Consider the following 230,686-nt stretch of genomic DNA (forward strand, 5'->3'; position numbering starts at 1 on the left):
CCAACTCCACTGTTGGTGAATCCTACGGTAGAGGACCTGGTTACGTTATTACTCCCTTTAGCATCTGCTAATACTTGTTCCGCTGCTCTTCCTGCTGTACCATATACCTGGGTACTTGTATAGAGTCCGGTGTATGCTGTTCTTCCAAATTGATCATACTTGGTAAAAAGCCACTGTTTTAATGCTCCCATGACAGCATCCTGAACCATGATCAGCCTGTCCTGTTTGTCATACACCATATATTCCCAGCCTTTTCCGGGCAGTTTCTTTTCTACCAGACGGTTCCTTCCGTCATATTTATACTGGTAACATAAATCATTCAATACGGTATTGGGATCTGCTTCTACAGAGGCTTTGGGAGGGATCACAAAAGCCAGCTGGTTATAATCATTGTAAACATAATAGGTATCTGCATTGTCTGTGGCACTGATTACTTTTCTGACCAATACCACCTGTCCCTGTCCGTTTTTGAACTCAATGGTTGAGTTGCCATCTTCATCGGTAACTGTATTTTTATACAGCTGGCCTATTCCATAGGAGCCGGAGAATGTCAGGCTGGAGGTAAAAGTGGTATAGTTAAAAGTGGCGGTATATTTTTTTACCTCACCATCTGCATTGGCATCATACCCAAATTTTATAGGCTTGTTATCCCAGGCATTTCCCACTTGTTTCTGCTCCAGAATTCTGTCCAAAGGTGAGTTTTCCAAAACCTTTTCTGAATAGATCTTTTCATTACCATAGGTATTAGGATAAACACCCAAAGGTCCTGAATAATAGTTCCCGTTACTTGTGGAAAGTTGGGGAACAGGAAGATAGTCTTTAACCTGTCTTCCGAAAGGGTCATATTCAATATGGGTTACAACATCTTTTCCCAAAGGTGAAGCTTGTAAGTTGACAATCTGCTTAGGTCTTCCCAATCCGTCAAAATACTGTACCATTTCTAAAGATTTGGTAGGAGCTGTTCCATTATAATCTAAATATGTTTTGGTCTGAATATAATTTTCATTGCTTGAAATCGTGGAAAGCTGGGCATAGGTTATATTAGATAAGAGCAGGGCTCCTATTGGTATTATGAGTTTTTTCATCAGTTTTAGTTTTTATAATTGTATTTCATCTCCTTCAGCACTTTGCCATTCACATCTATCACTTTTTCAAGCCTGTTAGCCGAATCATAGACATAGCTTTCTCTGATTCCGGATGGTGAAGTGATACTTCTTACCCCTACTAAAGGATCATAGGTATAGGTGGTCACCTGATAACCCGCCATTTCCGGGATATTCCGGAACTGGTCCAACTTATTAATCAACGTGTCTTCTGTATTTGCAGGCTGCAGATCAAACTTTGCAGGATCGGCATCTTTATCAGATACTAAAATAAGATCATCCAGACCAGGGAATCCTAAGACTTTTCTATAATCAACTCCCTCTATTTTTAGAATAGGCTGGGTTTTATTATACCCCCAAATAATTGTCACAGGCGTACCCTCTTTGGTCGTATATTGTAACACATTTCCTTTTTCATCATACCAATTATAAGTTATTTCCGTCGATGGTGTATTATTCTCAATATTATAAGCAATTCCCGAAAGAGGCAACAAAAGGTACTGGGCTTGTGGTGTTGGATAATTGTTTTGATCAGGATAAATAGTTTCTGATCTCAAAATCATTTTTCCAGCATCTGAACTGTTAAGTTTCTTTATAATTTTATTTTCCAGTGGAATACCCACCATATTGGCTTCTATCAATTTCTGATTATTTTTTTCATCTGCATATTGATAAGATGTTTCTAAGATGTTACCTCCCGGCAGTTCTACAGTTTGTTTACTAAGCTGATGATTTTGATTTAAGTAAAAATTTTTAATATTCTTAACAATAACATTGTTTTGATTGTTAGGGTTTGGAAAATCCATAGTTTTTACTTCAGACAATAATGCTTCGTTTACCATAGTTGGGTAAGAAGTAATCAGTTTATTTTTAAGTTCATAAGGGCCTCCGGTAATTGTAGGGTAAACATCAGACCCTAAAATATTATGTACATTTTTTATCTCAATGAAGCTGTATTTATTTTCTGTAGTTTTAAGATAGTTAACCGAATTGTTTTGTATTTTAAATATCTTGTCACTCAGGAGCTTTCCATCTACATTCGGAAAGGAAAAAGATCTATGAAACTTTTTAAGGGCTGATTCTGTCAATGCCGATAAAATTCCTTCATTATTAATAAAGACTTGGTCGGTGCCTAATTGCGTGAAATTAGGAGAAAATAAATCAAATTCAATACCCGCTCTTTTCTTAATATAATATTTCTTTTCTTCACCCCCTTTTTCAAAATTATCTCCTCCAAAACTTAAAGTTATATTGGAATACATAGGATCATTGAGATTGAAATAATTAGTATCTTCATCATCTTGAGTCAAATCAGAATATTCCAATGAACTCAAATAAGGAGTAGATTTGATATTTTCTACCAATGAGGAAGATCCTGGATAACTTACAGTACCATCATTACAATTAGATCCGGTGTTAGGATTGGGTGTAAGCGATTGTATAAGAAAATGACTTTTAAAATCCGGAACAAAAACCTTATTGTTCTTTCTTATATCAGGGATACTAGAATAATTAGTATAATATACTCTTTTGATATTTGTTATCCCACTCTCACTAATATCATACTGTCTTTTTAAACGTACTCCTGGCCCATTTTCTATATCAAGCTTTTTTAAATTCACTTTTACATCTCCATAACAGTTACTGCACAAATTGTCCAAAATTTCCAATGAAAACTTATATTTTTTAGCTGGGTTAAGGGCAAGAGTTCCCTGAGTTTCTGCTTTTAAATCAGTAGTTGCTTTACTAATAGTTAATTGTTGAGAAGTATATACCACATTATTAAATTCATCAAGAACTTTAAATACGGCTCTTGCTTTCATAACAGGGTTACTTATATTCGGATCCATAGAATAAAGTAAAAAATCATATTGAACACTTCCTCCTAAATATTCGTATGGAAATAAATCTTTGGTATCAGTTCTGTAGCTAGAATCTATAGAAAGAGCAATCGTCGCATTTTTCGGCGCTTCTGTAATCGGCTCATACTCAAATACAGTTTTTCCTTTTGTAGGATAGGTAATCGACATCAAAGTTCCGTATTTGGCTAACTCAGAAAAAGGTCTTCTATCAGCAAAATTATTAAATGCAGAAATACTGTTATTGTCAAATAGATTGGTATTAGGAATAAGTGTTTGCAAAGAATTGGTTTTCCCATTGTAATATCCGAGATAATCAATTTCCTTGGACATTCGGTCAGGTAATACCAAAGGATTGTCATATTCCATTTTGTATTCCTGTGTTACATTTGTTTCATTATTTTCATAAAACTTAACATTGGTCAAAAAATATCTTAATAATTTGTTGTTGGAATTTATTTTATCCAGATAATCAAAACTGTATTTCTTTATCAGTGTATTATTAATATTAAGCTTAATATTATTGAGCTTATTGTATAATATATAATCGCTTGAATAATCAAAAGAGATAATTTTATCAGCTAAAAAAATTTTTTTTATCCTTTTAGGATCTGAAATTTTAAGAAAAATATTAGTCTGCTGAATCTCACTAGAAGGTGTAGGATGTCCACCGCAGTTAGGTTCTTCTACTACAGTCATATCTGAATTGTAGCTTTCCTGTATATCTGTTGGAACTGATCTTAAAACGCCTACATCTTCATATTCAAATTTAATAGTTTCATTGGTTTTACTACTGGTTATTTCCTTTAAATAAAACGACGTTACTCCAGCGGTTGATGCCTGCTCTTTATTAAATGTCTTTTCAGTAAATCCAGTCCCTCCAAAATGATAGACCGTTCCATCATTAGTGAAAATTTTAAACTGGTAATTCTGGCTGAATGACCCCACCGTTTCTATCTTACAGTTATTGTCTTTAGTAAGAATTACAGGTTGGAAATTTTGGTCCAGAAAAAAACTGCCAGAGTAGTTACCTACTGTAAAATTAAATATATCTGTCTGATGATCCTTATTCTGCAAAACATATGCTCCCCAATCTCCTGGATTAGACATATTTATATTGGGAAGCTGTGGGAATAATTCGCGTACTACTTTTTCATCTGCAATATCATTGATTGTCCTTGTTATAATCCCACCAGTATTCAAAACCCAATTAATACCTGTACTATTTGGAATGTCATTTACTTTCACTCCTGCCTTGATGTATTTTAAATCCAATTCAAAAGGAATCCCACCATGATTTATGGAGAACAAGGGAATATTCACCATCGGCTCACCTCTAAAATCGTTAATACCATTATTTCCAAATTGAGACTTATAAAAAGATTCGGATGCCGGCGGGATTATATTGTATGGGGAATCTGTTGTATTACTGTAATTTAATTGTCCAAAACAAATGAGATATGAAAAGCTAGAAAGAGTTAATATTATTTTTTTCATTTCAATTATTTCTTAATCAGTTTAGCATTCGCTGTTTTATTGTTATCCGTTTTTATAGTCACCAAATAAGCGCCCTGAACCAAAGCTTGTGTATTAATCTTAGTCACTCTGTTCTGTGTTTTTATACTCTGAAGCTGTCTTCCACTCATATCATACAACAGGATATTACCATCCTTAAAATCAAAGCCGATTTCTACGTAAGCATAATCTGATACAGGATTGGGATAGATTTTGATATCGTATTTTTCAATCAACTGATCAACCTGCTTGTCTCCCAGTTTTACAATCTTCCAGTTTTCTTTACCCAGCTCTTCAGCACTGGTTCCTGCTAATACAATAGAACCATCTCTATTCAGCTTTAAGTCAGAAAGTCTTTCTTCTTTTTGTCTGGATTCTCCTTTTACATGTTTCCTCCATTGTTCATTGCCATTGTGATCTAGATAAAGCATCCAGAATGTTTCGTCATCGGTTTGTATTCTTCCTTCAGCTTGTGTATAGCCACCCAATAAAATTCCTTTGGAAGATTTATCATCTGCAGAATGAATTACGCTCATTCCCATCAAAATATCTCTGTTTTTGAAGTTGTAAGACTTCTGCCACTGTTCATCGCCTCTTTCATTTAAAGAAATCAGCCAAAGGTCTGTTCCTTCTTCCAATCCAACCGTTTTATTTCCTGATCTTTCTGATCTGGATTCTCCACCAATGATAATGCCATTTGAAGTCAAAGCCAGAGTTCTGATATGATCATCACCTTTACCTCCAAAGTTCTTTTCCCATTCTACTTTTCCGTTTTTATCGAGTTTTACGATCCAGTAATCACCTTCTCCGAAGTTATCCGTGGATTTTGCGATACGGGATACGGGGTTCGGGTTTTGACCGTTTGACACGGAACCTGCATCTCGCATCCCGGAACCCTTTTCAGATCCCGAAACCCGAACCTCGGAACTCCTTGAGTAAATTCCCAATAATGCTCCTCCATCTCTTGTAGGAATCATCTTTTCTACTTCGTCTAAGCCTTTTCCGCCTAAGATTAATTGTGAAAGTTCTTTTCCGTTTTTATCGATTCTGGTAATTAAGACGTCTTTGGAGCCGTAACCTTTTGATGAGTTTTGTACATTTCCGGCAACAAAGAATCCTAAGTCGGTAGTTTGGATAACCGCTCTGGCTTCTTCATCGGAAGAACTGCCTAATGTTTTCTGCCATAGTTCATCGCCAAATTCATTGATTCTGATCAGCCAGATATCTGATCCTCCTTTAGAATCATCTTTTTTATCCAAACCTTTTCCTGAATAAGAGGTTCCGGCCAATAGAAACCCTCCATCCTGTGTAGTAACAGTTGCTGACAGATAATCATGATTTTGTCCTGAGAAATATTTTTCCCAGACTTCATCTCCCTGTTGATTCAGTTTTACAAGATGAAAATCGTAACCGTTGTTTTGCTTATTTCCTGATGTTTGCTGCTTATTACTTTGGATAGAGCTTCCCGTTATCAGATACTGCTGATCGATTGTTGTAGTAACCTGGCTAAGAAAATCCTGGGTAGAGGATTTGATGTCTTTCTGCCATACTACTTCCTGAGCAGATATGCCCAAAATAGCGCATAGAGTTAGCGCTCCGAGATAGATTTTTTTCATTCCCGTTTTGTTGTTTTTGAGTTAGTAATTAGTTTCTTAAAACTTCGCGAATTTAACACTTTTTAAGACATGAAAATCACAAAGGTGCGATTTAACATAAATCTTACTATTTATTATTAAATCCACTTTATTTATATTGATATTTGTTTTAGTTAAATGCAAAATTATCTACACACAACGACAGAACGTGTCGTGTTATTTTATGATTGTAAAATAATCTTTTTGATATTTAAATTAAAAAGACACTTGATCAAGTGTCTTTTGGTTAAATTATTATTGAATGATTTTCAAAGTTCTACAATTTTCTCAAATAATTCTGGATAGCTGATGACCAATCCACTTTCATCAACTGAAACTTCGGCTTTAAAATCATTTTCAATATTTTCATACAGATATTGATGGGATGCTGTCTTTGTATATTGCTGTTGTACAGGTCTGATATGCTGGTTGAGTATATCGATGTAAATAACATCTATTTTTTGAGAGCTGTTCTCTGGAAGGTTTAAATTATTTATGGGCAGTGTATTGGTAAATGGAGTCAAAGAAATATCAATAAACTTGAAATGATTGAATTCCGGATTTACAACATTATTGATTGTCCATTGATTCTGAAGCCTTTTTCCTTCTAACGTTGTTTTAACCTTATTGACTTCAGATTCGATCAGGAAATTCTGAACGATCCAGTTTTTATCAATGAACATTCTGTAGTCTACCGTATAGATTTTATCTTTATAACTGCCTATGATTCTTGATTCTACATTATAACCTTTATTATCAGACTGTACATTAAAATATTCAAGGGATTGATAAAGTATTCCTTTCCAGATCAACGTTTTCATATGCTATTATTTTTTTGTGATTAGATTTTTTTGGATGGATGTTGATTTTAGCGGATCATCCTTCGTTTCCGGATTCTGCTTAATGTTTCTCTTGCTACTCCCAGAAATGAGGATAGCTGGGTAAGGGATATACGTTGCAGCATTTCAGGATATTTGGCTTCAATATATTCCAGTCTTTCCTGTGCAGTATAGAGCTTAAATAGATTTGAAAATTCCTCCTGCCTGGAGGCAAACTGACGAATACAATGGCGTCCCAGCGTTTCAATTTCAGGAGCCTTTCCGGCAGCTTCAAATAACTTCGCCTTATCAAAAATAATAGCATGAATTTCTTCACAGGCGATGATATTGAATTCAGATTGCTGTCCGCTTCCAAAGCTGCTGATATTGGTTGCTATTTCGTTCTCAAAGAAAAATCCGGTGTTTTTTATAACTCCTTCTATTTCGTAGTAGCTTTTACAAAATCCTTTATCAATGTAAAATAGAGAATGACAGATTTGACCTTCCTGTAACATCAGTTCATTTTTCTTGTAATCTTTTTCCGAAAGGGCAGGTTGGAGCATATTCCAGCTCTCGTCAGAAAAAGGAGTAAGGGATCTGATGTATTTCAAAAGATTTTGCATGATATTGTGTGATCCTGTTTTTGCGAAATTAATGAAAATGAAGGAGATTATGTGTTTGAGCTTACTTTTAATAAAACAAAAAGAGCGGTAAAAACCGCCCTCCACAAGATTTTATCTAACAAAATATATTACATGTAAACACAACCGCAACCGGTTTCCCATTCCTGGCAAAGACGCATCGGTTCATTACAGCCAGGGTTGCTACCGCCACCGCCGGAAACTCTGTAACAAGTACCATCGCTGCAATAGTATGAACCTACTGTTGGAGGGCAATTACCATCCATGTCACATATTGCATAAGGAGTATCACCACCACTTATCAGCACAAGCTGGCTTCTCTTTAGCTTTTTTAAATTTTTCATAGTAATAATCTTTAATTTGTTGATTACTAATGTATAGAAAAATTAGCACACCAGCAAGTGTTTTAAATAAAAACGTTTAAATATTTTATAATAATCCTTTTATCAGGTTTACTCCACATCTAAAGTCATGAAAAGTGCAATCTCGTCCGGATTATCGTATAATCTTGTGTTCAGCCCGGTAATATTGAATCCCATTCTTCTGTAAAACCGGATAGCAGGGTAGTTGGTATTCTGTGTTTCCAGTTCGATAACTCTGCAGTTTAATCTGCGGGCTTCTTTAATGGCGCTCTTAATCAGCATAATCCCGATTCCCTGCCGTCTGTGTTTTTCGTCAATCAGTATGTTTTCTATGTAGAGGCTGTTGTTCCATGTTCTGTGTTCACAGATGATCCAGCCCGTAAGCTCTTCATCAACAAAAGCACCGAACGAATTTTCCTGTTCTATAAGATTATTCAGTTCTTTAAACTCCTCAGAAGTAGTTTTCCAGCTTTTGGTATAGGGTAAAGCTTTTTCTTTTAGGCTAAACTCGAAAGAACCTCCAAACTCAATAGAGGAAACCGAATAAATTCTGTCCGTTGTATAGCCGTTATGCCCCCAGTTTACACTTGGATCGGTGGTTAGTTTTTGTAATTTTCTTATTTCCAAATCAGATATTTTAAGCTTATTGAATTTCAGTACAGATTTCTACCAGATAATTGTTGGGGTCTTTGATGTAAGCTGTTTTTTGTCCCCAAGGTTTTACAGCAATATCTTCATACAGTTCAGCACCATGTTTTATTGCTTTTTCCACCAAAGCTTCTACATCATCAGTGACAAACCCCAGCTCTATTCCAAAAGGTTTATCTTGCGTTTTTGAAGTTAAAAATCCTTTTTTAATATTGGAATCTGCAAGACTTACAGCTGCAAATGACAGAGTGGTTTCTCCGGTCAGCAGTTCTCCATAATCTTTTTCAGGAGTGATGAATTTTATTTCAGAACCGAAGGTGTTTTTATAAAAGTTCATAGACTGTTCTACATCTTCCACATACAGAATGACATATTTGAATTTGATCATAGTATTGAATTAAAATGGTTTATTTTTATTTAAAATATATTCCTCATCCACCATGAGTTCAACATGAGGACCCCGTAAAGGATATTCTTTAAAGCTTCCGAAGTGTCCGAAATGAAGAGGATATTTCTGAGTAAGCTGCCGCACTTTACTTCCAAAAGAATTGATATCAACCTTTTGAACAGATTCCTTTTTCTGTCTGCCATTGGTGAAAAAGAGCATCAGATTAGAATGATCTTTAAAATCGAAATCATTATAGTAAAATACATTGAGATTTTCTTCTTTACCTATCTGCGCTAAATCATTAATAAGGCTTTGTTTATATTGCAGAGGCAGGTTACAATCAATTCTGGCAGCGTAATTTTCTGCATTGCTTTTCCTGAAGTCTGAACCTACCATCTGGATGAAACGGTGTTCTATATTTTTGAATTCTTCTCTTTCCGGAGCATAACTTTTGCTGGATTGGATGGTAAAAGGAATACTGGAATCTAACAATTCAGCACGTTCGCGAATCAACAGTTCTTCTATTTCTTCCGCCATTTGAAAATGAAAATCAAAGAGCTGATAATCTCCAATATTGATGATCAGCTGGTTTTCATTGATATTCAAGTGCAAATAAGTTTTTTTGAAACGCTCTTTCAATGCTGTCAGCTTTCCGATAAAATCATCCGTATTTTCTACCTGAATTCTTGCTGCCAGTTCTGCTGGATTATCAGCATGTCCGCCATATCCCGGATAAAATTTGAAGAATTTAAAGTCATATAAATCATTTGGAAATTTGAAATACCAGTATACGCCTAAAATCATGGAAGATTGATTGATGAATTGTACAATAATCAAAATTAAATAAAATTTCACACTCCAAAACTTTCAAAACCCTTAAATTTGTTGTCAATAAAAATTTACTTGGATGCTTAGGAACATTTCAATTGCGGCAGCTACTTTTTTGTCCGTAATTACAATCAATGCACAGAAGAACAAAAATACCCAACTGGAAAGACCCAAATTAGTCGTAGGTCTGGTAGTAGACCAGATGCGTTGGGACTATTTATACCGTTTTTATGGTAAATATGGAAATGACGGTTTCAAAAGACTTTTGAATACGGGATATTCTTTGAATAATGTACACATTCCTTATGTTCCTACCATTACTGCTTTGGGACACACGTGTATTTATACAGGTTCCGTACCGGCTATTCACGGAATTGCTGGAAACGACTGGACGGATAAAGAAACAGGAAAAGGAGTGTACTGTACTGCGGATGAAAGCGTTCAACCTGTGGGAACAACCAATGTGAAAACCGGAAGCCATTCTCCAAAAAATCTGTGGTCTACTACGGTGACTGACGAATTGAGATTAGCAACCAACTTCCAGGGAAAAGTAGTCGGAGTTTCTTTGAAAGACCGTGCTTCTATTCTTCCTGCAGGACACACTCCAAACGGAGCGTTCTGGTTTGATGACAGCACTGGAAATTTTATTACCAGTACATGGTATATGAATGATCTTCCTCAATGGGTAAAATCATTCAATTCTCAGAATCTTCCTGAAAAATTAGTAGCCAACGGCTGGAATACTTTACTTCCAATCAATCAATATACGGAAAGTGCACCGGACAATTCTTCCTGGGAAGGTCTGTTGGGAAGTGCAAAAACACCTACTTTCCCTTACAGTAATTTAGCAAAGGATTATCAGGCTAAAAAAGATAATATCCGTTACACACCTTTCGGGAATACGCTGACATTGAAGTTGGCAGAAGCTTCTGTAGAGGGTGAAAAACTGGGTGGAGATAATATCACAGACTTCTTAGCGATCAACCTTGCGTCTACTGATTATGCAGGTCATAAATTCGGACCGAATTCTATTGAGGTAGAAGATGTTTATATCAGATTAGATCAGGATTTAGCAGAGTTCTTCAATTACCTGGATGCTAAAGTAGGAAAAGGTGAGTATACGGTTTTCCTTTCTGCAGACCATGGTGGAGCACACTCTGTAGGATTTCTTAAAGAGCATAAAATCCCGACAGGTTTCTTTGGTGAAGATGCAGAAAAAAATCTGAACCAGAAGCTGAAAGATAAATTCGGAGCTGATAAACTGATTAATGCGATTGATAACTATCAGATTTATTTTGACAGAAAAGTATTGGCTGACAGTAAGCTTGAATTGGATGATGTAAGAAACTTCGCTGTAAAAGAACTGGAGAAAGATCCTACCGTTTTATATGCAGTTTCTGTAGATAAAGTTCAGGAAGCAAGTATTCCGGAACCCATCAAACAAAGAATTATCAACGGGATCAACAGACAGAGAAGTGGAGATATTCAGTTGATTTCTCATGATTCTATGCTTCCTCCATATTCAAAAACGGGAACTACCCACAGTGTTTGGAATTCTTACGATTCACATATTCCATTGATCTTTATGGGTTGGGGCGTGAAGCAGGGAGAAAGCAATAAGGAATATCACATGACGGATATTGCTCCTACGGTATCTTCTCTATTGAAAATTCAGTTTCCAAGTGGAAATGTAGGAAACCCAATTACGGAAGTTATTGGTAAATAATTGCATACGATTATTCTATGATACATGGCTGCTTTCAACCGAAAGCAGCTTTTTTTGTGAATTTTTGCTTCAAATTCTTAATCTGATACACTCTCATTTCACTTTTTTGGCAAATACATATAAAAAACTATCTTTGCAAAAATTTTGGTTTCCAGTATTTTGGAATGAAAAGGGAATCGGGTGTAACTCCCGGACTGTCCCCGCAACTGTAAATCGCAATAAAAGTTTCTGCAAACAGCCACTGTCTAAAACGGGAAGGAGCAGAATGCGAAAGTCAGGAGACCTGCCAACATTATAATAAAAAACATATTGCTTTCGGAGGAAAAGTAAAAAAGTATGGATATAAAAAGATCTTTAGTACTGCTTTTTTCATCTTATGGCTGTTTTCTTTTTGGACAAGAGAAAACCATCGACACTATTTATGTCTTCGACAACCAGATGAATAGGGTGAAACTTTTTCATCCCGTAAAAATAATTTCGGCAGAAGAGGCCGAGAAAAATTCCAGTAATCTTTCTGAACTTCTGAGATTTCAATCGCAGGTATTTATCAAAGAAAATGGTCGCGGAGCTGTTTCTTCACCTTCTTTCAGAGGAACTACTGCCCAGCAGACCGCCTTTGTATGGAATGGAATTAATATCAACTCAAGTTTTTTAGGGCAGGGAGATATCAATAATATTGCTTTGTTCGGATATGACCAGATCGGTATAAAAGCCGGCGGAGGAAGTGTGGTGTATGGAAGTGGTGCTATCGGGGGAAGTATTCACCTTAATAATACTCTTGATTTTAACAAAGGCTTCCATGGTTCTTTATTTTCTGAAGTTGCTTCTTTTAATACCTACAATAATTTTGTAAAAGGTTCTTACAGCAATGATAAGTTCAGTTTTAAAGCTTCAGGAAATTATTCCGTAAGCGAAAATAATTATGAGGTAAGTGATCTGAATTACATCAACAGAAACGGTAATTATTACAATACAACATTCAATGTAGGAGCATCCTATAAAATGACGGATGATCATAAAATTTCTTGGCAGAGCCAGTTCTTTGATTCTTCACAACATTATCCTGTGTATGAAGAAACGGGAACAAAAACAAAATATAAAACTCAAAGTGTAAGAAGCCTTCTTTCCTGGGACTGGAACAAAGCGAAGTTTAGTAACTCCCTTAGAGCAGCCTATACAGAAGAGAATTTTCAGTATTTCGGTTCTTTAAATCTGCCTAAATCCAGTGGCGGAACAGGGAAAAATTACATCTTTAAAAATGATTTCAATTATTTCCTGAATTCTAAGTGGAATTTTAATATTATCGGCGAGTTTCAGATCAATAAAGGGGAAGGATATGCGAGCGGAATATCCAGTGTCAGCAGAAATGTTGGTTCCGTTTCCGGATTGTTGAGGTATTTTGCAACAAAAAACCTGCGTTTTGAAGGTGGGTTCAAGAAAGATTTTGTGGAAGATGTAAAGTCACCGCTGATGTATTCATTCTCCGGAAAATGGAGTGCTGCAAAATGGTATGATGTAAGTGTTAACGTATCAAAAAACTTCAGATACCCGTCATTTAATGATATTTATTATGAACCGGGAGGAAATAAAGAGCTGAGACCGGAAACCTCTACCCAGGTAGATATGACGAATGAGTTCAAAGTGGGGGACTTCAGACTTACTTTGTCTCCGTACTATATGAACATCACAGATCTTATTGCATGGCTTCCAACGGCCAAAGGATACTGGCAGGCATTCAATGTCAATAAAGTTGAATCTTACGGATTAGAATCTCAGCTGTCATTTAGTAAACAATTGGATAATCATAAATTCAGGGCGAATGTAGGATATTATTACGCAAGATCTATTGATAAAGGAACGCAGATGCAGAGACCTTATGTGCCTATGCATAGAGGAAGTGCCAATATAGATTATGAATACAGTTTCTTTAAGTTTTTTGCACAGGGGCTGCTAAATGGTGTTACCTATACCACAAGTGATGAAAAGAGATCAGATGCCATAGATCCTTATTTTCTTTTGAATATGGGTGTTTCAGCAACTTTAGCAAAAAAATATACCTTAGGATTTAAAGTGAATAATCTAACAAATATGTACTATAAAACGGTTTCTTTTTATCCTTTACCGAAAAGAAACTATAGTGTGTATGCAGCAATAAATTTTTAATAAATTAAAATTGAATAAATTATGAAAATAACTAAACTTTTAACTGTACTATTTGCAGTAGTGTTATTATTTAACATGTCTTCATGTACAAGCGATTCCGCAGAATTTGAAGTTTCTCCGATCACTTACCAGAACGGATATTTTATCTCTAATGAAGGTAACTTCAACAGTCAGGGAGCTAAAGTAACATTTGTTACAAGAGATTTAAGCCTGAAGCAGGACGATGTATATGGTTATAACAATAGTAAAGAAATCTTAGGTGACGTTCTTCAGACCATTGGTCTTGACGGAAATAAGGCTTATCTTGTGATAAACAACTCAAACAAAATTGTTGTAGTAGACCGTTATACATTTAAGAAATTAGCAGTCATTTCAGATCAGCTTGATAATCCAAGAGGAATTACTTTTGCGAATGGATTTATTTATGTTGCCAACACCAATTTCATTGCTCATACTCAAAGTGTAACAAAGTATAAAGCTTCTGACTACTCATTTGTAAGCAAAATCAATATGACTGAAGTTTCTGATAAAACAGTAGAAGCAGGAGGAAATGTTTTTGTACAGAACGCTTCATCAGGATTTGGAAATAAGATTACGTATATCAATACTTCCAATGATGCTAAAACTGAAATTACCATTCCGAATGGTCAAATTGGGAATACTGTGTCTTACAAATCCAATGTCTACACTATTTCTTCAACAGTTGCAGATTCTTATATCTATAAGATTTCAAGCACAGGAGCTATAACACCGGTAGTTACACTGACAGGAATTCCAAATGCTACCAATCTTCAGATTGATAACGATAAAATCTACTTCAGTTCTGCTAACAAAGTGTATACAACAAGCTTAGCTACACCAACCGTTCCTACAGCTCCATTGCTAACAGCTGCAGATGGTGGTCCTTACTTTACACTTTATGGATTTAACGTTATTGACGGAAGAATCTTTGCATCAGATGTTAAACAATTTACAGCAGAAAGCGAAATGGTAATATATTCAGCAACTACGGGTAACAAAATGAGTTCTCTTAAAACAGGAGGTCTTGGTGCTAACGGTACTTTCCTGAATCCATAATACCTTACAGCATAAAAAATAATTTTTTATTTTTTCATCATTTGTGTTTTTTTCCGGCCGGTTTCTTTCGAAACCGGCCGGCTTTGTTTTCATAGTGAACAAAAAAATCGCGGCGGGATGGAACATCCCGCCGCGATTTTTTATTATTTATCAATTGAATTATAGTGTCAATCCCAGTTTTTCCGCCTCAACAATCACAAATTTTGTGGCTTCTTCTTTTTCATTGGGAATTTCACCTTCAAGAATAGCCTCTTTAACTTTCTCTTTTAAAATACCGATTTCGCGGCCCGGCTTAAGATTAAACATTTCCATGATCTCTTCACCGGTAATAGGGGGCTGGAAGTTTCTTACCTGATCTTTTTCCTCCACTTCTTTGATCTTCACCGCTACATATTCAAAGTTTCTTTTGAATTTTTCCTGTTTCTTAGAATTCTTAGTCGTAATATCAGCTTTGCAAAGGGTGAAAAGATCTTCCAGATCTTCTCCGGCATCAAATAAAAGTCTTCTCAATGCGGAATCCGAAGCATCATCAGTAATCAGAGCAATAGGTCGGGATGAAAGCTTTACCATCTTCTGAACATATTTCATATCACTTCCTAAAGGTAACTTCAAACGCTGGAAAAGTGTCTTGGTCATTTTTGAGCCTAAAAATTCATGCCCGTGAAAAGTCCATCCCGTTCCTTCTACAAATTTTTTCGTAGGGGCCTTACCAATATCATGAAGCAAAGCAGACCAACGGAGCCAAAGATTATCGGTATTCACAGAAATATTATCCACTACTTCCAAAGTATGGTAAAAGTTATCTTTGTGTGTTTGTCCTTCCACTTCTTCCACTCCCTTCAATTCTATCAGTTCCGGAATTATCAGCTTCATAAGACCGGTTTGTTCCATCAACCTCAGTCCGACAGACGGTTTTTCAGACAGCATGATTTTGTTGAATTCTACCATGATTCTTTCCATCGAAACAATCTTGATTCTTTCTGCTTCCTGCTGGATAGCCTGCAGAGAGTTCTCCTCAATTTTAAAATTTAAAGTTGAAGCAAAACGCACGGCTCTCATCATCCTCAACGGATCATCAGAATAGGTCTGAGCAGGTTCTAAAGGAGTCCTTAAAATACCTTTTTCAAGATCATCAACCCCATTGAAGGGATCAATAAGTTCCCCGAAATTATCTTTATTTAAAGAAATAGCCATCGCATTGATGGTGAAATCTCTTCTTTTCTGGTCATCTTCAAGGCTTCCGCCTTCCACTTCAGGTTTTCTGCTGTTTTCAGTGTAGCTTTCTTTTCTTGCTCCCACAAATTCCAGATCAAGGTCTTTATACTTGATCATTGCCGTTCCATACGTTTTGAATACGGAAACTTTTAATTTAGGATCTATATCCTGAGCTACACTCTGGGCAAGCTCAATACCACTTTGTTCGGTCACAAAATCTATATCTGTGGAAGCTTTTCTTTTCATCAGAAGGTCACGAACATAACCGCCCACAATATATACGGACTGATTATTCCTTTCTGCTGCTTCAGAAATTATTTTAAAAAGTTTTAAATTCTTATTTTGATTAAGATTAATTATCATCGTTAATAATAGTGTCAATTTCTACCAATGTTACTCATTAATCGTAATGAGCGTACATTCTACTAATTTTTCCGTCTTCATTAAAAAACATGACTTCAACAGCATGTTTATCCATGATCGACTTATAAAATAATGCTACGGAATCTACTCCTGCCGTGGAATGAATAAGATCAAAATGAAGATCCGGAAACTTATCCAGGGCTTTTCGCCAATATTCACGGACGGCTTCTTTTCCTTTTAAAGAACTTTCTTTACCACCTGTAGCCACAGCAATCATGGGAGTTGTAATCTCAATATCATCCGAATAGTGGGTGAGAATAGCCTCTAAATCATGAGAATTCCATGCATTAATCCACATTTGAGCAAATTCCTGATGATTCATAGCAAATAATTTATGAGTTGAGTTTGCAAAGATAGAATTAAAAAAAAGAAATCCTGCCGATATGAACTGACAAGACTCTAAAAAATAAACAGAAAAGTTAAGAACTTCTATTCTCTAAGAACCTTTATTCTGTTGTCATTCCATATTTTGATCACCGAAGAACCTGAGTATTTTGAAACTTTTTCTCTGTCTTCCTCTACTGCATAATCTACAAGACTGATCATCTCCTCAGAAATATCAGAGAATTTCAATGGGCTTTTCTCACCACTGAAATTGGCAGAGGTAGATACCAAAGGTTTGTTCAGTTTTGTAATCAGTTTTTTGCAGAAATCATTTTTTACAAGACGTATCCCTATGCTTCCATCCTCCGCAAGAAGTTCTTTGGGTAAACCCCTTGGATTTTCATAAACAATAGTTACCGGCTTTTCACTAAGATCAATAATTTCCCAGGCCATCTCAGGAACATCCACCAGATCCTGAAGCCTTTTTTCAGACTCTACAAGAATGATCATGGATTTATTTTTTTCGCGCTTCTTAATGTCAAAAATTTTATTGACAGCTTCTATATTGGTAGCATCACAACCAATTCCCCAAATGGTATCTGTAGGGTAAAGGATTGTTCCGCCGGATTTTAATATTTCGATAATATGTTCCATAATTGTAGTAAGTTCAAAGGGGGAATAAAGGTAGGGAATATAAGGATTTTGGGCAAAAAATTAGGATGGAAATGTGGTCAGGTTGATAAGTTTTGGCTGAAGCCAATGGAATGAGATGTAAGGTGAAAACGGGCTAAAGCCCGTTCCTATTGATGTTTTTATGATATATTGTTTTATTATATTTTTATATGGTGTAATTAAGATACTATTTAATGAATTGGAGATATTATTCTATTCAATAGAAATGGGCTTTAGCCATTTAATTCAGATATAAAAAAACTCTGGCTTTAGCCGAAACTTAATTAAGTTTTAAAATTATACTTTTCAACAAATTCTCTATACTCTTCAGTAAAACTCTTTTTCTGATGATGCTTCTCCTGATTCTTAATATAATGTCTTACAGAATCTATCATAGATTCAGAAACAGAAACAGCAAAATATTCATCCTGCCATGAGAATTTTCCTTTTACAAGATCATTCTTATTAATCCAATGGGATGATTCTCCCTTTATTAATTGTACAATTCTTTCAATATTCTGATTTGATCCCAGAGAAATAAGGCAGTGACAATGGTCTGAATATCCATTAATCATATCTAAAAATATTCCTTTTTCTGTAGCATATTCTTTGATATGTTTCCAAACCTTAAGACGGATGTCGAATGTATTGAGAAAGGGGTCTCTGTTTCTTGTAGAAAAGACAAGATGAATGTAAATTTTGATAAAAGCCATTTGTGTTGTTTTATCAAAAGTAATGTTTTTTATTTTTAATAAGTTTTGGCTAAAGCCAATGGAATGATATGTAATGTAAAAACGGGCTAAAGCCCGTTCCTATTGATGTTTTAATGATATAATGTTTTATTATATTTTATATGGTGTAATTAAGATACTATTTAATGAATTGGAGATATTATTTTATTCAATAGAAATGGGCTTTAGCCCATTTAATTCAGAGATAAAAAAACCTCTGGCTTTAGCCAAAACTTATGATAATTCAACCTTATTTTAATTCCTATATCCATCCCAACTTAGATAAATATCTTTCCTCAATAATATTCAGGTGATGGTAATTGTGTCCTACAATCAGTTTTCCGATGGTTTCTACAGAAATTTCATGGCCATTGGCTGTACCTGTATTTTGTAAAGCAGAAGGTTGAAGAGTTTCTAATAAAATCTGAGAAGATTTTCTTACCAGTTTGTATTCATCCAAAAGAGATTCAAGTGTTCTTTCACTGGCGAAAGACTGATTGGCATATTCATTTTCATCAAATCCCGGAAGATTATTTTTCTCTCCTCTGGCGAAAGCTAATATTCTATATTGGAAAACTCTTTCCGTATCTGATAGGTGGAGCAGAAGTCCTTTCAATGTCCATTTTCCTTCAGTATAGGCAAAATTAGACTGTTCTTCGGTAAGATTAGAATAGATTCCTATGGTTTTGTCAGCTGATATTTGCAGTTCGTTTAACCAGTTTCCGGATGGAATCTGATCTAAATATCTTTGAATGTATTTTTGAAAATCGGTCATATTATTTTTTTGTTTTATAAATTGATTTTGAGATGCGGGGTACGAGTTCCGAGATTCGTGATTCGAGTGGTTGACATAAAGAATAGGGATGTTTTTGAATATTTTTTACAAAATTATTCATTACCTATTGCTCATTATTCATGAATTGCTCCACTCGTAGAAGTTCACAGAGTCATACAATTCAAATCCGCAGGCCGGATACAGCTGATTCCCGATATCATTACTTTTCCCTGTTTCCAAAAGGATACCACACGCTTTCGATGTACGGCAGTGTTCTTTGGATTCTTCAATTAATTCTTTAGAAAAGCCTTTTCCTCTATGGGTTTCATTCACGTACAGATCATTCAGCAGCCAGTAACGCTGCATTCTTGTAGATGAAAATATTGGGTATAATTGTACGAAACCTGTTAGTTCACCATTTTCTTCCGCAACAAAAATTTCAGAATCTTTATTTTCAAGTCTTTCCTGAAGAAAACTTGTCGCGGCAGGAATATCTGAAGTCTTATGATAAAATATTCTGTACTGGTCAAATAGTTCAGCCAGCTGAGGCAGATCAGAAATGGCCGCTTTTCTCGTGTTTTTCATAGTATTGAGTGGTGGTTATAATAAAATGAGAAGGATTGATTAACCCCTCTCATTTTAGTTTATAGTACGTTAAGAAAAAGCTTTCTCAAGATCTGCAATAAGATCTTCTGCATCTTCAATTCCTACGCTTAAACGAACAAGGTCATCAGTGATTCCCAGTTCAGCACGTTTTTCTGCCGGGATTGAAGCATGAGTCATCAGAGCAGGGTGGTTAGCCAAAGACTCTACACCTCCTAAAGATTCTGCTAAGGTGAATACTCTTACTTTCTCCAAGAATTTAATAGCATCTTCTTTCTTTCCGGATTTAAAAGTGAATGAAACCATTCCTCCAGCTTCCTTCATCTGAGATTTTGCCAATTCATACTGAGGGTGAGATTCTAATCCCGGATAAATTACTTTATCTACAGCAGGATGATTTTCAAGATACTTGGCTACTGCAAGTCCGTTGTCAGAATGTCTCTGCATTCTTAATGCCAGTGTTTTGATCCCTCTCAATACAAGGTAAGAATCATGAGGTCCTAAAATACCACCACTTGCAAACTGAATAAAGTGAAGTTTTTCTCCCAGTTCAGCATCTTTAGCGATAAGCGCTCCTGCAATCACATCAGAGTGTCCTCCTAAATATTTTGTTGCAGAGTGCATTACAATGTCAGCACCCAAATCAATAGGTCTCTGAATGTATGGCGTTGCAAAAGTATTATCTACTGCTACTAAAATATCTTTTCCTTTTGCAATATCTACAACCGCTTTGATATCTACTAATTTCATCAACGGATTGGTAGGCGTTTCTACCCAGATCAGTTTTGTTTTATCAGTGATAACATCAGCTATTTTAGAAACATCATCGAAATTAACGAACGTAAACTTCAGTTGATATTTTTCGAAAAGTCTTGTGAACATTCTGTAAGTACCTCCATAAAGGTCATCTACAGCAATGACTTCATCACCAGGGTTTAATAATTTCAAAACACAGTCGATGGCAGCAAGACCAGAACCGAAAGCTAAACCTCGCGCTCCATTTTCAATACTTGCCAAAGAATCCTCCAATGCCTGTCTTGTAGGGTTGGCTGCTCTTGAATATTCATATCCGGAATGTACTCCGGGGCTTTTCTGTGCAAACGTAGAGGTCAAAAATACAGGAACATTTACAGAACCTGTTGCAGACTCGTGGTGCTGCCCTCCGTGAATTACTTTTGTATTAAAATTCATAATTTTTTGCTTTAGGCTTTGAGCTTAAACAATAAAGGATATTGTTTAAACTCATTGTTTTTTATTAAAATTTGCTATGCTGAATACAAAAAGCTTACCGCTTACTACTTCCAGCTTATTGCAATTGTAGGTTTTTATTTAATGGCAGATTTTACAGCAAACTCTTCTGCAATTTCCTCCATCCATTGTGCTACATCCTCTTCACCTGTCGCTCTCTGATAAGTACTTCCTAAAGATATTAAAATCTGGTGGATAAACATTTTCATCTGATCTACAGGCATTTCTTTAGTCCAAAGATCAATTCTTAATGCCTCTCTTGTCTTATCATCCCATACAGAAATCATAGTTGCTTTAGTATCTTGTTTATCAATACCTCCATCCTGAGCGTTCCATGTAATATTTTCAGGCACATGATTTTCATCAAGCTCTACATCTATCGTAATCTGAGTCTTTCTCATTTTTTCTATTTTTCTAAATTCTAAATTTTCTATTGTTTAAGTTTCGGTTTATAACCGGATTCATTAAAAATGGTTGTTGCATCCATTTTCAGGAAAGCTGTAAGTTTTGTCTCAGGTTTTTCCTTAAGGTATGCCTTACAGATCTGCCATCCTGTAAAAATTCCGATTTGTGGTGAAGATTCATTGTCAATCTCCGTATAAAATTTCGAGAATGGCCCGGGCGATATGAAACGTTCTCCCAGTCTTGGATCATCACCGAAGATCAGGTTGCTTTCTACAAAATAATTCCAGATGTTAGCTTCATTGGCTGTGGCCCATTCATACTGTTTTTTGGTATAATTCATTTTCAGATAATCAGGAACATCAGGAAGAAAAGCGTCCTGAAGAATCATTACTTTTCCGTTCAGAATAATCTGATCAATGAACTTCTGATGGTCAGGAGATTCCGTTACAATATTTTCAGCAAAAAGCTGTGATACCTTAGGAACAATATTCTGCGGATTCATTGATTTTTGAAAATACAGCTCCAATCCTTTATAATTGGGATTTCCATCTCCCATAAAACCGGTAATATCTATAAACAGAAGATTTCCTTTCTGATCATAAAATATCGGATCCTGGATCATCTGTAACGCAGATGAAAATAAATATACTTTGGGGCTTTTGAACTGTGGGAAATAATATTTGATATGCGAGAATAAACTCTTCAGTTCCGTTTGTAATGTAGCCTGATTTATCTTTCCAATGGCTTCTTTGTAGATTTTGATCTCCTCAGCATCCATTCTTCTTTTTTCGAAATCTGCGTCCGAAACACTTCCCTGAAACCATGGGAACTGAGTTTTAAACTGCTCCAGCGGAACATTCGGATTGTAAAATTCTTTGGAAATATCTGTTACATCAACTTTTTCGGCAGTTTCTTTGACTTCTACCTTCCATTGATTTTCAGTTTCTTTTTTGCAGGAAACAAGTCCGGCAGCTAAAATAGAAGAAAGCGCAATATATCTAAAAATCTTCATTATTTTTACATGGAATTTAAGTTTACAAAAATAAGGATTAAATACACAATTCATGATGAAAATTAAAATAATTACAACCCTTTGCCTTATTTTGGGACTTTCTTTTTTCTATGGGCAAAAGCTTGAATTTAAAGATAAAAACTTTGAAAAAGCAGTCCTTGAAAATTTTGATCTGAATAAAAACGGAATACTAGAACTTTCGGAAGCAGGGATGGTTACAAATCTGTTCCTTGTTCAGAAAGGAATTACTTCAACAGAAGATCTGCACTTTTTTAAAAATGTGAAAATGATTATCCTGGACGATAATATGATCAACAATATTGCACTAAACAATCTGGACCAACTGGAATTGTTTTCCTGTACAGGATGTAAAATCTCTTCATTCAAAGCAGAAAATCTGAAAAATTTAAGTGCTTTATATCTGGACAATAATCTGTTGGAAGATATTTCGCTGAATGGAATTCCAAAAATTGACCAATTAACATTATCTTTAAATCAATTAAAAACAATTGACCTGACGCAGTTTATAGCGTTAAGAAAACTGAATGTGGAACATAATAAACTTCAGAAAATTGATATCTCAGGAAACCCGGCTTTGCAAACCCTCAATGTAATGGGAAATAAAATAAAAGAAACAGACATTAAAAAAGGAATAAAAACAGATGTAACTATTTTTGGAGCCGGAGAGTAAAAACTAATAATTATGAAAATAGAAACAGACCGACTGATTTTAAGAAAACTTGAAGATACGGATGTTGAACGTATGTTTCTTCTGGATTCCAATCCGGAAGTGATGAAATATATCGGAGTGCCGATATTGACGGACATCAATGAATCAAAAAAGGTCATCAGTATGATTCAGAAACAGTATGAGGAGAATGGAGTAGGAAGATTGGGTGTGGTGGAAAAAGAAAGTGGGCAGCTGATAGGATGGAGCGGGTTGAAATTACTGACCCATGAAACCAATGGTTACAAAAATGTACTGGAGCTTGGATACCGTTTTCTGCCGGAATCATGGGGTAAAGGATATGCCGTGGAAGCCGGAATAGCTTCTCTGGATTATGGTTTTAATGACCTGAATGCTGAGATTATTTATGCCTATGCTCATTCTGAACATGAGGTGTCTAATCATATTTTAAGAAAATTAGGATTTGAAAAGACCAGTGAGTTTGAAGAACCTGACGGAGTCTGTTTCTGGTACGAACTGAAACGTGAAAAATATAAGAGTAATGAAGATTAGAAAAGAAGAAGAAAAAGATTATAAAAAAGTGTTCAGTCTTGTAGAGTAAGCTTTCAGAGATATGGAACACAGCGATCATCAGGAGCAGTTTCTTGTTGAAAAATTGAGGTTATCCGATGCTTTTATTCCGGAATTGTCATTAGTGGCAGAAGATGACAATGGTGAAATTGCCGGACATGTTCTGTTTACAAAAATTACCATTGAAGGTGATGGAGAATCTTTCCAATCTCTTGCATTGGCACCGGTTTCTGTAAAACCTGTATTTCAAAATCAGGGAATTGGAGGGGAATTGATTCTATAGGGACATCATATTGCTAAAGAATTGGGATATGAATCTGTAATATTAATCGGACATGAAAATTATTATCCGCGCTTTGGTTACAAAAAAACAAGTAATTTTGGGATTTCTTTTCCATTCGATATTCCGGAAGAAAACGGAATGGCTGTAGAATTGGTAAAAGATGGATTAAAAAATAAAAAAGGAGTGGTGAAATACCCTCAGGAATTTGGAATAGACTAAAAAAAAATATAAACGATGCAGACACAAAAAGTGATAGATCATATTGTAAACTGGTTAAAAGATTATGCTGCAAAAGCAAAAGTGAACGGATATGTAATTGGAGTTTCAGGAGGCGTAGATTCAGGAGTTGTTTCTACATTAGCCGCAATGACAGGCCTGAAAACATTACTGATCGGAATGCCAATCCGCCAGAAAGCTGATCAGGTTGATCGTGCACAGGATCATATGAATGACCTTAAATCCAGATTTCCCAATGTAGAAACAATATCTGTAAATCTGACCCCGGCCTTTGAAGAGATCTATAAAACCTTCCATGTAAATGATGAAGTATATCCCAATGAGAATTTGACTTTTGCCAACACAAGAGCACGTCTCAGAATGCTTACACTTTATTATTACGGACAGCTGAACGGGCTTCTTGTTTGTGGAACAGGAAATAAAGTAGAAGATTTTGGAATTGGTTTCTATACAAAATATGGTGATGGTGGGGTAGATGTTTCTCCGATTGCTGATCTTTATAAAACTGAAGTATATGAATTGGCCAAGGGATTAAATCTTATCAAAAGTATTCAGGAGGCTATTCCTACAGACGGGCTTTGGGATACGGAAAGAACAGATGAGCAGCAGATTGGTGCCACTTATCCGGAACTGGAAAAAATCCAGAAAGAATACGGAACAAAAACGGCTGATGACTATGAAGGAAGAGATAAGGAAGTATTCCAGATTTTCGACAGAATGCATAAAGCTGCGAAACACAAAATGGATCCTATTCCGGTTTGTGATATTCCTGAAGAATTGAGAGCATAGAAATGATATTACATTAAATAACAGCTATGAACGGAAAAATAAGATCTGTATTTTTTATCTGTCTGGGACTTCTTTTCGGAATGTCTGTAATGTATGTTTACAATAATTTTATTGCAGATAAAAAAAATCAGCCGGATCCTGGAAAAAAGGAAACGGTGAATTATGGCAGTACCTCTTCGGAAAACCAAAATAGTACTGCATCTGCTCAGGTTTCCATTGATCAATTGACGGAAGAAAAGACGGTGATCAGCTATGTGAAGCAGAATCATAAACTCCCGGATTATTATATCACTAAAAATGAAGCAAGAAAGCAGGGATGGAATCCCTCTAAAGGAAACCTGTGTGATGTACTTCCCGGAAAAGCGATTGGTGGAGATAAATTCGGAAACAGGGAAGGACGTTTGCCTGATGGAGAAAAGTATTTTGAAGCAGATGTGAATTATCATTGTGGTGGAAGGAATGCTGACCGTATCATTTATACCCAAAACGGAGAAGTATATCTTACCAAAAATCATTATAAGAGCTTTGAAAAACAATAACGTCATTGCGAGGAAGAAAGTGACGAAGCAATCTCAAAAATAATAATAAGTGAAAGCAGGTTTTGTCTATATTATGACGAATAAGAATCATACAACTCTTTACACAGGAGTTACTTCAAATCTGCCAAAACGTGTTCAGCAACATAAAGAGTCATATTATTCACAAAGCTTTACCTCAAGATATAATTTATATATTTTGGTGTATGGGAAGCTTTTCAGGAAATAGGTGATGCTATATTTAGAGAAAAACAAATAAAAGCGGGTTCGAGACAAAAGAAATTGGATTTAATTAATAGTATAAACCCAGATTGGAAAGATCTTACGGATGATATCCAGCATATTTTAGATGTTTTTTGAGATTGTTTCGTCGCACAGCTCCTCGCAATGACTAATTTGTATTTAATAGGTGAGAAGTATTAATTTTGATGAATAAAAAGTATAGTAGAAAAACTCTGAAAAGTCTGCAAAACTTTTTTAATCAATAAAAATTGGAAATTTAGTTCAATATGAAGACAGTATATATAGATTTTACAGACATAGGTGACTATGAAGATTTTTACGCCCAGTTGAAGGAAAAAATTCAGCTTCCTGAACATTTTGGCGATAATCTTGATGCACTTTTTGATACCATCACCGGAGATACAGAAATGCCGCTCCACCTGGAATTCGTAAACATGACGGTAGATCAGCTGGAGATTTTTGAAGATCTGCTGACTACTTTGGAAGATGCTGAAGACGAAGTTGAAGACTTTAGCTTTAGCTACTATCTTGAGCAGTATGAAGATGATGGGGATGAGGATGTAGAATCTGAAGACGAAGAATAGAAAAATACAAGACTGTTTCAAATGATGAGACAGTCTTTTTTTATGCTGAAATATGAAATTTATTGATCTTAATCACACCATATCAGAGTTTAAAACCTTGGCATGATGCAGAAAACTCTTTGTTACAAGAATGAAGAATCAAAGTAAAAAGGAAGCAGATCTTTCACTGCATGCACTTTTACAACCTCTTCATTCATGCTTGAGAAATAAAGGTCTATATCTTCATGCTGCTTGGTCTCATATTCTATCAGACTCTGACGGCATGCTCCGCAAGGAGGAATAGGAGGATTCTTTTCATGAAATTCTTTAGGACCTCCCACCACAAAGATCTTTTTTATTTTCACATTCGGAAAATTGGCGGCTACCCAGAAAAGAGTTGTTCTCTCTGCACAGAGTCCGGACGGATACGCTGCATTTTCCTGGTTGTTCCCGGAGTAGATTTCTCCGTTTTCCAATAATACGGAGCATCCTACCAGAAACTGGGAATAAGGTGCATAAGCATTCTCACGAGCCTCTTTGGCTCTTTCAAATAATTTATTTTCTATATCATTCAGTTCACTGCTATTTTTAAAATATTCGTAACTGATCTGTAGGTCTTTTTTCATATATTGTAGACTAAAAAAGGGGGGTAAAATTAGTTCTTTTTAATGAGGTGGACAATATTTTATTCTTCCAGTGAAAAGTTTAATTTTTTTAAAAGATATAATGTTATATACACCAATAAAATTCAGGAATGTAGAGTTAAAAAACAGATGGGTAATGTCACCCATGTGTATGTATTCATGTGAAAACGGAGAAGCGAATGACTTCCATTTTGTACACTACGGAAGCCGATCACAAGGCGGTACAGGTCTGTTGATTGTAGAAGCTACCGGAGTAGAACCTAAAGGCAGAATTACCAATCACTGCATGGGAATCTGGAATGATGAGCAGGCAGAAAAATTACAAAAGATTGTGGAGTTTGTCCATAAAAACTCTGACAGCAAAATAGGAATTCAGCTGGCTCATGCCGGAAGAAAAGGCTCAACATGGAATAACCTGCAGATCTCTGTTGAAGAAGGCTGGGAAACCGTTGCGCCAAGTCCTATTCCTTATCATCCGACTGAACGAATTCCGCATGCGCTCACTACAGATGAGGTAAAGGAGCAGGTTCAGAATTTTAAAAAAGCGGCTAGAAGAGCCGTAAAAGCGGGTTTTGACGTTATTGAGCTTCATGGGGCACACGGATATCTTATTCATCAGTTTCTGTCACCGCTTTCCAATATCAGAACAGACGAATATGGGGGCAGTTTTGAAAACAGGATCAGGTTTCTGATTGAAATTGTAGATGCTGTTAACGAAGAACTGGATGAAAATACTGCCCTTTTTGTAAGGATTTCCGGAACGGAATATGCAGAGAACGGCTGGGATATTCAAAGCAGTGTAGAACTGGCAAAAATTTTAAAAGAACATGCAGTAGACCTTGTTGATGTTTCCAGTGGTGGAAATATCCATGGAGCAAAAATTCCCGTTTTTGATGGCTATCAGGTTCCTTTTTCATCACAGGTGAGAAATGAAGCCGGTGTAAAGACAGGGGCAGTAGGATTGATAACCAAAATAGAGCAGGCTGAAGAAATCCTTCAGAAAGGTGAAGCTGATCTTATTTTTGTGGCAAGAGAAATTCTCAGAAATCCATATATTGCTGTTCAGGGGTCTTTTGAAATGAAAGAAGACTGCTTTTTTCCACATCAGTATACAAGAGCCAAAATCTCTTCATAATTACAGAAATAGTTACAAAACCACAATAATGGATATTGAAGACTTCATGCTTACCTGCCCCAGTAAAAAGTTCCTGGGGGTAGAATGTCTGGGATGTGGAGCTCAGAGAGCAATTGTACTCGTATTTGAAGGAAAGTTTTCTGAAGCTTTTCAAATGTATCCTGCCGTATATACTTTATTATTGTTTTTTTTTACTCTGAGCCTGAGCTTTATTGATAAAAAAAGAAAATACACCAATATTTTAATGGGTCTCGTAATCATTAACCTTATTATCATGATAATTGGGTATGGGTATAAGCATTATTGAGTTTACCAAAAAGAAATGCTAAATCATTGATATTGAATAAAGTGGTTGTTTTTTTGTTTTCTTTGTTTACGCGGTTATAAAGGGTTGTGTAGAAAAATTTCAATGAAAAATAAGGTAATTTAGTTTAAAATTCTAGAATTGATTTTTAATTCGAAATTTTAATAAATGTCGTAGAACTACTACAATTTATGAAACTGTTATCCAAAAACTTTTTAAATTAGAACATGAAGTCTATCTTTGTTGTATAAATCCTATATCTGGGAACAGTTGTTAATGATTAAAATTTAAGAATATGGCAGGAAATTCAAGAGGAATCTTAAAATTCAATGGAGGGGAAGGTCAGAAGTTATTAAAGCTTAACTACAGCGTATCAAGATCCACAGACATTTCAGGACGTGTAGCTTCTGATCCGTCAAACGCATTAATTAAAGTAACTATTGAAGCAACAGAAAAATCTGATGTTTTAGAAAGTTTACTGAACAGCAAATATAAACCTACGAGCGGAGAAATAAACTTTAATAAATCTCACGAAGAAGGAACACTGATTTCTTTGAAGTGGGAAAACGGATATGTTATCCAGCATGAAGTAGACTTTGATGCAGTGGACAGCAACAATATGCTGATCAGCTTTGTAGTAAGCGCTGAAAGCATTACATATGGAAACTCATCTTATGATGGACTTTGGCCAATGAGCTAGGTCTTTCATGAGCAAAAAATAAAAGACTGTCCTTAAATAAGACGGTCTTTTTTTACCTTAGACTATATTCAGCAGGCACTTTTGTTTTTATTTTTAAATTCCCGTCCTATTGAATAATCGGTTAGAAAATTAATCAAATCACTAAAAAATATGTCAAATACACCTGGAAAATCACAAGCGACATCTTTTCGTCCTACGCAGAATGCAGATGGTATTTCCGAAAACCATCATACAGGTATCAACCGTTTGGTAAAACTTTCTCTTGTCATAGAAGGGAAAATTATCAAGTATTATAAGCATTTTAAGCTTAAGCAAAGCACCAGACGACACCATGAATTTACACTGACACTGGCACATGATACCCTGGGAGACAGACAGACCCATTCTTTGGAAGAAGCTAATAAGTTTCTTGGAAAACGACTTACAGCTGTTATTTCCTATAAAGATATAGACAACAGCCCGGAAAGAACCTTTGTGGGAGTGATTACAGGAGTAGGATTCAGCCAGGAACAAATGAGCTTGGGAAACATTGTCCTTACCGGATACAGTCCTACCATTCTCCTTGACGGGGCGCCGCATATCCAGAGTTTTGGAGGTGCGCAGTCTGTAAATATAGGAATCATTGCAGAAGAAGTGATTAAACAGGGAATTGACAAAAGCCGTTTTGATATCAGGGTAGATGCCAATAACTTTTCCCAGATCATCTACAGCAGCCAGTATGATGAAACCCATTATAACTATCTGGCAAGAATGGCTGAAGCGTATGGTGAACAGTTTTACTATGACGGTGAAGTCTTACACTTCGGAAAACTACCTGCTCAAAATAAGCCCATAACCCTTACTTACGGAAGCAGCGCCAATGATATAAAGGTAGAATTGAAAGCTGTACATACCAAGCCGCAATTTTACGGCTACAACAGTAATAAAAATGAAAGACTGACTTCCGGTTCAACACCGATCAAACATGTGGGTGACCTGGCAAAAACAGCTTACAGTCATAACGAATCTATTTATAAAACTCCGGCTTTACAGATTGCTCCCATCAAAGCTGCCACACACCTTGATGTTGAATATTCTCAGAAAAGTGCATCAGGAAGCGAAGCTGTCAACGTTTTTTCCATTTCAGGAAATACAACAGTCCCTTTTCTGCACCCGGGTTGTGTAGCAGATGTGCAGATGCGTAAACAGGATTCTAATGAAACCTCTTATTTCACCAGGATCATGATTACAGAAGCAGAACATGAGATTGATACCATAGGTCATTACAATGGAAGCTTCATAGGAATCGCTGCGGACACAGGCTTTCTTCCAAAACCGGAATACACTATTCCAAAGGCTGAGCCACAGACCGCAACGGTAATTTCCAATACAGATCCCGAAGGACAGGGAAGAGTACAGGTAAGATTTGACTGGCAGACCAACGACACTACTCATTTTATCCGTATGATGAGCCCTGATGCAGGAGGAACAGATCAGATTACCCAAAACCGTGGTTATGTAGCCATTCCGGAAGTGGGAGATCAGGTGATGGTCAACTTTGTTCACAGTCATCCGGACAGACCCTTCGTAATGGGAGGAATGTTCCATGGAGGAATTGCGTTAGGAGGTGGTGTAAACAATCATCTGAAGTCCATCCAAACCAGAAGCGGAATCAGGATTTTAATGAACGATGAAGAAGGAAGTGTAACGATACTTGATCCGAGTGGAAATACTTATTTCATGGACGGACAGGGCAATATCAGCATGAAAGCGCCTAAAAACTTTACTTTAAATGCAGGTGACAATATCAATATCACAGCCGGAAAAGAAATTTCGATAGGAGCAGGAGCAAGTATTACCAGTACTGCAAACGACAATATTGTTTCCATTGCAGGAAAAGATATGAAACTTACGGCTTCGGGAGATATTACAGAAACTTCCGATACCAGAACAGAAATGATTGAAAAAGAATTCAAGAGACAATCTGAAACATCCAACGAAATAGCAGGTGAAATTTCTATGTTCAGCCAACTGGAAAATATGACCATGCAGAGTGGAAAGATTGTAGAATTCAACAGTGCTGAAAAATCAAAACTTTTCTGATATGGCCATCATAAAGACAGCAACCAATCTGCGCATAACAGTAAAAGATTCCTATCATCTTAGCGTAGGAAAAAAGGTTGAAAAAATAGCAAAGAAAATCAATGTGGAAGCACACAGAGATAATCTGATTTTAGCAAGTAACAAGAAGATTATGTCCCATGGTCATAAGTAAACACAACCTGCTGATTCTTTTTATATGGTGTTTTTCATTAACGAATTGTCAGAATAAAAAAATGGAAGAAAAATACAATTGGCTGGGAACCGTTTCTGCCCCACAGGAATATCCGATGGAAGTATATGAAGGAGCTATTGTGGCTGATGATTTCACTTACGCTTTTGATGCCATCTGGGGAACGCAGAATACAGGATGGGGAAAAGAAGGAGGAACGATGAATGTGACCACCGAAAGAATGGATGCCCCTCATCAGTTGGAATTCACATGGTATTCTTTGGTAGAGAAAAAATTCTATACCGGCAAATGGAATCTGGATAAAGAAAAGATCAAAAACCTTTTTGACGAAGGATTTGTAGATCAGGACACGAAAAAGAAATCTACCTACAACTCATTTGTCGTAGGATTGGCTCCGCAGGGCAGAGTGGTCCTTTGGATGAAAGGAGCGGGAAACCAGAAAGAAATAGGAGCTTTCCAGGCTCATGATACTGTTATTACCAAAGAAAAAGCATACGATAATGCTCAGTATATGCTGAACGAAGGCTTTGCAGACAGAATGCTGAAAGATCCTTCCTACAAGACATTCAAACCGGAAGTACGTGAGAAAATTGAAAAAGAAGGATATCCTGCAGCAGATATTTATAATACATATAGAGAGAAATACAACTGGAAACCTTCAGTAGTTCTTCCGGAAGGAGCAACATGGATAGACTTCGGTTTTACCAATTATAACGGAGAACAGGAAAATCTTTTTGACCAGAGTTTGAAAGACAATGCCTATAAAAGCCGGGCTGTTCCAAGGTTCTGCGGTTTTTACTGGAAAGATAAAAATAACAACAGGTATGCAGTATGGATAGACTCTTTTGATGATAAGGAAATATTTGACCTGTTTCAGAAGCTAGGTAAAGATAAAAACATAAATCTTACCATTAAGGTCAATGAAGACAATACAAAAGTCCTGGTGTCCTTAGAATCCGAAAAAGAAAAACTGGCCATTACCAAAGCAAAAATCAGAGTATCCCAAAAGATAGAATCATAGCGTTTATTCAGTCAATTTAAAAACAAGAACTATGCACAACAATCAATTTGGAAGTTATACACCATCTGTATCCAAAGAGGAGGTACTGGATATTACTATTGGGATTTTTTTTGACGGAACCCTGAATAATAAAACCAATACAGACGAAAGAAAAAATAAGACAGATGCCCATAAAAAACATGGTGGAAAAGCTTCAGACAATACCAGTTACAACAATGACTGGAGTAATGTAGCCCGCATGTGGGATAACTATGATAAAAACTTCGGTATTTATATAGAAGGTATCGGTACACTGGATAAAGAAGGAGATGCTACGCTGGGATACGCTTTCGGGACCGGAGAAACCGGAATCAGATCAAAAGTGAGAAAAGGCTGTGAAGAAATCGTAAAAAAGGTGAAAACCATTAAAGCAGAAAAAAAAGCGGATAAAATTGCTGTTCTTACTTTCGATGTATTCGGATTCAGCCGTGGAGCTGCAGCAGCCCGTAATTTTGTATACGAAATTGGAAAAGCAAAATATAAAGCCTCTTCCTGTACCGTTGCCAATGAAGCCGTTTCGGTGACCACTTATTCAGATGATGACGGTAAAAGTGTAGACGCAGAAGAACTTCCAAAATGGGGACACCTTGGCCTTAAACTCGAAGAAGCCGGATTAAAAGTAGATGTTTTAAAAGTAAGATTCCTGGGAATCTATGATACCGTTTCTTCCTATTCAAAATACCTGTCACCAGTACCCAATTTCAGTAATGATGTGGAAGAACTGAGCCTGAATGATATCGGAAAAGCACAGACTGTAGTTCACTTTACTGCAGAAGATGAACATAGGGAAAATTTTGACCTTACGAGAGTACATATCGGAACTGAAAAAACATTCCCCGGGGTACACTGTGACGTAGGGGGAGCTTACGAAAACGGACAGGAAACATGGGAAGAAGTTGAAACATCATGGACTACCAGTACCAAATTAAAAGCATTAAAAACAGAGCTTGAAAATGAAGGTTGGTATCATAAAGATGAGCTCACCATTACTCCCGGATTCTATTTATCACTAAGAGGAACACGCAAGCTGCTGAAGACATACAGCTACATTCCTTTGCATTTTATGGCGGAATATGGGGTAAATAAAAACCTTCCTATTACCATAAAGAAACTGACAGACGATAAATATTCCATTTTGAATGATCAGTTTTTAATAGGAATAAAAGAACGTCTCAGAACTTACGTAATGGGAGATGGCAAGCCTTACTCTTTCAAACATTATAAAGCCCTGCGGGATGCCTACGGAGGAAACGAAATTCCGGAAAACCGTCAGGCAGCTTATCAAAAAGAAGTAAAGGAACAGGATGATTTAAGAAAGCTTCGTCATGAATACCTTCACTGGTCAGCAAGAAGAGAAGGTATTGGTATGGATCCAAGACCTAACAGAACAAGGGTTATTCATTTTTAATAAAATATCATATAAAGAAAGAAATTGAAGCAGGAACATTTTTATGCAGAAATATAATATACATACCGTTCAGAAAGATGAAACTTTAAAAAGTATAGCCTCGCTGTACGGGTTGGATAAAGATGCATTAAAACTCTTCCATAATAACCACTGCGCTGTTAAGGACATGATCCTGATCAATCTTAACGGGCAGAAAGAACTTTTTATTCCAAGAACAGCGGTTGCAGATAAAAACATTCTGGTAAAATTCGGAAGAGGAAACAGCCTTGTTTTTCAGCCGGAAAATTCAGTGCGAAGATACAGTGTAGTCATTACCATTGAAAAAGGAGAAAATAAAAGCGAATTAAAATATGAAACATCAGTTCGCTGGTTGAAAACTGAGAAAAGGCATCATTTTTTTGAGATAGACAGAACATCAAACGTTTATCTCAATGAAGAAGAAGTCAATGAAATTGCAGATCTCCTGGCGTACAGAACCTCTAAGATTTTATACCCGCTACACATCAGCACAGATGAACAGGGAAAGTTTGAAGCAGTGGAAAATGCTGAGGTATTTATCAAAAGATGGCCGGCCATAAAAGAAGAATTGTATAAAGAATTTGAAGGTCAAACCGTAGATGAATACTGCGGAAAGATTGAAAAAGTGATCAGCCAGCCTGAAGCAATAGATCTTTACCTTAAAAATGATTACTTCATCCGTACTTTATTCTTTGGAATATATCAGAGTTTCGGAAAAGAATACAGAACGGAGATGACAGCAACGTTTCCTGTAGTAGACAATGCAATTGAACCCAGATATAAGTTTACGCTGCAAACAGATCCGCTAAAAGGAGAAACAGGTCTGATTACTGTAGAAGGATCAGGCAAACTATATGAAGAAAGAGACGTAGATGATTTTATAAGAAGATCACCTTTTTCATTGATTATAGAAGACGAACCTGTGATGAATGAAGAAGGAACTTTCAGACTCATAAGCTATTTGAAAGAAGAAACTTCACTTCCGGAATCTCTTTACCTGGAATGCAGTATCATGCTGCAGGAAGAGAAAAAGATTTCAGTATCAGTTTCAGGAATTGATAAAAACTAAATTACCATTTCACTAAAGATAAAATTAATATGGCAGAAAAACATATTGTAGTACAGGGAGCCATGTGCAAATGCCAGTTCGGGCAGGTTCCGGACAAGCTGAAAGTACTTACACACCAAAAAGAATATGCCAATGATAAAAGCGCTTCCAAAAAACTGATCGTTACCACGAAAGAAATAGGAGCAGCCACATTTGAAAAAAATACATTCGGAAACTGTACCAAAATGGGAGTTCCGCCGCCGCCTTGCAAGATCATGGTTACAGAATGGCAGAAGTTTTATGATAAAGTGCAGCTCAGCAATGGCGGATATATCATTGTAGAAGATAGCAAAGCCGTATGTGCTGTTGCCGGAACTCCATGTATTGAGATTATAGACCACGGACAGAGAGCAGAAGCCAGCCAGCAGAACTTTAAAAATGCAGATAAAGATGTCCAGCAGCAGATTAATCCGTTGGTAGATTCCGAAGAAATGTATAACGAACAGCCTTCAGGTGGAGGTCAGGATGGTGCAATCTAAATGATAAAAAAATGGCAAAAGGCGTAAAAAAAATAAAAGTTGTAAGCGGACTTTATTATCCTAAAATGTCTGTACCGGGCCAAAGGGTTACCATAAAGCCGGATCAGTGGGTGCAGTTTGGTATTGACGAATGGCTGCCTGGCACTACGGATGCAGACAAAAAGAAACCTCTTATCTGGATGAGGCAGAACAGCAGCAGAAAAATTATTATCAACCAGGTTTCCTCTGCAGGCGGATATAAATTTTTAATAGATAAACAATACTGCGGAAGTTATCATTTTTATATTGAAGCCAGTCTTTCAGGAGTAAGAGATACTAAAAATAATACAGGATTGTATGTGAAAGGCTGGTGTGAGCCCAAAATTGTAAGCAGTAAGTGGTCTACACAAAAAAACAGCAAAAGCATAAAAAATAATAAAAAGACCGAGTATATTTCCTACGGACATATTGTACACCTGAACCTGATGACAGAAGGTCTGAATGGAAATACCGTAAGTATTGAGCTATGGAACCAGCAGTCTGCAAAAAAAGATAAACTGGTGCACACCTACAACAACGTACAGGTAATTGACGGAGAAATAAATCTGAAAATAGAAAATACATTTGCCTGGATGGCCTATGTGGACAACATTCAGAATGTAGAAGAATTCTACGTTAAAGTAAAAGATACCGCATCAAAACAATACATCAAAGACAAGCTGGGTGATGATCTTCATGCTATTTATCTGAATGTAAAAAATAAAATAGTTACCACCAATACCAACGGAGCCCAGAATCAGACGCCAACCAAAGTATATAAGCCGGATGTAAATTCTGTCAGGCTCGAGCCGTGTAAATTTGAAGTGATAAAGATTACTGAAAATGAGACAAAGGATGGAAAAGCCAACAATACAATTGCTACAGTTTTTAAAAACGGAGACGGTATAAAGCAGATAAAATCCGCCGCATTACAAGAGCATATTCAGAGGACGATCTTTTATAAATTTGATTCTACGGTCATAGATAAAGACGGAGTAGCCATTCTGAATAATGTACTTAAATTTCTTCTGGAGCACAAAGATTCCACAATGAACCTCAGTGGCTATGCCTGTGTTATAGGAAAAGAAAATTATAACAAAGGACTTTCCCAAAGAAGGGCAGATGTTGTCAAAAAATTCTTTGCAGACGGAGGTTTGGATCCAAGAAGAATTATCTCAGTAGGAAAAGGAGAAGTAGATCCTACCGATGACAAAATGGGAAGAGATAATATTAAGTATAAAAATGAGAAAGACTACGAAAACAACCGTAGAGTAGATATCTCATTTGTATTCAATGCCCATGATGCGCAGACTATACACTATGCGGTGATAGCACCTACTTCAGCTACAAAAAAAGAACTTATCATAGATGTCACAGGCTTTGATACCAACAGCTGTTTCAGAGATACGAAAAACAAACATAAAAAAGAAATTTATATTGTAGATGTAGGACAAGCAATAGATAAGGGAGATCCAAAGAAAACCTTTCAGACTCCATCATTTCCTTATGAAGTGTATGCTCCACTGAGCAGGTATAATTTTGGGGCAGGAGTAGGATTTGATGCCCAATCAATGGCTCTTATGCAGTATATCTGGCCCGCTTCTTCCAGTCCGAATGAGTTTCATATGCACGTACATACCTGCAGATATTATAGCAATGAAAGACGAACCACCGTATTAATAAAAGCCTATCCGGATATCAAATGGAGATTTGCCTTTTTTATCAACCTAAGCAACAGCTTAAGCATAAAATGGCAAAAAATGACTCCTGAAAAACATAAAGAACTTCGAGGTAAAGCATTGAGTCTCGCCAATGAAGAAAAAGGAAAATATACAGACGTAGAATTCGGAGTAGAACTTAAAGCATCTTATGATAAACAAAAAGATGGAAGCTACTACTGTAAACCGGAACTTACCGTAAAATATAAGGACAAGATCAGTAAACTCTTTTCCATTATTTCTTCCGTTAAAAAAATGTCCCAGGGAATTACATCACAGACAAAAGGTGTTGTATCCAAAGGAGTAGGAAGAAAGCTGCCATTTGATATAAGATTAAATGCTCCCGCATTATATTTCGGAGCAGAATGGGAAGCTGATGTCAATGAAGCACATTCTGATATAGGAACCAAGCTGATGCTCTTCATCGAAGCAAAGCCTTTGGTGGAGCTGGCTATTGTTTTTGACCTTTTAGCCCTGATTGTTCAGGCAGGAGTGGCTGTAGCTACAGCCGGAACAGGAAATGTACTTGCTCTTGAAATCTTCAATATGGTAAGGGAATGGGCAAGCAAAGGATATGAAACAGAACATGTGGTCATCAACTTTAAAATGTACATTGATCTTGAAGTAAAAGGAAAAGTAGACGGTGTAATAGATGGTTCATTCAGTACCGTTAAAGGAGATAAAGAAGTTAATTTTGATCTGAGCTCAAACATCACTGTTGAATTAAAATCAGGACTTGAGCTAAAAGGAATGTTTGTTGTTATCGGAACTACAAAAAAACCGGAACTGGAAGGACATGTGGAAGGAAAATTAACTGCAGGAGCTACGATGGGTATTACTTCAGGACATAAATTAAAATATGATTCCACAGCCGGAATTTATTATATTCCGAGCTTAAGTATAGACCCATGTGTAGGAACCGTAGTGGTCATGGTAAAAGCCGGATTTACCTACAAAAAAGTAAGCTCAGACTGGACTCCGGTGAATTATAACAGAACCCGTACATTTTTTGACGGATTCGATATTATGAAATATTTAGCAGAATTAGTAGGCTATGACAACAAAATATTACTTTGGGAAAAAAAGAAAAAATAAAAATATGTTTCTACTTTTAATAATGTCGCTGTTTATATCATGCAGTACCGCAAAAGAGGACTTGTCTGCCATTCTTTTTCCTGTGAAAAAAGAAAAGATTTTGAATAATATTGTTTACACAGAGAAAAAATCTATTCTGGATGAAAACCTTACTGCCTATCAGGTAAAAGATATGAATTCCTTTAGCTTTTATGGACAGTATTTTGCTAATGAATTAAAAAGTAATGCTGCAACGTATGCCGGGAAAAATTATCTTGAACTTTTAGGAGATTCAAAAGACATCAACGGATATAAAATCCATTTATATACCCGGAAAGAAAGTGAAAAAATGGAAAAATTACTTCTTGAAAAGTTAGGAAAGCCAGCTTTCGATACAGGAAATGAAGTAGAGCGGAATATCATCTGGGAAAAATCCGGAAAGATTTTTATTCTCAATAACGGAAATGCCGAAATACAAGGCGAAAAAACAAAAGAATCAGATTTGATATGTTTAAATACTAACTTTACAACACTGATCATAAATGCTACGCAGACTACAAAGTATTCCGAATACTTGAAATTCCGGATAAAAAACAATAAGAAGGTAGAAAGTTACCCTTATAGTCTGTATGATAAAGAAGAAAATTAAATAAAAAAATTGCATGAAAAAGATTGTTATATGCCAGATCGCGTTAAGTTTTGTTTTAATGAACTGTCAGGGAAAAGGAACAGAAAAATCAGTTTCACAGGCAGAGAAGACAAGCGTAACCAGTAAACCGGTAAATCAAACCCAGGGAAAAATGGATTTTAAAGATCTTAAATTCGGAACCAATGGAGAAGAATTGCTCAAAGGAATCGGATTAACTGCTAATGACAACGCTTCAGGGGATTTCAATACCTCAGTGGATTATGTTGAATTTCAATTTCCAAAAGACAAAAATCTGAACCTTTCGTTATTTAATAACACCTTACAGTCTGCTACAGATGATATATCCGTTTTTTATTCAAAAAATGATAAAAAAGTATGGTGCTATGAAATGGTACTGCAGAACAACCCGAATACGGATGCTATTCTGAGTGCAATTGAAAAAAAAGCAGGTCATAAAGCAGACTTTTCAGATAAAAAAGTAAATACAAAAGAAAGACCCATTTTCCTTGATGAAAACGGAGAATTCAAAACAGATCACATAGAAGAAACAATACAGGTTTGGGAAGATAAAGAAGCAAAAACAACTTTCTTTACCATCCACACCGTTAATCTTTCTAAGAAACCCAATGAAAATACATTGAAGATCTTTGCTTTAGATAAAACCAGTCCGAAATATAAAGAATGGGTTTCCTACCGCAGTCTGGATATGTTTTACAACAAATAATAACAATAATGGCTAAAGAACCTTACTATACCATAGATTTCACTGCTGTTTATTGCCAATTTGAAGTGTTGGTTAATGACATTCCCGTTATTGCGATGGAAGCTGAAGGGCAAATGTCTCCCAATATTCCTGTTAACTTTGGAATAAGCAGCTCCGGTGAACAAAAACTTGAAATTAGACTGCTGCCGGTTGCGGGAGAAAAGTATATAGATTCAAGAACAGCATTTCAATATACCATCAAGTTATTTGATGTGCTCAACGATAAGTTTGTTCATGAAAAAGACTGTGGTAATTTTCAGTTTTCAGAAAAGGAAACAGCAAAAAAATTACCTTCATTAACTCATAAATCATCCTTTCAGGCAGAAATTCCTTATGAGATGATGACATGGGAACAGAGCCGCGATCTGCTGTCCATTTCAAAAGATAATTCTTACCTTGGTACCAAACTGGATCTGGCATACAGAAAAATAAGTGGTCTTATCAATTCAAAACAATATGAATCTTACTTTGAAATGATCAGGAATCGTGAAAAAAATATGGCTTTATCCATGTATTTAAGCGATGAAGATTCCAGAGCAAGACTAAACAGTTTACTGGAAGATTTTAATAATGGCTTTAAAATGATGCCATTGCCGGAAGACAGGGTTTTAAAAATCTATGGTAACGGAAAGCTGGCAACCTATAAAAAATTAAATGGAGAACCCGCATTTTTCCTTTATAAAGAGGAAACCGGTGAAGAGCTGATGCTGGAGCTGATGTTTCATATTCCCACGGGAAAAGAAGAGTTTGAAGTTATTTAGAAAAGAAAAAATAATACCGGAATAAGACATTAAATATGATAACTTTACAAAAGTATTCATCGGATTTTTAAAAAGTAAAATGTTCAGACGAAGCATATGGCAGGTCATAAAGGAAGATCATATACAGGATATATTATTCTGGGAATAATAGCATCATTTTTTATTTATTTTATATTATGGGTCATCTTCAAAGAAAAAATGCCATTCCATGAATATGCTTATGAAATTGCCAATAACTATGACAGCTATGCGGAAAAGGCAATTATTCTTATTCCCTTGGTGGTTTTCATTCTCATCTTTATTGCTTTAATGAAACCTAATGCTGCAAAACGTTTTTTACGACTGCAGTCATCACTTCCCACTTCAAAGATCCATTCTGTAGCTAAAGGAGTGGTAGAGATTGAAGGTAACCTGATCATGAAAGATCCCCTATCTTCACCAGTGAAGAATGAAGAATGTATTGGATATTATTATACCATCGAAAATATTGGGCGAGACTCGGACGGTAAGGAAACATACAGTACTATTCACAGGGAAACCCAATGTAATATTTTTCAGATGAAAGATGATACAGGAATTATAGAAGTAGAACCTGAGGGGATAGAGCTGGTTTTGTTGGGAGAAACCAATATAAGCAGCCACGGAGGCAAAAGATACAAAGAAACCCTTTTAAAAGATGGTCAGAAGATGTTGTTGGTAGGATATGCCGATGCTAAAAACGGAGTACCCTTCATAAGAAAAGATGATTATTATAAAATTCTGGGGATTACTTCATCATCAGGAATCAGTGTCTGGAACAAATATCAGCCGTTGCTGAGATCATTTATGTTTACCTGCTCGGTTATCCTGTTAATAATTATTTATATACTCATACAATAATGAATCAGACGGTCGCAATCATATTACTTATCCTCTTAGGAGTAGTTATTATCAGTTTTTTGATCAATCTGTACAACAAATTAGTTATGCTCAAATTTAACGTTGACAAAGCTTACGGGAATATTGATGTGGTGCTGAAACAACGTGCAGATGAAATTCCCAATCTGGTAACGGTAGCCAAGCACTTTATGAACTACGAAGAAAAACTGCTTACACATCTTACAGAGCTCAGAACTTTTTATAATAGCACTACAGATTCAGACCAAAGAACAGCCCTGGCCAATGAAACCTCAAAGGCCTTGTCTTCATTTTTTGCTGTTTCAGAGAACTACCCGGAACTGAAATCTAATAATAACTTCCTGGAGCTGCAGAAAAGAATTTCCGATCTGGAAAACAAAATAGCAGACAGAAGAGAATTTTTTAATGACAGTGTTAACCTTTATAACATAGGAATTCATGAATTCCCCAATGTTATACTGGCGAAAATGTTAGGATATAAAGACAAGACTTTACTGGAAATTACAAACGAAGAAAAACAGTATGACGGGGTTCAGTTTTAACACCTTCTTTGGACTGGAGGACAGAATTACAGATTATCCTGAAGTTGTTATCTTCGGGGCGATGTTCGTACCTCTGTTATTATTTATTCCCGTTGCCTTGATAGGCTGGATATTTAGAAAACTTAAATTCAATATGTACATCATTCATGTGTTGATGTATACATTGCTTTTCACATTTATACTGGGAGCAATAACGATATTTATACTTTTCTTTATTACAGACAAAAATGGAGTGAAACTGGCATATTGCTGGCTTACGGTATTTACCGGAATGTTTATTTTCAGCTTAATCAATGCCAATACCATTACTAAAATGTTTACCGATTGGTCTAAAATAATTAAAGAAAAACAAAATCAATAATGTTGGAACGAGCACTTCATAAGGTGAAAAAAGCAAAATTTATGATGTTGATTTTTGTAGTACTGATCAATATCTGTTGTGGAAATAAATCATTTGACCTTTCATCAGTTTCATTAGGCGATGATGCTAAAAAATATGACTTTGAAAACAAAGATTTATTTCTGAAAGATGCCGCAAAAGCCGATATCATTCAATATTATGCTGATGAAAACAAAGGAATAACCTATGGAAATATACCCTTAGATAATACCATGGGTACAAGAATTACCGTATACAAAGGAAAAGTAGGGGCTGTTGACACCAATGCTGCCGAAAAATACTCTTTGGAATTTGTAGAAAAAATAGTGAAAAAACATGGAAATCCTACAGCTTCTATCACTGATAAAGCAACCGTAGATGCTAAACTTGTAAAGCCAATTTTTGAAAAGCTTAAAAAACTTTCTCCCGAAAAAGTTTCATGGAATCCAAATGAGAAAAATTCATTTACTTATCCAACCTCTTTCTTCTGGGATGATGGTAAAAATTATTCCATACTCAGTATCACCATTGAAGATGATGGGAAAATAAAAAATAAATATATTTCTGTGACCAAAGAGGCTTATCGTAATAATGCTGTGTTCGGGTTAAAATATCCCACACCTCCGGCTTCTCCGTGGTATAAGTATATGAATTAAAAATAAGCCTTTAAAAGGATGAAGAAATAAAAAAACAGATTCCGGATACTTGAATCCACTTTTTTCTGTTTTATTATTGATAACTGCATACTAACACTAACATTATGAAAAGATTGAAATACATAGTAATACCAATGATCTCTTTGGCAATTGCTTCATGTGGCCAGCAGAAAAATAAAGAAACTGAGGCTTTGATTGAAACACAGGGAAGTACGCAGACAGAACCCTTTAATCTTGCTAAAATCACTGTAGGTCAAAATATTAATGAAATTTTAAAATCTGCCGGAGCAACAGCCAAAGAAGCAGTACGTACCAGTGAAGTGACCCTTATCGGAAATGAAAAACTTGCTTTTTCATCAAAAGAATTATTACACTTCAATGGAATAGATCTGGAAGGAAAGAATAATAAAAATACCAATAAAGTAATTTTACACTTCGGAAAAGTAGATCAGGAAATTGGTCCTCTTGCCAATGAAAAAGAAGACGAATTGGGAATGTACCAGCTTGATATTTATACAGAGCAGGAAAAAACGGCACTTTTGGATAATCTGAACAAAACACTTCAGAAACCCAGCTTTGATACCATACGTGAAGGGTTTGAATCAGAAGTGAAAGATAATGAGATCATCCAGACTCAAAATAAACTCAGACAGGAAGTGGCTATCTGGAGAAACAAAGATATGCTCTATTACTACTGCGAAACCAAAATAGATAACAGACCGGACGAATACCGCTGCAATCTTTTCGTGTTCAAAAATAAAGAATGGAAGGACCTTCTTAAAGGATCGGGATATCCGGACCTGGATAAAATATCTCTATAACATTTGCTTCGTCAATCAGCTTGCTGATCCTTCTTTGCTCCCTAAAAATAAAACATTAAAAAATAAAATCTCTGCGTTAAAAAAATCCGATCAATTAAAGTTTAAAAATAAGAATGCCGGTCATTTTTGAGACCGGCATTTTATATTAAATCAGTATTTGAATTATTTTACCAAAAACTGCATCGTAGTCTGATCAAGTTTCAAAATATAAATTCCCTGACCAAGATTTCTGGTTTTAATAGAATTTCCATCTCTGAAAGGCTGATCAATCGTCTGAAGAACTTTCCCCTGAAGATTATAAATTTCAGCTTTTTTTACTTTCTGAAGATCTCCTTTTACAAAAATCTCCTGGTTAGTAATTGGGTTAGGTGAAATTTTAAAATTCTTTGCTGAAGTTTCCAAAGCTGTAGTTTGTGCCATTCTTGCAGATGTTCCCGGATAGCATGTCCATGCAAGATCATCAATAGCAACTCTGTTACTTGATGAAGTATTAATCAGGCTTACCACTACATTTCCGGAAATATTGATATTATTGATGGTTGTAGTTGCAGATGAAGTACTATAAGGTATAGTTCCTACGGTTGTTCCGTTTACTTTTACATCAAAAGTACTATTTGTTCCTGAGAATTTAAGCTGCGTAGTTACCGTTAAAGAACCAATGCCGTTTGCTGAGGTGCCGGAAGTTAAAGACCCGTTTCTTACTGTAATCGCTTTATTGTTAATAGTCTGATCAGTTCTTGCATCCGTTGCTGTCCATGAGATTCCTCCGTTGCTCCATGTTTTGGTTGAATAAGTAGAACTGGCTGCAGGAATGGTTTCAAAATTTTCATTGGCACAATTAGTCGCTGGAGTAGTACCTCCTGAATTGGTAGTACCGGAAACCGTTGAACTGTTTGATGACGAATTTCCTGCCGCATCCTTCGCTACAACATAGAAGCTATACGTAGTAGAAGGAGTAAGTCCTGAAATAGTCGTTGAAGTTGAACTTACCGTAGTAGCCAGATTTCCGTCGATGTAAACATTGTAAGCTGTTACTCCTACATTATCCGTAGAAGCATTCCATGCAAGAGAAATACTGCTGGAAGTTTTTCCCGAAACAGTAAGCCCTGTTGCTGCGGTTGGAGCCTGAGTATCGCCTGAAGGCTGTTGAGAACCCCAGATAAGATTTACATAATTCGGGTTGTCAATAAATGGATTTCTGTTTCCTTGGAAAGTATGAGATGCATTATTTCTTTTGATCTCAGCTTGAGAAACCGGATCCTGATTATGCCATGCCAGAAGAACATTCAGTTCCCATGTCTGCAATCCCGGGAAGGTAGAGCTTCCTAACATATTTCCTGATGAAAAAGTAGAAAGTTTACTCTGGTAACGGGTTACAAAATAGAAAATCATACGCGCCACATCTCCTTTAAACTCATCAATCGGCTCGAAAACTATCCCGGAATATCCTGAAGAAACTGAGGTGCCAAGCTTTGACCCATTCTGTGAAGTAAATGAAGCACTTCCTACCTTTCCGAAAGGATAATTACTTCTCATTCCGTTTACTTTCCCATCCGTAGCTCTGATAAAATGAATATCAGCAACCATAGGAGAGGCCTGATTGAAAAGACTCTGAGGAACAATGTGCTCTCTGTTGTAACAATTTCCTTCCGTAGAATACGTTCCACACTGGTTGGTTCCCGGAGTGTAATTATAAGGATCTGTACCTACAGGCTTTTCAGAATAGATATCAAGGATAGAACCGTCATTTTCATAATCCTTATCGATATCAGTGGTTTTGTAAGCAGTCCACAGCCCACTGTAACCTTTGTCCACATGTCCGTTGGTAATAATGCTGCTCAATTCCGTTTTCAGTGCTGCCCCACTCAGTCCGTTGGCAGAATTGTAGTATCCTGCAGGAGCCTGAGCGTGGGCAAGTCCCGCAAATACAGAAAATAAAATAACTTTTTTCATATAATATTAAGTTTAAGCAAGAATAATACATTTTTGTGAATAAAAAATTAAGTAAGCGTTAATTTTAAATGTATAGCATGTAAGAAGTTGTGAATGAATATGTTTGGGTTTCGTGATTCGTGATTCGTGATTCGGGTTCGGGTTTTGGAATTTCGGGATTTGTGTTAGGTGTTTCTATATTCAATAGGACCGGGCTTTAGCCCGGTCTAAAATAAAAAAGTTTCCATTGGCTTTAGCCAAAACTTAAAGATCATATTTAAATCATCTGTGCAAATATTTGTTATCTATGGAAAAACGGGATAATTACCCATAAAAAAAGCCAGTACAAAAATACTGGCTTATATAATGGATGACTTAAATTTATTTTCTTTGTGGCGGATAATTTTTCATAATCTCAGCCATGATTTCAGGAATCTGCCTCTGTTTCGCTTTCGGAGAATCTACAGAAATTCCGCTTCCGATACCCTGCCAAACCAATTTGTTGGTTTTTGCATCAATAAGGTCTACAATCAGTGCGCCTTCATTATAATTTGAGGTCCACGTTCTGCTCATTCCAACACCCCATCCGAATGGTCCGCCCCATCCCCACATTCCGTAAGGGGAAGAAGAATTGATATCCGTAACCTTTTTATGGTTAGCTTTTACATTGATAATCAAATCTGGATTTTCTCCGGACTGAAGCCCTTTGCTCTGAAGCTGTCTCGACAGTTCATTCAGGACTCTGTCTTTATCAATATCATTCAGTTTTAGATCATCAATTCTTATTTTATACGTTTTAAAAGAATTGAAATTGGCGGTTTCAGCATAATCTGAACGTACCTGAAAAGGGCTACAGGAAGTTAATCCTAAAGTAGCAGATGCCAACAAAATAAAAATATATTTTTTCATTTTATTTATTTTTTTTATCACTTTTAATGAATGTATCAGTCTTTTTATCGTACCCGTAAGGACAGTGTCTGCAGCCGCTTTTACAGCAATAACCCCTTTTCAGATGAAATTTTTCTGTAAAAACCTTGTACCCCTGTTCATTATAGTAGAAGTCTTCACCTTCTTTGATGTCATAATGGGCCATAAGTTAAATGCTAGTCAAAAAACTTTTTATATTTGTTACTATGATAATTGTATGCCAAAAGCCTTTAAAAAAATTAAAAATTAATGGCATTGCTCTCTTTCCCTTTATCTTCATTAGGAAACCCGAAGATAAGGAAAATAATGTATTGATCAATCACGAAAAAATCCATTTATGCCAACAGCTGGAAATGCTTATCATTTTCTTCTACATTTTCTATGTTATTGAATACTATTACTGGTTTTTCAAGCTGAAAGACGGCTATCTGGCCTACAGAAGAATCTCTTTTGAAAGAGAAGCATACACGAATGAAAATAACCTGAATTATCTCAAAAAAAGAAAATTCTGGAACTTCAGGAAATACCTTTAGGATGATGAGTTCCGGGATTCGTGTTTCGAGGTTGGAATGTTTGATTTTGGGATTTCATATTTTAAACTGTGCTTTTCAATATTCAATAGGAGTGGGCTTTAGCCCACTTATCAAATAAATCAACAATTCATCCGGCTTTAGCCAAAACTAAAAAAAAGATATTATCACTACAATCATCTGTAACAATCTGCATAATCTGTTGTGAAAAATAAGTAAACAGTACTTTATACAAAGAGAAAATCTCCACAACACTAAATCTTTTCCTACTTTTGCAAACAGTAAACCTTGAGTAGTAAAACTGAAATGCTATTACAACTTCCCACAGAACCTGTTTCCATTCAGGAAATTCCCATTCATAAAAATGTAAAACTTTTCATTAAAAGGGAAGACCAGATTCATCCGCTGATTTCAGGCAATAAATACTGGAAATTGTTTTACAACGTGAACCATTATCTGGAAAAAAATCCGGATAAACCTTATATTATTACTTTTGGGGGAGCTTTTTCCAATCATATCGCTGCGGTTTCTGCAGTCGGAAATTTAGCGGGTATTCCAACATTGGGAATGATAAGAGGGGAAGAACTGCAGCATAAATGGAGGGATAATCCTACTTTACTTTTTGCGAAAAGAAATGGCATGAACCTGAAATTTGTCACCCGTGAAGAATACCGTCATAAAGAAAAACTGACAGAATTCCTTCATCAGGAGTTTCCCGAGGCGTTGATAGTACCTGAAGGAGGTACCAATGAAGAGGCTGTGGAAGGGGTGAAAATGATGCTCAATGAACAAACAAAAGATTTTGACTATCTTTGCACCGCAGTTGGAACCGGAGGAACCGTTGCAGGAATTTCAAAATTTAGTGAAGACAATCAGAAAGTTATAGGATTTAACGTAGTTAGTGATACTTCACTTGAAAATAAAATTTTTGAATTAACTTTGAGACATAATTTTAATCTAATAGATTCATGTTTTGGAGGTTACGGTAAAATAAATGATGGAAACATCCGTTTTATCAATGATTTCAAAGAGAAATATGGTATTCCTTTAGAACCGATATATACAGGAAAAATGATGGAGAAAGTTTTTGAACTGATTGAAGATGATTATTTTCCTGAAAACAGCAGGATTTTATGCTTTCATACTGGTGGATTACAGGGAATTGAGGGCGCTAATCTGCTTTTAGAAAAACAGAATAGAAATTTAATTATATAAGTAAATTGAAAAACATGAAACACTTAGTGTTCCATCTTTCATTTCAAAACAATAAAAAATATAAGATGAAAAGACTTTTCCTATCCATAAGCCTTTTAGTTTTATCAAAATTTTCTGCCCAGACCTGGGCAACCGAAGATCAGTATATTCAGAAGTTTGCTAAATATGCCGTAGAAGAAATGGAAAAATATAAAATTCCTGCTTCTATTACGCTTGCACAAGGGTTGCTAGAAACCGGAGGAGGGCAAAGCAGATTGGCACAGGAAGGTAAAAACCACTTCGGTATAAAATGTAAAGAAGACTGGACCGGTAGAACGATGAAACATACCGATGATGCACCTAACGAATGCTTCCGCGTGTATGACGATCCAAGACAGTCTTATGAAGATCATTCTATATTTTTATCCACAAGAAAATATTACGCAAACCTTTTCAAACTGGATATGAGGGATTACAGAGCATGGGCAACAGGTTTAAAAAAAGCAGGCTATGCCACCAATCCACGTTACGCCTCAATTCTTATCACCAAAATTGAAAAGTACAAGCTCTATGAATTCGACAATACCAGTTCTAATGAGGTATTGTATGCCGTACTTAAAATGTATCCGGATCTGAAAGACGACAGAACTTTCATGGCACAGCTGGACCCTTCAAAAGCGGTTAAAAAAGCTAAAGACCCCGTTACCGTAGAAGTTCCTTACAAACAGACTTCTTACGCACAACAGCAAAAAAGAGTGGAAAGAATCAAAACGAAAGCTGAAATTCTTAATTCCATTCTTATCAAAAGCCACCCGAATGATGGCCTGAAATATATCGTAATTCCTGAAGATACTGATGTGAAATTCATCGCCAATAAATTCAAAGTCAGCGAAGGCAGACTGATAAAGTGGAATGAACTGGAAGGTGAAACCTTAAAGAAAAATGATATTGTTTTCCTTGAATCAAAAAATTCTACTGGAAATACAGCTACTTATAAAGCCGAATCCGGAGAAGATATGCATGATATCGCTCAGAAATTCGGAATCAAATTAAATAAATTGTATGCCAAAAACAGAATGGATGAAGGACAACAGCCCTCTGCAGGACAGCTGATTTATTTAATAGACAAAAAACCACGAAACTAATTTAATTTTTTGTTGAGAGTTTACCGTTGACAGTTACATGCCAACCAGCAACTGCCAGCAACAACTAAGTATATATGAAGTATCAGAGAAGTTCGGCTTTGTTTGATGAAGCCTACAAATACATTCCGGGAGGAGTAAACTCTCCGGTAAGAGCATTCAAATCTGTAGGAGGCGTTCCTGTTTTTATGAAATCGGCAAAAGGTGCTTACCTTACCGATGCAGATGACAATACTTACATCGATTATATCAACTCATGGGGCCCGGCCATTTTAGGACATACACATCCTGAAGTACTGGAAGAACTGAAGATCCAGGCAGAGAAAGGGTTCTCTTTCGGAGCGCCTACAGAACTGGAAACAGAAATCGCAAAATTCATTATTGATAACGTCCCGAATATTGACCAGATCAGAATGGTTTCTTCAGGAACAGAAGCATGTATGAGTGCCGTAAGACTGGCAAGAGGATATACAGGAAGAGATAAGATCGTAAAATTTGAAGGCTGCTATCACGGGCACTCAGATTCATTCCTGATCAAAGCTGGAAGCGGTGCTGCTACCTTTGGAAATCCAAATTCTCCGGGAGTAACAGCTGGTACTGCGAAAGATACATTATTAGCACGTTATAATGATTTTGAACAGGTAGAAGATCTTTTCCGTCACAATCAGGGAGAAATTGCAGCGGTAATTATAGAGCCGGTTGCAGGAAATATGGGTTGTGTACTGCCGGAAAATAATTTCTTGCAAAACCTGAGAAAGATCTGTGATGAAAACGGAGCTTTATTAATTTTTGATGAGGTAATGACCGGTTTCAGACTGGCTTTTGGAGGTGCCCAGGAGCTTTTCAACGTAAAGGCAGACTTAGTAACTTACGGAAAAGTAATTGGTGGAGGACTTCCGGTAGGAGCTTTCGCAGGAAGAAACGAAATTATGGATCACCTGGCACCAAAAGGCGGTGTTTACCAGGCAGGAACATTAAGTGGAAATCCTTTAGCGATGAGAGCGGGATTAAAAACACTTCAGCTTATTAAAAATGACCCTGAATTTTTCAACAGATTACACAAGACAACAGAAACATTAGATTTTGAAATCGGAAAAATTTTAAACGAAAAAGGAATTGCTCATAAAATCAATAGAAAAGGTTCTATGATGTCTGTTTTCTTCCATATCAACAGAGTTTCCAATTTTGATGAAGCGCAGGAAGCTAATCATTCATTGTTTAATAATTTCTTCCATCAGATGCTGCAGAATGGAGTGTATTTACCACCAAGTGGTTATGAAACATACTTCATCAGTGATGCCATCAAGGATAAAGAAATTGATATGACACTGGAAGCTGTAAGAAAATTTGAATATTCAAATAAATAATAATAAGACCGGATTTTTAGATCCGGTTTTTTTATGCAGAATAATTTGAATTGAAAGTCTGCAGATCAATAAAAACTCTACGCAATCAAATTTATCCACAATCCTTGCCACTCCGTAGGAGTCTCAACAGAATAAGCAGCATCATTAGATTCCTACGGAAAGAGAATTGTGATGGATATATTCCTTATTTGTAGTATGAAAAGATAATCGGGATTTTAGCACGTAATCAACACAAAGTATAAATCATACAGATTTTGTAATAAACCATACACCTCGTTCAGAGTACTTCTTTTTAATTTTGTATTAAATAGATTGGAAATGAAGACCTCAGGCAATGACATCTCCCGCAAAGAATTTATCCGGAATTCAGCATTGGCTGTAGCGGGATTAACTTTTATACCTAATATCATGACTGCATCACCTTTTATGGATGAAAATAATAGCTTGACAAAAGGAAAAATGAGCCTTAAAAATGTTCGTCTGGAAACAGGTTTTGAATACCAGGATGGAGAAGTGGCTTCTACCAAAACAGAGCTGTTTTATGTGGAAGTTGAAAACGGAAAAATTACAAAAATCACTCCGAATCAGCCTAATGCTAAAGCGGTAGATGCAAAAGGACTATTGATGCTTCCTGCATTCAAGGATATGCATATTCACCTTGATAAAACTTTTTATGGAGATCAATGGCAAGCCGTTAGAAAAAGAACCGGAGGGATCAAAGGAATGATTGAGCTGGAGCAGAAAATGCTTCCTGAAATGCTGAAGAATTCAACTTTTAAGGCAGAGAAACTGATCGAACTGTTACAGTCAAAAGGAACTTCCTATGCAAGAAGCCATGTGAATATTGAACCCACTTCAAAACTTCAGTCATTAAAAAATCTGCAGAAAGCTTTAGAAAATAAAAAGAAAGGTTTTGGAGCTGAGTTGGTAGCATTTCCGCAACATGGAGTTTTCTATACAGATTCCGTACCTTATCTGAAAGAAGCGGCGAAGATGGATATTGATTTCATTGGAGGAGTAGATCCGTTCAATATAGATGGGGATATTGAAAAAGTGGTAGATTTCACTGTTCAGCTCGCCTTGGATAATAAAAAAGGAATCGATATTCATCTGCATGAAACCGGAGATTCCGGATTAAAAACCGTTGAATATCTTATTAAAAAAGTAAATGAAAATCCTTCTCTGAAAGGAAAAACATACTTAAGCCACTGCTTTATTCTGGCTAAATTAGAAGCTGCAAAACAGGAAGAAATCGCCGAAAAATTAGCAGAAGCCCAAATCGGAATTGTCTCTACAATCCCTTTCGGAAGGCTGATCATGCCAATACCAACGCTGTACAAACATAATGTAACTGTTCTGACAGGAAATGACAGTATTGTAGATCACTGGAATACTTTTGGGACAGGAAGCGTACTTCAGAAAGCCAATTTAATGGCACAATTGTACGGATATTCAACAGAATTTTTATTGTCAAGAAGCTTAAAACTGGCCACAGGAAATATTCTTCCGTTAGATGACAAAGGTACTCAGCAATGGCCGAAATCCGGAGATAAGGCAGACTTTGTACTCATCAATGCAAGCTGTTCAGCAGAAGCCGTATCAAGAATTTCAGAAGTGGAATCATTGGTGCATGATGGAAATGTTGTCTTTTAGACCCAGCGATATAGTTGTTTACAAATTTATATATATAATTTAGTTGTGTTTTTTTTAAACCACAAAGGGTATAAACGTTTTACAGGAAAGTCTGAAAATTTATTGAAATTTTCAGAAACAGCCACCGAATGCAAGGAGAAACTGAAGTAGAAGTGGTGTAGGTAAAGCTTTTGTCCCTTTTGTGGTTATTTTAGTTTTTTCTCACAAATTTTAGTAATTTTAGGAGAAAATCGGGCAGAGTGGGCTATCATACGGATCATTTTCCAATCTTAGGAATTCAGGAATTTAGCGAGAATCAGCTGAAGGGCTGTAACCTGCTGTTTAATGAACTTTACGGGGCGCGTTCCATTGATGATCCCCATAAGCATGATTTTTTCATCATCAATCTTTTTGAGCACGGAGTTGGCTCACATACCATAGATTTTACAGAATATCCGGTAAGAGACCATCAGATCCATCTTGTTTTTCCGGATCAGGTGCATCAATGGGTGATTGAAAAAGAAACTATCGGTTATCAGTTGATGATCAGCCGCGACTGGTTTGAAAGCTTTCTGCCGTCATTAAGGTTCTCAGCCTCTTATTACCAGAATCATCCGGTGATCAATCTTTCTCCGGATGTTTTTGCCACATTTCTTTATGAATTCCAGGAAATCAGGAAAGAGCTGAACTCCGAAAAAGTATTCTGGGAGCTCATTCAAAAAAGAAGTGAACTCATCGGTCTGCTGGTGAGCAAATCTGTGGAAGGAGCCTTTAAAGATTTTGAAGTCTATAATTCAAACCCCATTATTTCAAAGTTTCTCCATCTTATAGATGAGCATTTCAAAACAGAAAGATCGGTTTCTTTTTATGCGGATAAACTGAATATTTCTGCCAACTATCTGAATATTGTCTGCAAGAAAAACCTCAATGCTTCGGCTTCATCCCTCATTCAGGACCGTATTTTACTGGAAGCGAAAAGGCTTTTAAAAGTTTCTGAAATGTCAGTAAAAGATATTGTATATGATCTTGGTTTCTATGATCATGCAAGCTTTTCCAAATTCTTTAAAGCACAGACGGGAATGACACCATCCCAATTCAAAGAATAATCTGTACAAAACAAGACATAATTGATACACCGGTTTTAACATGAAGTCGGGCTAATTTTGTATTGTTAAAATTTAAATCATGCAATTTCCCTATCAATTAGCTGCAAAAGGAAAATATTCCCTTAAAAATGTCCGCCTGGAAACAGGTTTTGAATACGAAAATGAAGAGGTAAACGGAACAAAAACTGACCTTTTCAGTATTGAAATTGAAGGCGGAAAAATAAAAGAAGTAAAAGCAAATGATCCAGCTTCTAATGCGATTGATGCTAAAGGATATCTTATGCTTCCGGCATTCAGAGATATGCATATTCACCTGGATAAAACATTGTATGGTCTTCCATGGCAGGCGCTTTCTCCTAAGAGGAGAACAGTAAAAGATATGATTGCTTATGAGCAGGAAATCATTCCTGAGCTGTTGAAAACTTCCGTAAGCAGAGCAGAACAGCTGATCAGTCTGCAGCAGCATTACGGAACTCATTTCGTAAGAACGCATTTCAATATCGATCCTACCTCGGGATTGAAATCTCTGGAACATCTTGAACAGGCCCTTGAAAATAAAAAAGATTCTTTTAAAGCTGAACTGGTTGCTTTCCCGCAACATGGAGTTTACTATACAGAATCTGCTTCGTTGATGAAAGAAGCAGCCCAATTGAAAAGTGTAGGATTTATCGGTGGATTGGATCCATTAAGTATTGACGGAAGCATTGAAAAAGTGATGGATTTTACTGTTCAGCTGGCTTTAGATCATCATAAAGGAATTGATATTCACCTGCATGAAACAGGAGAATCCGGAATGAAAACAATCAATTACCTGATTGATAAAGCAATTGAAAATCCGGCACTGCAGGGGAAAACATTTGTAAGTCATGCATTTGCCCTGGCCCATCTTTCACCCAAAGAAACAGAGCAAATTGCAGAAAGACTGGCTGCCGGAAAAGTAGGAATTGCTTCTTCTGTGCCTTTTAAAGGAAAGATAATGCCTATTCCAACTTTAAAAAAATATGGTGTGAATGTGTTGATCGGAAATGATAATGTACAGGACTATTGGAGTACTTTCGGTTCAGGAAGTATGCTGCAGAAAGCCAATCTGATTGCCGAGTTATATGGCTATGCTACAGAATATGCATTGTCAAGAACTTTGCAGTTTGCCACTCAAAGTATTCTTCCCCTGGATGAAAAAGGGAAACAGCAATGGCCTAAAGCTGGTGATGAGGCGGCCATAGTTCTTACAGACGCTTCATGTTCCGCAGAAGCAGTTTCCAGAATGTCTGAAATAAAAGCCCTGATGAATGATGGGAATTTATTCTGGAGAAATTAATTGAAGTATATATTTTTTTTATACACTTGTTTTTTGTGAATGCCATCGGGAGTTTTCCTGGTGGCGTTTTTTTTATTATGAATTGTGAGTTTCGGGGTCCGGGTTTCGGGTTTCGGGGTTCTTCTTTATCAATAGGAACGGGCTTTAGCCCGTTTATTAATATATAAATACATTCGTTCGGCTTTAGCCGAAACCTACCATAAACCCGTGGTAAATAAGAAAAAGAACTGTTCAAATTACTGCTATCTGTTTTTACACCGTGAAATATCTTCTTTGCTTTATCAATAGGAACGGGCTTTAGCCCGTTTATTAATATATAAATACATTCGTTCGGCTTTAGCCGAAACCTACCATAAACCCCATGATCAATTAGAAAAATAACTGTTCATATTGCTTTTTTCTGTTTATACAATATGAACACCTCTTAATATTGATTTAGACAGACAGTCATACTATATGAACATAACAATAAAAAAAGCCCTCGGAAATATTCCGAAGGCCTTCTATTTGAAATTAAATCTAAGTACTTATATAATGTTATAAGTTGAAGTTTGTCCATCCTGCATACCACGTATCTGTAGCATCTTTTACAGCACCTTTGTAGGTTACCTGTGTAAACCAGGTAGCCAATTTAGGGTTAGTAAATGAACCTCCTGTTAATAGTGGAGAACCAGCAGTAGGAGTGAAGTTTGGTGTAGTTCCTGCAGGAGCCCATGCACCGGCAAGTTTTACATCAGCTGTAGAAGCAAGGATTGTATTTCCTTTAGCATTAAACCAAGTCGTAAGATCGTTCAATGTATACGTTGTCGGAGTAGAAGTAGATGGTCCGAATTTTAAAGGAGTTTGCATTCCTGCTAAAACGTTGTTTTCAAAGAACAGCTTATTACCTACAATATTGTTATCCGTTGGAGCACCTTTTGTAGCATCAATAAATAAACCAACAGGGAATCCTGTAAATACAGAGTTGAATACAGAGATAGAAGAGTTTCTTCTGATTTGTAATGCATTCTGGAATAACGCGTTGATTGATCCCGGAGCTAAAGAGTTGATTGGCCCGATAATCGTCATGTTAGAGAATGTAGCTGATGTCTGAGGTGCCAGAGTAGAACCGTTAGCATCATTATCTGATTCAAATGCATTAGAACCGGAAACGTCCGCTACCTGAGAATCTCTTACTCCGATACCAAACTGGATGTTTCCTGAGAATCCGTTATCCGTATCGAAATCATCATCAAGACCTTTGTAAGAAATAAGGTGAGAACAGTTTACTGTTCCTCCGAACCATTCAAAGCTGTCATCATTCGCGTAAGCTACTTCTACGTAATCTACTGTAGTTCCGTTACCTACACCACCGAATGTCAATCCGTTAATCTCTTTGTCTGGTAAGAATGCATAACCTGCATATTCTATTCTTACATATTTTAATACACCACTGTTATCAGCAGCATTGTTTCCACCGTAAAGTCCAAGACCTTCAGAGTTGTTGATTCCTCCTTCAATCTCTCCAACTCCGTTTACTCCACCGAAAGAAGCATTAGTAGGAGCATTTCCTAAAATGACTACCCCTGCCCAGTCTCCTCTTTTAGGACTTGGTTTTTCAGAAGTGAAGATAATTGGGTTGGCAGCAGTTCCTTCTGCCATTATTTTACTTCCTTTTGTAATGATCAAAGCTCCGTTTTTATCAGCTTCACCTACGATCTTTGTACCTGGTTCGATAGTTAAAGTAGCTCCGTTAGTTACATATACTAGTCCTCTTAGCTTATAAATTTTGTTAGCTTTAAGCGTCATGCTGGAAGTGATCTTTCCTGAAAGAATAAGGTTTTCAGTATCTCCGTTTCCGTTACCTCCATTTTGAATAATGGTAGGTCCATCTTCTTCTATATTTCTACAAGCGGTAGTGGATACTATAGCGCCAAGCATTAAAGAATATAAAACGAACTTTTTCATGTTATAAAGAATTAAATTATTTATTAGATTATTTGTTGAGTGAATTAAAAATTGTATCCCAGTGTTAAACTGATATTGGTTCCTGAAAGTCTTTCAATAGCAAGAGCATCTTTGCTGTCATACTTACCGTTGTCATTCAGATCATGGTAGAATTTAGCACGACGGTTCAGGATATCTGAAACATTCAGCTTGATTTCTCCTTTGTTGCTCCAGATTTTTTTTGCAAGCTGGAAATCCAGAAGAGGTCTTGGTGCTTCCCAGATTGGTGGTACCTGATCGTTTCCTACGTAAAGGATTCTTCTTCCAATCATGTTGAATAATACCGTAGAAGACCATCCTGATTTTTCAGTATCATACTGAAGGCTTACGTTCACAGTATACGGAGATTGCCCCTGCATTGGTCTGTCGATCTTAGTCGCTTCGTCTGTTACTTTGTTCCAGATTCTGGCAACGTTTCCTCCTAATGTGAAGTTTTTAAGCGCAGAAACAAAATCAAGTTTCTTTCTGAATTCTGCCTCAATTCCATAAGCATCAGCTTTATCTACGTTCAGGTAGTTGAAGGTATTACTCGTTCCTACCCCTGATTGGTTGAAGTATAATTCGATCGGCTTTTTGAAGTTTTTATAGAAACCTGCCACAGAGATAATTTCCCCGTTTCTTGGGTAATATTCCCAACGAACATCGGCACTCGTGATTTTTGTTCTTTCAATAGATTTGTTACCAATTACAGTAGCTCCAAGATCAAAATCATAATATGCTAGAGGAGAAACCTCTCTAAACTCCGGTCTTACAACAGTCTGTGAACCTGCAACACGGATGTTCATTTTAGGATTTACCTTGAATGTTAAGTTTACAGCAGGTAAGAAATCTGTAACACGGGTGTTGACAAAACGGTCATCACTTTTCTTCGTGCTTCCTACCAATTGGTCAAAGTTTTCAACTCTTAATCCCCAAACTGCTCTTAACCATGGTGTAAAGTTGTTGTCGAACTGTAAATACCCGGCGTTAAGGATTGTATTGGCAATATATCTGTACTGGTTTCCTGCAATCTCGTCAAATGTAAATCCACCGTTACCTCCGAAGTTTTCAGGATTGAAGATCGTTTCGAAAGGCTGGGAAAGCAATCCCTGGTTGAATTTTTCAAGTCTTACAGAGAAAGGTCTTGAGTTATATATTCTGTCTTTTACCTGGAATAAATACCCTCCTTTGATCGTTTGTTTCTGACCAAACATGGTAAATGTTTTGGAGATATCACCTCCTGCATTATACAGATAGTCACTTAAAGTAGAGTAGAATACACTTCCTGATTTTTGAGAAAGACCATTGGAAATCAATGCTAAATAAGGGCTTCCTGGCATGTTTGTGTATTGGTTATACTGCAAACGCTGTAACAAAGGAATATACTGATCCAGGATCCCGAAGCTTCCGTACCAGTTTACAGTAAGGCCGCCAAGAACATCAATTTTGTGGTTACCGGTAAGGGTAGAGTTATAGAAAGTGGTTTCTTTAAATCCTATCTCTCTTGCCATAATATTTGTTCCGTTGATCGGATCAAATTCAAAGTCCTTTCCTGTTCTGAAGGACATGTGGTTCACCGTATTATTAGTGATAATATTCTTTAAGGAAATTTTATTGTTGCTGTTCAGCTTTAAAGCTAAGTTCAACATTCCTCCTAAAATAATATCATTGCTGTATTTTTCTGTAAAATAATCGAAGTTGGTATCAGCAAGCTGGTCATTGATCGTAAAGAAACGGTTGGTAGACTCAGTTCTTCTTTTGTTATTGCTATAGTTTAAAACAGCAATTACCCCTAAATCTTTTCCGAATAATTTGGTGTTGAAACCTCCGTCAAGCTGTAAGCTTAAGTTTTCAGGATAACCAATACTGTTGTATCCTAAATTCTTTGTAAATCCTTTACCAATATCTGTTTTCTGATCTTCAGTCAGAATGCTGAAAGCATTTTTTGCAGGCATATTGGTTGGCAGCTTTCTGTACCCGTCATCAATTCCTAAAAAGTCCCATTTTCCACCTTTCTGCATATGGAATTCCTGCCCCATAGTAGCAGTGTTTCCTCCTACACCTACCTGTACGTTGAAGAAGTTTTTATTAGGAATATCCTTTGTGTTTACCTGAATCAATGCTCCTCCCCATTCACCGGTATATTCCGGAATGAAAGTTTTGTTGATAACAAGGGTTTCGATAACGTTGGCTGGGAAAAGGTCAAAAGAGAAAGTCTTTCTGTCAGGCTCTGTACTGGATAACTGAATACCATTCAGCATCGCCTGGTTATAACGGTCTGATAAACCTCTTACTACAATATATTTTCCTTCAGATAAACTCACCCCGGAAACTCTTTTCAGAACTTCCCCCGTGTTTCTGTCCGGACTTCTTTTAATAGCTTCAACCCCGATAACCTGAGAAACTACACCGGCATTCTTCTGTAGTCCGATAGTAGAGGCTATGGTTTCTTTTCTTGCGTTTGATTTTATGACAACCCCCTCAATTTCTTTTTCTTTGGTTGATGGCTTATCCAGAACAATATCAAGGTGAGTGTTACCTTCATTTTTGATAATAACCTCGCTGATCTCTTTTCTGTTGTATCCATTGGAGCTTACCGTTACAATGTAATTGGCGCCAGGGGAAAGGTTGATAGAGTAGTATCCGGAAATGTCAGTTGTTACCTCCTGTCCATTTACTTTTACTTTTACCCCTTCTATAGGAGTGTTATCTTTCTCGTCCAATACCCTACCTTCCAAAATCTGACTTTGTGCAAAAGCATAGCCAGCAGAAAACAAGGCAAGTAGCATGATGCTCTTGTGGAGTTGTTTTTTCATTTTACTTCTTTTACTTCTTTTTCAAGGGCAAAATAAAGGCTAAGTTTTTAAGAAAACTTTAGGAGAATCTTAATTAATTGTGAAGTTTGTATTAACAGATGAATGAAATTTATAGTTATTGATGTTTAATTTATATAATTGTATTTTTTGTTTTAAATTTAATTTTTGTTTCGTATATTTGATTTATGTGTATTTATTATTTAATTTTTTTATTGATTTTATAATCTGATGCTAAAATGTATTTTTTTAATAATTAGTTAACATTTGGCAGATAGATGAAATCAATGGAAATAATTAATTTTGTGGGAATTCTTAAACTAGAAGATGAGCAAAAAAATTCTTTTAATAGACGATGAACTGGACATTTTAGAGATTCTGTCTTACAATTTGGAAAAGGAAGGGTATGATATCTATACGGCTACTAATGGTAACGAAGGTATAGAAAAAGCAAAGGAGATTGTTCCGGACCTTATCTTATTAGATGTCATGATGCCTGAAAAAGATGGTATAGAAACCTGTCAGGAACTTCGTAAAGTGAAAGAACTTCAAAAAACACTTATTGTGTTCCTTTCGGCTAGAAGCGAAGAGTTTTCTCAGCTAGCAGGTTTTCAGGCGGGTGCCAATGACTACATCGTAAAACTGATCAAACCAAAAATCCTTATCTCTAAAGTAAACGCATTATTACAGCTGACCTCTCAGGTTTCTGACAATGCAAAACTAATTGAAATCGGAGACCTTGTTATCGACAAAGATAATTTCAGAGTTTCCAAAAGCGGACAGCAATTTCTTCTTCCTAAAAAAGAATTTGACTTGCTTTACCTTTTGGCTTCCAATACTGAAAAGGTTTTCAAAAGAGAAGAAATTCTTGAAAAGGTTTGGGGGAATGATGTGATTGTTGGTGAAAGAACAATCGATGTACATATCAGAAGGTTAAGAGAAAAATTAGGAATCAATACGATTCAGACATTAAAAGGGATTGGGTACAAACTGATCGTTTAATTATTTTAGAATCTTAACTTTACGTTCAATCATTAAAACGTTGTAAAATTGAAATTTTACAGACTTACCCTCGTTGCCTCTTGTCTGCTGACACTGGTAATGCTTCTTTTGGTGGTCGTCTTCGATTCACTGAAAGATATCTATTATAAGACCCCTTTGTTCAAAACGGGTCTTTTCATCTGTATTATTCTGATCTTTATGATCAATTGCGTAGTATTGGAACTTCTTTTCAATTATTACAGCAGAAAACAGGTAAAAGGTCTTTCAGGATTTCTGCCGCAGGAAATTGTTCAGAATCAGGATGAAAATATTACCATCAAAGAATTAGGAGAAAGATTTTCAGATCTCAATCAGCAGCAGGTGTCAGAAATTGACATGATGAAAGAGATGGAAAGCTACCGTAAAGAATACATCGGGAATGTATCCCACGAACTGAAAACTCCTTTGTTTTCTATTCAGGGATATGTAGAAACCTTAAGAGACGGTGGCGTAGACAATCTCACCATCCGGGACAAATACCTGGAAAGAATTGACAAATCTGTTGAGAGACTTATCGCGATTGTAACAGATCTTGACATGATCAACAGGCTGGAAGCAGGCGAGATCAATCTTACCGTTTCAAAATTCGATGTCAACCTTCTCATTAAAGAGATTTTCGATCTGCTTGATCTTGAGGCTGAAAAACGAAATACTACATTACAGATCCAGACCCTTCATCCACAGATTTTTGTGGAAGCTGATAAACAGAAAATTTCCCAGGTTTTTATTAATCTTATTTCCAATGCGATCCATTATGCCAACAGACAGGAAGCAAAAGTAATCGTAAAGACCAGTATCCTCAAAAATAAGGTGCTGATTGAAGTAATAGATAACGGAATGGGAATCAAGTCTGAGATTCTTCCAAGGATCTTCGAAAGATTTTACCGTGTGGAAACCAGCAGAAGCAGAAGAGAAGGAGGTTCAGGGTTGGGATTAGCCATCGTAAAACATATCCTTGAAGCACATAACGAAAATATTACTGTAGAAAGCGTGTACCTTGAAGGGACGAAATTTAGTTTTATGCTCGAAAAAAGTAAATAATTCCGGCAAAATGTAAGGAAAAAAAATAATTTAAAAAATCCTGAAATATTTTTTTGTCACATGTCATTTATTATATATTTGCACCAGAGATTTATCATAATTATAAAGGCAAAAAAGTAATTTAAGAAACTGATATGGTTTACAAAATCCGCGTAATATTAGATGCGAAAGAAGATATTTTCCGTGATGTAGAAGTTAAGGGAAAACAAACGTTATGGAACTTACACTTAGGAATTAAAAGTGCATTCAGTCTGCAGGGAGATGAGCTTTCTACTTTTAATCTGTTAGAAAATGACGGAACAATCGTAAAAAGTGTCCCATTGGAAGATATGAGTGATGATGGTGATGGTGAGATTATGTCAGATGTTTACATTGATGAAGCTTTTGAAAGTGTAGGCGACAAAGCACAGTTCCAATATGGGCTTCTTGACCTTTGGGAATTTTTCTGTGAACTTGTAGAAGTAATTGAAGAAACGAAAGGAGTTAACTATCCTATCACAGTATACAGATTCGGAAACGTTCCGTTGAAGGCCCCTAGCAAAAACGGAAGTGCCGGAGGATCCAAAAAGAAATCAGCAATGCCTTTGGCAGATGATGAGTTTGGTTTTGATGAAGACTTTGTATCAGGAGGAAACTTTTCAGATGAAGACGACAGTTTCGATGATGAGGAAGAAGAAGACTACAATGACGATGTCTTTGATGATGAGGATGACAATGATGACGAAAGATAGTCAATACAATATACTGGCCCCGGATTTTAATCCGGGGCTTTTTTTTAAATGCTAAGGGTAAAACAGCATCATTTGAGGTTCGGGAAGTCTATTTGGAGGTCTTGAAGTGCTCATGCTAGGTCTTCAGGTTCTATTGACAGGTTGAGAACACCAAATCTCTGGTTGAAGAACCGTAAAAGAAGAGTTACAAATAGATTCGGATGAGTTTATAACCTCGAAAGTATATTCTGATACCATAAAAGAAGGTTCATATGAAAAAGACAGAATAGTGTTTTCTCCATAACGGTTGGGTTTTTTGAAAGATTTTAAAATAAAAAAGAAAATCCACCGGATACCATCAAAAAGTCTGTTCATCTGTCCGCAAATTTTGCCTTTTCCCAAAAAACAATCCTTACTTTTGTTAAAAATAGTTTAATGAAAAAATTAATTTTGTTAGCTGTAATTGGTCTGGGAATTGTTTCCTGTACCACTCGAAAAAATACCAGGAAAATGACAGAACTGCCAAAAGATTGGAAACATAATACAAATATCTACGAAGTAAACATAAGACAATATACCCAGGAAGGAACTTTCAAAGCGTTTGCAAAAGAAATGCCCCGCCTGAAATCTATGGGAATAAAAACCCTTTGGTTTATGCCCATCACACCCATTGCCCAGCAGAATAAAAAAGGAAGTATGGGAAGCCCTTATGCAGCTTCAGATTATACTTCCATCAATCCTGAATTCGGAACACTGCAGGATTTTAAAGATATGGTGAATGAAGCACACAGATTGGGATTCAAAGTAATTATAGACTGGGTGGCCAATCATACAGGTTGGGATCATGTATGGACGAAAACTCATCCCGAATTTTATCAGAAAGATCCGGACGGAAAATTCCATATCGCTTCCGGAATGGATGATATTATTGAGCTGGATTATAAAAATCCGGAAATGCGTCAGGCTATGATAGATGCCATGAAATTCTGGGTGCAGGAAACCAATATTGATGGTTTCAGATGTGATCTCGCTTCATGGGTAGAAGTAGACTTCTGGGTGCAGGCCCGTCCCGAAGTGGAAAAAGTAAAACCTCTTTTCTGGCTGGGAGAATTTGACGAGCTGGAAAGCCCTGAATACGGTAAAGTTTTCGATGCCAGCTATTCCTGGAAATGGATGCATAAATCTGCTGATTATTATAAAAAGAATGAACCTCTTCAGGAATTAAAAGATCTTCTGAGACAATATTCCAATATCGGAGATGCTTCAATGAGAGCATGGTTCACTACAAACCACGATGAAAATTCGTGGAACGGAACCGAATATGAAAAATATGGAGTCATCACAAAACCTATGGCAGTATTCTCTGCAACATGGAATGGTGTTCCGCTATTGTATTCAGGGCAGGAACTTCCGAATATGAAAAGACTTGAATTTTTCGAAAAAGATGTCATCAAATGGACAAATACTTATCAGGTTGCCGATTTCTATAAAACATTATTAGATCTAAAAGCTTCCAATCCGGCCTTACGAGGAGGAGATGCTAACGTAACGACTTATCTTCTCAACACGACAGCCAATGATAAGATTCTGGCCTACGTAAGAAAAAATGGAAACGACGAAGTATTGGTGGTTTTAAATATGTCGAAAGAACCTGTTAACTTTTCAATTGAAGATGACCATGTATCCGGAACATTCAGAAATGTTTTTGATAAAACCAAAAGAGATTTCAGTCATGGAAAAGACTTTAGCTTCAAAGTTTCGGATTATGCCGTATTTGAAAAATAATATTTAAATCTTCGGCTTATATTTTAATCTCTTAATGAATAGTCACTAAGCAGTACCTAATTCCCCTCCGCTGGAGGGGTGTCAAAATCTATGATTTTGACGGGGTGGTTTACCAGGTACAATAAAAATCCATCATTACAATGAACAAACAGGAAATAATCAATATAGTTAAAACAAAAGCATCCGATAAAATCCAGTATTTTGAAAACCTTATTGCAGAAACACGGGCTTCCAATAACGATACGAAAAGTTCAATGGGTGACAAATACGAAACAGGAAGAGAAATGCTTCAGCAGGAAATTAATAACCTGCAGAGACAGCTTAACGAAGTACTGAATCAGCTGACTGTTTTACAGAAAATAACTTCAGACCCTTCAGAAAAAGTTCAGAACGGAGCTTTGGTGAAAACCAATAAAGGATTGTTTTATATTGCTGTTTCCATGGGCGAAATTGTTTCAGAGAAGCAGAAAATCATGACGGTTTCTGCAGAATCTCCCTTGGTAAAAGTGATGTATGGTAAAAAAGCAGGAGAGTCATTCACCGTCAATACCATTCATCAGACCATTGAAAATATATGGTAAAATTAATATGGGTTAGATGACAGATATACAGTTGTTTAATAGAAAATAGACATCAGGCCTATAAAAAGCATTCATAAAAATGAGTGCTTTTTTTGATGGTTTTTACTAAATTTGAAACTTAAAATCTCATTCAAAATGCAAAACTACCTGGACCTTTTACAGCATATTTTAGATAACGGAACTGATAAAACTGACAGAACAGGCACTGGAACAAGAAGTGTTTTCGGATATCAGCTGAGATATGATCTGTCTAAAGGATTCCCTTTGGTAACGACAAAAAAAGTGCATTTGAAATCTATTATCTACGAGCTTCTTTGGTTCCTGAAAGGAGATACCAATATCAAATACCTTAAAGATAACGGAGTAAGCATCTGGGATGAATGGGCTAATGAAAATGGAGATTTGGGACCGGTTTACGGAGCGCAGTGGAGAAGCTGGAGCGGTGCAGACGGAAAGGTTGTGGATCAGATTACAGAAGTAATTGACCAGATTAAAAAAAATCCGGATTCCAGAAGACTGATTGTCTCTGCCTGGAATGTTGCAGAAATTCCCAATATGGCTTTGGCACCTTGCCATGCCTTGTTTCAGTTTTATGTAGCAGACGGTAAACTTTCCCTGCAGCTTTACCAGAGAAGTGCTGATGTTTTCCTTGGAGTACCCTTCAATATTGCGAGCTACGCATTGCTGTTGATGATGGTAGCGCAGGTTTGTGATCTGGAAGTGGGAGATTATGTTCACAGTTTCGGAGATGTTCATATCTACAATAATCACTTTGAGCAGGTCAACAGACAGCTGAGACGAGAGCCGAGAGCGCTTCCGACAATGAAACTGAATCCGGAAGTTAAAAATATCTTTGATTTTGATTTCGAAGACTTCAGTCTGGAAAATTATGATCCACATCCGGGAATCAAAGCGCCTGTGGCGATTTAATATCCTTATATCACTTTAATTTTTTTATTTTCTTCTATTACTTTAAAGTTAATAGATGGCATTATCTGTGCTCATAAGTTTGGGAATAAGAATATAAACCCTTAGTACACTTTCTTTGGCAATTGTTTCTTACATTTGAAAGAGCAATTCCTGGCCATTTAATCGAGATACATGGTGGGTTGCAGATCATAAATTTCAAATGCTTAAAAGTACATCATGAAGTATTTAAAAATTAATATTGAAGAAAACGCAGACATTGAGGCGCTGAAAAATGCAGTACTTCAATTAAAAGGAGTCGCTTCAACAGAAATAGTGGATGATGAAAATCCGGAAAGTGAACTTAAAAAAGCTTTTGCAAAGACAAAGGAACAGCTTAAAAAAGGGGACTATGAAACCTTAGTGAATGATATTTTCGATATCATCATAAAAAAATAATTCTAAAAATAATAATGTAGACAGATGAGAAAGGCCATTTTATCAATTGCTATACTCGGGATTTTATTTTCCGCCAATGTATCAGCACAAACCGAAACTTCAGGAAGGGAAAAAGTTTACAGAGCTACTCCCACCAAAGTAACGGAACTTAAACACACAAAGCTGAAAGTAAATTTCGATTATCAGAAAGAACAGATGAACGGGGAAGAATGGCTTACTGCTTCACCTTATTTTTATGCTGCAAACGAACTTACGCTTGATGCAAAAGGAATGCTGATTCATGAAGTAGCTCTTGATAATAACGGAAAGAAATCTCCTTTGAAATATGATTACAAAGATGATGTCCTGAAGATCAGCCTTGATAAAACATATCAGAAAAATCAGGAGTATACAGTCTACATCAAATACACATCCCGTCCGAATGAAGTAAAGCAACAGGGAAGTATGGCTATCAATGATGCAAAAGGACTTTATTTTATTAATCCTCAGGGAACAGATCCGGATATACCTACACAAATCTGGACACAGGGAGAAACAGAATCTTCTTCTGCTTGGTTTCCTACTATTGATAAACCTAACCAAAAGACAACACAGGAAATCTATATGACGGTTCCTGATAAATATGTAACCCTTTCCAATGGCCTTCTGAAAGAATCAAAAAAGGAATCCAACGGGCTTAGGACAGATCACTGGGTGATGGATAAAAGACATTCTACCTATCTTTTCTTTATGGGAGTAGGTGAATATGCTATTGTAAAAGACAAATGGAAAAATATTCCTGTTGATTATTATATTGAAAAAGAATACGAGCCTTACGCCAAACAGATCTACGGAAATACTCCGGAAATGATTGAATTTTTCTCCAAAAAACTGAACTATGATTATCCATGGGCAAAATATGCGCAGATTTCAGGAAGAGATTATGTAAGTGGAGCAATGGAAAATACCACAGCAACCCTTCATGGAAGTGATATCCTTCAAAAACCCGGTCAGCTTATCGATGAAAATACATGGGAAGATACTATTGCCCATGAATTGTTCCATCACTGGTTTGGAGATCTAGTTACAGCAGAAAGCTGGAGTAATCTTACAGTCAATGAATCTTTTGCGAACTATTCCGAATACCTTTGGAATGAATATAAATACGGAAAAGATCAGGCAGATTATCACCTGATGACTGATGTGAACAACTACCTTCACAACCCATCAGACTTTAATAAGAATCTGGTAAGGTTCAATTATGAGTCCCGTGAAGATGTTTTTGACCTGGTGACGTATCAAAAAGGAGGAGGTATTTTAAATATGCTGAGAAACTATCTTGGAGATGATGCCTTCTTTGCAGGAATGAATGATTACCTGAAAACCAATGAATATCAGAATGCAGAAGCTCATCAGCTGAGACTGTCTTTTGAAAAAGTATCAGGGAAAGACCTGAACTGGTTCTTCAACCAATGGTATTTTGGAAGCGGAAATCCGAAGATTAATTATACCTCTACATTTGAGCCTGTGAAAAAACAGGTTGCTGTTACAATAAACCAAACCCAGGAAAAACCATTTGAATTTCCTCTGGCTATAGATGTATATGACAACGGAAAACCTAAAAGATACAATGTCTGGGTAAATGCAGAAGCAAAAAATACATTCAGTTTTGATGTTTCTAAGACCCCTGATCTGATAAATATTAATGCAGACGGTGTTTTATTAGCCGAAATCACGGATACAAAAACTCCTGAACAGAACCTGATGCAGTTTACAAACTCTAAAGAGTTTAAAAGCAGATATCTTGCTTTAACGGGAATCAAAGATCAGGCTGGAAAAAGTCCTGCATCAGTAAAATTATTGGCTGCCGCATTGAAAGATCCTTTCTTCAGAGTAAGAATAAAAGCTTTGAATTTAATAGACCTCACTAATCCTGAACAAATGAAGGCGCTAGGTGCTGAAGTTGAAAAACTGGCTTCCAATGATCCTAAAACATTAACACAGGCGGCGGCTATTACGGCTTTAGGAAAAACAAAAGACAAAAAATATCTTCCTTTATTTGAAAAAGGAATGAATGCCGTTTCCAATGCTGTGAAAGGAAGTTCAATGAGTGCACTTCTTTCTATTGATCCGTCAAGAGCAAATAGCCTGGCAGATAAAATTGATATGAAAGGAGCATCGGATGAACTGCAGGCACAGTTGCTTCCAATTATTGTAAAAAACAGAATTACTTCTCAGATAGAGAATATTGCTCCTCTTGCCACCTTTTATCCATTTATTAAGTTCCAGAACCCGGAATTAGGGAAAGCAGCAGAAGATGGTTTCAACTGGATCATGACTTCCGATAATCTGAAAGCAACAGAAAGTATTACGAAAATTGCAGGATATGCCAAGAACCAGATGGCAGACAATCCACAGGCTAAAATGATGATGGTTCAGATGCTGAAAGATGGCTTAAGCAAAAAAATGGAACTGCTGAAACAGAATCCACAAAATGCAGCGAGCATTAATAAACAGATTGATGTCCTCAATAAAGCGATTGAGAATTATAAATAAGTAGATAAAGCCGGCAGAACTGTCGGTTTTATTTTTTTTCTTATTCGGCTAATAGATTGAAATATATTATAAAACGTACAGTATTTTGATAATATTGTAAAAATTGGTATTTTTCACAGTTGTTTTTTGCATTATCTTTCATAAATTCGTTTAAAATTTAGACAATTATGAGTTTTGGAATTGAGGCAGCGGGCTATTATGTGCCTGGTTTATATTTGGAGATTAAGGACTTAGCGGAAAAAAGAGGAATAGAACCAGCGAAATTGGAAAAAGGCTTAGGTCTTCATAAAATGGGACTTTCTGATGTTCACGAAGACGCAGCAACCTTTGCAGCAGAAGCATTACTGAAGCTTATACAAGATTATCATATCAATCCTAAAGAAATAGCCAGAGTATATCTGGGAACAGAAAGTGCTGTAGATGCAGCAAAACCTACGGCATCTTATGCAGTACAAATGGTAGAACAGGTGTTGGAAGAGGAGTTTGGAACCAGATGTTTCAGAAACTGTGATGTGCTGGACATGACTTTTGCGTGTGTAGGAGGTGTAGATGCACTGCATAATGCCCTTGATTTTGTAAGGGTGAATCCTGATAAAAAAGCAGTAGTGATTGCCAGTGATTATGCCAAATATGAATTGGCCTCTTCAGGGGAATATACTCAAGGAGGAGGAGCGGTTGCTCTTTTGATTTCTTCACAGCCTGATCTTCTTGAAATTGAAAATAACTGGGGAGTTGCTTCAGAAAGTGTCTTTGATTTTTTCAAACCGAGAAGAACCTATAATAAAGAAGACCTGAAAGATGCTCCGGAAACATATCCTGAAAAAATTGAAATTTTTACGGATGAACCTGTCTTTGACGGACAATATTCTAACCAATGCTATCAGGATAGAATAAAAGAAGCTTACCATCATTATAAAGAAATAACAGGACAGAAAAAACCTTATGAAAACTGGAAGTATATTATTTTCCATCTTCCGTATGCTTTTCACGGGAAAAGAGTTTTTACTGAAATCTATAGCTTGGAGAATGGTATGTCCTATGAAACAGCAGAGGAACAGAAAGCCGTTGCAAAATCTGAAGACTATTTAAAATTAATCAGCCAAAAAATAGAAAAAACCCAGAGAGCTTCTTCGGAAATAGGGAATATGTACACCGCTTCTATTTTTATGGCCTTTCTTTCGGCATTACAAACTTCTTTTAACGAAAATGAAGAACTTTCAGGGGAAGAAATTGGCTTTGTAGGCTATGGAAGCGGATCGAAATCAAAAGTGTTTGCAGGAAAAGTTTCTGAGAACTGGAAAAAAGTAGCAGAAAAATGGAATGTATTCGAAAATTTGAATCAGAGAACTGCTGTAAATTTTGAAACCTATGAAAAACTTCACAGAAAGCAACTGAAAGAATCTGTAATCAGAAATTATAAAGGATTTGGACTTGTTTCTATTGAGACTGAAAATCCGGTTTTAGTCGGAGCGAGATATTACAGTTATCAGAAGTAAGATTATCTTATTTATCATATAAAGCACCTCTCTTTTGGGGTGCTTTACTTTTTTATACATGCAAAAACGGGGAATGCCTTTAAAATTTCTAAGGTTGAATTATTTTTAATTTTAAGAGAGAAATGGTTAATAAATTACATGTATTATCACAGAAAATTTTACTGGTTTTAATCGAATTCTCTATATAGTATATTAACGGTTTTTTATTTTAATCTGAATATCCCTGTCTTGAAATAAGGGGTATCTGCCTTTTAAAGTGCCTTTTTTATGTAAAATTTAAGAAAATAAGGCGTTTTTTTCTCCATTTTAAAGGCAATTAAGAATTTATTCGTTTGATTATTTTCGTTAATAGTAATATTTTATGTTTATTTTTTTAACTATTTATTTAAAATTAATGAAAGTTGATTTTAATTTTAAAATTTATTAAAATTCCGTTAATGTTTAAATTGACTTATTTTTTGTTAATTTTTTAAATACAATTAAAATGATTTTACACCATTTTTTAAGTATAGGTGTGAATCTGCCCGTTCTGGAAGCCTGTTTTCAGCGTTTAATGAATTGATGGTATAGATATTTATCGACATATTTGTCCCTTGAATATATTAAAATCTGTTAATATGAATGTGAAGTTACATGTATTAAGTGCTGGTGCTTTGTTCTTTTTAGGGCAAGCTGCTTTTGCACAAAAATCTAAGAATGATTCTGTTCTGAAGGAGAATAAGATCGATGAAGTAATCGTTACTGGATACCAGAAGAAAAAAGCAGATGAAATTACCCAGGCTCAGGCTGTTGTTGGGGGTGACGAAATCAGAAGAAATTCTCCTACAACATCTATCGGTAACTCTTTACAGGGTAGAGCTTCAGGGGTATTTGTACAAAGTACTACCGGGCAGCCAGGTGCTGCTGCTACCATTCAGGTAAGAGGTATTGCCGGTGTTGGTGGTTCTTCAGAGCCTACTTATGTAGTAAATGGTATGTATATGACTGCGAGACAGTTTAGTGCAATCAACCCTGCAGACGTAGAGTCTATTTCAATTCTTAAAGATGCTGCTGCTACAGCGCAGTATGGTGCGAGAGGAGCAAATGGAGTAGTAGTGGTAACTACTAAAGCCGGAAAAGCCGGGAAAACTCACTATTCATTTGAAACTAAGTTTGGTTTCAGTGAAAAGTTGAGAGACAAAAATTACACTATGATGAATTCCAGGGAATTGATGGATTTCCAGAATCAATTAGGGTACCTTGGATTTAAACCAAGATCTCAACAGGAAATAGATGCGCTTGCTGTTTATGATCACAACTGGCAAAAGGACCTGTTAAAGCCTTCAAGCATTCAGTCTTACCTATTTAGTGCGCAAGGAGGTTCCAGAGAAAGTACTTTCTATTACTCTTTAGGATATGATTCTGATAACGGGATTATCAGAGATATCGACGGACTTAAGAGATATACAGGTAACTTTGGATTTACAAATAAACTGAGTGAAAAACTGAATGTTGGTATCAACCTTGGAGTTCAGTATCAGGAAACTCAGAATTTCAGAGACAGAAACAATACTCAGAACCCATTTGGAGCAATGTATAAATATGCTCCATATGAGCCGGTTTATAACCCGGATGGAAGTTATAATCAAACAATGAGAGCGGGTTCCAACGTTGTTGAACAAATCCGTAATTATAGATTAGATGATCAGAGACTGAGAATTCCGGTAACTTTATTCGCTGAATATAAAATTATCGATGGTCTGAAGTTTAAAACAAACTTCAACGGACTTTTCGATTGGTACATGGGAACTCAATGGTTGAAAAAAGGTTCAAACCTGGATATTACAGTGAACAAAGTTCCTACAGGTTCATTGAACAAAAATTCATTCTACACGTTTAATTATACTTGGAACAACTCCATTAACTATAAAAAATCATACGGAAGCCACAACTTTGATTTCTTAGGATTTATCGAATATAACGATAACTACAACGAAACAATGAATGGTGGAGCTTACGGATTGAAATCTCCGGTAATCAATGTTCCTTCTATCACAACACCTTCTGACAGAAATACATTTACCGGAGTTAAGGTAAGAAATACTTTATTCAGCTTAGCAGGTTTACTAAACTATGATTATGAAGGTAAATATTTGGTAACAGGATCATTGAGAAGAGATGCTTCATCAAGATTTGGTGCCAATAACCAAAGTGGTGTTTTCTGGTCTGCAAGTGCTGCCTGGAATATTGCGAAGGAAGATTTCATGAAAGGTGGATTTATTAATGATTTAAAGCTTAGAGGATCTTACGGTACAACAGGTAACGATGGTACTTTACCAGACTACTATAACGTTAATAATATCAGTTATGGTTTATATGGAGCTAATGGTACTTCATATCCTGGTACATCTTCGCAAGGTTATTATATCATTGGTAACAGCAATCTTAAATGGGAGTCTAATGCGATCACCAACTTAGGGGTAGATTTCACGATGTGGAACAGAAGAGTTCGTGGATCCGTAGAAGTATATAAGAATAAGAGAAAAGATTTCGTACAGCTTGTACCTTTGGACAAGCAGGAAGGAGGATACTATCAGTATATCAATGCGGGAGATATGTCTCAGAAAGGTCTTGAAGTTGAGCTTAGCGTAGATGTAATCAAAAAGAAGGATTTCCAATGGAACTTACATGCCAATATCTCTTTCCAGAAATCAATTCTTGATAAGCTGGCAGACGGTCAGACTGAAAGAAACCTAGGAGATACTTATATGAAAGTAGGAGAAACTCCATATGTGTTCTATAATGTTAGATTTGCCGGAGTAGATCAAAGCAATGGAAAAGCATTATATTATGATAAGGCAGGAAATGTTACAGATGTTTACAGCGCATCTAATGCAGTTCCTATTACCGATAAATCTCCATTCCCAAAAAGTTTTGGTGGATTCGGAACTACAGTTCAATACAAAGGACTTGATTTCAGTGCAGATTTCACATTCAAGTTAGGTGGATATACTTATAACAACATGTACGCTGCTGCTGTAGATCCAACATTGGCTGTTGCAGGTAGAAATATGGCTCAGGCTGCTGCTCAGGTTTGGCAAAATCCTGGAGACACAGGAGTATTCCAGAAAGTTGACTCAAACGGTATGCGTGATTCTGATCAGTGGATTGAAAAATCAGATTACTTAAGATTAAGATCACTTACATTAGGATATACATTTGATAAAGCATTTTTAGGAGACAAATCACCTATCAATAAGCTTAGAGCATACGTACAGGGACAGAATTTATTTACAGTGACTAAATTCCACGGAGAACCTGAAGTTTCAGTAGGATCTGGTGAATCTACAGCATTGTTTGTTCCGGGAGCATATAACCTTTATACTTACCCTGCTGTAAGAACAATCTTGGTAGGACTGCAATTAGAATTTTAATATTGAATAGCTTTATGAAAAAGAATATAATAAAAATAAGTTTAGCTGCGTTAACCATCTTTGTTTCGTTAACGTCTTGCGACAGAAATCTAGATCAAATCTCGTCAATCAATGAAGATCAGGAGCAGGCAATGACCAGACCTGAGACCTTCAGACAAGCTATGGATGGTGCCTATACAGCTCTTAAAGGAGCCGGGTATTATACTAGTGATACGGGAAATCAGCTTATCATGGGTGATCTTACCACTGATAACCTTGTTCGTACAACTACAGGAAGAAATACCAATTTTGCTGCTTCGAACTTTGAATTCTCTTCAGATAATTCACAAACAACAGGATTGTATACTGCTGCTTACCTTGTAATCAGCAGAGCTAACTTTGTTTTGAAATATATCAATAACGGAGTATTGTCCGGAACACAGAAAACAAATCTGGAAGCTGAAGCAAGAGCATTAAGAGCAATAGCTCACTTTGATATTGTAAGAGCATATTCCCAAATCCCGACTCAATCTGCAGAAGCTAAAAATACAATCGGAATTTATTATTCAGAGACATATTCTCCTCTAAATAATACATCATCCAGAAATCTTACCGTTGATCAGGTATATGATAAAGTTATAGCAGATTTATTATTTGCTGCTGATAATATTACTCAAAATGATTTGGATAAAGGAAGATTGAGCAAGGCTGCTATATATGGATTATTGTCAAGAGTAAATCTTTACAGAGGAGACTATGCTAACACAATCAAATATGGTGAACTGGCATTGGGAATTTCTTCCAGCGTTACTCTAAAGTCTAATTTTTATAAGATTTGGAAAGAAAAAGAAGGAGATATTAATGATGGCGTTTTATTCCAGGTATCAAATTCCGCAGCTGAGCAAAACACAGTAGGAGTTGCTTACAATCAGGCTGTTCCAGCGTTAAGATCAGAATTTGTTGTAGATTATGACCTATATACTGCCTATACAGATAATGATGTAAGAAAATCTGCTTATTTTACTACAGATATCTATAGCAAACAAAAGTATAATCATGTTACAAAATATGCTGGTATTACTGGCTTGCCATCTAATATCGTTCCTGTAAGATATTTAAGAGGAGCTGAAGTACTGCTAAACGTTGCTGAAGCCTATTACAAAACAGGTAATGGTGCGCAGGCATTAGTTTTGTTAAATAAGCTGAGAGCTGAAAGATATACTACATTTACTCCTGGTACAGAAACAGGACAGGCACTTTTAGATGCTATCCTGAAAGAAAGAAGACTGGAGCTTGCATTTGAAAATGACAGATGGTATACATTAAAGAGACTAGGTCTTCCTGTTCAGAGATCAGGTAAAGGAGATCTTTTTGACGGTACAGGTACGCCTCCTGTAGCACAGAATCTTCCGGCTGGAAACTTCAAATGGCAATGGCCAATTCCTATTTCTGCTATTCAGGCAAACCCGAATATTAAGCAGAATGACAAATATTAAGATTTAATTTTAATATATTTTTTAAGAAGAGTCCCAGAAATGGGGCTCTTTTTTTATATAATTTTGTAAATAGATTATCTCAGAACCATTCTGTCCTGATAACTTTTCGGAGTAATTCCTTCCAGTTGCTTAAATACTCTCGTGAAATAATTGGTATCTGAAAAACCGGTCTGAAAAGCAGTTTCTTTGATGCTGGTCTGGCTGGCTAATAATTCTTTTGCCCTGTTGATTCTTTCCTGTAAAATAAAATCATTGGGGGAAGTTCCCAGCTCGTCTTTGAACATTTTAAAGAAATTCGATTTACTTACATATGCCAGCTTGGCAATACTGTCAATGGATAGTTTCTGGTGCAGATTTCTTTTAATATAATCCACAACAAAGCCTATCCTGGATTTATTCTTAACAATATTTTTTTCCACCATACCTCGTGCCTGAGTCTGCATCAGCCTGATCAGAAGTTCTTTCAAAGCAAAATCGGCCATAATATCCTTTTGAGAATTATCATCCATGGCAATCCTCATAATATTATTGGTAGCTGAGGCCAAAGCTTTATTATTAAACAGAAAATACTCATCCAGCTGAATATTCCACTGTGAAGTCTCATCCACTTTGGGTAGGTGATAGTTGAGATAATTAAGAGAATCCTCTATAAAATCAGGATTAAGGCTTAAAGAAATACATTGGGTAGGGGTTTCATCAGCTTCAGGAAAGTCAATAACCATTGTTTCTCCCGGAGCCACCAGAATACTTTCGCCCGGATAATAATCAAAATAACTGGTCTTATTATCCAGCTTCATATGTTTCTTACCTCTCAGCATCGCTGTAAATGCAATGTTTTCAAAATGAAGTTTTACGTCAAAAGCAGCCTTATGGGTTTCATAAATGCTGAATTCACAATTGTTTAGATTGAATTTCGTCTGGTGTTCAACAAGACTCAATAGTTGGCTTTCCTTACGTAATTCAGGAGTATTTAATAAAATCTTACTATTGTTATTCATTTCTAAATTTTTTTGAAAAGGAGGTAACTCAAATATAGAAAATTTGACAGTATGTTGCTGTTAATAAAATACTAAAATTGAACCCTTTGCACTATTTTACACTTTTTTTATAGGATTGTGCTATACTCTTTTGGGCATCTCACTGTAATTTGGCTTTATCGAAAAAATAAAAACAAGACTAATATGAGCACTATTACAGAACCAAGATCAGCGACGCTTTTACAGCGCCCGGAGTTCAAAAGCAGATATGATAATTATATTGACGGGAAATTTACTCCACCCGTTAAAGGACAGTATTTTGATGTAGTTTCTCCCGTGGATGGGAAAAACTTTACCCAGGTTGCCCATTCCTCCAAAGAAGATTTGGAATTGGCGGTAGATGCTGCAGAAAAAGCATTCCGTACCTGGAAAAATACTTCATCTACAGAAAGAAGTATTATTCTTAATAAAATTGCCGACAGAATAGAGCAGAATCTGGAATACCTTGCTACCGTAGAAACCATAGATAACGGAAAAGCAGTGAGAGAAACATTGGCTGCAGATTTACCTTTGGCTATCGACCATTTCAGATATTTTGCCTCTGTTATCCGTGCAGATGAAGGATCTCATAACGAACTGGATAAAGATACCGTATCGCTGATCGTTCATGAACCCCTTGGAGTAATTGCACAAATCATCCCATGGAATTTCCCGATACTCATGGCGGTCTGGAAACTGGCTCCTGCATTAGCAGCAGGGAACTGTGTAGTTTTAAAACCTGCAGAAAGTACCCCTGTTTCCATTATGGTTTTGATGGAACTTATCGGAGACCTTTTACCAGCTGGTGTTATCAATATTGTTAACGGATTCGGAGCAGAACTTGGAAGAGCTTTGGTGACCAATCCGAAAGTTGCAAAAGCAGCATTTACAGGTTCTACCGCTACAGGACGTATGGTGATGCAGTATGCAACAGAAAATATCATTCCTGTGACATTGGAGCTAGGAGGAAAATCACCGAATGTTTTCTTCAACTCTGTCATGGATGCCGATGATGAATTTTTAGATAAAGCGATAGAAGGAGCCGTTCTTTTTGCCCTTAACCAGGGCGAAATTTGTACATGCCCTTCAAGATTACTCGTTCAGGAAGATATTGCAGATGCTTTTATTGAAAAGGTGATTGAAAGAGTAAAAGCCATCAAAGTAGGAAATCCATTGGACAAAACCGTGATGATGGGAGCTCAGGCTTCAAAGATTCAGAAAGATAAAATCCTTTCCTATATCCAGTTGGGAATAGAAGAAGGGGCTGAAGTTCTGGTAGGAGGAGAAGTCAACCATCTTGGAGAAGATCTGGAAGACGGATACTACATTCAGCCGACGATTTTCAAAGGAAACAACAGAATGAGAATCTTCCAGGAGGAAATTTTCGGTCCGGTGCTGGCATTTACCACTTTCAAAGATGAAGAAGACGCAGTGAAAATTGCCAATGACACCATCTATGGGCTTGGTGCAGGGGTGTGGACAAGGGATGCTCACCAGCTGTACAATATTCCTCGTCAGATAGAAGCCGGAAGAGTTTGGGTGAACCAATATCACTCTTACCCTGCAGGAGCGCCTTTCGGAGGTTACAAACAATCAGGAATAGGAAGAGAAAATCATAAAATGATGCTTGATCATTACCGTCAAACCAAAAACATGCTGATTTCTTATAACAAGAATAAGTTAGGTTTCTTTTAATATTATTTAGGACGTGCCCGATTGCCTTGGCTTTTCCAGGGCAAAACGGTCGGGCTATGCAGGGCTGCACTTCGTTTCGGTGCTCCATTTCATTACGCACCGGCTCGTTCCTCGCCGCCCTTACTATCCCTCACGCAGGGAAATATTTACATATTCTACATCATTATTGACTTATAAAGACAGCATAAATTGAGAGCTGTCAATTTACCTCTGGTGATAAAAACTAATACCCTAAAATAACTCTATCAAAAAAATAAAATATGATCCCAAAAACAATGAAAGCGGCGGTAGTTCAAGGCTATGGTCAACCCCTGAAAATTGAAGAAGTACCCGTAAGAGCACCCGGAAGATATGAAGTCCTGGTCAAAGTAATAGCCTGCGGGGTTTGTCATACAGACTTACATGCTGTAGATGGTGACTGGCCTGCAAAACCCAAGATGCCTCTTATTCCCGGACATGAAGGAGTAGGTATTGTGGTAGCCTGCGGACCTGAAGCTTTTGTGAAAGAAGGAGATGCAGTAGGAGTTCCCTGGCTGTACAGTGCTTGTGGATGTTGTGATTACTGTATCACAGGATGGGAAACCCTTTGTGAAGCCCAGAAAAACGGAGGTTATAGTGTAGATGGTGGTTTTGCAGAATACGTTATCGCAGATTCAAGATATGTAGGACATTTGAAATCTGACGTTAACTTTCTGGAGATTGCTCCTATTCTATGCGCCGGAGTAACTGTTTATAAAGGGTTGAAGGAAACAGAAACAAAACCTGGAGAATGGGTAGCCATTTCAGGAATTGGTGGATTGGGACATGTAGCCGTTCAATATGCAAAAGCAATGGGAATGCATGTAGCCGCTATTGATGTGGCAGATGATAAGCTTGAACTGGCAAAAAAGTTAGGAGCAGACCTTGTAGTTAATGCAAAGAATACAGATCCCGGAGAATATTTACATAAAGAAGTTGGTGGGATGCACGGTGCATTGATTACAGCCGTTTCACCTATTGCTTTCAAGCAGGGTATAGATGTTTTGAGAAGAAAAGGAACTATTGCTCTGAACGGTCTTCCTCCCGGCTCGTTTGAACTTCCGATTTTTGAAACTGTTTTAAAAAGGATTACTGTGAGAGGTTCTATTGTAGGAACCAGAAAAGACATGCAGGAAGCGTTGGATTTTGCCAATGAAGGGTTGGTAAAAGCAACCGTTACTGCCGCAAAACTTGAAGATATCAATGATGTATTCGATAAAATGAAAAAAGGACAGATTGACGGCAGAATCGTTTTAGATATTGCCGGTTCAAATTAATGATGATGTGTTGCTGATCCCGGTTATGTGCCGGGATCTTTTTTAACGATAAGGTTTACAGTAAGCTAAAATAAAAACAATGGAAGCAAAAATATCCAGACTTTCTGCAACAGAACAGGCACTTGAAGTGATCCGGAAACTGGAAGAACAATATGGACCTCTAATGTTTTATCAGGCAGGAGGATGCTGCGAAGGTACACAGCCGCAATGTTTTGAAAAAGGAGGATTTTTCCCCCGGATGAATGATGCCATGATCGGCACTATTAACGGATATGAGTTCTGGATAGACCGTGACCTTTTTGAATACTGGAAATATTCACATTTTACATTAGATGTTACAGATGGGTTCGGGCCTGGTGGTTTCTCTCTGGAAACTCCTTTGGGAAAAACCTTTAAAGTTCATTACAGACTTTTCACTCCCGATGAATATGAAAACCTGGAACCCATAAAACGCAGTGAATAATGTGAGGAAATAAAAAAATAAGTCAGACCTTCACAAACCGGTTGACAAACATGGCTGCCACTATATCTCCTACAGCATTCAGGACTGTAGCTAAAGGATCTACCAAAGTTCCGATAATCATTACCGCAGGGATCGCTTCCTGTGGCAGTTTGTAAACAGAAATCATCAGCATTTCACCAATATATCCGCCATTAGGAATACCACCAGCCACAATGCTGACAAATACAGTGATTCCCAATGCCAAAAGGAGGTTGGCAGGATCAAAAAAATCCCTTCCAATGATTAGGAATGCTACATAGATTTTGATAATTGAAGACATGGAAGATCCGTTTTTATGCAGGGTAGTCCCAATAGGAATGACCAGATTGGCAATAGAGTTCGGAATTCCGATCTTGGATGCTGCCTGTAAATTGGCAGGCATAGTTGCAAAACTGCTGCAGGTGCTTATGGCTGTAAGAGTAGGGTAGATTGCATTGGTCCAGAAACTTTTGACTCCTTTCTGTCCGTTTGCCATAAAAGCATAAATAGAAAAGAAGACCAGAAAGTAAATAATTCCTGCAACATAATACAATCCTAAAGGTTTAGCATAAAATCCAAAAAGCTGGGGACCTAAAGTCGCTACCTGATAGGCAAAGTAAGCACCCAAACCAATAGGAGCCAATTTCATGACCAGTAAAAGGAGTTCTTTCATCACTTCATACCCTGAGGCAATAAAAACCCTGAAAGGCTGCCCTTTTTCACCTGTTTTTCTGGCCGCAAATCCTGTCAGAAATGCAAATACCAGAAGAGCCAGCATATTCCTTCTCGAGAAAAGCTCAGTGAATTCTCCCACTGTAAAGAAACTTACAATTCTATTGCCCCATGTATCATCATTCGCTGCTTCAGAAATAATTTCAGAACTCCCTGATACTCCTGAAACCGGGAAAAGATAAACCGCACAGATCGTAAAAACTGCTGCCGTGAGAATAAAGAATAAAAAAGTAAGAGACATCACCAGGATGATCTTTCCAAACTTAGACTGCTGTTCCAAAGAAGAAATAGAATTAGACACAGCAAAAAACACCAAAGGAACTACACTCACAAAAAGAAGATTAAGAAAAATATCCCCCAGAGGTTTTATATATTCCACAAAACCGGGAGCAACAATTCCAATGATGCTTCCAATAGTGATTCCCAAAAGTAAAAATATGATTCCGGAGTAGTTTTTCAGTACCTCTTTCATGTGGTGCTTTTTATCAAAGATAGGTTTATTTTTAACATTTTGTTATACAATTTTCAGACCTAAATTTCATAAATTTGGGTAAACCTCATTTCTATGGCTTATATAGATTACTATAAAATTTTAGGCGTAGATAAAAACGCAACACAGGATGATATTAAAAAGGCCTACCGGAAACAGGCCCGGAAACTTCATCCCGATCTGAACCCTGATGATAAGGAAGCAGAAAGACAGTTCAAAGAATTGAATGAAGCCAATGAAGTGCTTAGCAATCCTGAAAACAGATCTAAATACGACAAGTACGGAGAACACTGGAAACACGGTGAAGAATACGAAAAAGCCCAACAACAGCAGCAAAGACAATATCAGCAACAAAATTATGGCGGCGGATTCTCCGGGGCTGATTTTGGTGAAGGGGAGGACTTTTCAGATTTCTTCCAGAATATGTTCGGTGGAGCAGGCAGTGGATTTGGTAAAAGTTCAAGAGGAAGGGCTTCCGGAAAATTTAAAGGCCAGGATATAAAAGCAGAATTGAACCTGAATCTGAGAGATGCCGCGAAAACCCATCCACAAACTTTTGATATTAATGGAAAGAAAGTCAGAATCACAATTCCTGCAGGAGTATATGACGGACAGCAGATCAAACTGAAAGGACATGGAAATCCGGGGATAAACGGAGGCCCAAGCGGAGATTTATATATCACCTTCAATATCCCAGCCGATCCGAATTTTGAAAGAATCGGGGACGACCTGAAAACCAAGGTAACAATTGATCTTTACACCGCTGTTTTAGGCGGAGAAGTGAATGTAAATACCCTGGAAGGAAGCGTAAAGCTTAAAGTAAAACCGGAAACCCAAACGGGAATCACTGTAAGACTGAAAGGAAAAGGCTTTCCTGTCTATAAAAAAGAAGGAGAGCACGGAGATCTTTTTGTAACCTATGAAGTGAAACTGCCAACCAACCTTACCGAGAAGCAGAAAGAACTTTTTGAACAACTTAAAAATTCCTAAGCTATGAGTGAAAGAATATCACGGGAAGAACTCGTAAGAATCTATAACATAGAAATCACTTTTTTTGATGAGCTTGTAGACTATGGGCTGCTGAATATACAGATTGAAGACAATATCCATTATCTGATGTATGATGATCTGCCCGATCTGGAAAAATTTGCCAACTGGTATTATGATCTCGAAGTCAATCTTCCCGGTCTTGAAGTGATTCACAATATGCTGAAAAAACTGGATGGACTCAACCGCAGAAACAGGGAGCTGATGAATAAACTTTCGGCAATAAGTGATCAATATGAAGATATTTAGTTTAGTTTTGTAGCTTTTTAAAGCAACTCTATAATTATGAATGAAGAAAAGGTGATTACACTAAAACCGGACAGAAAGATTTTTGAAGATATTTATTTTAGCGGTAATCAGGGAAGTCTGCTTTTTTCACCTACAACGAAAAGTAAAACCATTGCCACTATTGCAGCAGCAGTGATTGTTTTCATCGTTTTTCTTTTGAAAGATCAACTGAGCAAAGAAAGTAAGGGTATTTTATATTTTCTGAGTTTTATATTTTTGCTCTGCGCTGTTTTTCTGTCAGTAAGTGTCAATAAAGTTTCGAGATGGAAAAAACAGGTGAACCACTATTTAAATGTTCTGGAAAAATGTAAAGTGTATGAAATAAGATTTGATCAGAATTTTTTCACTGTGAATATCGATGGGGAGAAAGAAACCAGTGAATGGAAAGATTTTGAATATTTTGACAGCAATAATGAATTTATTTCCCTTGAAGGAAAATACAGCTATATGTTTCCCAGAAAAGCAATGAGTGAGAAGGAATACAGCATTCTTAAAAGTAAATTAAAGGAAAACATCAAGCAATAAAATAAAAAACGGAACAAAATTTTGCTCCGTTTTTTTGATCTGTAAAGTGGTTTATTACCCTTCTTTATTTTCTTCCAGCCAGCCCATTTCTTTCATCCATTCATCATTGTAGATTTTTCCTACATATCTTGAACCATGGTCATGAAGTAAAACGACGATCACATCATCTTTAGTGAACTGATCTTTCATCTGAATCAAAGAAGCAATAGCGCTTCCTGCAGAATATCCACAGAAAATTCCTTCTTCCTTAGCCAGTTTTCTGGCATAGATGGCGCCGTCTTTATCCGTTACTTTTTCAAAATGATCAATTACAGACATGTCATAATTTTCAGGAATAATATCTTCCCCGATACCTTCTGTAATGTAAGTGTAAGCATGGTCGTAGTGAAGTTCACCGGTTTCATGGAATTCTTTCAGAATAGAACCGTAAGTATCCACACCAATTACTTTGATGTCTGGATTCTTCTCTTTGAAGAAAGTTCCGCATCCTGTGATGGTACCTCCTGTTCCGGCTCCTACCACAAAATGAGTCAGGTTTCCTTCAGTCTGTTCCCAGATCTCCGGAGCTGTAGACTCATAATGAGCCGCTCTATTGGATAAGTTGTCATATTGGTTAACATACCATCCGTTTTCCGTTTCTTTTGCCAGCCTTTTAGATACAGAATAATAAGAACGCGGGTCAGTAGGTTTTACGTCAGTAGGGCAGACAATTACTTCAGCTCCTACAGCACGAAGAATATCACACTTTTCTTTTGACTGCTTGGAATTGGTTACAAAAATACATTTGTAGCCTTTGATGATGGCTGCCAGTGCCAATCCCATTCCTGTATTTCCGGAAGTTCCTTCAATAATGGTTCCTCCAGGTTTTAATCTGCCGTCTTTTTCAGCATCTTCTATCATCTTAAGAGCCATTCTGTCCTTTACTGAGTTTCCAGGATTGAAGGTCTCTACTTTTGCTAATACCAATGCCGGGAAATCTTCACCTAACACTTTGTTAAGCTTTACCAGCGGCGTGTTACCTATAGTTTCAAGGATATTTTTTGCGTATTTCATAAATGTTTTATATGCAGCGCAAAGATAAGGCTTTTAAAATTATCTGCGCTGTGGATAACGTGTGGATAAGTTGTGGATAAAGTCAAAAAAACCTTGAGAGACAACGAATAAATTTCAATTATCAATTTAGTTATACTTAATAACTTTCACAGGAGAAATCTTGCTGATCAGGTAGCTTGGAATAATTAAAGCCAATCCTGAAATAAGAAGAATACCCAATGAAATAGAAATAATTGCGATAGGATTAAGGTCTACCGGAACTGTACTTACATAATAGTTTTCCGGGTTAAGCTTTATAACTCCAAAGAATTTCTGGATCAAAATAAGTCCCAGCCCGATAGCATTTCCATACAAAAGTCCCGGAATCATAATGATCAGGGTATAATTGATGAAGGTAGCTCTTATCTGTGAATTGCTTGCCCCCAATGTTTTAAGAAGACCAATAGAATTTGTTCTTTCAATAATAAGGATCAGAAGAACCATAATGATATTGATAACCACTACAATCAGCATGATAATGATGATCAATGCTATATTAGTGTCAAAAATACTGATCCAGTCCGTGATCTGCGGAAATTTCTCAGTCGCTTTTTCAGCGTAGTTTTTATAGCCGATCAATTTTTCAATGTCAGGAAAATCTTTGTCGATATCATTTACATCCTTCAGAAAGATATCTATACCACCGATTTCTTCAGGCTTCATATCCTGAATTTTTCTTGCATGGTTAATTCCTCCAATAACAAATTGTTCGTCAATGAGCTTGATATCAGTTCTGTAAATCCCGATCACTCTGAATTTACGGTAAAGTGGTTTTTGATCAGCTTTTAAAAATACCGTAACAATACTGTCACTTACTTTAAGATGAAGATCATTGGCTACTTTTTGGGAAATAGCAACATCATTGTTGAAGCCTTTCTCAGTAACTTTCGGGGTGGTACCGGCGATAAGAAATTTTTTAAATCTTAAACTGTCAAAATCTTTACCTATTCCCTTAAATATAATTCCCGCAAAATTGTGTTCATTACGCATAATTCCTGTAACCGTCACATATTTCTGAGTGCTTTCCACATCGGGAAGTTCTTTTATTTTTGCAATATTGAGCCCTTGATTATCAAGTACGGAAGTATTATAAGAAGAATTGGAACGCGTTGATCTTACCGTAATATGTCCGCTGAAATCTGCCAGCCTCTCTTTGATAGCTTTTTTTGAACCAAAACCGGTGGCTACGGTAATTAAGGAAACAATAATCCCTAATGCTACGGAAAGCCTGCCAATGAAGATGATAACCCTTGAAAGGTTATTTTTGTTATCTTTGGAAAATGCTATTTTTCTAGAGAAATATAAAGGAAATTTCAAGCTTATGAATTTAGATTTCAAAATTAAAAATTTACTTCTGATTTGCCTAATTTTTTTAGGAGTATTCAATCAATATTATTCCCAGACTCAAGTTCAATCGGATTTTAAAACCGGGGCAGACCAGCCTGAAATGTATTTACCACTCTTAAAAGATAAGACGATAGGAGTAGTAACCAACCAGACAGGTTTGATGAGTGACAAAACTCATCTGGTAGATTTTCTGGTAAAAAACGGAATAAAGATCAAATCAATTTTTGCTCCTGAACATGGTTTCAGAGGAGATGCAGACGCGGGTGCAAAAGTGAAAAACGGTGTAGATATAAAAACAGGGATCCCGATTGTTTCCCTGTATGGAAATAATAAAAAACCAAAGCCTGAACAGCTGGCCGGAATTGATATTGTTATTTTTGATATCCAGGATGTTGGGGTAAGATTCTATACCTATATTTCCACTCTGTCTTATCTGATGGAGGCAGGTGCTGAAAATAATGTTGAGATTATGGTATTGGATCGCCCCAATCCGCATGACGGATATACTGACGGACCTGTATTGAAAAAGAAATGGACGAGCTTTGTAGGAATGCATGAAGTTCCTGTAGTTTACGGGCTTACCATAGGAGAGTATGGAAAGATGGTAAATGGCGAAAAATGGCTGAAAAATAGAGTCCAGGCTAAATATACGCTTATTCAGATGAAGAATTATCATAAAAAGCAACGCTATCCGATGCTTGATAAGCCTTCTCCGAATTTACCCAATGATAAAGCAATCAATTTATATCCAAGTTTATGCTTTTTTGAAGGAACGCAGGTTTCTGTAGGAAGAGGAACAGATCTGCCTTTCCAGATTTATGGTTCTCCATGGACGGAAAATCTTCCTTACCAGTTTACGCCAAAGCCAAGCTATGGTGCTAAAGATCCATTCCTGAACGGAAAACTATGTTATGGTGAAAATCTTTCAGAATATCCTAAGGACTTAAGAGAACTCAATCTTGAATGGGTAATCAAAGCGTATCAGAATTATAAAAATCCCCAGCAGGATTTTTTCCTTAAAAATCTTTGGTTTGATACCCTTTCCGGAACTGATAGTTTCAGAAAACAGATCATTGATGGAAAATCAATTCAGGAAATTAAAAATTCCTGGAAAACAGATCTGGAAAGTTTCGAAAAGATCAGAACCCGGTATGTGGTGTATGAAGACTAATTAATCAAAATTTTGGGGTGGATTTTTATCATTTCTGCCCTTATTTAATATAAAGAGCCCGATCGTTAATCCAACAACTCCTGCAAAAGCAGTCATTAAAGCTCTTTGCAATTTATCAGGAAGATCATTTCCGATATAGTTCATTAAAAAAAGAATCACAAAAGTGATCACTAAAATGATAATATGATTTTTTCCGAATAGCTTCATGGTCTTATTTAAATTTGTAAGAAATCATTACCCCTCCTCTGTATGGGATGATTTCACCGCTTTTGTTAAATTTTTCTGCACGATCATAACGTCTTCCTGTGGTACGGTCATATCCCTTGTAAAATCCTTGTGATGTTCCTACTGTTCCATAAATATCAAGATTCCATCGTTCAGATAACTGGAATTGATATCCCGCTGTAACTCCCAGCATAATAGAGAATCCTCTTTGATACAGATTAGAGTTGCGGAGAGTTTCTCCATTCCAGTTTTCAAAAGTATCATCATTCCAGTAATTCCATTTTGAAGCATTGTAGGCTGCAAAACCTATGTTGGCTCCTACATACCAGTGCTTGAAAGCTTCATTAAAATAGTACCTTCCTTCTGCAGATACAGAATAAAACTGTAATTCATGTCCTGAGAAAGATTTCCATGGTGAAATGAAAACATCTCCCTGAAGCGTATATTTTGGGCTTATTTGTTTTTCTATTCCCAGGTTTAAAATTCCTATCGGAGCAAATAAAGCATTTCCTTTTATGTATAAACTTTTCTCCTGTCCTCCTTGTTCCTGTTCCTGAGCACGTACTGTGCCTGTTGACAGGAAAGCTAAAATGCCTGCTGCTAATAATTTATATTTCATTCAGTATGTGGTGTTATTTTATTTGCTTTAATAATTCATCTGCAAGTTGAGAATCCTTATTACCCTGAACTGCCATATTTTTAGACATTTCAGCATAGTTTTTTGCCATCTCTTTATTTCCTGTAAGGTTATAAAGTTTGGCAAGAATATAAGTGTTTTCTGAAGTTTCGCTTCTCATGACAGATTTTTCTGCCCATTCTGTAGCTTTCTTTAATGAAGAGGGTGTTTTCACATGATCTGCAAATATCCAGGCAGCTCTTAAAAGCTCATTAGGATCAAAGGAATCAGAATTTTTATAATAGTCTAAAGCCGCTTTTTCGTATTCAGGAAAATTACTGTTCTGCTCATAATAGCTCAGTTTAGTCTGATTCAGTTTTTTTAGAGCAGCTTCTTTTCCTACCAATGGTTCAGCAGTCTTTAAAAAATAATCATCGTTGATTTTTTTATTTTTATCATCAATAGACTGTTCTACTACTTTTCCTAATTTCAGCTGAGCATCAAATTCATTGTAGGTTTCCTCAGGAAGAAATTTAATGATTTCTGCTTTTCTGGATGCGAAAACAGTATAATTGGGATCTTCTGACGACTTTACGAAATAGAGAAGAAAACCGATTTCATCTTTTGTAAGTTCCTCGGTTTTCTTTTTATTCTGAAAATATCTTTCGGAAGCTTTTTTGGCAAAATCATAATCTGTGTTGGCATTCAGCTTCATAATATTGGTCAGGAATTCCGGATCCTTATCACCACTGGCAAAACGATCTTTAAGAGATCCTTTTTTGTTTCCCGGTGAATTGATATCCTGAGCCATAGCCACAAACATGCTCTCTTCCATATAACCGGTATTTCTCGAAACAATCTCTCCTTCACCGTTCAGGAAAAGATAGGTAGGATAGGAACGTACTCCAAATTTGGAAGCGATGTCTCTGCCTTCTCCTTTTTCCATATCAAATCTTGCATTGATGAAATTGGTATTGTAATAATCACTCACGGATTTCTGGGTGAAAACATTTTTCTCCATCATTTTACATGGTCCACACCAGGAAGCATATGCATCAATAAAAACCAATTTCTTTTCCTTTTTGGCTTTGGCAATAATATCCTTGAATGGCAGCTCCTGAAACTGGATAGCCTCCTGAGCAGAAATAGCGATGGCACAAAAAATAGATATCCCGGAGATGATCTTCTTCATTTTCAAATAAGATTTGTAGGCGAAGATAATTAATTTTAAAAATATAGAATGATGAATTAACGGTCTGAATAACGATATTAACTAACTTTAAGATTTAACGCTCAAACAGTTTTTTTGTTTTTAACTTCAAACAATGCGCTATGTTATATGTTTTTTTCCAAAAATAAGCTGGTTCATGGCAGTTTTAAATATATAAATAATTCACTTTACGGTACTGGAATCTTTGTTATACCTTTGCAAACGAATAATTTATATGTAGGAGAACAACAATTTAGAGAAACTTGGCTATTAATTTTAAACACGCTTTATCCCAAAAATCCATTTACATCGCCGTTCTGTCTGCCTGCCTGATTGCAGTGGCAGCATTTGCTGTTTTGAGTCTTTTGATCACAGAAGACAGCCGGAAGAATACCGATGATTTTGCAAAGAAAACCTTCTTTCGTAAATATGAATCCATAGAACATGAATTCAGAAATATTGAGGATTATCAATATCTGCTTCGAGCATTGATTCAGAAAGACGGCCTTAAGAATTACAAAGATTATTCTTTGGTTTTAAATGATTTAAACAAAAAAAGAAATCTGCTGCCTTACAGCTGGTATTATTACGAAAATACAGCTTCCGGAAAAACAGAAAGTAATAATCCGTTATCCGATATTTTCAAAAATACAGGTCATCAAGAGAAAAATATTGTTTTAAAAACCAACGGGTCCGGGCATTTCAGGGATCTTTTGATCACTAAAAAAGACAGTATGTATTGGGTGAGCTATGATTCTCTGGTACTGCCTGGTAAAAACAAATTGTATTATGGTTCTACCGTAAGCCTTGATGATCTCCATCAATACTTTATCAATGTAGACAAAAGTTCTAATACATACGCGTATGTCTTTACCAAAGAAGGAATCTGTATTACCCATCCGGAGAAGAAATATATCGGAAAGAATATTTTTGATTTTACAGATATTAAGGTTACAGATACGTTGTCCGGCAGAGCTGAAGCCGGATATACGAAAGGAACGGCGGTTTCAGAGTATCTGGGAGTTGAGGTAACCCGTTTCATAAAACCATTGAAGACTGATAATTTTGACGGATATACAGTAGTTAATCATGTGAACTTTATCATCGATGAAAACCTAAGTAAGATAAAAGCTTATACCGTTTATATTTTCCTGGCAGCGCTTTTTCTTATTGTAACGGTTTTTATATTGTTCCAGAGAGCAACCGGCCTGGCTTATCAGGAAAAAGAAAAAATACAGTCTGAGAAAAACTTCCTTCTGATAGAGAATGAAAAGATGCACAAAGCAGAGGTGATCAACCAGCTTCAGCAGCTTAAGAATAACATCAATCCGCACTTTCTTTTTAATTCCCTGAACTCTCTTTACATGCTGATCGGTATTAATAAAGAGAATGCACAGAAATTTACGATGAATCTCTCTAAGATCTACAGGTATCTTATAGTACCTCCGAAGGAGAATATAGTTCCGGTTTCACAGGAAATCAAATTTATACAGCAGTATATGGAACTCCTGAAAAGCAGGTTTGATCAAGAAATGAGTTTTGAACTAATCATTAATGATCCTGCAAGTCTGGAAAAGCGGATTCCGTATTTATCACTGCAGATTGTTACGGAGAATGCAATCAAACACAATATTGCAACCATAGATCAGCCTTTGGAAATTATCATTATTGTTGACGAAGATGGGATTACGGTGAAGAACACCTGGCAACCCAAAACTGAACCGGTACAGGGAGAGAAATTCGGAATTGATTATTTGAATCAAGTTTATGAGTATTTTAAGAATAATCTTCTTAATATTTCTGTAGATGGTGAATATTTCATATGTTTTTTACCATTAATGAAGTAAAATAAAAATCCATTCACTCCCGAAAAATCACCTTTCACTCCCTAATATTATATATATGATTCATGATACCTATAGCTTTGCTGTTGAAACTAAGATATTTACTATTTGGAATGAATCGGACTATTTTAATGAAGAATTACAGGCTGGCACTGTATTTAGGTCTTGCTATGGCCTCACCAATGGCAATAGCACAGAAAAAAGATACAGTAAAGGTCAACAAAGACAAAACGGATAAGACAGAAACTTCCTCATCAAAGAAAACAAAGAAAATTGAAGACCTGATCAAAAAAGGAACTTATAAGAAAGGACTTTTTAATACGATACAGGTAAAAACTGATATTTATTTTGAAATTCCTGACAGCTTGATGGAACGTCAGTTTTTGGTGGTAAACAAACTCTCTCAGGTACCCATGCAGGTGAATGAGGCAGGTTTGAACAAAGGAATGAATTATGAAAATAAGGTCATCTCTTTTCACCGTGATCCCGTAGCTAAAAAAGTATGGGTAAAAACGGTAGTTCCTAAAGTATCATCCCCAAAAAATGATGCGATTACAAAATCTGTGAAAGACAACTTTTCAGAATCTGTAATTGAAGTCTTTGATATTGAAGCACAGAATAGTGATTCTACAGCAGTAGCTATTAAAGTCAATAAAGTTTTTGACGGAAATCAAAAGAGCTTCAATGATGTTCTGGCAAATGTAGGATTGGGAGGATCTGTGAAATCAAGTCTTTCTTACATAGAAGGAGTGAAAACTTTCCCTAAGAACCTTGTGGTAAAGTCTCAGTTGTCTACTTCTGTAAATGAAGGCGGGGTAGATCTTCCGGTAACACTAGGAGTTACTACCAATCTGGTTTTGCTTTCTAAAATACCGATGAAACCAAGAGTTGCAGATTCAAGAGTAGGATTTTTCTCCGAAAAGCACTGGTCGTTTAATGACAATCAGCAGAAGATGGATGAAAAATTCTTCATTACCAAATGGAATCTTGAACCGAAGGACGAAGATAAAGAAAAATATTTAAGAGGTGAGCTGGTAGAACCTAAGAAACCGATCGTTTATTATATCGATCCGGCGACACCAAAACAATGGCGTGAAAAAATCATTGCCGGAGTACATGACTGGCAGGCGGCGTTTGAGCAGGCAGGATTCAAAAATGCAGTGATTGCGAAAATGCCGGATGAAAAAGATGAAGATTTTGATATTGATGATGTAAGATATTCTGTAATTACTTACGCCGCTTCGCCAAAGTCAAATGCAATGGGACCCTCTGTAGTAGATCCTAGAAGTGGGGAAATTATCGAAGCAGATATTATCTGGTGGCATAATGTAATGACTTCTCTTCATGACTGGATGAGAATCCAGACAGGACCTATCGACCCGAAAGCAAGAGGAAATAAATTCAGTGATGAACATATGGGTGAGGCAATCCGTTTTGTTTCATCTCATGAGGTAGGACACACTTTCGGATTGAAGCATAATATGGGAGCATCCTTTGCCTTCCCGGTAGAATCGCTTCGTTCCAAAGAATTTACAGACAAAATGGGTGGTACGGCGCCTTCTATTATGGATTATGCACGTTACAATTACGTAGCTCAGCCGGAAGATGGGGTTACAGCCATCACTCCGAAAATTGGTCTTTATGACAAATATGCTATTGACTGGGGTTACCGTTGGTATCCTGATGAATTTGTTGAGAAAAAAGCACTGAGAAACTTAATTGAGAAGCACGAGGATGACCCGCTGTATTTCTACGGTGAGCAGCAGAGCTATCTGGAAACAATCGATCCGCGTTCGCAGTCTGAAGATTTAGGAGATGATGCGATGAAAGCCAGTGAGTATGGGATGAAAAACCTGAAAGTGGTTGTCAACAATCTTTTAAAATGGACGTATGAAGACGGTAAAGAATATACGGATGCCGGAAAACTGTATATGGGAGCTATCGGGCAGTGGGATCTGTATACAGGTCATGTGATGGCAAATGTTGGAGGAATTTATCTGAATAATACGGTTTTTGGTAACAAAAAGAAAGCTTACGAAGCTGTTCCTGCTGAAATACAGACAAGAGCTGTTGATTATCTTGTTAAAAATGCCATTAACCTTCCGGAATGGCTATTCTTTAATCCGATTACAGAAAAAACGTACCCGGTAAAAGATTCACCAATGGGACCATTCGAGCAGACGCCGTATACCATGGCAAGAGGAATGCAGTATGCGAATATCTATTCCCTGTTTATGGATGACAGATTGTTGAGATTGCTTGAAAATGAGCTGAAACATCAGATGTCTGGTTCCAAAGAAGAGATCTACACCGTTGAGAAATTATTTGATCAGGTAAGAACGGCCATTTTCAGCAAAAAAGGAAGCCTGACGATGCTTGAAAAAATGACTCAGAAAAACTATGTAGATGCCCTGATTGTTTCGGTGAATAAATTATTTGAAAAAACAGCGGTAAAAGGATTGAAAGTCGATGATCATCTGAACATCCCAACCATCTGTAATTTCCATGAAGATGATCACAGTCTTAGGAATATTAATTATTCATCCATGAAAAGAGTATCTGAAGTCACTACTTACAAAAGGGCGGAACTTCAAAAGGTTCTGGACTTACTGAACAGAACAAGATACAGAGGTGATGATGCTTCAAGAGCGCATTACACAGATTTAATCATTCGTATACAAGAGGCTTTAAACAAATAAACGGCAATGAAAAAAACTCTAATACTTTTACCTCTTTTGGCTGCTAATATAGCAATGGCCCAGCAAAAGAAAACCATCACCGGGAAAATAGAAGACGGAAATACTTCTCAGGTTATTACCGGTGCATCTATAAAAATAGAGACTCAGTCTGTCTCTACAAAAACAGAATTAGAAGGAATTATTGAAAGTGTATCAGTAGGTACAGTGACTGATAAGGACGGAAAATTTATATTGGAAATTCCTGCTGATACCAAATCAGTATCAGTAAGCTACCCAGGTTACGAATCACGGGTAATTCAGTTGAATGAAGGACAGACCAATTATACAATAAGACTGACTTCTGAAGTTACAGACAAAAATAAAATCCAGGAAGTAATCATCACCGGATATCAGAAAATTGAAAAACGTAAGCAGACCTCAGCGGTTTCAACAGTCAAAATGGATAACATCAGCCAGGCTGGTGTTGCCAGTGTAGACCAGATGCTGGCAGGGCAGATTGCCGGTGTGGCAGTAACTCCTGAAACCGGTGCTCCGGGAAGTCCTGCAAAGATCAGAATCAGAGGTACAGCATCTCTTTCAGGTCCTCAGGATCCGCTATGGGTAATTGACGGTCTTCCGTTAGAAGGAAATGATGTCCCGAACTTTACTGATAAAGACAATATTGACCAGCTTCAGAATTTCTCTATCGCAGGTTTGAACCCTAACGATATTGAAGATATTACGATCCTTAAAGATGCTGCAGCAACCGCAATCTATGGGGCAAGAGCAGCCAATGGAGTAATTTCCATCACGACTAAAAAAGGGAAAAAAGGAAGTCTGAAGCTAAACTTCTCAGCAGATACTTTTGTTACCTCACGTCCTGATTTTGGTAAGCTGAACCTTTTAAATGCCTCTGAAAAAGTAGACCTGGAACTGATGCTTGCCAAGCGTGCTGATCTTACTTACCGCGCAGATAAAGGGGAAGTGATGAGAATCCTGACTCAGAATAGCCAGCTTGATGCTTTCAGAAACGGAGGTTTTGATGCGTTGAATTCATTTACACGCCAGCAAATCAATGGTTTAAGAAATAATAACACAGACTGGGGCAAACTGTTGTACAGAAATGCTATCAACAAACAATACGGATTAAGTGTTTCCGGAGGAAGTGACCGTGCAGATTACTATTTCTCCCTGGGATACTATGATGAAGAAGGAACAACTATCGGGACAGGTTTTAAACGTTATAACCTGACTTTAAAAAACAACTATAAATTAAGCGATAAGTTAAATGCAGGAATCTCTATTTTCGGAACACAGAGTGAGCGTGAATCTTTTGTAACGGATGCTGATGCTTCAATCAACCCTGTGAATTATTCAAGAAACGCCAATCCTTACATGAAGCCTTTCAATGCAGATGGAAGCTACAATTATGATAGAGATATGGATGGTTTTGAAGACCGTTATATTCCTTTCAACTTCCTTGAGGAAAGAGAAAATACAAACTATACGCTGAAAAATAATTCTTTGAAAGCGATTTTAGATTTAGAATATAAAGCTTCAAAAAGTTTAAGATTCACTTCTCAGCTAGGTATTCAGTACGATGCTAATAAAACAGAAAAATTTGCAGCGGAAAATACATACTTCACCAGAAAAATGAAAGAAAATACCCGTTATTATAAAGACGGTAAATACAATTATTTTCTTCCTGCAGGTGCTGTAAAACAAAACTGGGATAATGATTTCTTCCAATACAACTGGAAACTACAGGCGGCATACAGCACAAAGATTAATTCAAAGCATGAAATTGATTTGATGGCCGGAACAGAAATCCGTAAAACAGAAGACAACACTACCATTACCAGAGCTTTCGGATATGATCCAACCACAAGAAGAGCGACGGCAATTGTATTTCCGAATTCAAGTTTTGCAGCCGATAAGCGATATGAGACTTACCGTGAGAACCCGCCCATCGAAAATGCTTATGCTTCTATGTTTGCTACAGCATCTTATACCTACGATCAGAAATATACATTTTTCGGAAGTGTAAGATATGATGGTACGAACCTTTTCGGGGTCAATAAAAAGTATAAATATCTTCCGATCTGGGCTGTTTCAGGATCATGGCTGGTAACGAAGGAAGATTTTATGAAGAATATTTCTGCTGTATCTAACCTTAGACTGAGAGCTTCTTATGGTCTTCAGGGGAATATTGACCGTAACACTTCACCATTCTTTATTGGGGAATACAATGATGCAACAATTCTTCCAGGAATGAAAGAAGGAATCATCAACGTCATCAGCCCGCCAAACGATAAACTGAGATGGGAAAAAACAACCAACACAAACGTTGGTCTTGATCTAGGATTATTCAACAACCGTATTAGCCTTACCGCTGATGTTTACAGCAGAAAAGGAACAGACATGATCAGTATGAAAGAAACTCCTCTTGAAACAGGTTTCGAATATACGATGATGAACTGGGGAAGTTTAACCAATAAAGGTTTTGAACTGGCATTATCTACAAGAAACATCAATCATGATAATTTCAAGTGGACAACTACCATCAACTTTGCTCATAACAAGAGTACCGTATTGAGCGAGCAGCCTCGTGACAACGCTTTCCTTCCTTCCAGAGAAGGTCTTCCGGTAAATGCTGTTTTTGCATTAAAAACTGCAGGAATGGACGAGCACGGAAACCCATTGTTCTGGAAAGGGGACCAAAAAATATCAGCAGTAGAATTCTTTAAGCTATATGATGTATATGCAGATTTCCTTCCGGGACAGCTTGTAGATACAAAACTTTCCAACGCTGAGCTGAGAAGCCTGTTTACTTACGTAGGAGACAGAGATCCGAAATTTACCGGAGGTATTATCAACACTTTTAAGGTGCATGATTTTGATCTTACCATCTCTGCGACATTCAACCTCAAGCAGACGGTAATGAGAACACCTTCTTACCGTGGAATGGAGCTTGACAGAGGAAGAAATTATACAAGAGATATCTATGAAGCAGGAGGTTCGCTTCCGGGAATTACAAGTCCGGATATGGATGCTAATCCTGACGGATGGATGGCCAATAAGTGGTTTGCAGGAAACCGTTCAAGTGCATACAATTTACTTGATATATGGGCGAAAGAGATCAGTTACATAAGAATCAGCAGTATCCGTTTAGGATATACACTTCCTAAAGAATTTACCAACCCTATGGGGATTTCCAGTCTGAGACTGAGTGTGGAAGGACGTAACCTGTTTGTATTCAGTAACGGGTACAAAGGATATTTTGATCCGGAAACCTACGGTAATATTTATGCACAGCCTATCACAAAATCAGTGACTGTAGGATTTAATGTTTCTTTTTAAAACTTGAAAAAAAATGAGAAAAATTACAACAATCATAGCACTTGCTGCAATCAGCTTTATCAATATCGGATGTGACAGATTTCTGGATATTCAGCCTGAAGGAAAAATTATTCCTGCTACCACTGAAGATTACAGAAAAGTCCTTACATCTGCATATTCAAAATATCCTGTCCACAAATCTCTGGTAGCCCTTCGTACCGATGAGGTAAGTATTGATGACAATGCTGCAGATTTTATTTCTTATCGTGAAATCGCGATGTGGAAAGATTCAAATAATGATCAGGCATCTACGGAATTCCCATGGGTAAGTTTTTATTCTGTGAACTTCTATCTGAACCAGATCATTAATGAAGGGAGTAAAACGATGAAGGATTCACCGGAGAAAAATCAGATTTTAGCAGAAGCATATGCTTTACGTGCCTATCTGTATTTTGATATGGTAAATTTATATGGAAAACCATACAACAATGCTACAGCTTCCACAGACAGAGGAGTTCCTATCAGCCTTGAAATTGATCTTGAGCAGGTATTGAAGCCATCTTCAGTACAGGAAGTATACAATCAGGTTCATACAGACCTTAAAAAAGCAGAAGATCTGATGGTAGAACAGAAGCAGGCTGTAGGAATGAATTATAGATTTTCAAAAACAGCATTGCTGGCTTTTGAAGCTAAAGCGGCTCTTTATGAAGGAGACTGGAATAAAGCTTTACATTTTGCAGATCAGGTACTGGCAGTAAAAGGAGATCTGGTAAATTTAAATAGCGTGAATACCCCGCCCAACCATTATGCCTCCCCGGAATCTATCATGGCGTTGGACAATACATGGGATAATTCTATCAAAAACCTGTCTTTTGCAGCTCCTGAACTTATTTCTTCATATAATACCACTACAGACAAAAGGTTTGGCATGTATTTTGAAAAAAATGGTAGTAAGTATAAAGTGATTAAAGGAGGAAGCTTAGAGTTCAAAGTGTCTTTCAGAACGGCAGAGCAGTACTTTATAAAAGCTGAAGCATTATTAAAGCTGAATAAACTGACTGAAGCTAAAGAGACACTTCTGAAAGTTTTAAAAAACAGATACACTCCGGATGGATATACTTCAGTTCAAAATGCAGTAAATTCAATGGATTCTACAGCTTTTATGAACTTTATCCTGGATGAAAGATTCAGAGAATTTGCTTTGGAAGGACAAAGATGGTTCGACTTAAGAAGAGCAAATCAGAAAAAAATAAGCCACACCATCAGTGGCAAGGAATATATTCTTCAGCAGAATGATCCGCGATATACCATTGAATATCCAATGAGCGCGAAGAAGAATAACCCTAATCTATAGAACTTCATATCAAATTCAATACAGATGAAACCGCTTGAACTTAATTGTTTCAGCGGTTTTTTTGTACTTTTGCATCGTTATGAAAATTGCCATTATAGAAGATGAACTGCTGGCTGTGAATTATCTGAAAAATCTTTTAGATACACAGAGCATAGTCCCTGTTACAGAGACTGTTATTCTTCGTTCCAAAAAACAGGCAATTGATTTTTTTGAGAAAGATTCAGTAGATCTTATCTTTATGGATATCCATCTTGGTGACGGAATGAGTCTTGAAATTTTCGAACATGTAGAGCTTTTCACCCCGATTATTTTCATTACTGCATTTGATGAATATGCCATGAGAGTCTTCAGGCATTTTACCATTGATTACCTTCTGAAACCTTTTGAAGAAGAGGATTTGCATAAAGCTCTGCAAAAGTTTATTTCCATACGTAACAATTTTGACCCGGAACCGGTACTGAAATCAATTTCCTCACTGCGCCAGGCAGAAGATGAGGTGATGAAACGTTTTATGGTGAGAGAAGGCAATAAGCTTAAATCAATTGACGAGCATAACACCGCGTATTTTTTTGCTTCCGGGAAATACCTTTTCCTTACTACAAAAGATCATCAGACCTATATCTATGATGATACCATTAAAGATATTATTCAGAAACTGAATCCGGAAATTTTCTTTAAAATTAACCGGAAATTTATTGTTAATAAAAATGCAGTTACGGAAATCATCAAGCATTCAAGCCAGAAGGTAGAATTGAAACTTTCTCCTGAACCTGAAGTGAGTACAGAAGTTTTTATCAGTAAACCTCAGATTGCTGAATGTCTTGGCTGGCTGAACAGGTAAAACTGGATAGAACGCATACCTAGAAGAATCAATGAAGTTGATTCCCGCTCCCTTTAAAATTTAGCTTTAAAAATTACTTTTAACTGGTAAAGTATAACAACAAAAAACCTCTAAAATAAATTAGAGGTTTTGAAGTGGTTTCTTCAGGAATATATTTTTTTCGATTACGTTGTTGACTTCTCTATTTTATATTATTCCAAGTGATAAGGTTTCTTCATTTTTGCTTATACTTTTTAGGGCATGAGTTTCATAATTTCTCATCTGATCACCTGTAATTATATTTTATCTATTGCTGATTTCCTTTTCTTTCTTACTCCTTCAAATTTTCATATATGGAATTGAGAAGTTCATCTATGTAATTTCCAATTTCATTTCAACCCTAAAGATTTTATCATTTTTTGGAGGAAGATGTTTTCTTTTATGGTTTCAATCGTAAAAGATTGTTCATTATACAGCTTTTTAAGTTTTGAATTCTCATAATCTTACAACTCTTAGATAAATGAATTTACTGTGATATCGGATAAGCATTTATACAGTTTTCTCCCCACTCATTTCCTCCTATATTTTTAAAATAAGCTGATGGTATAGCATTTTCCACTGTTGTATCTCCTACCACTAAATAATATCTTTTTACTGCATTGGTAGAATTCTTTAATAAGATTACTCCTTGTAAAATACCATTTTTATTTCCTTCTGAGGGGCCTCTAAATACAGTACTGACTAATCTATTGGCTGTTGTATAAAAATCATTTGTCAGAATATTGATACCATCTACATCATGATCAGAAAAACTGGCTTTTATTTTAAGCCACACATCTGAAGTTAATGGCGAACTGGTACTATCGTGTTGCAGAAGAAGAATGACATCTATTTTCCAAATACCCGGGGATACATCTATATATGCTCCTGTTGTATAAAATTGTGAGTCCTGCTGAAATCTAACTTTATTACCGGTTCCGACAGGAACAAAAGCTCCGGTAACTGTGATCAATGGATATCGTTTCCATGTTGCTGTTCCATTGGTATCGCTTGTTAAAACGTAATTATCCTGTTGGTTGCCATCAGCAAGTTTGAAGCCGGTCGTTGGGGAGGCCAGTGTACCTCCTGTCTGAATTTCAAATTTTTGTGTAGGGAGTGTAGTTCCTATACCTAAATTTCCCGTAGAGGTAACTGCAACATCATTGAGTTGTTGTGAGATAGAAGGTGCTCCAGCAGAAGGGTTGTCCTTTCCTCCGTCAATATGGAATGTGGCTTGAGGATTACCTGTATTAATGGCTATCTGGCCCATTGATTTTGTACTGAAAAGCAAAAATAGTATAAAAAAAAGAGCAAAATTTTTCACTGTAAAATTTGTGTTTTTAAATTGAAATAAGAAAAGATTAATTAAATACTTGTGTCTTAATATAATCTATATTCACATTTCTAACATAAGTAACCAGCTCCCCAGAGGTTAGCCAATGAAAATTATAGCCTCCTTGCGTCATCTCTTTAATTGCTTCATCTTTACTCCAGTTTTGGAAAACAATTCTGTACATTGCTACAGTATACCCGGTTCTGTCACTTCCATATTGACAATGTATATCTATAGGTTTTGGAGCCGTTTTTATGGTTCGTAAGGCATTGATAATTTCACTGTTCAAGCCTATTACTCCATTCATAGGAACTCTGTATAAACTTCCGGTATAGCTGGTTCCTCCAATATTATCTTTGTGAAATTCTCTCAAATTGAGAATTGATACAATATGATTTTGCTGAAAGTAATTAAAACCATTACTACCAGGTTGTTCACTTCTGTAGATATCATCATTTATTTTATACAGATTATTAAAAGGTGTTCCTGTAATCTTTTCAGCCCAGTTTTGAGGTCGTGAGCCTTTAGAAGCATAAGCTGATTCAGAATTTTGTGAGGTATAAGTTTCTATAGAATCCTCTGAATTTTCAGGAGTACATGCGAGTGTACTCAATGCTAAAATAATAAAAATTTTTTTCATAGTTTTTCATATTTAAAATTGTGTATTGATCTTTGTGAAAAGCCTTATCCTTAAATTAAGGATCATTATATTTTATCATGATAATCTCTTATCAGCTAAAAATTTTTTTTTCCATTTACTGATGGTGTTACGGCTTATCTTAAAATAAGCAGCCACTTCATAATTAGTCAGTTTATCTTTCTTTTGGTAGTCAAGAATTTGGAGGATTGTTTCCGTGTCATATGAACGATATCTCTGGTTGAAAGTGAGGTTTTTATCATTGTTTCCAAAAATAATAATGTTAATGCTAATAACATCAAGGTTGGATAACACCTTTTTAGATAATATTTTTTCGCATTCTACTTTCTTTTCAGGGTGTTCTAGTTTGATGAGATCAGAGTAAATTCTTTTGTAGTCTGGCCTTACTATTCCTCCTCCATATACTTTTTTATCCATTTATATAATGTGGTTTTAGGAATTTTATACTCATTTATTATTTGATTTCGGTCTTTTTTACCTGATTTTATAAGTTCTAAAATAAAGTCGATCATTTCTTTGGTATAAATATTTTTCCGAAACTCAGGCAATACTGATTTTTCTTTACTAAGGTTCTTATTATACCTCGATGATGATGGAGGAGCATATAGAATGAGATGATTTGAATATATTCTAAAAAAATCATACTCCAGTAATTTGCTCCATTTAAGAAGAATATCAGAAGAAATATTTTCTTGTAGAAACATGTACTCTATGTCTTGTTCAGTACATTTTATAAATATGCAGGCTCTCTTAAAATCTATATTCTGTTCTTGAAATTTTGCTTGAATTAGTTTTCCGATGTGAATGTGTTTGAAATTCATTTCTCTTAAAAAAATTAATCTAGTTATAATATTATTTGTGTTTTTATAATATGTAAAATAAAAAAAGATCCATGTTTCAAATTTTGAAAAATCCGACAGATAGTTTTAAGTAGAAACCTGCATATTGTTTTTAATATTAGTTTACTATAGTATTGATGATAGGACAGCGTTATCTAAATTCAATATATATTATTTAAAACAAAATTGTTTTACCTATTATTGTGACAATGGATAGGCGATGATACTATTCTCTCCCCATTCATTGCCTCCCACATTTTTAAGATTAGCTGCTGGTACTGGATTTTGCACTGTTGTATCTCCTACAACTAAATAGTATCTTTTTACAGCAACGGTAGAATTCTTTAATATGATTGTTCCTTGTAAAATACCATTTTTATCTGCTGGTCCTGTTGAGGGGCCTTGAAATAAGGTACTGGCTAACCTGTTAGCTCCGGAATTAAAATCATTAGTTAAATTACCGGTACCATCTGCATTATTGTCTGAAAAACTGGCCTTTACCCAAAGCCAGGTATCTGCAGGTAAAGGGGAACTAAAAACATCATGTTGTATAAGAAGAATAACGTCCACTTTCCAGATACCCGGTGGCAAATCGATGTACGCTCCTGTTGTATAAAATGTAATGTCCTTCTGAAATTTAACTTTACTGCCGGTTCCGCCAGGAACAAAAGTTCCGCTATACGTCATCAATGAAGGCCGCTTCCACATGGCCACTCCATTGGCGTCAGTCGTTAGAACGTAATCCTTGAATTGGCTGCCATCAGCAAGTTTGAATCCGGTTACCGGAGAAGCTGGTGTACCCCCTGTCTGAATTTCAAATTTTTGGGTAGGTGTAGTAGTTCCTATTCCTAAATTTCCTGCAGAGGTAACGACAACATCATTGAGTTGTTGTGAGGTAGAAGGTGCTCCTGCAGAGGGGTTATCCTTTCCTCCATCAATATGGAATGTGGCTTGTGGGACAGCTGTATTAATCCCTACCTGACCTTGTGATTTTGCACTAAAAATCAAAAAGATGGCTAAAAAAGAAAGTTTTAGATTTTTCATTATTGTATTATTTAAAGTTTTTAAAGTATCGTGACTTAGTGAAGTAATGACACGACAAATTTAATGGTAATACAACTAACTTCACGTACATCATAGTACATCATAGTACATCATTTGTGTAGCATTAGTGTGGTGGAAGTGCATTTGATGAGGTGAGGGGTGTCTGTATTTGTATGTATTGAAAGCTTTTTGTCAAAGAAGGAATAAGTTTCGAGTACTGACAAAATAATAACGATGAAATTATCAAAACGGTTTCGTATGCTCTATCTGACAAATCTTATTTGGAGTTATTGCATGTGTGATTTCACGCTTAAAAATTCATTTAAATACCAAGCCGGGAAATCTAATCTAAGCTATTGTTTTTTTTAAAAATAACTATAAACTTCAGAATTGCCTTTTTCAGCTCCGGTAATATTAAAGTATTCAGCTAAAAACTCTGGATGTAATCATTTAAGAATTTGTGATCCTTTAAAATCAAAAAAACACCAATTCAATATTCCCTGTCTTTTGTTATTAATTCATATTTTTGAATAAATAACAAATCCTGTCAATTAAAACCCGACAGGCTTGAAAGCCTGTCGGGTTTTTTTGGAAGCATACAATAATATGCTTACCTCAACCAAAAATAATGAATATCTATGAATATCTATTTAGGATCATATTTTACTTACCACATAATCTCTTTGTGGTATAATGAATATTCTTTTTTGAAGAGAGGGAAGGTTCCTTCATATCTCAATGGAGAAATTCCAAATCCATAAAACATATCGGCCTGAATTTTCCCTTTTATATCAAAAGTTCCTTTCTTTTCAGGAATTAACTGCATACCCAGGCTTGATAAGGCAGACACCCTTCCCCTTAAGCCCGAATTAGCAATAGGAACCGTTACAAAAAGTAATCCCACTGCTCCTTTGGCTTCTATACCTACTTCTGCCGTCAGATCTCCTTCTACTTTAGTAATGTTGGGACCTCCCTTATATATTAAATCAAGGTTAAGGTCAGGACTTGTTCCAACAAGGAAATTGGCTTTTCCCCCAATTTCAAAGAGTCTCGCCTGTACCTTTCCGGTTGCTCCCGCACCCAAATAAGGCCCGGCTGATATAGTAGGACTTAGGATGAGTCCTGTAGGCCCTAAAACAATGGGTGCAATAGGAATATTGAAATAATCCGTAGCGCTTATTGTGTAACCCACGGTTGCCTGAATATTAGCCAAAGTTTCAAGACTGATGTCATCCATAATAAAATTAACTTTAAAATCAGATAAATGCCCTGCAGAGAAAGAAATTGTATAGTCAATTTTAGGGGTAAACCCGCCTTTTACGTTCACATCAGAGGCAACGGTAACAGGGCCGACATTCTGAGTAGGAAGAGGGAATGTTTTGTCAAAATTAAAATGATTAAAAGTAAGCATCTTTTGGTTATTCAGATTTTTAGCTTCTATCGCTAAAATTTTATGATTCACTTCTTCAGAAACAAAATTTTCAACAGGGATATAATTAACCATCTTTCCATCCACATTAACGGGAGCTTTTCCTGATGAATCATAAATCCCGCTGATGGTACCACTATAAATAAGCTCTTCCAATTTTGCACCTGAGGTCTGTACAGCTAATTTATCGTTAGTTCTGGAGACAGAAGTTACTTTAGAAAGAATTGTATTCACATTGTTTCCATCCACTTTTGTGCCTACAATCACTGTTCCTTCTTTAATACTATCAACCTGTGGGGTGATGTGACTAAATGTAATCCCCTGTGAGTTCTGAGTAGAAACCGAAGCTACTGATTCATCATTAAGGATGATTACATTTTTTTGCAGGGTAATATCTCCCAGTTTTTTCAGATTACCGGAGCCTTCCTGACTTGTTGGGGTATTTTCTTCGGAAAGACTATCCTGGGAACAAGAAGCCAAAATCAATACTGGAAGTATAAAAAGAAATACAAAATGGTAAAATCTTCTATACTTCTTAAAATAATTAAAATTGTTTTTCATAAAAAAAATATTTAAAAGTTATTAAGAAAAATATTTGTCTGATAAATAGTTTATATTAATAAACTTATATTAAAAGTGCAGAAAGTAAATGGCGGAATTGTTTTTAAACTTCACTTAACCCGAATTCATATTATTTATTCTTTAACTTTCAATTATTTAGCGGATCCTACACAGAATTTAAAAATAGAACCAGCTTGATTATTATTATTTGTCGATATAATTATTTCATCAAACCATACTCAACCAATATTGTAAATGATTCCACCACCATAAGATAAAGCACTTGCTATATCTTCAATTGAATTTTGGTTAAATATAAAGTTTTGGTTACATGTACCTCCAGAAGCCTTTGTCATTAATATTTGTGAAGTTACGTCTACACCGTTATTTCTTAGTACAAAAGTGAATTTTTCATATTTTTCTGATGCTGTCTGATAAACTTTAATATTACTGACGTTTCGACTAAATTTTATTTTCATAGATGAAGAAGGATTAAACCTTGCTAACCAGTAAGCGTCAGTATCAGTTGTTACTTGACAATTAGTGAGAGGGAAGAAGGAGGTTTGCGAAATGTCAGTATAATTACTAAAGGTAGCATCCACTGGCAAATTATTCACCGTTCCAGATGCTGAACCTCCTGAGCTTCTATAGGGAAGCATAAACCCGTTACATGCCGCCGTAAGATCTGGATTAGGAGGAGTAACACACTCACATGCGCATCCGGACCAGCCGTTTGGTTTATATACTTTTACACAATCTGCGGTAAGATCAAAGATCATGGTGCCCACAGCTATATTGCCCCCTGCCGGATTGGTTATATTGGAAAGAGTCTGATTGGCCGGTAAAACCAGACCTGCTGTATTGGTCGTTCCCTGATTAATATCTAAAGCTCCTCTCGGATTATCTGTTCCCATGCCAATGTTTCCTGAAGACTTTATGGTCATTCTTGCGGCAAAACCTGTAGCATTTCTTGTTAAAAACTGTAGACCTGCAAAGTTATTAGTGATATCTCTGTCAATTCCTAAAATAGACGCCCCTGAAATTCCCGTCGCAGAAGCTGATGGAATAAAATCTAGTGCTCCAATATATTTATCGTCTGTACGATTCATATTGTATAAAGTGATACTTCTTGCTGCATTTCCATTACAAACTTTACAATTATTAATACCAACAGAAAGGGCATCAGTAAGTCCCCCGGGAGTACGTGTATAAACAGCTAAAACAGATGAAGGAGCTGTAGTCCCCATCCCCACCAGGTTGTTTGCAGCATCTACAGACAATGTATTTCCATTCACCGAAAAAGCATTGTTAGCTGTTCCTGTAAAGGCAAGGGTATTTGCTCCCTGAGTGACGGTTCTGTTTCCTGTAAGTGTACCATTAGAATTATAAATATTCACATCAGAAGAAGTAGAGCCCGTTTTTATTTTTGTCCACAGAGTTCCGTCAAAATAGTAGTATCCGACAGTATCTATGTTGGCTGCCGTACCACTCTGTGCTCCTGTACCGATACTATTGACATAGATCATAGTGGAAACCGGAATACCCGTCATACTTTGGGCTCTCTGTCTGTCTACCCGGGGTACCAGTAAACCATCTACATTGGTGGTTGTTCCTGTTGCATTTTTCGCTGTTATATCCAATGTGGATGCCGGGGTTGCAGTATTGATACCAATCTGAGCATTGACATGTATTGAGAGTGCGGATGCTATAATTAAAGATAATATTATTTTTTTCATGATGAATTTGTGTTAAATAGCTTAATTTACCAAAATGATTATCGGCAGACAATAAGGATAGAATGAATATCCAATAGTCCTATATGATACATGGATCATAAAACCCGGGGTTTCTGTGTGGTATTTAATTTATATCCCACACAAGCATCCGGACCATCCGGTAGATTTATATACTTTTACACAGTCTGCGGTAAGATCATAAATTATGGTCCCTATCGCTACATTACCCCCTGCCGGATTGGTTATATTGGAAGGAGATTGATTAGCCGGTAAAACCAGACCCGCTGTATTGGTCGTTCCCTGATTAATATCTAAAGCTCCTCTCGGATTATCTGTTCCCATGCCAATGTTTCCTGAAGACTTTATGGTCATTCTTGCGGCAAAACCTGTAGCATTTCTTGTTAAAAACTGTAGACCTGCAAAGTTATTAGTGATATCTCTGTCAATTCCTAAAATAGATGCCCCTGAAATTCCCGTCGCAGAAGCTGATGGAATAAAATCTAGTGCTCCAATATATTTATCGTCTGTACGATTCATATTGTATAAAGTGATACTTCTTGCTGCATTTCCATTACAAACTTTACAATTATTAATACCAACAGAAAGGGCATCAGTAAGTCCCCCGGGAGTACGTGTATAAACAGCTAAAACAGATGAAGGAGCTGTAGTCCCCACCCCCACCAGGTTGTTTGCAGCATCTACAGACAATGTACTTCCATTCACCGAAAAAGCATTGTTAGCTGTTCCTGTAAAGGCAAGGGTATTTGCTCCCTGAGTGACGGTTCTGTTTCCTGTAAGTGTACCATTAGAATTATAAATATTCACATCAGAAGAAGTAGAGCCCGTTTTTATTTTTGTCCACAGAGTTCCGTCAAAATAGTAGTATCCGACAGTATCTATGTTGGCTGCCGTACCGCTCTGCGCTCCTGTACCGATACTATTGACATAGATCATGGTGGAAACCGGAATACCCGTCATACTTTGGGCTCTCTGTCTGTCTACCCGGGGTACCAGTAAACCATCTACATTGGTGGTTGTACCTGTTGCATTTTTTGCTGTTATATCCAATGTGGATGCCGGGGTTGCAGTATTGATACCAATCTGAGCATTGATATTTATTGACAATATTGTAACAATAATTACGCAACTTAAATTTTTGTTTTTCATAACTGTATTGTGTTTCTTTAAAATAAATTTTAATTGATAAAGTCTGATCCCTAAAATCGTACAATAATGAACTTCTTTGAAGTATTTCTTAATATGATTTAATTAAGATATAGGATGAAATTTTTGTCATCCCAAAAACTTTAAGTGTTTGTGCTTGGTCGCTCACAAAGTTCTGGAATTTAATGCCGTGTATAGTTTTTTTTATGACACTATTTATACATCATATATACATCATATATATGTTATTTGCACATCAATTGTATGTAATAAAAATTCTCAATATTGATTTAGTGCAGACTAAAACATATTATTTAAACCCGGACTCGATTAATAAATTCGGATGAATGAATAGGATAAAAAATATAGTGTATTTATATGACTATTAAATATTTAGAAGTTGTTCGATGGTTATAAGATGTACTGAATGTATTTGAAGCCTGTGTGCTATCTTTGACCATGTTTGAGTAGGAAAATGTTTGGATATGTCCTTGGGGGATGCCACCTCCGTATAGGTGTGTAAAGATAAAGTAATCAGTGATGATAATGTTTTTAAAGAGGAAATAGTTATGAGGTATTTTGAATGTAAGTTTTACGCGGTTATTAATGATAAGGGAGAGATTTTTAGCTTTATGACCGCATTCTTGAAAATATGGATGAAGGAAAGTTCCTGAAAAGTAAGAATTTTATTAAGAAAATATTGACAATTTCTTGGGAGGATACTTGCTTACAATTTTCTAAACAATCATGATATATTCAAGCCCGGTTAATTAACCCTATAGTGGTTAATTGAACACGGGTTAATAAATCAAATTGATTTTAAAAAATTATGAATATTTTGACCTTGTTGTATATTTAATTTTTTTCTTAGCCTTCCTGTTTTATTATGAACAGACCTGTGCTGCATAAATGTAAAATTGGCTATTTCTTTTGAAGAGAACCCTAGCCAGATCATAACACATAAAGATAATTCTGACTTTGTAAGTTGTGGGTTAATTTTTAAGAGACTTAGGAAAAGATCCGGATGAATTTCCTGAAATCGGTTAATAAGTTTAAGGTCGTTTGATTTTGCCAAATCAATCAGTTCTGTAAAGTTTTCGTTGGTTATTTCATCTTTCCTTTCCTTGCTAGTATTTTCTTCAGGCTCAAAAGGAGAGAGGCTTATCTGTTTTTTTAATCTGTTTTTTCGGATTTTTAAAAATGAAAAAATAATGGCTATTATAAAAATAATACTACCTATTAATAGATACATAAAAGTTGACGTTGACTCGTTATTGCTTTCTTTTTCAATATATTTATTTATTGAAATATCTATGGCCTCGTTGCCGGCCATTTTTAAATTGTCATTTAACTGTGTGTATTTTAAAACATATTCATTCTCTTTGTTTTTATTATTCATGCTTTTATATATTATCGAGATATTACGATAGATCTCGGGAAGCATATTGATACTTTGGGTTTTTTTTAAAATTGTAGAAGCTTTTTCATAATATTCAAGAGCGGGTAAGTACTCTTTTTTTTTCAAAAGAAGACCTCCATAAAAAGAATATATTATTCCTTCTCTTATAGTACCATACTCTTTTCTTTTAAGAAGTATAAGTGCATTTTTATTATAAAAAGTTGCTGAATCAAGATTGTTAGACACCTTTAAATGGAAACGTCCTATTAAAGAACTATTGAGTGCAGAAGGATCTACATCAAAACCTTTGTGAAAATAGATTAATGCTGAGTCGCTTTTTTTATCTATAAAAAAACCGGCTCTTTGTCCGTATATGTCCCCTAATAAACTACTTCTTTCATTTAATTTTAAAGCATATTTAAGTGCTTTTGTATTATAATTTAATCCGGTCGTTGACAGACCAAGTGCAGAATTAACCCATGCATATTCATAATATAACTTGGTATATATAAAGTCATCTTGAAGTTTTATAGCCAGGCCCTGAGCCAATTTTAAATAATAAGAACTTACTTTGTATTTTCCAAGGGTTCTGTAAGTAGTGGCGAGATTGATATACCCTAATGCTTCCCCTTTTTCATACTTGTTCTTTTTTGATATTTTAATTAATTTTTTATTTAATTCTATAGATTCTTCTTTTTTACCGTTCAGCATTAATTTTTCATTCTTATCCAACAAAGCCTTGTCAATTGAAGCATCCTTATTGTTTTTGGAGCAATTGGTTACCATAACAAGCAGTAAGGCAAATAGAATGATATTAGATAATTCTTTAAGGTCTTTTTTTTTCATACAATTCATATTAATTTTCACTTGTGAGGTAGCAGTAAATGATAGTGAAAATTGTTTATATAATGTTTAAATAATTGTAATTATTGACTATCATTTTATTGTCATAAATATATAAAACATCTTTGGTGATAATGCAATATAAAGATGGTATTTAATTTTTTTTATTTTATGGTTCTAAATATACTTCTGTATGTTGTATAATCAAAAAAAATACGCATTAATGTGTTCTTCGTATACACATTAAATACACATCAGATGTACATTATATGTACATTTTTTAGTTTATTGTTTTATGTAAAATCAAAAGCCAGTATTAATTAGTCTGAAAACAACATTGCTTTAAGAATGGATTGGCGACTGAGTTTGCGATTTGAAAAGACTTGGAATGAAAATAGATTTCTCAATATCAATGCAGATGTGTGTATTTTTATAAATATCTGAGAAGGCTTTCAAAGGTGTATACGATTTTATACCATAGAAGATGTTTTTCAGACTTTATCATTTTCCCGGAAGCCTATTTAAGCCTGATGGATATCAGGCTTTTTATTTAGTTTTATAAGTAATATAATTGATGTATTTATTGTGTATGTATGGTGTGGTTTTTTTTGTGATTTAAAGTATTATGATTACGATATTTGGATATCTCTAATCAGAGGTGAATTATTTATCAATCAACATAATCTTAAATTAAAAAAACTATGAAAAAGTTTACCTTAATGGCAGCAGCATCGCTTCTGCTTATGGTCTCCTGCCAGAGAGAAGATTCTCCAGGTACAGAAGCTCAACCACAATCAGCCGTTATGGAAAAAAATATAAAGTTGTTGATTGATCCCAATGATATAAACATGTTTGGTGGAAAACCAATAGAAAATTTACCTGCAAAACCTGAAAGTGAAAATAATCTTAATGCGAAATCAAGTGTTTTTTCTACGGGTTTAGCTAATTCAGAATTTGGGAAATCAGGACCTTACGGCGTCTCAACGGATGACGTTTTGGGTGACTGTGACAGTTACTTTGGGACAATAGTCCCTATTGCTCAGGCTTTGGGTATTGTTGTTGATAACTCAATAAAATGTAATAATAATTTTCCTTATGGATTAAATACTGACGTTTTTTCATCACATATTTATTATCCTACCAATATTAAAAATATGGGTAAGCTGCCTGTAGTTAATTTCGTAGGCGGCATTATGGCCAATACTGCTATGTACTCCCAAATGGCAAGTCTATGGGCAAGTAACGGATATATTGTAATAGTGTCTTCAGATTTTGTGAATGTACTTCCAACGATGCATTTACTTGCTTTCAAGGAATTAAGCAATATGAATAAAAATCAACAGTCTCCGTTATATGGCAAAGTAGACTTGTCACGTTCACTGATCTCCGGACATTCAGCCGGAGGTGGTACAACGCTTTTAACCGGAAGTATATCTGCTAATACATTTAAAGTGATTGATCCTGAAATAAAGATATTAGGGGCAATGTCAATTGAGGGAAGCCCAATTGCTATAGGTTTAACTGTAAAAGTTCCCACATTATTTTTAGCAGGTATGCAGGATGTAATAGTTCCTCCTTTTGTTCATAAATTGTGGCAATATGATACCCTTCCTCAGCCAGCATGGACTGCTACGGCAACAACGGCAACACATTTTAGCCCATTAATGGAGACTTCCCGTAATGAATTTGCTGGACTGACAGTTGCATGGCATAAATATCTGGCTGAAAACGACCCTTCTGCAAAATCATATTTTGTAGGTAAAAATTATAAACTGGAACAGGATACGCAATTTGTACAAGGGGGAGTGTTGGGGCTTAATCCTTTTAAAGTAAACCGTAATAGAAAAGCAGAGGAATTAAAGTAATTAATTCTTGTGAAACTTTCTAAAGGAAAATCATTACTTTGATGATGATTTTCCTTTCTTTAATTTAAAAATCCCGGCAGTGATATATCAAATGAAATGTGTAAACTGGATGAGAGTCATTTTGTAATTATGCTTATAAGATGAGTCTGAAAATTTATTCCTTACCTGAGCTTGATTAGTAAAATGAAGAAATTGATTATTAGAAATTTTTTAAATTATCCTTTGAATTTTAATAGGTATTATTGTCCATCTATTAAATTTTAGAATCAAGTAACTCTTTAGGGTGTTTTTTTATATTTAAGTGGTATAATTGAGGTATATATAGTGTATATATGATGTTGTTTTTTTTGTGATTTAAAGTATTATGATTATGATATTTGGATATCTCTAATTAGAGGCGAATTATTTACCAATCAACATAATCTTTAATTAAAAAAACTTATGAAAAAAAATGTATTAATGACATTGTTTATTACATGTCTGACTTTGAGCTCTTGTCAAAGAGATGAAGTCAATGAAATGAAAAAAAATGAGTCTACGGGACAGATGGTTGATCCTTCTGTACAATCTGTACTGTTTCCTGCAAAAGGTACGGCTAATGCACAGTACGGCAAACCGGGACCTTATCAGGTAAGTACAAATGCTGTTGTAATGGATTGTAATACCCTGGTGGGTAAGTTTATCCCTATGTTGCAAATGGTTGGGATCTTAGATGGAAGTATTAAATGTAGTAATAATCTACCTTATGGTACGAAAGGTCCGATTGCCAGTTATGTTTATTATCCTTCTAACATTCGGAATTTAGGAAAGCTTCCTGTGGTAAATTTTGTAGGCGGAATCCTTTCGAGTACAGCGAATTATGATCAAATGATGAGATTGTGGGCAAGCTATGGATTTGTCGTGGTAATTTCATCCGATTTTGTGAATTCTATGCCGGAAATGCATCTTTATGGCGCTTATATGGCAAAATCGTATAATGAGAATCCCCAATCTCCTCTTTTCGGAAAGGTTGATTTATCAAAAATGATTATTGCCGGTCATTCTGGTGGAGGACAAGCTACTCTCTTGACAGCAAGTCTACCATCTGACATCATGAAGACTATAGACCCCAATTTAAAAATGATCGGTGCGCTACCTATTGAACCTGGCCCTTTAGCCATAGGATCTACTGTTGCAGTACCCACATTACTTTTAACAGGAGCACTTGATAATGTAGTACCTGCACCACTTTGGGCAAATATATTAGAATATGATCTATTAAAAAAAATACCTGCATGGTCTGCCACTGCTGTTACGGCTACTCATTTTAGTACAACAATGGAAATTTCGAAAAATGAATTTGCAGGAATTTCTGTAGCATGGTTAAAATATCTTGGGTATAATGATGTGGGAGCAAAATCTTATTTTGTAGGAGAAAATTATAAATTAAAAAGTGATCTGCAATTTAACAAACCTCTTCTTCTTCCTGATGTTTACCCTTATCCTGTTAAACGTAATAGTATGGCAGATGCTTTACAATAAAAACAAATATTTAAAGTATAATAAAAAACGAGTTTTAGCTCGTTTTTTTGTTTTAAAACTACTGTGTTCGTATAAAATGTATTGATTTATCTAGAAAATAAGTAGGTTCGAACTGCAGTAGGGATGCTTTCTTATATTTTTATAGGGGGTACTACTTTTGTACCTGATCTGTTTTTTTTGCTTGTCCCAACCGGTAATGAGTAATTTAACTTTTTCTGTAGGAATGTAAAACAAAAAAACCTCTGAACAATCAGAGGTTTTTGAAGTGGTTTCTCCAGGAATCGAACCAGGGACACATGGATTTTCAATCCATTGCTCTACCAACTGAGCTAAGAAACCATTTATGTTTTTGTTTATTACTTCGTTGTTTTAAAGTGATGCAAAAGTATAGTATTTTATAATATCGTGCAAGTTTTTTGATTTATTTTTTTGAGAAAATCTTTTACTATACCTTATTTTAGGTTCCAATGTATTGTTCATCAGTGGTTTTGTTCGTTTGATTTTTTTTTCATTTTTATTTTTTCATGTCCTTCTGTCCATATATTTTCAATTCTGAAATTGATTTTCTGTTCTGAAACTGCAGTTCTTCTTTACTATTTATAAGAGGATGTTCTTTTGTTGATGAATTTTGAAATTTTAATCTCTGTTTTAAATATCTTAAACAAACAAAAAAAATACTGCAATTTTAAAGAGCGGTAAATATCAAACACCTGATTTGTAGGATGTAATTTACCTAACAATTGTTAGTCGTATTATTACGACACTTTTTTAAATTTAATAATAAATCTTATTTACGTTTTGTAATTACATCTATATTTGGTGATATAGAAAAACAAAAGTCATAAAATATTAACCATTAAAATTTACAAATCATGGCCGAAAGAAATTCAAGAGGAATTTTAAAATTCAACAACGGGGAAGGACAAAAGTTATTAAAGCTTAACTACAGCGTATCAAGATCTACAGACGTTTCAGGACGTGTAGCATCAGATCCTTCCAACGCTCTTATCAAAATAACGGTAGAAGCTACTGAAAAATCAGACATTCTGGAAAGTTTACTGAATGGAAAATATAAGCCTACAGTAGGTGAGATTACTTTCAATAAATCTCACGAAGAAGGAACTCTAACAACACTGAAGTGGAACAACGGATATGTAATTCAGCATGAAGTAGATTTCGATGCTGTAGATGATAACAGTATGTACATCAGCTTTGTGGTAAGTGCAGAGCAGATAGATCTGGGGAATTCTTCTTACTTTGGAGCATGGCCTTCTTAATACTATTCAGAATTTAAACGATCAGGCAGAATGGCACACCGGTTCAAAGGATGCTGTTCTGCCTTTTTTAACCTTATTGAATCGCTTCCCGGAATCAACCGTGTGGTAAACTGGATATTGTGATTGAAGGCAAAATTATCAAACACTTCAGGCATTTCCGTTTACAGCAAAGTGCCAGAAGGCATCACAATTTCGAACTTATTCTGGCCCATGATTTTCTTGGAGAAACCCAAAACCATACTCTGGAACAGGCACGCCAGTTTTTAGTGTTAATACCGGAATCATTGCCAATAAAATATGTAAAGAAGCACTGGCATCAGAGAAATTTGATTTCAGGATAAATACTCAGAATAAAAGCTATATCAATTATAGTGCACAATATAATGAAACCCATTACAATTATCTTGCAGGAACAGCAGAAGCGTATGGAGAACAGTTTTATTATGATAGTGAAATACTTCATTTCGGAAAACTTCCTCCCGAAGAAAAGCTGATTCGTCTCGTATACGGAAGTAATGCAAGTGACGTTCCGGTAGAACTGAATGCTGTACATACCAACCTCATCCATCTAAAGCATATGAGCTGAACAGGAATATTTTTAAAACCCGTTCACTCAATATGGGGGAGGAAAAGGGGTATATATAAAAAACAAAAAAACCTCTAAACTGAATTAGAGGTTTTCAAGTGGTTTCTCCAGGAATCGAACCAGGGACACATGGATTTTCAATCCATTGCTCTACCAACTGAGCTAAGAAACCATTTATGTTTTTATTTATTACTTCGTTGTTTTAAAGTGATGCAAAAGTAGTAAGTTTTGGTATACAAAGCAAGTATTCATCGTACTTTTTTTGAATAAAGTTAAAAACTTACTGATTATCAGCCGGATTATTTTCCTGCTCCTTTCTGATCTGCTCACTCATCTCTTCCAATACCGGTTTAATCGTGTTTTCCGGAAGATCACTGATTCGGATATACATCAATCCGTCTATTGCATCATTGAAGTTAGGGTCAACGTTGAATGCAATTACTTTTGCATTTTGCTTGATATATTTCTTGATCAGAACAGGAAGTCTCAATTCAGGTTCAAGATCATCAATGATTTTGTCCAGTTTATTAAGATCAGATTCCATTTCCTCAAAGAAAATATTCTTATCCCTGTCACGAAGCTTTACCTTATATTCATTCCTTGGAGTGATATACTGGGCTACAGCAGAATCAAAATAATTGGAACGCATAAACTCAATCATCAGAGATTTTGAGAATTCCGAGAATTTATTCGAGATACTCACACCACCCATAAGAAATTTATGATCAGGGTTTCTCAGGCAGACGTGTACAATTCCTCTCCATAAAAGGAAGAGTGGAAGTGGCTTCTGCTGATATTCCTGGCAGATATAAGCACGGCCCATTTCAATCACCTTTTTAAAGAAAGGGTGAATATCCTGCTCAAACTCAAACAAAGAGCTTGTATAGAAGCCTTTGATGCCATATTTCTTCATGACCTCTCTACCCAATGCCATTCTGTAGGCACCCGCCAGTTTTTTCTCACCATTGTCCCAAAGGAAAAGATGATGGTAATGCTTATCATACTCATCAAGGTCAAACGGAAGATTACTTCCTTCACCCACCGCACGGAAAGTAAGCTCTCTCTGACGTCCGATTTCCCTCATAATAGAAGGGATTTCCTCGTAAGTGGTAAAGTAGATTTCATAATTCCCGTTACTGAACAGCATTTTATCTGTTCCTCTCAGTTTATCAACATCTTTAATGATGTCTTCCAGAGGCGTTTCATCAATGATATTCTGAACAATATTTTCCTCCTTCAATAAAGGGAACTTCACAGATAAATTCTGAAGATTGATGCTTTGAGCAAGAGATTTTCTCTTTTCATAGTAAGATTTCATCATATAAACCTTACGTTTCAGAAACTCTCCCAATTCCTCGATTGTTTCCATGTCATCCATTGCCTTTACAGTGATAGGGCGCCCGATTCTGATCCTGATAGGTTTTTCTCTATCATTCATCATTTCTGCGGGAAGCATCAAAGTCTGTAAATTCGGATGAAGCTTAGCCACCTGATAAAAAAGACGGCTGTTCTTAGCATGGAAATACATAGGGACTACCGGTACTTTAGCCATTCTTATTAGCTTAAGTGCCGTTTTTTCCCATTCTTTATCTAAAATTTCTCCGTAAGGATTGTTCTTGTTGGAAACTTCTCCTGCCGGGAAAATACCTACGCAGCCTCCGTTTTGTAAATGCTTGAGTGTTTCACGCATTCCTGAAGAGCTGCTGTAAGCTTCTTTTCTGTTTTCAAAAGGGTTTACAGCGATTACAAACGGTTCCATAGGTTTGATCTTTTCCAAAAGGAAATTTCCCATCACCTTGAAATCCGGGCGAACCTCTGATAAGACCTTGCACATCAGAATCCCGTCAATAGCACCCAGCGGGTGATTGGAAACCAGAATAAACGGTCCCGTTTTCGGAATCTTTGCCAGATCTTCTTCAAAAGCTACATAGCTTAGGTTTCTTTCTCTTACAAATGAGTCGAAAAAGTCTTTGCCTTCCTTATCTTTTAGTTTGTCGTATAATTTATTTACTTCGTTTATTTTAGCAATGCTCATCACAGCAGATGCTACCGGGTTCTTGAGAAACCCAAGTTTACTTAAGCCGGAAGCTTTGATCAGATCGTTTTTCGAAATTAAACTCATGTGTGTTTAGTCGCAATTAATATTATTGTGTTACCATTTGAAGAGTATTCTTGGAAATTTGTTCCAATAATACATTTTTTTCATGGTAAAATTTATCAATGTGATCCATCTTCGCATTTCTTACTGTGAATAAAGATACATTTTTAATTGCTTCGGTTTTAAAAATTTTTTGAAGCTCCTGATTGAGCTCATCTATATGGTTAAATTTATCTTCAAGGCACAATGCCAGGGAGATCGCAGAATTCTGCATCAGGGAAACCTTGATCTTATATTTGGATAAATAGCCAAAAATTAAGCTCATATGGTCTTCTGCAATAAAAGAGAAATCTCTTGTTGATATTTTCAGAAGATCCTGATTTTCTTTTAAAATATAAGTTTCTTCCTGTTGGTTTTTGTCGGAAGCACCTACTTTTGTACCTTCTTTGGTAGGATCTACGAAAGATTTTACATAAAAAGGAATACTTTTTTGCTGTAATGGCTGTAAAGTTTTCGGGTGAATAACGCTTGCTCCGTAATAAGCCATTTCAATCGCTTCTTCATAAGAAATGTTGGAAAGAAGAGAGACATCATTGAATTTTCTTGGGTCTCCCGTCATTACTCCCGGTACATCTTTCCAGATCGTCATCGCTTCAGCATTTAAGCAATAAGCAAAAATAGCAGCAGAGTAGTCTGAACCTTCTCTTCCTAACGTTACCGTAAAATTGTTTTCGTCAGAGCCAATGAATCCCTGGGTTACATAGCAGATCTCAGGGTTCAGATTAGAAATAAATTCTTCAGTTCTCACCCAGTCTACCGTACCTTCTCTGTATGAATTATCCGTTTTCACATAATCTCTGGCATCAAGCCATTGATTGGTAAATTGAATTTCATTCAGGTACTCACTCAGAATTTTGGTAGAAATCATTTCTCCGCAGCTTACCACCTGATCATAAACAAAGTTGTAATTGGGAGACTTATTTCTTCTTAAAAAAGAATCAATATCATCAAAAAATAGATTGATTTCTGCAAAAACCGCATGATTTTCAGGAAAAAGTCCTTCCGCAATCTCAATATGTTTTCGTTTTATCTTTTCAATTTCAGTTTGATAGTTCTCCTTTTTGAAATAAAGTTCTACAACTTTTTCCAATTCGTTTGTCGTCTTGCCCATTGCTGATATTACCAGCAAACATTTGGCAAATCCCTGGCTTTGTAGAACCATAGACACGTTTTTCACACTTTCGGCATCTTTTACAGATGCTCCACCAAACTTGAAAATTTTCATTAAATTGTTAAAAATAAAATTGTTAGATAAAAAATTACATGAGTTTTTTACGGACGTCAAAATTATAAATTTACAACGAGATATGAAATAGCCTGGCCGGGAGATAGAATTAAGATTTCCTTAAAATCAACAATTAATGAAATAATTTGAATTTTTCCTGTGTCTGATCTGATAAATCCGGAGACATAATTTTCAATAACCGCTCTGTGTTATGCTGAATTTTATTTGTATTGTGCTGAAATACAGATTGTAAGCTCTTTTTTAATTAAATTTTCTTAATGCGATAAATTTTCCGAAATTTGGGCAAAACGTAAAAAGAAAAATATGTCAAATCAACCATTACAGACTTTAGGAGAATTTCTTATAGATAAACAGGACGATTTTCAATATTCTACAGGTGAATTTTCTCGTCTTCTGAGCGCAATAAGATTGGCTTCGAAAGTGGTAAACAGAGAAGTAAATAAAGCCGGAATTGTAGATATTACAGGAGCTGCCGGAAACCAGAATATTCAGGGTGAAGAACAGCAGAAATTGGATGTGATTGCGAATGAAATTTTTATTACGGCTTTGTCTCAAAGAGAGGTGGTTTGCGGTATTGCGTCTGAGGAAAATGATGATTTTATTGATATTAAATGTGGCGAAAACGGACATTTAAGTAAATATGTAGTATTGATTGATCCTTTAGACGGATCTTCCAATATTGATGTCAATGTTTCAGTAGGAACTATTTTCTCTATCTACAGAAGAGTTACTGAACCTGGAACTCCTGTTCAGCTGGAAGACTTTTTACAGAAAGGAATCAATCAGATTGCAGCGGGCTATGTTATTTACGGTTCTTCTACAATGATCGTTTATACAACAGGAAACGGAGTAAACGGATTTACATTGGATCCTTCTTTAGGAACTTATTATCTTTCTCATCCTAACATGACTTTCCCGAAAACAGGTAAGATCTATTCTATCAACGAAGGAAATTATATCAAATTTCCTCAGGGAGTAAAAAATTACCTTAAATATTGCCAGATGGAAGAAGGAGACCGTCCTTATACGTCAAGATATATCGGGTCTCTGGTAGCAGATTTCCACAGAAATATGCTGAAAGGAGGAATTTATATCTATCCTTCTTATTCACAAGCTCCGAATGGTAAATTAAGACTTTTATACGAATGTAATCCTATGGCATTCCTTGCAGAACAAGCAGGAGCAAAAGCAACAGACGGATTCAGAAGAATTCTTGAAATAGAGCCTACGGAACTTCATCAGAGAATTCCGTTCTTCTGTGGAAGTATAGAAATGGTAGAAAAAGCAGAAGAATTTATGCGTATTGACAGCGTAAAATAATGGAAGCAAATTATTTACAATATTTATTACAATTCAAACGCCCGAGTGGAACATCTCGCGGCGTTTTGCTTGATAAGGAAACCTTTATCCTCACTATTTCGGAAGACGGAAGGGAAGGAGTAGGGGAATGTGCCATTTTCAGAGGGCTGAGTTTTGATGACAGACCTGATTACGAAGAAAAGATGAAATGGCTTTGTGAAAATATCAATCAGGATGCATGTTTTCTGAAAGAAGAACTGAAAGAGTTTCCATCCATCTGGTTTGGTTACGAACAGGCCGTTCAAAATCTGAAACATGGTGACAGTATATATTTTCCGAGCGAATTTACTGAAGGTAAATCTGCAATTACCATCAATGGTCTGATCTGGATGGGAGCGGTAGGGTATATGGAAGAACAGATTCAGGAGAAACTGGAAAAAGGATTTCATTGTATTAAACTAAAAATCGGGGTCGATTGGGAATCTGAACATATTATTCTCCGGAAATTAAGAGAAAAATTCTCGAAAGACCAGCTTGAGCTTCGTGTGGACGCCAACGGAGGATTCAGTAAAGAAGAAGCGGTAATTGTTTTGCAGCAGCTTGCAGATCTTCATATTCATTCTATTGAACAGCCTATTAAAGCAGGAAACTGGGATGACATGGCGGAATTATGTGCTAAAACACCCACTCCGATTGCATTAGATGAAGAACTGATCGGTGTTATTGATCCTGAAGAAAAGAAGAAACTTTTAGAAAAAATACAGCCACAATATATTATTTTGAAACCCGCATTGGCAGGTGGGTTTTCCGGTTCAGATGACTGGATTTCCCTTGCCGAAAATCTAAATATCGGTTGGTGGATCACTTCAGCTTTGGAAAGCAATATCGGATTGAATGCCATTGCCCAATATACATTTACCAAAAAAAATCCAATGCCTCAAGGTTTAGGCACTGGAGCTTTATTTGTAAATAATTTTGAATCCGATTTAGAACTCAGAAATGAGCTGCTATGGTTCAAAAAATAACTGAAAAGTTAATTAGCATAATGGTGGAGGTGAATCCGGGCATGTGGTCTGGCCGCAATAGTCAGGCCCCCATGATCTGCAGCACATCGCAACCGGGTTCCAGCTGTTACATCCAAGTGGTGGTCTTCCTCCTTTGATCGTTTTTAATTCTCCTCTTTTGATTTTCTTTAGATTTTTCATGATATTAATTTTATTTGATTGATAAGTAAATGTCGAAAACTTTTTTCAATTATACAACAAGTAGGGAATTATTTGGCAATATTTAACAATATCAAAGAAATGTTTCAATAATTTTAAACATGAAAATATATTCCTGCATGAGTTTATGAGGAATAAGTATTGTTTTTTCGGGCTGTTTTATAAGGATGAGTAGTTGTTGGGTCGAATACTTTTTGTTTTAAAGGTTGTTATTCAGTTAAATGACATCTTTTACAAAGATGGCTTTCTTAATATAGCTTAATATATAAGAAAACTGTTTTTTAATATGTTCCATAATAAAAAAATTATAATTCCCTAGAGTTTGAATTAGCAATCATTATGCCATACTGCAGTAATGAACTAATTTTAACATAAAGTTCATTTTTTAAGAATTATTTTAATTACTTATTAAGAAATAATTGTGAAAATGTTTTCGTTATCCTTAGTTCGGTTGGTGATAAGATTCCTGTCTATTCCGTTTAAAGTCTGAAAGATATCTGACTGTACCTGCGAACTGGAGAGGTATCCCCAATGGTTTCCCACTTCATATTTGAAACTGTTGAGAAGGTCATCTTTTACAAATGTACAGTCGATAATAGAAACAATATCTTTATAATCACTAATATCACTTGGTCCGTTTTTACCAAGTCGTGGTGTAAGAATGTTTTTTGTAAACTGAGAAATTCCCAAAACCGCATCCTGTCTGTTCAGATAAATGGAAATCCGGTTGGCCAGTAATGGTAATTTATTATATGAATCTTCGGAATCTTCAAATACTTTATAGCTGACATCCGCATTCAACAGTAAAACCTGATCGATAACACGGAGTATATTTTCCCTTTTAAGGCTGTATAACATGCTTTGAAGCACTCTGTTTCCCAGGGAATGGGCCATTAGATGAATTCTTTGATTGCAGGGGGCAAGATCCCGGTTGGAAAAGATATCTTTTAAAAATTGAGTATAGAAATAAAACAACCTCATTAAAGATGTACCGGAATTGATACTGGAAGCCTTATCATCAAAATAACTTAACGGAATAATGCTTCCTGAGGCTGGCCAGCTTACGAATAAAATATGTTCTACAGGAGATGCAGGATTATCAATGAATATTTTCTTAAGATCAAGAATAGCCTTTAATTCATCATCAAAATCATACAGATAACCATGAATGAATATCAGTACATCACTTCTTTCTTTAGTGGTAGACATATTTTTGTACAGTTCATAGAACATTCTTTGAGTTCCGCCAAGATTATTGGCTGTAAGAGCAGACTTTTTAATTCCTTTTTCACTCAGCAGAACATCCAGAACTTCTTCATACCCCTGTTTTTCGGGTTCAGAGAAAAACTTATAGTTTAAAATATTCCTGTTGGTGTAGTCTTTTTTCTTTTTGGCTTGAGCAGTGGGCTCTTTGTAGTTGTCAAAATCACATTTCGCGATTCTGAAATTAGGGATTGAGTATTCATCATTGGAAAAAGAGTCTACTTTCTCGCCTTTATGACGAACGATCTTCCGGTTACTTAAGATATAAACGGCCATGATTGTTAATTGGTTAAATGGTTTTAGCATTCCGAAATTAATGAAAATTACTGAAATACAAAGGATAAGGCTTTTAAATTATCACTTTTACAAACGCTTATTTTTCCGTAACTTTGTGAAACTTTTTTTGCTAAAAAATAAAAGCTACTTTAATGGAAGAAGAAAAAAAATCACTCAATTTTATTGAGCAAATTATAGAAGATGATATGGCAAACGGTCTGAAAAGAGATCAGATCCGTTTCCGTTTTCCACCTGAACCTAATGGTTATCTGCATGTAGGGCACACAAAAGCCATCTGCATCAACTTCGGTCTGGGTGAAAAATACAATGCTCCCGTAAACCTTCGTTTTGACGATACGAACCCTGAGAAAGAAGAACAGGAATTCGTAGATTCTATTATGAAAGACGTTGAATGGTTAGGTTTCAAATGGGATAAAGTTTTGTATGCTTCCGACTACTTCCAGCAGCTTTACGATTGGGCAGTTCAGTTAATTAAAGAAGGAAAAGCTTATGTAGATGAACAGCCTTCTGAAGTGATTACTGAGCAAAGAAAAAATCCTTCGGAACCGGGAATTGAATCTCCATTCAGAAACCGTCCTGTTGAAGAGTCTTTAGATTTATTCGAAAGGATGAAAAACGGAGAATTTGAAAGTGGTTCAATGTCTCTTCGTGCAAAAATCGACATGGTTTCACCAAATATGAATATGCGTGACCCTGTGATGTACAGAATTTTGAACAAACCTCACCACAGAACAGGTACGGCATGGAAAATCTATCCGATGTACGACTGGGCTCATGGTGAATCCGATTATATTGAACAAATTTCACATTCGCTTTGTTCTTTGGAGTTTGAAAACCACAGGCCTTTATATAACTGGTATTTGGATCAGGTTTATGAAGAAGGAAGGGTTAAAAACAAGCAGAGAGAATTTGCGAGAATGAATGTTTCCTATATGATTACTTCCAAAAGAAAGCTTCAGAGGTTGGTAGCAGAAGGAGTGGTAACCGGATGGGATGATCCTAGAATGCCTACTATTTCAGGGATGAGAAGAAAAGGGTTTACTCCGGCTTCCATCAGAAACTTTATTGATAAAGTAGGGGTTGCGAAAAGGGAAAATCTTATCGAAATTCAATTGTTGGACTTCTGTGTACGTGAAGATCTTAATAAGGTGGCGAAACGTGTGATGGCCGTTGTAGATCCTGTAAAATTAGTGATCGAAAACTATCCTGAAGACAAAGAAGAATGGTTGGAGACAGAAAATAATCCTGAGCAGGAAAATGCAGGAACAAGAGAAGTACCTTTCTCAAGAGAATTATATATTGAGCGTGAGGACTTTAAAGAAGAAGCTAACAATAAATTCTTCAGACTGAAATTAGGCGGAGAAGTTCGTTTAAAATCAGCTTACATCATCAAAGCTGAAAGAGTAGAGAAAGATGAAAACGGAGAGATCACGACCATCTATACTACTTACGATGAGAAGAGCAAATCCGGAAGCGGAACAGAAGAAAGTTTAAGAAAAGTAAAAGGAACTCTACACTGGGTATCTGCTAAACATGCAATTCCTGTAGAAGTAAGAATCTACAATCAACTGTTTACAGTAGAACAGCCTGATGCTGAGAAAGATGTTGACTTCCTAAACTTCATCAACCCTGAATCAATGGCTATTGTGAAAGGTTTTGCTGAGCCAAGCCTTAAAGATGTTGCTGTGGGTGAGCCTCTTCAGTTCCAGAGAATAGGATACTTTACAAAAGATCAGGATTCTACGGACACAAATTTTGTGTTCAATAGAACTGTAACATTAAAAGACTCATATAAGCCAGAGTAAGAATTTATTGATATAAGATAAATGAAACGGGGCTTGATATTAAGCCCCGTTTTTTTATTTAAAAAACTATAAGTACAAATGTTCTCAAATTTCAGAACTATTTTGTGCTGTAATCAGATCAAAATCAAATATTTAAATTAAATAAATTGTGAAATTAATAAACATATATACCAATTCTTTCAAAGGACTCTCGCAGGAGAGTTGGATGCTGGCGTTGGTAATGCTCATCAACAGGGCTGGTTCTATGGTACTTCCGTTTCTGGGAGTTTACATGACCAATCATTTACATTTCAGTATTGAAAATTCAGGAATTGTACTGAGCTTTTTTGGAATAGGTTCGGTTATCGGATCATGGCTGGGAGGGATGATTACGGATAAAATAGGTGAATATAGGGTACAGAGTCTGAGTTTACTCCTCAGTGTTCCTTTATTCTGTTTAATTCCGCTTTTCACAACGGAAGCAGGATTGGCAGGAATTATTCTGGCTCAGAGTATTGTAAGTGAAACATTTCGTCCGGCAAACTCAGTGGCAATTACCAAATATGCGAAGCCTGAAAATATTACCCGGGCTTTTTCACTGAATCGTATGGCTGTCAATCTTGGATTTTCTATCGGGCCCGCATTAGGAGGTATTTTATCTGCTATTTCTTATGAATTTCTGTTTTTCAGTAATGCATTGGCTGCTTTGCTGGCAGGATTGATGTATATCTGGTTTTTTAAAGACCGCGCAAGATTAGCCAAACAGCAGGCAAAAAAGGTAAAAGAAGCCATTGTTATTAAAAAAGAAAGCTCTCCATACCGGGATGGTAAATTTTTGATGTACTGTATATTCTGTATGTTGTTTTCCATATGTTTCTTCCAGTTGTTCAGTACGCTGACGATATTTTATAAAGACACAGCACATATGAGCCAGCAAAATATCGGATATATTCTCGGATATAGCGGTTTTCTGATTGTACTGCTTGAAATGGGTCTGGTACAGATTGCTGAAAAATATTTTACGTTAGCTTTTACCATGCTTATCGGGACTTTCCTGTGTGGAATTTCTTATGCAATGCTGGCTTTCGATTATAGTATGCTTACCCTTGTGCTGTCTATGACATTACTTTGCGTGGGAGAAATATGGACACTGCCTTTTATGTCAACCATTACAGCATTACGTTCAGGAGATAATAATAAGGGTGCTTATATGGGATTGAACGGAATGTCGTTCTCCATTGCATTTATCGTTACTCCTTATATAGGAACACTGATTGCCGAGAAGTTAGGATTTAATACGTTATGGATTGGAACAGGAGTACTGGCAACGGCTATTGCTATCGGTTTTTACTTTATCATTCCATGGATGCTTAAGGAAAAGAATAAAGCGGAGGGAGAAATGATGTAAGTATTGAATCAGTTTAAAAATAAAGCTTCGGGCAATTTCGTAGAAATTACCCGAAGCTTTTGCTATATATGAGTTGTTTACTATTAAGATCTGGAAAGAATAGTATTGATAATCATACTGGCATGAATTCTTGAGTTTTCAATGAACCAGAGATGGGTATCTTTTCCACCGCATACCACTCCTGCAAGATAGAGATTGGAAATATTGGTTTCCATCGTTTCAAGATTATAAAACGGGTTCAGGCAGTCTCCTTTGAGTTCAATACCAGAATTTCTCAGAAAATCAAAATCAGGAAGATAACCCGTCATGGCCAGCACAAAATCATTATCAATTTCATGAATTTCGCCTTTCTCATCTTTAAAAACAATCGTGTTTTCTTTAATCTCGATCATTTCAGCATTAAAATGAGCTTTAATACTGCCTTCTGCAATCCTGTTTTCTATATCCGGTTTTACCCAATATTTTACACTTTTGGAAATTTTGGAATGACGAACAATCATGGTTACCTCAGCTCCTTTTCTATAGGTTTCCAGAGCTGCATCTACCGCAGAATTACTTGATCCTACAACTACGATTTTCTGTTTTGCATAAGGATAAGGTTCGGTATAATAATGCTTGACCTTTGGAAGGTTTTCGCCGGGAATATTCATGAGGTTTGGGATATCATAGAATCCGGTAGCAATCACCAGATTTTTAGCAACATAACTTGCTTTGGTTGTTTTTATCTCAAACAGTTCGTTGTTTTTGGAAACACCCAGTACTTTTTCATACAGATTAATGGTAAGCTTTTTCTGTCGGGCAATCCCTTGGTAATATTCCAGTGCCTCCTGTCTTCCCGGTTTTGGAGCAGTTGAAATAAATGGAATTTCGTCAATTTCCAGTTTTTCTGCAGTGGAGAAAAAACGCATATATAAAGGATAATTGTACAGAGAGTTGACAATGGTTCCCTTTTCTATGATTAAATGACTAAGATTATTTTTTTGAGCTTCAAGGGCACAGTTTAAACCGATGGGTCCGGCCCCGATAATGAGAATATCCAATATTTCCATGTAACAAATGTACGATGTAATTTTTAAAATGAGAAGCTATAACCCATCTACTCTCATAGTCTTTATCTCTTTATATCATTTACCGCTTGGCATCAGTTTTGGTGTTTTTTACCAGTTGCAAAATTTAAAATATGAAAAAAATACTTATTTCACTGGTTGTTTTGGTTTTGGTTGTAGCCTGTAAAAAAGAGGCAGGAAAACCTGTTCCCAATGTGATAGATTCCATCGCACAAAATAAAACAGACACTGCAGGTACCGTACAAAATATTGCTAATAAAGAAGCAGTTTTGAAGCAGACTAATGATGAGGTTTTGAAAGCTTTGAAAAATAAAGATTATACCAGTTTTGCATCCTTGATTCACCCTGAAAAAGGAGTCCGTTTTTCGATGTATGCTTTTGTAGATATCAAAGGAGATAAACATTTTTCTAAGGCAGATTTTGAAAAATACCAGCCTACCAAAACACTGTTTACCTGGGGAGCACATGACGGTTCAGGAGATCCTTATAAGGCAACGGTTAATGATTATCTTGGTAAATGGGTCTTTGCTAAAGATTTTACAGCATCCCAATATTCACTGAATAAATTCATAGGCGGAGGTAATTCTCTCAATAATTTAAAGGAAATTTATCCTAAAGATAACTTCACTGAAAACTATATCAAAGGAACCGAAAAAAATGGAGAGATGGATTGGAAAACACTCCGCTTTGTATTTGAAGAATTTCAGGGGAAATATTATCTGATTGCAGTGGTAAATGACCAATGGACAATTTAAAAGTTAGAAGTTAGAAGTTGAAGCGGCATGTAAGCTTCCAGCTTCTAACTTCCTTTCTTTATTATAAAATATCAGTCAGTTGACGGGTTAGATTTTTTCTTGAGAACTGCTCAATATGCTGAGTGTTTTCAAGAAGATTTCCGTTTTTCCAAAGGATAAATTTTTCAAGAATAAACTTCTTGACGGTTTCTGTATCCTGATAGCTGAAATGTTTTCCTGCCTGGGTTTCATCCAGGATTTTCGCTACATCAGCTTTATCCGGACCGAATGACAGAATTTGTTTTCCTGAAGCCAGATATTCAAATATTTTTCCGGGAATGATTCCTTTTGAAGATTCGTTCGGGAAATTGGTAATAAGAAGCAGATCTGAGTTCTGCATTTCCTCCACAGCTTTTCCGTGGGCAAGATATCCAAGGTTCTGAATATGATTTTTCAGGCTTGAATTTTCGATAGACTGAAGGATTTTATCATCTATTCTGCCTACAAATTTCAATGTAAAATCAGTTGCAAATTCAGCATTTTCTTTCACCAGTTCATCAAGTGCTTTCCAAAGGTTTTCAGGATTTCTGAGTTGCTCTAAAACACCAATATAGCTTAAAGTAAATTGATCTTCATTATTCTGTCCTTTTACTTTACCGTCCGAATCACTTTCATCAAATCCGTTCGTAATACAAACCGCATTGGCTCCTGCTTTCCTGAAATTTTCTGCATCAGTATAGCTTGTTGCCAAAGTGATGTCTGCATTTTTAAATACAGCACTTTCAAGCTGACGGTGCTTTTTATCTGAACTTTTGGTTAGTTTCAGATGTTTGTAATAGGAAATTTCTGTCCATGGATCACGGAAATCGGCAATCCATTTCAGGTCAGGCATTTTATTTTTAAGTCCTAAGCCAATCAGATGAAGAGAATGGGGGGGACCAGAAGTTACAATCGTATCTATTTTATTTTCTTTCAGGTATTTTTCCAGAAACTTAATGGAAGGTTTTACCCAAAAAACTCTGGCATCAGGAATAAAAAAATTACCCCTTACCCAGATCGAAAGTCTGGATTTCCAGCTTTGATTTTTTCCTACATCAAACTGTCCGGCTTTAAATTTTTTATTGCTTTTATTCAGCTTTTCAGCCAGCTGGTAAGGTTCCCAGATTTTGGTTCTTACCATCTCAATATTTTCAGGAACATCTTTCATCAGGGTTTCATCCAGCAAAGGATAACTTGGATTTTCCGGAGTATAGATGATAGGTTTCCATCCGAAATCCGGCAGATATTTTGCAAACTTCAGCCATCTTTGAACACCAGGACCTCCCGCAGGAGGCCAGTAATAGGTGATAATCAATATTTTCTTCTGTTCCATTTTTTAAGCTCTATGTCATTCTGAACGACACTTTGATTATATAGGATTAAGCTTTTTGTTCAGCTACAATTTCTTTTTTCTTGTTTTTGTTCATCCAGAAAATTCCAAATGCAGACAACAGGATAAATAATCCGAATGACAGTAGAGAAACCCATTTCCCTTTTTCAATTACTTCAGGCTCAAATACCATTCTGATATGGTGGCTTCCTGCCGGTACATGCACTGCACGAAGCAGGTAATCTGCTTTCACATAAGGAACCTCTTTCTCATCTACCAGAACTTTCCATCCATGAGGATAGTACACTTCAGAGAATACTGCTAATTGAGGTGTCTTCGACTGAGATTTAAATTCAAGTTCGTTCGGCTGATATTTCGTAAGATTGATGAATGCTGTAGAATCTGCCTGAACGGGTTTGTTGTCAAAATATGATTTATCAGATGATGCAATAACTGCTGTTTTCTTGTTGTCAATAGTTCCGATGGATTTAATTTCCTGATTAGGGGTATCTACAAACTTTAAATCACTTACAAACCATGCGTTTCCGTTGGCTTTTGGATTAGGAACAACTTGTGGCTGTTCAGGTCCTCCGAAAACCATATACTTGGCATTTAATAAGTTTAAAATATTAGGTGTTTTTACACTGTCTACATTATTGATGTATTCATTCAGGACATCATCATATCTTCTTAGTTTTACGGCGTGGTAACCACCAATTGAAGCTTTAAAATAAGAGGTATTGGTTTCACTGGTTACACCCAGCGTCTGGTTGTAAATTCTGTAGTGAGTTTTGTCTTTTTCAGAGATTGTTTCCAATGTTTTGTTGATGTTGACATTGGATAGAATGGATTCCAGATTGGGATTTCCCTGAACTTTTTCAGCCAGCAGATCTGAACTTTCTGTTTGGAAAGGATTTTCAGCAAATATCTTATCTACGTAGTTTTCGTCATTCAAATAACGCTTATTTACGGTCCAGAGATCAAATAAGCTTACAACTCCAATTACTATCAAAGCAATATTCTGATTAAGTTTTTTCTTTAAAGTTAAGAATAAGGCAGCAACCGTAATCGCTACATAAATAAATGCTTTTATGGCGTCTATTCTGAACAGTTTATATCTTTCATCTACAAGATAATCCAGTAGGAAGGGAGGGAAGTAAGTCTTTTCGCCTTCTGTAGAAAAACCGAGTAATGATTTTCCGAAGATCAGAAGAATTAATAAAAATCCTAAAGTTCCACCTCCAACATACATAAGGATTTTCTGCTTATATTCTTCAGTCAGTTTTTCGTCTGTGAAGAATCTGTATAATCCCAGAATGGCAATTAAAGGGAATAATAATTCCACTACAACCAGAATTGAGGAAGGAGCTCTGAATTTATTATAAAACGGAACATAATCAATAAAGAAATCAGATAACGGCATAAAGTTGCTTCCCCAGGCCAGTAAAATAGTCAGGATAGAAGCGCCTAAGATCCAGTAACGGTATTTTTTTCCCGCAAAGAAAAATCCTAATAAAGCAAGGAAACATACAATCGCCCCCTGATAAGCAGGTCCTGAAGTCCCGGGCTGATCTCCCCAGTACGTCATTCCACTGAAGCCTTTTGAAATTCTGTCCATTTCCGCTTGTGAACCTACATTTTCCTGAACCAGTTCCTGAACTCTGTTCATCATTTCTTTTCCTTCCGGCTCCTGACTTCCACCACCCATCAATCTTGGGATGAAAAGGTTTAAAGTTTCAAGCTGTCCATAGCTCCACATCAGCATACTTTCTTTATCCATTCCTGATTTTCCTGAAGTATGGCTGTCGTTATCTAAGATCTGTTTTCCACGAACTGTTTCTTTTACATATTCAGAATTAGCCATGATTCTTTGTGAATTCATTCCAACTCCGATAATACATGATGCTGCAATAATTCCTGATGAAATAAGGAAATGCTTCATCGGTGTCTTTTTCTGTATTGCTCTGATCAGCTCAGATAAGAATAAAAATCCTAATGCAAGGAACAGATAATACGTCATCTGCGGGTGATTGGCTGCAATCTGAAGCCCCATAAAAAGGGTAGTAACAATGAATCCCCAGATGTATTGTTTTCTGATGTAAACCAGTAAAATTCCGGCTAACAGCGGTGCAAAATACTCAATGGTGTTTACTTTACCATTGTGCCCGGCTGCAATAATGATATAAAAATAGGTAGAAAGCCCAAAGAAAGTAGCTCCTAAAAGCGCATACTTCCAGTTTCTGACCACTACCATTCCCAAAAGGAAAAAACCTGCAAACAGAAGGAAAAGATAATTGACCGGTCTTGGCAGCAAATTCAGATTGCTGTCGATTTTCTTGATGATATCCCCTTTGAACTGGCTTCCCATCTGATAAGTCGGCATACCTCCAAACATGGAATCACTCCAATAGGTTTCATTTCCGGTATTTGCTCTATAGTCGAGCAGTTCTTTTGCTCCTCCTCTGTATTGCACAATATCGTGCTGGAAAAGCTGTTTTCCTGTAAATACAGGGGTAGAATATAAAAATGCTAAAACTATAAATACTACTAATGAAGCTGCAATATAAATGAAGTTTTTATTTTTGGCCATGCTGGTTATTATCTTTTATTTCCTGGAATGTTTACCTTTTGTCTTTACTCTCTTTCACCTCTTCATAGTCTACAGTTTCTGCATCCCATTTAAGGTTCTTTTTGTTATTCTTATTCGAGTCTTGTATATCCTGCTGTCCGTTGTTTTGATTGTTGTTATTAAAACGGTAACTATAAAATGTCTTAAAGAAAATCCTTTTCAGGATATTCCAGACAAAGAAAATAATAATGGCAGTGAGTACTAGCTCAAGAATGTACTTCATAATGTTAAAATTTAAAGTTCAGGGTTTACTCTTTAAAGGGTAAACCCTGAATGCATTTAATTCAGTTATTTAGCAGATGGGTTTACCATTACCGATGAATTGGAAACGCTTTTCATAGACTGAGATTGTTTTCCATCTGAAATGGTTTCTATCTGTGTCGTTTTTACGTTGATATTCTGATTGGTAATCCATCCTGTGCTTTCGTCAAACTTAATGGTCCCGTTCTGAACCAGTTCACTGCTCAGGCTGTGGGTAATAGGTCCCTGAGCTTTCTTTTCAGTCTTCTTAGGAATACCTCCGGTAACGGCAATCTCTGCTGTTCCGTTTCCTAAGCTTTTCATTACATAATTGGAAGTTACTTTTACAGCTCCGCTTGCATCTGCATTTTCGGAAGTAGACCATTTCTCACCAATTTTTACTCCTTTTTTAGGAATAATCATCAGGTTTTTATGGAACTGATCTTTTAATACTTTTTCATTGAACGATTCTTTAAGACTTGCCACAACGCTCGCTTTTTGATTGGCATCTTTGATAAGAGTCCCTACGGCATTGGAAACTTTTGTATAAACAGCATCAAATCCTGTGATAGAGATTACATTACCTTTTGTATCCATTTTCATGGCAAGTTTGTTCCCGGTAAGTGCTTTGTTTACGTTCCAGATCATTTTAAGATCATCTTCTTTAGGAAGAGCAAGTTTGGTATCTACCACTACTGTTTTTCCCTGTGCAGACTGAGAATTTCTTTTCGCTACAAGATTAAGGGTCATTTCGTATACATTCCCTTTGATATCATTCACCACAAAGTTCATTTCATCCGTAGATTCGCTGGTTGCCGTGATGGATTTTCCCTGAGGATCCGTCATTGTTTTTACATCCCTCTGATACGTGGTAAGAGGATATGTTTTTCCTTTTTCAAGCTTAAAAGTTTGTTTAATAACTCCCGCAGAATCTTTGATTGCCGGGTTTTCTGCAACTTTTGCTACAGAATCAGCAGGAACTTCTACGGTTACCGTTTTTCCGGTTTTAGGATCTACTTTCGTTATTTTTGCTGTTTCTTTTTTACAAGATACAAGAGCTATTGATGATATAAGCGCAAGCGCTGCAATGTTCTTCATTTGATTTTAACTTTATTTTTTACTACTGTTTCTTAATATATTGTCTGCAATATCATGCAGTTTCCCCTGAGATTCTCCATCTGACTCATTAGACAGTATAACAACTCCCATATTTTTTGCCGGATAAACCTGAAGTACGCTCGAAAAGCCAAATGTACCTCCTGTATGATAAACCGTTTGGGTTGCGTCTTCATAGGTATGTATCCTCCAGTACAGTCCGATTGCATCTCCATCGCTTTTCACGAGAGGAGTATGGGATATTTTTACATATTTGTTGTTTTCATCCAAATGGTACTGTATGTATTTCACCAGATCTCCTGTCGTGGATATAATTCCTCCTGCCGGAGCAAAGATCGTTGTGAAATTTCTGGGCATTACCTTTCCTTTTTCATTATAGCAAGTCAATAGCTGTGCAGAATTCGTACCAACAATGGTTTGGTTCATTTTCAAAGGTTTGGTAATATACTCTGAAAGCAGGTCTTTATAGCTTTTCTGATATACTTTTTCAAGAATATCTCCTGCGATCTGTGTTCCTGCATTGGAATATTTATAGTCTGTTCCGGGTAGAAAATCTACTTTAGCCTGATGAAGATCTTCATAAAACTTCTTTTTCGAGTAGTTTTTATAAAAATCAGCTAATGCTATGGCAACAGAGTCCATCGGTTTTTTGAATGTTTCAGACTGATCCGGTAAGAACTGAGGTAATCCTGATGAATGATTGGTAAGATTGCCGATCGTTATCGGGTGTTTTTCAAGTTCAAGATTAGGATAATTCCCGTCCAGATATTTCCTGATATCGTCATTCATTTTAATTTTACCGTCTGCTAAAGCATGGGCCAGAAGAGTTCCGGTAAATGTCTTGGTGATGGATGCGATCTCGTAAACACTTTTAGAGGTCGGAAGCTCTGATTTTCCGATTTCCGTGGTTCCATAATTATAAAAATAACTTTTACCATCTTTAAAAACACCTATTGAAAGCCCCACACGTGCAGGATTCTGCATGTAAGTGAGCGCTTCTTTCTGAACCATTTTATCAAGTTCAGTGGTAAGGTGATTGTCTGTTGCTATATTTTTTGTCTGTGCATTCAATGCAAAGGGTACAAAAAATAATGGTAAAAGCAATTTTATTTTCATGTTTAAGAATTTGGTATAGCAGTCATTTTCTGTCTTACCGCTTCATACAAAATCGCTCCACATGCTACAGAAACATTCAGAGATTGAGTTTTTCCTTCAATAGGAAGTTTTATTTTTTCGTCAGCGTGATGCAGAACTTCTTTAGAAATTCCGGTTTCTTCATTTCCCATAACAATAGCACATGGCTCTGTAAGGTTGACATCATAAATTAATTTCTGAGCTTTTTCACTGGCAGCATACACAGAAATTCCACTTTGCTGAAGAAAATCCACAGCATGAGCCAGGTTGTTTTCTTTACATATTTTAATATTATAAATAGCACCTGCAGAGGTTTTTATAGCATCAGAATTAATAGGAGCAGCTCCCTTTTCCGGAATGATTATAGCATCAACACCTACGCATTCTGCCGTTCTGCAGATGGCACCAAAGTTTCTAACATCAGTAAGTCTGTCCAGAATCAAAAGAAAAGGAGTTTTTCCCTGTTCAAATAATTGTGGAACAATATCCTCCACTTTATGAAACGGTACATCCGAAATAAAGGCCACCACACCCTGGTGGTTTTTTCTTGTAAAACGGTTCAGTTTTTCAACCGGAACATAATTGGGACGGATTTTATTTTTCGCTAAAATTGCTTTTAGTTCAGCATAAATAGGACCTTGAAGTGCATTCTGCACAAAGACCTTGTCAATCGTTTTTCCCGCTTCAATTGCTTCAATCACGGGACGCAGCCCGAAAATAAAATCGTCTTTCATTGAGTTGTTTAAAATTTTATGTTTAAGGTTTAAAGTTCATCGTTTAAAGTTCAAGGCTTACTATGTAAATTTTTGAATTTTAAGGTTTGTACTTTGTCCCTTTTAAATCTGTTGTATTTAAATATTTTATAAAAGAGCTGATCTTTCTGCTTAACGTTTCTGTCTGCTCAATTAATGTTTCAAATTTTTCCTGCGAAATAAAATTTCTGTCGAGGACCCGATACAATTGAGATCTGGTTTCTCCGCATGAAGCTTTCGCAATAGAAAGAAATTATATAAATTCTCTGTTACCGTTTCTTTCAAATCCTTCAGCAATATTATCCATTACTGAACCTGAAGATCCGTCAATTTGATTACAAAGTTTAAAATTATTTTTAAGGTTGTTAGATTCAATGATATGATAAACTCCATTGCAAAGCTCCCGGGACAATTTCCAAATCTCTAAGTCTTCAAATCTATTGATTGTCGCCATAGCCTTAAACTTTAAACTAAGAACCTTGAATCTAATACTTCTCTCCTAAAATTGCTCTTTTCTGTGCCATCACATAACCGTAGTGAAGGCTTTCATGCATATTGTTGAAGATAATGGCATCCTGAATGCTTTTCAGATCCATCCCAAAACTTGTTGTATAAGGAGTGTAGTCTGAGAAGAAATCACTGTCATAATCCTTCATTAATATCTTCGAAGTTTCCGTAAGTAAAAATTCTAAATCTTCTACTTCCGATTTCTGAACATTTAAATTCGGTAAAGTTCCCTTTTTGTAAGTTTCGATCCAATATTTGTCAATACGGAAAGGATTTCCGCTTAGGTAATAATGCAAAAGCTGCTGTGTAGCAACAGTATGGGCAATATTCCAGTACATATTATTGTTGAAACCATCCGGAATCAGAATCAGATCTTCATGAGATGTGTTCTGAAGGAGGTCTAAAAGGTTCTTTCTTACCTGTCTGTGCGCTTGAAAATGATAATTCATTTTGCAAAATTTTTAATCACCAAAAATAGTTTAATAAACTGGAAATGACAATTTTTTTGGGTAAAGGATTGAAGTTAAAGTTTTTTAACTTTTCAGAAAAAGGATAGATTTAGGTTGTTTTTCCAACTAGCTTTTAGTGTTATTATGATGTTTTTACGTTCAATTTTACGAAACGTATAAGATGTATATTTTTACACAAAGCCTTCCTGTAAAAAGATTCAGGAAGGCTTTATTGTTTTGTTGGTTATATGGTTTTACAGTCAGTTTTATTTTTTGATGATTTTATGTTTAAATGTGGTTCCATCCTTTAGAACAATATTTAAAAAATAAATTCCGGTACTGTATGGGGAAAGATCTACTTTGTTCTCATTATAAGTTTCTATAAGTTTTCTTCCTTCTACATTGAACAGACTTATTGAGGTTACATCTGCTTTTGATTGTATGTGTACAAAATCAGAAGTAGGATTAGGATATATGTTTACATCTACAGTTTTGATATCTTTTACATTTAAGACGGCATTGCTTTTACCCTGCATATAAACTGATAACATAACATCTCCCTGCTGCTGGTTGAAAACAGCTGTCGGTATCGTATGTTTCAAAGTGTGATTGCCTGCCGTTAAGCTTGGAAGTGTAAATTCTCTGATAGGAACTGAATTTCCGGGACACCAGTTATTCCATGAGGTCCAGTCTGCGAAAGTTTTAGGAGTAGACCCATAGATTCCGTTTCCCTGAGTGTTATATACCCTGTAAGGTTCACATGAAATTCCTCCCGGAGTGTAAGTGAGTACCTGTACGTCATCTATATAAGTATAGTTTTGTCTTCTGATATATTCTTCACCACCACTGTTGGCACCATGAGGAGTAGATATTACAAAAAAACGGGCGTTGGTTACAGGGTTTGGGAGATTGAAAGTGACAATTCTCACGGTTTCTCCTGTAACATCGGTGCTGTTATAGTTATTGAGTTTATTGTAACTTAATATGGGAATAAGATTGTTGGAATCTGAAGGAGTTGCTCCGGTATCCGTTGAGAAAAAAGTAAGGGTTCCGGAAAAAACATCAATTCTCCCTGAACAGCCGGAAACCTGGGTTTGTGCTGCATACGGAACACCGAAAACATCCAGTTCCATGTAGAAATCATACGTATTACGTAATGCTGTATCATGAAAAACACTATAGAGATTACTAATATCATAAGTATAAGGAACCTCTGACGGAGTTCTGTTTTTATTCATAAAAGGTGTGATGTACCTTCCTATCTCAATTCTTTTGACGTTTGCATCATTAATTGTGTAAGTAGATTGATTTTTAGGAATCATCGCTAAAAAGACTTCTCCCAGGCGGTCGTAATTGTCACACAATGCACCTATTGTTACCCGCATCGCGATTTTTGCTTTAAAAGAGTCTAGTTCAGCATCAGTAAGTTTCCTTGTATATCTGGCATTATTTAGTCGTGTCAAGCCACTCGGGACTGGGTTGGATACTGTAGCCGCATAACCATCGTAGTAAACAGCATCTGAAATCACATTCGTCATTGTTGTTTGTGATAGGGCCAGATTTGCTATGAAAATACTTGAAAAAAATAGCCTTTTATACATAGATTGATGTTTAGTGTAAATATATTAATTAAGTATCAAAATTACTTTTAATTTCTTTTATTTTTCTTATTTGTGCTTTTTTATTGATAAATATTTAATTATTTAATTTTTAAAGCATGTTTTTGTTTAATTGATTTTATTATGTTCAATCATATAATGGAAAATATTTTTTTATTGTTGTGATCCAGGTATTTATTATTAAATTAGCATGGTATTTCGGATTAATATTATTAATAATGAAAAGAATTTTACTTTTAATTTTGTTTTTTATAGTGGCAGGAGTGAACGCTCAGATCAATATCAATATTGGAGCAGCGAATGTAGGGACAGCACCTGTAAGCAGTTTTTTCTCTTACTCCTATGTGCAGCAGATTTATCCTAAACAGGAAATAAATGCCAATACAGCGGGCAATATTACAGGGCTTACATTTTATGTAGATCCTTCTTCAACCCTTACAGAATCTTCAAACTGGACTGTTTATCTTGGTCATACCTCAAAAACGGCATTTTCTTCCGGTACAGACTGGATTCCTGCTGCTCAGCTGACACAAGTTTTTACAGGAACAATAACCAGAAATAATAATAAAGTTCAGGTTGTTTTTACAATGCCTTTTGCATATAATAATGTTGATAATCTGGTTGTTGCTGCAAAAGAGAATTCTCCGAATATTGATATTAATAATTTTGATGAAGCCTTCCATGTCTATTCTCATATTTCCAATTCAACCCTTTATTATAAAGGAGATCGTAGTGTGGTAGATATTTCTGCTCCACCGGGCGGAATAAGAGCAGACTATAAATCTGCAATTACAATCTCAGGCCTTACATCCAGTGCCGGCCCTGCCTGTCCTTTCATTATGTATCCGGCAAATAATACCCAGAATGTTTCCTTGTCTCCTAATATCACCTGGTTCCCTGTTTCCGGGGCGGATTCTTATAAGGTTTCGATAGGGACAAGTCCGGGAAGTGTTAATGTTGTAAATCAGCAGGTAGTATCCGGAACAGCCTTTTCACCTTCGGCCGCTCTTGCAACAGGAACGACTTACTATTTGAAGATAACCGCTGTTTCTGCTAATGTTGAATCCTCAGGATGTTCAGAATTTATGTTTAAAACGGTTCCTGCAATACCTGCTAATGATGCATGCTCAGGCGCTTTCCTTGCCTCCGTGTTTCCTTACAGCTATACTCAGGATGACGCTGTCTCTACCACTAATAATTCTGGAAATATAAGTGTCTGTACCAGTAACGGAGATACGGGAATGAATGACGGAACATGGTTTAAACTGGCTGGAGACGGAAGTCAATATACTATAAAAGTAGCGATGCCTTCCGGAAGCAGCTTTGACCCTCAAATTGGAGTGTATAGCGGAAGCTGCAGCAATCTGTCCTGTACAGGTACAGTGGATAACGGTGGAGGCGGTGCTGCTGAAACCCTTACAATTACGACTGTATCCGGGATTGATTACTTCATCAATGTAGGAGCTTATGATGATACAACAGATGCCCCTGAAAATACTTTTACCATTACAGTAACCAAGCTTTAAAGTTTTCAGGATTTAGATTTTGAACAAAAATTGAAATAATAAAACCAAAGTGTTGTGAAAGTAATTTGCAGCACTTTTTTATATGGATCATCACAAAAACAGATCGAGAATCTATTGAAATATCTCAGATGTATGGATTTCTTTATAGACAAGAAATTCAGCATTATAGCTTTAAATATTGCGTTAATACCGGAATATTTAACAAACTTTAACTCAAAAATGGCATTTATTGTGTTGATTAATGCAAGTATTTATCAGAAATTTACCACTTATTTTAAATCAAGCTATGTCAGAGATATATCAAGCTGAAGATATCCGCCAATTGACGGAAAAAGTAAAAGAAAAAAATTATTTATTTACTCTTCTGAGACAGGAAATCAACAAAGTTATTATTGGGCAGGATTACATGGTAGACCGTCTTTTGGTAGGGCTTTTGGGAAATGGTCACGTTCTTTTGGAAGGGGTGCCGGGATTGGCTAAAACTCTCGCCATAAAAACCTTGGCAGATGCTGTGCATGGTGAATTTTCAAGAATTCAGTTTACTCCGGATTTGCTTCCTGCAGACGTTGTGGGAACCATGATTTACAATATCAAAGACAATGATTTTTCTATAAAAAAAGGTCCTGTATTCGCGAACTTTGTATTGGCAGATGAGATCAACCGTGCGCCGGCAAAAGTGCAGTCGGCTCTTTTGGAGGTAATGCAGGAAAAGCAGGTGACAATAGGTGATGAAACCATGAAGCTTCCAAAACCGTTCCTGGTATTGGCAACACAGAACCCGATTGATCAAGAAGGGACTTATTTGCTGCCTGAGGCACAGAGTGACCGTTTTATGCTGAAATGTACCATAGATTATCCTTCTTTTGAAGATGAAAGACAGGTAATGAGAATGGTTTCCACTTCACATCAGCCGGCTGTGAAACCAGTGATTTCCCTTCAGGATATTGTAGATGCTAAAGAATTGATCAACCAGATTTATCTGGATGAGAAAATTGAAAAATATATTCTGGATATGGTGTTTGCAACGCGTTATCCGGAAAATTACGGTCTTTCTGAACTTAAAAATTATATCAGCTTTGGGGCTTCTCCAAGAGCATCCATTAACCTTGCTATCGCTTCAAGAGCATATGCATTCTTAAAAGGAAGAGCATTCGTTATTCCTGAAGATGTAAAAGCATTGGCAAAAGATGTATTGAGACACAGAATAGGCTTGACTTTTGAGGCTGAAGCAGAAGAAGTTTCATCAGAAGAAATCGTTAATAGAATTTTAGCAAAAATCCAGGCACCATAATGAGTGAGGTAACAATAAGAAAAGCCGTTCTGGAAGATTGTGCTTCCATGCTGGATTTAATCAAAGAACTGGCAGAATATGAAAAAGCGCTGCATGAAGTAACGGTGACGCTGGATGAATTTATTCAGGATGGTTTTGGAAATTCTCCGGTCTGGGGTGCTTTTGTTGCGGAATTTGAAGGCGAAATCATTGGGATATCATTGTATTACGACAGATATTCAACATGGAAAGGAAGAAGATTGTATCTTGAAGATCTCGTTGTGACAGAAAGACTCAGAGGAAAGCAAATCGGAAAAATGTTGTTTGATGCAACATTGGAATATGGTAAATCCAACAACTATAGCGGAATGGTGCTCCAGGTATTGAACTGGAATGAGCCAGCCATCAATTTTTATAAAAAATACAGTCCGAAGTTTGATAATGAATGGTCAAATGTATCTATTGAGTTTAAAGAATAACCCGAAACCCGGATCTCGCAACTCAACAGTAAACTTTGAATTTTAAACCTTGAACCTTGAATTCGTCTATGCAGATAAAAGATATTGTAAAAAAAGTAAAGCAGATTGAAATCCGTACCAGAAAAAAGACGGAGGCTGCTTTGATGGGGCAATATCACAGCGCTTTTAAAGGGCAGGGGATGACCTTCTCTGAAGTCCGCCCTTACCAGTTTGGAGATGAGATCAGAAGAATCGACTGGAATAAAACCGCAAGATTCCGTGAACCATTCGTAAAAGTAATGGAGGAAGAAAGGGAGTTGACCATGATGATTCTTGTTGATATTTCCGCTTCCATGGATTACGGTACAAAAGTTCAGCTGAAAAGAGAATATGTAGCCGAAATAGCAGCAAGCTTAGGATTTTCAGCAGCCGGAAACAATGATAAAGTAGGATTGATCCTGTTTGCAGATAAAGTATATAAAGTAATTCCTCCTCAAAAAGGAAGAAAACATATTCTTTCCATAATCAGTAATATTCTGACTGCAGATTATGTTCCTGCAGAATCTAAAATAGATAAAGCGATGGAGTATATGATGGGAATTTTCAAAAGGAAATCGCTGGTTTTTCTGTTTTCAGACTTTGAAGATGATTATGATTCCAAAATGCTGAGAGTGGCTTCAAAGAAACACCAGCTGTTGGGAATGAGGATTTTTGATGAAAAAGATAATGAAATTCCTGACGTAGGATATGCTCTTCTGCACGATGTGGAAACAGGAAAGGAGATATGGGCCAATACTTCCAGTGCAAGATGGCGGTATACCTTTGCAGAAGCTCAAAAACAAAAACTGAGAGCTTTGGAAGAAGACTTTGCCAGCAGTTCTGCAAGTTTTATGAACATCAATACCGGCTCAGATTATTCAAAATTGTTGTATAATTATTTTCAGAAAAAATAACACCGGGTTCAGCCCGTAACTAAAAACATGAGGCGCTTGCCTTTATTATTTTAACATTGAGAAAAATACTTTTAATATTATCTTTTCTGATCTGTGCGAATGCTTTTTCACAGATATTATCCTCTAACGTAGAAAAGAAAACCCTAGCTCTTGGAGAAACCAATCATATCACCATAAAGATTGATAACCTTAATGAGCAGCAGGTAACTTCCGCTCCGAAAAATGAATTGCTCCCTTTTCACTTTGAAGAAATCAAAGACAGCATCGGACAGACTGCCAATTCCTACGAAAGAAAGATTGAATTTGCCGTTTTTGATGAAGGAAAATTCACCATTCCGGAACTGGAATTCAAAGTAGGGGATAAAGTACTTAAAACCATTCCTTATGAAATAGATGTCATTAATACGGCTCAAAAGGCAGATCAGATCAATGATATCATGAAGAATAAACAGGTGAAACTGGAAGCTAAAGATTATTGGGAGCTTTACAAGTTTTATATTCTGGCAGCATTGGCAGGTATTGCTATAATCATTGCAATTATTATGATTGTAAAATGGGGAAGGAAATCAAAAAGTTCTCCTGTTGTTGCCACCAACCAGACGTTGAAAGAACTGGACTCTCTTAAAAAGAAAAAATATATTGAAGGTGGAAATTTCCGTTCATTCTATGTTGAACTGATCGATATTTCCAGAACATTCATTACCAAACAATACCACCTTCCTGCAGATGTTCTTCTTACAGATGACCTTATTGATGTCATGAAAAAGAACAATACAATTTCGCAGGACAATGAAAAAATAATAGAAGATGTATTCCTGAGAGGAGATCTGGTGAAATTTGCCAAAACCTTTCCTGATCAGAATACAATGGAGACCGATTTTGCCAATATCAGAGATTTTGTGAAAAGATCATCTAAAGATTTAGAATTCGAAAACTTAAGAAAGGATGTTTAATTTTGAGTTTTACAGCCCGTGGTTCTTATTGCTTTTTCTGCTGTTTATCCCGCTCTTTATTAAAGATGCCGGAAAACGGAAAAGAAAAGGTATAAAAGTGCCTACCATAAAAAATATGGATCACAGCGATGGAATCCGGGGCGTCCTTTTTTTCCTGAAAATTTCAAAGTATATCATTCTTACTGCTTTGATCATTGCTATGGCCAGACCGAGAACATTTACGATTTCTCAGGACAGGGATGATACAAAGGGAGTAGATATTATGCTGTCCATTGACGTTTCATTAAGTATGCTTGCAAAAGATCTGAATCCCGACAGAATTACAGCATTGAAAGATATCGCTGTGAAATTTGTCCAGAAACGTCCCAATGACAGAATAGGAGTTGTAGCCTATGCTGCTGAAGCTTTCACGAAAGTTCCTGTGACTTCAGACCATCAGGTGGTTATTGATGAAATTAAAAACCTGAATTCTGCGGGCCTTGAACCAGGTACAGCCATTGGAGAAGGTCTTTCTGTTGCAGTGAATCATTTGGTTAAAAGCAAAGCCAAAAGTAAGGTGGTCATCCTGATGACGGATGGGGTAAGCAATATTCAGAATGCTATTCCTCCGCAGGTTGCTGCTGAACTGGCAAAAAATAATAATATAAAGGTATATGCAATCGGAATCGGGACCAATGGGTATGCTCTGATGCCTACATCACAGGACATTTTTGGAGATCTTATCTTTACGGAAACCGAAGTGACCATTGATGAAAATACCTTGAAAGAAATTGCACAGACTACGGGAGGAAAATATTTCCGGGCAACCTCAAACAGTAGTCTTGAAGAAGTATATGATGAGATCAACCAACTGGAAAAATCGGATGTGAAAGTTTCCAAACTGTACAATTATGAAGAATATTTCAAGATATTTCTTTGGATTGCTTTAGGAATGTTGGTATTTGACGCATTATTGAGATGGGTGTTTTATAAAATTTTAAGCTGATGAGTTGGTCTTTAGGAAATTATTGGTATTTATTTTTACTGTTGCTTCTGCCGCTGTTAGCTACCTTTTTGATCCGTTTTTTAAAATGGCGAAAAACGAGAAGGGAAATTTTTGCAGCCAACCAGTTTCATGATAACTTATTTGAAAAGAGATCAGGATTTACGAAGTTTTTTCCTGCATTATATTTATTAGGAACATTGTTTCTGATATTTTCCATCATTGATCTTTTAAATGGTTCAGAAGAGGTGAAAAGTACTCAGAAACTCAACAATGTGATCTTCATGCTGGATGTATCCAACTCTATGAATGCTGAAGATATAGACCCAAGCCGTCTTACAGAAGCTAAGAACCTGATGACGGCCACGATGAAGAAAATGAATAATGATAAGGTAGGTATCGTCATCTTTGCCGGGCACGCAATGTCCATCATGCCTCTTACCACAGATTATAATTCTGCAGAGACTTATATCAGCGGGATTGAAACCAATTCTATGCAGATTCAGGGGACAGATTTTCTGAAAGGGATGCAGGCTGCCGTAGATAAATTTAAAAATGTAAGCAAAGGATCCAGAAAAGTAATCCTGCTGAGTGATGGTGAAGATAACGAAGGAAATGATAATGCTGCGATAAGACTGGCGAATAAAGAAGGAATTAGCATTACTTCCGTAGGAATCGGTACGGATGAAGGTGCTCCGGTTCCGGAATATGTATTCGGACAGCTGATGGGGTACAAAACAGATGTGAACGGAGGCACAGTTATTTCAAAGAGACAGACCGAAGCCTTAAAGAAAATGGCAGAATCTACAGACGGAACTTATATTGACGGTAATAATATCAATGAAGCGCCGGACAGAATTGTTGATGCAGTCAATAAAAAGTCTGCAGGCGCTGAAACTATGGTGAAATCACAGAATGCCATTCATTATTATCAATATTTCCTTGCAGTATCTATTCTGTTTTTCTTTTTAATTTATATTTTTAATCCTAAAAAGGATTTTAATGTGTAGATTTCCCTTATTTATAGAAGAAATTCTACAAGTACTTTAACCGAATTTTAACAAATAAAACTCTGTTTCTTAACATATAAAGGAATAATTTTGCAAGTGATGAATACTAAAATCATATTTTTATCGTTTATTGTTGTCATCTCATTCTCAGGCTTGTTGTTTGGGCAGGAAAGCTACAGGAATTTGGTTCATGAAGGCAATCAGAAATTTGACGGTAAAGATTATGACGGAGCCTCTTCAAAATATATGGAAGCCATAAAATCCAATGATAAAGATTTTACTGCTCATTATAATATGGGGAATGCACTCTATAAAAGTAAAAAATACGAAGAGGCAAAAACGGAGTTTGAAAAAGCAGAGAAACTTTCACAAACACTTCCTGATAAAACTGCCGCTCTTCATAATTTAGGGAATGCTTATATGCAGATGAACCAGCCGGAAAAAGCTGCTGATTTTTATAAGAAAGCTTTAAAGCAGGATCCCTACAGTGAGGTAACCAGAAAAAATTATGAGATTGCCAAGCTGAAAGAGAAAGAAAAAGAACAACAAAAGAACCAGGAGAACAACTCAGGAAAAGGCGGCGGCGGAAATGATCAGAACAAAGGTGACGATCAGAAAGGCGACAAAGACAAAAAACAGGATCAGGGAAATGGCCCGCAAAACGAAGGTAAAAGCGACCAAGGTGATAATCCTAAGCAGAATCAGAATAATGAAGGCAGAATGCCTAAGAATCTTGAAAATGCGATCTTAGATAAAATAAACGAAAAAGAAAAAGAAACCGCCAGAAGAATTTTAAACAAAAATTCTTATTCGATGCCTGAAAGCAACGAGAAAGATTGGTGATGCAGCACAAATTGATTTACATATTGCTTACCCTCGCATCCGTAATTACTTACGGACAGGTAAATCTTACTCTGGATGCTGATAAATCTGAGTATGGAGGGAAAGATATTGTAAACCTTACCATTGTTCTTGAACTTAACGGAAGTGACCTTGTACAGCAGACAGGTTTCCAGCTTCCGGATCTTTCAAAGTTTAATATCATAGGAAGCGGATCTGTTACCAATACCGTGATTGATCCTGCGACCAATACTTTAATTACCCAAAAAGTATCCAGAATTGCCCTTGAACCTAAGAAAAAAGGAAAAATAAAGATTGGTTCAGTTCTGGTTACAGTAAACAACAGAATCTATAAAACAGAACCTTTCGACGTCAATATCCGTGATATTGTTGACAGAAGATCATTAGCGGCCAATACATCCAATGATGTCTATCTGAATATGGAAATTGATGACCGGGAAGTCTATCAGGATCAGCCTACAGTAGCTGTTCTTAGAGTATACTCAAGAAATATGGATAACCTTAGAAAGGTGAAGAATATCCATCTTCCACAGCAGGATAATATCAATGTACATCCTATTAATTTTGATAAATCTGAGATAGATCCGTCCGGATATGGAAATATGCCTTCGCAGGTGCTGGCTATGTTTATGGTATTTCCTAATGAAGCCGGATATGTGGAAGTTCCAGGGGTATCAGCTTCTGTAAGTACTTATTCCAATAAAACCAAGATTGTTTCCAATAAAGTAAAAATTAATGTAAGGAAGCTTCCGGAAGGAGCACCTGAGTGTTTTAAAAATGCTGTCGGAAACTTTAATGTCAACGTATATAATGCTTCCAAAGAAAAACCGGAAGCCAAGAAACCACTGAATGTTGTTGTGAAGGTTTCAGGAGAAGGAAATTTGCCGGACATGCAACTTCCTAAAATTGCAGCATCGCCGGATTATGAAATCTTTCCTCCGAAAATAACCTCCAAAGTTTCTCCGGGAACTACAGGAATGAAGGGTGAGATTCTGGCAAATTATGTCATTATTCCAAAAAAATCAGGGGCAATCTCTATTAAAACTGAACAATTTGCTTTCTTTGATCCTGAAAACAAAGAATATGTAGATCTGGGACAAAAAACACTGGATCTGAATGCCTTTTCTCACGATCAGATCCTGGAAGCCCGCTCTACGGTAGAAAAGGTAAATGAGTATACCAATAACCTTCTGGAAACGGTGAATACTCCGGTTTTAAAAACGACTTCATTTAAAGTAAAAGAAAAAAGTAAATTCCACTGGAATATCCTTTTAACAAATATTGCCATTTTAATAAGCTTATTTGTTGCTTATCTGTTATTTAAAAATTGGCAAAAAAAACGTACATTAGTTAGGGAAAGTGTACCGTCAAAACCTTTAGGTTCAGTGGCTGAAACAGAAAAAGAGATCAGAGAATTGCTGAAGACAGATATCAATGATTACTTCGGATACCTGGAAAATCTTAAAGATAACGGTGAGTACGAAAAGTTCTTTACAACACTGGAGGAATTGGATCAGGAAGTGAGAAGTCAGTATTTCCAAGGCTCTGCAGCAGAGTTTAAGACTTTTCTTGAAAAACACAAAGGCGCTTCAGTTGCAGAAGACTACAACAAATTGCAGCAGAGAGTTCAGATGGAAAAATATAATCCTGTGAAATCTGCTGATGCACTTGAAGAACTTTTGAAAACAATTGTTAATTTGTATTCACAAATTAGCAAATAGTCAGTTTATTTTCATATTTTTGCGAAATTTTTAATTACAAAGAGATGGAAATTCTTGATGGTTTCTCTTTTAAAGAGGTCGTTACCAGCTTTATGGTTCTTTTTGCCGTTATCGATATTATCGGCTCGGTTCCCATTATCGTAAGTCTTCAGCAGAAGTTTGGACAGATTGAGGCTGGAAGGGCTGCACTTACTGCCGGTGCTATTATGATTGTTTTCCTTTTCGTAGGAAATAAGATTCTTAAGCTTATTGGAGTAGACGTAAATTCTTTTGCCATTGCCGGTGCTTTTGTGATTTTTGTCATAGCCCTGGAAATGATTTTAGGAATTGAAATCAATAAAACAACTGAAGCAAAGGCCGCATCTATTGTACCCATCGCATTTCCGCTGGTTGCTGGAGCTGGAACGTTAACTACAGCACTGTCCCTGAGAGCTGAATTTCATGATATTAATATTATCCTCGGAATTGTTCTTAATACAATTTTCGTATATTTGGTGCTGAAATCAGCGAAATGGTTGGAGAGAAAAATTGGGGACGCTACTTTGATGATCCTTCAGAAAGTTTTCGGAATTATCCTTTTGGCAATTTCAATTAAATTATTCACCGCAAATTTTGCCCAGTTGGTGCAGAATTATATTAATTTTTAAGAGTCATGAAGAAGTTTTATAAAGTATTTTTAGTACTGTTTATTGTATTCATCGCCATCAATCTTTATGCGATCAACTGGCAGACAACAGATATCTTAGGAGATGAAGATAACGTAAGATTTGTATTTTCAGCATCAGCAGCTGCAATAGGTCTTATCCTGCTTTTTGTAATGGATACCTGGAGCAGAATCGGTGTAAAGAAATAAATTGAATCTTTTCAATATAGATACAGACCTCTTTCTTTTTGAAGGAGGTTTTTGTATTTTTATTAGGTAGCAGAGATTAGGTTATAGGTTGTAGGTGGCGGGTAGCAGGGAATTGTTGCCATTAGATTTCAATACTGTTTTTTGGATCAATAGGAGCGGGCTTTAGCCCGTTTTCACATTATATACCATTCCATTGGCTTTAGCCAAAACATAATTCCAACGCAATATTCGCAAAGCTTTAATGAATAGCATTGGAGTCGTTAGCAAGGGCGTTACACTTAGCAAAGAAAAATATACTCAACATCTCTGTGAGAATTTGTGAAATATTTGGTTAAATAATAAGATATTGTGCTGAATGTCTCTTTTTTTATCCTCTAAGAAATCACCAGGTTTTTTAATATAGCTTCAGACTTCAGTTCTGTTTCGGTCCATTCTTTTTCAGGATTGCTTTGCGCTGTGATTCCCCCTCCTGCAAAAATATGTACAGCGTTTTTATAAAGCCTTGCACAACGTAGATTTACAAAATACAGAATACTCTCTTCAGTTTCGATTTTAATATAGCCGGCATAGAATTCGCGTGGAAATTTTTCGTATTTACGAATGTTTTCATTGCAGAAATCTTTAGGAATTCCACAGACAGCCGGAGTGGGGTGCAGATCCTGAATGAGTTTATCAAGATCCTCCGGTTTGATTGTAGTTTTAAAATCCGTTCTCAGATGTTTTATATTACCGGAAATATGATCATAGGTTTCCGATTGATTTACATTGTCAGAATAATTTTTAAGAATACCCTGAATATAAGTAGTAACGGGTTTTTGTTCTTCAATTTCTTTTTCAGACCATTCTTCAGATACCGGAAGAGTGCCTGCTAAAGCCATAGTTTCAAACTGATGGGTAGATTTATTGAATTTCCCTAATAGCTCGGAAAAAGCACCCATCCAGGCATTTTCTCCGTTATTAAAAAGATACCTGAAAGCATTTGGGTAAGATTTGCAGAGGTTTTTAAAGCTCTCTTTATAATTGATGGTATTAAAATCCGTAAAGATCTTTCTTCTTGAATAAACAAGTTTGGGAAGATTGTTTTCTTTGATTACTTCAATCACTTCCTGTAATGTTTGACAATATTCTTTCTTTGTTTCAGCAATAGAATTTGTTGGACCATTGATCAATCCTTCGTTTGTGATTGAAGTATGGGCAAATTCTTCAGAATTAACTTCCACAATATTTCCATGGAAGCTGATCTGCTCTGAACCATTGTAGGAATGAAAATTGACTGCATTTTTTATGTTTTTTTCATCGGCAGACAGTAGTCTTTCGTCGAAAGGAAGTTTGAAATAAATCATGAGTTATGAAGGAATTTTGAAAATCAACGACCGGAAATACTAACGAATTTCCGGAGTAATTTTCCTTTATGCAAAGGTATTACTAGTCTTAAAAATGTCAAAATAAAAAGAGCTTAAATTTACTTTAAGCTCTTTATTTTTTATGCTGTGGTAACTTATCTGTTAATGATATTATTAGTCATCGTAGTATGATTGATCAAAACCCCTTTTTCGTCACGGATTTCAATTTCTGAAACGTGCATGGTTTTTCCTTTTCTGATAAAGCGTGCTGTAGCAGTTACAATTCCGTCCTTTTTGCTTCTTAAATGATTGGAATTGATATTGGTTCCTACTCCGTAATATTTTTCACCATCGATAAATATATTGGACAGGCTTGACCCTAAAGTTTCAGCCAAAACACAGCTTGCTCCTCCGTGCATGATCCCAAACGGCTGGTGAGTTCTCGGAAGAACAGGCATCGTGGCGGTAAGGGTTTCATTTTCGAGATCAATATCAATGAATTTTATTTCAAGGGTTTTTGCAAGCGTTACATCACCCCAGTTATTGATGAATTCTAATATTTCTTCTTTTGTCTGACCTTTCATTTCTTATAATTGATTTAATTTGCATCTGGCATCTGGCATCTGGCATCTGGCATCTGGCAACTAATTCTGTTCAGTTCCTGTTCCCATAATATTGGGATTCCAGTTTTCCGGAACTTTTGGGACAATATCGTTTTTCACATAATAGTCCTGAATTTCCTGCATGATTTCTGAAAAAGGGACGGATGCTATTCTTTCATACGGAATGGTATACCCCAGATAAACAATATTTCTTTTGAAATCACCTGCGGCCAGTACGATAGGAACTTTTGCGGCTAATGCCATATGATAAAATCCTTTTCTCCATTTCGGAACCCAGCTTCTGGTTCCTTCCGGGGTAATAACAAGACTGAAATCTTCTTTAGCAAACTGTTTGGCTACGAAATTAACCAGGTCATTTTTCTGGCTTCTGTCGATCCCGATACCTCCAAGTCCTTTTACAAGGCTTCCGTACCAGGCTTTGGTGTGGGCATCTTTAATAATGATTTTTAAAGGCTTTTCCAGGGACCAATAGGCGAAATTTCCTAAAATGTATTCCATATTATGGGTGTGCGGTGCCACCACAAGGATACACCTGTTCAGGTTGTTGACATCGCCCTGCAGAACGACCTTCCAGCCTAATATTTTTAACATTGCTTTGCCTATCAGCTTTTTCATAGATTTCTTGAATTAAAAACAAAAAAGTATAACCAAATTTTGGTTATACTTTACAAATATATTGAAATATTATCGCTCTTAAAACAAACCGCTAATTAAATCTACGATTTTCATTACGAATTCCATTGCAAATTGTATCATGATAAGGCTGTGTTTTTGGTTGATTGGTTATTAAATTTTAGCTCTACGAAATTAAAACTTTTTTTTTACATAAGAAACTAAATATAGCTTTATTTTCACTTTTCTGAGAGAAGAAGGGTGTGAATTTCAAACGGTTGCCATCCACCCACACCTTCTAACCACTCTCTGAAGTTAATTATTTAGTTTGTATGGAAATTTCGTTTTTTCCGTCTTTGATCTTGATGTCCATATCTTTATTTGATTTTTTGATATTGGACACTGCAGAATCAATTACTTTCTTTGCCTGGTTGTTCGGAACTTTTTTACCGTTTACGATGATACTGTCCTGATCATCAGAGTTGTACTCAATGCTGGAACCGTTTACCGTGATTTTGTTTTTTTCAATTCTAACACCGTTATGGTCTTCATCCCCGTCCTGATCTTCATCATTGATGCCGTCTCCGTCTAAATCTCCATCTATATGGATACCGTCTTTTTTCATAGAGATAACAACTGTTTTTTGCGGAACTACAAGTTCATAATTCAGGCTATAATCTCTGAATCTGTGTTCATATGGATATTTGATATAGTTTGGAAGAAGTATTTTATTGTTTACAACTTCTACAGGAACTGTCATCTGGATTGGGAAATTATATCCTTTTCCTTCTTTTTTGATGATCAGATAAGGTGTTTTAATATCTGGCTTTCTTGTTACATCTACTGAGATATAATCTTCTTCGAAAACTGTTCTTTTGTCAGAATAAATATCATTGTTGTAAGCTTTGAAGTTCTGAGGAATGTTGATCTGCTTTACATCTACATATACTGTATCTGAAGGAGTGTTGATGGCCACATTCTCTACATCTTCCTTACTTCCTCTGTAGATCATGTCTTTTTTAGCCATGCTGATGCCGAAGTAAGTTGCTAGACCAATCAGAATAAGGAAAAGACCACCTACAACCCATCCGATATTTCTCAGTTTTGTTTTCGGAGAGAAAATCTTGATACTTAATAAGCTGAAAAGGATTGCCGGAATTAAGCTTCCGATGACCATCATGGCTGCCAATACTTTATCAAGTCCCTGGTCATCCATATAGAATCTGATTTCATTGGCTCCTGGGAAATCTGTATCCATCCCGAAAAGACCGAATAGTACAAATACTCCAATGATACTACTTACAGCCATTAATACGAAGAATCCTCCTACGATATACTTGAATACATTCCAGACTCCACTTCCTGCGTTATTGATGTAAGGTTTGTTTTCGTTGTATATTTCTCCGACCCTCTGAGTAGATTCATTGGCAAACTGAACCAATTTATTAGACTCATTCTTAAGATTGTCGAAGTTCATAGGCTTTCCCTGCATTTTCAGGAAATCTGCCGCTGTTTCAGCTTTTGGAAGTACGATCCAAAGGATTACATATAAAAGACCGATCAATGAAGAAGAGATGGCTGCGGTGAAAATTCCTAAGACGAAAATTCCCAGCCAGATGGCTCTCATGGTAGTAATGTCCATTCCTACATATTGAGCTAACCCTGCACAAACCCCTGCTACTTTTTGTTTTTCCGGATCACGGAACAGTTGTTTTTTATCAGTATAATTGTTTCCTGAATAGTTCTTTCTGGTAGATGTTTTTTCAGAAAAATAAGCTTCCTCCTGTTCTTCAATTTTTTCCGGGCTTCCGATCTGTGCGATTACCTTTTCTACATCGGTATCGTTGATCACTTCGCGTTTTCCCAGGGAGTCTTTGAAGATCTCCACCATTCTTATTTCTATGTCATGCATTACCTCATCAGCTTCAGAAGCATCCAGTGAGCTTCTCAGAGCGTTCAGGTAATCGCTGAGCTTTATATATGCGTGTTCTTCTATTGTAAAAGAAAAACCTGCGAGTCCTATTGAGAGTGTCTTGTTCATAGCTTTGTTTTTTAATTTTGTTGAGTGATGTGGTTTACTGAGGCTGTCAGCTCATTCCATGTGTTTTGAAGTTCATCCAGGAAAAGTTTTCCTTTTTCTGTGATCTGGTAATATTTTCTGGGTGGCCCTCCTGTAGATTCTTCCCATCTGTAAGAGAGAAATTCTCCGTTTTTAAGTCTTGTAAGAAGAGGGTAGAGGGTTCCTTCCACTACATCCAGTTTTCCTTTTTTCAGTTCGTCAATAAGATCAGAAACATACATTTCGCGATTATTGATGAGACTTAGAATACAGAATTCCAGAATTCCTTTTCGCATTTGCGCTTTGGTATTTTCGGTATTCATCTTTGATAAGTTTTGTTAATTAGTTATATAATTTTCGAAGTTCGGAACCTAGCTAGTTGTACCTATTTCGATTTTACATTACAAAGATATGTAAATAAAATGGTATTATGCAATACAAAGTAGTGAAATTTTTAAAATAAATATTATAAATTACTGATAATCAGATTTATAATTTTATGTCATAATTTTTATGAAAACGAATTTGAGTGGAAAAATCTAAAAAATGTTTAAATTTTAAATGGAATTGAAAGAAATAGGGTGGAAAAAACATCATTTATTAATTATTGCGTATTACCGATTACTCATATCATAGCCCCGATAGCAGCGGTTACCCCACAGCAGATGGGGCTTCGGGGTGGCGCGAGGAGTATGAGCGTATAGCGGGAAACAGCTTCTATCACTAAATACTCTTTTATGTAAAAGCTGTTAAATTGTTTCAGATCCTTACAGATAATAAGGCCGGGATTTTGAGATCGGTATTATGATTCGTATTTTTGTTAGGAAAAAAAAACACCTAAATCTATTTACTATTACCATGAATCTATTAAATACATATAAGCATTTATCGGCTTTTGTTTTACTTGGGCCTTTATGTTTTGGGCAATATCAGTTTGAGGTTAAAAATGCGTCAAAGAATTACGATGTAATCATCCAGGTAGAAAATTGCTCTGATGGACGATGCAGCGGCAAAGGTACCGTAGAATTGTTTGATCATAAAAATACAAAGGTACAGACTTTTGCATCGGATGATCTGGTATTGGAAATAGATCAGGCTGGGCAACCGAAACCAGGAAAAATGATTCAGCTGACGAATAAGCAGAACTCTGTAATCATCAATGATTTTAATTTTGACGGAACGGATGATGTGGCGGTAAGAAACGGAAATATGGGAAACTACAGTGCTGCTTCCTATGATGTTTATGTATTCAACAGTACCAGAATGGCTTTTGTGAAGAGTAAAGAACTTACGGATCTTGCGTCCAGTTCCCTTGATATTTTTGATGTTGATGTGAAACGTAAACGCCTGGTCTCCTACGGAAAGTCCGGGTGCTGCGATATTTTTACCACTGAATATGCCGTTATTCCGAATAAAGGACTGGATAAAGTCTTTGAAAAGGAAGAGGATATGAACACTGAAGGTCAGGTAAAAGTAATAACCAGAGAAAAGATCAATAATAAATGGATTACCAAAACAAAGGTATATCCGGCAGATCAATATAACAGAAATAAAAAGTAAGATGAAAATTCAGAAAGAAATCGACTTTATCCTGGCAGTGGATGCCTTGAAAAATGTACAGCGAAGGAATTATAATGCTGATGATTCCCGAAGAGAGAACACGGCAGAACACTCCTGGCAGATTATTATTCTGGCTCAGGTGCTTTTTCCGTATGCTAAAAACCGCGCGGATATTGATCTGTTGAGAGTAATAAGAATGCTTTCTATTCATGATCTGGTGGAAATAGAAGCTGGTGATACCTTTATTTTTGATGAAAAAGCAATGGTAGGAAAGTTTGAGAGAGAGAAAGCATCTGCCCAAAAGATATTTGGAATCCTGGATGAACCTTTGCGTACAGAGTTTTTCAATCTGTGGCTTGAGTTTGAAGAGGAGAAAACCCCTGATGCTATTTTTGCGTGTGGGATTGACAGAATTATGCCGTTTATCTTAAATTCTCATACTTCAGGAAAAAGCTGGACGGAAGCCGGAGTAACAGAAAGACAAATCCGGAATATGCTTGAAAATGCTATCAACAGGGCTTCGGATGAAATGGGAGAGGCTTTTGAACTGCTGCTAAATAGAAGTCTGGAAACGGAAAAGGTGGTGAAATAGATTAAAGAACATAGAATAATTTTCGGGCGGCCTCTGGCCGCCCGAAAATTTATCATTTATAGTATCTGGATTGGTTTCTTGAATTCGTCAATCGCTACAAAAGTAAAATCACCTACAATGGCTTTCTCTCTTTCATAGGAATACATCTGCTCGGTATAGATCTCAACGTTTACTTTCATACTGGTTTTTCCCACGTACGAAACTTTCCCGATCAGTTCTACAATTGTTCCGGCAGGAATAGGTTTTTTGAAATCGATCTTGTCACTGCTTACCGTTACCACTCTTTTTCTGGCAAATCGGGTGGCTGTAATAAAAGCTACTTCGTCCATCAGCTGCATGGCCGTACCACCAAAAAGGGTATCGTAATGATTGGTTGTGTTAGGGAAAACCGCTTTAAAGATTCTGGTTTCGGATGCTTCAATTCTTTCTTCTGTAGTCATATATCATTATTAATTAAAGCGAAATGAAAACGATATTAAAACAACAGAATAATGACAGGAACTTAGAGAACCCCTGAAACAATCCATCAGATCAATACAACTTCAAATCGCGAAAGTTATTTGTTTAAAGAAATAGGCAGGTCTCCTGACTTGTAACATCTTTTATCTCCTTCCCATGCCTCGCACAGTGGATCTTTGATAAAGATTTCAGTTACTTACAGTTGCGCGACAGTCCGTGATTTTCACACGGTTCCCTTTTAATCTGCAGTGATGCAGAACCAATTTCTGTGATGAATAAGCGTTAAAACTTTTCGGGGCAAAAATAATGAATTTATTCCGGATTATGGTAAATAATCTGGCTGATTACTCTTCCTTTCTTGATCGTCCACAGTGTGGTGTATCTGTTTTCTCCTGAACCGTTTATCATGTATAAGAAAATATTGTCGGTATCCAGGGACGTTACGCCAATGTTCTCAAAATCCATGGTAGGCTGGAACATATTTTTGATGGCTTCTCTTACGAAGACAGAACCTCTTCCGGGCTGTTGTACTCTGATTGATTTGATTTCGGTCATTCCTTCAGGAAGATCATTTCCGATTCCCCAGGGCTTTACTTTATCGATGGTCAGAAGTTTTCCTTCAGCATCTTTTTCTTTCTTACGATAGCCTGCGTTGGAAGGGTAGATGTCAATTACTACTTTGCTTCTTTGGGCAGTAGGGACTTTAGGATCAGAATTATCTGTAAAAATAAGTGACTTTCCGTTTTTGGATTTGGAAGGAGTATAGGCTGGAAGCTGATCAATATAAGCAATACGCTCTTTGTTAACCATTCCTTCTTTATCAAGAGTTTCATAGCGTACAAATGGTTTGTCTTCATCCTGTTTTTCAGGATATTTGATCCAGATCCATTCTGTTTCTCCGGGAGCAGGCTTTACATAAACAAATACATCTCCTTTACGCATACGGATCTTGTCTACAATTTTCCTGTAATTGTCTTTATGAACCCGTACATTGGCATATCCTTCTTCAGCTTTTACCACTCCGAAAGGAACTTTATTCTGCCCCTTTACAAAGGCTAAAGAAAAAATACTCAAGGCCGATACATAGAATGCTTTGTTTATGAAAGTCATTATGAAATTTTTTTGATCCCCAAATATATAAATTAAATGCTTTTCGGAAGATAATTATACAGGTGCAGTTCTTTAAAATCTTGTATTTGTTTCAAACAATAATAAGAAAGAGCTTTTGGCAGTGATATTCTGTTGAATGGATATGTTTTTTACGTGTATAATTTAAAAGTATTAAAAAAATACAATAATATCTGGTGTAAATATTAAGTATATTCTATAAAATCCCTATTTTTCAAGAGAATTTTAAAACTAATAAACATGACAAAAAAACTACTTTATGTATTCTCTTTTATTTTGGGGATTTCCAGCTTTCAGGCAGAAAACAAAATAGAAGCAGGATCAGAATCTTTATTTTATTGTGATACGAACGTTCTCACCGGTGTTCAGATGTCCAATATAACCCTTACCTCCGGAACTGTCACATGGACCGCTGATCCGGATACCCCGAATAATTTCATCAGATACAGAATACCCGGAACTACTACCTGGATGATAGCTACTCCTACACCGGGGCAAAATTCATTTACTATTACGAATCTGCAGCCTTGTACAGTTTATGAAGTGCAGGTAGCAAAAATATGCACTACCCAGGGAATGTGGTCGAACCCTATATTTTTTACAACAACACTGAATTACTGTTCAAGTGCCTCTACAGATACCAGTATGATGCATATCTCCAACGTTACAGTAACTTCTTCCGGAGTAGCATTTCCAATGATAAGCGATTCCGGCGCTTCCAATTACACAGATTACAGAAGTGATCTGAGCCGTAGGGTAAAGCTTTATATAGGAAGTACAGGAAATAAACTTTCAGTAGCCAATACATGGACCGGTACTCCGGGTACAACAACTGTAACAGCATGGATAGATCTCAATGCCAACGGAATTTTCGAATCTACAGAAAGAGTTATGGTGGCCAATAATATCACTCAGGCTGCTCCGGCAGTGTCTGTTTTTACGATTCCAAGTCTGGCAGCATTGATACCTTGTGGCGTAACCATGAGGGTTGTTACAAATCAAACGATGCCTGCAGATGCCTGTAGTACATTTACCTATGGAGAAGTTGAAGATTATGGAGTGGACTTGATAAATTTAACACTTGGAGTGAAAGAATCAGGGAAGTCTGTAAAACCGGAAATTTATCCTAATCCGGCATCCGATGTTTTAAATATCTCCGGGATTTCAGAAGCAACGGATTATAAAATTTATAACGTATTGGGGCAGAAATCAGGTGAAGGAAAAGTTTCTGATCATAAAGTAAACCTTAGTCATTTATCCGAAGGAATTTATTTTATTCAATTGAAAGATAAAAACAGTGCAATCCGGTTAAAATTCATTAAGAAATAAGAAACAAAAAAAGAGAGAGTACCTTTTTGGTGCTCTCTCTTAGTATTTGCGTAAATGAGTTTAAAAATGAACTCATTTAAGATTAATTAAATTCTCTCAAGTTCATCCGCATTAATCGTTGTCTTGAAGGTTCCATAGTTGACAATTACCTTGTTTCTGGAAATCTTTTCAATGGTTCCCACACTGGTACTTCCCGTAATACGAACACGTTGTCCGATTTTCATCCAAATAGCACGGTCGCTTTTACGCTGTTCTTCCAGTTTTTCATTGGTTTCTGCAATTTTTTCAATCACTTCCTCCTTTTTCAGCTGTTGCGTGATTTTTCTTTTAACAACCTGCAGACGTTTTGTTTCATCCTTATCATGCCCTAATTTCCTGAATTTCTCCTGCTCAAGAAGTTTTACAAAGTCTTTTACAACATCCTTTCTGGATTTTCCTTTTGTATAACTGTCGATGAATGTTTCAATCTTATTCCCGAACTGAAGCTTACGGTGTTCCTCTTCATATAATTTCTGGAAATTGAACAGTTTCTGCTGAAGCTGATCATTCAGTTTCTGAAGATTGTCACGCTTATCTTCTACAGACTCTTTTCTTTCCGCAAGATCGGATTTCAGTTTTTCAACTTCAAATTTCTCCTGCTGCAGCTTTACAATAGTCTTGTCGAGATTAACGATATCGTGCTCCACCTTTTTCTTGGCAGAATGAATTATAAATCTTGGAATTTTATTTTTTTCCGCAACTTCAAAGGTAAATGAACTTCCTGCCTGGCCTACTTCCAGTTTATACATCGGCTCCAGTGTTTCTTCATTGAAGAGCATGGCTGCATTCTGGGCATTGGGAAGCTGTTCTATCACCAGCTTAATATTGGTGTAGTGAGTGGTAATAATCGCGAAACTCTTTTTGTCATAGAAAAACTCCATGAAACTCTCTGCCAGAGCACCTCCAAGTTCAGGGTCAGAACCGGTACCGAATTCATCAATCAACAGAAGTGTATTCGCATCAGCCTCACGGATAATTCCGGACATTTTCTTCAATCTTGATGAATAGGTCGATAGGTGGTTTTCAATGGATTGATTATCACCAATGTCAGTCATAATTTTTTCAAAGAAAAACATTTCAGATTTGGGATGAACCGGAACCAGAATACCACTCTGGATCATCAGCTGCAATAGTCCTACTGTTTTCAGGGTAATGGATTTTCCACCGGCATTAGGCCCGGAAATACAAATGATTCTGTTATGTTCCGTTAAAGCAAGAGTCTGAGGGTGAATCGTTTTATTCTCTACTTTATTTCTCAGCCATAATAAAGGATGGTAGGCATCTTTAAGTTTCAATGTCTTGTGACGGTTGATCTTTGGAAGAATTCCGTTCACCAAATCAGCAAACTTAGCTTTCGCTCTTGTAAGGTCAAGATCAAAAATATACACCTGATATCTCCATAGCTGAGGTTGAAACTCTGCCAGTTCTGCGGTAAGCTGTCGGAGAACTTTGTCGATTTCTTTTTTCTCTTCCTCTTCACTTTCACGAAGCTTGAAGTAATGCTTTACAACACTGTCCGGCTGGATGTAAGTAATGGAGCCTGTTTTGGAAATTCCCAGCGTTCTTCCGGGTACTCTTTTTTTGAATCCTGATTTTACAGCCAGAACCCTTTGGTCATCAATAATGGTTTCCCGTATGTCATCCAAAAAGTCACTCTGTCCATACGTGGTAAGTGCTCGGTTGAAATTTTCCTGGATCGCTTTTTTGGCAAGCTGAATTTCAGTTCTTATGCCTTTCAAAGCAGGGGAAGCTTCATTTTTTACCTCACCAAAACGGTTAAAAACCTTATCTACTTTATCAATGATCTCTTTTCTGAATTCCAGTACAGAAACCTCATCTAATAAAGTAGGAAATGTTTCCGGCATGGTAGGAAAGAACTTCTGCAGTTTTCCGATCTGTTCCGTGATGGTTTTTATTTTGATGAAAGCAGCATTTTCCAAACGGTAGTTTTCAATCAGCATCAATTTCAGCTCACTTTCAATATCTTCATATTCATCAAACGGAATCGCATTTGAACTTTCAAAACTCGACAGATATTCCGACGTTTTTTTTAACGAAAGTTCCGCCTCGTCTATTTCCATTGGGCGAAGTTGAAGAATTTTTTCTCTTGTTTTCGGAGAATACGCAAATGGGGAGATTTCCGCGAGCAATTGCGGAAACTCTAATTCGTCTAAATCTTCTTTATCTATATACACAGTGCAAATTTAGTGAGAATTTTGATTATTACGTATATCTGAGAGATTTACAGAATAAATTAACTGGAGATTTAAAATTTTTAACGCTAAAAATAAACCAATGATATTCTTTTATTACATTTGATCTATGAAACTGGAGACCCAAAGATTATTACTGAGAGATATCAACGAAAGTTATGTTGATGATATTTTGCGAATCCGAAGCAATGAGGTGATCAATCAGTTCGTCAAAAGAAAATCTCCTAAAAATAATTACGATGCACTCCAGTTTATTCTGACAATTAAAGAAAGAACTCAAAATAACAAGACCATCTATTTGGGAATTTCTTTAAAGGATCAGCCGAATCTTATCGGTACAATCTGTTTGTGGAATTTTTCTGAAGACCGGAAAACAGCAGAAGTTGGCTATGAATTGCTGCCGGAATATCACAGGCAGGGAATCATGTCTGAAGCATTGAAAGCGGTTTTGGATTTTGGTTTTAATGAATTGAATTTAGAAGAAATTCTGGCTATTACCAATAAATTAAATGAAAATTCAAAAGGGATTCTTTTAAAACATGATTTTATTTTGCTGGAGGGAAAGAAAGATGAAGGTTTTCCGGATAACATTATTTTTAGTCTGAAAAGACTCTCTGCTGGCCATCATTAGAAATCCAAAAGGTTTTCTCTATCTTTATCGCTGATTGAAATTGCATATGAAAAATGAAATAAAATCTTTAACGGGACTTAGAGGGATTGTTGCATTATGGGTTGCGTTTTTTCATTTTAGCTTTTTTAGGAATGAATTCATTCAGGATATAGTAGGGAAGGGATATGTGGCAGTGGATATCTTTTTTGTATTAAGTGCTTTTTTACTCACTGTTTCTTATGCGGAGAAATTTAAAGAACTGAATTATAAAGTAATAGAGGCTTTTTATAAAAAAAGGATCAATAGAATTTATCCTGTATACATTATATCAGTCATTTTTATTGTTTTGTTTTTAGAGAAAAGTACTATCAGCGGATTCTTTATAAATGCCACATTATTACAATGTTTTTTTAATCCTGATTATCTGCTGAATGTTGTTTACTGGTCACTCAGTACAGAATGGGTTTGCTATTTAATTTTTCCTTTTATGCTGTGGCTTATCCTGCATTATAAGATACGAAGCGAAGTTTTAATTATTGCAAGCTTGATTTTGAGATTTGTACTTCCTTATTTACCCGGCAATTTGTACATAGGTTCTGAACACCCCATGGAAGTAGGAGAATCACCAAGATATCTTGATCTTCCTTATGGTCTTGTTTCTTTGTTAAGAACAGTTTCCTCTTATTTTCTTGGAATTGGAGTTGCTCTTTTGCCACAATCTAAAATGAAAAAAGAAAACCTCATTATTTATATCATTCTTATCTTGTTTGTATCCATGTTGTTTGTGGAAAAAGGACTATTGTTTATTCCTTTGTTGTCAGCATTTATGATAAAATATCTGTATGAAGGGAAGCAAAACTATGTAAAAACATTTTTGGAAACCCAACCAGTTTATTTCCTGGGAAATATCTCTTATTCATTATATATTATCCATTATATTGTAAAGAAGCAGGATTTCGCTGTTGTCAGTAATTATCATCTTAATAATCTTTTATTAATATCTTTTTCGTTGCTGCTGTCTTATATTTCTTATATGCTGATCGAAAGAAAACTGAAGATATTTAAAGTATAATATAGACTCTTATTTTAATATTATTATTTTTGCAATATGACGTGGACAGAAATTTTAGCCCCAATAAAGAGTACAGAATACTTTACAACCCTTTGGGAGAAAGTAAAGAATGAATATGCAACCACTAAAGTTTTTCCACCGAAGAATCAGATTTTCAGAGCGCTGGAGCTGACGGCTTTTGATGATATTGAGGTGGTTATTATCGGGCAGGATCCTTACCATAATGATTTTCAGGCCAATGGTTTATGTTTTTCTGTTTCTGAACAGGTTGCCGCACCGCCATCACTTAAGAATATTTTTATTGAGTTAAAAGATGATTTAGGAGTGGTAAGAACTTCCAAAGAACTGGATGACTGGGGAAAGCAAGGGGTTTTACTTTTGAATGCAACGTTAACGGTTCGCGCTCATTCTCCCAATTCCCATAAAGATCTGGGGTGGGAAAAATTCACGAACTTTATTATTAAAGAAATTTCAGACAAAAAAGAGAATGTAGTATTTGTTTTGTGGGGCGCTTTTGCACAAAAAAAAGCCGAACTCATAGATCCGGCTAAGCATTTTATTCTGAAATCGGCACACCCTTCACCATTTTCCGTGTATAGAGGTTTTTTTGGAAGCAAGCCTTTCTCAAAAATTAATGAGTATCTTGTTTCCAAAGGGAAGAAGCCTATTTCCTGGTAGAATCAGTTGATGGATTTACCTTTTTTATTGTAATCCCGATTTTATACTTTCCTGTCAGTGCTTTTGTACCATCCTGAGATTTTGGGGATGGGGAAACATCTTGTAGTGTAAGAATATATCCATTAAATTCTGCCGACTGGTGGTAATCTCTTCCCGGATAATCTGCGCTGGCCAGGTTCAGGATCATTGGTCGTGTAGAAGTTCCCATTACTTCCACCTGGGCAAGAGCAACGCCGGCCCAGATACAATTGGCTCCTTCAGGACAGCGGCTGTCTTCAGAAACCCCTTTGAACGTCACATTCATCTGGTATTCTCTTAAGAACTTATTTTCTCCTTCGTTAAGATAGAGAATGCCATCCTGTTGATTATTTGTACTTGTCGTTTTTGTGCTTGCTGGCATTTCAGTAGCTTTTGTGTTCATCTTAGATTTCTTTTGGGCATCGCATCCGGTTAATGCAAATATTCCCAGACTGAGTATGATAACTTTATGGAACATAGTTTCTTATATTTTAATTAAATAACGTTAAACATATTAAGAAGTACTACCAAAAACATTGCCACTCCCACCACAAAACTGAATCCAGTTCCGTAAATGAATCCAATAAGTGCTCCTTTGGTAGATTGTAAAGCTTTATTCATATCCTTACTGTCATGAAGTAATTCCCCAATAAATACCCCTGCAAACATTCCGATAAGGAAGCCTAAGGGAATCGGAATAAATATACCAACAATGGTTCCTATAACAGACCCGATGCTTCCCCAGCGCGTACCTCCGTATTTTCTGTTGGTTTTTGCAGGAATGACATAACTTAACACTACAGATGCTGCAGTAAGAATCCCGAAAGCCCAGATATAGATCATGGGAAGATCCGCATCCGTCCCGAATTTATAAATCAAAAGCCCGCAGATGCTTAATAAAAGCCCTGGTAAAACAGGAAGAAATGTTCCCAATATTCCTATAAACAGGAGAATAAGGCAGAAAATATTAATAATTGTTGTATCCATTCTTTGAAATATAGATGCAATATAAAAAAAGTGGCCTTATAAAAGACCACCTTGAGAACTGAGTTATAAAATTTTATTACAAATTTAAGATTACGTATTGCAGAATCGGTCCTGCTTTACCGATATTTCCACTTGCGTGGTTATGGAATGTGGTATAGTAGATATTTCCGCTGCTGGAATTTCCGGAACAAGGTCCCATGGTATCTCCATGTGCCTGATGTGCGTTCCAGGCATTCTGATTAATGGTAATAGTGATATTATTCCCGCTTGCTGTATGATGGCAGATCGTGATATGATTATTGTTTAAAGAAGTTCCTACAGGAGTTAGCGGAGCAGAAGGGTTCGTATAATGTCCTGTTCTTATCATTAGTGGCTCGTTACCTTTCTGTACAAGAACATCCCAGAATGCAGGATCATAGTTCTGAATTTTCTCCCATGAACCCATATCATAGTCAATATCTAATGTATTAAACCCTAATGCGGTTGCCAATGAAGCATTTGAAACACTGCACCCGGTGTAAGCACCTGAAGCTCCAATGTCTTTCAGGCAAAGAAGGTTATCATTGATAAAACCTCCGGGTGCATTACAGCTTACCGTATTTGTATTTCCCCCTACCAGATAAGCGGATGCCCAGTCTGAGCTGTAAAGACTTCCGCCATTGCTTACAAAAGTAGAAAGATTGGAGTATACATTATTGTCATTGCTTGGCGATGAAGTGCCCGTTTGGGCGTAAGTGCGGGATCCGCAGTTCAGGAAAATAATATCATACTGGGAAATAGTATTGATGTTTTTTAAATCCTGATAAGTAATTTCAGTAGCTGTATATCCAAGAGAACTTATAATCGCTTCAATTTCATCATAACTTCCTTTTATATAAGCCATTTTTGCAATTTGATCCAACTTTGAGTCCGTTGCGGCTACAGTAATCGTTTCGTTCTTTTTAATCGTAACCGGAACTTCGGATCTGAAGTTTTTACCGTCACCGGTCTGAATGTGAAGCGTTGTACTGCCTTCAGGAGCTGTCAAACTGAAGCTGCCATCTGCACCGGAATACGTATGGTAGATATTGCTCTGGCTGTCGGTAGTGAATACAAGAGCGCCTCCAACTGGTTGGGTCCCGTTTTTTGCGAATACTTTACCTTCCACTTTTCCTGTGGCAACTACTTTAGTAGGATTTTCTTCAGGAGTAACAGAGTCTTCTCCTTTACAATTAACTAGAAGCACAAGGCTGCATAGCATAATCAACAGGTAATTTTGTTTCATATTTAATTGATTTTTATGGGGTTAGTTTTAATCAAATTTAATAATTTTTTAATATTTAAACATTAAATGTGTAATTTATTTTAATATTTTTTATTTAAAATTGTTATTTGTAGTTAATTTTTCATTTATAATTAAGGGTTGTGGAAGATTTGATATTTAATAATTTCATTCAATAAAAAAATTTATTAAATATTTCCCAATGAATGTTATTTGGGATGAAAATTGATTGCGAATAGTAAAATGATGATTCTTAATTTCATAAATTTGCTGTAATGAATGACCAGTTACAAGAAACTAAAAACTTTATACAGGAGCTGAGCGAACAGCTTTACATTTATATTACCCAGATATCACCTTCCGGGCTGGACTGGGTTTTCCATATTATTGTAAAATTAAGCTTACTTCTCGTTCTGTTTTTTATTACTGATTTTGTTTTTAAATTCATCATTAATTCTGTCTTCAGGTTATTTCATAATGAACAGAAGTTTCCCATCCTAAAATCTATTTATCAGGCCAAAATCACCAACTCTGTTGCCCATTTTGCAGCTTTGATTGCTGTAGCAGGCATCCAGGGATCTATATTTCCGGAAAATGCGCTGCCAAAGACAACCATTTTTATTATAAGATGTATTAATCTGGGATTGGTATTGATATTAGCAGGAATGCTTTACAGATCACTGACGGCTTTTAGAAATTATTTCAGCATCAAACAGGATTTCTACAAGATTATGGCGCTTAATGCCATTTCAGAAACGGTAAAGATTTTAGGCCTTTTTATATTTACGGTCGTAGGGTTTTGTGTGATTTTTGGGATCAAAGGGACCACCATCGTAGGAAGTCTCGGGGCAATTACGGCAGTGCTGGTATTGGTTTTCAGAGATACAATCTTAGGATTTGTAACAGGTCTTCATGTTGCCACTTCTAAAAATTTAAAAGTAGGAGACTGGGTAAGCATTCCCAAATACAGTATTGAAGGGAATATTACAGAAATTAACCTTCTGACTACGAAAATCACCAATTTTGATAAGACGGTTTCCACTATTCCTACTTATGACCTGATGACCACTGAAATCAAGAATATGCAGGTGATGTCTGAATCCAATACAAGGAGAATAAAAAAATCAATTTACTTTAATATCAATTCTTTTAAATTTTTGACAGATGAAGATGTTGAGCGTTTAAAGGAGATTAATCTGATCTCAGATTATCTGGAAGAAAGAACATCAGAGATCAAAAAAGAGAAAGAAAGCCTTGAGCATAAAGATAAAATTGTGAATGGAAGGCAGCTTACCAATATCGGTGTTTTCAGATATTATGCTCAGAAATATATTGAAAATGATCCGGACATAGATAAAAACGGAACCCGCATGGTACGTCAGCTGGACATTACTCCACAAGGACTGCCTCTTGAAGTATACTGTTTTGCCAATGACTCCAAATGGGAACGTTTTGAGCAGATTCAGGCCGATATTTTTGACCATTTATTGGTGGCATCCAAAGAATTTGAGCTTCAGGTGATGCAGGTAAGTGTGAAAGTATAGAAAAGCAGGAAGGCAGAAGAGGGAAGCAGGAAGTTTCAGAACCTTTTAAACAAATTTTAAATTAAACTTTTAAATGATAATGAATTTAGAAAGACCAATAGAAGTACAAAGTCTGGATTTTCTTCCAGCTTCAGGCTTCTGACTTCTAACTTCTCATATCTAACATCTAAAATAAAAAATGACAAAACTAAGCGTAAACATTAATAAAATTGCGACGATAAGAAATGCAAGAGGAGGTGAAACCCCAAGTGTTACAGAAGCTGCCGTAAAAATTCAGGAATTCGGGGGACAGGGAATTACCATCCACCCAAGACCTGATGAAAGGCATATCACAAGAAAAGATGTCTATGATCTGAAGCCGTTGGTTACGACTGAGTTTAATATTGAAGGAAATCCCCATCAGAGTTTTATCGATATGGTATTGGAAGTGAAGCCGGAGCAGGTGACTTTAGTGCCGGATGCTGATGATGCAATTACGTCCAATGCAGGCTGGGATACCAAAAAGCATCTCGATTTCCTTACAGAGATTATCGCAGAATTTAAAAAGGCGGGAATCCGTACTTCCGTTTTTCTTGATCCTTTGCCGGAATTAGTAGAATATGCTGCTAAAACGGGCGCAGACAGAATAGAACTGTATACCGAAGCTTACGCAAAAAATTATCTGATCAATAAAGAACAGGCTATAAAACCTTATTACGACACTGCAGTTGAAGCTACCAATTTTGGATTGGGAATCAATGCAGGTCATGATTTAAGCTTAGAAAATCTTAAATATTTTGCGGATACCATTCCCAACCTGCTGGAAGTATCTATAGGGCATGCTTTGATTTCTGAAGCACTTTATATGGGATTGGAAAATACGGTTCAGGCTTATCTGAAGAGACTGGCAAAATGGTAATTAATAAGAAATCAGAATTTAGAGATTAGAAGCTAGTAAACTTCGTTTCTGATCTTTCATATAGTTTACACACTGATAATTAAATGAAATAATGAGAATTTTTACTCTGACTTCTGATTTCTCACATCTAACTTCTAAAATATGGAAATTTTAAACTCAAAAATATTCGGCGAAAATTCAACTCATACGCCGCTTCTTGTATTTCACGGATTATTTGGAATGCTTGACAACTGGGGAAGCTTCGGAAAAGACCTTGGAGAATACCTTCCTGTACATCTTATCGACCTTAGAAACCACGGCAGAAGCTTTCATTCAGAAAGTATGTCTCATGATGATCTGGCAGATGATATTGCCCGTTATATGGATCATTATGGAATTCAGAAAGCGCATGTTTTAGGACATTCTTTAGGAGGTAAAGCAGTGATGCAATTTGCTATAAAATACCCTGAACGTGTTGAAAAACTGATTGTTGTTGATATTTCACCTAAAGCATATCCGCCACATCACCAGGGAATTATCAAAGCACTGGAAACCGTTGATTTTAATACAGTAACTTCAAGAAATGAGGTGGAAGCAGTTCTGAATCAATATATTCCGGAAAGATCTACCGTACAGTTTTTAACGAAAAACCTGTATTGGGATGATAATAAAAAACTAGGCTGGAGATTTAACCTTAAAACCCTGTCTGAGAAATATACGGAATTTGTATCCAATGCCATTAAGTTTGGAGTTTTTGAAGGTGAGACATTGTTTATAGCAGGAGCAAAATCCAATTATATCCTGCCTCAGGATGAATTTGGGATCAGACAGCAGTTTCCTAAAGCTAAAGTCGTTACAGTAAAAAATGCAGGACACTGGGTTCAGGCAGAAAATCCGGTTGATTTCGCAAATGTTGTGAAGGAGTTTCTTGGATTAAATTAATATTATACTTTGATTTTCAATATTATGTTAAAATTTTATTAAAATGTAATATTATTTCTCCATGATTTGAATTTTTTTGTACTTTGGATTTCCAAAACGATAAAAATATTAACTTATGGAAAACAAAAATTCAAAAAAGAAGCCATTTTTTGCAACATTCTTAGAAAAACAGGTTAAAGACCCTGAAACAGTAAAAGGTGGAGGTATTACTTCTGTATTGGCAGACCAGATTACTACATCTCTCCAGGATCAGATCACTACTCCTCTTAAGGATAATGTTACTAAGCCTGATAATGATAATGTAACGATGAAATATCCTTCTGACGGAGATGAGGATGTTTTAGATGTGTAAGAATATACATACAGCTTAAGCTTAATTATATATCAAACCAAAACTAAACATTATGAAAAACCAAAACTCAAAGAAGAAGCCCTTTTTCGCGTCATTCTTAGAAAAGCAGGTTAAAGATCCTGAAACTGTAAAAGGAGGAGGTGATATAACACTTGCTGAAACAGATTTGATTACAAAGCCGGCAGTAGACACGGTAACTTCTCCAAAAGATGATATGATGCACACGCTGAAATATCCATCTGACGGTGATGATGACACAATCATTGTTCCGCTATAATAAGTAGAATATAATAAAAAATAATAGGGGGAAACTTAAATAGTAAGTTTCCCTTTTTAATAAAAACCGGCAAATGATTCTCTGCATCACCCATTCACAGGATTTTTATAATATCGATCTCTTTTTCGAATATCTGGCCTCCAAAAATATTCCTTATTTCAGACTGAATTCTGACCGACTGAATCATCTTCAAAAAATCAGCATTGATGAAAATTCATTTGAACTGACTGATGAATCCGGGAATACCGTTCATTCTGATGATATTAAAGGAGTATGGCACAGGAAAGCCTGGAGAATCAGCACTCCTGAAGAATTGGACCAGGATTATGAAAAAATCTTCCTGAACGAATATGGAAGCCTGCGCTACAACCTGATCACTGCCTTAGAGCATATTCCGTGGATCAATCCTTATGAAAATGAAAAAAAAGTTGACGGCAATAAGATATTTCAGCTGAAAATTGCAGAAAGAAATAACTTGACGATCCCCAAAACTATTTTTTCCAACGATGAAGAGAAAATAACAAATTTTTTCCATCAATACTGTCAGGGAAAAGCAATTGCTAAACTTCACGGAGTAACGGCGAAAACAATGTCAGGAGAAAACATGATTTCCACTACAATTATTGAAGAGGAATCACTTGAAAACCTTGCAGACATTGCATACTGCCCGATGATTTTTCAGCCTTATATTGAAAAAGAATACGAATTGAGAATTGTTTATGTAGACGGTGATTTCTTCACAGGAAAGATCAATAACAGTGAAAATGCAGACTGGAGAGTAGCACACGAAGGCTATGTCTGGTCAGCGTACGAACTTCCGGAGCCTGTAAAAGCCAACCTTACTTCCATGATGAATGAAATGGGACTTTATATAGGAGCCATTGATATGATCAAAGGAAGAGACGGAGCGTATTATTTCCTGGAAGTCAATCCGCAAGGAGAGTGGGGAATGCTGCAAAAAGAGCTGGGATTTTCCATTGCACAAAGAATTGCCGATAATCTTATAAACAGAATTAATTTCCATGAATAAAATTTTAATTATAACTCATACCGCAGATAACTTTTCCATTGAAAAAGTAACAGAATATATCGAGAAAAATAACTGTGAAGTCATTCGCTTTGACGTAGACGTTTATCCTTTACAAAACAAGCTTTCTACCATTTTTCAGGATGGAGAATGGGTAAGTTTTCTTGAAACTCCGGATGCAAAACACCGTTTAGATGATATTTCAGCCATTTGGTACAGAAGAGCTTACAATATCGGAAAAGGCCTGAGAGAAGAAATGGACTCGAAGTTTTATGGTGCTGCGATGGGCGAAATCAGAAATACCCTTTTCGGTTTCTTTGAATCTGTAGATGCTTATTCTTTAGGAAAACCAAGTATTTACAGAAGACTGGACAGTAAAGAAGAACAACTGAAAATTGCAGATAAATTAGGGCTGACCATTCCGGCAACCTGCCTTACCAATAACCCTGATGAAGCCAGGAAATTTATTCTGAAACATCAGAATGTAGTGGCAAAAATGCAGACCGGTTTTGCCATTTATGAAGACGGTGTTGAAAGTGTCGTGTTTACCAATGTTGTCAGTGAAAATAAACTGGAAGAACTTGATTCATTATTATACTGCCCTATGCAGTTTCAGCAGATGATCCAAAAGAAAAAAGAACTTCGTATTACTATTGTGGGAAGAGATGTTTATGCATTTGAAATAGATTCCCAGCAATCCGAAGATGCCAAAATAGACTGGAGAAAAGACGGAATCAATCTGATTGATAAATGGAGCAGAACAGAACTTCCGACGGATGTAGAAGCAAAACTGCTTGAACTCCTGGATATTTACAATGTAGATTACGGCGCAATAGACATGATAGTTTCTCCTGAAGACGAATACTACTTCATCGAGATCAATGCCGCCGGAGAATTCTTCTGGTTGGATAATCTTACAGAAGGAAACCTTATTTCCAGGAGTATTGCAGACGTTCTTTGCGATAAAGCTCCAAGAAGAAATAATGAGGTAATGGCTTAAAAACAAAGCATTTTTAATCATAAAAGTCCTGAAAGTTGTACATTCTTTCAGGACTTTTAAATGTAATGACCTATTGTGATTAAAATTTTTCCTGTTTGTTGATTTCTGAGTGATAATATTGGTTAAATAAAGTGGAATTATGCTTTAAAAATCGCAAATTTGCAGAAGCAGTTTTTCTAAGGAAGAATTGCCGGATCCGGAAGAATTGCCGGATAGAAAATATTGTTATATTTTAGTCAGCAATCAAGTAAAATAATTAATGATTTTTGTAACGGGTGCTACCGGAATTCTGGGAAGAGTAATTGTACTGGAACTTCTTAAAAGAGGTAAAAATGTACGTGCTTCCAAAAGACCAGGCAGCAATTTAAACGAAGTAAAGCATTCATACAGCTTTTATACGGAGAATCCCGACGATTTTTTCAACAGGATCGAATGGGTAAACGTAGATTTTGATGATCTCGATTCTCTGACAACAGCACTGCAAGGTGTGGATGAGGTGTATCATTGTGCCGCAAAAGTGAGTTTTCATCCCAAAGATGAAAAAGAAATGTACCGTACAAACATCAAGGGTACAGAAAACCTTCTGTTTGCCTGTGAAGGGTCAAACGTTAAAAAATTTCTCCATGTAAGTTCTGTTGCCGTTCTTGATAATTTCAATGAAAAAGGAGAACTGGATGAAGATTCTGAGTTTAATCCAAAACTGGAACACTCTGCGTATGCTATTTCAAAACATTTATCTGAAATGGAAGCATGGAGAGCTTCAGCAGAAGGCTTAAATGTTGTGATTATCAATCCGGGAATGATCGTAGGAAGCGGAAACTGGAATCAAAGCAGCGGCGAGCTTTTCTCTACTTTTGAAGACAATAGTTTTACCTTTTCCGGCGGTTCTGCCTACGTTGATGTAAGAGACGTAGCCAATACTGCAATCGGGCTGATGGAAAATAATCTTTTCGGAGAACGTTTTATCATTGTTGCTGAAAATAACAGATATGCAGACCTTGCAAAACAGGTAAGAACCCGTCTTGGGCTTAAAGATGCCAGAATTCTTTCACAATCGGTATTAAATATCGGAAGAATAGCCAACACCCTTTTCGGATGGCTGATTCCTAAATTGAAAATGGTTACCAAATCAAATATTGAAGCCATTTCTTCGTTCAACACCATTTCCAATCACAAAGTCAAAGAAAAACTGAACTATCAGTTTATTCCCGTAAAAGAAAGTATCGACTTTCACCTGAATAATTATATTAACGACAAAAAGCTGAAGAAATGAATCTTGCAGAGGCAATTATCCTTAAAAATGTAGAAAAACATCCTATAAAAGCGGCCATCGGATTTAAAAAGAAAGAGGGAGCCTGGAAAGAGCTGAGCTGGAAAAAATTCAGTGAGGTTATTTTTAAAACAGCCAATGCCTTAAAGGAAGCTGGAGTTCAGGAGAATGACAGAGTCGCTATTTATTCAGATAACTCGTCCGAATGGATGATCGTTGACCTGGCTTCAATGGCCATCGGTGCTGTTACAGTACCTATTTATTCAACCAATAATGCTGAGCAGGCAGAACATATCATTAACGATTCCGGAGCTAAAGCTGTTTTAGTGGGGAATCAGATACAGTATGATGCCTGTCTTGAATTTTTACATAAAGAAGAAAACAATCTTGAAACCATTATTGTTTCTAAAAAAGCAGTGTGGATCAAGAAAGAATTCAACAGTTTTTATCTTGAAGATTTTATTGCTAAAGCTTCACCGGAACTGGAGATCTGTAAGAAGGAAAACGATGATACCGCAACACTGATCTATACTTCAGGAACTACGGGAATTCCAAAAGGAGTAATGCTTACCCATGGAAATTTCATCAAAGCATTTGATTCTCATTTTGAATTTTTTAAGTTTAAAAACTTTGAAGAAGAACTTTCACTGGCATTCTTACCATTGAGCCACGTTTTTGAAAGAAGCTGGAGCTTATTGTGCCTGTATGGTGGTGCCCGCGTTTATTTCCTGGAAGATCCTAAAAATGTAGCCAAAGCACTGGAAGAAGTAAAACCTAGTGCCATGTGTGCCGTACCGAGATTTTTCCAGAAAGTATATGCCGGAGTTCTGGAAAAGGCAGAAGAAGGTTCATCACTGAAGAAGAAAATATTTGACTGGGCGCTTAAAACCGGATGGGAAACCGCGGAATTGAGAAGAAATGAAAAACCAATTCCTTTTGGATTGAAATTCAAAGAAGCTGTCGCAGACAGATTAGTTTTCAGTAAAATAAAAGAAAAAATGGGTGGGAGACTATGGTTCTTACCTTGTGGTGGAGCATCATTGTCACCGGAAGTTACCCGTTTCTTTGATTCAGTGGGAATTCATGTTACTGTTGGCTACGGATTAACGGAAACTACCGCAACATTGACTCTTTTCCCTTTAACTCATTTTGAGCACGGTACAAGCGGAAAGCCATTGCCTGGAGTAGAAATGCGTATCGGTGAAAATGATGAAATCCAGGCGAGAGGAAACGGAATCATGAAAGGCTATTACAATAAGCCTGAAGAAACCCAGAAAGTGTTCACAGAGGACGGATGGTTCAAAACCGGGGATGCGGGGAAATTTGATGATAAAGGAAACCTTATTATCACAGACAGAATCAAAGATCTGATGAAGACTTCCAATGGGAAATATATTGCTCCACAACAGATAGAAAACCTGTTGACGAATAATAATTTTATCCAGCAGATTATGCTGATTGCAGAAGGAAGACAGTTTGTTTCAGCATTGATTGTTCCTAATTTTGAATTTTTGCAGGATTATATTAAGAAAAATAATGTTTCTTTCACCAATTGGGAAGATGCTGTAAAAAATGAAAAGGTAATCAATCTTTATAAAGAAAAAATTAAAGAATTGCAGGATCACCTGGCAGACTATGAAAAAGTGAAGAAATTCACTTTGATGCCGGCAGAATTTGATATCAATACAGGAGAAATTACTCCTACTTTGAAGGTCAAAAGAAATGTGGTGATCAAAAAATACGCAGATATTATAGAGAAGATGTATTAAAAATTTTAACCACCTGTTTTTCACGTCAAGTACAGATAAAGGTGTGAGAATTCCCCTCTTTTGGAGGGGTGGCGAAAATTCAAAGAATTTTTGACGGGGTGGTTTAAAATAATGACTTAAATTAGACTATGACGACACAAGATTTTATAGGAAAAGAAAATTTCAATATTCATACCCAAACGGTTTCAGAAAGCTGTCCGTCTAATATTGCCCTGATTAAATACTGGGGAAAATATGCGGATCAGATTCCTGCTAACCCAAGCATCAGCTACACGTTAAACCATTGTAAAACCAATACTTCAATGGAATTTATTGCAAATGAAGCTTTTTCAGTACAAACCTTTCTGGCTGGTAATGAAGAAGTGAAGTTTGCTGAAAAAATTGAGAAATATTTCAAAAATATAGAACAGTATCTTCCATGGATTTTAAAAGGGAAATATGTAATCAGAACAGAGAATACTTTCCCGCATAGTTCAGGAATTGCAAGTTCAGCTTCAGGATTTGGGGCCATTGCAAAATGTCTGATGGCATTGGATGCATCATTCACAGGAAAGACTTCTGAAGAAGAATCTTTGAGAAAAGCTTCATTCTTAGCAAGATTAGGAAGTGGAAGCGCATGCCGAAGCCTATACAACGGACTTGTGGTGTGGGGAAAAACTGATGAGGTAGAAGGAAGTTCAGATTTGTTCGGAGTACAATATCCCGATGCTGAAGTTCATGAGATATTCAGAAATTTTAACGACTGGGTTTTATTGATCCATGAAGGACAGAAAAGTGTTTCTTCAACGGTAGGGCACGGTCTGATGAAGACCAATCCTTATGCGGAAAGAAGATTTCAGGAAGCAAGAGAAAACTTTGTTCCCATGAAAGAAATCCTGAAAAACGGAGATATGGAAAGCTTTATCAAGCTGGTAGAACATGAAGCACTTACATTGCATGCGATGATGATGATGAGTGATCCGGCTTTTATCCTGATGAAAACAGGTACTTTGGAAGTCATTAACAAGATCTGGGATTTCAGAAGAGAAACCGCACTTCCTTTATTCTTTACACTGGATGCAGGAGCTAATGTTCACCTTCTATTCCCGGGCAATGGTTCTGAAGAACAGATTAAAACCTTCATCGAAGCTGAATTATTACAGCACACCCAGAAGAATGGGGTAGTGAAGGATGTGATGAAATTCTAGAATGAAAAAGAAGAAAATTTATATTCTCATTGCCATTGCCATTGCTTTACTACTTATATTTTTTACCGAATATGAGGTAGGGACAGAAACAGGCAGCTGGGGTAGAAACAGAACGATCAATTGGGGTTGGAATTTTGGATTCTGATAAAAAATAATATTCAATAGGAGTGGGCTTTAGCCCACTTTTTTATTAATCTTCAGTAACAACAGTTTCACGTTCGCCATCTTCTTTCTTTCCTTCCTCGATCATGATTTCGGCCTCTTTTTTCTCTTCGGAAGTCGCTGTTTCAATCAATTCTTCCTGTTCATCGTTGTGATGATCTATGAAAAACTCGCAGTATACCGGAAGGTGGTCTGAACCAAAATTTTCCAATGTCTTCAGCTGCTTAATAAAAATATCTTCACTGTGAAACATCAGATCAATAGGAAACCTTAAAAGACGGTATTTCGCATGGAAGGTAGAAACAAAAGAATGTCCGATCCTGGGATCTATCAGATGACTTGTTTTTCTGAAAAGGACAGATGATCTTGACCATGCCACATTATTAAAGTCTCCTACAACAATAACTGGTTTTTTGATGTCTTTTACACGTTTGGCAGTACTTAAAAGATCACCGTCTCTTTCCTTCGATGTTTCCTCTTCCGTAGGACTTGGCGGCGGTGGATGAACCCCGAAGAAAACAAAAGAAAAACCATCAGCAGTTTTCATATGGACCTCAATACTCGGGATATCATCAGCTACGAAGTAATGGGTCTTTGCTTCTTTGATTTCAATTCTGGAATAGAAATGCATGCCGTAGGTATTTTCAAGGGTCACTTTATGCTGGAAGCCGTATTCTTTCTCTAAAGGTCTCATTGCTTTTTCCCAATCACCATTGCTTTCCATAGTCATGAAAAAATCAGGGTTATGCTTTTTAACAAGCCCGATGAATTTCTCATACTCTTTATTGAACTGATAAACATTCGCAGAAATAAAATGCAGTTTATCGGAAGATTTGTGGCGTTGTCTATGCTTTTTAACAGGATAGAAGTGGGTGTATTTGATGAGTGTTTGACCGTGATGAACAAACATGACCAACAGAAGACCCTGATAATACCATAAATATTCTTTAGAATCTGTGAAAAAGCCTAATAAAAAGGTAAATAATATTAGGTAAGTGACCTGTATTTTAGCAAATTCCGGAACCCTGAATACCCAGTGAGAATGTTGTATTTTCGGCAGTATTGTCATCACCAGAAGAAGTATGGCCAAAGTCAGATAGATAATCCACATATAAAAAGCGCTGAAATAATTTTGACCACAATTTAAGGAAAATGAATTTTAAAATTTGCTAATCGATTTAAATTTTATTTTATCTATTTTTAATTATCTAAATCTATACTATGAATAAAATAATTATACTTCTTGTTCTGATCAGTATTTCATGCTTCGGCCAGGAGAATAAAGATATCGAAAAACCTATCCGTAACCTGTTCCTTGGCATGAAAAATGCAGATTCTGAGCTGGTAAAATCAGCTTTTGCAGAGAATGCAGTGCTGCAGACCATCACTAAAGATGGAACTGTGAAAAGTGACAGCATACAGGATTTCGTTGCTTCGGTTTCAAAATTTACAAAAGGAGATCTGGAGGAAAGAATTACCGTAGAAGCTGTTCATACAGACGGAAACCTGGCCAGCGTATTTACTCCTTATTCTTTTTATTTAAAGGGAAAATTGTCACATTGCGGAGCCAATAGTTTTCAGCTGGTAAAGCAGAATAACGAATGGAAAATCCAGTATATTATTGATACGAGAAGAAAGGATAACTGTAAAGAAATACAATAATAAAAGTAATTTAAATATAAAAATGAAGATTCACCATATTGCAATCATATGTTCAGATTATGCCGTTTCAAAGAAATTTTATACGGAAATTTTAAACCTGAATATCATCCGTGAAGTATACCGTGAAGAAAGGCAGTCTTATAAACTTGATCTGGCTATCGGGGATCATTATGTGATTGAGCTGTTTTCTTTTCCCAATCCGCCAGAACGGCCGTCACGTCCTGAAGCCTGTGGTTTAAGACATCTTGCTTTTTCTGTTGACAATGTTACAGAAAAAAGAAATGAGTTAATCGGAAAAGCCTTAAACTGTGAAGAAATCCGCATAGACGAATTCACGGGAAAAGAGTTTTTCTTTACCCAGGATCCCGATCAATTGCCGTTAGAGTTTTATGAAATGTAAAAATTAGTGGGCGTACCCTGCAAAGAAACTTACTGCCATAATTGCTAAAACGATTGAAGAAATGACTACATATACGTAGTCTTTTTCTTTTAAATAGCCTATTAAAGCAAAAACAATTCTCATCAAAGGGGTGAAGATCAACAGAAGAATTCCCAGCTGAATAATAGCCATTCCTTCTCCTTTACACAGGGAATTCCAGAAGTGTCCCCATACTTTTTCAGAAGAGGTTCCTACCACAAGGCTTGTATATTTTTCAGGCATTTTAAAACCTTCAAAAAATAACTTGATAAAGCCAATCAGGGATGTTGCCACAGAAAGAATAACACCCAGTCTCAGAAGGTTTCCTACAGAACGGTTCAGATCTACATCTGTGAAATTATTTTTCATTATCTGAAGCTTTTGTTGATACCGTTATACATCATGTAAATAGACAGAATGGTAATTACAATGGCAAAAAATACTTTTAATTTTTTGGTTTTTGATACCATCAATGTTTTTGAACCTATAAAACTTCCGATGACCACTCCAATTAAAACCGGAGCCACAATCACAGGAATAATTTCTCCTCTCTGGAAATAGATCAGTGCACTGGCTACAGCCGTTACCCCAATCATAAAGTTACTGGTTGTTGTAGATACTTTGAAAGGCAGTTTCATCATATTATCCATCGCCAATACCTTCAATGCTCCGGAGCCTATTCCTAAAAGTCCGGACATAGCACCCGCAAACATCATCATCAAAAATCCCGGAACTGTATTTCTTGCAGAATAGCTTTTTAAAACCCCTTTATCAGGAAATGTTCCATACAGTTTCAGCTTCTTTTCCAGACTTCCTTTTACCAAAGGTTCCTGGTGATCAGGTTTACCCTTAAGATTTAAAATAACCGTTAAAAGAAGAATACTGGCGAAAATAATTCCGATCGTATTGGGGTTAAGCATCCCCGAGACCAACGCACCTACAATAGCTCCTGCTGTAGTGGCAATTTCGAGAAACATTCCGATTCTCATGTTGGTAAATCCTTCTTTAACGAAAGCTACAGCCGCACCGGAAGAGGTCCCGATCACAGAAATAAGTGAAGCACCTATAGCATAATGCATTGGAACGCCGAATCCCAGCGTTAATAAAGGAATGATAATAACTCCCCCTCCTAAACCCGTAAGTGAACCTAAAAGACCAGCGGAAATTGCGCCAAGGAAGAGTATGATGATTTCTGACATACTACAAATAATGTTACAAATATAAAATTATTGTAGTAGTCTGCCAAACATTTGAAAAAGATAAATTTAACGTATTTTTGCATGCATGAAAAATGTAATGAAATTATTTTATGTTATCCTTGGGGCAACTCCTAAAGGAAGAAATATTGAGCAGCACGATGTTTTCTTCGGAATAGCAGAGAATCTTAAAGATTTGATTCCGGATATGAAAGAGTTTTGGAAGGAAGCAGAAGGTAAAATTCATCTGGATTGCTATCAGGAAGTAAAATTTGCTGACGGCTATGAAGTGGAAATTGTAGAGAAAGGAGAGAAGTCATCAGAAGATCAGCTGTTTTTTCTCAATCTGGGAGGTTATAAGCCGGGTTTCTTTGAAGAGTTCCACGAGCAGCACTTAATGGTGGGACAGTCTATGGGAGAGATTGTAAAAAGGGCAAAAGCTACCGAATTTTACCAGACCATGGGATTTGAAGGCGCTGTAAGCCATATTGATGATAAGCATGGAGTTGATATTGATGATATTTTCAATGTGAGTGATATTCTTCCTGCCAGTATGAAAGAAAAATATTCTATCGTTCTTAAAAAATCTGATGCAGAAAATCAGGAAAACCCGATGGGACTTGGGTATTTAAAAATCGATAAAATTCAATAAGAAGTAAATCTAATAAAAATAAAAAATGAAAATAGGAATTCTGGGAGGCGGACAACTGGGAAGAATGCTGATACAAAGTGCACTGAAGTATGATGATGAGTTTTATACTCTGGATCCGGCTTCTGATGCACCATGTCATAATATCTCGCATTTTACACAGGGAAATTTTAATGACTATGATACGGTTCTGAACTTTGGTAAAGACAAGGATGTTGTAACCATTGAAATAGAACATGTAAATGCTGATGCATTGGCAGAACTTGAAAAACAGGGGATAAAAGTTGTTCCTAATGCAAGTATCATCAAAACGATCCAGCAAAAGATCCTTCAGAAAGAATTTTATAAAACTCATGACATCCCAAGCCCGGAATTTCAGGTAGTATGGAACAGTGATGAGAAAATTATCATGCCATTGCCATTTGTTCAGAAGATGAATACAGGAGGATATGATGGAAAAGGAGTGCAGGTGATCAAAACGGAAGAAGATTATCAGCATTTATGGACAGAAGCTTCTGTCATTGAAAGTCTTGTGGATATTGAAAAAGAGCTTTCCGTCATTGTAGCAAGAAATGAAAAAGGAGAAACCAATATTTTCCCGGTGACGGAAATGGTTGCTGATCCAAAATTAAACCTATTAGATTTCAATGTATGTCCGGTTCTTCTGACAGAAGATGTTCAGAATCAGATTGATTCCATTACAGAGAAATTCCTTAATGCAGTGAATTCTCCGGGATTGTTTGCTATTGAATTGTTCCTTGACAAAGAAGGAAAAATATGGGTGAATGAAACCGCACCAAGACTTCACAATTCAGGACACCAGAGCCAGGAAGGAAATACGAACTCCCAGTTTGAGCAGATGTACCGTGTGGTAAAAAACTTGCCTTTAGCTGATACTGATGCCATTACTTACAGCGGAATGCTGAATCTTGTTGGAGCAGAAGGATACGCCGGAAAAGTAGTCTACGAAGGAATGGAAGATGTTCTTAAGTTACCCGAAACGTACATCCATTTATATGGGAAAACCGAAACCAAACCCGGAAGAAAAATGGGACACATCAATGTTCTTGCAGATTCCAGAGAAGAGCTGATGGAAAAGCTTGTACAGGTAAAAGGAATGGTAAGAGTAATTTCTGAATAAAATCATTTAAAAATAACAAAAGAGAGCTTTTTTAAAATGAAACAGCTCTCTTTTGTTATTCAATTATTCAATAGGAACGGGCTTCAGCCCGTTTAAAAAATAATTATCAAATCAATTGGCTTTAGCCAAAACTTAATTTAGATTTCGGCTAAAGCCAAATGTATTCATCTTGTTTATATCGGGCTTCCTTCGACTACGCTCAGGATAATAGCCCGATCCTATTGATGACTCAAATTGATTGATAATTTGATAAAAAATGATTAATTCATACTTAGATAACTTCCAGCATCCCTCTTCATGCTTCCAGCCTATCTAAACTTCTTTTATTTAAATATCTTCTGAATTACATTTCCAATCTCCACAAAATCTCCGTGATTTCCTACAGAACGTATTTCCGGGCTGTTTTTATCATATTCTGAGAAAGGGAAGATCAGAAGGTAATTGTTGTCTTTCAGATTTCTGTTCAGCAGTTCTGGGATTAGTCTCATTCTTGGAATATAGGATTTCATGCCTCGTTTTGCCATCAAAATAATCAGTGCTTCATCGTCTTTCAGCTGGGCAGCGGTTCTTTCACCATCCTGCCATGTGCTCATAATGATAAATTCTGCTTCTATGCTGGCTTTTTTCATGATTTTCTGCAGAATATCAATGATGTTTTCAGGGGCATAAAAAACAATTGTAGCTCCTGAATTTCTGGCAATATTCCATACTCTGAGCAATGCATGGAAGAATCCGGCATCCTTATCTGCATTCTCAGGAATCATCACGGCATATTTTTTTATCGTGGAAAGTGGTTGTGCAGCATGATATACCAGTACATTTACATCGTCATTCTGAAGATAGCCATTGTAAAGATTATAGACAAAAGAAGGGGAGAACCCTTTTTCATCTTCCAATCCGATGATGAGGTCTGTAATCTTCTGTTCTTTAATAACATTATTGACTCCATTAACGACGTCATTGTCATATCTTTTTAAGGCCTGTAGTTTCACATCTGCGGCTGCGGCTGCATCTGCGGCCTGGTGAAGAAGTTTCTCCGCATTCTTTACTGAAGATTCATTTTTATCTTCATTGATCACATTCAAAGCAAAAAGGTCTTCTGTATTGGAGTGGGCTTTGATCAGAATTCCCAGATTCACCATTCGCTCAACAGTTGCCTCATGGTTGATGGCTAGTAGGATACTTTCTTCTTCATGGGTATTCCCTGAAACAGTATCTTCATTATCACTTTCAGCAATTTTCTGAGCACTTGCCATGGAAATAAAGGAAGAGATGGTACATGAAATCAGGATCAGCAGAATACTTCCGTTCAGTACGTGTTCATTTAATAATCTTACAGGTTCTCCGGTTTCGGTTTCGGAAAGGATGATGTTGTATCCTACCATTACTGAAGCCAATGTAGCTGCAGCAGACGCAGAACTTAACCCAAATATGAGTTTTCCTTCCTCTTTGGTCAGCCTGAATGTTTTCTGAGTCGCTATGGCAGAAAGATATTTCCCTCCGATAGAAGCTACCAGCATGATTCCGGCCACTTCCAGCGTTTCCCAGCTTTTAAAGAAAACTTTAAAATCAATCAGCATTCCTACGCTGATCAGGAAGAATGGAATAAAGATGGCATTTCCCACAAACTCAACCCTGTTCATCAAAGAAGAAGTATGAGGGATAAGTCTGTTCAGAGCCAATCCGGCAAAGAATGCTCCGATAATAGCTTCTACACCAGCCAGTTCAGCCAACATTGCTGCCAGATAAATCATCACCAATACAAAAATATATTGTGAAATTTTATCATCCACTCTTTTAAAAAACCAACGTCCGATTATCGGGAATACAATAAGTACAATCAGGGCAAAAACGACAAAAGAGACCGACAATTTAACCCAAAATTCTGTTCCTACATCTCCCTGGGACATTCCCACAATTACGGCAAGTACCAATAAAGCGAGGATGTCGGTAATCATTGTGCCTCCAACGGTAATATTGACCGCTTTATTTTTTGCAATGCCCAACTTGCTCACTAATGGGTAAGCAATAAGCGTATGGGATGAAAAAAGACTGGCAAACAGAATGGAAGTCAGCATGGAAAAGTGTAAAATATAATATCCTCCCAGATATCCCAATACAAAAGGAACGGTAAAGGTATAGATACCAAAGGTGAGACTTTTCCATTTATTCTTTTTAAAATCACCCATATCAATCTCCAGACCTGCCAGAAACATGATATAAAGCAAGCCGGTAGTTCCTGTCACAACAATACTGCTGTCTCTGGATAAGACATTGAATCCGTTCGGACCAATGATGGCTCCGGCGATGATAAGTCCCAAAAGGTGGGGAACTTTAATTTTATTTAACAGCAATGGTGCTGCCAGAATGATAACCAGTACCAACAGGAACTTCAGTACCGGATCTTCTATAGGAAGGCTCAGGTTGTGTATACTCAGTAAAATCATAAGTGTTTATTTTGTGGAACGTACTAATTCAACAGAGAACTTAGCAGTACAGCCATCGGAGGTGATGGTTCTTGTGCCTTTGATCTTGTTGTCCGAAATATCATTAAGAAGAACGCTCATTTCTACATTCTTTTTGGCCGTAGAATCTGTTTTGAAAGACAGTCTGATCTCATTGTTTTCAAACTTGCCAGTGTAAAGCCTTACCAGATTATTGTTATTGATAATTTTGGTAATAGGCTGGGTAGAATCGTTATCGAATTCCCAGATATCAGTACGCTGGTCGCCTACAGCATACTCACTGCAGTTAGATTCTGTACAGATGACCTTTCCGTTCCATGGACCGGAAATTTCCGCGGGCCATGAAGAAGTAATGACTACAGAATCTTTTTTGGCAAAAATACTGTCCCTCATTTTCAGGAGCGACTGATATTCGGATTCTTTCTTCGCGAATACCTTTTCTTTTTCTAATAATTGTTTTTCTCTGTCTGTCAGGTTTTTCTCTTTCTCTTTGTAATCACAGCTTACAAGAAGAAAAGAGGAGACCAGAAATAAAAAAAATGTGTTTTTCAGCATATTGTATGGGTTGGAATATACAATATAGGGAAAATGAAAGAAATATAAAAACGCGTCTGAAGCAGATCTGATTTTTATTGTATTTAATAAGTTAAAAAACAGTTGTATAGATCTGGTGAAATTCTTGATATTATTTTTCTGCCTTAAGATTCAATCTTTTGTTTTTTAAACATTGCCGGATTGTAATTAATAACAAAAACCCCTACAATAATCAAAACCGCTGCAATGATGAATTTGGCGGAAATTTTTTCATCAAGAATGAGCCAGCTTAAAAAAATAGAGATTACCGTATTGATATAAGCCAGTATGGATACCTGAACGGGAGAAACTTTGGTAAGGGCATAGTGAAATGCAAAAAAAGCGGCTACAGAACCAAATATTGACAGGTAAAGCATGGCAGAGATACTTTTCAAACTCCAGTTTCCGAAATTGTAATCGCCTGAAAACAAAAAGGCAAAAATAATCTGAATAATACCCGCGAATAAAAATTGATAAAATAAGTTCAGGGAAATATTACCGCTGTGAAGGTTTAATTTTTTGGTGAAAATAGTTCCTGAGGCCCAGCCTGCAATGGCAATAAATAAGAAGAGAATTCCAAGCGCGTAATCCGGGTTTTTTAAATCATTAATACCATCCCAGAAAATAAACAGGATTCCGCTGAAACACAGAACAACTCCTGCAAAAGCCCGCCAGCTGAATTTCTGAAGTCCTAAAGCCAAACTTCCGAAAAATACAAGGATAGGAGAGCAGGCACTGATGAGTGAAGTGAGACTGCTTGTAACTTCCTCTTCCGCTACTGTAGTCATTCCGTTCGCAATTACCAGCATGAGTAAAGAAAAGATAAACTGGTATTTCAGGTTGGTCCAGCCGATCCATTTAAATTCTTTTCTATAGGTAAGAATAAGAAACATAATAATGGCTGCAAGAAATTGGCGTATTCCTGCTACAAACCATGCGGGAATAGTCTCTACCGCAACCCTTATTGATAAAAAGGTAGTACCCCAGACAATAGCAACGGTACATACAGCCAGTGTAAGTTTATAATCTTTCAAAATTTAAAGTGGTGTATCAACAAATATATCTATTCTAACCGGAATTGTTATGGATACAGATGCTGTAATTTATAGGAGTACAGATGAAAAATCTGAGCCAAAAAGATCTTTATCAATTCTTTGAATTTTAAAATGCAGGTCTATTGAAAAATTAGATCATTCTGGGATCACAAGCATAAACCACTTCCTGGATTTTTTGTAGTTTTTCATCTTTACATTTTTATTTTTTATCTTTGAACATCTAATAAAATTGAAGATGGTAGGAATTATTATGGGCAGTCAGAGTGATCTGCCGATCATGGAACAGGCTGCAAATTTTCTTAAAAGCCTTGATATCCCTTATGAATTAACAGTAGTTTCAGCGCACAGAACACCGGAAAGAATGTTCGATTATGCAAAAACTGCTCAGGAAAGAGGTTTGAAAGTCATTGTTGCTGGAGCTGGTGGAGCAGCGCATCTTCCGGGAATGGTAGCAAGCTGTACTACGCTTCCGGTTATCGGAGTTCCTATTTTGTCCAGTAATTCCATAGACGGATGGGATTCAGTTTTATCTATTCTTCAGATGCCCGGCGGAATTCCGGTGGCTACCGTAGCCTTGAACGGAGCATTGAATGCAGGGATTTTAGCAGCAAAAATTTTAGGAAGCGGAAATGAAGAAGTGGCAGCAAAACTTCAGAAATATCAGGATTCTTTAAAAGATAAAGTTTTGGGTACTGTGGATGATATTAAAGCCCAGCATCCTAATCATTTTGACAAATAGTTTATTTTTAAACTCAGAATAAAAGCCTCGCTGTAAAGCGAGGTTTCTTTGTTTTATTTCTTGATGAATTTTGAAGAGATTGTTTTATCTTTCAGAATGAGTTGTAAAATATAATTCCCTTTTGGTAAAGATCCTACATTAATCATATCCCTATTAGGGTTTCCTTCCAGTACAAGTCTTCCACTTGCATCAAAAATTCTATACTTTTTAATGTCACTTAGTCCTTCAATATGAATATCATCCACAGCGGGATTGGGATATAGTGAAAGTTTTTTATTCAGCTTGACTTCCGATGAAGACAGTAAACAGTTTCCTACTGTATCCCCCGACATTGTCCATCCTTTGCTGATGAGAATATTCCTTTTATCTGCGCCATTGGAAGCATAAGTCAAAGGGGTTACAATATCTAAATCAACATTATTGGCAGTATCAGGATTATCTGCCCATCCTGCAAGTGTTTTACTGAAATTTTCACAATCCATTCCTGTCTGCATGAAAGCCTGGGCTCCATTATTTACGCTGGCAAGATTCCAGCTTGCAAGGGAATGATTAAAGTTGGGTGTTTCCTTAAGAATCTGGTCTATTCTGGTAACCTTGGTCATATCCCAATTTTCAAGGGAATGACTATAGGCCGTGCAGCCATGAATAGCATGGGCCATATTGGTAATTTTAGACGTATTCCAATTATTTAAGGATTGATTGAAACCGGAATCAAAATGGAACATAAAACGAATGTCTTCAAGACTTGAGGTATCCCAGTTATCCATGGGTTGATTATAGTTTGGACAAAGAGCAAACATCCATTTCATATCAGTTACATTGGAAACGTCCCAGTTGTTTAATGTCTGGTTAAAGATCCCTCTTCCTGCAAACATAAAGCTGAGATCAGTAGCTGATGACATGTTCCAGGTATTAAGATAAGGAGAATTGAACTGATCGGGAATTGAAGTATTGATACTATCAAAGATAATAGAAAACATAAATCTGAATTTCTTAAGCTTAGAAGTATTCCAGTTTTGCATGGAGCTTGCGCCTGTAAAGGTTTTTGCACCGTAAAACATATAAGAAGCATCTTCAACATTACTAAGATCTGGAATATCAGTTGCAGTGAGCTGAATCAGTTTACATTGGCTGAAAGCACTGTTCATTGTTGTCCAGGCAATATTTCCCCATTGTTCTATTTCCAGTATTTTATCTGCACTTCCGTTGATCTGCCAGACCGGAAAAATCTGATCCGGAAGCTGAACCTCCTGTACATCTCCGAATTTTATGTGTTGAAAAACTCCATTCCCGTTACTCACTTTTACTCTATATTTTGCATCATTCTTTTCTGCCATTGATGTACCGAAATCAATAAAAACCTGTTTTGTAGAGGTTATATTAGTAAGAGAACCATTGTGCTGGGGATAGTCTACCTCTTCCCAATAAATATCATAGTTTTCGCCAATTCCAGGAAACCATATTTGTTGATCATTTGCCTGATACGGTGCACTTACGGTGATAGGCTGTAGTACTGTAGAGGCAGGTTTCCAGATAGTGATAAATTCATTCTGGGCTTTCACCATGAATATCAGCAGAATAAAAAAGCTCACCACAATTTTTTTGAATACCATATGGATGATTTTATAGTTATTTTTTGATGAATTTTAAGTTTTGAATATCTTCTTTTGAAGAAAGCTGTAAAATATAATTCCCAGGAACTAAAGGCTGAATATTAATCTGTTCATTCACCAGATTTCCACTGGAGACAATTCTTCCGCTTACATCAATAATTTTAAAGTCTTTACCGTTGGAATTTTTTACATAAATAATATCTGTGGCAGGATTCGGGTAAATGCTTAGTTCTCCTTTTACTTTTACATCAGAAGTTCCAAGGAAGGATTGACATTCTGCGTTATATGTATCACCACTTATTGTCCAGCCTTTGTTGTTAATCAGATAGTTTCTGGCAGTTACTGCTGCATTATGGGAATAAGTAAGAGGTAAAACTGAGGATAGGTTAATATTATTGGGTGTGGAAGGATTCAGGCTCCAGCCATACAATGTGCTGTCATAATTCTGACAGTTCAACGCAGAGTTTTTAAACATATTGGAAGCGTTCAGTAAAGAACTCAGCTTCCAGCTTCCTAAATTTTGATTAAAAAGAATCGCATTACTGAACATGTTGTTCATGTTTTTTACTAAAGCTACATTCCATTTTCCTATATTCTGATTGAATTTTTTAGCACCATTGAACATATCCTGCATCCATTGTACTTTTCTGGTATCCCAATTGGAAATATTGCTGTTAAAATTCTCAGCATTATTAAACATGCCACTCATAATGGTAGCACTGCCTGTATCCCATTGAGATAGATCTTGATTGAAAGTCTTTGCTCCATTAAACATATGATTCATTTCAATAATTTGTGAGGTATTCCAGCTTCCGAGCGGTTGATTGAAATTTATAGCATTTGAAAACATGAATTCTGCATCAAGATTACTAGACATATCCCAGTTTCCGATAGGCTGATTAAACTGAGTCGCTCCACTAAACATAGCGGCTGTAGCAGTTACTTTGGAGGTATCCCAATTTGCCAGTGGTTGATTGAAAAGCTTTGCAGCAGAGAATGTTATACCCATCATGGTAACATTGGATGTGTTCCAGTCTCCAACCGGCTGGTTGAATACAAAACATCCTGAAAAAGTTCCCAGCAGTGTCGTTACATTGGAAGTATTCCAGGTATTGATACTGGAGTTTCCCACTAAGCTGTAGCAGCCTAAAAACATGTGAGACATATCAGTTACCTCTTTCAGGTCCGGAACATCTGTTGCTGTAAAATCTAAAATTTTGCATGCCTGAAATGCCTGTTCCATAGAAGACCACTGAATGTTTCCCCATTGTTCTATTAATTGTATTTTATGAACATCCCCTACAATTCCGTTATCGTTGAACATATCCCAGTCTGCAAATCTTATCTGATGAAAATTTCCGTTTCCATTGCTTACTTTCAACCGGTAAGTGGCATCTGATGGATTGGGGTTGTGCGGGACTCCGAAATCGATCAAGGTTTGATAAGCAGAAGTTACATTTAAGGTCGCATTGTGTGAAGGGTAGCCTATTTCTTCCCAATGGATTTTAAAGTTTGTCCCTCTTCCGGGAAACCAGATTTGATTAGTATTTGAGTTAACGGGAATTCCTGCATAAGGATAAGAAGGCGGGGGAAGGCTGGGTTTCCATACCGTGATAAATTCATTTTGTGCCTTTACCAGGAATATCAGCAAAAGAAAAACAAGTGTTGGAATTTTTTTAAAAATCATGGTTATCGTTTTATGGTATTAGTTTATTGTTTGATGAACGGGAGTGAATGAATTGTATTCTTTGTCAGAACTTGAAGGATATAATTTCCCGGAGACAAAAGTCTGACATTAATCTTTTCATATTCAAGGTTGTCCTTGGCAACAGTTCTTCCGCTCATATCGGTGATAATATAACTTACTGCATTGGGAATATTTTTCAGATGAATATGATCTTTTGAGGGATTGGGATAAATAGATGCTTTGCCGGTAATCTCTCTTTCAGAAGTTGAAAGTGTCTGATTGCACAGTCCGTTATAAGAATCGCCTGATATAGTCCAGCCTTTAGAATTGATTAAAAAATTTCTTGCGGCTACGGCATCAGCATGAGAATAAACTAATGGAGCAGCGCTTGACAGGTTAATATTAGCAGGGGTTGATGAGCTTTGACTCCACCCGTAAAGCGTTTTATCATAATTCAGGCAGCTCATCGCAGAATTGAGAAACATACCCGTAGCTGTTGTTAACGAACTTAAATTCCATCTTCCAATATCCTGATTAAAAGCGGTGTTATGGAACATTTCGTTCATATTGGTGACATTGGCTGTATTCCAGTTTTGAAGATCCTGGTTGAAATTTTCTGAATCATGAAACATATGCTCCATAGTGGTCACGTTTGCTGTATTCCATTCGCTGAGAGGCTGGTTGAATCCGGTATAGTCAAACATATAGGACATATCTGTAACATTCGAAGTATCCCAGTTTCCCAGCGGCTGGTTGAAGAGATTATCGTCCCCAAACATATAATACATATCTGTAATGGTAGTTGTATCCCATGTATTGAAAGAGGAATTACCAACTAATGATATACATAAATAAAACATCTGGCGCATACTGGTTACCATGCTGAGGTCTGGTGCATCAGTAGCCGTAACATCCATATTGTCGCAGTATACAAAAGCATTGTCAAAGCTTTTCCATTTTATATTTCCCCATTGGGTAATTTGGGTAATTTTTGAACGGTCTGAAGCATTATAAGTAGGAATTAATGTATTGTCAAAGAATCTCACCTGATCGAAACTTCCGTTTCCATCACTGATTTTGATTTTGTAGCTGGCTTGGGCAGGAGAGGGGTTTAATGGTGTTCCTAAATTGATGATGAATTCAGTAGTGGAAGTTACATTATTCATCGTCCCGTTATGTTGCGGATATCCTACCTCTTCCCAAGATACCTTGAAATTGGTTCCCCGGCCCGGAAATTTAATGTTTTGTGCGTTATGGGTTTTCCAGATAGTGATAAACTCATTCTGAGCTTTTATTGTGAGTATAAACAAAAGGAAAATGAGTAATGAGATTTTTTTTAAAATCATGATTATAGTTTATGGTATTAGTTTTAAGGTGAAAATAGAAATAAGTGAATATTTTTAATTATATCTCTATTTTATGATATAAATATATGAAAATTTTAAAATATTAGTAATATTATTCGTTAATCTTTTAAGTTTTGTTTATTTTGATCAAATAAAAAACTCTCCGTTTTGGAGAGTTTTATTTTATTCCTGAAGCATATTGTCACGGGTGTTTTTCTGGACTGCTATAGCTCCGAAGAGCGCGAGCAAAAAGGCAAAGGCATAAAAACCTTTTTCACTTGGAAGGATAGTGGCGTTCCAAAGTCCGATGGCCAGCAATATAATAGATGATAATGTGGCAAACCAGCAGATCCCATAATAAATATCTGTTACCTGAATGTTTTCTAACCTGTCGCGCACTGCTTTCTGTAGAGAAACAACTGCAAATAAGCCATAAAGAAGAATGGTGAAATAATATCCCTTTTCATTCAGCAGCATTTCCGCTCTTGCAAGACCCACGATAAAGCCGATCATTCCTGCTCCCAACGCTACCCACGATGCAGCCACAAATGCATTCGATACTCTTTGTTTTTTCATAGTTTAATGTTTATTTTAAGAGGGCTAAGATATTCATTTTTTGTAAATAGAGCTGTAGTAAAGAGGAAATATGGGTAAAATACGGTATATATGCCTGCATTCAATATTTTTTAAGTTTTGGCTAAAGCCGATGGAATGTATTGATTAGTAAGACGGACTAAAGTCCGTCCTATTGAATAAGAATAAAACTTCCAGAGATATAACCAGCTCCCACACACCGGATCTGAAAATCACATTCCCAATAAAAAACTCTCCAAATTGGAGAGCTTTTGTTTTTATTGAGTGATATATTCGTAATTATATTGAGCAGAAAGGCTTCCATTAGCTTCTTTTGAGACAACCTGCACAGGAAAACCGGCGCTGTTGTATTGAATCGTGGAAGTTCGGGTTTGGTTTTGTGTCCAGACTCCATTGCTTTTGAAACTTATCTTTTCTGTAAGATAATTGTTTTTACTTGCAGCATAGGCTCCTCCCATCATAATTTTTAAATATTTATTGATATTGATGTATGGGTTCAGCTTATCATCGTAAGAGTAAACAATTTTAGTGCTGTAGCTGGAACCTCCACCTTCTGAAGTTTCTGATGAAATATTGTTTCCATCATAAGTGAAAGTGTCCACGATCGGATTGGAACAGGCTGGTGACTGGCAAAGAGATGAAGAAATCATCTGTCCGTTGGTATTATAGTTATAAGTAATCGTTCTGTTGTAATCCGGATTACTGGTGTATATTGCCTTAACAGTAGTTAGTAGATCCCCATTGTAAGTATATGCCGAATAATAGTCTACGGTGCCATCTGGCCTATAATAAGTGGTCTTTGTAGGTTTTCCGTTACTGTATTCGAACTCGGATGATCCTGATGAGGATAACGTTTTGATAAGTTCACCTTGATTATTGTATTCAAGCGTTTGTATGCTGGTCTGTGGCTGAGCCGGGTTGTCGTAGTAAACTATAGTAACTTTACTTAATAATACCTTTGGTTCGGAAGGTGTATTGGTTCCATCATTATCATCATTGCTGCTGCAGCTGTTAAAGAATAGCACAGAGCTCATGAGTCCTAGAAATAAGAAATTTTTCATGTTATTAATTTTAGCTGACAAAAATAAGAAATGCTTCATATGCTGCATAAAAAAATCCCGCTATCTTAGAAATAGTGGGATCATATCATGTTTTATATAGATCTTAGTATCTGTAGTATTCAGGCTTGAATGGGCCTTTTACGTCAACTCCGATGTATTCAGCCTGCTCAGGAGAAAGAGTTTCAAGCTCTACGCTTAATTTCTTAAGGTGTAAAGCCGCTACTTTTTCATCCAAGTGCTTAGGAAGCATATATACTTCGTTTTTGTATGCAGCTGAGTTATTCCATAATTCGATCTGTGCCAAAGTCTGGTTAGAGAAAGAGTTAGACATTACGAAACTTGGGTGGCCTGTAGCACATCCTAAGTTTACCAATCTACCTTCAGCCAGAATGATTACTTCTTTTCCTTCAATTGTATAGATATCAACCTGAGGTTTCACTTCAGATTTAGTCTGACCGTAGTTTTTGTTTAACCAAGCCATATCGATTTCATTATCGAAGTGACCAATGTTACAAACGATCGCTTTATCTTTCATTTTAAGGAAGTGCTCTCCTCTTACGATATTGAAGTTACCTGTTGTAGTGATGATGATATCAGCGTTGTCTACCACAGTGTCTAATCTTTTTACTTCATAACCGTCCATAGCAGCCTGAAGCGCACAGATTGGGTCAATTTCCGTAACAGTAACAATAGAACCAGCTCCTCTGAAAGAAGCAGCAGTACCTTTACCTACGTCTCCGTATCCGCAAACTACCACTCTTTTTCCGGCTAACATTACGTCTGTAGCTCTTCTTACTGCATCTACAGCAGATTCTTTACATCCGTATTTATTGTCGAATTTAGATTTAGTAACTGAATCATTTACGTTGATGGCAGGCATTACCAAAGTTCCGTTCTTCATTCTTTCGTACAGTCTGTGAACCCCTGTAGTGGTTTCTTCAGAAAGTCCTTTGATATCTTTTGTGAATTCAGGGTATTTATCAAAAACCATGTTTGTTAAATCTCCACCATCATCCAAAATCATGTTTAATGGCTTTCTGTCTTCACCAAAGAATAGAGTCTGCTCAATACACCAGTCAAACTCCTCTTCATTTAAACCTTTCCAGGCATATACCGGAATTCCTGCAGCAGCAATAGCAGCAGCAGCGTGGTCCTGTGTAGAGAAAATATTACAAGATGACCAGGTAACTTCAGCTCCTAAAGCTACCAATGTCTCGATAAGCACAGCCGTTTGGATCGTCATGTGAAGACATCCTGCGATTCTTGCTCCTTTAAGAGGTTGAGATGGTCCGTATTCTTCACGGATAGACATCAAACCGGGCATTTCTGCTTCTGCAAGGGTAATTTCTTTTCTACCCCATTCTGCAAGGGAGATATCCTTAACTTTATAAGGAACGTATTGTGTTGTAGTACTCATATGTAATGAATAATTTTTAAATTCAATTGATAACGAAAGGCAAAATTACGATTAATAATTAAGATATAAAAACGACACTTCAAGTTCAGTTTTATGAGATTAAACATGAATTAATATTATTTAGTCTTAATATAAATAATTAATTTTAGCTGATAAATAATATATCATGAGTCAAACCCATACAGAAAAGAAAATCAAACCTGTTGCGCCAAAAGTACAAGAACTGATCAATGCTTCTAAAAGCATTATTCTGGCTACTGTAGATGCCGAAGGGAATCCCAATTCAAGCTATGCACCTTTTGTTCAGGTAGAGCAGACGTTTTATATTCTGGTATCTTTCATGGCAAAACATACTAAGAACCTTGCTGATGGCAGAAAAACATCCATCATGTTTATTGAAGATGAATCAGCTACGAAACAGATCTATGCCCGCGAAAGGCTGACTATTGAAGCCGCAGTATCTCAGATTGAAAGAGATTCTGATGTATGGAATACTGTAGTTTCCCAACTTAAAGAAACTCACGGTAAAGTAGTGGATGTCATTTCCGAAATGGGAGATTTTATTTTAATTGCCTTGCAGCCTGTAAAAGGATCTTATGTAAATGGATTCGGGAGCGCTTATTTTGTAGATGCAAATCTTGAAATTGTAGAGCACAGAAATGATGTAAATCATCAGTCTAAATAATTAAGCTGGGAGCTGGAAGAAGGATGCTGGAAGTTTGTAAAGAGTAAGGAAGCAAAGAGTTTGTTTTTTTCTCAACGGATTCTTCAGTCTGAAAATTCTTTTTACTACGAATAGTAACTCCCATCTTCCAGCTCCCATCTTCCTTTCCTCATTCCTTTTTTCATCAAACGATTTTTTCTGACTTTGTTTATCTGTTGTTTTTATAACAAATAATAGCTTCCATCCTCCAGCTCCCAGCTTCAAGCTTTTTTTAGTATTTTTGTCTCATATAAAAAAGAATGCCACTCTACAGAGATTTTTCAGATGATAATGCCACCATCCTTGTTTGGAAGTATGATGAAAGTGAAGAGCTTGATATCAACCAACTTCTGGAGCCGGAAAATGCTGAAAAAGTAAAGGATTATCATCCCAAAAAATTATTGGAAGTTCTGATGGTACGCAAGCTCCTGAAAGGATTAAAGCCCCATTCTAAGATTTTATATAAAGAAAGAGAGCCTTTTCTTTCTCCCAATGATGCGGAAATTTCTATCACGCATTCATTTCCCTTTGCAGCCATCGCCATTTCTAAAAATAAAATAGGAATTGATGTTGAAAAGTTCAATCCTAAGATTTTAAGGGTGATCGATAAATTTACCTATGAAAATGAGCGTGGATTCATTCCTGAAGATAAAGCAGATACTTTTTATACAATTATATGGAGTGTAAAAGAAAGTATGTACAAAATTCACCACTCAAAATACTGGTCTTTAAAGAAAAACTATGAGGTAAAGCCTTTCGAGCTGAAACATATTCATAAAATAAGCTGCCGTGTCTATGACGACCAGTTTTCAGATGAATTCAAAGCCAGGGTAGAGTTTTTTGACGACTATTGCTTTACGATTGTGGAGGAGTAGGATTCGTCTCGTTTTTATATTTTTCTATAACTTTTCTCTGTTCTTTTGCTACGTCGTAGATCAGTTCCAGAATATCATGGATGTTTTTAAGCTCTGTTAAATGAGATATTTTATCAGGATCTCTTCTGTCTACGATGTCATTTTCTTCAATTTCGGTTTTTCTTTTCAGAAGCATATCTTCAATGGAAGAATCTTCCGGCTCAAGACGGCTTTCCATTTTCAATGTTTCGTTGATGTCATTTCCGTTGAGAAGAGTAGAGGTTTGCTGCATTTCTGCTTCAATCTTCCGGCTCCAGCTTTCAGCATCTATTTCCGGATATTGCTCATTACTTTTGGAGTATTGGGAAAGAGAAGCGGTATAGGCTGTGATCAGGTGTGATGTTGCCACAAACTGATGAACAACTTCCAGTTTTTTCTGCTGATTCTTAGGATCCGAAATCATTCTCTGGAAATTGTCGGAAAGGTTGGCCAAAGAAATAATTGCATTTTTTCGCTTTACTTTATAATCTTCAAGATCAAAATTTCCCTGTAAGAATTTGGAAATTACACTCTGGAAATAGATAAGGTTGTCTGCTGCAGACTTCTTCATCAGATCCAGGTTTTGGGTATGTTCCCAAACCGGCAGTACAATGTAGGATACCAAAAAAGCAATGATTCCGGCAATGGCTGTATCAAATATTCTGTCTTTAAAAATGATATTAACTTTTCCCGGATTTAAAAAATTAAAACTCAGGAAAACATAGATTGTCATAAATAATACCGCCCAAAAATACCGTCCTTTCAGGAAACTGAAACACATAATCATGCTGATAAGCAGAATAGCGAATAAAACACCGTTAATGTGTATAAAATATAGAATGGCATAAGCAATGCTGGCTCCTGCAATCGTTCCATAGAGACGGAGAAGATTTCTCTGCTTTGTAATGGAATAGGCCGGTTTTAAAATGGCAGTAATGGTAATTAATATCCAATATGTATGGCCCAATCCCAGAAGATCAAACATCGAGAAAATATATCCCAGCAGCAAAGCGGTTGTAATTCTTATCGCATGGCGGAAATGGGAAGAGGATAACGAAATATTATTCCTTAAAACCTTAGCATTGAGTTTGGGTTCATTAGGCATAAATTTTTTCAAATCTAATCCTGTGGATAAACTCTTTGCCAGTTTTATATTCTGGGAAAATACTTTATAAATCTCGTTGATTTCTTTGGTAATTTCATAGATACGCATCAGGATCTGGCGCAGGATCATGAAATTTTCCAGGTTGTCGGGAGAAAGCTGCTTATTTCTGAGTTCGAAATAATTATAATTAAGATTCTTTAATTCCAGTTCCAGATTCACCATTGGCTTTGCTCTGGTACCGCTTTGAAGTGCGATTCCGATATTGGTGATCTCTTCGGCCAAAAGATTGAGATAATCATGGATATTAACCAGAATCATGCTGTCTTCAAAGCTCTGTTGAAGCTTCTGATAATCACTTTCAGAGGTCATCAGCTTTTCATGAAGGTCCATCGAGTTCAGGAACATCAGCATCAATAAACGACTTGTTGTAGTAGATTCATTGACAATGGTTCTTGTTTTAAAAACGGTTTCTCTGGTATCTTCCTGCAGGTTTTTTATTTCAATCTGCTTGGCAATAACCTGAGTGGTCAGTTTATTAAAATCCGGATTCTTCTGATAATAATTCGCTTTAATCTTTAAAAACTCGGCCAGCTGAAGATAATTTTCTCCAATCATCTGGCTTGCCAGTTTATAGGGACGAATGGTTGTTACAATAAGGAATATAAGCAGAAACCAGATACAACCCGAAGCAAAGATCAGCAGACTTTTAAAGATATTACTTCCTGTAAGATGACCGTCAATAAAGATGGCGAGTACAACGAGTGATAGTGAACCTACTGCCGCCAATCTCTGACCGTAAACCCCGATCAGGGAAAAAAACATCCCGAAGACAATGACTTCCAGAAGTACCAGTACTTTGATATTCATTACAAGGCTGGCAATGAGTGCTACAAAGACAAAACAACAGATAGCGAAAGTAAGAGCATTTCTTCTTCGGATAAAAGGACCGGGTTGGTCTGTAAGCGCTACAAAGCTGGTTCCCAGAGGAAAAAGAAAATATTCTTTCAAAATTCCAAAGTGGGCAAGTACTAAACAAGGCAGAACAGTAGCTAATGTAATTCTGATTGCAGAATATACATACTGACTGGTTACAAATTTTTTTAGTTCTGCCGAATAGTTCATATTACAAAAATAGCTATTGAATTTAAGAAAATCGCCATAAAAAAAAGACTTTTGTAAACTTAATATTATATTTCATTCAAAGCAATCAGTTGTTCGGTCTAAAAGAAATTCACAGACAAATAGAATTACCGGCAGATTATTCTCTTTTAACGTTTTTGCGGATAAATATGTTCTGCGAATTCTTACCTTAGCTTATCTCAATTCTTAAACAATACACTCATGAAAATCATTGTTAAAAATATATTCATCATATTATTTTCTTTTTTCATTCTAAGTTGCAGCGCACAAAGCAAGGAAAGTTTTAAAGCAAAAGAAATTTATAAATCCAACAGCCTGATTATTACTCAGATTTCAGAAAATGCTTTTATCCATACTTCTTTTAAACAAACGAATGATTTCGGAAATGTACCCTGTAACGGATTGATTGTAAAAGATAAGAATGAAACGATTGTTTTTGATACACCAACTAATGATAAAGGTTCAGAAGAACTGATCCAATGGATTAACGAAAAACTTCATGCAAAAATCAATGCTGTGATCCCGACTCATTTTCACGATGACAGCCTTGGAGGATTGCTGGCATTCCATAAAAAGAATATACCATCGTATTCTTATGTTAAAACAATAGAACTCGCCAAAGAAAATAATTTCGTTATTCCTGAAAACAGTTTTAATGATTCTGCTATTTTGAAAGTGGGGGATAAGGATGTTGTTGCCAGGTATTTTGGAGAAGGGCATACAAAAGATAATGCTGTGGGATATTTCCCGAGTGAACATATTCTGTTTGGAGGTTGTTTATTGAAAGAACTTGAGGCAGGTAAAGGATATTTGGGAGATGCAAACGTTTCTGCCTGGTCAGGTACGGTTGGAAAGGTTAAAAAAGAATATCCTGATGTGAAAATTGTAGTCCCCGGACATGGAGATTATGGAGACGCACGACTTCTTGATTATACCATTACATTATTTAAAAGTCAATAGTGAATTTTGCTTCGCAAGTGAATGCTGAATGGTAGCATGTAAAAAATTGGCAAGCGAAGCGGATTGACCTTTCACAATTGATAAAAAAAGCCTCATTACAATGTATGAGGCTTTTTGTATATAGCTGTAGCTGTTTTTTAACGATCGTTGTTGGATGTTTCTTCTCCAATGTTCCAGGTAAGACCGAAACGAAGGGTGTTATCCAAAGCACTGTTGATTTTAGACATATTGATCAGGTAAGAAAGATCAAGACCGAAAGAACGGTATCTTAAACCAACACCCGCTGTAGCAAACTGTCTTGCTCCCTGCTCTTCACTTTCATGGAAGTAACCTCCTCTTACAGAAAATGCATTGTCATAAGAGTATTCTAAAGCACCACTATACATGATACTGTTTTTGTTTTTGAAAGATTTTCCGATACCAGCCATTGGCCCTACATTCGGGATTTGATAAATAGGCTGTCTTGTATTGGGATCAATTCCTGCATACTCAGATCCGGGAACCAAAAGTTTTGAACCTTCCACAGAAATTCCAACTCTGTTCATATCATCCAGGTACATGTCATATCCAACCCCTAATCTTGCCATTGTAGGAAGATAAGATCTTGATTCTTCATTTCCTGTATAATCCAGTTTCGGACCTACGTTCTGAATTGCTAAACCTGCATTCACTTTACCATCATATCCTCCGATACTGGAGAATCTTGGTGAGGTATAGTATGCTGAAACGTCTACTGCGAAACTGTTAGCCGCTTTTAGTGTAGTGTCTGTGTTGAATCCTCCGGCTAAGTCTGAACGGATAAATCTACCGGTAACAGCACCAGAGAATGAATCAGAAAGCTTCAAAGCATAAGCAACGTCAATTGAGAATTCGTTTGGTTTTGATGTACCCATTGATGCAATTTCTGTACCTACCAGCTGAGTAAGGTCTACCTGCCCCATGTTGAAATAATAGATACTTGCAGAGATTGTAGATCTCTCTTCCTGCCCCAGAAACTTGTGGAACGAAGCATATAATAAGAATACATCATTGGTAAGTTTTCCCATGTAAGGTGTATAGTTAAGACCTACGGAAGAACTTGTTCTGCTGAAAGGATATTTAGCCGCATTCCAGAATTGTGAAAATGCATCCGGAGAGGTTACCACCCCTTGGTCTCCCATACCTCCTGATCTCGCATCAGGCGCAATTCTTAGGAAAGGAGCTCCGGTAAGAACTGGGTTTACTTTACCTAAATCTTGCGAATAGCCTAAAAAACCAGCACTCAAACCAAATCCTAAAAGCAGTTTAGTAGTTAAATTCATATGTTGTCTTTTATATATTATCAGTTTTTTATTAATATTATTGTCTATGTATTATTTAATTATTTCAAAAGTACCATTTTTTCTACAGCTGTAGCACTTCCTTTGCATTTTTCTTGATTTTGACTTTTTGCAAATATCTTAAAAATATACGTACCTTTTGCTACTGTTGACCCAAAATCATCTCTTCCGTCCCATTCTATTGCCTGACGAGGGGTTCTAAAGCCCTGTAGGAACGGTTCTGCAACTACCGGTTGTGATAAAGTTCTTACCAATCTTCCGGTTATAGTATAAATTTGTACGTTCACATCCAGAATATCATCACAATTGTGCTCAAACTGAATATAAGTTTTGTTTGTAAACGGATTTGGCCAGTTCAGCGGACGGTTGATCGTCAGGTGTTGGTCAGATTCATCTTTAACTTCAAAATTTAACGTAGCAGATGTAGAATTATTGTTTATGTCCCAAACTTTAAATGTCAATTGGTGTTGTCCAATTGCTAAATTTCTGAAAGGATAGGTTACATTTCCTTTTTGATAGTCAGCAAGACTTGGATTTAAACATCCGTTTCCTTCTCCCGCACTATAAAAATCATTTAAAACAACCGTGTTGATAATCTGTCCGTCCAGGTATGTTGTAATATCATGACCTACCCCTGATCCTGTGGCATTGATTCCTGTGTCATCCGTAAGGCAGGCAAGAAGCATTGGATTCTGGTTGGTAATTCCACCATCTGCAAAGTTGGTGTTATTCATGTACAGTTTTACTTTTGGAGGTTGGTTATCATTGATTCCATTAGGGTTGATATCACCTACCTGTACTGCCTGGTTGTTGAAAACATCCGTTGCCTTATTGTCTGCGTAGGCTAAAATTCTTCCCTGACCCACTGCATAGTTAATGTCTTTAGGAACATAGAATTCTGCAGTGAATACTCCGTTTACAGCAGTTCCGGCAGCTTTTACAATAGCGCTTCCTTCCTCTGTATAATCTAAAACAGGAGATAAAACACCGGTATTATTTAATGTTTTCTTATTTAATCTTTTATCAAAAATATTGATGCTGACTCTTCCATTGAAGGTATTGTTCAATGTTCCGTTCGGATTATTGATGTGTCCTTTTATTTTCACGAAGTCTAATCCTCTGATCAGTCCGGGAACCGGAGTTTCAATATTATCAATGGTAAGAAGTCTTTGCGGTCTGCTTAATTTCATAGCAGGATCACCCAGGAAATTTACCTTCAGGTGGTTGTTGTTTGGACCCTTCTGCTTTTTAGCTAGTAAATGTGCATTTCCTAATGTATTGAAATCGTCATTCGTTAATTTAAAAATATTTTGGGTAAATGTATTTGTAAAATCACGGCCGTAATCTACACCAATAGCACGGCTGGAAGTAATCATTGTTGATGCACCTCCCTGCTTCATTTTGATAAACTGTTCCCCTACAGAATTGGTTGCAGGCTCATCCCATAATGTAAATTCACAGGTGATGGTAGAAACAAACGGGAATCTGCTGTATACATTAGAGAAATTGTTGGCATTCTGAACCTCAGTAGATGTTAAGACTCTTTCCTGTGCCCAACCGTTAATTCCTCCGTGCCCGAAATAAAACAGATATAAACTGTTTCCGATCGCATTGGAAATAGCCTGGTTTACCTGTGGATATCTTCGTCCTCCAGATGTACTCTGAGCGGTGAAGGCATCCATGTATAATTTTTTAACGTTGTATTCTTTCAGTTCTAGCTGGCCGGGCTGTTCAAATATACTGGACAAACTGCTGTCCATTACATTATGGAAAGGACTTCCTCCTTCGTTATTATCATCCACAACGAAGTCAAGTCGCATACGCCAGTCTCCGAAAGGAGTTGACTGCCCTTGAAGAGAGTTATAATAAGCCAGCGTTTTGTTGATCATATCTCCAGCTTCACTCACGTTTGCAGCCGGGATTCTTCCCACAGGCAGGTCCGGTAAATTATTTTCAATTAATAATGTGTTCTGCGGCTTGGTCATTACAATATAATCATCCGTCACAAATGAGGATACATAATCTGAAGACTGCTCACTCTGGTAGCTGGAAACAACATTTGAATTATTGGGAACTCTGTTTTTATAATCAAATGAAGCATCCCCCAGAATAAATACATATTGAAGTCTGCCAAGTGGAGTATTGAGTTTGCTGACGAAATCTCTTACCGCCGTAAGATCTTTACTTCCGCTGCCATATTCTTCATAGATTTTGTTGACGTCTACAATTTCCACCTTATAATTATGAGCAGTCTGATGATAGTTGGCAAGTCTCTGTGCCTGACCCATCATTTCAGGAACTGTCAGAATCAGGTAATCTATATTTTGTAAAGCAGAGAGATTCTGATTGGAAATTCTTCCTACAAATTGTGGGCTGAAAGCCGCATCAGCGCGGAAAGCCACAAATTCATTATTGAAATTCTGATCAGCTGCCGTATAAGCAAAGTTGAAAGCGCCGCCTCCGGCTTTATTCACTCTTCTGTTGGCATTGGTAATATCCGTTACGTCCCATACCTGCTCTATATTGGCAGCATTGGTAATGCTGAACCCGTAATCTGTATTGCTTCCGCTTACAATGGAATAATCCCTGAAGTTCATCTGTGAACCATTGAAGGCAAGATTTTCTTTGTACTGAACCTCTACATAGTCAAAATAGAAAGTTCCGTTAGGGTTTTTAGAAATATCAGGATTATAAACCATTGTAATCTGGTTTCCGGTAAGATTGGTAAGCGTTCCGGTAAAGGTTACAGGGTAGAAGGTATACTGATACGATGAAGTATCCGTAGGGATCGTTTGCAGAGGGTGCGGGTTTAAATTATTGATTTTGAAATCAATTGTATTCTGCTGTGAATTATAGGCAACCACCTGAGTTCTGTATCGTATAACATCACCAGCCTGTATAGGTGAGTTGGTAGAAAGTGTTACTGTTTTTTCATTGCTGAAAGGAGTGTCTTCCACCCATGTTCTACCTACTTTCAACAGGTTTTTCTGATCCTTGTTGATCACCTGGTAACTGTCATATCTGGTGATCAGCTGGGCAGGAAGGTTTCCGTCAACAGTCGGAACTCTTTTTCCGGAACCTTTGTCAAAGTTGATATAGTAATAAGAGTAATCTTCATATATATTTTTAACATTATTACTTCTTTCGCTGAATCGGGTATCCTTTCTTTTAAAACCATTTCCATTGGAAGTGTCATAAAGGTTATATCCATCAGGACCCTGAGCGTAGAAAAGTGCATAATCATTATCATTCCATACTCCGTCATCTTCACCTACTACCTGAATGGCATTCTCCTGTAAAGCTCCATATCTCGCATCCTGGTTATATTCAGGAAGCATTACCCCTCCGTTTCCATAAATTCTGAAATTTTTAGGATTTATAGAACCGGGATTGATTCCGTTGTCCTTTAAAAACTGTGAGGTAATTTTGAATACACCGGACTTGTCAACTTTTATTTTGTAGAAGTTGCCGCTTGATAATGGATTGGCAGTCGTTCCTATTTTATTAACAGTCCCTGTAGTATTTACAAATGAAGAGGCTTCTGAAACATTAAACGAAGATAATCTCTGAACGCGGCCTTTTACATTTTTAAACAAAGCAACACTGATGCTGGCATAGCTGTCTCCATCCAAATTATAATAGGAAACATCTGCTACATCATAATCAGGAAGTCTTCCTTTATCCAATTCAAATAAATCCTGTGCAGGAACGTTTTCCCAGACAAGATCTGAAATTTTAAGCTGCTTTTCTCCGATTTTTTGCTTGGTTACTATAAAAACATTATTTTGGCTGAAAGAAAAACCCTCATTTTTAAAATTAGGAAGATTTAATTTTGTGTCGCCAAAATCCTGAATTTTCGAACCATTCCATTCTATGGTGTTTCTTTGGGCGTAAAGTGTTGATGCAAAAGCGATTAAAGATAAAAGCGTAATTTTTCGTTTCATGTTTACTATTGAAATTGCTAAATTACAAAATAAATGAAAATTTTAGAATTAAATTGCGATACAATAAAATTAAATTGTTAACGTTTTTCAAAAAAATCAAATGTTTACTTGATTTATTGAATAATTTATTTTTTCTTTGTACTTTGAAAATATTTATATCGACTATGAAAAAACTAAAGTTGTTTTCATTAATAGCATTAAGTTCTACACTTGCATTAACCAGCTGTGGCGGATCAGGAACCAGCAAAGGTGGCGGTACCAAAAAATTTGTCAGTAAAACAGGTTGGAAACCAAACGAAAAACAAGGTTGGTTTTTTGCAGGAAAGCAACAAAAGCAGAAGGGGTGGCCTGGAATGGTATATGTAGAAGGTGGAACTTTTACAATGGGATTAGTGAAAGATGATGTTATGCACGATTGGAATAACACGCCTCGCAGAATGCAGGTAAGTTCATTCTTTATCGGAGAAACAGAAATTACTAACTACGAATACCGCGAATACCTGACATGGTTGAAGTATGTATTCCCACCAAGTGATCCTAGTTTTAAGGAAATCTATAACGGTGCTTTACCGGATACCTTATTATGGGACAACAAATTAGCAAGAAACGATTATAATGAAACGTATCTGCGTTCTCCGGAATTTGATTACTATCCGGTAGTAGGTGTTTCATGGACTCAGGCAAACAGATACTGTGAATGGCTGACAGACAGAGCGAATGAAAAAGCTTTGATGCAGTCTGGTATTATTGCCAAAGATTTGTATATCAACGAATCCAACAACCAGGGAGGAACTGCATTCAACATGGATAAATTCAAATCGAATGATCCTGAAATGCAAGGATATATCAATGAAAAAAGAATGCAGCAGAAAACTGGTATGAAAACTACAAACCAGAGATTGCTTGCAGCTAACAGAGCTCCAAATTCTGCAATGGTACAGAAGTTCAGACTTCCTACCGAAGTTGAATGGGAATATGCAGCTCTTGGTATGGCAAAAACAAGAGAATATAACCAATACCTGGGTAAAAAACCTGAAATCGAAAGATTAAGAGGTACCAAAGGAAGAGACAGAGGAATGTTCCTTGAGAACTTCAAAATGGGTAGAGGTGACTACTCAGGGATCTCAGGATGGAAGAATGACGGTTCTGCACAGACTTCTGACGTAAGAAAGTATCCATCTAACGATCTTGGTGTATATGGTATGTTCGGGAACGTTTCAGAATGGACTGCGGATGTTTACAGACCAATCATTGATGAAGACTACAGTGATTTCAACTACTATAGAGGAAACATGCCTCAGGCTATTGTAAGAAACGGTGACGGAACTTATAAAATGATCGACGAAGGTACTATCAAGTATGATACTTTGGCTGACGGAAGATTAGTTTATAAAGGACTTCCCGGACAATTCGAAAGACAAACTATCGCTGATTACAGAAACTACAGAGATGGTGACAGACAGTCTTCTTTAGAATATTACAGAGCTTCGGATTCTGCTGCAGGTTTCGATATGTACAATTCACCTAAACAAAGATTTGTTGTAGATGGAACAGGTAGAGTAAAACTACAAAAAGATACCAAAGACAGAACTTCAGCAGTTTCTAACGAGGTTAGAGTTGTAAAAGGAGGTTCTTGGCAGGACACAGCATATTGGCTGGATCCGGGACAAAGAAGATATAAAAATCAAAACAGAGCTTATGGTTGGGTAGGATTCCGTGTTGCACAGGATGCCAGAACCAACGATAAGGGTAGAACTAGAAGATAATATTTATCAAAAAATACTTAAAAAAAACCTTCCGGACTTTCGGAAGGTTTTTTTATTTTTGAACCATGAAATCGCTCTGGTTAAAAAGTCTGAAATATCCATATAGATTTGGCGATTGTATGTGACCTCTTAAAAAAAATATTATATATTTCCACATGAATATAGAACAGTTTTATCCTTTATTTCTGCAGGCTTCAAAAGTAACTATTGATAGCAGAAAAATAGCAGAGAAAGATATTTTCTTTGCCTTTTCCGGTGAAAATTTCAATGCCGCTACGTTAGCAGAAAAAGCCATAGATGACGGAGCATTGGCAGTAATTGTTGAACTTCCGGAATTCGAAAACAGAGATAAAAATATTTTCTATGTTCCGTCTACCCTTGAATTTTTACAACAGTTATCTATCTATCACAGAAGCAAACTTACCATTCCTTTTATCGGACTTACAGGAAGTAATGGGAAAACGACGACCAAAGAATTGATTCATGCTGTTCTTTCAGAAAAATATAATGTACAGTATACATCTGGAAATCTGAATAACCACATCGGAGTTCCTTTGACCATTCTTTCCATTAGACCGGAACATGAAATGGCCGTGATTGAAATGGGGGCTAACCATCAGAAAGAAATTGAGTTCCTGTGTACGATTGCTCAACCTGATTTCGGGTATATTACTAATTTCGGGAAGGCCCATTTAGAAGGATTCGGTGGATTTGAAGGGGTAATTAAAGGAAAATCTGAGCTTTATGATTATCTTAAAAACAATAACAGAACTATTCTTGTTAACGAAAATGATCCTATCCAGGCCGATAAAACTGAAAGCTATTCCCCTAAAATTACTTTCGGAAAAGAGACCTCAGATTACAATTTTGAATCTTTTTCCGCAGAACATTTTGTAGGATTGACTTATCAGGGAGTAAAAGCAGTTTCAAAGCTGACAGGGGAATATAATTTTACCAATCTTTGCGCAGCAGCAAGCCTGGGACTTCATTTCGGAATCAGTTTTGAAAAAATAAAACATGCCCTGGAATTGTATACCCCTACCAATATGAGATCACAGGTTGTGAAAAAAGAGGGGAGAACTTTGGTGCTGGATACCTATAATGCCAACCCAAGCTCAATGACCGCTTCTTTGAATAATTTCATCAGTTTTGAAGGCAGTAAAACCATTATTATCGGAGATATGCTGGAATTGGGTAATGAGAGTGAGAAAGAACATAAGAACATCTTAAAACTTGCTCAGGATCTTAATTTCAATGAAATTATTACAGTAGGAAAACATTTTAAAGAGGTTAATTCTTCAGATCTTGCTTTTGAAAATACAGCAGTCCTGATAGAATATTTAAAACAGAATAAAATTCAGTCTGACAATATATTGTTGAAAGGTTCCAGGGGAATTGCCCTTGAGAAGCTGATCGACTTTATTTAACAGAGTAAGGAAGCTGGAGGTTGGGAGAGGGAAGATCCTGAAGGTAAGTGAAGAGGATTCTCTTTTTTATTCAACTTTATAAACTTCATTGTTAAATGATTTCCGAAAAAGTGGATTGCTGGATAGTAACTTCCAGCTTCACTCTTCCAGCTTCCAGACCTACTACTTATTTCTTCAAGTCCCAGAATTCCTGTACAATCAATATAATATTTTTAAAGGTACTTGGAAAAACTTCTTGCTCAATTTCTGATGTCGTTTTCCAGGCTACTTCGGTAATGCCTTCTTCTATTTGCGGCTTGGAAGTATCTTCACCGTCAAAGTTCATTTCAAACCAATGGGTGCATTTAAGGATTTTCTCTCCGTTTCTTTCGATATAGATATGGTAGGTAGTATTGATGAATTTTAAAAGCTCCACATCACTCAGGCCGGTTTCTTCTTCTATTTCCCGTACTGCAGACTCTTCTCTGGATTCTCCTTTTTCCATCTTACCCTTCGGAAGGTCCCATTTACCAAGTCTTTTAATAAAGAGAATTTTACCTTCAGGATTATTTACCAGGCCTCCTGCTGCTTCTATAATTCTGAAAAGCTTTTGGAATTCCTGCCATATTTCATCCAGATTCTCTCCATATACATTAAGTTCCTGCACAGAAGTATTCTCCAGAAGATCTAATGCTATTTCTAAAGTTGTGAAACTTTCATACCTAAGCTCTTTTTCAAGATTTTCAGGATATTGAGACACTAATAGCTTTTTTTCGTTGACAAAAACTTTATACATTTTATGGGAAATTAATTACGACTGAAAATCAAATAGTTGTTTTTTTTAATAGTAAAACTCAGCGTTTTTACTATTTTTTACTACAATCACTCACAAATATATAAAATTGTCGTAGAAACTAACGATTAAATATGGGCTTATTTATCTGTCTGCACCTAAGTCAGAAGGAAAAAATGTATTCTTTATTTATTTGAAATATGAAGGTCAGAAAATATTTGAAAAAAAATTGATGAAGGAATTTCCAGGCTTGATATTATATTTTAAAAGTAGGATTTAGTGGTGTGTCTTTGTAGATTTTTTTTAATTTTGCTAGAGTAGCAAACGTATAGATGCAGGTTTGATCAGATTGAGCGCAAAATTACTTCAGATTTTATAAGTCGATATATTGTATGCTCAGAAAATTATGTAGTAAATAAAATATTGAGTATTAGTTTGAAGTATTTATGCACAAAAACTTTATACATTTGTAAGAGTTAAGAATTTAATTATAAAAAATAAAAAATGAATTTAGAAGGACGAAAGATTATTGTCAATAAATCATCTAAAGAACTTACCGAGTTGCTGAAATCACCTGAAAATTATAAAGATTTTATGCCGGATGGTCTTCAAAAATTTGAAACAAGAGATAACGGATTTAAATTCGGATTACAGGGAATGCCGGAAATTGCGTTAAAAATAGATGAAGTAGATGATCAGAAAGCTGTTTTAAAATCTGCAAGTTCAAGCTTGGATTTCACATTAACAGCAACTTTAAACCCAATCAGTGATAATCAGACTGAAGTTCAGATGTTATTTGAAGGGAAATTCAATCCATTCATTAAAATGATGGTAGAAAAACCACTACAGAACTTTATCAATACGCTTACTGATAAAATCGAAGCCTATAAATAATAAAAACCTCCAACGTTGGAGGTTTTTATTATTTTGTCTTGTCCTGAAAAAGGTTGACTATTCATACAAAAAAATAGTCATTATTATGGATTTTAAGAAATTATTATATTAAAATATCTTGTTTGAATAAATCAATTAATTTATTTAAATATTTATAAGAAGTTAAATCTTCCCATTTTCCATCTTTTATAAACTTTTCAGCAATACTGATAAAATCAGCTCTACCTTTCCATTTATGCAGATTACGTTTATTCAATGTAATAAAGTTAAATTTATATAGGTCTTCATCATCATTAGATGTTAATACTCCCATAAATATGTAATCATGAACATCTTCTATAATTTCTTCATCTACAATACATTTTCTATTTTCAGGTTTAACACTGTAGAAATATTGTTCAGTTAATTCAATGGCTTTTTTTCCAAAAGAATGTTTATTTAAACAATTAATGTGAAATACAGAATCATTGAATTGATATAAAGGATCTTTAATATTTTGAATGAAAGGTGGAAATGAAAAGATACTCTCCAAATCAGTAATTTTTTCATTACACAGTCCACATGTCGTTTGATTTATAAATGCTATAGCCATATTTAAATATTTTAAGGTCTAATTAAAGTTGTTTCACCTCCATGGAAAATATATTGTTTTGTTTGGTTTAATTTTTTTAAAGCTGTAAAGTCAGCAGCACTCGGAGGGGCTGATGTTGGATGCGTATGCCCAAAAAGAGTTTTTATTTGCCCCATTTCAAAACTAATTCCGCCTGGACCACCACTAACAATCGCCTTCTCACCATTAGCTAATCTTACAACTGCATGCTCATTTCCTGTTGACCAAGTTAATCCTTTTATATCATTAATAATGTCAATAACTTTTGTTCCATGTGGTATGATTTTTTGAATAGTCATTGGTAAGGTTTCACCTCCACCACTACTAGCTACTTTAAGAGCTTTATTGGCCTGAGCAGCTAAAATTCTTCCAATACCACTAGCTCTCCATCCCGCAGCTAAAAGTTCTCCACCAGCCATGGAAGCAGGTAATTCTAAAAACAGGAAATTCTCAGCAGCAGATACAGATTGTCCTACTTTGGTAGTTTCTATAGCACTTGTAAGAATGCTTTCACTGGCATGGAAGTTTTCCATATTTCTAATACCCAGCCAGGAAAGGGAGTTGCTTCCGGGTGGAGTTGTATTCCTGTGGTAACTACCGCTATAAGGATCTCCAATACTGCTGGTACAGGCTCTTTTCTGACTACGATGATAACTGTATTAGTTTTAATTGAAACCAATAATTCCTTTTGTATTAGTTAAAGGTATTGAAGAATATAAATCTTAGAGTTAAGGGAAGAATACATGTCGAATTATGTAATCGAACAACAATATTCTGTGAAAAGAAAAGACTTTCACAAACGAAACTTGCTATGATGATAGGGAAGATAGACAGTATCTCTATAAAGTAGAAAAAGGAAAGGTTACTTCCAGTATTGTCACTATTCTGTAACTTATGCAATAAATGATATTTCCCGGCTGAGCTGATCGGTGAAATAAAAGTATGAAAATATCTAAGCAATAACTCCCGAACAATGATCCGCTGTACTTCCTGTGGCAGAAGACAACACATTGATCTCATTATTCATTTTTAGGATGCCCATAAAGGCAAAAATCAAAGCTTCCTTATAATTGATGATCTCTTTTTCAGGGATGATCACCTCGGCTTTTGTTTTTGCTCTTATCTTTTCAATTAAAAACGTGTTGTATGCGCTTCCGCCTGTAATCAGAATATCTTTTATATTATTTTTATTGATCACAAGGGAAATCTGCTGCGCGGCATGTTCTGTAAAAGTTGCCAGCGCATCCAGGGTTTCTATATTTTCAAGAACTGGAAATATATGCTGGTTGCACCATTCTATCCCCAAAGATTTTGGAGGTGGAATATGGTAGAAATCCAATGCGTTAAGCTGATTCAGTAAGCTTTCATTGATTTTTCCTTTTTCAGCCAATTCTCCGTTTTCATCAAAGTTTTTATGAAGCTTTTGAGCCAAATAATTCAAAACAATATTCACCGGAGCGATATCAAAAGCGATTCTTTTTCCGCCTGATTGTAAAGAAATATTGGAAAATCCACCAAGGTTTAAACAGGCGTGGTACTCTGAAAAAAGTAATTCATCACCTATAGGAACCAGTGGTGCTCCGTTTCCATTCATCAGCACATCCTGGCTTCTGAAATCATAGATAACGGGTAATCCGGTTTCCAGCTTGATCGCTCTGCCGTCTCCTATCTGAAGGGTAAATTTTCGTTTAGGCTGATGGAAAATCGTGTGGCCATGAGAGGCAATCAGGCTGATGTTTTCAAGCTGATGCTTATGAATAAATTCTCTCACCTGCCGGCCAAGGTAAAAACCATATTCTGAATTCAGTTCCAGTAAATCTTCAGCAGAAAGATGAATAGAGTTTTTAAGTTTTTGTTCCCAATCCTCAGAATAGGAAACAGTCTCGGCTTTCAGGATCTGAAAAGACCATTGGTCTTGTTTTTCAAATTCAGCAAGACAGATGTCCAAACCGTCCAGACTTGTCCCGGACATCAGTCCAATAGCCAGAGCTTTCATTATTTTTCGGATTATTTTTTATTCTCAGAAATTCTCTTTGAACTGAAATCTCCTGAGTTGTTATAGAAAGTATATTCGGAAAAGTCATCCTTTGCAGTCATTCCATTGGCACCTACCAATGTAGAGCCATCTTCCATGGTAACATATACCGTATCTTTGGTATAGATCCTGTTTTTTCTTTGATCCCAGTAAATACTCTGCATGGCAAATCTCTGCCCTTCATTGGTTTTTATCCTTACGTCACCTTTGGCTTCATAGAATTTTTTATACTCAAAAATGCGGGCATATTTAGCTGTAATTCTTCCCGGAACCTTAGGTTTCTTTTTATCAAAAAACTCAATATCAATTCCTTTTCGGGCTACTACATAAGGGCTGTCAATCAGCTCATACTTTTCAATGATGGGTGCTTTGGCTTTTAAAGTGACAAAGCCGGAGTCACGCTGTATAATATTGGCGTTGTTGATGATTTGTGAAGGGAAATTTTTGCTTTGGCTGCCGTTTCTTTTGGTAAGATCCTCTTCACAGGATGTCAATATAAAAAATATAGCACAACTAAAAAGGCATGCTATATTTTTATATGATATTTTTTTTGAAAAATTCATTCTAGTTATAAAGAGTCTTTCTGAACCATTTATCAGCAAAATTAAAGCCGATTTTCAGGTTGACGAAGTTCTGATTGATCAGGTTATTTTTAAGAGTTCCTCTTTTACCTACTTCTAGTCCTATTTCAAGACCACTCATTCTTGTGATACTACTTGTTTTGAATGGAAGCATTACCCCGGCAGAAATACCGAATTTGTTGATGCTTGTTCCTTCCAGTTTAAGGTTTCCTCTTTCATAGAAAGCTCCATATCTGTAGATTACTCTTGAGAAGTAGCTTCTGAAGTTGTTATAGTTAGGTAGGTACCATCCACCCGCAGAAACTCTGTACGTATCCTGGAAGTCGAAAGTTTTACCGAAATAAGAGATGTCTTCTCCTTTTTTATAATCTACCTGTCCTGATAGGAACCAGTGGTTTTCACTTCCATATCCAACCCCTACGGATGCCTGTAATGGAAGAAGGTTTTTAGATTTTGTTTCCTTCTGCTCTATGATGGTCTCATAAACCTTGTTGGTTTCCTGAGCATCAGAGTATCTGTAAGTACTGTTGACGTACTCAGTAGTCATATTACTGGTATTCCCAAAAGTAGCAGTTGCTCCTACTGTGAATTTCTTATCAGTACGGGTATTTAAAGTCTGGTAGCTTGTACCAAGCGTAAAATTAAAGTTTCTGACTCTGTTTTTAGTCTGATAACCATTTACATATTCACCGGCATAGCTGCCTGTAGCAGGGTTGTACGCACGGAATTCATTAAGGTCATTAAGGTCTCCAAAATAAAGGTTAGCTCTTGCCCCCACAGAAAGTTCCTGATTAATTTTATAGGAAACAGCAACCTGTGCAGCATTTAATGTTCCGCTACCTTTAAAGTTGTTTTTATACATTGGAGTTCCGTCTGCAGCCAATTGTTCAGTTACGATATCGTAGCTTTTAGAACTGTAGGGCTGGTAAGAGATCCCCATTTTCACTTTTGGAGATAGTGGAAATGCAAGAGAAATATTAGAAAGATACGTAGAATGCTTTGTAGATTTCATATCGTTATAGTTCGATTTGAAATAATTGTTTTCATTGGTAGCTTCCAGTCTGATACTCGTAAGTTCGAAATTGGCGTTGTTTGCCGGGTTGGCAAAATTAAAACTACTGGTGAAATCACTTATAAAAGCAGTTGATATACCTCCCATAGAAGTAGTCTCGATCGTATTATCATATTTCACATCTCCAATTCCATAGGTTGCATAAGGTGAGTTGCTTAGACTCTGTGCATTCAGAAAATATCCAACTGATATGAATGATACTACAAAGATTTTTTTCATTCTTTATTTTTAACAATGCGCAAATATCTTAAATATTAATGAATTGTAAAAATTATATGTGGTTAAAGTTTGTTAAGGGCCTTTCTTTCAAAGAAAAATGCAAATTTTCATCCGTTAAAATATCAATTTTGTTATATAAAAAAGACTGTCCATTATAGAACAGCCTTAGTTTATACAATATATTATTGCTATTGTTTATTTTACCTGAAGTACAGATCGGCTGTGGCTAAAGCTTTCAAAGCTGAATTTCCCATGGTATTTTCCCATTCCTGAAGTTCCCACACCTCCAAAAGGTAAATAGTGCGAACCTACATGAATGATCGTACTGTTGATCTCTGCATCTCCGCTTGTGGTATGATGTAAAACATTATCAGCAAATTCCTGGTTTTCTGTGAAAACATAGAGTGCTAATGGTTTCGGGCGGTTGTTTATTTCTTCTAATGCCTCATCAATATCATTATAGGTCATAACAGGAAGGATAGGACCGAAGATTTCCTGCTGCATTACCTGATCGTTCCAGGTGATATTATCCATTAGAGTAGCTTCAAAATGACGGGTTTCCAGATCATAGCCTCCTCCGTAAATTACTTTTTCGGGTGCTGCTTCTAAATAACCTGCCAGATGTTTTATCTGATTCTGGCTTACAATTTTCCCGATTTTTCCTAATGACTGACCTTCGTAAGTCGTATTTAAATGAGCTTTAAATTTCTCAATAAATGCATCCTTTACAGATTCGTGGATATAAATATAGTCCGGAGCAACACATGTTTGTCCGCAATTGATCCATTTCCCATAAGATATTCTTGCTACTGCCTTATCAAGATCCGCATCTTTATGAACAATCGTTGGTGATTTTCCTCCAAGTTCCAGTGCAAGAGGAATTAATTGCTCCGCGGCTGCTTTCATCACAATTTTTCCAACATTCGGACTTCCGGTAAAGAAAATATAATCAAAAGGAAGGCTTAATAACAAAGTATTCTCTTCAATTGCTCCCTGAATAACTGCCACATAAGATTCATCGAAAGATTCTTTTACAATATTTTCAAGAACCTGGGCCACATGAGGCGTATTTTCAGAAGGTTTTAGAATCGCTGTATTTCCGGCAACCAAAGCTCCGATAAGCGGACTGAATGTAAGCTGAACAGGATAGTTGAAAGGACCAATAATATAGGTGACACCATAAGGTTCGTACATTACTTTACTCATTACTTCAGCTCCTGATGGATGTGGTTTTGAAGGGACAGGAGTAGGTTTTGCCCATTCATCAATATTCTCCAGAAAATAATCCAGCTCACTAATGACAATTTGAATTTCCACATACTCAGCTTCCTTTCTGCTTTTTCCCAGATCAATGGATAAAGCTTCGCAAAGATCATCTGTATGCTGTAAGAAAACTTCACGGAATTTTCTTAATTGTGCTTTTCTGAATTCAATATCTTTTGTCTGATTGGTTTTGAAAAAGGCTTTCTGCTGTTGAAATATTCCTTTTATTTTTTGTTCCAGGTGTGTATCCATTGGTGTATGATTTTTACTATTTGAAAAAGTGTGAAATCGTAATGAATTTACGAAAAATTTTGTCCTGCAAATTTATTGTTTAAAATTAAATTGTGTAAAATTTAATTTTAAGTTTTATTCTAATCTTATTATTGATGTTTCCTATAACAGAATAGAAGTGTTACTCTTTTGAAATTCGTACTCTATAGCTTTATTCATTTTAAGCAGACTTAATTTTATAAATTGAAATAAGATTTTTTATCTTTGAAACATGAATTGGGAGAACATCGCCGGACAGACAAATCTGAAAAAACTTCTTAGAGAAAGCATTGCTGAAAACAGAGTGAGCCATGCCCAACTTTTTGTAGGAAAAGAGGGATACGGAACACTTCCCATGGTTTTGGCGTATGCAAAAGAAATTTTAAATCGTGAAAATGAGCATGCTGCAGCGAAGGTAGAACACCTCAATCACCTGGATCTGCATTTCAGCTTTCCTGTTTTTACGGACAATAGAAATTCGTTAAGTAAGAATAAATTTGATGAATTCAGAGAAATGATCATGGCTTCTCCATATGCAAGCTACGATGACTGGACTGCTTTCTTAGAGTCGGAAAATAAGCAGCTGTTTATTTCCGCAGATGAAATTGATGACCAGAACCAGAAGTTTTCTTTGAAAAGTTTTGAAGGAGGAACCAAAATTCTTATTGTCTGGAGAGCAGATAAAATGAATATCGCGGCTTCAAACAAATTTTTGAAATTTTTAGAAGAACCACCTGCAAAAACAATTATCCTTCTTACGGCAGAAAGCACCAATGATATTCTTCCTACGATTCTTTCCAGAACACAGATTGTAGAAATCCCGAGACTACATGATGAAGATATTGAAAACTATCTCAAAAAAAACTTTTCTGTTTCAGAAGAAAAATTGAAAGAGATTGTTCATGAAGCGCAGGGAGACCTTAATGATGCGGTAAAACTCCTCAATTCAGGGGATAAAACCAATGAATTTGAAAAACTCTTTGTACAATGGGTCAGAGATGCCTTTATGGTAAAAAAGAAACCTGAATATTTGAGAAGTATCATTTTTTGGGCGAGAGAAATTGCAGGATGGAACAGGGAAAAACAGAAAAACTTCCTGAACTATTGTTCTGAAATCTTCAGACTTGCACTGCTTCAGAACTATCAATCCGAAAATCTGGTGTATAAAAAGATAGATGCAAACGGGTTCAACTGGGGAGGATTTTCAAAATTCATCAGTGGAGCCAATATTGAAAATATTTTAGAGGAAATCAATACAGCCGATCTGCATCTGACCCGAAACGGAAATCCTAAAATTGTATGGACCGATTTAGGTATAAAACTATCAAGATATATTCACAAAAGCACATAAATAAAACTCCGGCAACAGCTGGAGTTTTTGTTTTCTATTTTTCCTTTTTTTAACTATATTTTACATTAAAATTGTGTTAAAGACTCATGTTTTGAAGTGAATTTTTTCTAAATATTCCATTATTATTAAACTTCCTTACGTTATTTTTATCTAAAAAGTGGCTTTCCAGTAGTTTCTGCGCCTATTATAGAAACCATCTTTTATTTACAATAAATTAAATCAATATTAAAAAATCAATCAATCGTTTGATTTGTGTTAAAACTTGTGTACATTTGCGCCCTGAAAAATGAACACTAACATGATTTCAAAAGAAGAAAATATATTATTCGCAGCCGAGAAGCTTTTTGCAGAAAAGGGATTCGAAGGAACTTCCACCCGCGAAATTGCAAAGGATGCGAATGTTAATATTTCTATGATCTCGTATTATTTTGGCTCTAAGGAAAAACTTTATGAGAAATTAGTAGAATACAGAATGAATGAAGGTCAGTTCTTTTCAAAAGATCTTTTGGGACGAACCGATATCAATGAATGGCAGAAAATTGAAAAAGTAATTGATCAGTTTTCTAACAAGATCCGTACTCAAAAATGCTTTTACAGGATTATGCAGAGAGAGCAGGTGTATACCAAGAATCCTCAGATTGTAGAATTTTTAAAGCAAACTAAAATGGGATTCCTTTCTATGTATTCACAAATATTGGAAAGCGGTCTTAAAAATGGAATTTTCACCAAAAATCCGCCTATATATCTCCTTCATTCTACGGTAAGCGGAACTTTATTTTATGCATTCAATGCAAAAGAAATGTATAAAGAGTTCCTGAATGAAACAGAAGATGAAGAAGCTTTTGATGAAAAATACTATACAGAACTTAATAAACATATTAAATACTTACTAAAAGACCTTTTAGGTTATGAAGAGAATAAATAACTCAGTGATTGCATTATCACTATTCGTAGGGATAGCAAATGCAAATGCTCAGGAGAAAAAAACACTTTCTCTTGACGAAGCTGTACAGTTGGGAATCCAGAACAGCAAGAATCTCAAGATCGATGCAGCCAAGATCGAAGAGGCTACAGCTGATCTTTTGGAAGCTAAAAACAGACAGTTGCCGGAATTAAAAGTATCAGGCAGCTATATGTACCTTCCTATAAAACCGAATGTAGATATCAAACTTCCGGGTGTTTCAGGAGCAGGAGGTCCTGAGGTACATCAGGTGGCGTACGGTTCAGCTAATCTTAGTGTTCCAATTTACAGCGGGGGAAGAATCAAGTATGGTATTCAGTCGGCGAAATATCTGGTGGAAGCTTCAAAATTAAGCACTGAGAACGACAAAATTGCTATTGCTTACAATGTTGCCCAGGCTTATAACAACTTATTTAAAGCCAATCAGTCTATCAAAGTTTTTGAAGAAAACCTTGCTGCTTCTCAAAAAAGAGATGAAACATTCCTTAAAATGGAAAACAATGGTTTGATCGCAAGAAACGACAGATTGAAGGCGAATCTTCAGACTTCGAATATTGAACTTCAGCTATTGGAAGCTAAGAACAACTACAATATTGCCAACATCAATATGGATCTTTTATTAGGTCTTCCAGAAACTACAGAACTGACAGTAGATGAAAATTATATTGAGGAAGGTTCAGATGTAAAACCGGTTGATTTCTATGTTACTGAAGCCAGAGAAAACCGTAAAGATTTACAGGCCTTAGCACAACAGAGAAAAGCGGCAGAGCTGGGATCAAAAGCTGCAAAAGCTGAAAATCTTCCTTCTATCGCATTTACCGGAGGGTATGTAGCCGCAGATATTCCTAAATTTCTTACCGTATACAATGCCATCAACGTAGGAATTGGTGTTTCTTATAACCTATCCAACCTGTGGAAAGAAAATTCTTCATTAAGACAGTCACAAGCGAGAGAAAAGCAATTGGCAGCTACGGATGAATTACTGAATGACAACATTAAGCTTGACGTCAACAGAGAGTATCAGAATACAGACTATTCAAAAAAGAGAATTGCTGTTTTTGAAAAATCAGCTGAGCAGGCTAATGAAAATTACAGAATTACAAAAAATAAATACGACAACGGTCTTGCAACGATGACAGAATTATTGGATGCAGACGCGGCTCAGATTGCTGCAAACGTTGGAGTGATCAATGCTAAAGCAGATGCTGCCCTGGCATACAGAAAACTATTACAGACAACAGGAACTTTAACAATTAAATAATCAGATCGAAACCAAAATGGAAAATAATAATACACAGGCAGCTGAACCTAAAAAGAAAAAAAGTTTAGTTTTTCCTATCATTTTAGCGGCAGTAGTAATCGGAGGAGGAATCTATGGTTACAGAGCCTTTACCTACGGACAGTATCACGAAGAAACTGACGATGCTCAGATCTCTTCCAATATGGCACCGGTAATTTCTAAAATCTCAGGTTATGTAGCTCAGGTAAAAGTGAAAGACAACCAGTTTGTAAAGAAAGGAGATACGTTGGTGATTTTGGATAACAGAGATCAGAAAATGGCTCTTGATCAGGCTCAGGCAGCATTATCTACCGCTAAAAGTAATATTTCAAATGCAGAAGCTACCACAACAGCTACTTCAAAAAATATCGGATCTTCAGAAGCGGCAGTAGTAACAGCTAATGCTCAGATAGAAGCAGCAAAAGTAAATGTCTGGAAAACTTCTCAGGATTTGAAGAGATATGCTAATCTTGTAAAAGACCATTCTATTACAGAACAGCAATACGAGCAGGCTTTAGCCGCAAAACAATCTGCAGACAGACAATTACAGGTTTTAGTTGACCAGAGAAATCAAATTGCTCAGCAAACTCACATCGCTTCTTCTCAGACTGCAGCAAGCTCACAACAAATCAGTGTGGCAGGATCTGTGGCTAAGCAAAGAGAAGTAGATGTAGAAAATGCAAAACTGAATTTATCATACACGGTAATCCTTGCACCTGAAGACGGATACGTTGGAAAAGTACCTACACAGGCAGGGCAGTATCTGCAGGCGGGAGCGCAGTTGTTTGCTTTGGTTAAAAACGACCAGAAATGGGTAGTGGCTAACTTTAAGGAAACACAGGTAGACAAAATGGTGGAAGGACAGAAAGTGAAAATCGAAATTGACGCTTTCCCTGATCAGGAATTTGAAGGAGTGGTAAGCTCATTCTCTCCGGCTACTGGAGCTACATTCTCTATTCTTCCTCCGGATAATGCGAGTGGTAACTTCGTAAAAGTAGTTCAGAGACTTCCTGTAAAAATCGATTTTGTAAATCTGGATAAGAATATTGCCAAAAGATTAAGAACAGGAATGAACGTGAAGGCAGAAGTTGCTTTGAAATAACATTTAAAATTGTTAAAAGTCAATGAACTTCGTTGTCAATGGTGAATCAGCTTTGCTGTCAATTAAAATGAACGGCTTAAAATTCACTATTCACTTGCGGAGCAAAATTCACAATTGATTTTTTACATCGTAAAAAACTTATGCAAGATTCATTAGTAGAATATGGAGCGCGTAGAGTAATCATTACGATTACGGCTATCCTTTGTGCCCTTCTTGAAATTGTAGATTCCACGATTGTCAATGTTGCCTTGAATGAAATGAAGGGGAATCTTGGATCTACACTTTCTGAAGTGGGATGGGTAATTACGGCTTATGCCATTGGTAACGTCATCATCGTACCAATGACGAGCTGGCTTTCCCAGCAGTTTGGGCGTAGAAATTACTTTGCGGCATCCATCATTATATTTACCATATTTTCATTTTTATGTGGAAATGCGACCAATATCTGGGAACTCGTGTTCTTCAGATTGATGCAGGGAATCGGTGGGGGAGCCTTATTGGTAACTTCACAAACGATCATTACGGAATCTTATCCGATTGAAAAAAGAAGTATGGCTCAGGCTATTTATGGTCTGGGAGTAATCATCGGCCCTACCTTAGGTCCGCCTCTTGGAGGATATATCGTTGATAACTTCAGCTGGCCGTATATTTTCTATATTAATATTCCGATTGGAATTGCAGCAACATTGATGACGCTGCAGTTTGTAAGAAGTCCAAAATATGCAGAAAAACGTAAAGTCTCGGATGTTGACTGGATTGGAATTGGATTGCTGGCAGTAACAGTAGGTTCATTACAGTTCATTCTGGAAAGAGGTCATGAAGAAGACTGGTTTGCCAGCGGAATGATTGTAGCGTTTACGGTAGCGGCAATCTTAGGATTTATATTATTCCTTTGGAGGGAACTTACCTTTAAATATCCGATCGTTGAACTCAGGGTGCTTAAGAATAGTAATTTAAGGATCGGGACAATGATGTCATTCGTGCTTGGATTTGGACTTTATGGTTCTACGTTTATCGTTCCGCTGTACACTCAGAGTATTTTGGGATGGACGGCCCTTCAGTCGGGAGCTTTGATGATTCCGGCAGCTTTAACAACAGCCTTTATGATGCCTATTATTGGTAGACTTTTGGCAAAAGGAGCAAAACAGCAGATCCTGGTTTCTCTAGGATTGTTCATCTTCTTTGTCTATAGTTTCTGGGGATATAAAATTCTGACTCCGGATACCAGTAAAGATGCATTTTTCTGGATGCTGATTGTAAGAGGAGCAGGTTTGGGACTCCTGTTTATTCCAATCACCTCATTGTCTTTAAGTACACTGAAAGGGCAGGAGATTGGTCAGGGAGCAGCCTTTACCGGGATGATGAGACAGCTTGGTGGATCTTTCGGGATTGCAGCGATTACAACTTTTATTGCTAATGCAGGTCAGAAATACAGGAATAATCTGATTTCTCACCTTGACGAAAATAGTTTTGATGTTCAGCAAAGACTCGCAGCATTGAAGGCAAGTTTTGTAGCGAAAGGGATGACTCCGGACGCCGCGATGAATGCCGCTTATAAAATGCTTGATTTGTCAGTCACCAAACAGGCCACTGTACTCTCTTATATGGATGTATTTCTTTATCTCGGAATTATATTCCTGATATGTATTCCGTTTATCTTACTCGTAAAAGAAAGAAAAAGCAAAGAAAAAATAGATTTGAGTGAAGCCATGCACTAAATTTTAATTAAAAACCTTCGATATTTTCGAAGGTTTTTTTTGTTTCTTTCTATTGTAAAATAATGTCAGACAGTAACTTTTAGTTTTAATTCTGTTAAACAAAAAATAATATCACTTATTGGAGAGTTTAATTATTTTTTCTAGCTTTACAAGAACAAATGAAAAAAATATGAATAGATTCCCCAATCCCTCAACCCCTTTTTATAAAGGTGTTTTCCCAATAGCGTGCCGGATTTTTTGTCTGAATATCAGTTTTAATATCAACTGATCGGGTGCTGTCTTTTTACTTGTTTTTATATTCAATAAAGCCAATGTTCTTATTTCTGAAAGCTTATGAAATACAGGCTTTCGTTTCAATAATTAACTAACCCATGATCTCAATATACTTACAAAATATTATATATGAATCAAATACAACTGCCGGAAACCTATCTGGCATTATCAGATTTCAGAAAGTATGATATCTTTCTTCCTGAAATGAATCAGGCACAGATTATCTCAGACTTTTTTCCCGGAACCTTTACAGAACTTACCCAGCGCCTGTCCGATATTACAGGAGCCTTTTACGGCGGAATGCTCAAGCAGATTGGCCGACTTTACGGAACCGAAGCTATTGAACAGCTTTCCAGCACTTTTATGTATGATCTCGGATCCAGAATGACACTGAGAAATCTTGAAACAAAGCCTAACCTGCAGCCCGGTATTCCGGCTGTAGCCAAAATACTCATAGGAGCAATTTTTACATCCAGTCCCGAATATAATTTTGAATTTAAAGAATTAAATGACTACAAATGTGAACTGCTGATCAAAGGAGTAGACCGTTACCATAAGATCACGCAGAGCCTGCAGATCGCGGGTCTGCTGAAATGGCCAGTCATAAAACCTTTCTTACAGGGAGTTTGCGATACTATGGGACTGGATGTTTTATTGGAAATAAAAGTGCTGAAACTTGATCCGGACAGCACATGCAGCTATCATATCATTGTCTCAGAAAAATAGAGCTGAAAATTGAAAATAATAATTTCAAATATCAATAGGAGCGGACTTTAGTCCGCTTTCTCTATTATAAATCAAGAATTGGCTTTAGCCAGAACATAAAACCCGCACCCCGAATCCCGCACCTTAAATTTCTACCTGATTTTCTCTATCCACTCAATCCCACTCACATCAATCAGTTTCAGCGCATGAATTTCACTTTTCTGAAGTATATCATCAATATTCAAAGTTACATCAGCCTTTGCTCCCAAAGGAATGATCAGGCTGTGCTTTCCGGGTTTTACTTTGGTAACATAATGATTCCGTATATTTTCCTTAGGCAATCCGGAAAGTTCTTGATGATCTATTGCTTTTAAAATATTCCCGTTTCTGTCCAGAATATGGACACCTATCAGAAAAGAACCATAGACATCAGCCCCTTCCGTTCTGTATACTTCAAATGTTAAATCCGAGTTATTATGGGAAATATGGGAAATTTCCAGTTTCGGTTTTACCGATTTATTATGCAAAGTTCCCCATACACCTCCATGGAAATACTGATTGGTAAAAAGAGTCAAACCCAATATAATAAGCGATCCTGTCAGTACAAGAATTTTTGGTTGTGAGACAGGAAAGTTCCCTGAACCCAGCCATTGAAACCATCTTTTTTGAGTGAAGCTTTTGTTATTCTTTATGAAATAATAATCCAGTGAATAAGGACCACTTCCTGTAAGAAACAGGACAAATCCGCCAGCGATTCCTAAAACTCCTATCTGCCATTCATCAAGGCAGGTTGTTCCCAGCCAGCCGGAACCCAATAGGATCCCGAGGGCAAGGCTGAAGATCCCGATACTCATCAGTCGTGTAAATAATCCGAGAATAATGAATAATCCCACAATAGCTTCAATAATAGTAAAAACCATCATGGATTGCTGTAAGGCATCAGGATGGGTAACCAGATATTCAATAATAGGTTTTATGCCGAGTGCGTTCGGTAAAAAGTGATTGAATTTTTCCCCGATATATCCCTGTTCGTCTGGAATAAGCTTGTTTTCGAGGATAAGTCTTCGCCAGAACGCTGAAAAATAAGTCCATCCGATCACCATGCGGAGGGATAAAGTATATAATCCGGCCAGTTCCGAAGACTGGCTGTTTAAAGTATGTTTCATTGAAATTAATATTGTATGTAAAAAACCGACTTTTAATTAGGTTCAAAAAGTTTAAACCAGATTAAGCTTCAGTCTTTTAAACAGAATATATTTCGGTGGGCTGTTTCCTGTGGAATGCCCTGAGTATTTATTGAAAACAATCTTCTCTTCAGCAGAATTGCCTGCAGTGAAATAAAAGTGGGAAAAAGAATCCTTGTATTGCCCCTGAATTTTAGCTTTTGATACCGAAACTTCTGTCGGGGCAGATGCCGTATCACAGCTGGAAGAAAGAGATGAAGTGATCTTTACCTTATTCAGTCCGCTGATGTACTGAATGTCAAAAATATCAAGAACATTTCTTTTTACAGAACACGGCGATAATGAAAACACCAAAATAAGCATCGTAATAACAGCTTTGTAGGTTTTCATATGGAGTCCTGAATGGGGCATAATTACAAAACTACACTTTATTTCAATGTAAGTTTAATAAATTGTAAAAAATCGTCCTGCTGGTCTGCAAATAAATAATGGGAACAATTGTCGATAAGTCTGAAGTTTTTCTTTCCGACAATATTTTTAAGATCATTCAGCTGTTTTTCTGAAAATATTCCGTCGTTCTTACCATACACCGCAAAAATGGGGATTCCTTTTTTTCGGATGTCTTTTAAAGCGGAAGTATTATCCAGATTGTTCAGAGGTTCATTTTTATAGAACTTAAGAGGAGAATCAGAATTTCTGATGTTGTTTTTATAAAATTCACCTGCTTTGTATTCGTTTCTCAGCATTTCGCTTTGGGGAGTAGGATTGGGCATATCGAAGAAATTGAGCTTACCGGCCATTTCGTAACATCTTTTTCGATAGGCTGCAGAATTTTTATCCAGATTTTCTATTTCTGAAATCTCTTTGAGTTGGGAAGAATCATTTTTGAAATGTTCTTTTGCCTGTTTTAGGATATGATCATAGGTTTCCTGCTGCGTAAATAAAGCTCCGGCAAGAGTCAGAGAATTTACTTTTTCAGGAAATTGTGAAGTGAATAGGGTCCCGATAATTCCCCCGAAACTGTGGGCAAGAATATTTGCTTTTTTAATATGATAAGTGGTGTAAATTCCTTTTAAATCTTCAAAACTTTCTTTAAAAGTCATGGTGGCATTATCATCTTTTGAACGGCCTTCACCGCGTCTGTCATAAACGATTACATAAAATCCTTGATCAGCCAGCTTTTGAGCTGTAGTTCCTTCAAATAAAGTAGCATTTCCGCTCGGTCCGCCATGGATAAAAATAACAGGAGGATTTTTTGGATTTCCGTATGCCCTAGAATAGATGTCCTGTGCTTTAAAGACAATTGAAGATATGATAAAAAGAATGGAAAACAGCTGCTTCATGATGGTTATTTTGAGTTTTCTAAACTACTGAATATTCTTTGAGCAAATGAAAAAACTGATATGAATTATGAGCAAATTTAAAAATAAAAAATACTACTGACGGACAGTTGTCACAATCCTGATTTATCTTTACAAATCGGAAGTTTTATATAGAAACAGAAAATATATTGTAATGAGTTATTGTTTAGCAATAGAAGGCATGCAGCCTGAAAGCAGAAAAGAACTGCACAAAAATTACCATGACAACTATTATGGATTCCCTATTCATGATGATAATGAACTGTTTGGAAGACTGATTCTGGAAATCAATCAGGCAGGTTTAAGCTGGGAAACCGTTCTGAAAAAAGAAGACAGTTTCAGAAAAGCATATGATCATTTTGATATTCAGAAAATAGCAGCGTATACAGAGGAAGACCGCGAAAGACTGTTGAATGATCCGGGAATTATCCGGAATAAACTGAAAGTGAATGCAGCTATCGAGAATGCAAAAACAATCATAGAACTGCAGAAGGAATTTGGTTCCTTTGAAAAATGGCTGGAACATCATCATCCTAAAACATTGCAGGAATGGATGAAATTATTCAAAAAAACATTCAAATTCACAGGCGGAGAGATTGTCAATGAATTTCTTATGAGTACCGGATATCTGAAAGGAGCCCATCATGAAACCTGCCCGATACACTCAAAAGTTTTAGCTCAAAAGCCTTTATGGAAAGAAAATTTGAATAAATAATAAACTTAGATTCCCACGGAATGACACAATGTGTGCTTAGTGTCAAACATTTCTTTTTGTCATTCCATAGGAATCTAAATTATCAGTCATTCTTTGAGGCTTCTTCCATCAGTTCTTTATGTTCATTTCCCCATTTTTCAAACTCCAGGATAATGGGTTTTAGTTTATACCCGATTTCTGTAAGTTCATATTCTACCCGTGGCGGAACTTCGGCATATACAGTTCTGCTAATGATCTTGTCCTCTTCCAGTCTGCGAAGCTGAAGGGTAAGCATTCGTTCAGTGATATTCTGCAGGCGTTTTCTCAATTCCCCGAATCTCATTTTTCCATTGATCAGATAACAGCAGATGGCCAATGCCCATTGTCCTCCGATAATGTTGGAGGCATAGATTTCCGGACACTCATCAGCAAGTGCTTTCTTGTTGGCAAAATTCGTTGAAGTTTCCTTTATTTTAGTCATTACTTACATTTTTTATAGTACCATACAATGGGTAGCTAATGTACGAAATGTAAGTTACGTGTAGTAATTTTGTATTAGAAATTTAAACATAATGAAGACCTTAATAATTGTAACACACCCTGATATAGAAAAATCAGCGATTAATAAGAAATGGATTGATGAATTGAAAAAATATCCTGAAAAATATACGGTTCATCAATTATACGAAGCTTATCCCGATGGAAAAATCAATGTAGCTCAGGAGCAGAAGTTGATGGAATCTTATGACAAGATTGTATTTCAGTTTCCTTTTTACTGGTTCAGCAGTCCGCCGCTTTTAAAACAGTGGCTGGATGAGGTGGTTTTATATGGTTGGGCGTATGGAAGCAACAGTGGTTTCAAACTGGCCGGAAAGAAAATGTCACTGGCCGTTACCGCTGGGATAGATGAAGAAGGGTATAGTGCATCCGGAGAGTATAAATACACCATGAAGGAACTTTTCAGACCTTATGAACTGACCTTTGATTATATAAAAGCAGACTACAAAGAACCTTTCGTTTATTACGGAATTGAAAGAGATTCTTCCGATGAATGGATCAACAGAAGTGTTCCGATGTATCTGGAGTTTCTGGATAATTTATAACAATATAAAAATGAAGTTGGACTCTTGAATTACGTGAGTTCAACTTTATTTCTGAATATATTCAAATGGCTCTACATTCCAGTCCTGCACATATTTTTTTATCGTATTACTGTCAATATCAAAGGGAACATCCTGATATTTCCAGCCTTTTGAAGGAACTTTTAAATCTATAAGATAGTTCTCAATAGAGTAGATGTCAAGTATAGCTGAATTATCAGGCTTTATAGAATCAAAAATAATCAGGAATTTATCTCCTTTCTGATAAGAGACATTAGCTGTTTTAGAATAGGTAATAGCATTAACATCATATTTATAATCTATTCCTACGCCATTATTATTTTTGTGATGCCAGTCTGATATAGCTTCTCCAATGGTGTATTTTGGACTTTTGAGCAGATCATTAATTCCTAAATTAGCACTAATTAACCAGTATATAATAAATCCTAAAGTGAGTCCCAAAAGAATAATATGAAATTTTTCTGAAATCAATTTTTTCATATTCAGTTAATATATTTTTATTGATTTTTTTTTCAGTCTACCAACTATTCCTACTATAGTTAAAAATATTCCAATGATTAAAAAAGGATGCCAGAGGAAAAAGGAAAGTTCACCTAAATTAACAATGATTTCAGAATAATCTCCTCTTGCTGTAAATAATCCAACAGACGTAAAAAACATTATAATGGATAGAACAAACATTGATAATCCGATAAAAAATAGGTACTTGTAAATTGATTTCATTTTCTATTTATTTAAAACCCGATTGATTCTTTTCTCTGCTTCTTCTTTTGCAATTCCATTATAAAAATCATGTACAAATGGATGGTCATAACTTTGGTGAGGATAGACAAAAGGGCGGCCGATAGAATTATTCACCACCACAGTTGTAGGAACACTTTCCTCAAACTCATAATCGGGAAGATAAGTGGAAAGCCATCCGAAATATTCAGCTTCAAATTCCTTATTATCATAATTTTCAACGTATTCATTGAAATTCTTTTCACTCAGTGAAACCCAGATTCCGTAATCCAGATCTCTGCAGTCATCGTTGACTTCCTGTACAAGAACAGTACGGATAAATCTATGGGTATCTTCTGCATCTTTTACAACACAAAGGTCAGAACTGAGTTCAGCATTCTTTAATTCTTCTTCGGATAAGCAGGAATAGAAATAGGGGTATGTATAAGCTATTGCCGGCCAGTCTTCTTTTTCTTCTCCACAGCATTGACAGATGTATTTTGTCATCGTATATTTATTTCTAATGTTGATTCTAATTTAAAGCAAAATCCTTATCCCACCGTAGGCGTATCCTCTTCTTTCAGTATTTTCTTCTCTTTCATCGTAAGCGTCATTCTTTCATATTTGTACTTATCCCAGTCGAATCCATTAAGAAAATCAAGGGCTGCCTGGAAACCTCTGTTGAAAAGCTCTTCCTTCTCGTCTCTTTTCATAAAGAAATTCAGCCAGCTGCTGGTACCGCAGTTGACACTCTGTATACTGTATAAACGGTAAAAAGTATGTTTGGTAAGGAAAGTTTTGTCATTAAAACCTTTCAATGTACTGATGATATTTCCGGCATAACTGAAAGGGGTCTTAAGGATTTCTGCACTGGTTTTCCCTCTTTCAGAAAGAATAGCAGAATCACTCGTCAGCTGCACTCCGAAAAGGGGCATTCTTGGATAAAAAACTTCATCGGCATGAAACAGGTCAATAGGGAAATTGGAAATACTGCCTCCATCAATAAAAACCCCGGCAGGGTTGATGTCTTCCGGTTTGGTATTCATCCAATATCTCCAGGCATACTTTACGGAACTATCGTCTTTATTGATTTGTTTCTGAAAAGGTTCAAAGAAAAAAGGAACAGCCATAGATGCTCTTACAAACTCAGCCGGACTGATATGCTTCAGTTCCTCTTCGGACCAGTAGAGATTGGCCATGGTAGGAAGTTCCACCTTAATTTTAGCATTGATATCGGTGGTAATGACCACATATTCAGATTTGAGGAGGTAAAACGGATTGTTTTTATAATAATCATTATTGAGGGCGCTTTCATAGAAAATTCTATATCGGGTCTGGTCAATATGTTCCTTATTTTTTATTTTAATCTTTTCGATACTTTGCAGAGTCATTGTGTAATATTCCTGACCATTTCCATACCGGTAGTTAAGGTTCAGATCCCGTTCTTTCTGAATAAATTTTTCGTTGAGGTTAGCCACTGTTTTTATTCCAAACTGATCCAGTGCATTTTGCATCGTATTCTGAAAAGCATTTCCGGGATTGAGACCGCTGTTTTCCTTTCTGAAATTATGATACAGTTTTTGAATGCAGAAAAAGAGAATGACAGCCGGAATCAGAGGAATTAAGAACATCAATTTGGCATTCAGGATAGTAGTTGGAGAAACCACAAAAGGAATACTGATCAGGATAATGAACAGGATCACAGCAATAATGGCATTGATCTTAAAAAAATCCTTGTTGTTAAGCATCGCATGGAGCGTTGTTTTCACATAGGTTTTTCCATCCATAAAATCGGAAAAATCCCAGCTGAAAAGAATATCTTTGATTAGCTCACTTTTGGATTCTTCTTTGGTTTTACAGGCTGCAATGAGCATCGTATTAATGGCTCCTGCACTCGTTCCTGCTACTTTCAGAAAACGGATTCCAAATATTTCCAGGCCATAAAGATATCCTACCAATGCACTTCCCCAGACACCACCGCCTTCCTGTACAAACTCTATATACTGATTCCCGGACTGATCCAGAAGATCAGAGAATTCTTTGCCGGATATATTCTCATGTAAAGCACGCAATTTATCTTTTGAAGCCTGCGAAAGAGAAGAATCTTCCAGAATCTTGTTGAGGTTTTCAGTGGTCATGGTATTTTGTTTTGATGGTGTTTGGGTTAAAGACAAAAATTAATCACCACTGTCTTCGTCTCACATAAATAAAAGTACTGATCACCACTGTTGCCATAGCTCCCAGCGTTATAAAATAACCGTATTTATGATGAAGCTCAGGCATATTATCGAAGTTCATTCCGTAAACTCCGGCAATAAAAGTGATCGGTAAGAAATAAACGGAATAGATAGCCAACACTTTCATCACCTGGTTGGCCTTTTGATCCGAAAGCGCCAGGAACATCGAAATAAGGTTGGTAATCTGGATATTCAGGTGATCAAAATCAGCCACTACATCTTTATGCTTGTCTTTCAAATCAACAAATTCAGAGTCCTGTAAATTCAATAATTTAAATTTATCAATGGCATCCGTAGAAATTACCAGTACGCGTGAATTTAGTCCTGATTTTCGTTTCAGTTTATAAAGACGGCGGATCTGGCTGGTATGATTGGTATTTTTAAGGAAAATCTCATTCTCAATATTGTCCATAGTCTCGAACAGGCTTAAAGATTCATCATCAAAACTTTTCATGATCAATATCGCAATCATCAGCGTGATCTGCTGAGGATTAAGGTCTTCCTGAATCAAAGAGACTTTTTTCTTGACTTCCGTGATACTTCTGGTTTTCATCCTGTGGATGGTGATAATGGTATTCTCCACCAGAAAAATTCCAATCTTGGTGCTGATATCACTGATGGTATTCAGATTCTTTCTTTCCAGCTCCGTACTTTCACGAAGGAGAAAGAACTTGATATTCCCGTCTTCTTCATATTTGGGAAGGTGGTTGGGATCCATGGTATCTTCCAGCAGAAGATTATTGATTTCATATCTTTCATGAAGAAATTTCAGGTCTTCTGCAGTAGGAGCCTCTACATCTACCCATTCGCACTGGGAGGTTCTGTATATCGTATCAATTGACATAAAGTAAAAATACTAATATTTTGAAAAACTATGTGTTAAATAAGTTTTATCTTTGCCAAAATTAAAAAACTATATGATTAAAAGTACAATAAAAGGTGTGGGATTTTATGTTCCAGATAACATTGTTACAAATGATGATTTAGCAAAACTGATGACCACTAATGATGAATGGATTACAGAAAGAACGGGTATCAAGGAACGAAGACATAGAAAAAACAGGAATGACGCTCAGGAAACTACGGCTTATCTAGCATTTAAAGCCTCAGAAAAAGCTATTCAGAATGCTGGTCTTACCTCAAAAGATATTGATTTTATTGTTTTTGCAACCCTTTCTCCGGATTACTATTTTCCTGGAAGCGGAGTATTGCTTCAGGACATGCTTGGATGTGATACAATTGGAGCATTGGACGTGAGAAATCAATGTTCCGGATTTGTATATTCTATGAGTGTTGCTAATGCATTTATTAAATCAGGTACTTATAAAAATATTCTTGTTGTAGGAGCTGAAGTTCATTCTTTCGGATTAGATTTTTCTGATGAGGGAAGAGGGGTTTCTGTTATTTTCGGAGATGGAGCAGGAGCAGTTGTACTTTCAGCTACCGAAGATGAAAATGCAGGAGATATTTTAGCAGTCAATATGCATTCTGAAGGGAAATATGCAGACGAACTTTGTACTCAGTTCCCGGGTTCAAAATTCGGATGGAGTGACAGAATGAGAAAAGAGCCTGAAAATGTAACCAATAAAGAAGTGTACCCAATCATGAACGGTAACTTCGTGTTCAAACATGCCGTAACAAGATTTCCTGAAACAATGATGGAAGCTTTGAACAAAGCAGGAAAAACAGTTGAAGATCTTGATATGTTCATTCCACACCAGGCGAACCTTAGAATTGCTCAGTTTGTACAGGAAAAATTTGGTTTACCGAACGAAAAAGTATTTAACAATATTCAGAAATACGGAAATACAACCGCTGCTTCCATTCCTATTGCTTTAAGTGAAGCGATTGAGCAAGGGAAAATCAAAAGAGGAGATTTGGTCCTTCTTTCAGCTTTCGGAAGCGGATTTACCTGGGGAAGTGTTCTGTTTGAATACTAAAAGGAGAAAATAAATCGCTATTGTATCTTTACTAAAGCATTAGGGAAGCTTCATTTTCACTTATATCACAACTGAAGACGTGAAATTCCCATCCTTTGGAGGGGTGGCAAAAATTCAAAGAATTTTTGACGGGGTGGTTAGCAGCATCTACTCAAACAATATAAAAAAGACCGCAGAACTTCAGTTCTGCGGTCTTTATTTTATGGCATTCCTAATTAAAGGCTTTTCAATAATTTTTCAGTGTCAGTAGAATCCTGTCCTGTGCTTTTTGCCAGTTCAATAGACTTTTCAGCCCATGTTTTTGCATTTTTCTTATCACCAATCTTATTATAAAGATTCGCTAAAGTATCAGTATTGGCAAAGTTCTGATCTTTCTTTACAGATTCCTGTGCCCATGCAATTGCTTTTTCCAGAGAAGTCTTATTGCTTACATTTTCAAAGAAGTTCCATGCAAGAGAATTCAGCTCTTCAGAACCTGCTGCAGAATAGTCTTTGTACAAATCAAGGATCAGTTTTTCATATTCAGGAATATCCTTATTCTTTAAAGCTCTGTTCGCTTTCATTCTTTTTAAGATCTTGTCAGCTTCTTCCTTGCTTAAGAATTTCTGAGTTTCAGACATGAAATAGCTATCGTCCCATTTTTTGGTCTCTGCGTTATATGCTTTTTTGGAAACGGTATTCAGCTTGATGTTTTTGTCAAACTTTTCATACTTATCTTCCGGAAAGAATTTAACGATATCTGCTTTTTTATCCTGGAAAATCTTGTATAAAGGGCTGTCTATAGTTTGAACCCCTGAAAGAAGCATTTGAACATCTTCCTGATCCAAATTGGGTTTCTGCTGGAAATAACGGTTAAGTACTTTACCGGCAAACTCAGCATCATTATACATGGTAAGCCCTGCAAGATTCTTTAAAAACTCAGGGTCTTTTTCTCCTTTCTCAAACTGCTGCTTCAAAGAAGTTAATCTTTTGTTCGGATCTTCAGCATCTTTGGCAAACTGGATAAAGTCTTTTTCTTCAACATAGCCTAAAGTTCTGTGTACCGCTTCACCGTTTCCGTCAATAAACAGATAAGTAGGGAATGCTTTTACATTATATTTCTTAGCCAGCTCAATTCCTTCACCTTTTTCCATGTCAATTTTAGCATTGATGAAGTGAGAATTATAGT

At 36.5% G+C, this 230,686-nt stretch carries 213 protein-coding genes, 2 tRNA genes, 1 pseudogene and 2 riboswitches (1 of these 218 cut by a window edge); of the genes and pseudogenes, 116 read left to right on the forward strand and 100 right to left on the reverse strand.

The window, feature by feature from the left end; all coding sequences use genetic code 11:
• The 9 genes from FN817_RS14030 to FN817_RS14070 all read right to left on the reverse strand — a co-directional run.
• Positions 1–1,085, reverse strand: a 1,085-nt coding sequence (locus tag FN817_RS14030) for a DUF6443 domain-containing protein (RefSeq protein ID WP_228451565.1), incomplete at its 3' end; no start/stop codon positions are given.
• Between the two features lie 5 nt (positions 1,086–1,090).
• Positions 1,091–4,459 carry an RHS repeat protein gene (locus FN817_RS14035; protein ID WP_142718510.1) on the reverse strand — a complete coding sequence of 1,123 codons (3,369 nt, stop codon included), beginning with the start codon at positions 4,457–4,459 and terminating at the stop codon, positions 1,091–1,093.
• 5 nt (positions 4,460–4,464) lie between these two features.
• Entirely contained in the window at positions 4,465–6,093 is a 1,629-nt protein-coding gene (locus FN817_RS14040; RefSeq protein WP_142718511.1) for a T9SS type A sorting domain-containing protein, read from the reverse strand.
• A gap of 287 nt (positions 6,094–6,380) precedes the next feature.
• Positions 6,381–6,932, reverse strand: a complete 552-nt coding sequence (locus FN817_RS14045) for a putative glycolipid-binding domain-containing protein (RefSeq protein ID WP_142718512.1) — start codon at positions 6,930–6,932, stop codon at positions 6,381–6,383.
• A gap of 47 nt (positions 6,933–6,979) precedes the next feature.
• Positions 6,980–7,552 (reverse strand): Crp/Fnr family transcriptional regulator, encoded by a 573-nt coding sequence (locus FN817_RS14050; protein ID WP_142718513.1) that lies wholly within the window; start codon positions 7,550–7,552, stop codon positions 6,980–6,982.
• 128 nt (positions 7,553–7,680) lie between these two features.
• Complete coding sequence (locus tag FN817_RS14055) at positions 7,681–7,836, reverse strand: hypothetical protein (RefSeq protein ID WP_228451566.1); 156 nt, start codon at positions 7,834–7,836, stop codon at positions 7,681–7,683.
• Between the two features lie 186 nt (positions 7,837–8,022).
• A complete protein-coding gene (locus tag FN817_RS14060) occupies positions 8,023–8,559 on the reverse strand; it encodes a GNAT family N-acetyltransferase (RefSeq protein WP_142718515.1) in 537 nt (178 codons plus the stop codon).
• 16 nt (positions 8,560–8,575) lie between these two features.
• Complete coding sequence (locus FN817_RS14065) at positions 8,576–8,968, reverse strand: VOC family protein (RefSeq protein WP_142718516.1); 393 nt, start codon at positions 8,966–8,968, stop codon at positions 8,576–8,578.
• 9 nt (positions 8,969–8,977) lie between these two features.
• Complete coding sequence (locus FN817_RS14070; protein ID WP_142718517.1) at positions 8,978–9,772, reverse strand: hypothetical protein; 795 nt, start codon at positions 9,770–9,772, stop codon at positions 8,978–8,980.
• Between the two features lie 103 nt (positions 9,773–9,875).
• Between FN817_RS14070 and pafA the strand changes: the two genes are divergently transcribed.
• From pafA to FN817_RS14085, 3 genes are all read left to right on the forward strand, one after another.
• A complete protein-coding gene (gene pafA / locus FN817_RS14075) occupies positions 9,876–11,522 on the forward strand; it encodes an alkaline phosphatase PafA (protein WP_142718518.1) in 1,647 nt (548 codons plus the stop codon).
• A gap of 128 nt (positions 11,523–11,650) precedes the next feature.
• Positions 11,651–11,827, forward strand: a riboswitch (cobalamin riboswitch).
• Between the two features lie 31 nt (positions 11,828–11,858).
• Positions 11,859–13,685 (forward strand): TonB-dependent receptor plug domain-containing protein, encoded by a 1,827-nt coding sequence (locus FN817_RS14080; RefSeq protein WP_142718519.1) that lies wholly within the window; start codon positions 11,859–11,861, stop codon positions 13,683–13,685.
• Between the two features lie 21 nt (positions 13,686–13,706).
• Positions 13,707–14,762, forward strand: a complete 1,056-nt coding sequence (locus FN817_RS14085; protein WP_142718520.1) for a YncE family protein — start codon at positions 13,707–13,709, stop codon at positions 14,760–14,762.
• A 159-nt stretch (positions 14,763–14,921) separates the two neighbouring features.
• Here the strand turns inward: FN817_RS14085 and FN817_RS14090 are convergent, their stop codons facing one another.
• From FN817_RS14090 to gldB, 9 genes are all read right to left on the reverse strand, one after another.
• Positions 14,922–16,340 (reverse strand): CCA tRNA nucleotidyltransferase, encoded by a 1,419-nt coding sequence (locus FN817_RS14090; protein WP_142718521.1) that lies wholly within the window; start codon positions 16,338–16,340, stop codon positions 14,922–14,924.
• 37 nt (positions 16,341–16,377) lie between these two features.
• Positions 16,378–16,722, reverse strand: a complete 345-nt coding sequence (locus FN817_RS14095; protein WP_142718522.1) for a nuclear transport factor 2 family protein — start codon at positions 16,720–16,722, stop codon at positions 16,378–16,380.
• 107 nt (positions 16,723–16,829) lie between these two features.
• Positions 16,830–17,378, reverse strand: a complete 549-nt coding sequence (locus FN817_RS14100; RefSeq protein WP_047387197.1) for an L-threonylcarbamoyladenylate synthase — start codon at positions 17,376–17,378, stop codon at positions 16,830–16,832.
• 302 nt (positions 17,379–17,680) lie between these two features.
• The gene (tnpA, locus tag FN817_RS14105; RefSeq protein WP_142718523.1) at positions 17,681–18,109 is read right to left on the reverse strand and encodes an IS200/IS605 family transposase; all 429 of its coding nucleotides are present in this window, start codon (positions 18,107–18,109) and stop codon (positions 17,681–17,683) included.
• Between the two features lie 280 nt (positions 18,110–18,389).
• On the reverse strand, positions 18,390–18,902 hold the full coding sequence (locus FN817_RS14110; protein WP_142718524.1) for a DinB family protein: 513 nt from the start codon (positions 18,900–18,902) through the stop codon (positions 18,390–18,392).
• 138 nt (positions 18,903–19,040) lie between these two features.
• Complete coding sequence (locus FN817_RS14115) at positions 19,041–19,487, reverse strand: GNAT family N-acetyltransferase (protein WP_142718525.1); 447 nt, start codon at positions 19,485–19,487, stop codon at positions 19,041–19,043.
• A 69-nt stretch (positions 19,488–19,556) separates the two neighbouring features.
• Positions 19,557–20,699: a cystathionine gamma-synthase gene (locus FN817_RS14120; protein WP_317129983.1), complete on the reverse strand. Its 1,143-nt coding sequence runs from the start codon at positions 20,697–20,699 to the stop codon at positions 19,557–19,559.
• A gap of 131 nt (positions 20,700–20,830) precedes the next feature.
• Complete coding sequence (gene gldC / locus FN817_RS14125; protein ID WP_034695059.1) at positions 20,831–21,154, reverse strand: gliding motility protein GldC; 324 nt, start codon at positions 21,152–21,154, stop codon at positions 20,831–20,833.
• A gap of 29 nt (positions 21,155–21,183) precedes the next feature.
• Positions 21,184–22,170 (reverse strand): gliding motility lipoprotein GldB, encoded by a 987-nt coding sequence (gldB, locus tag FN817_RS14130; RefSeq protein ID WP_185114216.1) that lies wholly within the window; start codon positions 22,168–22,170, stop codon positions 21,184–21,186.
• A 52-nt stretch (positions 22,171–22,222) separates the two neighbouring features.
• Between gldB and FN817_RS14135 the strand changes: the two genes are divergently transcribed.
• The 8 genes from FN817_RS14135 (at position 22,223) to FN817_RS14165 (ending at position 26,100) form a co-directional block, all read left to right on the forward strand.
• Positions 22,223–22,861, forward strand: a complete 639-nt coding sequence (locus tag FN817_RS14135) for a leucine-rich repeat domain-containing protein (RefSeq protein ID WP_142718527.1) — start codon at positions 22,223–22,225, stop codon at positions 22,859–22,861.
• 12 nt (positions 22,862–22,873) lie between these two features.
• The gene (locus FN817_RS14140) at positions 22,874–23,410 is read left to right on the forward strand and encodes a GNAT family N-acetyltransferase (protein WP_142718528.1); all 537 of its coding nucleotides are present in this window, start codon (positions 22,874–22,876) and stop codon (positions 23,408–23,410) included.
• A gap of 61 nt (positions 23,411–23,471) precedes the next feature.
• Positions 23,472–23,711 carry a GNAT family N-acetyltransferase gene (locus FN817_RS23635; protein WP_449386073.1) on the forward strand — a complete coding sequence of 80 codons (240 nt, stop codon included), beginning with the start codon at positions 23,472–23,474 and terminating at the stop codon, positions 23,709–23,711.
• A gap of 21 nt (positions 23,712–23,732) precedes the next feature.
• Positions 23,733–23,930: a hypothetical protein gene (locus tag FN817_RS23640; protein WP_449386075.1), complete on the forward strand. Its 198-nt coding sequence runs from the start codon at positions 23,733–23,735 to the stop codon at positions 23,928–23,930.
• A 15-nt stretch (positions 23,931–23,945) separates the two neighbouring features.
• Positions 23,946–24,737: an NAD(+) synthase gene (nadE, locus tag FN817_RS14150; protein ID WP_142718529.1), complete on the forward strand. Its 792-nt coding sequence runs from the start codon at positions 23,946–23,948 to the stop codon at positions 24,735–24,737.
• A 26-nt stretch (positions 24,738–24,763) separates the two neighbouring features.
• On the forward strand, positions 24,764–25,276 hold the full coding sequence (locus FN817_RS14155; RefSeq protein WP_228451567.1) for a ribonuclease domain-containing protein: 513 nt from the start codon (positions 24,764–24,766) through the stop codon (positions 25,274–25,276).
• A 73-nt stretch (positions 25,277–25,349) separates the two neighbouring features.
• Positions 25,350–25,502 (forward strand): GIY-YIG nuclease family protein, encoded by a 153-nt coding sequence (locus FN817_RS23535; RefSeq protein WP_317129984.1) that lies wholly within the window; start codon positions 25,350–25,352, stop codon positions 25,500–25,502.
• 280 nt (positions 25,503–25,782) lie between these two features.
• A complete protein-coding gene (locus FN817_RS14165) occupies positions 25,783–26,100 on the forward strand; it encodes a barstar family protein (protein WP_142718530.1) in 318 nt (105 codons plus the stop codon).
• A gap of 122 nt (positions 26,101–26,222) precedes the next feature.
• Here the strand turns inward: FN817_RS14165 and cdd are convergent, their stop codons facing one another.
• Positions 26,223–26,705 (reverse strand): cytidine deaminase, encoded by a 483-nt coding sequence (gene cdd, locus FN817_RS14170; protein ID WP_047420954.1) that lies wholly within the window; start codon positions 26,703–26,705, stop codon positions 26,223–26,225.
• A 100-nt stretch (positions 26,706–26,805) separates the two neighbouring features.
• Between cdd and namA the strand changes: the two genes are divergently transcribed.
• From namA to FN817_RS14255, 18 genes are all read left to right on the forward strand, one after another.
• Positions 26,806–27,858: an NADPH dehydrogenase NamA gene (namA, locus tag FN817_RS14175; RefSeq protein WP_142718531.1), complete on the forward strand. Its 1,053-nt coding sequence runs from the start codon at positions 26,806–26,808 to the stop codon at positions 27,856–27,858.
• 28 nt (positions 27,859–27,886) lie between these two features.
• The gene (locus tag FN817_RS14180) at positions 27,887–28,165 is read left to right on the forward strand and encodes a DUF2752 domain-containing protein (RefSeq protein WP_142718532.1); all 279 of its coding nucleotides are present in this window, start codon (positions 27,887–27,889) and stop codon (positions 28,163–28,165) included.
• A gap of 292 nt (positions 28,166–28,457) precedes the next feature.
• A complete protein-coding gene (tssD, locus tag FN817_RS14185) occupies positions 28,458–28,862 on the forward strand; it encodes a type VI secretion system tube protein TssD (protein WP_142718533.1) in 405 nt (134 codons plus the stop codon).
• Between the two features lie 150 nt (positions 28,863–29,012).
• Entirely contained in the window at positions 29,013–30,944 is a 1,932-nt protein-coding gene (locus tag FN817_RS14190; protein WP_142718534.1) for a type VI secretion system Vgr family protein, read from the forward strand.
• Between the two features lies 1 nt (position 30,945).
• Positions 30,946–31,116, forward strand: a complete 171-nt coding sequence (locus FN817_RS23190) for a hypothetical protein (protein ID WP_167498872.1) — start codon at positions 30,946–30,948, stop codon at positions 31,114–31,116.
• A gap of 61 nt (positions 31,117–31,177) precedes the next feature.
• On the forward strand, positions 31,178–32,155 hold the full coding sequence (locus FN817_RS14195) for a DUF2931 family protein (protein WP_228451568.1): 978 nt from the start codon (positions 31,178–31,180) through the stop codon (positions 32,153–32,155).
• A gap of 31 nt (positions 32,156–32,186) precedes the next feature.
• Positions 32,187–33,602 (forward strand): T6SS phospholipase effector Tle1-like catalytic domain-containing protein, encoded by a 1,416-nt coding sequence (locus tag FN817_RS14200; protein WP_142718536.1) that lies wholly within the window; start codon positions 32,187–32,189, stop codon positions 33,600–33,602.
• Between the two features lie 43 nt (positions 33,603–33,645).
• Positions 33,646–34,689 (forward strand): hypothetical protein, encoded by a 1,044-nt coding sequence (locus FN817_RS14205; protein ID WP_142718537.1) that lies wholly within the window; start codon positions 33,646–33,648, stop codon positions 34,687–34,689.
• 29 nt (positions 34,690–34,718) lie between these two features.
• Entirely contained in the window at positions 34,719–35,207 is a 489-nt protein-coding gene (locus FN817_RS14210) for a DUF4280 domain-containing protein (protein ID WP_142718538.1), read from the forward strand.
• An 11-nt stretch (positions 35,208–35,218) separates the two neighbouring features.
• The gene (locus tag FN817_RS14215) at positions 35,219–38,038 is read left to right on the forward strand and encodes an OmpA family protein (protein ID WP_142718539.1); all 2,820 of its coding nucleotides are present in this window, start codon (positions 35,219–35,221) and stop codon (positions 38,036–38,038) included.
• A 22-nt stretch (positions 38,039–38,060) separates the two neighbouring features.
• On the forward strand, positions 38,061–38,666 hold the full coding sequence (locus FN817_RS14220; RefSeq protein ID WP_167498873.1) for a hypothetical protein: 606 nt from the start codon (positions 38,061–38,063) through the stop codon (positions 38,664–38,666).
• Between the two features lie 13 nt (positions 38,667–38,679).
• Positions 38,680–39,390, forward strand: coding sequence for a hypothetical protein (locus FN817_RS14225; RefSeq protein ID WP_142718541.1), 711 nt, complete (start codon positions 38,680–38,682; stop codon positions 39,388–39,390).
• Positions 39,391–39,398: 8 nt separating this feature from the next.
• Positions 39,399–40,190, forward strand: coding sequence for a hypothetical protein (locus FN817_RS14230; RefSeq protein ID WP_142718542.1), 792 nt, complete (start codon positions 39,399–39,401; stop codon positions 40,188–40,190).
• 96 nt (positions 40,191–40,286) lie between these two features.
• On the forward strand, positions 40,287–41,069 hold the full coding sequence (locus FN817_RS14235; RefSeq protein ID WP_142718543.1) for a hypothetical protein: 783 nt from the start codon (positions 40,287–40,289) through the stop codon (positions 41,067–41,069).
• An 86-nt stretch (positions 41,070–41,155) separates the two neighbouring features.
• Positions 41,156–41,629: a LemA family protein gene (locus FN817_RS14240; protein WP_228451569.1), complete on the forward strand. Its 474-nt coding sequence runs from the start codon at positions 41,156–41,158 to the stop codon at positions 41,627–41,629.
• Positions 41,610–41,990: a hypothetical protein gene (locus FN817_RS14245; protein WP_142718545.1), complete on the forward strand. Its 381-nt coding sequence runs from the start codon at positions 41,610–41,612 to the stop codon at positions 41,988–41,990. Before FN817_RS14240 ends, FN817_RS14245 begins: the two co-directional genes overlap by 20 nt.
• Entirely contained in the window at positions 41,990–42,664 is a 675-nt protein-coding gene (locus FN817_RS14250) for a hypothetical protein (protein WP_142718546.1), read from the forward strand. The genes FN817_RS14245 and FN817_RS14250 overlap by 1 nt, the downstream gene beginning before the upstream one ends.
• Positions 42,665–42,768: 104 nt before the next feature.
• The gene (locus FN817_RS14255) at positions 42,769–43,485 is read left to right on the forward strand and encodes a hypothetical protein (RefSeq protein ID WP_142718547.1); all 717 of its coding nucleotides are present in this window, start codon (positions 42,769–42,771) and stop codon (positions 43,483–43,485) included.
• A gap of 162 nt (positions 43,486–43,647) precedes the next feature.
• Here FN817_RS14255 and FN817_RS14260 read toward each other — a convergent pair whose 3' ends face one another.
• The 3 genes from FN817_RS14260 to FN817_RS14270 all read right to left on the reverse strand — a co-directional run bounded on the left by FN817_RS14260 (position 43,648) and on the right by FN817_RS14270 (position 46,510).
• On the reverse strand, positions 43,648–45,438 hold the full coding sequence (locus FN817_RS14260; RefSeq protein ID WP_142718548.1) for an endonuclease: 1,791 nt from the start codon (positions 45,436–45,438) through the stop codon (positions 43,648–43,650).
• A gap of 360 nt (positions 45,439–45,798) precedes the next feature.
• A complete protein-coding gene (locus FN817_RS14265; RefSeq protein WP_047420971.1) occupies positions 45,799–46,326 on the reverse strand; it encodes a DUF4136 domain-containing protein in 528 nt (175 codons plus the stop codon).
• Between the two features lies 1 nt (position 46,327).
• Positions 46,328–46,510 (reverse strand): DUF5522 domain-containing protein, encoded by a 183-nt coding sequence (locus tag FN817_RS14270; RefSeq protein WP_047434227.1) that lies wholly within the window; start codon positions 46,508–46,510, stop codon positions 46,328–46,330.
• 40 nt (positions 46,511–46,550) lie between these two features.
• On the opposite strand from FN817_RS14270, the gene FN817_RS14275 reads away from it, so the two are divergent.
• The 7 genes from FN817_RS14275 (at position 46,551) to FN817_RS14305 (ending at position 54,633) form a co-directional block, all read left to right on the forward strand.
• Positions 46,551–46,877, forward strand: coding sequence for a hypothetical protein (locus tag FN817_RS14275; RefSeq protein ID WP_142718549.1), 327 nt, complete (start codon positions 46,551–46,553; stop codon positions 46,875–46,877).
• Between the two features lie 303 nt (positions 46,878–47,180).
• Complete coding sequence (locus FN817_RS14280; RefSeq protein WP_142718550.1) at positions 47,181–48,089, forward strand: 1-aminocyclopropane-1-carboxylate deaminase/D-cysteine desulfhydrase; 909 nt, start codon at positions 47,181–47,183, stop codon at positions 48,087–48,089.
• A gap of 65 nt (positions 48,090–48,154) precedes the next feature.
• Positions 48,155–49,213 (forward strand): glucosaminidase domain-containing protein, encoded by a 1,059-nt coding sequence (locus FN817_RS14285; RefSeq protein ID WP_142718551.1) that lies wholly within the window; start codon positions 48,155–48,157, stop codon positions 49,211–49,213.
• A gap of 74 nt (positions 49,214–49,287) precedes the next feature.
• Entirely contained in the window at positions 49,288–50,577 is a 1,290-nt protein-coding gene (gene hemL / locus FN817_RS14290; RefSeq protein WP_047420975.1) for a glutamate-1-semialdehyde 2,1-aminomutase, read from the forward strand.
• Positions 50,578–50,895: 318 nt separating this feature from the next.
• A complete protein-coding gene (locus tag FN817_RS14295) occupies positions 50,896–52,230 on the forward strand; it encodes an amidohydrolase (RefSeq protein ID WP_142718552.1) in 1,335 nt (444 codons plus the stop codon).
• A 239-nt stretch (positions 52,231–52,469) separates the two neighbouring features.
• Positions 52,470–53,315, forward strand: a complete 846-nt coding sequence (locus tag FN817_RS14300; protein ID WP_142718553.1) for an AraC family transcriptional regulator — start codon at positions 52,470–52,472, stop codon at positions 53,313–53,315.
• A gap of 79 nt (positions 53,316–53,394) precedes the next feature.
• Positions 53,395–54,633 (forward strand): amidohydrolase, encoded by a 1,239-nt coding sequence (locus FN817_RS14305; RefSeq protein WP_142718554.1) that lies wholly within the window; start codon positions 53,395–53,397, stop codon positions 54,631–54,633.
• 537 nt (positions 54,634–55,170) lie between these two features.
• On the opposite strand, the gene FN817_RS14310 is transcribed toward FN817_RS14305, so the two are convergent.
• On the reverse strand, positions 55,171–56,580 hold the full coding sequence (locus tag FN817_RS14310; protein ID WP_142718555.1) for a hypothetical protein: 1,410 nt from the start codon (positions 56,578–56,580) through the stop codon (positions 55,171–55,173).
• Between the two features lie 44 nt (positions 56,581–56,624).
• Positions 56,625–59,414 (reverse strand): TonB-dependent receptor, encoded by a 2,790-nt coding sequence (locus FN817_RS14315; RefSeq protein WP_142718556.1) that lies wholly within the window; start codon positions 59,412–59,414, stop codon positions 56,625–56,627.
• 324 nt (positions 59,415–59,738) lie between these two features.
• Here FN817_RS14315 and FN817_RS14320 point away from each other — a divergent pair, with 324 nt between their 5' ends.
• The 11 genes from FN817_RS14320 to FN817_RS14370 all read left to right on the forward strand — a co-directional run bounded on the left by FN817_RS14320 (position 59,739) and on the right by FN817_RS14370 (position 74,853).
• Positions 59,739–60,413 (forward strand): response regulator, encoded by a 675-nt coding sequence (locus tag FN817_RS14320; protein WP_002977493.1) that lies wholly within the window; start codon positions 59,739–59,741, stop codon positions 60,411–60,413.
• A 48-nt stretch (positions 60,414–60,461) separates the two neighbouring features.
• Complete coding sequence (locus FN817_RS14325) at positions 60,462–61,493, forward strand: sensor histidine kinase (protein ID WP_142718557.1); 1,032 nt, start codon at positions 60,462–60,464, stop codon at positions 61,491–61,493.
• A gap of 134 nt (positions 61,494–61,627) precedes the next feature.
• Positions 61,628–62,224, forward strand: a complete 597-nt coding sequence (locus tag FN817_RS14330; RefSeq protein ID WP_047420987.1) for an IS1096 element passenger TnpR family protein — start codon at positions 61,628–61,630, stop codon at positions 62,222–62,224.
• A gap of 414 nt (positions 62,225–62,638) precedes the next feature.
• On the forward strand, positions 62,639–63,988 hold the full coding sequence (locus tag FN817_RS14335; RefSeq protein ID WP_142718558.1) for an alpha-amylase family glycosyl hydrolase: 1,350 nt from the start codon (positions 62,639–62,641) through the stop codon (positions 63,986–63,988).
• 140 nt (positions 63,989–64,128) lie between these two features.
• Positions 64,129–64,569 (forward strand): GreA/GreB family elongation factor, encoded by a 441-nt coding sequence (locus FN817_RS14340; protein ID WP_142718559.1) that lies wholly within the window; start codon positions 64,129–64,131, stop codon positions 64,567–64,569.
• Positions 64,570–64,704: 135 nt separating this feature from the next.
• The gene (locus tag FN817_RS14345) at positions 64,705–65,499 is read left to right on the forward strand and encodes a thymidylate synthase (protein ID WP_142718560.1); all 795 of its coding nucleotides are present in this window, start codon (positions 64,705–64,707) and stop codon (positions 65,497–65,499) included.
• A gap of 216 nt (positions 65,500–65,715) precedes the next feature.
• Positions 65,716–65,934 (forward strand): hypothetical protein, encoded by a 219-nt coding sequence (locus tag FN817_RS14350; protein WP_142718561.1) that lies wholly within the window; start codon positions 65,716–65,718, stop codon positions 65,932–65,934.
• A gap of 24 nt (positions 65,935–65,958) precedes the next feature.
• On the forward strand, positions 65,959–68,469 hold the full coding sequence (locus FN817_RS14355) for a M1 family metallopeptidase (RefSeq protein ID WP_142718562.1): 2,511 nt from the start codon (positions 65,959–65,961) through the stop codon (positions 68,467–68,469).
• Positions 68,470–68,636: 167 nt separating this feature from the next.
• Positions 68,637–69,965 carry a hydroxymethylglutaryl-CoA synthase family protein gene (locus FN817_RS14360; RefSeq protein WP_142718563.1) on the forward strand — a complete coding sequence of 443 codons (1,329 nt, stop codon included), beginning with the start codon at positions 68,637–68,639 and terminating at the stop codon, positions 69,963–69,965.
• A 617-nt stretch (positions 69,966–70,582) separates the two neighbouring features.
• On the forward strand, positions 70,583–73,378 hold the full coding sequence (locus tag FN817_RS14365) for a SusC/RagA family TonB-linked outer membrane protein (protein WP_142718564.1): 2,796 nt from the start codon (positions 70,583–70,585) through the stop codon (positions 73,376–73,378).
• A 14-nt stretch (positions 73,379–73,392) separates the two neighbouring features.
• On the forward strand, positions 73,393–74,853 hold the full coding sequence (locus tag FN817_RS14370) for a RagB/SusD family nutrient uptake outer membrane protein (RefSeq protein ID WP_142718565.1): 1,461 nt from the start codon (positions 73,393–73,395) through the stop codon (positions 74,851–74,853).
• A 74-nt stretch (positions 74,854–74,927) separates the two neighbouring features.
• Here FN817_RS14370 and FN817_RS14375 read toward each other — a convergent pair whose 3' ends face one another.
• Positions 74,928–75,851 (reverse strand): AraC family transcriptional regulator, encoded by a 924-nt coding sequence (locus FN817_RS14375; RefSeq protein ID WP_142718566.1) that lies wholly within the window; start codon positions 75,849–75,851, stop codon positions 74,928–74,930.
• Positions 75,852–76,034: 183 nt separating this feature from the next.
• Here FN817_RS14375 and FN817_RS14380 point away from each other — a divergent pair, with 183 nt between their 5' ends.
• The 3 genes from FN817_RS14380 (at position 76,035) to FN817_RS14390 (ending at position 79,322) form a co-directional block, all read left to right on the forward strand.
• Positions 76,035–77,564 carry an aldehyde dehydrogenase family protein gene (locus tag FN817_RS14380; protein ID WP_047378604.1) on the forward strand — a complete coding sequence of 510 codons (1,530 nt, stop codon included), beginning with the start codon at positions 76,035–76,037 and terminating at the stop codon, positions 77,562–77,564.
• A gap of 260 nt (positions 77,565–77,824) precedes the next feature.
• Positions 77,825–78,859: an alcohol dehydrogenase AdhP gene (gene adhP / locus FN817_RS14385; protein WP_047421006.1), complete on the forward strand. Its 1,035-nt coding sequence runs from the start codon at positions 77,825–77,827 to the stop codon at positions 78,857–78,859.
• 79 nt (positions 78,860–78,938) lie between these two features.
• Positions 78,939–79,322, forward strand: a complete 384-nt coding sequence (locus FN817_RS14390; RefSeq protein WP_142718567.1) for a DUF779 domain-containing protein — start codon at positions 78,939–78,941, stop codon at positions 79,320–79,322.
• A gap of 22 nt (positions 79,323–79,344) precedes the next feature.
• Here FN817_RS14390 and FN817_RS14395 read toward each other — a convergent pair whose 3' ends face one another.
• A complete protein-coding gene (locus FN817_RS14395) occupies positions 79,345–80,544 on the reverse strand; it encodes a dicarboxylate/amino acid:cation symporter (protein ID WP_142718568.1) in 1,200 nt (399 codons plus the stop codon).
• A gap of 93 nt (positions 80,545–80,637) precedes the next feature.
• Between FN817_RS14395 and FN817_RS14400 the strand changes: the two genes are divergently transcribed.
• From FN817_RS14400 to FN817_RS14410, 3 genes are read left to right on the forward strand one after another with little or no spacing between them, the layout of a single operon-like run.
• On the forward strand, positions 80,638–81,552 hold the full coding sequence (locus FN817_RS14400; protein ID WP_142718569.1) for a DnaJ C-terminal domain-containing protein: 915 nt from the start codon (positions 80,638–80,640) through the stop codon (positions 81,550–81,552).
• A gap of 3 nt (positions 81,553–81,555) precedes the next feature.
• On the forward strand, positions 81,556–81,858 hold the full coding sequence (locus FN817_RS14405) for a chaperone modulator CbpM (protein ID WP_142718570.1): 303 nt from the start codon (positions 81,556–81,558) through the stop codon (positions 81,856–81,858).
• 36 nt (positions 81,859–81,894) lie between these two features.
• Positions 81,895–82,422 (forward strand): hypothetical protein, encoded by a 528-nt coding sequence (locus FN817_RS14410; protein ID WP_142718571.1) that lies wholly within the window; start codon positions 81,895–81,897, stop codon positions 82,420–82,422.
• A gap of 54 nt (positions 82,423–82,476) precedes the next feature.
• On the opposite strand, the gene FN817_RS14415 is transcribed toward FN817_RS14410, so the two are convergent.
• Positions 82,477–83,475 carry a PLP-dependent cysteine synthase family protein gene (locus FN817_RS14415; protein WP_142718572.1) on the reverse strand — a complete coding sequence of 333 codons (999 nt, stop codon included), beginning with the start codon at positions 83,473–83,475 and terminating at the stop codon, positions 82,477–82,479.
• A gap of 126 nt (positions 83,476–83,601) precedes the next feature.
• Complete coding sequence (locus tag FN817_RS14420; protein WP_142718573.1) at positions 83,602–84,831, reverse strand: ABC transporter permease; 1,230 nt, start codon at positions 84,829–84,831, stop codon at positions 83,602–83,604.
• A 4-nt stretch (positions 84,832–84,835) separates the two neighbouring features.
• Here FN817_RS14420 and FN817_RS14425 point away from each other — a divergent pair, with 4 nt between their 5' ends.
• Positions 84,836–86,032, forward strand: coding sequence for an exo-beta-N-acetylmuramidase NamZ family protein (locus tag FN817_RS14425; RefSeq protein WP_142718574.1), 1,197 nt, complete (start codon positions 84,836–84,838; stop codon positions 86,030–86,032).
• Here the strand turns inward: FN817_RS14425 and FN817_RS14430 are convergent, their stop codons facing one another.
• From FN817_RS14430 to FN817_RS14440, 3 genes are read right to left on the reverse strand one after another with little or no spacing between them, the layout of a single operon-like run.
• On the reverse strand, positions 86,033–86,239 hold the full coding sequence (locus FN817_RS14430) for a hypothetical protein (protein ID WP_047387374.1): 207 nt from the start codon (positions 86,237–86,239) through the stop codon (positions 86,033–86,035).
• A gap of 4 nt (positions 86,240–86,243) precedes the next feature.
• Positions 86,244–86,876, reverse strand: a complete 633-nt coding sequence (locus FN817_RS14435; RefSeq protein WP_142718575.1) for a DUF3575 domain-containing protein — start codon at positions 86,874–86,876, stop codon at positions 86,244–86,246.
• A gap of 13 nt (positions 86,877–86,889) precedes the next feature.
• Complete coding sequence (locus FN817_RS14440) at positions 86,890–88,065, reverse strand: thioredoxin family protein (RefSeq protein WP_142718576.1); 1,176 nt, start codon at positions 88,063–88,065, stop codon at positions 86,890–86,892.
• Between the two features lie 281 nt (positions 88,066–88,346).
• Between FN817_RS14440 and FN817_RS14445 the strand changes: the two genes are divergently transcribed.
• From FN817_RS14445 to FN817_RS14465, 5 genes are all read left to right on the forward strand, one after another.
• Positions 88,347–89,930: a histidine kinase gene (locus FN817_RS14445; protein WP_142718577.1), complete on the forward strand. Its 1,584-nt coding sequence runs from the start codon at positions 88,347–88,349 to the stop codon at positions 89,928–89,930.
• Between the two features lie 110 nt (positions 89,931–90,040).
• Complete coding sequence (locus FN817_RS14450; protein ID WP_185149916.1) at positions 90,041–92,626, forward strand: zinc-dependent metalloprotease; 2,586 nt, start codon at positions 90,041–90,043, stop codon at positions 92,624–92,626.
• A gap of 6 nt (positions 92,627–92,632) precedes the next feature.
• On the forward strand, positions 92,633–95,965 hold the full coding sequence (locus FN817_RS14455) for a SusC/RagA family TonB-linked outer membrane protein (RefSeq protein ID WP_142718579.1): 3,333 nt from the start codon (positions 92,633–92,635) through the stop codon (positions 95,963–95,965).
• A 13-nt stretch (positions 95,966–95,978) separates the two neighbouring features.
• A complete protein-coding gene (locus FN817_RS14460; RefSeq protein WP_142718580.1) occupies positions 95,979–97,298 on the forward strand; it encodes a RagB/SusD family nutrient uptake outer membrane protein in 1,320 nt (439 codons plus the stop codon).
• 79 nt (positions 97,299–97,377) lie between these two features.
• Positions 97,378–98,139: a LytR/AlgR family response regulator transcription factor gene (locus FN817_RS14465; protein ID WP_142718581.1), complete on the forward strand. Its 762-nt coding sequence runs from the start codon at positions 97,378–97,380 to the stop codon at positions 98,137–98,139.
• A 505-nt stretch (positions 98,140–98,644) separates the two neighbouring features.
• Here the strand turns inward: FN817_RS14465 and FN817_RS14470 are convergent.
• From FN817_RS14470 to FN817_RS14510, 9 genes are all read right to left on the reverse strand, one after another.
• Positions 98,645–99,427 (reverse strand): hypothetical protein, encoded by a 783-nt coding sequence (locus FN817_RS14470; protein WP_142718582.1) that lies wholly within the window; start codon positions 99,425–99,427, stop codon positions 98,645–98,647.
• A gap of 91 nt (positions 99,428–99,518) precedes the next feature.
• Positions 99,519–100,130: a protein-tyrosine phosphatase family protein gene (locus FN817_RS14475; protein ID WP_142718583.1), complete on the reverse strand. Its 612-nt coding sequence runs from the start codon at positions 100,128–100,130 to the stop codon at positions 99,519–99,521.
• A 75-nt stretch (positions 100,131–100,205) separates the two neighbouring features.
• Positions 100,206–100,565, reverse strand: coding sequence for a helix-turn-helix domain-containing protein (locus tag FN817_RS14480; protein WP_142718584.1), 360 nt, complete (start codon positions 100,563–100,565; stop codon positions 100,206–100,208).
• On the reverse strand, positions 100,535–100,852 hold the full coding sequence (locus FN817_RS14485; RefSeq protein WP_317129982.1) for a helix-turn-helix domain-containing protein: 318 nt from the start codon (positions 100,850–100,852) through the stop codon (positions 100,535–100,537). The genes FN817_RS14480 and FN817_RS14485 overlap by 31 nt, the downstream gene beginning before the upstream one ends.
• Positions 100,853–101,185: 333 nt before the next feature.
• Positions 101,186–102,031: a hypothetical protein gene (locus FN817_RS14490; RefSeq protein WP_142718586.1), complete on the reverse strand. Its 846-nt coding sequence runs from the start codon at positions 102,029–102,031 to the stop codon at positions 101,186–101,188.
• A 667-nt stretch (positions 102,032–102,698) separates the two neighbouring features.
• Entirely contained in the window at positions 102,699–104,021 is a 1,323-nt protein-coding gene (locus FN817_RS14495; RefSeq protein WP_142718587.1) for a hypothetical protein, read from the reverse strand.
• A 239-nt stretch (positions 104,022–104,260) separates the two neighbouring features.
• Complete coding sequence (locus tag FN817_RS14500) at positions 104,261–105,757, reverse strand: hypothetical protein (RefSeq protein WP_142718588.1); 1,497 nt, start codon at positions 105,755–105,757, stop codon at positions 104,261–104,263.
• 129 nt (positions 105,758–105,886) lie between these two features.
• Entirely contained in the window at positions 105,887–106,924 is a 1,038-nt protein-coding gene (locus FN817_RS14505; protein WP_142718589.1) for a hypothetical protein, read from the reverse strand.
• 805 nt (positions 106,925–107,729) lie between these two features.
• On the reverse strand, positions 107,730–109,166 hold the full coding sequence (locus FN817_RS14510; protein WP_142718590.1) for a tetratricopeptide repeat protein: 1,437 nt from the start codon (positions 109,164–109,166) through the stop codon (positions 107,730–107,732).
• Positions 109,167–109,864: 698 nt separating this feature from the next.
• On the opposite strand from FN817_RS14510, the gene FN817_RS14515 reads away from it, so the two are divergent.
• Both FN817_RS14515 and FN817_RS14520 read left to right on the forward strand, forming a co-directional pair.
• Positions 109,865–111,028 carry a poly(ethylene terephthalate) hydrolase family protein gene (locus tag FN817_RS14515; RefSeq protein WP_142718591.1) on the forward strand — a complete coding sequence of 388 codons (1,164 nt, stop codon included), beginning with the start codon at positions 109,865–109,867 and terminating at the stop codon, positions 111,026–111,028.
• 441 nt (positions 111,029–111,469) lie between these two features.
• On the forward strand, positions 111,470–112,549 hold the full coding sequence (locus tag FN817_RS14520) for a poly(ethylene terephthalate) hydrolase family protein (RefSeq protein WP_228451571.1): 1,080 nt from the start codon (positions 111,470–111,472) through the stop codon (positions 112,547–112,549).
• Positions 112,550–112,815: 266 nt separating this feature from the next.
• Here the strand turns inward: FN817_RS14520 and FN817_RS14525 are convergent.
• A tRNA-Phe gene (locus FN817_RS14525) sits at positions 112,816–112,888 on the reverse strand.
• Positions 112,889–113,421: 533 nt separating this feature from the next.
• Here FN817_RS14525 and tssD (FN817_RS14530) point away from each other — a divergent pair.
• Together tssD (FN817_RS14530) and FN817_RS23540 are read left to right on the forward strand one after the other, a co-directional pair.
• Positions 113,422–113,826 carry a type VI secretion system tube protein TssD gene (gene tssD / locus FN817_RS14530; RefSeq protein ID WP_047421063.1) on the forward strand — a complete coding sequence of 135 codons (405 nt, stop codon included), beginning with the start codon at positions 113,422–113,424 and terminating at the stop codon, positions 113,824–113,826.
• A gap of 119 nt (positions 113,827–113,945) precedes the next feature.
• On the forward strand, positions 113,946–114,167 hold the full coding sequence (locus FN817_RS23540; RefSeq protein WP_185149915.1) for a hypothetical protein: 222 nt from the start codon (positions 113,946–113,948) through the stop codon (positions 114,165–114,167).
• A 344-nt stretch (positions 114,168–114,511) separates the two neighbouring features.
• Here the strand turns inward: FN817_RS23540 and FN817_RS14540 are convergent.
• From FN817_RS14540 to FN817_RS14550, 3 genes are all read right to left on the reverse strand, one after another.
• Positions 114,512–114,584, reverse strand: a tRNA-Phe gene (locus FN817_RS14540).
• A gap of 108 nt (positions 114,585–114,692) precedes the next feature.
• Positions 114,693–116,534 (reverse strand): lysophospholipid acyltransferase family protein, encoded by a 1,842-nt coding sequence (locus FN817_RS14545; protein ID WP_142718592.1) that lies wholly within the window; start codon positions 116,532–116,534, stop codon positions 114,693–114,695.
• Between the two features lie 22 nt (positions 116,535–116,556).
• On the reverse strand, positions 116,557–117,795 hold the full coding sequence (locus tag FN817_RS14550) for an aspartate kinase (RefSeq protein ID WP_142718593.1): 1,239 nt from the start codon (positions 117,793–117,795) through the stop codon (positions 116,557–116,559).
• Between the two features lie 324 nt (positions 117,796–118,119).
• Between FN817_RS14550 and fbp the strand changes: the two genes are divergently transcribed.
• Positions 118,120–119,136, forward strand: a complete 1,017-nt coding sequence (fbp, locus tag FN817_RS14555; protein ID WP_047434129.1) for a class 1 fructose-bisphosphatase — start codon at positions 118,120–118,122, stop codon at positions 119,134–119,136.
• Positions 119,136–120,140: an o-succinylbenzoate synthase gene (locus tag FN817_RS14560; protein WP_142718594.1), complete on the forward strand. Its 1,005-nt coding sequence runs from the start codon at positions 119,136–119,138 to the stop codon at positions 120,138–120,140. The genes fbp and FN817_RS14560 overlap by 1 nt, the downstream gene beginning before the upstream one ends.
• A gap of 12 nt (positions 120,141–120,152) precedes the next feature.
• Here the strand turns inward: FN817_RS14560 and FN817_RS23195 are convergent, their stop codons facing one another.
• The gene (locus FN817_RS23195) at positions 120,153–120,320 is read right to left on the reverse strand and encodes a bacteriocin-like protein (RefSeq protein WP_156118473.1); all 168 of its coding nucleotides are present in this window, start codon (positions 120,318–120,320) and stop codon (positions 120,153–120,155) included.
• A gap of 426 nt (positions 120,321–120,746) precedes the next feature.
• The gene (locus FN817_RS14565) at positions 120,747–121,877 is read right to left on the reverse strand and encodes an alpha/beta hydrolase (RefSeq protein WP_167498874.1); all 1,131 of its coding nucleotides are present in this window, start codon (positions 121,875–121,877) and stop codon (positions 120,747–120,749) included.
• A 152-nt stretch (positions 121,878–122,029) separates the two neighbouring features.
• Between FN817_RS14565 and FN817_RS14570 the strand changes: the two genes are divergently transcribed.
• Both FN817_RS14570 and FN817_RS14575 read left to right on the forward strand, forming a co-directional pair.
• On the forward strand, positions 122,030–123,703 hold the full coding sequence (locus FN817_RS14570; RefSeq protein ID WP_142718596.1) for a glutamine--tRNA ligase/YqeY domain fusion protein: 1,674 nt from the start codon (positions 122,030–122,032) through the stop codon (positions 123,701–123,703).
• A 205-nt stretch (positions 123,704–123,908) separates the two neighbouring features.
• Positions 123,909–125,090: an MFS transporter gene (locus FN817_RS14575; RefSeq protein ID WP_185149917.1), complete on the forward strand. Its 1,182-nt coding sequence runs from the start codon at positions 123,909–123,911 to the stop codon at positions 125,088–125,090.
• Between the two features lie 83 nt (positions 125,091–125,173).
• Here the strand turns inward: FN817_RS14575 and FN817_RS14580 are convergent, their stop codons facing one another.
• Positions 125,174–126,139 (reverse strand): YpdA family putative bacillithiol disulfide reductase, encoded by a 966-nt coding sequence (locus FN817_RS14580; RefSeq protein WP_142718598.1) that lies wholly within the window; start codon positions 126,137–126,139, stop codon positions 125,174–125,176.
• A gap of 131 nt (positions 126,140–126,270) precedes the next feature.
• On the opposite strand from FN817_RS14580, the gene FN817_RS14585 reads away from it, so the two are divergent.
• Complete coding sequence (locus FN817_RS14585) at positions 126,271–126,912, forward strand: hypothetical protein (RefSeq protein WP_142718599.1); 642 nt, start codon at positions 126,271–126,273, stop codon at positions 126,910–126,912.
• A gap of 61 nt (positions 126,913–126,973) precedes the next feature.
• On the opposite strand, the gene FN817_RS14590 is transcribed toward FN817_RS14585, so the two are convergent.
• The 9 genes and pseudogenes from FN817_RS14590 to FN817_RS14630 form a co-directional block, all read right to left on the reverse strand.
• Positions 126,974–128,263: a glycosyltransferase family 4 protein gene (locus FN817_RS14590; RefSeq protein WP_142718600.1), complete on the reverse strand. Its 1,290-nt coding sequence runs from the start codon at positions 128,261–128,263 to the stop codon at positions 126,974–126,976.
• A gap of 46 nt (positions 128,264–128,309) precedes the next feature.
• Positions 128,310–130,850: a YfhO family protein gene (locus FN817_RS14595; RefSeq protein WP_142718601.1), complete on the reverse strand. Its 2,541-nt coding sequence runs from the start codon at positions 130,848–130,850 to the stop codon at positions 128,310–128,312.
• Between the two features lie 31 nt (positions 130,851–130,881).
• Positions 130,882–131,112 carry a hypothetical protein gene (locus tag FN817_RS14600; RefSeq protein ID WP_047421100.1) on the reverse strand — a complete coding sequence of 77 codons (231 nt, stop codon included), beginning with the start codon at positions 131,110–131,112 and terminating at the stop codon, positions 130,882–130,884.
• A gap of 65 nt (positions 131,113–131,177) precedes the next feature.
• Positions 131,178–132,227 (reverse strand): DUF6263 family protein, encoded by a 1,050-nt coding sequence (locus FN817_RS14605; protein ID WP_142718602.1) that lies wholly within the window; start codon positions 132,225–132,227, stop codon positions 131,178–131,180.
• A gap of 12 nt (positions 132,228–132,239) precedes the next feature.
• Positions 132,240–133,361, reverse strand: coding sequence for a serine hydrolase domain-containing protein (locus FN817_RS14610; RefSeq protein WP_142718603.1), 1,122 nt, complete (start codon positions 133,359–133,361; stop codon positions 132,240–132,242).
• 2 nt (positions 133,362–133,363) lie between these two features.
• Positions 133,364–134,113 carry a 23S rRNA (guanosine(2251)-2'-O)-methyltransferase RlmB gene (gene rlmB / locus FN817_RS14615; RefSeq protein WP_047387492.1) on the reverse strand — a complete coding sequence of 250 codons (750 nt, stop codon included), beginning with the start codon at positions 134,111–134,113 and terminating at the stop codon, positions 133,364–133,366.
• Positions 134,114–134,192: 79 nt separating this feature from the next.
• Positions 134,193–134,585: pseudogene (locus FN817_RS14620) on the reverse strand (four helix bundle protein).
• A 31-nt stretch (positions 134,586–134,616) separates the two neighbouring features.
• On the reverse strand, positions 134,617–135,087 hold the full coding sequence (locus tag FN817_RS14625) for a DinB family protein (protein ID WP_142718604.1): 471 nt from the start codon (positions 135,085–135,087) through the stop codon (positions 134,617–134,619).
• A 266-nt stretch (positions 135,088–135,353) separates the two neighbouring features.
• Positions 135,354–136,688: a peptide-N-glycosidase F-related protein gene (locus tag FN817_RS14630; protein ID WP_142718605.1), complete on the reverse strand. Its 1,335-nt coding sequence runs from the start codon at positions 136,686–136,688 to the stop codon at positions 135,354–135,356.
• Between the two features lie 236 nt (positions 136,689–136,924).
• Between FN817_RS14630 and FN817_RS14635 the strand changes: the two genes are divergently transcribed.
• The 11 genes from FN817_RS14635 to FN817_RS14685 all read left to right on the forward strand — a co-directional run bounded on the left by FN817_RS14635 (position 136,925) and on the right by FN817_RS14685 (position 147,293).
• The gene (locus tag FN817_RS14635) at positions 136,925–138,232 is read left to right on the forward strand and encodes a hypothetical protein (RefSeq protein WP_142718606.1); all 1,308 of its coding nucleotides are present in this window, start codon (positions 136,925–136,927) and stop codon (positions 138,230–138,232) included.
• Positions 138,233–138,518: 286 nt separating this feature from the next.
• A complete protein-coding gene (locus FN817_RS14640) occupies positions 138,519–139,523 on the forward strand; it encodes an AAA family ATPase (protein WP_047421109.1) in 1,005 nt (334 codons plus the stop codon).
• Positions 139,523–139,981, forward strand: coding sequence for a GNAT family N-acetyltransferase (locus tag FN817_RS14645; RefSeq protein ID WP_142718607.1), 459 nt, complete (start codon positions 139,523–139,525; stop codon positions 139,979–139,981). The genes FN817_RS14640 and FN817_RS14645 overlap by 1 nt, the downstream gene beginning before the upstream one ends.
• 68 nt (positions 139,982–140,049) lie before the next feature.
• The gene (locus tag FN817_RS14650; RefSeq protein ID WP_142718608.1) at positions 140,050–140,913 is read left to right on the forward strand and encodes a DUF58 domain-containing protein; all 864 of its coding nucleotides are present in this window, start codon (positions 140,050–140,052) and stop codon (positions 140,911–140,913) included.
• Between the two features lie 56 nt (positions 140,914–140,969).
• Positions 140,970–141,866, forward strand: a complete 897-nt coding sequence (locus FN817_RS14655; protein WP_052186255.1) for a BatD family protein — start codon at positions 140,970–140,972, stop codon at positions 141,864–141,866.
• Positions 141,859–142,851, forward strand: coding sequence for a VWA domain-containing protein (locus FN817_RS14660; RefSeq protein WP_142718609.1), 993 nt, complete (start codon positions 141,859–141,861; stop codon positions 142,849–142,851). The genes FN817_RS14655 and FN817_RS14660 overlap by 8 nt, the downstream gene beginning before the upstream one ends.
• Positions 142,851–143,858: a vWA domain-containing protein gene (locus tag FN817_RS14665; protein ID WP_142718610.1), complete on the forward strand. Its 1,008-nt coding sequence runs from the start codon at positions 142,851–142,853 to the stop codon at positions 143,856–143,858. The genes FN817_RS14660 and FN817_RS14665 overlap by 1 nt, the downstream gene beginning before the upstream one ends.
• 99 nt (positions 143,859–143,957) lie before the next feature.
• Positions 143,958–144,701, forward strand: a complete 744-nt coding sequence (locus tag FN817_RS14670) for a tetratricopeptide repeat protein (protein WP_052186256.1) — start codon at positions 143,958–143,960, stop codon at positions 144,699–144,701.
• Positions 144,701–146,440, forward strand: a complete 1,740-nt coding sequence (locus FN817_RS14675; protein ID WP_142718611.1) for a BatD family protein — start codon at positions 144,701–144,703, stop codon at positions 146,438–146,440. The genes FN817_RS14670 and FN817_RS14675 overlap by 1 nt, the downstream gene beginning before the upstream one ends.
• A gap of 44 nt (positions 146,441–146,484) precedes the next feature.
• Positions 146,485–147,087 (forward strand): MarC family protein, encoded by a 603-nt coding sequence (locus FN817_RS14680; RefSeq protein WP_142718612.1) that lies wholly within the window; start codon positions 146,485–146,487, stop codon positions 147,085–147,087.
• A 5-nt stretch (positions 147,088–147,092) separates the two neighbouring features.
• Positions 147,093–147,293, forward strand: coding sequence for a hypothetical protein (locus FN817_RS14685; protein WP_047421124.1), 201 nt, complete (start codon positions 147,093–147,095; stop codon positions 147,291–147,293).
• A 374-nt stretch (positions 147,294–147,667) separates the two neighbouring features.
• Here FN817_RS14685 and FN817_RS14690 read toward each other — a convergent pair whose 3' ends face one another.
• The 5 genes from FN817_RS14690 to FN817_RS14710 all read right to left on the reverse strand — a co-directional run bounded on the left by FN817_RS14690 (position 147,668) and on the right by FN817_RS14710 (position 152,253).
• A complete protein-coding gene (locus FN817_RS14690; protein WP_142718613.1) occupies positions 147,668–148,636 on the reverse strand; it encodes a chorismate-binding protein in 969 nt (322 codons plus the stop codon).
• Between the two features lie 155 nt (positions 148,637–148,791).
• Positions 148,792–149,220, reverse strand: a complete 429-nt coding sequence (locus FN817_RS14695; RefSeq protein ID WP_047421127.1) for a PaaI family thioesterase — start codon at positions 149,218–149,220, stop codon at positions 148,792–148,794.
• Between the two features lie 60 nt (positions 149,221–149,280).
• Positions 149,281–149,874: a 1-acyl-sn-glycerol-3-phosphate acyltransferase gene (locus tag FN817_RS14700; protein WP_142718614.1), complete on the reverse strand. Its 594-nt coding sequence runs from the start codon at positions 149,872–149,874 to the stop codon at positions 149,281–149,283.
• Between the two features lie 316 nt (positions 149,875–150,190).
• Complete coding sequence (locus FN817_RS14705) at positions 150,191–151,912, reverse strand: PspC domain-containing protein (RefSeq protein ID WP_142718615.1); 1,722 nt, start codon at positions 151,910–151,912, stop codon at positions 150,191–150,193.
• A gap of 11 nt (positions 151,913–151,923) precedes the next feature.
• Positions 151,924–152,253 carry a PadR family transcriptional regulator gene (locus FN817_RS14710; protein ID WP_047421133.1) on the reverse strand — a complete coding sequence of 110 codons (330 nt, stop codon included), beginning with the start codon at positions 152,251–152,253 and terminating at the stop codon, positions 151,924–151,926.
• Positions 152,254–152,788: 535 nt separating this feature from the next.
• Between FN817_RS14710 and FN817_RS14715 the strand changes: the two genes are divergently transcribed.
• Together FN817_RS14715 and FN817_RS14720 are read left to right on the forward strand one after the other, a co-directional pair.
• Entirely contained in the window at positions 152,789–153,490 is a 702-nt protein-coding gene (locus FN817_RS14715; RefSeq protein WP_142718616.1) for an XAC2610-related protein, read from the forward strand.
• A gap of 1 nt (position 153,491) precedes the next feature.
• On the forward strand, positions 153,492–154,082 hold the full coding sequence (locus FN817_RS14720) for an HD domain-containing protein (RefSeq protein WP_142718617.1): 591 nt from the start codon (positions 153,492–153,494) through the stop codon (positions 154,080–154,082).
• Positions 154,083–154,138: 56 nt separating this feature from the next.
• Here FN817_RS14720 and FN817_RS14725 read toward each other — a convergent pair whose 3' ends face one another.
• Positions 154,139–154,522 carry an acyl-CoA thioesterase gene (locus tag FN817_RS14725; protein WP_002977578.1) on the reverse strand — a complete coding sequence of 128 codons (384 nt, stop codon included), beginning with the start codon at positions 154,520–154,522 and terminating at the stop codon, positions 154,139–154,141.
• 118 nt (positions 154,523–154,640) lie between these two features.
• Positions 154,641–154,820: riboswitch (cobalamin riboswitch) on the reverse strand.
• A gap of 33 nt (positions 154,821–154,853) precedes the next feature.
• Positions 154,854–155,651, reverse strand: coding sequence for a hypothetical protein (locus FN817_RS14730; protein WP_228451572.1), 798 nt, complete (start codon positions 155,649–155,651; stop codon positions 154,854–154,856).
• Positions 155,652–155,909: 258 nt separating this feature from the next.
• On the opposite strand from FN817_RS14730, the gene FN817_RS14735 reads away from it, so the two are divergent.
• A complete protein-coding gene (locus FN817_RS14735) occupies positions 155,910–156,998 on the forward strand; it encodes a T9SS type A sorting domain-containing protein (RefSeq protein ID WP_142718618.1) in 1,089 nt (362 codons plus the stop codon).
• Positions 156,999–157,084: 86 nt separating this feature from the next.
• On the opposite strand, the gene FN817_RS14740 is transcribed toward FN817_RS14735, so the two are convergent.
• Positions 157,085–159,232 carry an endonuclease MutS2 gene (locus FN817_RS14740; protein WP_142718619.1) on the reverse strand — a complete coding sequence of 716 codons (2,148 nt, stop codon included), beginning with the start codon at positions 159,230–159,232 and terminating at the stop codon, positions 157,085–157,087.
• A 127-nt stretch (positions 159,233–159,359) separates the two neighbouring features.
• Here FN817_RS14740 and FN817_RS14745 point away from each other — a divergent pair, with 127 nt between their 5' ends.
• The 3 genes from FN817_RS14745 to FN817_RS14755 are packed head-to-tail and all read left to right on the forward strand — an operon-like array spanning position 159,360 to position 161,610.
• The gene (locus FN817_RS14745) at positions 159,360–159,881 is read left to right on the forward strand and encodes a GNAT family N-acetyltransferase (protein WP_142718620.1); all 522 of its coding nucleotides are present in this window, start codon (positions 159,360–159,362) and stop codon (positions 159,879–159,881) included.
• Between the two features lie 46 nt (positions 159,882–159,927).
• Positions 159,928–160,932: an acyltransferase family protein gene (locus FN817_RS14750; RefSeq protein WP_142718621.1), complete on the forward strand. Its 1,005-nt coding sequence runs from the start codon at positions 159,928–159,930 to the stop codon at positions 160,930–160,932.
• 36 nt (positions 160,933–160,968) lie between these two features.
• Positions 160,969–161,610, forward strand: coding sequence for a uracil-DNA glycosylase (locus tag FN817_RS14755; protein WP_142718622.1), 642 nt, complete (start codon positions 160,969–160,971; stop codon positions 161,608–161,610).
• Here FN817_RS14755 and FN817_RS14760 read toward each other — a convergent pair.
• The 3 genes from FN817_RS14760 to FN817_RS14770 all read right to left on the reverse strand — a co-directional run bounded on the left by FN817_RS14760 (position 161,597) and on the right by FN817_RS14770 (position 163,879).
• Positions 161,597–162,106, reverse strand: coding sequence for a hypothetical protein (locus FN817_RS14760; protein WP_142718623.1), 510 nt, complete (start codon positions 162,104–162,106; stop codon positions 161,597–161,599). The genes FN817_RS14755 and FN817_RS14760 overlap by 14 nt on opposite strands.
• A gap of 17 nt (positions 162,107–162,123) precedes the next feature.
• Positions 162,124–162,615, reverse strand: a complete 492-nt coding sequence (locus FN817_RS14765; protein ID WP_047421150.1) for a DUF456 domain-containing protein — start codon at positions 162,613–162,615, stop codon at positions 162,124–162,126.
• A gap of 76 nt (positions 162,616–162,691) precedes the next feature.
• Positions 162,692–163,879, reverse strand: a complete 1,188-nt coding sequence (locus FN817_RS14770; protein WP_228451573.1) for a carboxypeptidase-like regulatory domain-containing protein — start codon at positions 163,877–163,879, stop codon at positions 162,692–162,694.
• Between the two features lie 272 nt (positions 163,880–164,151).
• Here FN817_RS14770 and FN817_RS14775 point away from each other — a divergent pair, with 272 nt between their 5' ends.
• The 11 genes from FN817_RS14775 (at position 164,152) to FN817_RS23200 (ending at position 174,266) form a co-directional block, all read left to right on the forward strand.
• Positions 164,152–165,420, forward strand: coding sequence for a mechanosensitive ion channel family protein (locus FN817_RS14775; protein WP_142718624.1), 1,269 nt, complete (start codon positions 164,152–164,154; stop codon positions 165,418–165,420).
• Between the two features lie 178 nt (positions 165,421–165,598).
• The gene (locus tag FN817_RS14780) at positions 165,599–166,318 is read left to right on the forward strand and encodes a pyridoxine 5'-phosphate synthase (protein WP_047421153.1); all 720 of its coding nucleotides are present in this window, start codon (positions 165,599–165,601) and stop codon (positions 166,316–166,318) included.
• A 141-nt stretch (positions 166,319–166,459) separates the two neighbouring features.
• Positions 166,460–167,239: an alpha/beta fold hydrolase gene (locus FN817_RS14785; RefSeq protein ID WP_142718625.1), complete on the forward strand. Its 780-nt coding sequence runs from the start codon at positions 166,460–166,462 to the stop codon at positions 167,237–167,239.
• 115 nt (positions 167,240–167,354) lie between these two features.
• Positions 167,355–167,591 carry a microviridin/marinostatin family tricyclic proteinase inhibitor gene (locus FN817_RS14790; RefSeq protein ID WP_047421157.1) on the forward strand — a complete coding sequence of 79 codons (237 nt, stop codon included), beginning with the start codon at positions 167,355–167,357 and terminating at the stop codon, positions 167,589–167,591.
• A gap of 52 nt (positions 167,592–167,643) precedes the next feature.
• Positions 167,644–167,868 (forward strand): microviridin/marinostatin family tricyclic proteinase inhibitor, encoded by a 225-nt coding sequence (locus tag FN817_RS14795; RefSeq protein ID WP_047421159.1) that lies wholly within the window; start codon positions 167,644–167,646, stop codon positions 167,866–167,868.
• Positions 167,869–167,941: 73 nt separating this feature from the next.
• Positions 167,942–168,898 carry an MvdC family ATP-grasp ribosomal peptide maturase gene (locus tag FN817_RS14800; protein WP_142718626.1) on the forward strand — a complete coding sequence of 319 codons (957 nt, stop codon included), beginning with the start codon at positions 167,942–167,944 and terminating at the stop codon, positions 168,896–168,898.
• Positions 168,891–169,895: an MvdD family ATP-grasp ribosomal peptide maturase gene (locus tag FN817_RS14805; RefSeq protein WP_142718627.1), complete on the forward strand. Its 1,005-nt coding sequence runs from the start codon at positions 168,891–168,893 to the stop codon at positions 169,893–169,895. The genes FN817_RS14800 and FN817_RS14805 overlap by 8 nt, the downstream gene beginning before the upstream one ends.
• A 259-nt stretch (positions 169,896–170,154) precedes the next feature.
• The gene (locus FN817_RS14810; RefSeq protein WP_142718628.1) at positions 170,155–171,168 is read left to right on the forward strand and encodes an NAD-dependent epimerase/dehydratase family protein; all 1,014 of its coding nucleotides are present in this window, start codon (positions 170,155–170,157) and stop codon (positions 171,166–171,168) included.
• Positions 171,165–172,934 carry an AMP-dependent synthetase/ligase gene (locus FN817_RS14815; protein WP_142718629.1) on the forward strand — a complete coding sequence of 590 codons (1,770 nt, stop codon included), beginning with the start codon at positions 171,165–171,167 and terminating at the stop codon, positions 172,932–172,934. Before FN817_RS14810 ends, FN817_RS14815 begins: the two co-directional genes overlap by 4 nt.
• Positions 172,935–173,062: 128 nt before the next feature.
• Positions 173,063–174,121 (forward strand): diphosphomevalonate/mevalonate 3,5-bisphosphate decarboxylase family protein, encoded by a 1,059-nt coding sequence (locus FN817_RS14820; RefSeq protein WP_142718630.1) that lies wholly within the window; start codon positions 173,063–173,065, stop codon positions 174,119–174,121.
• 1 nt (position 174,122) lies between these two features.
• Positions 174,123–174,266: a hypothetical protein gene (locus tag FN817_RS23200; protein ID WP_167498875.1), complete on the forward strand. Its 144-nt coding sequence runs from the start codon at positions 174,123–174,125 to the stop codon at positions 174,264–174,266.
• Between the two features lie 45 nt (positions 174,267–174,311).
• Here the strand turns inward: FN817_RS23200 and FN817_RS14825 are convergent, their stop codons facing one another.
• Positions 174,312–175,394, reverse strand: coding sequence for an endonuclease/exonuclease/phosphatase family protein (locus FN817_RS14825; protein ID WP_142718631.1), 1,083 nt, complete (start codon positions 175,392–175,394; stop codon positions 174,312–174,314).
• A 110-nt stretch (positions 175,395–175,504) separates the two neighbouring features.
• Between FN817_RS14825 and FN817_RS14830 the strand changes: the two genes are divergently transcribed.
• On the forward strand, positions 175,505–175,945 hold the full coding sequence (locus FN817_RS14830) for a nuclear transport factor 2 family protein (RefSeq protein WP_142718632.1): 441 nt from the start codon (positions 175,505–175,507) through the stop codon (positions 175,943–175,945).
• Between the two features lie 22 nt (positions 175,946–175,967).
• Positions 175,968–176,345: an SMU1112c/YaeR family gloxylase I-like metalloprotein gene (gene gloA2, locus FN817_RS14835; protein WP_142718633.1), complete on the forward strand. Its 378-nt coding sequence runs from the start codon at positions 175,968–175,970 to the stop codon at positions 176,343–176,345.
• Between the two features lie 3 nt (positions 176,346–176,348).
• On the opposite strand, the gene FN817_RS14840 is transcribed toward gloA2, so the two are convergent.
• Positions 176,349–176,732 (reverse strand): DUF1634 domain-containing protein, encoded by a 384-nt coding sequence (locus FN817_RS14840; protein ID WP_142718634.1) that lies wholly within the window; start codon positions 176,730–176,732, stop codon positions 176,349–176,351.
• Positions 176,732–177,562 carry a sulfite exporter TauE/SafE family protein gene (locus FN817_RS14845; RefSeq protein WP_142718635.1) on the reverse strand — a complete coding sequence of 277 codons (831 nt, stop codon included), beginning with the start codon at positions 177,560–177,562 and terminating at the stop codon, positions 176,732–176,734. The genes FN817_RS14840 and FN817_RS14845 overlap by 1 nt, the downstream gene beginning before the upstream one ends.
• A gap of 97 nt (positions 177,563–177,659) precedes the next feature.
• Between FN817_RS14845 and FN817_RS14850 the strand changes: the two genes are divergently transcribed.
• On the forward strand, positions 177,660–178,211 hold the full coding sequence (locus FN817_RS14850) for a DUF1543 domain-containing protein (protein WP_047421814.1): 552 nt from the start codon (positions 177,660–177,662) through the stop codon (positions 178,209–178,211).
• 25 nt (positions 178,212–178,236) lie between these two features.
• Positions 178,237–179,349, forward strand: a complete 1,113-nt coding sequence (locus FN817_RS14855; RefSeq protein ID WP_142718636.1) for a 5-(carboxyamino)imidazole ribonucleotide synthase — start codon at positions 178,237–178,239, stop codon at positions 179,347–179,349.
• Between the two features lie 323 nt (positions 179,350–179,672).
• On the opposite strand, the gene FN817_RS14860 is transcribed toward FN817_RS14855, so the two are convergent.
• The 3 genes from FN817_RS14860 to FN817_RS14870 all read right to left on the reverse strand — a co-directional run bounded on the left by FN817_RS14860 (position 179,673) and on the right by FN817_RS14870 (position 183,421).
• Positions 179,673–181,796 carry a cation:proton antiporter gene (locus FN817_RS14860; protein WP_142718637.1) on the reverse strand — a complete coding sequence of 708 codons (2,124 nt, stop codon included), beginning with the start codon at positions 181,794–181,796 and terminating at the stop codon, positions 179,673–179,675.
• A 6-nt stretch (positions 181,797–181,802) separates the two neighbouring features.
• Positions 181,803–182,369, reverse strand: coding sequence for a hypothetical protein (locus tag FN817_RS14865; protein WP_047421184.1), 567 nt, complete (start codon positions 182,367–182,369; stop codon positions 181,803–181,805).
• A gap of 143 nt (positions 182,370–182,512) precedes the next feature.
• Positions 182,513–183,421 carry a DMT family transporter gene (locus FN817_RS14870; protein ID WP_142718638.1) on the reverse strand — a complete coding sequence of 303 codons (909 nt, stop codon included), beginning with the start codon at positions 183,419–183,421 and terminating at the stop codon, positions 182,513–182,515.
• 256 nt (positions 183,422–183,677) lie between these two features.
• Between FN817_RS14870 and purE the strand changes: the two genes are divergently transcribed.
• Positions 183,678–184,181 (forward strand): 5-(carboxyamino)imidazole ribonucleotide mutase, encoded by a 504-nt coding sequence (gene purE, locus FN817_RS14875; protein WP_034699885.1) that lies wholly within the window; start codon positions 183,678–183,680, stop codon positions 184,179–184,181.
• A 53-nt stretch (positions 184,182–184,234) separates the two neighbouring features.
• Here purE and FN817_RS14880 read toward each other — a convergent pair whose 3' ends face one another.
• From FN817_RS14880 to ahcY, 6 genes are all read right to left on the reverse strand, one after another.
• Positions 184,235–185,794, reverse strand: coding sequence for a BspA family leucine-rich repeat surface protein (locus FN817_RS14880; RefSeq protein ID WP_142718639.1), 1,560 nt, complete (start codon positions 185,792–185,794; stop codon positions 184,235–184,237).
• 16 nt (positions 185,795–185,810) lie between these two features.
• On the reverse strand, positions 185,811–187,481 hold the full coding sequence (locus FN817_RS14885) for a BspA family leucine-rich repeat surface protein (RefSeq protein ID WP_142718640.1): 1,671 nt from the start codon (positions 187,479–187,481) through the stop codon (positions 185,811–185,813).
• 23 nt (positions 187,482–187,504) lie between these two features.
• On the reverse strand, positions 187,505–188,827 hold the full coding sequence (locus tag FN817_RS14890; protein WP_142718641.1) for a BspA family leucine-rich repeat surface protein: 1,323 nt from the start codon (positions 188,825–188,827) through the stop codon (positions 187,505–187,507).
• 183 nt (positions 188,828–189,010) lie between these two features.
• Complete coding sequence (yiaA, locus tag FN817_RS14895; protein WP_142718642.1) at positions 189,011–189,403, reverse strand: inner membrane protein YiaA; 393 nt, start codon at positions 189,401–189,403, stop codon at positions 189,011–189,013.
• Positions 189,404–189,678: 275 nt separating this feature from the next.
• A complete protein-coding gene (locus FN817_RS14900; protein ID WP_142718643.1) occupies positions 189,679–190,482 on the reverse strand; it encodes a hypothetical protein in 804 nt (267 codons plus the stop codon).
• A 103-nt stretch (positions 190,483–190,585) separates the two neighbouring features.
• Positions 190,586–191,899 carry an adenosylhomocysteinase gene (gene ahcY / locus FN817_RS14905; protein ID WP_047421190.1) on the reverse strand — a complete coding sequence of 438 codons (1,314 nt, stop codon included), beginning with the start codon at positions 191,897–191,899 and terminating at the stop codon, positions 190,586–190,588.
• A 166-nt stretch (positions 191,900–192,065) separates the two neighbouring features.
• On the opposite strand from ahcY, the gene FN817_RS14910 reads away from it, so the two are divergent.
• A complete protein-coding gene (locus FN817_RS14910; RefSeq protein WP_142718644.1) occupies positions 192,066–192,584 on the forward strand; it encodes a pyridoxamine 5'-phosphate oxidase family protein in 519 nt (172 codons plus the stop codon).
• On the opposite strand, the gene FN817_RS14915 is transcribed toward FN817_RS14910, so the two are convergent.
• Entirely contained in the window at positions 192,585–192,827 is a 243-nt protein-coding gene (locus FN817_RS14915) for a hypothetical protein (protein ID WP_142718645.1), read from the reverse strand.
• 35 nt (positions 192,828–192,862) lie between these two features.
• On the opposite strand from FN817_RS14915, the gene FN817_RS14920 reads away from it, so the two are divergent.
• Complete coding sequence (locus tag FN817_RS14920; RefSeq protein WP_142718646.1) at positions 192,863–193,477, forward strand: 4'-phosphopantetheinyl transferase family protein; 615 nt, start codon at positions 192,863–192,865, stop codon at positions 193,475–193,477.
• Here FN817_RS14920 and FN817_RS14925 read toward each other — a convergent pair.
• Positions 193,458–195,722: an FUSC family protein gene (locus FN817_RS14925; protein WP_142718647.1), complete on the reverse strand. Its 2,265-nt coding sequence runs from the start codon at positions 195,720–195,722 to the stop codon at positions 193,458–193,460. The genes FN817_RS14920 and FN817_RS14925 overlap by 20 nt on opposite strands.
• A gap of 219 nt (positions 195,723–195,941) precedes the next feature.
• Between FN817_RS14925 and blaCHM the strand changes: the two genes are divergently transcribed.
• Positions 195,942–196,700, forward strand: a complete 759-nt coding sequence (blaCHM, locus tag FN817_RS14930) for a CHM family subclass B1 metallo-beta-lactamase (protein ID WP_142718648.1) — start codon at positions 195,942–195,944, stop codon at positions 196,698–196,700.
• A gap of 137 nt (positions 196,701–196,837) precedes the next feature.
• Here the strand turns inward: blaCHM and porV are convergent, their stop codons facing one another.
• A complete protein-coding gene (gene porV, locus FN817_RS14935) occupies positions 196,838–198,001 on the reverse strand; it encodes a type IX secretion system outer membrane channel protein PorV (protein WP_047378455.1) in 1,164 nt (387 codons plus the stop codon).
• A 59-nt stretch (positions 198,002–198,060) separates the two neighbouring features.
• The gene (gene porU, locus FN817_RS14940) at positions 198,061–201,963 is read right to left on the reverse strand and encodes a type IX secretion system sortase PorU (protein WP_142718649.1); all 3,903 of its coding nucleotides are present in this window, start codon (positions 201,961–201,963) and stop codon (positions 198,061–198,063) included.
• A 164-nt stretch (positions 201,964–202,127) separates the two neighbouring features.
• Here porU and gldJ point away from each other — a divergent pair, with 164 nt between their 5' ends.
• Together gldJ and FN817_RS14950 are read left to right on the forward strand one after the other, a co-directional pair.
• Positions 202,128–203,729: a gliding motility lipoprotein GldJ gene (gldJ, locus tag FN817_RS14945; RefSeq protein ID WP_047421202.1), complete on the forward strand. Its 1,602-nt coding sequence runs from the start codon at positions 202,128–202,130 to the stop codon at positions 203,727–203,729.
• Between the two features lie 155 nt (positions 203,730–203,884).
• On the forward strand, positions 203,885–205,156 hold the full coding sequence (locus FN817_RS14950) for a UDP-N-acetylmuramoyl-tripeptide--D-alanyl-D-alanine ligase (protein WP_142718650.1): 1,272 nt from the start codon (positions 203,885–203,887) through the stop codon (positions 205,154–205,156).
• A 166-nt stretch (positions 205,157–205,322) separates the two neighbouring features.
• Here the strand turns inward: FN817_RS14950 and FN817_RS14955 are convergent, their stop codons facing one another.
• Positions 205,323–205,931, reverse strand: coding sequence for an NUDIX hydrolase (locus tag FN817_RS14955; RefSeq protein ID WP_142718651.1), 609 nt, complete (start codon positions 205,929–205,931; stop codon positions 205,323–205,325).
• Positions 205,932–206,432: 501 nt separating this feature from the next.
• Between FN817_RS14955 and FN817_RS14960 the strand changes: the two genes are divergently transcribed.
• Positions 206,433–206,822, forward strand: a complete 390-nt coding sequence (locus FN817_RS14960; RefSeq protein WP_047387661.1) for a hypothetical protein — start codon at positions 206,433–206,435, stop codon at positions 206,820–206,822.
• 103 nt (positions 206,823–206,925) lie between these two features.
• Here FN817_RS14960 and FN817_RS14965 read toward each other — a convergent pair whose 3' ends face one another.
• The 6 genes from FN817_RS14965 to mdlD form a co-directional block, all read right to left on the reverse strand.
• Complete coding sequence (locus FN817_RS14965; RefSeq protein ID WP_142718652.1) at positions 206,926–207,414, reverse strand: hypothetical protein; 489 nt, start codon at positions 207,412–207,414, stop codon at positions 206,926–206,928.
• An 11-nt stretch (positions 207,415–207,425) separates the two neighbouring features.
• Positions 207,426–207,965, reverse strand: a complete 540-nt coding sequence (locus tag FN817_RS14970; protein ID WP_142718653.1) for a hypothetical protein — start codon at positions 207,963–207,965, stop codon at positions 207,426–207,428.
• 419 nt (positions 207,966–208,384) lie between these two features.
• Positions 208,385–209,428, reverse strand: coding sequence for an anhydro-N-acetylmuramic acid kinase (locus tag FN817_RS14975; RefSeq protein ID WP_142718654.1), 1,044 nt, complete (start codon positions 209,426–209,428; stop codon positions 208,385–208,387).
• An 11-nt stretch (positions 209,429–209,439) separates the two neighbouring features.
• Positions 209,440–210,030 carry an LPS export ABC transporter periplasmic protein LptC gene (gene lptC / locus FN817_RS14980; protein WP_047421210.1) on the reverse strand — a complete coding sequence of 197 codons (591 nt, stop codon included), beginning with the start codon at positions 210,028–210,030 and terminating at the stop codon, positions 209,440–209,442.
• A 1-nt stretch (position 210,031) separates the two neighbouring features.
• Positions 210,032–211,339, reverse strand: coding sequence for a hypothetical protein (locus tag FN817_RS14985; protein WP_142718655.1), 1,308 nt, complete (start codon positions 211,337–211,339; stop codon positions 210,032–210,034).
• Positions 211,340–211,534: 195 nt separating this feature from the next.
• The gene (mdlD, locus tag FN817_RS14990; protein ID WP_142718656.1) at positions 211,535–212,854 is read right to left on the reverse strand and encodes an NAD(P)-dependent benzaldehyde dehydrogenase MdlD; all 1,320 of its coding nucleotides are present in this window, start codon (positions 212,852–212,854) and stop codon (positions 211,535–211,537) included.
• 250 nt (positions 212,855–213,104) lie between these two features.
• On the opposite strand from mdlD, the gene FN817_RS14995 reads away from it, so the two are divergent.
• The 6 genes from FN817_RS14995 (at position 213,105) to FN817_RS15020 (ending at position 220,282) form a co-directional block, all read left to right on the forward strand.
• Positions 213,105–214,223 (forward strand): DNA polymerase III subunit, encoded by a 1,119-nt coding sequence (locus FN817_RS14995; RefSeq protein ID WP_142718657.1) that lies wholly within the window; start codon positions 213,105–213,107, stop codon positions 214,221–214,223.
• Positions 214,224–214,509: 286 nt separating this feature from the next.
• On the forward strand, positions 214,510–215,148 hold the full coding sequence (locus FN817_RS15000; RefSeq protein WP_047421218.1) for a TetR/AcrR family transcriptional regulator: 639 nt from the start codon (positions 214,510–214,512) through the stop codon (positions 215,146–215,148).
• On the forward strand, positions 215,132–216,445 hold the full coding sequence (locus FN817_RS15005) for a TolC family protein (RefSeq protein ID WP_047421220.1): 1,314 nt from the start codon (positions 215,132–215,134) through the stop codon (positions 216,443–216,445). Before FN817_RS15000 ends, FN817_RS15005 begins: the two co-directional genes overlap by 17 nt.
• A 16-nt stretch (positions 216,446–216,461) precedes the next feature.
• Entirely contained in the window at positions 216,462–217,565 is a 1,104-nt protein-coding gene (locus FN817_RS15010) for an HlyD family secretion protein (protein WP_142718658.1), read from the forward strand.
• 140 nt (positions 217,566–217,705) lie between these two features.
• A complete protein-coding gene (locus FN817_RS15015; RefSeq protein ID WP_047421224.1) occupies positions 217,706–219,283 on the forward strand; it encodes a DHA2 family efflux MFS transporter permease subunit in 1,578 nt (525 codons plus the stop codon).
• A gap of 402 nt (positions 219,284–219,685) precedes the next feature.
• Entirely contained in the window at positions 219,686–220,282 is a 597-nt protein-coding gene (locus tag FN817_RS15020) for a hypothetical protein (protein WP_047421226.1), read from the forward strand.
• 131 nt (positions 220,283–220,413) lie between these two features.
• Here the strand turns inward: FN817_RS15020 and FN817_RS15025 are convergent, their stop codons facing one another.
• The 3 genes from FN817_RS15025 to FN817_RS15035 are packed head-to-tail and all read right to left on the reverse strand — an operon-like array spanning position 220,414 to position 222,788.
• Complete coding sequence (locus FN817_RS15025; RefSeq protein ID WP_142718659.1) at positions 220,414–221,427, reverse strand: TQO small subunit DoxD; 1,014 nt, start codon at positions 221,425–221,427, stop codon at positions 220,414–220,416.
• A gap of 51 nt (positions 221,428–221,478) precedes the next feature.
• Entirely contained in the window at positions 221,479–221,835 is a 357-nt protein-coding gene (locus tag FN817_RS15030; protein WP_167498876.1) for a hypothetical protein, read from the reverse strand.
• A 38-nt stretch (positions 221,836–221,873) separates the two neighbouring features.
• Positions 221,874–222,788 (reverse strand): alpha/beta hydrolase, encoded by a 915-nt coding sequence (locus tag FN817_RS15035; RefSeq protein WP_142718661.1) that lies wholly within the window; start codon positions 222,786–222,788, stop codon positions 221,874–221,876.
• A 172-nt stretch (positions 222,789–222,960) separates the two neighbouring features.
• Here FN817_RS15035 and FN817_RS15040 point away from each other — a divergent pair, with 172 nt between their 5' ends.
• The gene (locus FN817_RS15040; protein ID WP_142718662.1) at positions 222,961–223,521 is read left to right on the forward strand and encodes a DNA-3-methyladenine glycosylase I; all 561 of its coding nucleotides are present in this window, start codon (positions 222,961–222,963) and stop codon (positions 223,519–223,521) included.
• 82 nt (positions 223,522–223,603) lie between these two features.
• On the opposite strand, the gene FN817_RS15045 is transcribed toward FN817_RS15040, so the two are convergent.
• The gene (locus FN817_RS15045) at positions 223,604–223,981 is read right to left on the reverse strand and encodes a winged helix-turn-helix transcriptional regulator (protein WP_047421235.1); all 378 of its coding nucleotides are present in this window, start codon (positions 223,979–223,981) and stop codon (positions 223,604–223,606) included.
• A gap of 91 nt (positions 223,982–224,072) precedes the next feature.
• Between FN817_RS15045 and FN817_RS15050 the strand changes: the two genes are divergently transcribed.
• Positions 224,073–224,603, forward strand: a complete 531-nt coding sequence (locus FN817_RS15050; protein WP_142718663.1) for an NAD(P)H-dependent oxidoreductase — start codon at positions 224,073–224,075, stop codon at positions 224,601–224,603.
• Between the two features lie 45 nt (positions 224,604–224,648).
• Here FN817_RS15050 and FN817_RS15055 read toward each other — a convergent pair whose 3' ends face one another.
• Genes FN817_RS15055 through FN817_RS15075 form a run of 5 tightly spaced genes read right to left on the reverse strand, consistent with a single transcriptional unit; the run spans position 224,649 to position 228,422 of the window.
• The gene (locus FN817_RS15055) at positions 224,649–225,101 is read right to left on the reverse strand and encodes a hypothetical protein (protein WP_142718664.1); all 453 of its coding nucleotides are present in this window, start codon (positions 225,099–225,101) and stop codon (positions 224,649–224,651) included.
• A gap of 6 nt (positions 225,102–225,107) precedes the next feature.
• Positions 225,108–225,344 carry a hypothetical protein gene (locus tag FN817_RS15060; RefSeq protein ID WP_142718665.1) on the reverse strand — a complete coding sequence of 79 codons (237 nt, stop codon included), beginning with the start codon at positions 225,342–225,344 and terminating at the stop codon, positions 225,108–225,110.
• Positions 225,345–225,347: 3 nt separating this feature from the next.
• Positions 225,348–225,848 (reverse strand): DUF2199 domain-containing protein, encoded by a 501-nt coding sequence (locus FN817_RS15065; protein WP_142718666.1) that lies wholly within the window; start codon positions 225,846–225,848, stop codon positions 225,348–225,350.
• A gap of 44 nt (positions 225,849–225,892) precedes the next feature.
• Positions 225,893–227,479, reverse strand: coding sequence for a patatin-like phospholipase family protein (locus tag FN817_RS15070; protein WP_142718667.1), 1,587 nt, complete (start codon positions 227,477–227,479; stop codon positions 225,893–225,895).
• 43 nt (positions 227,480–227,522) lie between these two features.
• Positions 227,523–228,422 (reverse strand): magnesium transporter CorA family protein, encoded by a 900-nt coding sequence (locus FN817_RS15075; RefSeq protein ID WP_142718668.1) that lies wholly within the window; start codon positions 228,420–228,422, stop codon positions 227,523–227,525.
• A gap of 73 nt (positions 228,423–228,495) precedes the next feature.
• Here FN817_RS15075 and FN817_RS15080 point away from each other — a divergent pair, with 73 nt between their 5' ends.
• Positions 228,496–229,518 carry a 3-oxoacyl-ACP synthase III family protein gene (locus FN817_RS15080; RefSeq protein ID WP_142718669.1) on the forward strand — a complete coding sequence of 341 codons (1,023 nt, stop codon included), beginning with the start codon at positions 228,496–228,498 and terminating at the stop codon, positions 229,516–229,518.
• Positions 229,519–229,733: 215 nt separating this feature from the next.
• Here FN817_RS15080 and FN817_RS15085 read toward each other — a convergent pair whose 3' ends face one another.
• Positions 229,734–230,686, reverse strand: partial view of a thioredoxin family protein gene (locus FN817_RS15085; protein WP_142718670.1) — the 3' portion only. 208 nt of this gene lie beyond the right edge of the window; 953 of the gene's 1,161 nt are visible here — the last part of the coding sequence; its start codon lies off the right edge, out of view — the gene reads right to left on this strand; it ends in the stop codon at positions 229,734–229,736.

The organism is Chryseobacterium rhizoplanae (assembly GCF_900182655.1).
Lineage (GTDB): Bacteria > Bacteroidota > Bacteroidia > Flavobacteriales > Weeksellaceae > Chryseobacterium > Chryseobacterium rhizoplanae.

Bases quoted from the DNA above. Each gene is read 5' to 3' on its own strand.
- FN817_RS14925 (WP_142718647.1), bottom strand. From the start codon at position 195,722: ATGAACTATTCGGCAGAACTAAAAAAATTTGTAACCAGTCAGTATGTA.
- FN817_RS14785 (WP_142718625.1), top strand. From the start codon at position 166,460: ATGGAAATTTTAAACTCAAAAATATTCGGCGAAAATTCAACTCATACG.
- FN817_RS14675 (WP_142718611.1), top strand. From the start codon at position 144,701: ATGCAGCACAAATTGATTTACATATTGCTTACCCTCGCATCCGTAATT.
- FN817_RS14625 (WP_142718604.1), bottom strand. From the start codon at position 135,087: ATGAATTATCATTTTCAAGCGCACAGACAGGTAAGAAAGAACCTTTTA.
- FN817_RS14890 (WP_142718641.1), bottom strand. From the start codon at position 188,827: ATGATTTTAAAAAAAATCTCATTACTCATTTTCCTTTTGTTTATACTC.
- FN817_RS14425 (WP_142718574.1), top strand. From the start codon at position 84,836: ATGAATTTAGATTTCAAAATTAAAAATTTACTTCTGATTTGCCTAATT.
- FN817_RS14345 (WP_142718560.1), top strand. From the start codon at position 64,705: ATGCAAAACTACCTGGACCTTTTACAGCATATTTTAGATAACGGAACT.
- gldC (WP_034695059.1), bottom strand. From the start codon at position 21,154: ATGAGAAAGACTCAGATTACGATAGATGTAGAGCTTGATGAAAATCAT.
- FN817_RS14320 (WP_002977493.1), top strand. From the start codon at position 59,739: ATGAGCAAAAAAATTCTTTTAATAGACGATGAACTGGACATTTTAGAG.
- FN817_RS14340 (WP_142718559.1), top strand. From the start codon at position 64,129: ATGAACAAACAGGAAATAATCAATATAGTTAAAACAAAAGCATCCGAT.
- FN817_RS14855 (WP_142718636.1), top strand. From the start codon at position 178,237: ATGAAAATAGGAATTCTGGGAGGCGGACAACTGGGAAGAATGCTGATA.
- FN817_RS14180 (WP_142718532.1), top strand. From the start codon at position 27,887: ATGGATATTGAAGACTTCATGCTTACCTGCCCCAGTAAAAAGTTCCTG.
- FN817_RS14110 (WP_142718524.1), bottom strand. From the start codon at position 18,902: ATGACCGATTTTCAAAAATACATTCAAAGATATTTAGATCAGATTCCA.
- FN817_RS14985 (WP_142718655.1), bottom strand. From the start codon at position 211,339: ATGAAAAAAATCTTTGTAGTATCATTCATATCAGTTGGATATTTTCTG.
- FN817_RS14335 (WP_142718558.1), top strand. From the start codon at position 62,639: ATGAAAAAATTAATTTTGTTAGCTGTAATTGGTCTGGGAATTGTTTCC.
- FN817_RS14270 (WP_047434227.1), bottom strand. From the start codon at position 46,510: ATGGCCCATTATGACATCAAAGAAGGTGAAGACTTCTACTATAATGAA.
- FN817_RS14115 (WP_142718525.1), bottom strand. From the start codon at position 19,487: ATGAAAAACACGAGAAAAGCGGCCATTTCTGATCTGCCTCAGCTGGCT.
- FN817_RS14265 (WP_047420971.1), bottom strand. From the start codon at position 46,326: ATGAAAAAATATATTTTTATTTTGTTGGCATCTGCTACTTTAGGATTA.
- FN817_RS14595 (WP_142718601.1), bottom strand. From the start codon at position 130,850: ATGGCCAAAAATAAAAACTTCATTTATATTGCAGCTTCATTAGTAGTA.
- adhP (WP_047421006.1), top strand. From the start codon at position 77,825: ATGATCCCAAAAACAATGAAAGCGGCGGTAGTTCAAGGCTATGGTCAA.
- FN817_RS14295 (WP_142718552.1), top strand. From the start codon at position 50,896: ATGAAGACCTCAGGCAATGACATCTCCCGCAAAGAATTTATCCGGAAT.
- FN817_RS14690 (WP_142718613.1), bottom strand. From the start codon at position 148,636: ATGATTTATTTCAAACTTCCTTTCGACGAAAGACTACTGTCTGCCGAT.
- FN817_RS14765 (WP_047421150.1), bottom strand. From the start codon at position 162,615: ATGGATACAACAATTATTAATATTTTCTGCCTTATTCTCCTGTTTATA.
- FN817_RS14220 (WP_167498873.1), top strand. From the start codon at position 38,061: ATGTCGCTGTTTATATCATGCAGTACCGCAAAAGAGGACTTGTCTGCC.
- ahcY (WP_047421190.1), bottom strand. From the start codon at position 191,899: ATGAGTACTACAACACAATACGTTCCTTATAAAGTTAAGGATATCTCC.
- FN817_RS14215 (WP_142718539.1), top strand. From the start codon at position 35,219: ATGGCAAAAGGCGTAAAAAAAATAAAAGTTGTAAGCGGACTTTATTAT.
- FN817_RS23200 (WP_167498875.1), top strand. From the start codon at position 174,123: ATGAAAAAGAAGAAAATTTATATTCTCATTGCCATTGCCATTGCTTTA.
- FN817_RS14715 (WP_142718616.1), top strand. From the start codon at position 152,789: ATGAATCTATTAAATACATATAAGCATTTATCGGCTTTTGTTTTACTT.
- FN817_RS14095 (WP_142718522.1), bottom strand. From the start codon at position 16,722: ATGAATCATCAGGAATTTGCTCAAATGTGGATTAATGCATGGAATTCT.
- FN817_RS15045 (WP_047421235.1), bottom strand. From the start codon at position 223,981: ATGACTAAAATAAAGGAAACTTCAACGAATTTTGCCAACAAGAAAGCA.
- FN817_RS14600 (WP_047421100.1), bottom strand. From the start codon at position 131,112: ATGAAGTACATTCTTGAGCTAGTACTCACTGCCATTATTATTTTCTTT.
- FN817_RS14960 (WP_047387661.1), top strand. From the start codon at position 206,433: ATGAATTTAGAAGGACGAAAGATTATTGTCAATAAATCATCTAAAGAA.
- FN817_RS15000 (WP_047421218.1), top strand. From the start codon at position 214,510: ATGAACACTAACATGATTTCAAAAGAAGAAAATATATTATTCGCAGCC.
- FN817_RS14355 (WP_142718562.1), top strand. From the start codon at position 65,959: ATGAGAAAGGCCATTTTATCAATTGCTATACTCGGGATTTTATTTTCC.
- yiaA (WP_142718642.1), bottom strand. From the start codon at position 189,403: ATGAAAAAACAAAGAGTATCGAATGCATTTGTGGCTGCATCGTGGGTA.
- FN817_RS14650 (WP_142718608.1), top strand. From the start codon at position 140,050: ATGCAGATAAAAGATATTGTAAAAAAAGTAAAGCAGATTGAAATCCGT.
- gloA2 (WP_142718633.1), top strand. From the start codon at position 175,968: ATGAAGATTCACCATATTGCAATCATATGTTCAGATTATGCCGTTTCA.
- FN817_RS14645 (WP_142718607.1), top strand. From the start codon at position 139,523: ATGAGTGAGGTAACAATAAGAAAAGCCGTTCTGGAAGATTGTGCTTCC.
- FN817_RS14760 (WP_142718623.1), bottom strand. From the start codon at position 162,106: ATGTTCCATAAAGTTATCATACTCAGTCTGGGAATATTTGCATTAACC.
- FN817_RS14640 (WP_047421109.1), top strand. From the start codon at position 138,519: ATGTCAGAGATATATCAAGCTGAAGATATCCGCCAATTGACGGAAAAA.
- FN817_RS14670 (WP_052186256.1), top strand. From the start codon at position 143,958: ATGAATACTAAAATCATATTTTTATCGTTTATTGTTGTCATCTCATTC.
- FN817_RS14430 (WP_047387374.1), bottom strand. From the start codon at position 86,239: ATGAAGCTATTCGGAAAAAATCATATTATCATTTTAGTGATCACTTTT.
- FN817_RS15065 (WP_142718666.1), bottom strand. From the start codon at position 225,848: ATGACAAAATACATCTGTCAATGCTGTGGAGAAGAAAAAGAAGACTGG.
- FN817_RS14910 (WP_142718644.1), top strand. From the start codon at position 192,066: ATGAGTCAAACCCATACAGAAAAGAAAATCAAACCTGTTGCGCCAAAA.
- fbp (WP_047434129.1), top strand. From the start codon at position 118,120: ATGTCAAATCAACCATTACAGACTTTAGGAGAATTTCTTATAGATAAA.
- FN817_RS14315 (WP_142718556.1), bottom strand. From the start codon at position 59,414: ATGAAAAAACAACTCCACAAGAGCATCATGCTACTTGCCTTGTTTTCT.
- FN817_RS14440 (WP_142718576.1), bottom strand. From the start codon at position 88,065: ATGAAGAAGATCATCTCCGGGATATCTATTTTTTGTGCCATCGCTATT.
- FN817_RS14795 (WP_047421159.1), top strand. From the start codon at position 167,644: ATGAAAAACCAAAACTCAAAGAAGAAGCCCTTTTTCGCGTCATTCTTA.
- FN817_RS14755 (WP_142718622.1), top strand. From the start codon at position 160,969: ATGACGTGGACAGAAATTTTAGCCCCAATAAAGAGTACAGAATACTTT.
- FN817_RS14470 (WP_142718582.1), bottom strand. From the start codon at position 99,427: ATGGGCCAGATAGCCATTAATACAGGTAATCCTCAAGCCACATTCCAT.
- FN817_RS23195 (WP_156118473.1), bottom strand. From the start codon at position 120,320: ATGAAAAATCTAAAGAAAATCAAAAGAGGAGAATTAAAAACGATCAAA.
- FN817_RS14585 (WP_142718599.1), top strand. From the start codon at position 126,271: ATGAAAAAAATACTTATTTCACTGGTTGTTTTGGTTTTGGTTGTAGCC.
- FN817_RS15075 (WP_142718668.1), bottom strand. From the start codon at position 228,422: ATGTCAATTGATACGATATACAGAACCTCCCAGTGCGAATGGGTAGAT.
- FN817_RS14275 (WP_142718549.1), top strand. From the start codon at position 46,551: ATGATAATTGTATGCCAAAAGCCTTTAAAAAAATTAAAAATTAATGGC.
- FN817_RS14485 (WP_317129982.1), bottom strand. From the start codon at position 100,852: ATGTTTCTACAAGAAAATATTTCTTCTGATATTCTTCTTAAATGGAGC.
- FN817_RS14310 (WP_142718555.1), bottom strand. From the start codon at position 56,580: ATGAAAAAGTTCGTTTTATATTCTTTAATGCTTGGCGCTATAGTATCC.
- FN817_RS14780 (WP_047421153.1), top strand. From the start codon at position 165,599: ATGACAAAACTAAGCGTAAACATTAATAAAATTGCGACGATAAGAAAT.
- tssD (WP_142718533.1), top strand. From the start codon at position 28,458: ATGGCAGGAAATTCAAGAGGAATCTTAAAATTCAATGGAGGGGAAGGT.
- rlmB (WP_047387492.1), bottom strand. From the start codon at position 134,113: ATGAAAGACGATTTTATTTTCGGGCTGCGTCCCGTGATTGAAGCAATT.
- FN817_RS14400 (WP_142718569.1), top strand. From the start codon at position 80,638: ATGGCTTATATAGATTACTATAAAATTTTAGGCGTAGATAAAAACGCA.
- FN817_RS14775 (WP_142718624.1), top strand. From the start codon at position 164,152: ATGAATGACCAGTTACAAGAAACTAAAAACTTTATACAGGAGCTGAGC.
- FN817_RS14370 (WP_142718565.1), top strand. From the start codon at position 73,393: ATGAAAAAGAATATAATAAAAATAAGTTTAGCTGCGTTAACCATCTTT.
- FN817_RS14195 (WP_228451568.1), top strand. From the start codon at position 31,178: ATGGAAGAAAAATACAATTGGCTGGGAACCGTTTCTGCCCCACAGGAA.
- FN817_RS14560 (WP_142718594.1), top strand. From the start codon at position 119,136: ATGGAAGCAAATTATTTACAATATTTATTACAATTCAAACGCCCGAGT.
- FN817_RS14700 (WP_142718614.1), bottom strand. From the start codon at position 149,874: ATGAAAAAGCTGATAGGCAAAGCAATGTTAAAAATATTAGGCTGGAAG.
- FN817_RS14590 (WP_142718600.1), bottom strand. From the start codon at position 128,263: ATGGAACAGAAGAAAATATTGATTATCACCTATTACTGGCCTCCTGCG.
- FN817_RS14245 (WP_142718545.1), top strand. From the start codon at position 41,610: ATGACGGGGTTCAGTTTTAACACCTTCTTTGGACTGGAGGACAGAATT.
- FN817_RS14140 (WP_142718528.1), top strand. From the start codon at position 22,874: ATGAAAATAGAAACAGACCGACTGATTTTAAGAAAACTTGAAGATACG.
- FN817_RS14495 (WP_142718587.1), bottom strand. From the start codon at position 104,021: ATGAAAAACAATTTTAATTATTTTAAGAAGTATAGAAGATTTTACCAT.
- FN817_RS14050 (WP_142718513.1), bottom strand. From the start codon at position 7,552: ATGCAAAATCTTTTGAAATACATCAGATCCCTTACTCCTTTTTCTGAC.
- purE (WP_034699885.1), top strand. From the start codon at position 183,678: ATGGTAGGAATTATTATGGGCAGTCAGAGTGATCTGCCGATCATGGAA.
- FN817_RS14225 (WP_142718541.1), top strand. From the start codon at position 38,680: ATGAAAAAGATTGTTATATGCCAGATCGCGTTAAGTTTTGTTTTAATG.
- FN817_RS15040 (WP_142718662.1), top strand. From the start codon at position 222,961: ATGAGTTATTGTTTAGCAATAGAAGGCATGCAGCCTGAAAGCAGAAAA.
- FN817_RS14100 (WP_047387197.1), bottom strand. From the start codon at position 17,378: ATGGAACATATTATCGAAATATTAAAATCCGGCGGAACAATCCTTTAC.
- FN817_RS15030 (WP_167498876.1), bottom strand. From the start codon at position 221,835: ATGAAAACCTACAAAGCTGTTATTACGATGCTTATTTTGGTGTTTTCA.
- FN817_RS15010 (WP_142718658.1), top strand. From the start codon at position 216,462: ATGGAAAATAATAATACACAGGCAGCTGAACCTAAAAAGAAAAAAAGT.
- FN817_RS14825 (WP_142718631.1), bottom strand. From the start codon at position 175,394: ATGTGGATTATCTATCTGACTTTGGCCATACTTCTTCTGGTGATGACA.
- FN817_RS14975 (WP_142718654.1), bottom strand. From the start codon at position 209,428: ATGAAAGCTCTGGCTATTGGACTGATGTCCGGGACAAGTCTGGACGGT.
- FN817_RS14070 (WP_142718517.1), bottom strand. From the start codon at position 9,772: ATGATTTTAGGCGTATACTGGTATTTCAAATTTCCAAATGATTTATAT.
- FN817_RS14845 (WP_142718635.1), bottom strand. From the start codon at position 177,562: ATGTCAGAAATCATCATACTCTTCCTTGGCGCAATTTCCGCTGGTCTT.
- FN817_RS14605 (WP_142718602.1), bottom strand. From the start codon at position 132,227: ATGAAGAACATTGCAGCGCTTGCGCTTATATCATCAATAGCTCTTGTA.
- FN817_RS14800 (WP_142718626.1), top strand. From the start codon at position 167,942: ATGATTCTCTGCATCACCCATTCACAGGATTTTTATAATATCGATCTC.
- FN817_RS14840 (WP_142718634.1), bottom strand. From the start codon at position 176,732: ATGAAAAATAATTTCACAGATGTAGATCTGAACCGTTCTGTAGGAAAC.
- FN817_RS15050 (WP_142718663.1), top strand. From the start codon at position 224,073: ATGAAGACCTTAATAATTGTAACACACCCTGATATAGAAAAATCAGCG.
- FN817_RS14360 (WP_142718563.1), top strand. From the start codon at position 68,637: ATGAGTTTTGGAATTGAGGCAGCGGGCTATTATGTGCCTGGTTTATAT.
- tssD (WP_047421063.1), top strand. From the start codon at position 113,422: ATGGCCGAAAGAAATTCAAGAGGAATTTTAAAATTCAACAACGGGGAA.
- FN817_RS14510 (WP_142718590.1), bottom strand. From the start codon at position 109,166: ATGAAAAAAAAAGACCTTAAAGAATTATCTAATATCATTCTATTTGCC.
- FN817_RS23535 (WP_317129984.1), top strand. From the start codon at position 25,350: ATGACGAATAAGAATCATACAACTCTTTACACAGGAGTTACTTCAAAT.
- namA (WP_142718531.1), top strand. From the start codon at position 26,806: ATGTTATATACACCAATAAAATTCAGGAATGTAGAGTTAAAAAACAGA.
- FN817_RS14635 (WP_142718606.1), top strand. From the start codon at position 136,925: ATGAAAAGAATTTTACTTTTAATTTTGTTTTTTATAGTGGCAGGAGTG.
- FN817_RS14545 (WP_142718592.1), bottom strand. From the start codon at position 116,534: ATGAGTTTAATTTCGAAAAACGATCTGATCAAAGCTTCCGGCTTAAGT.
- FN817_RS14955 (WP_142718651.1), bottom strand. From the start codon at position 205,931: ATGTATAAAGTTTTTGTCAACGAAAAAAAGCTATTAGTGTCTCAATAT.
- FN817_RS14665 (WP_142718610.1), top strand. From the start codon at position 142,851: ATGAGTTGGTCTTTAGGAAATTATTGGTATTTATTTTTACTGTTGCTT.
- FN817_RS14970 (WP_142718653.1), bottom strand. From the start codon at position 207,965: ATGGAAAACTTCCATGCCAGTGAAAGCATTCTTACAAGTGCTATAGAA.
- FN817_RS14450 (WP_185149916.1), top strand. From the start codon at position 90,041: ATGAATCGGACTATTTTAATGAAGAATTACAGGCTGGCACTGTATTTA.
- FN817_RS14035 (WP_142718510.1), bottom strand. From the start codon at position 4,459: ATGAAAAAAATAATATTAACTCTTTCTAGCTTTTCATATCTCATTTGT.
- FN817_RS14090 (WP_142718521.1), bottom strand. From the start codon at position 16,340: ATGATAATTAATCTTAATCAAAATAAGAATTTAAAACTTTTTAAAATA.
- pafA (WP_142718518.1), top strand. From the start codon at position 9,876: ATGCTTAGGAACATTTCAATTGCGGCAGCTACTTTTTTGTCCGTAATT.
- blaCHM (WP_142718648.1), top strand. From the start codon at position 195,942: ATGAAAATCATTGTTAAAAATATATTCATCATATTATTTTCTTTTTTC.
- tnpA (WP_142718523.1), bottom strand. From the start codon at position 18,109: ATGGCTTTTATCAAAATTTACATTCATCTTGTCTTTTCTACAAGAAAC.
- FN817_RS14630 (WP_142718605.1), bottom strand. From the start codon at position 136,688: ATGTATAAAAGGCTATTTTTTTCAAGTATTTTCATAGCAAATCTGGCC.
- FN817_RS14965 (WP_142718652.1), bottom strand. From the start codon at position 207,414: ATGGCTATAGCATTTATAAATCAAACGACATGTGGACTGTGTAATGAA.
- FN817_RS14165 (WP_142718530.1), top strand. From the start codon at position 25,783: ATGAAGACAGTATATATAGATTTTACAGACATAGGTGACTATGAAGAT.
- FN817_RS14065 (WP_142718516.1), bottom strand. From the start codon at position 8,968: ATGATCAAATTCAAATATGTCATTCTGTATGTGGAAGATGTAGAACAG.
- FN817_RS14280 (WP_142718550.1), top strand. From the start codon at position 47,181: ATGCTATTACAACTTCCCACAGAACCTGTTTCCATTCAGGAAATTCCC.
- FN817_RS14790 (WP_047421157.1), top strand. From the start codon at position 167,355: ATGGAAAACAAAAATTCAAAAAAGAAGCCATTTTTTGCAACATTCTTA.
- FN817_RS14810 (WP_142718628.1), top strand. From the start codon at position 170,155: ATGATTTTTGTAACGGGTGCTACCGGAATTCTGGGAAGAGTAATTGTA.
- FN817_RS14515 (WP_142718591.1), top strand. From the start codon at position 109,865: ATGAAAAAGTTTACCTTAATGGCAGCAGCATCGCTTCTGCTTATGGTC.
- FN817_RS14365 (WP_142718564.1), top strand. From the start codon at position 70,583: ATGAATGTGAAGTTACATGTATTAAGTGCTGGTGCTTTGTTCTTTTTA.
- FN817_RS14745 (WP_142718620.1), top strand. From the start codon at position 159,360: ATGAAACTGGAGACCCAAAGATTATTACTGAGAGATATCAACGAAAGT.
- FN817_RS14550 (WP_142718593.1), bottom strand. From the start codon at position 117,795: ATGAAAATTTTCAAGTTTGGTGGAGCATCTGTAAAAGATGCCGAAAGT.
- FN817_RS14725 (WP_002977578.1), bottom strand. From the start codon at position 154,522: ATGACTACAGAAGAAAGAATTGAAGCATCCGAAACCAGAATCTTTAAA.
- lptC (WP_047421210.1), bottom strand. From the start codon at position 210,030: ATGAATTTTTCAAAAAAAATATCATATAAAAATATAGCATGCCTTTTT.
- FN817_RS14490 (WP_142718586.1), bottom strand. From the start codon at position 102,031: ATGAAAAATCTAAAACTTTCTTTTTTAGCCATCTTTTTGATTTTTAGT.
- FN817_RS14405 (WP_142718570.1), top strand. From the start codon at position 81,556: ATGAGTGAAAGAATATCACGGGAAGAACTCGTAAGAATCTATAACATA.
- FN817_RS14685 (WP_047421124.1), top strand. From the start codon at position 147,093: ATGAAGAAGTTTTATAAAGTATTTTTAGTACTGTTTATTGTATTCATC.
- FN817_RS14240 (WP_228451569.1), top strand. From the start codon at position 41,156: ATGCTCAAATTTAACGTTGACAAAGCTTACGGGAATATTGATGTGGTG.
- FN817_RS15025 (WP_142718659.1), bottom strand. From the start codon at position 221,427: ATGAAACATACTTTAAACAGCCAGTCTTCGGAACTGGCCGGATTATAT.
- FN817_RS14805 (WP_142718627.1), top strand. From the start codon at position 168,891: ATGAATAAAATTTTAATTATAACTCATACCGCAGATAACTTTTCCATT.
- FN817_RS14950 (WP_142718650.1), top strand. From the start codon at position 203,885: ATGAATATAGAACAGTTTTATCCTTTATTTCTGCAGGCTTCAAAAGTA.
- FN817_RS14920 (WP_142718646.1), top strand. From the start codon at position 192,863: ATGCCACTCTACAGAGATTTTTCAGATGATAATGCCACCATCCTTGTT.
- FN817_RS15080 (WP_142718669.1), top strand. From the start codon at position 228,496: ATGATTAAAAGTACAATAAAAGGTGTGGGATTTTATGTTCCAGATAAC.
- FN817_RS14720 (WP_142718617.1), top strand. From the start codon at position 153,492: ATGAAAATTCAGAAAGAAATCGACTTTATCCTGGCAGTGGATGCCTTG.
- FN817_RS14575 (WP_185149917.1), top strand. From the start codon at position 123,909: ATGCTGGCGTTGGTAATGCTCATCAACAGGGCTGGTTCTATGGTACTT.
- FN817_RS14830 (WP_142718632.1), top strand. From the start codon at position 175,505: ATGAATAAAATAATTATACTTCTTGTTCTGATCAGTATTTCATGCTTC.
- FN817_RS14260 (WP_142718548.1), bottom strand. From the start codon at position 45,438: ATGAAAAAAGTTATTTTATTTTCTGTATTTGCGGGACTTGCCCACGCT.
- porU (WP_142718649.1), bottom strand. From the start codon at position 201,963: ATGAAACGAAAAATTACGCTTTTATCTTTAATCGCTTTTGCATCAACA.
- hemL (WP_047420975.1), top strand. From the start codon at position 49,288: ATGAAGTATCAGAGAAGTTCGGCTTTGTTTGATGAAGCCTACAAATAC.
- FN817_RS14135 (WP_142718527.1), top strand. From the start codon at position 22,223: ATGATGAAAATTAAAATAATTACAACCCTTTGCCTTATTTTGGGACTT.
- FN817_RS14200 (WP_142718536.1), top strand. From the start codon at position 32,187: ATGCACAACAATCAATTTGGAAGTTATACACCATCTGTATCCAAAGAG.
- FN817_RS14410 (WP_142718571.1), top strand. From the start codon at position 81,895: ATGAATGAAGAAAAGGTGATTACACTAAAACCGGACAGAAAGATTTTT.
- FN817_RS14040 (WP_142718511.1), bottom strand. From the start codon at position 6,093: ATGAAAAAAATCTATCTCGGAGCGCTAACTCTATGCGCTATTTTGGGC.
- FN817_RS14045 (WP_142718512.1), bottom strand. From the start codon at position 6,932: ATGAAAACGTTGATCTGGAAAGGAATACTTTATCAATCCCTTGAATAT.
- mdlD (WP_142718656.1), bottom strand. From the start codon at position 212,854: ATGGATACACACCTGGAACAAAAAATAAAAGGAATATTTCAACAGCAG.
- FN817_RS23190 (WP_167498872.1), top strand. From the start codon at position 30,946: ATGGCCATCATAAAGACAGCAACCAATCTGCGCATAACAGTAAAAGAT.
- gldJ (WP_047421202.1), top strand. From the start codon at position 202,128: ATGAAAAAACTAAAGTTGTTTTCATTAATAGCATTAAGTTCTACACTT.
- gldB (WP_185114216.1), bottom strand. From the start codon at position 22,170: ATGAAGATTTTTAGATATATTGCGCTTTCTTCTATTTTAGCTGCCGGA.
- nadE (WP_142718529.1), top strand. From the start codon at position 23,946: ATGCAGACACAAAAAGTGATAGATCATATTGTAAACTGGTTAAAAGAT.
- FN817_RS14080 (WP_142718519.1), top strand. From the start codon at position 11,859: ATGGATATAAAAAGATCTTTAGTACTGCTTTTTTCATCTTATGGCTGT.
- FN817_RS15015 (WP_047421224.1), top strand. From the start codon at position 217,706: ATGCAAGATTCATTAGTAGAATATGGAGCGCGTAGAGTAATCATTACG.
- porV (WP_047378455.1), bottom strand. From the start codon at position 198,001: ATGAATTTAACTACTAAACTGCTTTTAGGATTTGGTTTGAGTGCTGGT.
- FN817_RS14860 (WP_142718637.1), bottom strand. From the start codon at position 181,796: ATGATTTTACTGAGTATACACAACCTGAGCCTTCCTATAGAAGATCCG.
- FN817_RS14205 (WP_142718537.1), top strand. From the start codon at position 33,646: ATGCAGAAATATAATATACATACCGTTCAGAAAGATGAAACTTTAAAA.
- FN817_RS14900 (WP_142718643.1), bottom strand. From the start codon at position 190,482: ATGAAAAATTTCTTATTTCTAGGACTCATGAGCTCTGTGCTATTCTTT.
- FN817_RS14350 (WP_142718561.1), top strand. From the start codon at position 65,716: ATGAAGTATTTAAAAATTAATATTGAAGAAAACGCAGACATTGAGGCG.
- FN817_RS14580 (WP_142718598.1), bottom strand. From the start codon at position 126,139: ATGGAAATATTGGATATTCTCATTATCGGGGCCGGACCCATCGGTTTA.
- FN817_RS14465 (WP_142718581.1), top strand. From the start codon at position 97,378: ATGAAAATTGCCATTATAGAAGATGAACTGCTGGCTGTGAATTATCTG.
- FN817_RS14565 (WP_167498874.1), bottom strand. From the start codon at position 121,877: ATGGCCGTTTATATCTTAAGTAACCGGAAGATCGTTCGTCATAAAGGC.
- FN817_RS14055 (WP_228451566.1), bottom strand. From the start codon at position 7,836: ATGGATGGTAATTGCCCTCCAACAGTAGGTTCATACTATTGCAGCGAT.
- FN817_RS14475 (WP_142718583.1), bottom strand. From the start codon at position 100,130: ATGAAAAAAATTTTTATTATTTTAGCATTGAGTACACTCGCATGTACT.
- FN817_RS14190 (WP_142718534.1), top strand. From the start codon at position 29,013: ATGTCAAATACACCTGGAAAATCACAAGCGACATCTTTTCGTCCTACG.
- FN817_RS14995 (WP_142718657.1), top strand. From the start codon at position 213,105: ATGAATTGGGAGAACATCGCCGGACAGACAAATCTGAAAAAACTTCTT.
- FN817_RS14865 (WP_047421184.1), bottom strand. From the start codon at position 182,369: ATGCTGAAAAACACATTTTTTTTATTTCTGGTCTCCTCTTTTCTTCTT.
- FN817_RS14435 (WP_142718575.1), bottom strand. From the start codon at position 86,876: ATGAAATATAAATTATTAGCAGCAGGCATTTTAGCTTTCCTGTCAACA.
- FN817_RS15005 (WP_047421220.1), top strand. From the start codon at position 215,132: ATGAAGAGAATAAATAACTCAGTGATTGCATTATCACTATTCGTAGGG.
- FN817_RS14390 (WP_142718567.1), top strand. From the start codon at position 78,939: ATGGAAGCAAAAATATCCAGACTTTCTGCAACAGAACAGGCACTTGAA.
- FN817_RS14730 (WP_228451572.1), bottom strand. From the start codon at position 155,651: ATGACTTTCATAAACAAAGCATTCTATGTATCGGCCTTGAGTATTTTT.
- FN817_RS14885 (WP_142718640.1), bottom strand. From the start codon at position 187,481: ATGATTTTTAAAAAAATTCCAACACTTGTTTTTCTTTTGCTGATATTC.
- FN817_RS14285 (WP_142718551.1), top strand. From the start codon at position 48,155: ATGAAAAGACTTTTCCTATCCATAAGCCTTTTAGTTTTATCAAAATTT.
- FN817_RS14850 (WP_047421814.1), top strand. From the start codon at position 177,660: ATGAAATTATTTTATGTTATCCTTGGGGCAACTCCTAAAGGAAGAAAT.
- FN817_RS15070 (WP_142718667.1), bottom strand. From the start codon at position 227,479: ATGACCACTGAAAACCTCAACAAGATTCTGGAAGATTCTTCTCTTTCG.
- FN817_RS14395 (WP_142718568.1), bottom strand. From the start codon at position 80,544: ATGAAAGAGGTACTGAAAAACTACTCCGGAATCATATTTTTACTTTTG.
- FN817_RS14505 (WP_142718589.1), bottom strand. From the start codon at position 106,924: ATGAAAAACAAAAATTTAAGTTGCGTAATTATTGTTACAATATTGTCA.
- FN817_RS14305 (WP_142718554.1), top strand. From the start codon at position 53,395: ATGCAATTTCCCTATCAATTAGCTGCAAAAGGAAAATATTCCCTTAAA.
- FN817_RS14570 (WP_142718596.1), top strand. From the start codon at position 122,030: ATGGAAGAAGAAAAAAAATCACTCAATTTTATTGAGCAAATTATAGAA.
- FN817_RS14255 (WP_142718547.1), top strand. From the start codon at position 42,769: ATGAAAAGATTGAAATACATAGTAATACCAATGATCTCTTTGGCAATT.
- FN817_RS14660 (WP_142718609.1), top strand. From the start codon at position 141,859: ATGTTTAATTTTGAGTTTTACAGCCCGTGGTTCTTATTGCTTTTTCTG.
- FN817_RS14710 (WP_047421133.1), bottom strand. From the start codon at position 152,253: ATGAATACCGAAAATACCAAAGCGCAAATGCGAAAAGGAATTCTGGAA.
- FN817_RS14880 (WP_142718639.1), bottom strand. From the start codon at position 185,794: ATGGTATTCAAAAAAATTGTGGTGAGCTTTTTTATTCTGCTGATATTC.
- FN817_RS14250 (WP_142718546.1), top strand. From the start codon at position 41,990: ATGTTGGAACGAGCACTTCATAAGGTGAAAAAAGCAAAATTTATGATG.
- FN817_RS14230 (WP_142718542.1), top strand. From the start codon at position 39,399: ATGGCTAAAGAACCTTACTATACCATAGATTTCACTGCTGTTTATTGC.
- FN817_RS14380 (WP_047378604.1), top strand. From the start codon at position 76,035: ATGAGCACTATTACAGAACCAAGATCAGCGACGCTTTTACAGCGCCCG.
- FN817_RS15035 (WP_142718661.1), bottom strand. From the start codon at position 222,788: ATGAAGCAGCTGTTTTCCATTCTTTTTATCATATCTTCAATTGTCTTT.
- FN817_RS14415 (WP_142718572.1), bottom strand. From the start codon at position 83,475: ATGAAATACGCAAAAAATATCCTTGAAACTATAGGTAACACGCCGCTG.
- FN817_RS23635 (WP_449386073.1), top strand. From the start codon at position 23,472: ATGGAACACAGCGATCATCAGGAGCAGTTTCTTGTTGAAAAATTGAGG.
- FN817_RS15060 (WP_142718665.1), bottom strand. From the start codon at position 225,344: ATGAAATCAATTTACAAGTACCTATTTTTTATCGGATTATCAATGTTT.
- FN817_RS14705 (WP_142718615.1), bottom strand. From the start codon at position 151,912: ATGAACAAGACACTCTCAATAGGACTCGCAGGTTTTTCTTTTACAATA.
- FN817_RS14750 (WP_142718621.1), top strand. From the start codon at position 159,928: ATGAAAAATGAAATAAAATCTTTAACGGGACTTAGAGGGATTGTTGCA.
- FN817_RS14460 (WP_142718580.1), top strand. From the start codon at position 95,979: ATGAGAAAAATTACAACAATCATAGCACTTGCTGCAATCAGCTTTATC.
- FN817_RS14455 (WP_142718579.1), top strand. From the start codon at position 92,633: ATGAAAAAAACTCTAATACTTTTACCTCTTTTGGCTGCTAATATAGCA.
- FN817_RS14770 (WP_228451573.1), bottom strand. From the start codon at position 163,879: ATGAAACAAAATTACCTGTTGATTATGCTATGCAGCCTTGTGCTTCTA.
- FN817_RS15020 (WP_047421226.1), top strand. From the start codon at position 219,686: ATGAATCAAATACAACTGCCGGAAACCTATCTGGCATTATCAGATTTC.
- FN817_RS14235 (WP_142718543.1), top strand. From the start codon at position 40,287: ATGGCAGGTCATAAAGGAAGATCATATACAGGATATATTATTCTGGGA.
- FN817_RS14815 (WP_142718629.1), top strand. From the start codon at position 171,165: ATGAATCTTGCAGAGGCAATTATCCTTAAAAATGTAGAAAAACATCCT.
- cdd (WP_047420954.1), bottom strand. From the start codon at position 26,705: ATGAAAAAAGACCTACAGATCAGTTACGAATATTTTAAAAATAGCAGT.
- FN817_RS14520 (WP_228451571.1), top strand. From the start codon at position 111,470: ATGAAAAAAAATGTATTAATGACATTGTTTATTACATGTCTGACTTTG.
- FN817_RS14330 (WP_047420987.1), top strand. From the start codon at position 61,628: ATGGTTTACAAAATCCGCGTAATATTAGATGCGAAAGAAGATATTTTC.
- FN817_RS14680 (WP_142718612.1), top strand. From the start codon at position 146,485: ATGGAAATTCTTGATGGTTTCTCTTTTAAAGAGGTCGTTACCAGCTTT.
- FN817_RS14480 (WP_142718584.1), bottom strand. From the start codon at position 100,565: ATGGATAAAAAAGTATATGGAGGAGGAATAGTAAGGCCAGACTACAAA.
- FN817_RS14375 (WP_142718566.1), bottom strand. From the start codon at position 75,851: ATGAATAACAATAGTAAGATTTTATTAAATACTCCTGAATTACGTAAG.
- FN817_RS14820 (WP_142718630.1), top strand. From the start codon at position 173,063: ATGACGACACAAGATTTTATAGGAAAAGAAAATTTCAATATTCATACC.
- FN817_RS14210 (WP_142718538.1), top strand. From the start codon at position 34,719: ATGGCAGAAAAACATATTGTAGTACAGGGAGCCATGTGCAAATGCCAG.
- FN817_RS14735 (WP_142718618.1), top strand. From the start codon at position 155,910: ATGACAAAAAAACTACTTTATGTATTCTCTTTTATTTTGGGGATTTCC.
- FN817_RS14695 (WP_047421127.1), bottom strand. From the start codon at position 149,220: ATGAAAGGTCAGACAAAAGAAGAAATATTAGAATTCATCAATAACTGG.
- FN817_RS15055 (WP_142718664.1), bottom strand. From the start codon at position 225,101: ATGAAAAAATTGATTTCAGAAAAATTTCATATTATTCTTTTGGGACTC.
- FN817_RS14500 (WP_142718588.1), bottom strand. From the start codon at position 105,757: ATGAAAAAAATAATATTATCTTTAATTATAGCATCCGCACTCTCAATA.
- FN817_RS14155 (WP_228451567.1), top strand. From the start codon at position 24,764: ATGAACGGAAAAATAAGATCTGTATTTTTTATCTGTCTGGGACTTCTT.
- FN817_RS14085 (WP_142718520.1), top strand. From the start codon at position 13,707: ATGAAAATAACTAAACTTTTAACTGTACTATTTGCAGTAGTGTTATTA.
- FN817_RS14610 (WP_142718603.1), bottom strand. From the start codon at position 133,361: ATGAAAATAAAATTGCTTTTACCATTATTTTTTGTACCCTTTGCATTG.